General features: G+C 46.7%; 212 protein-coding genes, 1 tRNA gene and 3 pseudogenes (2 of these 216 only partly in view). 107 read left to right on the top strand and 109 right to left on the bottom strand.

Annotation, left to right across the window (positions count from 1 at the left end; genetic code table 11):
* Positions 1–57 carry the 3' end of a 2OG-Fe(II) oxygenase gene (locus UM402_RS01345; protein WP_058576611.1) on the top strand. 561 nt of this gene lie to the left of the window's left edge, so only the last 57 of its 618 coding nucleotides appear in the window; its start codon lies beyond the left edge, outside the window; its stop codon occupies positions 55–57.
* Positions 58–122: 65 nt separating this feature from the next.
* Here the strand turns inward: UM402_RS01345 and rpmG are convergent, their stop codons facing one another.
* The 3 genes from rpmG to radC form a co-directional block, all read right to left on the bottom strand.
* Positions 123–278, bottom strand: a complete 156-nt coding sequence (gene rpmG, locus UM402_RS01340; RefSeq protein ID WP_008489399.1) for a 50S ribosomal protein L33 — start codon at positions 276–278, stop codon at positions 123–125.
* Positions 279–290: 12 nt separating this feature from the next.
* Positions 291–527, bottom strand: coding sequence for a 50S ribosomal protein L28 (rpmB, locus tag UM402_RS01335; protein ID WP_053953199.1), 237 nt, complete (start codon positions 525–527; stop codon positions 291–293).
* Between the two features lie 181 nt (positions 528–708).
* Positions 709–1,383 (bottom strand): RadC family protein, encoded by a 675-nt coding sequence (gene radC / locus UM402_RS01330; RefSeq protein WP_053953200.1) that lies wholly within the window; start codon positions 1,381–1,383, stop codon positions 709–711.
* Between the two features lie 100 nt (positions 1,384–1,483).
* On the opposite strand from radC, the gene coaBC reads away from it, so the two are divergent.
* Genes coaBC through slmA form a run of 3 tightly spaced genes read left to right on the top strand, consistent with a single transcriptional unit; the run spans position 1,484 to position 3,808 of the window.
* Positions 1,484–2,722, top strand: a complete 1,239-nt coding sequence (coaBC, locus tag UM402_RS01325) for a bifunctional phosphopantothenoylcysteine decarboxylase/phosphopantothenate--cysteine ligase CoaBC (protein WP_058576610.1) — start codon at positions 1,484–1,486, stop codon at positions 2,720–2,722.
* A gap of 11 nt (positions 2,723–2,733) precedes the next feature.
* Positions 2,734–3,189 carry a dUTP diphosphatase gene (gene dut / locus UM402_RS01320; RefSeq protein WP_053953202.1) on the top strand — a complete coding sequence of 152 codons (456 nt, stop codon included), beginning with the start codon at positions 2,734–2,736 and terminating at the stop codon, positions 3,187–3,189.
* A 28-nt stretch (positions 3,190–3,217) separates the two neighbouring features.
* Complete coding sequence (slmA, locus tag UM402_RS01315) at positions 3,218–3,808, top strand: nucleoid occlusion factor SlmA (protein ID WP_053953203.1); 591 nt, start codon at positions 3,218–3,220, stop codon at positions 3,806–3,808.
* A 36-nt stretch (positions 3,809–3,844) separates the two neighbouring features.
* Here slmA and gpsA read toward each other — a convergent pair whose 3' ends face one another.
* From gpsA to UM402_RS01300, 3 genes are read right to left on the bottom strand one after another with little or no spacing between them, the layout of a single operon-like run.
* Complete coding sequence (gene gpsA, locus UM402_RS01310; RefSeq protein WP_058576609.1) at positions 3,845–4,846, bottom strand: NAD(P)H-dependent glycerol-3-phosphate dehydrogenase; 1,002 nt, start codon at positions 4,844–4,846, stop codon at positions 3,845–3,847.
* 12 nt (positions 4,847–4,858) lie between these two features.
* Positions 4,859–5,362, bottom strand: coding sequence for a protein-export chaperone SecB (gene secB, locus UM402_RS01305; RefSeq protein WP_053953205.1), 504 nt, complete (start codon positions 5,360–5,362; stop codon positions 4,859–4,861).
* A 42-nt stretch (positions 5,363–5,404) separates the two neighbouring features.
* Entirely contained in the window at positions 5,405–5,833 is a 429-nt protein-coding gene (locus UM402_RS01300; protein ID WP_058576608.1) for a rhodanese-like domain-containing protein, read from the bottom strand.
* Positions 5,834–5,998: 165 nt separating this feature from the next.
* Between UM402_RS01300 and gpmI the strand changes: the two genes are divergently transcribed.
* Genes gpmI through UM402_RS01285 form a run of 3 tightly spaced genes read left to right on the top strand, consistent with a single transcriptional unit; the run spans position 5,999 to position 9,434 of the window.
* Positions 5,999–7,534, top strand: coding sequence for a 2,3-bisphosphoglycerate-independent phosphoglycerate mutase (gene gpmI / locus UM402_RS01295; RefSeq protein WP_058576607.1), 1,536 nt, complete (start codon positions 5,999–6,001; stop codon positions 7,532–7,534).
* The gene (locus tag UM402_RS01290) at positions 7,531–8,679 is read left to right on the top strand and encodes a murein hydrolase activator EnvC family protein (RefSeq protein ID WP_058576606.1); all 1,149 of its coding nucleotides are present in this window, start codon (positions 7,531–7,533) and stop codon (positions 8,677–8,679) included. Before gpmI ends, UM402_RS01290 begins: the two co-directional genes overlap by 4 nt.
* On the top strand, positions 8,679–9,434 hold the full coding sequence (locus UM402_RS01285; protein ID WP_058576605.1) for a divergent polysaccharide deacetylase family protein: 756 nt from the start codon (positions 8,679–8,681) through the stop codon (positions 9,432–9,434). The genes UM402_RS01290 and UM402_RS01285 overlap by 1 nt, the downstream gene beginning before the upstream one ends.
* Here the strand turns inward: UM402_RS01285 and UM402_RS01280 are convergent.
* The 5 genes from UM402_RS01280 to ftsY all read right to left on the bottom strand — a co-directional run bounded on the left by UM402_RS01280 (position 9,391) and on the right by ftsY (position 13,610).
* On the bottom strand, positions 9,391–9,648 hold the full coding sequence (locus UM402_RS01280; RefSeq protein WP_322295426.1) for a YkgJ family cysteine cluster protein: 258 nt from the start codon (positions 9,646–9,648) through the stop codon (positions 9,391–9,393). The two genes, UM402_RS01285 and UM402_RS01280, sit on opposite strands and share 44 nt — an antisense overlap.
* A complete protein-coding gene (gene rpoH, locus UM402_RS01275; protein ID WP_053953210.1) occupies positions 9,649–10,509 on the bottom strand; it encodes an RNA polymerase sigma factor RpoH in 861 nt (286 codons plus the stop codon).
* A gap of 143 nt (positions 10,510–10,652) precedes the next feature.
* Positions 10,653–11,642 carry a permease-like cell division protein FtsX gene (gene ftsX / locus UM402_RS01270; protein ID WP_058576604.1) on the bottom strand — a complete coding sequence of 330 codons (990 nt, stop codon included), beginning with the start codon at positions 11,640–11,642 and terminating at the stop codon, positions 10,653–10,655.
* On the bottom strand, positions 11,639–12,316 hold the full coding sequence (gene ftsE, locus UM402_RS01265; RefSeq protein WP_053953212.1) for a cell division ATP-binding protein FtsE: 678 nt from the start codon (positions 12,314–12,316) through the stop codon (positions 11,639–11,641). Before ftsE ends, ftsX begins: the two co-directional genes overlap by 4 nt.
* Before the next feature lies 1 nt (position 12,317).
* Positions 12,318–13,610, bottom strand: a complete 1,293-nt coding sequence (gene ftsY, locus UM402_RS01260) for a signal recognition particle-docking protein FtsY (protein ID WP_058576603.1) — start codon at positions 13,608–13,610, stop codon at positions 12,318–12,320.
* A 101-nt stretch (positions 13,611–13,711) separates the two neighbouring features.
* Between ftsY and rsmD the strand changes: the two genes are divergently transcribed.
* Positions 13,712–14,308: a 16S rRNA (guanine(966)-N(2))-methyltransferase RsmD gene (gene rsmD, locus UM402_RS01255; protein ID WP_273267733.1), complete on the top strand. Its 597-nt coding sequence runs from the start codon at positions 13,712–13,714 to the stop codon at positions 14,306–14,308.
* A complete protein-coding gene (locus tag UM402_RS01250) occupies positions 14,305–14,589 on the top strand; it encodes a hypothetical protein (protein WP_058576601.1) in 285 nt (94 codons plus the stop codon). Before rsmD ends, UM402_RS01250 begins: the two co-directional genes overlap by 4 nt.
* Here UM402_RS01250 and UM402_RS01245 read toward each other — a convergent pair.
* The 5 genes from UM402_RS01245 to UM402_RS01225 all read right to left on the bottom strand — a co-directional run bounded on the left by UM402_RS01245 (position 14,555) and on the right by UM402_RS01225 (position 18,236).
* Positions 14,555–15,163 carry a YjaG family protein gene (locus tag UM402_RS01245; protein ID WP_058576600.1) on the bottom strand — a complete coding sequence of 203 codons (609 nt, stop codon included), beginning with the start codon at positions 15,161–15,163 and terminating at the stop codon, positions 14,555–14,557. The two genes, UM402_RS01250 and UM402_RS01245, sit on opposite strands and share 35 nt — an antisense overlap.
* A 33-nt stretch (positions 15,164–15,196) precedes the next feature.
* Positions 15,197–15,628, bottom strand: coding sequence for a VOC family protein (locus tag UM402_RS01240; RefSeq protein WP_058576599.1), 432 nt, complete (start codon positions 15,626–15,628; stop codon positions 15,197–15,199).
* Positions 15,629–15,649: 21 nt separating this feature from the next.
* Positions 15,650–15,868, bottom strand: coding sequence for a hypothetical protein (locus UM402_RS01235; RefSeq protein WP_053953218.1), 219 nt, complete (start codon positions 15,866–15,868; stop codon positions 15,650–15,652).
* Positions 15,869–16,068: 200 nt separating this feature from the next.
* Positions 16,069–17,241: a cystathionine gamma-synthase gene (locus tag UM402_RS01230; protein WP_058576598.1), complete on the bottom strand. Its 1,173-nt coding sequence runs from the start codon at positions 17,239–17,241 to the stop codon at positions 16,069–16,071.
* 29 nt (positions 17,242–17,270) lie between these two features.
* Positions 17,271–18,236 carry a cysteine synthase A gene (locus tag UM402_RS01225; protein ID WP_053953220.1) on the bottom strand — a complete coding sequence of 322 codons (966 nt, stop codon included), beginning with the start codon at positions 18,234–18,236 and terminating at the stop codon, positions 17,271–17,273.
* Positions 18,237–18,416: 180 nt separating this feature from the next.
* On the opposite strand from UM402_RS01225, the gene ltaE reads away from it, so the two are divergent.
* The 4 genes from ltaE to UM402_RS01205 all read left to right on the top strand — a co-directional run bounded on the left by ltaE (position 18,417) and on the right by UM402_RS01205 (position 21,460).
* The gene (gene ltaE / locus UM402_RS01220; protein WP_058576679.1) at positions 18,417–19,391 is read left to right on the top strand and encodes a low-specificity L-threonine aldolase; all 975 of its coding nucleotides are present in this window, start codon (positions 18,417–18,419) and stop codon (positions 19,389–19,391) included.
* Positions 19,392–19,466: 75 nt separating this feature from the next.
* The gene (locus tag UM402_RS01215) at positions 19,467–19,895 is read left to right on the top strand and encodes a hypothetical protein (protein ID WP_058576597.1); all 429 of its coding nucleotides are present in this window, start codon (positions 19,467–19,469) and stop codon (positions 19,893–19,895) included.
* The gene (locus UM402_RS01210) at positions 19,885–20,715 is read left to right on the top strand and encodes a DUF692 domain-containing protein (RefSeq protein WP_322295425.1); all 831 of its coding nucleotides are present in this window, start codon (positions 19,885–19,887) and stop codon (positions 20,713–20,715) included. Before UM402_RS01215 ends, UM402_RS01210 begins: the two co-directional genes overlap by 11 nt.
* Positions 20,699–21,460, top strand: coding sequence for a DNA-binding domain-containing protein (locus tag UM402_RS01205; RefSeq protein WP_058576596.1), 762 nt, complete (start codon positions 20,699–20,701; stop codon positions 21,458–21,460). The genes UM402_RS01210 and UM402_RS01205 overlap by 17 nt, the downstream gene beginning before the upstream one ends.
* Here the strand turns inward: UM402_RS01205 and UM402_RS01200 are convergent.
* Positions 21,442–22,077 carry an ATP-binding protein gene (locus UM402_RS01200; protein ID WP_322295490.1) on the bottom strand — a complete coding sequence of 212 codons (636 nt, stop codon included), beginning with the start codon at positions 22,075–22,077 and terminating at the stop codon, positions 21,442–21,444. The two genes, UM402_RS01205 and UM402_RS01200, sit on opposite strands and share 19 nt — an antisense overlap.
* Before the next feature lie 224 nt (positions 22,078–22,301).
* Positions 22,302–23,846 carry a hypothetical protein gene (locus tag UM402_RS01195; protein ID WP_322295424.1) on the bottom strand — a complete coding sequence of 515 codons (1,545 nt, stop codon included), beginning with the start codon at positions 23,844–23,846 and terminating at the stop codon, positions 22,302–22,304.
* Positions 23,847–24,106: 260 nt separating this feature from the next.
* On the opposite strand from UM402_RS01195, the gene UM402_RS01190 reads away from it, so the two are divergent.
* The 7 genes from UM402_RS01190 (at position 24,107) to istB (UM402_RS01165) (ending at position 32,740) form a co-directional block, all read left to right on the top strand.
* A complete protein-coding gene (locus tag UM402_RS01190) occupies positions 24,107–24,775 on the top strand; it encodes a Tn7 transposase TnsA N-terminal domain-containing protein (RefSeq protein WP_322295423.1) in 669 nt (222 codons plus the stop codon).
* Positions 24,762–26,690: a Mu transposase C-terminal domain-containing protein gene (locus UM402_RS01185; protein ID WP_322295422.1), complete on the top strand. Its 1,929-nt coding sequence runs from the start codon at positions 24,762–24,764 to the stop codon at positions 26,688–26,690. The genes UM402_RS01190 and UM402_RS01185 overlap by 14 nt, the downstream gene beginning before the upstream one ends.
* Positions 26,691–26,697: 7 nt before the next feature.
* Complete coding sequence (locus tag UM402_RS01180) at positions 26,698–27,591, top strand: TniB family NTP-binding protein (protein WP_322295421.1); 894 nt, start codon at positions 26,698–26,700, stop codon at positions 27,589–27,591.
* Positions 27,546–28,661, top strand: coding sequence for a TniQ family protein (locus tag UM402_RS12730; RefSeq protein WP_416182882.1), 1,116 nt, complete (start codon positions 27,546–27,548; stop codon positions 28,659–28,661). Before UM402_RS01180 ends, UM402_RS12730 begins: the two co-directional genes overlap by 46 nt.
* A 343-nt stretch (positions 28,662–29,004) precedes the next feature.
* A complete protein-coding gene (locus tag UM402_RS01175; RefSeq protein ID WP_322295420.1) occupies positions 29,005–30,051 on the top strand; it encodes a hypothetical protein in 1,047 nt (348 codons plus the stop codon).
* Positions 30,052–30,501: 450 nt separating this feature from the next.
* The gene (gene istA / locus UM402_RS01170; RefSeq protein ID WP_322295311.1) at positions 30,502–31,995 is read left to right on the top strand and encodes an IS21 family transposase; all 1,494 of its coding nucleotides are present in this window, start codon (positions 30,502–30,504) and stop codon (positions 31,993–31,995) included.
* A 22-nt stretch (positions 31,996–32,017) separates the two neighbouring features.
* Positions 32,018–32,740 (top strand): IS21-like element helper ATPase IstB, encoded by a 723-nt coding sequence (gene istB / locus UM402_RS01165; protein WP_416182886.1) that lies wholly within the window; start codon positions 32,018–32,020, stop codon positions 32,738–32,740.
* Positions 32,741–34,255: 1,515 nt separating this feature from the next.
* On the opposite strand, the gene csrA is transcribed toward istB (UM402_RS01165), so the two are convergent.
* The 3 genes from csrA to UM402_RS01150 all read right to left on the bottom strand — a co-directional run bounded on the left by csrA (position 34,256) and on the right by UM402_RS01150 (position 35,142).
* On the bottom strand, positions 34,256–34,438 hold the full coding sequence (gene csrA / locus UM402_RS01160; RefSeq protein ID WP_322295419.1) for a carbon storage regulator CsrA: 183 nt from the start codon (positions 34,436–34,438) through the stop codon (positions 34,256–34,258).
* Positions 34,439–34,631: 193 nt separating this feature from the next.
* Positions 34,632–34,970, bottom strand: coding sequence for a YegP family protein (locus UM402_RS01155; RefSeq protein WP_322295418.1), 339 nt, complete (start codon positions 34,968–34,970; stop codon positions 34,632–34,634).
* A 1-nt stretch (position 34,971) separates the two neighbouring features.
* The gene (locus UM402_RS01150) at positions 34,972–35,142 is read right to left on the bottom strand and encodes a hypothetical protein (protein ID WP_322295417.1); all 171 of its coding nucleotides are present in this window, start codon (positions 35,140–35,142) and stop codon (positions 34,972–34,974) included.
* A gap of 251 nt (positions 35,143–35,393) precedes the next feature.
* Between UM402_RS01150 and UM402_RS01145 the strand changes: the two genes are divergently transcribed.
* Positions 35,394–36,263: a WYL domain-containing protein gene (locus UM402_RS01145; RefSeq protein WP_322295416.1), complete on the top strand. Its 870-nt coding sequence runs from the start codon at positions 35,394–35,396 to the stop codon at positions 36,261–36,263.
* A 128-nt stretch (positions 36,264–36,391) separates the two neighbouring features.
* Positions 36,392–38,902: a DNA cytosine methyltransferase gene (locus UM402_RS01140; protein WP_322295415.1), complete on the top strand. Its 2,511-nt coding sequence runs from the start codon at positions 36,392–36,394 to the stop codon at positions 38,900–38,902.
* On the opposite strand, the gene UM402_RS01135 is transcribed toward UM402_RS01140, so the two are convergent.
* Positions 38,853–40,058, bottom strand: a complete 1,206-nt coding sequence (locus UM402_RS01135) for a hypothetical protein (protein WP_322295414.1) — start codon at positions 40,056–40,058, stop codon at positions 38,853–38,855. The genes UM402_RS01140 and UM402_RS01135 overlap by 50 nt on opposite strands.
* Before the next feature lie 80 nt (positions 40,059–40,138).
* Here UM402_RS01135 and UM402_RS01130 point away from each other — a divergent pair, with 80 nt between their 5' ends.
* The 4 genes from UM402_RS01130 (at position 40,139) to UM402_RS01115 (ending at position 44,487) form a co-directional block, all read left to right on the top strand.
* The gene (locus UM402_RS01130; RefSeq protein WP_322295413.1) at positions 40,139–40,522 is read left to right on the top strand and encodes a hypothetical protein; all 384 of its coding nucleotides are present in this window, start codon (positions 40,139–40,141) and stop codon (positions 40,520–40,522) included.
* 91 nt (positions 40,523–40,613) lie between these two features.
* Positions 40,614–40,994 (top strand): hypothetical protein, encoded by a 381-nt coding sequence (locus tag UM402_RS01125; protein WP_322295412.1) that lies wholly within the window; start codon positions 40,614–40,616, stop codon positions 40,992–40,994.
* A 181-nt stretch (positions 40,995–41,175) separates the two neighbouring features.
* Positions 41,176–43,389 (top strand): sensor histidine kinase, encoded by a 2,214-nt coding sequence (locus UM402_RS01120; protein ID WP_322295411.1) that lies wholly within the window; start codon positions 41,176–41,178, stop codon positions 43,387–43,389.
* Between the two features lie 9 nt (positions 43,390–43,398).
* The gene (locus tag UM402_RS01115) at positions 43,399–44,487 is read left to right on the top strand and encodes a hypothetical protein (protein ID WP_322295410.1); all 1,089 of its coding nucleotides are present in this window, start codon (positions 43,399–43,401) and stop codon (positions 44,485–44,487) included.
* Here the strand turns inward: UM402_RS01115 and UM402_RS01110 are convergent.
* Positions 44,469–46,016, bottom strand: a complete 1,548-nt coding sequence (locus UM402_RS01110) for a DNA cytosine methyltransferase (protein ID WP_322295409.1) — start codon at positions 46,014–46,016, stop codon at positions 44,469–44,471. The two genes, UM402_RS01115 and UM402_RS01110, sit on opposite strands and share 19 nt — an antisense overlap.
* Positions 46,017–46,216: 200 nt before the next feature.
* Between UM402_RS01110 and istA (UM402_RS01105) the strand changes: the two genes are divergently transcribed.
* The 5 genes from istA (UM402_RS01105) to UM402_RS01085 all read left to right on the top strand — a co-directional run bounded on the left by istA (UM402_RS01105) (position 46,217) and on the right by UM402_RS01085 (position 50,081).
* Complete coding sequence (istA, locus tag UM402_RS01105) at positions 46,217–47,236, top strand: IS21 family transposase (RefSeq protein ID WP_034823186.1); 1,020 nt, start codon at positions 46,217–46,219, stop codon at positions 47,234–47,236.
* Positions 47,233–48,018 carry an IS21-like element helper ATPase IstB gene (gene istB, locus UM402_RS01100; protein WP_114981782.1) on the top strand — a complete coding sequence of 262 codons (786 nt, stop codon included), beginning with the start codon at positions 47,233–47,235 and terminating at the stop codon, positions 48,016–48,018. Before istA (UM402_RS01105) ends, istB (UM402_RS01100) begins: the two co-directional genes overlap by 4 nt.
* A 340-nt stretch (positions 48,019–48,358) precedes the next feature.
* Positions 48,359–48,994: an HNH endonuclease family protein gene (locus UM402_RS01095; protein WP_322295489.1), complete on the top strand. Its 636-nt coding sequence runs from the start codon at positions 48,359–48,361 to the stop codon at positions 48,992–48,994.
* A gap of 275 nt (positions 48,995–49,269) precedes the next feature.
* Positions 49,270–49,479: a hypothetical protein gene (locus UM402_RS01090; protein WP_322295408.1), complete on the top strand. Its 210-nt coding sequence runs from the start codon at positions 49,270–49,272 to the stop codon at positions 49,477–49,479.
* Between the two features lie 338 nt (positions 49,480–49,817).
* Positions 49,818–50,081 (top strand): hypothetical protein, encoded by a 264-nt coding sequence (locus UM402_RS01085; RefSeq protein WP_322295407.1) that lies wholly within the window; start codon positions 49,818–49,820, stop codon positions 50,079–50,081.
* A gap of 426 nt (positions 50,082–50,507) precedes the next feature.
* Here the strand turns inward: UM402_RS01085 and UM402_RS01080 are convergent, their stop codons facing one another.
* The 4 genes from UM402_RS01080 to UM402_RS01065 are packed head-to-tail and all read right to left on the bottom strand — an operon-like array spanning position 50,508 to position 54,633.
* Positions 50,508–51,023 (bottom strand): Mov34/MPN/PAD-1 family protein, encoded by a 516-nt coding sequence (locus UM402_RS01080; protein ID WP_322295406.1) that lies wholly within the window; start codon positions 51,021–51,023, stop codon positions 50,508–50,510.
* Entirely contained in the window at positions 51,008–52,765 is a 1,758-nt protein-coding gene (locus tag UM402_RS01075) for a ThiF family adenylyltransferase (RefSeq protein WP_322295405.1), read from the bottom strand. The genes UM402_RS01080 and UM402_RS01075 overlap by 16 nt, the downstream gene beginning before the upstream one ends.
* Positions 52,758–53,951 (bottom strand): metallohydrolase, encoded by a 1,194-nt coding sequence (locus UM402_RS01070; RefSeq protein ID WP_322295404.1) that lies wholly within the window; start codon positions 53,949–53,951, stop codon positions 52,758–52,760. Before UM402_RS01070 ends, UM402_RS01075 begins: the two co-directional genes overlap by 8 nt.
* A gap of 19 nt (positions 53,952–53,970) precedes the next feature.
* On the bottom strand, positions 53,971–54,633 hold the full coding sequence (locus UM402_RS01065; protein ID WP_322295403.1) for a hypothetical protein: 663 nt from the start codon (positions 54,631–54,633) through the stop codon (positions 53,971–53,973).
* Positions 54,634–55,202: 569 nt separating this feature from the next.
* On the opposite strand from UM402_RS01065, the gene UM402_RS01060 reads away from it, so the two are divergent.
* The 3 genes from UM402_RS01060 to UM402_RS01050 all read left to right on the top strand — a co-directional run bounded on the left by UM402_RS01060 (position 55,203) and on the right by UM402_RS01050 (position 56,917).
* Positions 55,203–55,532 (top strand): hypothetical protein, encoded by a 330-nt coding sequence (locus UM402_RS01060; protein WP_322295402.1) that lies wholly within the window; start codon positions 55,203–55,205, stop codon positions 55,530–55,532.
* A gap of 373 nt (positions 55,533–55,905) precedes the next feature.
* Entirely contained in the window at positions 55,906–56,202 is a 297-nt protein-coding gene (locus UM402_RS01055) for a hypothetical protein (RefSeq protein WP_322295401.1), read from the top strand.
* Positions 56,203–56,653: 451 nt separating this feature from the next.
* Complete coding sequence (locus UM402_RS01050; protein ID WP_322295400.1) at positions 56,654–56,917, top strand: hypothetical protein; 264 nt, start codon at positions 56,654–56,656, stop codon at positions 56,915–56,917.
* A gap of 188 nt (positions 56,918–57,105) precedes the next feature.
* Here the strand turns inward: UM402_RS01050 and UM402_RS01045 are convergent, their stop codons facing one another.
* Together UM402_RS01045 and UM402_RS01040 are read right to left on the bottom strand one after the other, a co-directional pair.
* Positions 57,106–57,234 carry a hypothetical protein gene (locus UM402_RS01045; protein ID WP_322295399.1) on the bottom strand — a complete coding sequence of 43 codons (129 nt, stop codon included), beginning with the start codon at positions 57,232–57,234 and terminating at the stop codon, positions 57,106–57,108.
* A gap of 60 nt (positions 57,235–57,294) precedes the next feature.
* The gene (locus tag UM402_RS01040) at positions 57,295–57,741 is read right to left on the bottom strand and encodes a hypothetical protein (protein ID WP_322295398.1); all 447 of its coding nucleotides are present in this window, start codon (positions 57,739–57,741) and stop codon (positions 57,295–57,297) included.
* Positions 57,742–58,120: 379 nt separating this feature from the next.
* Between UM402_RS01040 and UM402_RS01035 the strand changes: the two genes are divergently transcribed.
* Positions 58,121–59,632, top strand: coding sequence for an SIR2 family protein (locus UM402_RS01035; RefSeq protein ID WP_322295397.1), 1,512 nt, complete (start codon positions 58,121–58,123; stop codon positions 59,630–59,632).
* 332 nt (positions 59,633–59,964) lie between these two features.
* On the opposite strand, the gene UM402_RS01030 is transcribed toward UM402_RS01035, so the two are convergent.
* On the bottom strand, positions 59,965–60,846 hold the full coding sequence (locus UM402_RS01030) for a YifB family Mg chelatase-like AAA ATPase (protein WP_322295396.1): 882 nt from the start codon (positions 60,844–60,846) through the stop codon (positions 59,965–59,967).
* Positions 60,847–61,456: 610 nt separating this feature from the next.
* Here UM402_RS01030 and UM402_RS01025 point away from each other — a divergent pair.
* The 7 genes from UM402_RS01025 to UM402_RS00995 all read left to right on the top strand — a co-directional run bounded on the left by UM402_RS01025 (position 61,457) and on the right by UM402_RS00995 (position 66,181).
* Positions 61,457–63,541, top strand: coding sequence for a protein-disulfide reductase DsbD family protein (locus UM402_RS01025; protein ID WP_058576594.1), 2,085 nt, complete (start codon positions 61,457–61,459; stop codon positions 63,539–63,541).
* The gene (locus UM402_RS01020; RefSeq protein WP_058576593.1) at positions 63,531–64,055 is read left to right on the top strand and encodes a protein disulfide oxidoreductase; all 525 of its coding nucleotides are present in this window, start codon (positions 63,531–63,533) and stop codon (positions 64,053–64,055) included. The genes UM402_RS01025 and UM402_RS01020 overlap by 11 nt, the downstream gene beginning before the upstream one ends.
* 29 nt (positions 64,056–64,084) lie before the next feature.
* Complete coding sequence (locus UM402_RS01015) at positions 64,085–64,816, top strand: DsbA family protein (protein WP_058576592.1); 732 nt, start codon at positions 64,085–64,087, stop codon at positions 64,814–64,816.
* A 134-nt stretch (positions 64,817–64,950) separates the two neighbouring features.
* Positions 64,951–65,196 (top strand): type II toxin-antitoxin system CcdA family antitoxin, encoded by a 246-nt coding sequence (locus UM402_RS01010; RefSeq protein ID WP_058576591.1) that lies wholly within the window; start codon positions 64,951–64,953, stop codon positions 65,194–65,196.
* On the top strand, positions 65,196–65,513 hold the full coding sequence (locus UM402_RS01005; RefSeq protein ID WP_058576590.1) for a CcdB family protein: 318 nt from the start codon (positions 65,196–65,198) through the stop codon (positions 65,511–65,513). Before UM402_RS01010 ends, UM402_RS01005 begins: the two co-directional genes overlap by 1 nt.
* Positions 65,514–65,620: 107 nt before the next feature.
* On the top strand, positions 65,621–65,893 hold the full coding sequence (locus tag UM402_RS01000; RefSeq protein ID WP_054488587.1) for a type II toxin-antitoxin system RelB/DinJ family antitoxin: 273 nt from the start codon (positions 65,621–65,623) through the stop codon (positions 65,891–65,893).
* A 9-nt stretch (positions 65,894–65,902) separates the two neighbouring features.
* The gene (locus UM402_RS00995) at positions 65,903–66,181 is read left to right on the top strand and encodes a type II toxin-antitoxin system mRNA interferase toxin, RelE/StbE family (protein WP_058576589.1); all 279 of its coding nucleotides are present in this window, start codon (positions 65,903–65,905) and stop codon (positions 66,179–66,181) included.
* Positions 66,182–66,186: 5 nt separating this feature from the next.
* Here the strand turns inward: UM402_RS00995 and UM402_RS00990 are convergent, their stop codons facing one another.
* A complete protein-coding gene (locus UM402_RS00990) occupies positions 66,187–66,927 on the bottom strand; it encodes a ferredoxin--NADP reductase (RefSeq protein WP_322295395.1) in 741 nt (246 codons plus the stop codon).
* 9 nt (positions 66,928–66,936) lie between these two features.
* Positions 66,937–67,182 carry an accessory factor UbiK family protein gene (locus tag UM402_RS00985; protein WP_011233471.1) on the bottom strand — a complete coding sequence of 82 codons (246 nt, stop codon included), beginning with the start codon at positions 67,180–67,182 and terminating at the stop codon, positions 66,937–66,939.
* A 110-nt stretch (positions 67,183–67,292) separates the two neighbouring features.
* Between UM402_RS00985 and rep the strand changes: the two genes are divergently transcribed.
* A complete protein-coding gene (gene rep, locus UM402_RS00980) occupies positions 67,293–69,305 on the top strand; it encodes a DNA helicase Rep (RefSeq protein WP_322295394.1) in 2,013 nt (670 codons plus the stop codon).
* Here the strand turns inward: rep and UM402_RS00975 are convergent.
* Both UM402_RS00975 and UM402_RS00970 read right to left on the bottom strand, forming a co-directional pair.
* Positions 69,302–71,902: an EAL domain-containing protein gene (locus tag UM402_RS00975; protein WP_322295393.1), complete on the bottom strand. Its 2,601-nt coding sequence runs from the start codon at positions 71,900–71,902 to the stop codon at positions 69,302–69,304. The genes rep and UM402_RS00975 overlap by 4 nt on opposite strands.
* Before the next feature lie 221 nt (positions 71,903–72,123).
* The gene (locus tag UM402_RS00970; protein WP_322295392.1) at positions 72,124–72,549 is read right to left on the bottom strand and encodes a cytochrome c5 family protein; all 426 of its coding nucleotides are present in this window, start codon (positions 72,547–72,549) and stop codon (positions 72,124–72,126) included.
* 83 nt (positions 72,550–72,632) lie between these two features.
* On the opposite strand from UM402_RS00970, the gene dinB reads away from it, so the two are divergent.
* Complete coding sequence (dinB, locus tag UM402_RS00965; protein WP_289117459.1) at positions 72,633–73,703, top strand: DNA polymerase IV; 1,071 nt, start codon at positions 72,633–72,635, stop codon at positions 73,701–73,703.
* Here the strand turns inward: dinB and UM402_RS00960 are convergent.
* From UM402_RS00960 to UM402_RS00940, 5 genes are read right to left on the bottom strand one after another with little or no spacing between them, the layout of a single operon-like run.
* On the bottom strand, positions 73,700–74,137 hold the full coding sequence (locus tag UM402_RS00960; protein ID WP_273267694.1) for a DUF4399 domain-containing protein: 438 nt from the start codon (positions 74,135–74,137) through the stop codon (positions 73,700–73,702). The genes dinB and UM402_RS00960 overlap by 4 nt on opposite strands.
* 25 nt (positions 74,138–74,162) lie before the next feature.
* Positions 74,163–76,055: a methyl-accepting chemotaxis protein gene (locus UM402_RS00955; protein ID WP_322295391.1), complete on the bottom strand. Its 1,893-nt coding sequence runs from the start codon at positions 76,053–76,055 to the stop codon at positions 74,163–74,165.
* 32 nt (positions 76,056–76,087) lie between these two features.
* Entirely contained in the window at positions 76,088–77,458 is a 1,371-nt protein-coding gene (locus tag UM402_RS00950) for a TrkH family potassium uptake protein (protein WP_322295390.1), read from the bottom strand.
* On the bottom strand, positions 77,455–78,117 hold the full coding sequence (locus UM402_RS00945) for a TrkA family potassium uptake protein (protein ID WP_322295389.1): 663 nt from the start codon (positions 78,115–78,117) through the stop codon (positions 77,455–77,457). The genes UM402_RS00950 and UM402_RS00945 overlap by 4 nt, the downstream gene beginning before the upstream one ends.
* Before the next feature lie 9 nt (positions 78,118–78,126).
* Positions 78,127–80,790 carry a M14 family zinc carboxypeptidase gene (locus UM402_RS00940; RefSeq protein ID WP_322295388.1) on the bottom strand — a complete coding sequence of 888 codons (2,664 nt, stop codon included), beginning with the start codon at positions 80,788–80,790 and terminating at the stop codon, positions 78,127–78,129.
* Positions 80,791–80,897: 107 nt separating this feature from the next.
* Between UM402_RS00940 and UM402_RS00935 the strand changes: the two genes are divergently transcribed.
* From UM402_RS00935 to hemN, 3 genes are all read left to right on the top strand, one after another.
* A complete protein-coding gene (locus tag UM402_RS00935) occupies positions 80,898–82,088 on the top strand; it encodes a murein transglycosylase domain-containing protein (protein WP_322295387.1) in 1,191 nt (396 codons plus the stop codon).
* A gap of 38 nt (positions 82,089–82,126) precedes the next feature.
* Positions 82,127–82,531 carry a YbaN family protein gene (locus UM402_RS00930; RefSeq protein ID WP_322295386.1) on the top strand — a complete coding sequence of 135 codons (405 nt, stop codon included), beginning with the start codon at positions 82,127–82,129 and terminating at the stop codon, positions 82,529–82,531.
* A 102-nt stretch (positions 82,532–82,633) separates the two neighbouring features.
* The gene (gene hemN / locus UM402_RS00925; RefSeq protein ID WP_058576578.1) at positions 82,634–83,995 is read left to right on the top strand and encodes an oxygen-independent coproporphyrinogen III oxidase; all 1,362 of its coding nucleotides are present in this window, start codon (positions 82,634–82,636) and stop codon (positions 83,993–83,995) included.
* Positions 83,996–84,144: 149 nt separating this feature from the next.
* Here hemN and nhaD read toward each other — a convergent pair whose 3' ends face one another.
* Positions 84,145–85,578 (bottom strand): sodium:proton antiporter NhaD, encoded by a 1,434-nt coding sequence (nhaD, locus tag UM402_RS00920; RefSeq protein ID WP_058576676.1) that lies wholly within the window; start codon positions 85,576–85,578, stop codon positions 84,145–84,147.
* Between the two features lie 215 nt (positions 85,579–85,793).
* Complete coding sequence (gene tmpT / locus UM402_RS00915; RefSeq protein ID WP_058576577.1) at positions 85,794–86,432, bottom strand: thiopurine S-methyltransferase; 639 nt, start codon at positions 86,430–86,432, stop codon at positions 85,794–85,796.
* A 287-nt stretch (positions 86,433–86,719) separates the two neighbouring features.
* Between tmpT and UM402_RS00910 the strand changes: the two genes are divergently transcribed.
* Together UM402_RS00910 and UM402_RS00905 are read left to right on the top strand one after the other, a co-directional pair.
* A complete protein-coding gene (locus UM402_RS00910) occupies positions 86,720–88,516 on the top strand; it encodes an ATP-binding protein (protein WP_322295385.1) in 1,797 nt (598 codons plus the stop codon).
* A 105-nt stretch (positions 88,517–88,621) separates the two neighbouring features.
* Positions 88,622–89,227 (top strand): hypothetical protein, encoded by a 606-nt coding sequence (locus UM402_RS00905; protein WP_322295384.1) that lies wholly within the window; start codon positions 88,622–88,624, stop codon positions 89,225–89,227.
* A gap of 170 nt (positions 89,228–89,397) precedes the next feature.
* Here UM402_RS00905 and UM402_RS00900 read toward each other — a convergent pair whose 3' ends face one another.
* Together UM402_RS00900 and UM402_RS00895 are read right to left on the bottom strand one after the other, a co-directional pair.
* Positions 89,398–90,267: a DUF5694 domain-containing protein gene (locus UM402_RS00900; RefSeq protein WP_322295383.1), complete on the bottom strand. Its 870-nt coding sequence runs from the start codon at positions 90,265–90,267 to the stop codon at positions 89,398–89,400.
* A 124-nt stretch (positions 90,268–90,391) separates the two neighbouring features.
* The gene (locus tag UM402_RS00895) at positions 90,392–91,759 is read right to left on the bottom strand and encodes a diguanylate cyclase (protein WP_322295382.1); all 1,368 of its coding nucleotides are present in this window, start codon (positions 91,757–91,759) and stop codon (positions 90,392–90,394) included.
* Positions 91,760–92,263: 504 nt separating this feature from the next.
* Here UM402_RS00895 and narL point away from each other — a divergent pair.
* The 5 genes and pseudogenes from narL (at position 92,264) to UM402_RS00870 (ending at position 96,480) form a co-directional block, all read left to right on the top strand.
* Entirely contained in the window at positions 92,264–92,908 is a 645-nt protein-coding gene (gene narL, locus UM402_RS00890; protein ID WP_322295381.1) for a two-component system response regulator NarL, read from the top strand.
* Between the two features lie 109 nt (positions 92,909–93,017).
* Positions 93,018–94,319: a U32 family peptidase gene (locus UM402_RS00885; RefSeq protein WP_322295380.1), complete on the top strand. Its 1,302-nt coding sequence runs from the start codon at positions 93,018–93,020 to the stop codon at positions 94,317–94,319.
* Positions 94,316–94,492 (top strand): annotated as a pseudogene (locus UM402_RS00880) (4Fe-4S dicluster domain-containing protein); the annotation flags it as partial. The gene UM402_RS00885 and the pseudogene UM402_RS00880, both read left to right, overlap by 4 nt.
* Positions 94,493–94,598: 106 nt before the next feature.
* The gene (locus UM402_RS00875) at positions 94,599–95,288 is read left to right on the top strand and encodes a helix-turn-helix domain-containing protein (protein ID WP_286875562.1); all 690 of its coding nucleotides are present in this window, start codon (positions 94,599–94,601) and stop codon (positions 95,286–95,288) included.
* Positions 95,289–95,307: 19 nt separating this feature from the next.
* Positions 95,308–96,480 (top strand): acyl-CoA dehydrogenase, encoded by a 1,173-nt coding sequence (locus UM402_RS00870; RefSeq protein WP_322295379.1) that lies wholly within the window; start codon positions 95,308–95,310, stop codon positions 96,478–96,480.
* Positions 96,481–96,527: 47 nt separating this feature from the next.
* Here the strand turns inward: UM402_RS00870 and UM402_RS00865 are convergent, their stop codons facing one another.
* A complete protein-coding gene (locus UM402_RS00865; RefSeq protein ID WP_322295378.1) occupies positions 96,528–98,951 on the bottom strand; it encodes a bacteriohemerythrin in 2,424 nt (807 codons plus the stop codon).
* 138 nt (positions 98,952–99,089) lie between these two features.
* Positions 99,090–99,800 (bottom strand): purine-nucleoside phosphorylase, encoded by a 711-nt coding sequence (gene deoD / locus UM402_RS00860; protein WP_322295377.1) that lies wholly within the window; start codon positions 99,798–99,800, stop codon positions 99,090–99,092.
* Between the two features lie 98 nt (positions 99,801–99,898).
* Here deoD and UM402_RS00855 point away from each other — a divergent pair, with 98 nt between their 5' ends.
* The 8 genes and pseudogenes from UM402_RS00855 to UM402_RS00820 all read left to right on the top strand — a co-directional run bounded on the left by UM402_RS00855 (position 99,899) and on the right by UM402_RS00820 (position 108,724).
* A complete protein-coding gene (locus tag UM402_RS00855; RefSeq protein ID WP_322295376.1) occupies positions 99,899–102,427 on the top strand; it encodes an efflux RND transporter permease subunit in 2,529 nt (842 codons plus the stop codon).
* Positions 102,424–103,224, top strand: coding sequence for an outer membrane lipoprotein-sorting protein (locus UM402_RS00850; protein ID WP_053954283.1), 801 nt, complete (start codon positions 102,424–102,426; stop codon positions 103,222–103,224). Before UM402_RS00855 ends, UM402_RS00850 begins: the two co-directional genes overlap by 4 nt.
* A gap of 2 nt (positions 103,225–103,226) precedes the next feature.
* Positions 103,227–104,432, top strand: a complete 1,206-nt coding sequence (locus UM402_RS00845; RefSeq protein WP_273268340.1) for a hypothetical protein — start codon at positions 103,227–103,229, stop codon at positions 104,430–104,432.
* Between the two features lie 25 nt (positions 104,433–104,457).
* A pseudogene (locus UM402_RS00840) lies at positions 104,458–104,664 on the top strand (DUF2892 domain-containing protein); the annotation flags it as partial.
* A gap of 18 nt (positions 104,665–104,682) precedes the next feature.
* Positions 104,683–104,997 (top strand): ArsR/SmtB family transcription factor, encoded by a 315-nt coding sequence (locus tag UM402_RS00835; RefSeq protein WP_058576564.1) that lies wholly within the window; start codon positions 104,683–104,685, stop codon positions 104,995–104,997.
* A 91-nt stretch (positions 104,998–105,088) separates the two neighbouring features.
* Entirely contained in the window at positions 105,089–107,104 is a 2,016-nt protein-coding gene (locus UM402_RS00830; RefSeq protein ID WP_322295375.1) for a TonB-dependent copper receptor, read from the top strand.
* Between the two features lie 8 nt (positions 107,105–107,112).
* Complete coding sequence (locus UM402_RS00825) at positions 107,113–108,210, top strand: sensor histidine kinase (protein ID WP_322295374.1); 1,098 nt, start codon at positions 107,113–107,115, stop codon at positions 108,208–108,210.
* Positions 108,203–108,724, top strand: a complete 522-nt coding sequence (locus UM402_RS00820; RefSeq protein WP_322295373.1) for a response regulator transcription factor — start codon at positions 108,203–108,205, stop codon at positions 108,722–108,724. The genes UM402_RS00825 and UM402_RS00820 overlap by 8 nt, the downstream gene beginning before the upstream one ends.
* A gap of 8 nt (positions 108,725–108,732) precedes the next feature.
* On the opposite strand, the gene UM402_RS00815 is transcribed toward UM402_RS00820, so the two are convergent.
* Together UM402_RS00815 and UM402_RS00810 are read right to left on the bottom strand one after the other, a co-directional pair.
* Complete coding sequence (locus UM402_RS00815) at positions 108,733–109,431, bottom strand: OmpW/AlkL family protein (protein WP_322295372.1); 699 nt, start codon at positions 109,429–109,431, stop codon at positions 108,733–108,735.
* 73 nt (positions 109,432–109,504) lie between these two features.
* Positions 109,505–110,221: a YebC/PmpR family DNA-binding transcriptional regulator gene (locus UM402_RS00810; protein WP_322295371.1), complete on the bottom strand. Its 717-nt coding sequence runs from the start codon at positions 110,219–110,221 to the stop codon at positions 109,505–109,507.
* A gap of 162 nt (positions 110,222–110,383) precedes the next feature.
* Here UM402_RS00810 and UM402_RS00805 point away from each other — a divergent pair, with 162 nt between their 5' ends.
* On the top strand, positions 110,384–111,397 hold the full coding sequence (locus tag UM402_RS00805; RefSeq protein ID WP_058576561.1) for an isopenicillin N synthase family dioxygenase: 1,014 nt from the start codon (positions 110,384–110,386) through the stop codon (positions 111,395–111,397).
* Here the strand turns inward: UM402_RS00805 and UM402_RS00800 are convergent.
* Both UM402_RS00800 and UM402_RS00795 read right to left on the bottom strand, forming a co-directional pair.
* Complete coding sequence (locus tag UM402_RS00800; RefSeq protein WP_058576560.1) at positions 111,379–111,852, bottom strand: type II secretion system protein; 474 nt, start codon at positions 111,850–111,852, stop codon at positions 111,379–111,381. The two genes, UM402_RS00805 and UM402_RS00800, sit on opposite strands and share 19 nt — an antisense overlap.
* Before the next feature lie 78 nt (positions 111,853–111,930).
* Entirely contained in the window at positions 111,931–114,462 is a 2,532-nt protein-coding gene (locus tag UM402_RS00795) for a S8 family serine peptidase (RefSeq protein WP_058576559.1), read from the bottom strand.
* Between the two features lie 313 nt (positions 114,463–114,775).
* On the opposite strand from UM402_RS00795, the gene UM402_RS00790 reads away from it, so the two are divergent.
* The 5 genes from UM402_RS00790 (at position 114,776) to UM402_RS00770 (ending at position 118,308) form a co-directional block, all read left to right on the top strand.
* The gene (locus tag UM402_RS00790; protein WP_058576558.1) at positions 114,776–115,186 is read left to right on the top strand and encodes a curlin subunit CsgB; all 411 of its coding nucleotides are present in this window, start codon (positions 114,776–114,778) and stop codon (positions 115,184–115,186) included.
* A gap of 22 nt (positions 115,187–115,208) precedes the next feature.
* On the top strand, positions 115,209–116,696 hold the full coding sequence (locus UM402_RS00785) for a hypothetical protein (RefSeq protein ID WP_322295370.1): 1,488 nt from the start codon (positions 115,209–115,211) through the stop codon (positions 116,694–116,696).
* 61 nt (positions 116,697–116,757) lie between these two features.
* Complete coding sequence (locus UM402_RS00780) at positions 116,758–117,135, top strand: curli production assembly/transport protein CsgE (protein WP_058576556.1); 378 nt, start codon at positions 116,758–116,760, stop codon at positions 117,133–117,135.
* 12 nt (positions 117,136–117,147) lie between these two features.
* Positions 117,148–117,534, top strand: coding sequence for a curli assembly protein CsgF (locus UM402_RS00775; RefSeq protein WP_058576555.1), 387 nt, complete (start codon positions 117,148–117,150; stop codon positions 117,532–117,534).
* A 12-nt stretch (positions 117,535–117,546) separates the two neighbouring features.
* Positions 117,547–118,308 (top strand): CsgG/HfaB family protein, encoded by a 762-nt coding sequence (locus UM402_RS00770; RefSeq protein WP_322295369.1) that lies wholly within the window; start codon positions 117,547–117,549, stop codon positions 118,306–118,308.
* Between the two features lie 6 nt (positions 118,309–118,314).
* On the opposite strand, the gene UM402_RS00765 is transcribed toward UM402_RS00770, so the two are convergent.
* Positions 118,315–118,962: a helix-turn-helix transcriptional regulator gene (locus tag UM402_RS00765; protein ID WP_286874981.1), complete on the bottom strand. Its 648-nt coding sequence runs from the start codon at positions 118,960–118,962 to the stop codon at positions 118,315–118,317.
* Between the two features lie 377 nt (positions 118,963–119,339).
* On the opposite strand from UM402_RS00765, the gene sufB reads away from it, so the two are divergent.
* The 7 genes and pseudogenes from sufB (at position 119,340) to UM402_RS00730 (ending at position 125,353) form a co-directional block, all read left to right on the top strand.
* Positions 119,340–120,776: a Fe-S cluster assembly protein SufB gene (gene sufB / locus UM402_RS00760; protein WP_058576552.1), complete on the top strand. Its 1,437-nt coding sequence runs from the start codon at positions 119,340–119,342 to the stop codon at positions 120,774–120,776.
* 66 nt (positions 120,777–120,842) lie between these two features.
* Positions 120,843–121,532 (top strand): annotated as a pseudogene (gene sufC / locus UM402_RS00755) (Fe-S cluster assembly ATPase SufC); the annotation flags it as partial.
* On the top strand, positions 121,529–122,779 hold the full coding sequence (gene sufD / locus UM402_RS00750) for a Fe-S cluster assembly protein SufD (protein WP_322295368.1): 1,251 nt from the start codon (positions 121,529–121,531) through the stop codon (positions 122,777–122,779). The pseudogene sufC and the gene sufD, both read left to right, overlap by 4 nt.
* Positions 122,776–123,993, top strand: a complete 1,218-nt coding sequence (locus UM402_RS00745) for an aminotransferase class V-fold PLP-dependent enzyme (RefSeq protein WP_058576549.1) — start codon at positions 122,776–122,778, stop codon at positions 123,991–123,993. Before sufD ends, UM402_RS00745 begins: the two co-directional genes overlap by 4 nt.
* Positions 123,994–124,008: 15 nt before the next feature.
* The gene (locus tag UM402_RS00740) at positions 124,009–124,365 is read left to right on the top strand and encodes a HesB/IscA family protein (RefSeq protein ID WP_058576548.1); all 357 of its coding nucleotides are present in this window, start codon (positions 124,009–124,011) and stop codon (positions 124,363–124,365) included.
* A 20-nt stretch (positions 124,366–124,385) separates the two neighbouring features.
* Entirely contained in the window at positions 124,386–124,919 is a 534-nt protein-coding gene (gene sufT, locus UM402_RS00735) for a putative Fe-S cluster assembly protein SufT (RefSeq protein ID WP_058576547.1), read from the top strand.
* Between the two features lie 20 nt (positions 124,920–124,939).
* Entirely contained in the window at positions 124,940–125,353 is a 414-nt protein-coding gene (locus tag UM402_RS00730) for a SufE family protein (RefSeq protein ID WP_058576546.1), read from the top strand.
* On the opposite strand, the gene UM402_RS00725 is transcribed toward UM402_RS00730, so the two are convergent.
* The 6 genes from UM402_RS00725 to UM402_RS00700 all read right to left on the bottom strand — a co-directional run bounded on the left by UM402_RS00725 (position 125,350) and on the right by UM402_RS00700 (position 132,529).
* Entirely contained in the window at positions 125,350–126,549 is a 1,200-nt protein-coding gene (locus UM402_RS00725; protein WP_058576545.1) for an EAL and HDOD domain-containing protein, read from the bottom strand. The two genes, UM402_RS00730 and UM402_RS00725, sit on opposite strands and share 4 nt — an antisense overlap.
* Positions 126,550–126,633: 84 nt before the next feature.
* Positions 126,634–127,155: a cytochrome b/b6 domain-containing protein gene (locus UM402_RS00720; protein ID WP_063744287.1), complete on the bottom strand. Its 522-nt coding sequence runs from the start codon at positions 127,153–127,155 to the stop codon at positions 126,634–126,636.
* A 4-nt stretch (positions 127,156–127,159) separates the two neighbouring features.
* Positions 127,160–127,441, bottom strand: a complete 282-nt coding sequence (locus tag UM402_RS00715; protein WP_058576544.1) for a PepSY domain-containing protein — start codon at positions 127,439–127,441, stop codon at positions 127,160–127,162.
* 12 nt (positions 127,442–127,453) lie between these two features.
* On the bottom strand, positions 127,454–129,595 hold the full coding sequence (locus tag UM402_RS00710; RefSeq protein WP_058576543.1) for a prolyl oligopeptidase family serine peptidase: 2,142 nt from the start codon (positions 129,593–129,595) through the stop codon (positions 127,454–127,456).
* Between the two features lie 70 nt (positions 129,596–129,665).
* On the bottom strand, positions 129,666–131,204 hold the full coding sequence (locus UM402_RS00705; RefSeq protein ID WP_058576542.1) for an HAL/PAL/TAL family ammonia-lyase: 1,539 nt from the start codon (positions 131,202–131,204) through the stop codon (positions 129,666–129,668).
* Entirely contained in the window at positions 131,201–132,529 is a 1,329-nt protein-coding gene (locus UM402_RS00700; RefSeq protein WP_058576541.1) for a DASH family cryptochrome, read from the bottom strand. The genes UM402_RS00705 and UM402_RS00700 overlap by 4 nt, the downstream gene beginning before the upstream one ends.
* Positions 132,530–132,738: 209 nt before the next feature.
* Between UM402_RS00700 and UM402_RS00695 the strand changes: the two genes are divergently transcribed.
* Both UM402_RS00695 and UM402_RS00690 read left to right on the top strand, forming a co-directional pair.
* Positions 132,739–133,638: a hypothetical protein gene (locus tag UM402_RS00695; RefSeq protein WP_322295367.1), complete on the top strand. Its 900-nt coding sequence runs from the start codon at positions 132,739–132,741 to the stop codon at positions 133,636–133,638.
* Positions 133,639–133,752: 114 nt separating this feature from the next.
* On the top strand, positions 133,753–134,208 hold the full coding sequence (locus UM402_RS00690) for a DUF3429 domain-containing protein (protein ID WP_058576539.1): 456 nt from the start codon (positions 133,753–133,755) through the stop codon (positions 134,206–134,208).
* Here UM402_RS00690 and UM402_RS00685 read toward each other — a convergent pair.
* The 4 genes from UM402_RS00685 to katG all read right to left on the bottom strand — a co-directional run bounded on the left by UM402_RS00685 (position 134,205) and on the right by katG (position 140,439).
* Positions 134,205–136,427 carry a glycosyltransferase gene (locus UM402_RS00685; protein WP_058576538.1) on the bottom strand — a complete coding sequence of 741 codons (2,223 nt, stop codon included), beginning with the start codon at positions 136,425–136,427 and terminating at the stop codon, positions 134,205–134,207. The two genes, UM402_RS00690 and UM402_RS00685, sit on opposite strands and share 4 nt — an antisense overlap.
* Positions 136,424–137,488, bottom strand: coding sequence for a lysylphosphatidylglycerol synthase transmembrane domain-containing protein (locus UM402_RS00680; protein WP_058576537.1), 1,065 nt, complete (start codon positions 137,486–137,488; stop codon positions 136,424–136,426). The genes UM402_RS00685 and UM402_RS00680 overlap by 4 nt, the downstream gene beginning before the upstream one ends.
* 85 nt (positions 137,489–137,573) lie before the next feature.
* Positions 137,574–138,248 (bottom strand): SDR family oxidoreductase, encoded by a 675-nt coding sequence (locus UM402_RS00675; protein WP_058576536.1) that lies wholly within the window; start codon positions 138,246–138,248, stop codon positions 137,574–137,576.
* A gap of 10 nt (positions 138,249–138,258) precedes the next feature.
* Positions 138,259–140,439: a catalase/peroxidase HPI gene (katG, locus tag UM402_RS00670; protein WP_058576535.1), complete on the bottom strand. Its 2,181-nt coding sequence runs from the start codon at positions 140,437–140,439 to the stop codon at positions 138,259–138,261.
* Positions 140,440–140,618: 179 nt separating this feature from the next.
* On the opposite strand from katG, the gene UM402_RS00665 reads away from it, so the two are divergent.
* Positions 140,619–141,254 carry a class I SAM-dependent methyltransferase gene (locus UM402_RS00665; protein WP_058576534.1) on the top strand — a complete coding sequence of 212 codons (636 nt, stop codon included), beginning with the start codon at positions 140,619–140,621 and terminating at the stop codon, positions 141,252–141,254.
* A gap of 3 nt (positions 141,255–141,257) precedes the next feature.
* On the opposite strand, the gene UM402_RS00660 is transcribed toward UM402_RS00665, so the two are convergent.
* The gene (locus UM402_RS00660) at positions 141,258–141,506 is read right to left on the bottom strand and encodes a hypothetical protein (RefSeq protein ID WP_058576533.1); all 249 of its coding nucleotides are present in this window, start codon (positions 141,504–141,506) and stop codon (positions 141,258–141,260) included.
* A 161-nt stretch (positions 141,507–141,667) separates the two neighbouring features.
* Between UM402_RS00660 and UM402_RS00655 the strand changes: the two genes are divergently transcribed.
* Positions 141,668–142,405: an SDR family oxidoreductase gene (locus UM402_RS00655; protein WP_058576532.1), complete on the top strand. Its 738-nt coding sequence runs from the start codon at positions 141,668–141,670 to the stop codon at positions 142,403–142,405.
* A 41-nt stretch (positions 142,406–142,446) separates the two neighbouring features.
* Here UM402_RS00655 and UM402_RS00650 read toward each other — a convergent pair whose 3' ends face one another.
* Positions 142,447–144,129 (bottom strand): sensor domain-containing diguanylate cyclase, encoded by a 1,683-nt coding sequence (locus UM402_RS00650; protein ID WP_058576531.1) that lies wholly within the window; start codon positions 144,127–144,129, stop codon positions 142,447–142,449.
* A 457-nt stretch (positions 144,130–144,586) separates the two neighbouring features.
* Here UM402_RS00650 and UM402_RS00645 point away from each other — a divergent pair, with 457 nt between their 5' ends.
* Positions 144,587–145,429, top strand: coding sequence for a methyl-accepting chemotaxis protein (locus UM402_RS00645; protein ID WP_058576530.1), 843 nt, complete (start codon positions 144,587–144,589; stop codon positions 145,427–145,429).
* Positions 145,430–145,498: 69 nt separating this feature from the next.
* On the opposite strand, the gene UM402_RS00640 is transcribed toward UM402_RS00645, so the two are convergent.
* The 3 genes from UM402_RS00640 to UM402_RS00630 form a co-directional block, all read right to left on the bottom strand.
* Positions 145,499–146,707, bottom strand: coding sequence for an EAL domain-containing protein (locus UM402_RS00640; RefSeq protein WP_058576529.1), 1,209 nt, complete (start codon positions 146,705–146,707; stop codon positions 145,499–145,501).
* 60 nt (positions 146,708–146,767) lie between these two features.
* A complete protein-coding gene (locus tag UM402_RS00635; protein ID WP_058576528.1) occupies positions 146,768–147,604 on the bottom strand; it encodes a methyl-accepting chemotaxis protein in 837 nt (278 codons plus the stop codon).
* Positions 147,605–147,920: 316 nt separating this feature from the next.
* On the bottom strand, positions 147,921–148,349 hold the full coding sequence (locus UM402_RS00630; protein WP_058576526.1) for a PAS domain-containing protein: 429 nt from the start codon (positions 148,347–148,349) through the stop codon (positions 147,921–147,923).
* A 314-nt stretch (positions 148,350–148,663) separates the two neighbouring features.
* On the opposite strand from UM402_RS00630, the gene UM402_RS00625 reads away from it, so the two are divergent.
* The 6 genes from UM402_RS00625 to UM402_RS00600 all read left to right on the top strand — a co-directional run bounded on the left by UM402_RS00625 (position 148,664) and on the right by UM402_RS00600 (position 157,397).
* Positions 148,664–150,004: a GGDEF domain-containing protein gene (locus UM402_RS00625; RefSeq protein WP_058576525.1), complete on the top strand. Its 1,341-nt coding sequence runs from the start codon at positions 148,664–148,666 to the stop codon at positions 150,002–150,004.
* Between the two features lie 56 nt (positions 150,005–150,060).
* A complete protein-coding gene (locus UM402_RS00620) occupies positions 150,061–152,211 on the top strand; it encodes a S9 family peptidase (protein WP_058576524.1) in 2,151 nt (716 codons plus the stop codon).
* Between the two features lie 155 nt (positions 152,212–152,366).
* Entirely contained in the window at positions 152,367–152,783 is a 417-nt protein-coding gene (locus UM402_RS00615) for a YqaA family protein (RefSeq protein WP_058576523.1), read from the top strand.
* 71 nt (positions 152,784–152,854) lie between these two features.
* On the top strand, positions 152,855–153,778 hold the full coding sequence (locus UM402_RS00610; protein WP_058576522.1) for a hypothetical protein: 924 nt from the start codon (positions 152,855–152,857) through the stop codon (positions 153,776–153,778).
* 2 nt (positions 153,779–153,780) lie between these two features.
* Positions 153,781–154,008, top strand: a complete 228-nt coding sequence (locus UM402_RS00605) for a hypothetical protein (protein ID WP_058576521.1) — start codon at positions 153,781–153,783, stop codon at positions 154,006–154,008.
* Between the two features lie 182 nt (positions 154,009–154,190).
* On the top strand, positions 154,191–157,397 hold the full coding sequence (locus UM402_RS00600) for a S41 family peptidase (protein ID WP_058576520.1): 3,207 nt from the start codon (positions 154,191–154,193) through the stop codon (positions 157,395–157,397).
* A 192-nt stretch (positions 157,398–157,589) separates the two neighbouring features.
* Here the strand turns inward: UM402_RS00600 and UM402_RS00595 are convergent, their stop codons facing one another.
* The 4 genes from UM402_RS00595 to UM402_RS00580 form a co-directional block, all read right to left on the bottom strand.
* Positions 157,590–158,645: an alpha/beta hydrolase family protein gene (locus UM402_RS00595; protein WP_058576519.1), complete on the bottom strand. Its 1,056-nt coding sequence runs from the start codon at positions 158,643–158,645 to the stop codon at positions 157,590–157,592.
* Positions 158,645–159,526: a S1 family peptidase gene (locus UM402_RS00590; RefSeq protein WP_058576518.1), complete on the bottom strand. Its 882-nt coding sequence runs from the start codon at positions 159,524–159,526 to the stop codon at positions 158,645–158,647. Before UM402_RS00590 ends, UM402_RS00595 begins: the two co-directional genes overlap by 1 nt.
* Positions 159,523–161,388, bottom strand: a complete 1,866-nt coding sequence (locus UM402_RS00585; RefSeq protein ID WP_058576517.1) for an amidohydrolase family protein — start codon at positions 161,386–161,388, stop codon at positions 159,523–159,525. The genes UM402_RS00590 and UM402_RS00585 overlap by 4 nt, the downstream gene beginning before the upstream one ends.
* A gap of 92 nt (positions 161,389–161,480) precedes the next feature.
* Complete coding sequence (locus UM402_RS00580; RefSeq protein WP_058576516.1) at positions 161,481–162,992, bottom strand: winged helix-turn-helix domain-containing protein; 1,512 nt, start codon at positions 162,990–162,992, stop codon at positions 161,481–161,483.
* Positions 162,993–163,074: 82 nt separating this feature from the next.
* Here UM402_RS00580 and UM402_RS00575 point away from each other — a divergent pair, with 82 nt between their 5' ends.
* Entirely contained in the window at positions 163,075–163,911 is an 837-nt protein-coding gene (locus UM402_RS00575) for a hypothetical protein (protein WP_058576515.1), read from the top strand.
* Here the strand turns inward: UM402_RS00575 and UM402_RS00570 are convergent.
* From UM402_RS00570 to UM402_RS00530, 9 genes are all read right to left on the bottom strand, one after another.
* Complete coding sequence (locus UM402_RS00570) at positions 163,826–165,268, bottom strand: amidohydrolase family protein (protein ID WP_058576514.1); 1,443 nt, start codon at positions 165,266–165,268, stop codon at positions 163,826–163,828. The two genes, UM402_RS00575 and UM402_RS00570, sit on opposite strands and share 86 nt — an antisense overlap.
* A 70-nt stretch (positions 165,269–165,338) precedes the next feature.
* A complete protein-coding gene (locus UM402_RS00565; protein ID WP_058576513.1) occupies positions 165,339–166,373 on the bottom strand; it encodes an AraC family transcriptional regulator in 1,035 nt (344 codons plus the stop codon).
* Positions 166,374–166,392: 19 nt separating this feature from the next.
* Positions 166,393–166,602: a helix-turn-helix transcriptional regulator gene (locus UM402_RS00560; protein WP_058576512.1), complete on the bottom strand. Its 210-nt coding sequence runs from the start codon at positions 166,600–166,602 to the stop codon at positions 166,393–166,395.
* A 2-nt stretch (positions 166,603–166,604) separates the two neighbouring features.
* Positions 166,605–167,024: a hypothetical protein gene (locus tag UM402_RS00555; RefSeq protein ID WP_058576511.1), complete on the bottom strand. Its 420-nt coding sequence runs from the start codon at positions 167,022–167,024 to the stop codon at positions 166,605–166,607.
* 81 nt (positions 167,025–167,105) lie between these two features.
* On the bottom strand, positions 167,106–168,059 hold the full coding sequence (locus UM402_RS00550) for an alpha/beta hydrolase (protein WP_322295366.1): 954 nt from the start codon (positions 168,057–168,059) through the stop codon (positions 167,106–167,108).
* Between the two features lie 42 nt (positions 168,060–168,101).
* Complete coding sequence (locus UM402_RS00545; RefSeq protein ID WP_058576509.1) at positions 168,102–168,791, bottom strand: hypothetical protein; 690 nt, start codon at positions 168,789–168,791, stop codon at positions 168,102–168,104.
* 295 nt (positions 168,792–169,086) lie between these two features.
* Positions 169,087–169,824 carry an endonuclease/exonuclease/phosphatase family protein gene (locus UM402_RS00540; protein ID WP_058576508.1) on the bottom strand — a complete coding sequence of 246 codons (738 nt, stop codon included), beginning with the start codon at positions 169,822–169,824 and terminating at the stop codon, positions 169,087–169,089.
* A 151-nt stretch (positions 169,825–169,975) separates the two neighbouring features.
* A tRNA-Arg gene (locus UM402_RS00535) sits at positions 169,976–170,052 on the bottom strand.
* 65 nt (positions 170,053–170,117) lie between these two features.
* A complete protein-coding gene (locus tag UM402_RS00530) occupies positions 170,118–171,680 on the bottom strand; it encodes a serine hydrolase (protein ID WP_058576507.1) in 1,563 nt (520 codons plus the stop codon).
* A gap of 155 nt (positions 171,681–171,835) precedes the next feature.
* Here UM402_RS00530 and UM402_RS00525 point away from each other — a divergent pair, with 155 nt between their 5' ends.
* The 3 genes from UM402_RS00525 to UM402_RS00515 are packed head-to-tail and all read left to right on the top strand — an operon-like array spanning position 171,836 to position 176,524.
* On the top strand, positions 171,836–173,926 hold the full coding sequence (locus UM402_RS00525; protein ID WP_058576506.1) for a TonB-dependent receptor: 2,091 nt from the start codon (positions 171,836–171,838) through the stop codon (positions 173,924–173,926).
* Between the two features lie 3 nt (positions 173,927–173,929).
* The gene (locus UM402_RS00520) at positions 173,930–174,973 is read left to right on the top strand and encodes a PepSY-associated TM helix domain-containing protein (RefSeq protein ID WP_058576505.1); all 1,044 of its coding nucleotides are present in this window, start codon (positions 173,930–173,932) and stop codon (positions 174,971–174,973) included.
* Positions 174,974–174,988: 15 nt separating this feature from the next.
* Positions 174,989–176,524 (top strand): leucyl aminopeptidase family protein, encoded by a 1,536-nt coding sequence (locus UM402_RS00515; RefSeq protein WP_058576504.1) that lies wholly within the window; start codon positions 174,989–174,991, stop codon positions 176,522–176,524.
* Between the two features lie 158 nt (positions 176,525–176,682).
* On the opposite strand, the gene cydB is transcribed toward UM402_RS00515, so the two are convergent.
* The 3 genes from cydB to alr all read right to left on the bottom strand — a co-directional run bounded on the left by cydB (position 176,683) and on the right by alr (position 180,292).
* Positions 176,683–177,684, bottom strand: a complete 1,002-nt coding sequence (gene cydB / locus UM402_RS00510; RefSeq protein WP_058576503.1) for a cytochrome d ubiquinol oxidase subunit II — start codon at positions 177,682–177,684, stop codon at positions 176,683–176,685.
* A 3-nt stretch (positions 177,685–177,687) separates the two neighbouring features.
* Positions 177,688–179,076, bottom strand: a complete 1,389-nt coding sequence (locus UM402_RS00505; RefSeq protein ID WP_058576502.1) for a cytochrome ubiquinol oxidase subunit I — start codon at positions 179,074–179,076, stop codon at positions 177,688–177,690.
* A 124-nt stretch (positions 179,077–179,200) separates the two neighbouring features.
* Positions 179,201–180,292, bottom strand: a complete 1,092-nt coding sequence (gene alr, locus UM402_RS00500) for an alanine racemase (RefSeq protein WP_058576501.1) — start codon at positions 180,290–180,292, stop codon at positions 179,201–179,203.
* Between the two features lie 129 nt (positions 180,293–180,421).
* Here alr and UM402_RS00495 point away from each other — a divergent pair, with 129 nt between their 5' ends.
* The 3 genes from UM402_RS00495 to UM402_RS00485 are packed head-to-tail and all read left to right on the top strand — an operon-like array spanning position 180,422 to position 183,941.
* Positions 180,422–182,473, top strand: a complete 2,052-nt coding sequence (locus tag UM402_RS00495) for a S9 family peptidase (RefSeq protein WP_058576500.1) — start codon at positions 180,422–180,424, stop codon at positions 182,471–182,473.
* On the top strand, positions 182,470–183,291 hold the full coding sequence (locus UM402_RS00490; RefSeq protein WP_058576499.1) for a prephenate dehydratase: 822 nt from the start codon (positions 182,470–182,472) through the stop codon (positions 183,289–183,291). The genes UM402_RS00495 and UM402_RS00490 overlap by 4 nt, the downstream gene beginning before the upstream one ends.
* Positions 183,291–183,941: an alpha/beta hydrolase gene (locus UM402_RS00485; protein WP_058576498.1), complete on the top strand. Its 651-nt coding sequence runs from the start codon at positions 183,291–183,293 to the stop codon at positions 183,939–183,941. Before UM402_RS00490 ends, UM402_RS00485 begins: the two co-directional genes overlap by 1 nt.
* Before the next feature lie 19 nt (positions 183,942–183,960).
* On the opposite strand, the gene UM402_RS00480 is transcribed toward UM402_RS00485, so the two are convergent.
* Both UM402_RS00480 and purE read right to left on the bottom strand, forming a co-directional pair.
* Entirely contained in the window at positions 183,961–185,049 is a 1,089-nt protein-coding gene (locus UM402_RS00480) for an ATP-grasp domain-containing protein (protein ID WP_058576497.1), read from the bottom strand.
* A complete protein-coding gene (gene purE, locus UM402_RS00475; protein ID WP_058576496.1) occupies positions 185,046–185,537 on the bottom strand; it encodes a 5-(carboxyamino)imidazole ribonucleotide mutase in 492 nt (163 codons plus the stop codon). Before purE ends, UM402_RS00480 begins: the two co-directional genes overlap by 4 nt.
* Before the next feature lie 182 nt (positions 185,538–185,719).
* On the opposite strand from purE, the gene UM402_RS00470 reads away from it, so the two are divergent.
* From UM402_RS00470 to UM402_RS00460, 3 genes are all read left to right on the top strand, one after another.
* Positions 185,720–186,265, top strand: a complete 546-nt coding sequence (locus tag UM402_RS00470; RefSeq protein ID WP_053954127.1) for a hydrolase — start codon at positions 185,720–185,722, stop codon at positions 186,263–186,265.
* A gap of 181 nt (positions 186,266–186,446) precedes the next feature.
* Positions 186,447–186,653 carry a cold-shock protein gene (locus UM402_RS00465; RefSeq protein WP_006954095.1) on the top strand — a complete coding sequence of 69 codons (207 nt, stop codon included), beginning with the start codon at positions 186,447–186,449 and terminating at the stop codon, positions 186,651–186,653.
* 178 nt (positions 186,654–186,831) lie between these two features.
* The gene (locus UM402_RS00460; protein ID WP_058576495.1) at positions 186,832–188,403 is read left to right on the top strand and encodes a methyl-accepting chemotaxis protein; all 1,572 of its coding nucleotides are present in this window, start codon (positions 186,832–186,834) and stop codon (positions 188,401–188,403) included.
* Here UM402_RS00460 and cysE read toward each other — a convergent pair.
* The 12 genes from cysE to UM402_RS00400 form a co-directional block, all read right to left on the bottom strand.
* The gene (gene cysE, locus UM402_RS00455; protein ID WP_053954125.1) at positions 188,400–189,212 is read right to left on the bottom strand and encodes a serine O-acetyltransferase; all 813 of its coding nucleotides are present in this window, start codon (positions 189,210–189,212) and stop codon (positions 188,400–188,402) included. The genes UM402_RS00460 and cysE overlap by 4 nt on opposite strands.
* Positions 189,213–189,221: 9 nt before the next feature.
* On the bottom strand, positions 189,222–189,680 hold the full coding sequence (locus UM402_RS00450) for a DUF2489 domain-containing protein (RefSeq protein WP_058576494.1): 459 nt from the start codon (positions 189,678–189,680) through the stop codon (positions 189,222–189,224).
* A complete protein-coding gene (locus UM402_RS00445; protein ID WP_053954123.1) occupies positions 189,680–190,096 on the bottom strand; it encodes a GTPase-activating protein in 417 nt (138 codons plus the stop codon). The genes UM402_RS00450 and UM402_RS00445 overlap by 1 nt, the downstream gene beginning before the upstream one ends.
* Before the next feature lie 1,070 nt (positions 190,097–191,166).
* On the bottom strand, positions 191,167–192,186 hold the full coding sequence (locus tag UM402_RS00440) for a hypothetical protein (protein ID WP_058576493.1): 1,020 nt from the start codon (positions 192,184–192,186) through the stop codon (positions 191,167–191,169).
* A gap of 87 nt (positions 192,187–192,273) precedes the next feature.
* Positions 192,274–192,642, bottom strand: coding sequence for a glyoxalase superfamily protein (locus UM402_RS00435; protein ID WP_058576492.1), 369 nt, complete (start codon positions 192,640–192,642; stop codon positions 192,274–192,276).
* A 437-nt stretch (positions 192,643–193,079) separates the two neighbouring features.
* Positions 193,080–193,580: a flavodoxin family protein gene (locus UM402_RS00430; RefSeq protein WP_058576491.1), complete on the bottom strand. Its 501-nt coding sequence runs from the start codon at positions 193,578–193,580 to the stop codon at positions 193,080–193,082.
* A gap of 263 nt (positions 193,581–193,843) precedes the next feature.
* Positions 193,844–196,009, bottom strand: a complete 2,166-nt coding sequence (locus UM402_RS00425) for an AAA family ATPase (protein WP_058576490.1) — start codon at positions 196,007–196,009, stop codon at positions 193,844–193,846.
* Entirely contained in the window at positions 196,006–196,443 is a 438-nt protein-coding gene (locus UM402_RS00420) for a VPA1267 family protein (protein ID WP_034823170.1), read from the bottom strand. Before UM402_RS00420 ends, UM402_RS00425 begins: the two co-directional genes overlap by 4 nt.
* Positions 196,443–197,120: a gamma-mobile-trio protein GmtX gene (gene gmtX / locus UM402_RS00415; protein WP_058576489.1), complete on the bottom strand. Its 678-nt coding sequence runs from the start codon at positions 197,118–197,120 to the stop codon at positions 196,443–196,445. The genes UM402_RS00420 and gmtX overlap by 1 nt, the downstream gene beginning before the upstream one ends.
* Positions 197,120–199,786, bottom strand: coding sequence for an integrase family protein (locus tag UM402_RS00410; RefSeq protein ID WP_058576488.1), 2,667 nt, complete (start codon positions 199,784–199,786; stop codon positions 197,120–197,122). Before UM402_RS00410 ends, gmtX begins: the two co-directional genes overlap by 1 nt.
* Positions 199,786–201,243, bottom strand: coding sequence for a gamma-mobile-trio recombinase GmtY (gene gmtY, locus UM402_RS00405; RefSeq protein WP_058576487.1), 1,458 nt, complete (start codon positions 201,241–201,243; stop codon positions 199,786–199,788). Before gmtY ends, UM402_RS00410 begins: the two co-directional genes overlap by 1 nt.
* Before the next feature lie 166 nt (positions 201,244–201,409).
* Complete coding sequence (locus UM402_RS00400) at positions 201,410–202,036, bottom strand: c-type cytochrome (RefSeq protein WP_053954122.1); 627 nt, start codon at positions 202,034–202,036, stop codon at positions 201,410–201,412.
* A 201-nt stretch (positions 202,037–202,237) separates the two neighbouring features.
* Here UM402_RS00400 and yihA point away from each other — a divergent pair, with 201 nt between their 5' ends.
* Positions 202,238–202,849: a ribosome biogenesis GTP-binding protein YihA/YsxC gene (gene yihA / locus UM402_RS00395; protein WP_416182890.1), complete on the top strand. Its 612-nt coding sequence runs from the start codon at positions 202,238–202,240 to the stop codon at positions 202,847–202,849.
* The gene (locus UM402_RS00390) at positions 202,818–203,783 is read left to right on the top strand and encodes a DMT family transporter (protein WP_322295365.1); all 966 of its coding nucleotides are present in this window, start codon (positions 202,818–202,820) and stop codon (positions 203,781–203,783) included. The genes yihA and UM402_RS00390 overlap by 32 nt, the downstream gene beginning before the upstream one ends.
* A 121-nt stretch (positions 203,784–203,904) precedes the next feature.
* On the opposite strand, the gene polA is transcribed toward UM402_RS00390, so the two are convergent.
* The 7 genes from polA to dprA all read right to left on the bottom strand — a co-directional run bounded on the left by polA (position 203,905) and on the right by dprA (position 211,436).
* Complete coding sequence (gene polA, locus UM402_RS00385) at positions 203,905–206,670, bottom strand: DNA polymerase I (RefSeq protein WP_058576484.1); 2,766 nt, start codon at positions 206,668–206,670, stop codon at positions 203,905–203,907.
* A 397-nt stretch (positions 206,671–207,067) separates the two neighbouring features.
* Positions 207,068–207,910 carry a shikimate dehydrogenase gene (aroE, locus tag UM402_RS00380; RefSeq protein ID WP_058576483.1) on the bottom strand — a complete coding sequence of 281 codons (843 nt, stop codon included), beginning with the start codon at positions 207,908–207,910 and terminating at the stop codon, positions 207,068–207,070.
* Positions 207,907–208,824, bottom strand: a complete 918-nt coding sequence (gene hemF / locus UM402_RS00375) for an oxygen-dependent coproporphyrinogen oxidase (protein WP_058576482.1) — start codon at positions 208,822–208,824, stop codon at positions 207,907–207,909. Before hemF ends, aroE begins: the two co-directional genes overlap by 4 nt.
* Positions 208,817–209,377: an L-threonylcarbamoyladenylate synthase gene (locus UM402_RS00370; protein ID WP_058576481.1), complete on the bottom strand. Its 561-nt coding sequence runs from the start codon at positions 209,375–209,377 to the stop codon at positions 208,817–208,819. The genes hemF and UM402_RS00370 overlap by 8 nt, the downstream gene beginning before the upstream one ends.
* 32 nt (positions 209,378–209,409) lie before the next feature.
* Positions 209,410–209,922 carry a type I DNA topoisomerase gene (locus tag UM402_RS00365; protein WP_058576480.1) on the bottom strand — a complete coding sequence of 171 codons (513 nt, stop codon included), beginning with the start codon at positions 209,920–209,922 and terminating at the stop codon, positions 209,410–209,412.
* A complete protein-coding gene (locus tag UM402_RS00360; RefSeq protein ID WP_058576479.1) occupies positions 209,922–210,395 on the bottom strand; it encodes a DUF494 family protein in 474 nt (157 codons plus the stop codon). Before UM402_RS00360 ends, UM402_RS00365 begins: the two co-directional genes overlap by 1 nt.
* A 3-nt stretch (positions 210,396–210,398) precedes the next feature.
* Positions 210,399–211,436, bottom strand: coding sequence for a DNA-processing protein DprA (dprA, locus tag UM402_RS00355; protein ID WP_322295364.1), 1,038 nt, complete (start codon positions 211,434–211,436; stop codon positions 210,399–210,401).
* 63 nt (positions 211,437–211,499) lie between these two features.
* Between dprA and def the strand changes: the two genes are divergently transcribed.
* From def to trkA, 4 genes are read left to right on the top strand one after another with little or no spacing between them, the layout of a single operon-like run.
* Entirely contained in the window at positions 211,500–212,024 is a 525-nt protein-coding gene (gene def / locus UM402_RS00350; protein WP_058576478.1) for a peptide deformylase, read from the top strand.
* Complete coding sequence (gene fmt, locus UM402_RS00345) at positions 212,024–212,971, top strand: methionyl-tRNA formyltransferase (protein ID WP_058576477.1); 948 nt, start codon at positions 212,024–212,026, stop codon at positions 212,969–212,971. Before def ends, fmt begins: the two co-directional genes overlap by 1 nt.
* Complete coding sequence (rsmB, locus tag UM402_RS00340) at positions 212,968–214,296, top strand: 16S rRNA (cytosine(967)-C(5))-methyltransferase RsmB (protein ID WP_058576476.1); 1,329 nt, start codon at positions 212,968–212,970, stop codon at positions 214,294–214,296. The genes fmt and rsmB overlap by 4 nt, the downstream gene beginning before the upstream one ends.
* A complete protein-coding gene (trkA, locus tag UM402_RS00335; RefSeq protein WP_058576475.1) occupies positions 214,293–215,669 on the top strand; it encodes a Trk system potassium transporter TrkA in 1,377 nt (458 codons plus the stop codon). The genes rsmB and trkA overlap by 4 nt, the downstream gene beginning before the upstream one ends.
* Here trkA and UM402_RS00330 read toward each other — a convergent pair.
* From UM402_RS00330 to UM402_RS00320, 3 genes are read right to left on the bottom strand one after another with little or no spacing between them, the layout of a single operon-like run.
* A complete protein-coding gene (locus UM402_RS00330; RefSeq protein WP_058576474.1) occupies positions 215,666–216,292 on the bottom strand; it encodes a YigZ family protein in 627 nt (208 codons plus the stop codon). The genes trkA and UM402_RS00330 overlap by 4 nt on opposite strands.
* A gap of 1 nt (position 216,293) precedes the next feature.
* A complete protein-coding gene (gene pepQ / locus UM402_RS00325) occupies positions 216,294–217,643 on the bottom strand; it encodes a Xaa-Pro dipeptidase (protein WP_058576473.1) in 1,350 nt (449 codons plus the stop codon).
* 9 nt (positions 217,644–217,652) lie between these two features.
* Positions 217,653–219,662 carry a transglycosylase SLT domain-containing protein gene (locus tag UM402_RS00320; protein ID WP_322295363.1) on the bottom strand — a complete coding sequence of 670 codons (2,010 nt, stop codon included), beginning with the start codon at positions 219,660–219,662 and terminating at the stop codon, positions 217,653–217,655.
* Positions 219,663–219,749: 87 nt separating this feature from the next.
* Here UM402_RS00320 and fadB point away from each other — a divergent pair, with 87 nt between their 5' ends.
* The 3 genes from fadB (at position 219,750) to tusA (ending at position 223,596) form a co-directional block, all read left to right on the top strand.
* Positions 219,750–221,906, top strand: a complete 2,157-nt coding sequence (fadB, locus tag UM402_RS00315; RefSeq protein ID WP_058576472.1) for a fatty acid oxidation complex subunit alpha FadB — start codon at positions 219,750–219,752, stop codon at positions 221,904–221,906.
* Positions 221,907–221,926: 20 nt separating this feature from the next.
* Positions 221,927–223,090: an acetyl-CoA C-acyltransferase FadA gene (gene fadA, locus UM402_RS00310; protein WP_053954106.1), complete on the top strand. Its 1,164-nt coding sequence runs from the start codon at positions 221,927–221,929 to the stop codon at positions 223,088–223,090.
* Between the two features lie 266 nt (positions 223,091–223,356).
* Positions 223,357–223,596: a sulfurtransferase TusA gene (tusA, locus tag UM402_RS00305; protein WP_058576471.1), complete on the top strand. Its 240-nt coding sequence runs from the start codon at positions 223,357–223,359 to the stop codon at positions 223,594–223,596.
* An 18-nt stretch (positions 223,597–223,614) separates the two neighbouring features.
* Here the strand turns inward: tusA and UM402_RS00300 are convergent, their stop codons facing one another.
* Positions 223,615–224,106, bottom strand: coding sequence for a GNAT family N-acetyltransferase (locus UM402_RS00300; RefSeq protein ID WP_058576470.1), 492 nt, complete (start codon positions 224,104–224,106; stop codon positions 223,615–223,617).
* A 26-nt stretch (positions 224,107–224,132) separates the two neighbouring features.
* Positions 224,133–224,732 carry a DNA-3-methyladenine glycosylase I gene (locus UM402_RS00295; RefSeq protein ID WP_053954103.1) on the bottom strand — a complete coding sequence of 200 codons (600 nt, stop codon included), beginning with the start codon at positions 224,730–224,732 and terminating at the stop codon, positions 224,133–224,135.
* Positions 224,733–224,825: 93 nt separating this feature from the next.
* Here UM402_RS00295 and glyQ point away from each other — a divergent pair, with 93 nt between their 5' ends.
* Together glyQ and glyS are read left to right on the top strand one after the other, a co-directional pair.
* Positions 224,826–225,737 (top strand): glycine--tRNA ligase subunit alpha, encoded by a 912-nt coding sequence (gene glyQ / locus UM402_RS00290; protein ID WP_058576469.1) that lies wholly within the window; start codon positions 224,826–224,828, stop codon positions 225,735–225,737.
* 13 nt (positions 225,738–225,750) lie between these two features.
* A complete protein-coding gene (gene glyS / locus UM402_RS00285) occupies positions 225,751–227,817 on the top strand; it encodes a glycine--tRNA ligase subunit beta (RefSeq protein ID WP_058576468.1) in 2,067 nt (688 codons plus the stop codon).
* Positions 227,818–227,887: 70 nt separating this feature from the next.
* On the opposite strand, the gene gyrB is transcribed toward glyS, so the two are convergent.
* Positions 227,888–230,305, bottom strand: coding sequence for a DNA topoisomerase (ATP-hydrolyzing) subunit B (gene gyrB, locus UM402_RS00280; protein WP_053954100.1), 2,418 nt, complete (start codon positions 230,303–230,305; stop codon positions 227,888–227,890).
* Between the two features lie 16 nt (positions 230,306–230,321).
* A protein-coding gene (gene recF / locus UM402_RS00275) for a DNA replication/repair protein RecF (RefSeq protein ID WP_322295362.1) crosses the window boundary here: on the bottom strand, positions 230,322–230,686 show its end. The gene runs 652 nt beyond the window's last position; 365 of the gene's 1,017 nt are visible here — the last part of the coding sequence; its start codon lies beyond the right edge, outside the window — the gene reads right to left on this strand; it ends in the stop codon at positions 230,322–230,324.

The raw sequence follows: 230,686 nt of genomic DNA, 5'->3' as shown, positions 1-230,686 counted from the left end.
ACCGGCTGGTTCCGTATTAATGCCAGTGTTTCCGGTATTATTGACCCACCGCGCTAAATAGCTGAGTAACAGGCAATAAAAAACCCAGCCGGAGCTGGGTTTTTTGTAAGCGATAAAACCAATTACTTGATTTTAGCTTCTTTGAAAATCACGTGTTTACGAACCACTGGGTCGTACTTTTTGATTTCCATTTTTTCTGGCATGGTGCGTTTATTTTTGTCTGTCGTGTAGAAGTAACCAGTACCCGCAGACGACACCAAACGAATCTTATCGCGCATAATATCTTTTCCTTACACCTTGATACCACGGCCGCGGAGATCCGCTAATACCGAGTCGATACCGTTTTTATCGATGATACGCATACCTTTAGTAGAAATGCGCAGCTTAACCCAACGCTTCTCGCTTTCTACCCAAAAGCGGTGCGATTGAAGGTTCGGCAAAAAGCGACGTTTAGTCGCATTGCGTGCGTGCGAGCGGTTGTTACCGACTACCGGACGCTTACCTGTAACTTGGCATACTTGTGACATGTCTTTACTCCAAAATTGCTGCAAGCTCGCCTGTCGCCCAACGTGACCTTGCCTATAAATCCGAGGGCGCATTTTATACAGCAAACTGCCCTTCTAATCAAGCTAATACGACGGAAATATGATCCTTAACGATCGTTCGGGCGGATTTTACGTGATTTTTCACCAAACTGCCAGTATAAAACTACAACAATCCACGCTCGGCAAACGAAATGGGTGCGCCAGCCCCAATAACGAAATGATCGAGCAAAGAAACATCAATTAAATTCAGGGCTTTTTTCACCCGTTCGGTCACTCGTTGGTCCGCCTGGCTTGGCTCTGCCACGCCCGACGGATGATTATGCGCTAAGATAACCGCCGCTGCATTGTGCTTCATAACCAGCTTAATCACTTCCCGAGGGTACACTGGCGCCGCGTTAATAGTCCCCTGAAATAGTTCTTCATAACGCAGTAGCCGGTGTTGGCTATCAAGTAGCAGTATCACGAACAGTTCACGGCACTGGTGCCTTAACTTCGACGTCAAAAAATCTTTGACCAGGCTTGGTTCTGTAAAGCCGTCGGTGCGTTCCAGTTGCCATTTTAAATATCGCCGGGACAATTCCATAACGACCTGCAATTGATTCACCCGCGCGGGTCCAATACCATCACATTCAAGCAGCTGTTCCCGACTGGCAACGAGTAAGGGTCCAATGCCATTAAAATGGTGCAGCAACTTGCGCGCAAAAGTCACTACATCCTGCCCTTGTCGGCCACTGCCCAGTAATACCGCTAGTAATTCTGCGTCACTGAGAAACTGCGCTCCCTGTAACTGCAATTTTTCGCGCGGACGCTCAGCAACTGGCCACTCCTTGACTCTCATTATTCTCTCCTTCGTTTGAACAGCGGATAAGTATAACGAGCATCTACCGTGTTTCCGGGTCTCGTGTTATCTTTACATGAGTTAACATTGAGGGGTTCGCATGACACAACTGCAGAACAAAAACATTCTTTTGGGTATTACCGGCGGCATTGCAGCCTATAAAACACCTGACCTGGTGCGCCGATTGCGTGAACAAGGTGCAGTAGTGCGCTGTGTCATGACCGAGAGTGCCAAAGCCTTTGTAACCCCACTTAGCTTACAAGCAGTGTCTGGTTTTACGGTCAGCGATGACTTGCTTGATCCCACAGCAGAAGCCGCTATGGGCCATATTGAACTGGCACGATGGGCCGACCTTATTCTTATAGCCCCGGCCACGGCGAATACTCTGGCCCGCATTACCCACGGTTTTGCCGACGACCTGCTCAGTACGCTGGTGTTAGCCAGTAAAGCACCTGTTTGCGTTGCGCCAGCAATGAACCAACAAATGTGGGCGGCAACTGCAGTGCAGAATAATGTCTCCATTTTACACGAACGCGGTATTGCCTTTATCGGCCCTGAGAGCGGTGAACAAGCCTGTGGCGACATTGGCTATGGTCGCATGACCGACCCCACTGATATTGTTAAAGCGCTACTCAACGAAAAGTTGCCAGACAACGGTTCTACAGCTTCCTGTACCTGGCAGGGTAAAACCTTTGTCATTACCGCAGGCCCAACGCGCGAAGCTATCGACCCCGTGCGTTATATCAGTAACCACAGCTCAGGGAAAATGGGCTACGCGTTAGCTCAGGCCGCTGCGAATGCCGGAGCAAAGGTTGTATTGGTGTCCGGTCCCACCCAGCTTGCCACACCGAAAGGCGTGCAACGTATTGATGTTGAAACCGCTGAGCAAATGCTGACAGCAGTACAACAACAGCTTACAGACTGCGATGTTTTTATAGGCTGCGCCGCGGTCTCCGACTATCGCGTAGAAGACATCGCCGAACATAAAATTAAGAAAGAACAAAACAGTGAACCACCCAAACTGTCACTGGTGCAAAACCCTGATATTTTAAAAACGGTGGCACAGTCTGCCAACGCCCCTTTTACCGTAGGCTTTGCCGCAGAAACCCAGAACTTAAAAGAAAATGCCTTAAGCAAATTACAGCGTAAGCAACTGCAAATGATCATCGCCAATGACGTCAGTGAGTCTCATCAGGGGTTCAATAGTGACCAGAACAGTGCGTTGATATTAAGCAAGGACAGTGAGCAGTCACTTCCAACCATGAGCAAGCATGATATGGCTGTTGCCATTATCGATGCTATTGCAAAGCGCTATTTTGATACATCCAACAGGAGCTAAGTGAACAACTCATGACGCAAGTGGACGTTAAAATTCTCGACGAACGTATCGGTCAGTCTATCCCTCTTCCTAAATATGAAACCAGCGGCTCTGCCGGCATGGATTTGCGTGCTTGTTTAGACGAGCCACTGACCATAGAGCCAGGCGAAACCCAACTCATTGGCACCGGCATTGCTATGTACATTGGTGACCCGGGCTATGCTGCTACTATTCTGCCGCGCTCAGGCCTCGGTCATAAACATGGTTTGGTCCTGGGTAACCTGGTGGGTCTTATCGATTCTGACTATCAGGGTGAGCTGAAAGTATCCTGCTGGAACCGCAGCAATAAGGCATACACCATGGAACCGGGCGACCGCATTGCCCAGTTGGTGATTCTGCCAGTGGTACAAGCCAGCATGAACATTGTCGACGAATTCGAAGAATCAGACCGTGGCGAAGGTGGTTTCGGTCACTCTGGTCGTTCTTAACTGTCCATACATAAGGAAATAACCACTCATGGCAGAACAAAAACGCAACCGTCGCGAAGAAATACTTCAGGCTTTGGCCGCAATGCTGGAAACCAGCCCGGGTCAGCGTATTACCACCGCTAAGTTGGCGGCTAACCTCGGCGTTTCCGAAGCCGCTTTGTATCGTCACTTCCCTTCTAAGGCGCGAATGTTTGAAGGCCTTATTGAGTTTGTGGAAGACACCCTGCTGACGCGTATAAACCTCATTATGAATGAAGAAAAAAATACGCTGTCTCGTTGCTACATGATTTTACAGCTACTGCTGACTTTCGCTGAACGCAACCCGGGCATTACCCGAGTTATGACGGGCGACGCACTCATGGGTGAACATGACCGCCTGCGCAGTCGCATGGAAGACTTGTTTAATCGTATTGAAAGCTCAATTAAGCAGGTTCTGCGTGAAAAAGCGATGCGGGAACAGCAGAAGTTTATTGTCGATGAGGCCGTTCTGGCAAATATGCTGCTAAGTTATGCCGACGGTAAAATCAGTCAGTTTGTTCGCTCTAACTTTAAACGCTTACCTACTGAGCACCTGGCCGCGCAATGGCAGGTCATGGAACAGCAATTAGCAGGTGCTTAAGCGAACCTAGCTAATGCAACCGGGGGCGTAGAACGGTTATTCCGTTTTACGCTCCCTGCTCAATAAGTCGATAGCCGCTTGCTGCGGTTCTTTACCTTCATAAAGGACAGCATAAATTTGCTCAGCAATGGGCATTTCCACACCATTTCGGGACGCCAGTGCGACCACTTCTTTGGTGTTACGATACCCTTCTACAGACTGACCAATATCCTTTAACGCTTGCTCAACCGACTTACCTTCGCCCAAAGCCAAACCAAAACGGCGATTGCGCGACTGATTGTCAGTACAAGTTAAGATGAGATCACCAAGACCTGCCATACCGGTAAAGGTGTCGCTTTTTGCCCCTAGTTTCAGACCAAGTCGAGTTAGCTCAGCCAGACCTCGGGTAATCAGTGCGGTACGTGCATTCGCGCCAAAGCCTATGCCGTCGGCCATACCGGCGCCAATAGCTATCACGTTTTTTACCACCCCGCCTAACTGAACACCAATAAAGTCATTGTTGGTGTAAACACGGAAGGAGCGGTCGCAATGCAGCATGTCAGACAGTTCATCGACAAAGGTTTGGTCGGTCGATGACATAGAGATAGCGGTAGGTAGACCTTTCGCCATTTCAATAGCAAAAGTGGGCCCTGACAGTACCGCCAGCGGATGCTTGTCAGCCAGAATCTCTTCGGCAACTTCATACAGCAGTCGGCCTGTATCGGGCTCCAGCCCTTTAGTTGCCCAGGCAACGCGAGCATTCTCTTTCAGCAAAGGCTTTGCCTGCTTTAACATGCTGGAAAATGAATGACTGGGCACCACAACGACCACGTTGTCGACGTCTTTCAGCGCGAGTTCAAGGTTATCGGTTACTTGCAGAGACTCAGGAAATGGGCATCCGGGTAAATACGCGGCGTTCTCTCTGGCCGACGCCATTAACGCAACTTTCTCAGAGTCCCGCCCCCACAACATTGTCGGGATGCCTTTTCGCGCAAAACAAATAGCAAGGGCGGTCCCGTAAGAGCCCGCCCCTAATATCGTCACCTGTGGTGTTTGCATTATAGCGTTCGCTTAAGCGTCAGCAGTCTGTTGACCCTGAGCTTGCTCTGCTTGCTGCTGCATGTGACGTGCAAAGATAGCGTCAAAGTTAACTGGTGCTAAGTTCAACTGAGGGAAAGTTGCACGGTTTACCAAGCTCGCTACACACTCACGTGCATAAGGGAACAAGATGTTCGGGCAGAACGAGCCCAGCATGTGCGCCAGTTGGCCTTCCTGAACTTCTTCACCAATTGAGAAGATACCTGCTTGATGCACTTCACAAAGGAAAGCGACGTCGTCTTCAACTTTGTTTGTTGCTGTTAACGTCAGTACCACTTCGTAAACGCCGTCTTCGATTTTCTCGTGCTTAACGTTTAAGTCCAGTTTAAGGTCTGGCTTCCACTCTTTGCGGAATACGCTAGGAGAATTTGGCGTTTCAAAAGAAATGTCTTTTGCATAGATACGCTGGATAGCAAATTGTGCTTGCTGCTGTTGGTTTTCGGCTGCTGCGCCGTTTGCTTGCTGTTCTTCAGCCATGATTTTACTTCCTATTCACTATGAGTTTTCAATTCGTTGTTATTATTTCTGCGAAACCGGCAGTTTTTCATTACGCCAGGTGTTCATGCCACCTTGTAATACCGCCACTTGCTTAAAGCCCTCAGCGGTTAACTGAGATGCGGCTGCTTTTGCCGTCATTCCTGTTGCACAGACTAACACAATGGGGGCGTCTTTGAACTTTTCAATAGACGTTAAGCTTTTTTGCTTAATTTTGTCCATGCTTAAGTGCGTTGAGCCGTGAATGTGGCCTTTTTTGAATTCATCCTGGTTACGAATGTCAACAAAAATGCCATCGCCACGGTTAACCCAAACCGTTGCTTCTTGCGGCTGTAGGCTCTTAATAGGTGACATGGCAGAACGCACATAAGTAATAATAAGCGCAACCAATAACACCACCCACAGGCCACTCATCATGGGGTTTCGGCTAATGAAATCTAACAGTTCTTGCATATAAGCTACCACTACCAGAGGGTTTTCAGAAAAATCTCGCGGGCAAAGAGTATACCTGTACAAATTTCAGTTGCCAGTAAAATCTTGAATGGATGCGGATGCGCCAGAAATAAAGTAGAATAATTCGCAATAACGCATCGCATTAGTTAAATAACGAGGCCCTTTATGAGTCGTACGATTAAACCTTTGGTTCTATTGATTCTTGACGGTTGGGGATACCGCGAAGACGCGCCGGACAACGCCATTTCAAATGCCAAAACACCGGTTATGGATCGTCTTTGGGAGCAATACCCACACTGCTTAGTCGATGGCTCAGGCGGCGCTGTTGGACTACCCGACGGGCAAATGGGCAACTCCGAAGTGGGGCACGTCAACTTAGGCGCCGGCCGCATTGTTTATCAAGACTTTACGCGCATTAGCCAGGCTATTTCTGATCGCAGCTTCTTTAAAAACCAAGTGCTTTGCAATGCATTGGCAAAAGCGAAAGATGCATCCGGCGCTGTGCATATTATGGGGCTGCTGTCACCAGGTGGCGTACACAGTCACGAAGATCATTTGATTGCAATGGTTGAAATGGCAGTCGAACAAGGCGCTAGCGACGTTTATGTGCATGCATTTTTAGACGGTCGCGACACGCCACCGAAGTCAGCCAAAACAACAATTGAGCGATTTGAGGCCCTATTCGCCCGTTTAGGGAAAGGCCGTTTTGCAACGCTTAGTGGCCGGTTTTACGCAATGGACAGAGACAAGCGCTGGGAGCGTATTGAAGAATCTTACAAAGCGATTTATCACGGCGTATCCGGCGTCACCAGTCCGAATGCAACCGATGCGTTAGAAGACGCTTACGAGCGCGGTGAAACTGACGAGTTTGTGAAGCCTGTCATTATTGGTGCACCTGCGCCCGTGAAAGACGGCGACGCTATTTTCTTTATGAACTTCCGTGCTGACCGCGCTCGCGAAATGACCCAAGCCTTTATTAACGAAGAGTTTGACGGCTTCGAACGCGGACCTCGTGCAAAGACCTCAGACTTTGTCATGCTGACCGAATATGCAGATACCCTGAAAACCTCCTGTGCATTCCCGCCTGAGCAACTCAATAACGTACTGGGCGAATGGTTGGAAAAACATGGCAAAACCCAACTGCGTATTTCAGAAACTGAAAAATACGCACACGTGACCTTCTTCTTTAGCGGTGGTCGTGAAGAAGAGTTTGAAGGTGAAAAGCGTGTTTTAATTCCATCACCTAAGGTCAAAACCTACGACTTACAGCCAGAAATGAACTCTGAGCAACTCACCGATGAATTGGTAGGCGCCATTGAGTCGCAAGCCTTTGATGTCATCATTTGTAACTACCCGAACGGTGATATGGTAGGGCATACCGGCGACTTCGATGCGGCGGTTAAAGCCTGTGAAGCGGTTGACCACAGCGTTGGTCGTGTTGTTTCAGCACTGGAAGCGGTTGGTGGCGAGTGCTTGATTACCGCAGACCACGGCAATGCGGAACAAATGAGTGACGCTGAAACTGGTCAGGCGCATACCGCGCACACCAATGAGCTGGTTCCTTTCATTTATGTGGGCCGTGACGCACAGGCACGCGACGGTCGCTTGTCAGATGTGGCACCAACCATTCTTCACTTAATGGGTATGGAGCAGCCTGACGAAATGACCGGGCAAACCTTAATGACGCTGAAACAGTCATGATAAAAACCTTTGCTTTAATTCTGGCACTCGCCTGGCTCAGCTTTTCTGGTCAGGCGTTTGCACAGTCTTATAGTGAAGAGGATAAAGCTGCTACTCAGGCCGAAATTGAAGCGTTAAATGCGGAGTTAAGTAAACATCTGCAAGCCATTGAGAGCCGTGACGAAGAACTGTCTGATATTGAAAGCGAGTTGCGGCGGTTAGAGCTGAAAACCGCTGAAATTGCGGGTGCCATTCAAAAGACTTCAACAGAGCTTCGTCGTATTAATTCAGAAATTGAAGAAGCACAACAAGAACTGGAACGCTTACAGGCAGAGCAGCAAAATCAATTCGCCCTGCTTGAAGAGCAAATTGTTTCTGCCTACGTTAATGGCGATAACGACTTCCTGAAAATGCTGCTTAACCAGGGCAGTCCCGCAGAGCTAGAGCGGTTACTCACTTATTATCAGTACATGAATGACGCTCGCGTTGAAGAAATTGAGCAAATCAAACAGACTCAAGCCGATATTGAACAATTAACAGCGGAGCTGACGGATAAAAAAGCTAACGTTGTCTCACTTCGTGAACAGCAGGCAGAGCAACAGCAACAGCTGGAGAGTCAACAAAGAGAACAGGAAGAAACCTTAGCAAAACTGCAAGCCGAGCAGCGTAGTGACAAAGCTAAAATAAAGCAGCTAGAGCAAAGCCGTACTCAGTTAGAAGAAGTTCTGGCCGCTATTGAGGCGGCTCTTAAGCGTCAGGCCGATGTTCGTTTAGTCGGTTTGAAGCCAGTTAAGTCACAGTTAAAGTGGCCCAGTGATGGCAAAGTCCGTCGCGTTTTTGGCCAGCGCCGTGAAGGCCCGGTTGAATGGAAAGGCGTATTGATAGAAGGCAGTAACGGACAGGAAGTGCGCTCTATTGCCGATGGCCGCATTGTTTATGCGGACTGGTTACGCGGTTTTGGTTTAGTCATTGTAGTCGACCATGGTGAAAACTACATGAGCTTATACGGACATAATCAGGCATTGCTTAAAACCGTTGGCGAAAAAGTGAAAAAAGACGAAGAAATAGCGCTTATGGGTCAATCCGGCTCTCGCGATAAAGCGTCTCTGTACTTTGAAATTCGTCACCAGGGCAAGCCTCAGAATCCAAGTCACTGGATACGTTAATGAAACTATTTCATGTAATAATCGCACTGGCACTTCTGACTTGCAGCAGCGCACAGGCTGCAAAAGTTGCTATTGTCATTGACGATATCGGGAATCACCGAAGTCACCTGGATGCAGCGTTGCTGCCGGGTAAGGTGTCCTTTGCCGTACTACCTTATACGCCTTACGCCCGTTCATTTGCGCTGCGGGCGCATCATCAGCAAAAACAAATTTTACTGCACATGCCAATGGAGGCGGTCGACAACATCTGGTCCGGGCCGGGTGAAATCACCTCAACTATGAGCGCACAACAGATAAAACTGCAATTAACCGATGCCCTGGAGTCTATTCCGTACGTTGCAGGTGTGAATAACCACATGGGCAGCAAGCTAACGCAGTTACCCGTACCTATGCACGCAGTAATGGAAACCTTGTCCTCTCGACAGCTGTTCTTCCTGGACAGCCGCACCTCAGAGTTTAGTGTGGCAGAAGACACCGCCAAATCGGTCGGTGTTAAGTCGAGTCGACGCCATGTGTTTCTTGATAACGAAACCGACAAAGCTTATCTCGCCCAACAATTCAAAACCTTGTTACGGTATGCAAGGAAACACGGTTCTGCCGTTGCTATTGGGCACCCTTACCCAGAGACGTTAGAGTTCCTTAAAAAAAATTTACCTCAGTTAGAGGAGCAAGGCATAGAATTAGTCTTTGCGTCCGAGCTTACTGTTGCGCCTAATCGTTCGATGTCGCTTCTTCCAGTGACGTCAGCAAAATAAGCGCTTCATCACGGGTATCTTTGCAAATATCGTAGTCCGCCGTAAAAGCTTCACAGACATCTGGACGCTCTGGTTTACCAAATAGCCGGCATAAATTATTGTCATCGAGTTGAACACAACGAACCCCGGCAGGTTTGCCATCTGGCATACCGGGGATAGGAGAACTAATGGAAGGAGCTATGCAGCAAGCGCCGCAACCAACGCGGCACTGCATTTAGCTCATAGCGACGCGAAGTTTTTTCATGGCGTTCTGTTCTAACTGGCGAACGCGCTCAGCAGAGACTTCATACTTCGCAGCAAGGTCATGTAATGTGGTTTTATCTTCAGACAACCAGCGTGACTGCACAATGTCCTGACTACGTTCGTCAAGCTCACTCATTGCTGTCAGCAGCTTCTGTTGATTATGAGACTCATAGTCTTCGGCCTCAACTTCAGCGGCCAAGTCCGAGCGCTTATCTTCCAGATACATGGCCGGAGAATAAGTGCTGCCTTCTTTTGAGTCATCATCATCTGAGCTTAGCTCGAAAGCCTGGTCGTGGGCGCTCATACGCGCTTCCATTTCCAGCACTTCTTTGGTGCTCACGCCCAACTCTTCAGCAACAGTTTCAACTTCTTTCTGGCTGAACCAACCTAAACGCTTTTTCATTTTGCGCAGGTTGAAGAATAATTTACGCTGCGCTTTGGTGGTCGCAACTTTTACAACACGCCAGTTACGCAGTACATATTCATGAATTTCTGCTTTAATCCAGTGAACGGCAAAAGAGACCAGACGAACACCAACAGACGGGTTGAAGCGCTTCACAGCTTTCATTAAGCCAATGTTACCTTCCTGAATTAAGTCGGCTTGTGGCAGACCATATCCAGAATAGCTGCGGGCGACATGCACAACAAAGCGCAGGTGAGACATGATAAGCTCACGCGCTGCATCTAAGTCACTTTCTTCATACAGTCGAGTTGCTAAGTCTTTCTCTTTTTCAGCGCTTAGCATAGGAATACGGTTGACTGACTGAATATAACCGTCGAGTCCTCCCCCTTGGGGAACCGATAATGCCATGGTGCTTAATTCAGTGCTCATTTAACAACCTCTAGTAAAAATACCGACAAAATACCGCTTAACCGTCAGTGTCTAAGACCGTTTTTCGGCCTAAAAGTTCCGTTCAGATCATTGGCGATCGGACAAATTAGTATAACTAAGACTATGGCTTTCGCAACTCTAATTTATTCTGGTTCGATACTTTGTATATGACGTCTTACAGCTAAGTAAGAACCTGCCAGACCAAGTCCAATTGCAATAACCCAAATGGCGATTAATTCGCCGAATGTCAGACCGTCTAACTGAAACTGACTATCGTATAAGTTTGTGACAGTTAATACGGCACTTTCAATCCACCAGATCAATAAAAGCGTCACGACCCAGGCGAAAATACCACCTATAAACCCGTACCAGGCACCGGTATACAAAAATGGACGTTGAATAAACGCATTAGTGGCACCCACCAATTTCATAATGACAATTTCATCGCGCTTCGAGAGTATGTTCAAACGAATGGTGTTACCAACTATCAGAACCACTGATAAACACAGCACTAAGGCCAACGCACCTAAGGTGTCTTCAATTAAGTCGAGTATTGCCTGCAACCGGTTGAGCCATTCAATATCCAGTTTGGCATGCTCTACTTCACGCTTATTCTGGAATTCCAGCAATAACGCCTCGGCCTGCTGAGCGGCTCGGTAGTTTTCGGCCGGTATCACGACCAACACATCGGGCAACGGGTTATTCGACAGGTAATCGAGCGTTTCGCCAAAGCCGGACTGCTCTTTAAACTGCTCCAGCCCTTCGTCTTTGGGTACCCAACGTACCGATTCAACTTTATCAGACAGGCTCGTCTGAGTTTTGAAGGTTTCGATTTCCGAGGTTTTTAAGTCTTTTTTCAAAAACAGCGTAATTTCGGAAGCCTGCTGCCAACTGTCAGTAATACTACTGGTGTTTTTGACCAACACATACAGCGACGACGGCAGCGTTAAGCTTAGGCCCAACACGGCCATAGTCATCAACGACGCGAAAGGGTTACGCCACAGCTCACCGAGGCTGGCAATTGCTTGCTGAACATGATGTACCGGTACCATAATGGCGCGCCGCCACCAGGGTAAACGTCCGCGATTACTCGCTCCTTTTTCAACGCTACGGTTGCGAAATAACAAACTCATAGCTCGTTATCCTCCAAACCGTCGTTTATCATGCGTCCGTCTTTCAATGTCAGCGTTCTGTAGCGCAGTCGCGCAATGAGGCCTAAGTCGTGCGTTGCTATAAGTACCGCAACCCCCACTTTATTGAATTCCTCAAACAAGCGGATAATTTCCATCGATAGCTTAGGGTCAAGGTTACCGGTGGGCTCATCGGCAAGTAGCAATGGCGGTTTCGTGACAATGGCGCGGGCAATTCCAACGCGTTGCTGTTCACCGCCGGACAGCATTTGTGGGTAATGCTTCACTTTGTCGGCTAAGCCAACTTTTTCCAGTGCTGCCAGTACCCGTTTGCGCGCTTCCTGAACGCTGTAGCCTTCAATAATAAGCGGTAAGGCAACATTATCGAAAACCGTTTTGTCCATTAGCAGACGATGGTCCTGAAAAATCATGCCAATGTCCCGGCGCACATAAGGCACCTGTGACGGCTTAATTTTTCGTAAGTCATGCCCGTTAATAAGTACGCGACCCGCTGTCGGCCGTTCCATCAAACTAATGAGCTTCAGTAACGTACTTTTCCCCGCCCCCGAGTGGCCGGTTAAAAAAGCCATTTCTCCGGGCTTTACGTGGAAGTCAACATGGCTCAGTGCCTGATGACCCCCCGGGTACGTTTTACTGACTTGCTCAAAGCGGATCATGTTAGTTCGCCGTTGTGGTTTCTGATGCTTCTACATTACGGTCAAATAGTGCCGCAATAAAGTCCTTCGCCACAAATGGGCGTAAATCTTCCAAACTTTCGCCGACACCAATATAGCGAATTGGAATGGCAAACTGATCAGCAACGGCGAATATAACACCACCTTTGGCGGTACCGTCGAGCTTCGTCATGACAATACCAGACACCCCAACCGCTTCAGTAAACAACTTGGCCTGGCTAATGGCGTTTTGTCCCGTGCCCGCGTCCAGTGTCAGCATAACTTCATGTGGCGCTTCCGGGTCGAGCTTTTTCATCACTCGAACTAACTTTTTAAGTTCTTCCATTAAGTTTGCTTTGTTCTGCAAACGCCCTGCCGTATCTGCAATAAGCACGTCGGTGCCCCGAGCTTTCGCGGCTTCTAAAGCGTCATACAAAACAGAGGCGCTGTCGGCACCGGTATGCTGAGCAATAACGGGGATGTTATTACGCTCTCCCCACACTTCTAGTTGCTCGACAGCGGCCGCACGGAAAGTATCGCCGGCTGCCAGCATGACTGACTTACCTTCGGCTTTGAATTGTTTTGCTAACTTACCAATGGTGGTGGTTTTACCCACGCCGTTTACGCCCGTCATAAGAATGACGTATGGCGAGTCAGATTTCGGAATTTCTAGTGGTCTGCCGACCGGCTTTAAAATGTCAGCTAGTTGTTCTTGCAGCAATTCGTAAAGTGCTTCAGCGTCTTTCAGTTGCTTGCGATCGGCTTGCTGTGTCAGGTTGTCGATAATTTTTGTCGTGGTCGCGACACCTAAGTCAGCCATCAGCAGCTGAGTTTCCAGCTCTTCAAACAAATCATCATCGATTTTCTTACCGCGGAATACGCCGATAAGGCCAGAACCAATAGAGCCAGATGTCTTACGCAGCCCTTGCGTTAAGCGCGCCCAAAAGCCTTTCTTCTCACCTTTTTCCTGAGTCTTTGTGTTTACTGGCTTTTTGCTTTCTTCCACTGTTTCGGGCTGCTCTTCGGCCGCAGGCATTTGTTGAGCGTGAGATTCTGCGGTTACCTGAGCACTGTCTTCTGCGGCGCTTGGCAGTTCTTCAGGCGCTTTTTCGGGAGCTTTTGCTGGTTCTTTCTCAGGCTCTACTTCTGTTTGCTGCGCTTCATCGGACGCTTCCGGCTCCGCTTGCTGCTCACCGTCAGACGACTCTTGCTCGTCAACAACGGCTTCGTCTTGTACCTTTTCTTCTTCAGACTCTTTTTTATCACGCTTCTTTTTAAACAGCGAAAACATCGACATATAGGTTTCCTTGGAACTGACACGCAGGAATCGTTAAACTTATGGCTTTAGTTTACCATGCTGTTTAGAAACTGACGACGGTCTGAATAAAGGAACTCATTGTGGCCAGAAAGCGTGCAGGAAAGACCCGCCCCTCTCAAGCAACCGGCGACTACCGCATTATCGGCGGACAATGGCGCGGCCGACGCTTACCCATAGCCGACAGCCCCGGACTAAGGCCAACCACGGACCGTGTGCGTGAAACCCTGTTTAACTGGCTGCAGTGGGATATTGTCGACGCTAAGGTATTAGATTTATTTGCCGGCAGTGGCAGTTTAGGGTTTGAAGCAGCGTCACGCGGGGCGGCTCAGGTCACGCTTATCGAGTCTGAGGATAAAGTCAGCAAACAATTACAAGACAATACGTCACTGTTGCACGCTAAGGGTATGGAAGTCGTTACTGCGAATGCTCTCAACTGGCTGAAAAAGCCCAGCGACAGCCGCTATGACGTTGTGTTTATTGATCCACCATTTCGTCAGGGGCTCGCTACGTCAGCTATAACTCTACTCGATGAGCATCCATGGTTGGCACCCGACAATCAGGTGTATTTGGAAACCGAAAAAGACTATGACTTGGCATTGCCCGCAGGTTGGCAGCTTTTAAAAGAGAAGACACATGGGCAAGTGTGTTTTCGTTTACTGACAAAGGACATCGCATGAAAGTTATCATTATTACCGGCAAAGTCGTGTTTGCCGTAATTTGGCTAGGTTTGTTTGCTATTTTAGGCGGTGCTACTGGTGAGCTGAGTAGTCAGTCCATAGGGCTTTTAAGTGTATTGCTGGCGGTTCTGGTGATTATGCACTTGCTGCTTCTGGGCGTATTCGTTGGCACTATGAAGCAGCATTTACCGTGGAAAAAAGGCGACAGTTGGCAAATTCTTGCGTTTGGTATTTTCGCCTGGTTGTCTATTCTTCAGCGTCCAAAGCAAGACCAAGGTTAGACACCCCCTCGTCACTGAGCATCATTTTTAGTTGTTTCACTAGCGCGCTATTTACTGCAGGCTGTTGCTCCAGAAAATTGAGCATGGCCTGCTGAATGGCAATTTCGTATTCCATAAGCTCGTGATTATCGACGTGCTCTTTTAAATGCTCAGTGCCAATATCTTCAGCGTCGTTCAGCTCGATAAATTTCGCCACACTCGCCTGGGATATTTTTGCAACGTCCAGCAAATTGGCTGCGTTATCGTCCATCAATCCCTGAAGTAAGGTACTTATTGCCGTGCAAGCATCCATAGCGGGGTATACGCCCAACATGTCATGTCCGTGCTCGCTCGGTGTTTGTTCGTCGACCTTTTCCTGCCAACGGGCAAAATTCACTTTGGTTTTCTTCGGGTTTACTACCCAGTCCCAACACGCATTGAGCGATCCGTGCAGCGGTTTACTGTCACCAAAGCCTGTGAGGTGGTGGAAAAAGTCATAGTTGGGCACCATGCGCTCGCACAAATAAAGCGCCAGAACAATTTGCTGATCACGAGGCAGCTCGCGAATACGTTGGAACGTATTAAGTTGACTCACGTTGAAACTCCGAAAGTGCGGTCGCTGAAGCGTTTAGGTTGCGAAGATTTGGCTGTCGTCGTTAAAGGTTTTGAACTCCAGCGCATTACCGCAGTAATCGTAGAAGAACATAGTACCCTGCTCGCCGGGTTTACCTTTAAAACGAATATAAGGTTCGATAACAAACTCGATACCCGCAGTTTTAACTCGCTCAGCCAATGCTTCCCAGTCGTTGCGCCATAGTACCACGCCAAAGTGAGGAACGGGAACTGAATGACCGTCAACGCCGCTGTGGTTTTTCATGCCTGCAACGTCGGGTGCTACGTGAGTGACAAATTGGTGACCGAAGAAGTTCCAGTCTATCCAGTCGTTGCTGCTACGACCCTGAGGAAGCCCAAGCACATCGCCGTAAAACGCTCGGGCATTGTCCAACGAACTAACAGGAATGGCTAAATGAAAAGGTCGTACGTTGGTAGTGTCTGACATACTGCTAACTTGCCTTACCGGTTAGTGACTGAGTTTTGCCGCCGCAACTGTATCGGGAGACCGGCGCCACATTCTGACACCAATCGACAATACCAGTAACGCCCAATTTAATGGTGGAATGAAACCAGCGGTAAGCACGGCTAACAAATTCCACAGGGGCTTCTTCTGGTGTTGGCCCACTAATACGTAAAACAACAATGCGGCTACGAGTCCCTGGAGTACCATTAGGCTCAATAGCATAAGTCTTTCCTTCTCGTTGTGTATGTAACGCTTTTTGCGTTTTTTCTTATTTATTGCCGATGTTTTTCCGGCTGAGATAACTCTACTGAATTATGACGAAAGTGTAAAATTTTGTATAAACTGTTGAATTAAAACGCAAAAAACCGGCTCGAGAGCCGGTTTTATTTATTAAAAGTTATGCTTTTAATCGTTCGTGGCGATTAAAATGCGTTGAGCGCCTTGTCTAAATCGGCTTTCAGATCATCCAGATCTTCAATACCAACCGATACGCGAACAAAGTTATCTAAAATGCCTAACTTCTCGCGGTTTTCTTTCGGCACTGACGCATGCGTCATAATAGCCGGGTGTTCAATAAGCGACTCAACGCCACCTAAGCTTTCCGCCAAGGCGAACACTTCTACCGACTCCAGGAATTTGCGCGCCGCTTCTAAATCGCCTTTCAGCAAAATAGAAATCATGCCGCCAAAGCCCTGCATTTGCTTTTTAGCCAGCTCGTGCTGCGGATGGCTTTCAAGCCCCGGATAAATCACTTTTTCCACTTTCGGATGTTGTTCAAGCCATTTGGCCAGTTCCATTGCCGCTTCGTTGTGGTGACGCATACGCAATGCCAGCGTTTTCACGCCGCGCAGTGCTAGGTACGAGTCAAACGGACCGGCAATAGCACCTGCTGAGTTCTGCAAGAACAGCATACGCTCAACCAGGTCGTCATTGTCGCCAACCACTGCGATACCGCCGACCATATCAGAGTGACCGTTAAGGTATTTGGTGGCCGAATGCATAACCATGTCTGCGCCCATTTCCAGCGGACGCTGGTTAAATGGCGTAGCGAAGGTGTTGTCCACCACCACAATAATATCCGGATTCTTTTTCTTAGCCAGCTTCACAATGGCTTCAATATCGACCAACTTCAGCATGGGATTGCTTGGCGTTTCCACCCAAATCATGCGGGTGTTGTCCTGAATGCTGGCTTCCACTGCGCTTAAGTCGGCTAAGTCGACATAAGAGAACTTCAGACCAGCTGAGCGTCCGCGCACTTTATCGAATAAACGGAAGCTGCCGCCGTACAAGTCGTCCATTGCAACCACGTGGTCGCCACTGTCCAGCAGCTCAAGAATAGTCGAGGTTGCTGCCATACCTGAGGCAAAAGCCAGACCTTGCTTGCCGCCTTCTAAAGAAGCAACAGAACGCTCCCAGGCAAAGCGCGTTGGGTTATGTGAACGCGAATATTCAAAACCTTTGTGCTGACCCGGGCTTTCCTGTGCGTAGGTTGAGCTGGTGAAAATTGGCGGCATAACCGCGCCTGTTACCGGCTCAGGAGACTGCCCGCCATGAATGGCGCGCGTCGCGAATTTCATTGTTTTTTCATTTGCCATGATTCAGGTTCCTTAATTTACAGCAAGGGTTACAGCAAGTTTTGAGAACGCATCCAGTCGTCGTTGAACAGCTTGGACAAGTAACGGTTACCCGTATCGCAAGCTAGCGTTACAACGCGTTTAGGTTCGGTTTGTTGTTGGCAATAGCGCAGCGCTGCGGCTATTAAGTAGCCACTTGAAGAGCCCACCATAACGCCTTCTTTTTCCAGTAACTTACGCGCGGTTGTCAGACCTTCTTTGTCCGATATAGCAAATGCCGTGTTCGCCAATTTGATGTCACAAATTTTCGGTACAAAGTCTTCACCGATGCCTTCTGCCAGCCAACTTCCTGCTTCCACTTCTTCGTTGCGGTTCACAAGCGGCTCCAGAATAGAGCCTTCCGGGTCAGCCAGTACCAGATCGACATCACTATTCTGCTCACGCAAATAACGGCCAATGCCTGTCAGCGTACCACCCGAACCGACACCACAAACAAAGGCGTCTAGCTTGCCATCCATTTGCTGCCAAATTTCAGGACCGGTGGTTTTATAGTGAGCATCGACGTTTGCCGGGTTCTCAAACTGGTTCACATAGTAGTAACCGTTTTCTTCCGCCATGCGCGCTGCCATGTCCTGATAATACTCGGGGTGGCCTTTTTGCACGTCGGAACGCGTTTGCACGACTTCAGCGCCCATTGCACGAAGGTTATTGACTTTTTCCTGGCTCATTTTGTCGGGCATCACAATTTTTAACGGATAACCTTTGCTGGCCGCTACCAGCGCCAACCCAAGTCCGGTATTGCCAGCCGTCGCTTCGATGATGGTATCGCCGGCTTTTAATTTACCGTCGCGCTCAGCAGCGTTTATCATCTCCACCGCGATACGATCTTTTATCGAGCCACCCGGGTTTTGTAGCTCTAATTTTAAATACAACTCACACGGGCCGGTGTCTAAATTATTCACACGCACTAGTGGCGTGTTGCCAATCATTTCCAAAACGTTATCGAAAACTTTCATATGCGGTCGCTTTTTTATTGAGTGTCTGTTTGAATTGTGCTCATTATCCCTATACTTGGCTTGCATAACAACCACAGGCTTAGAATGCTTTGCTTGAGGTTATAACGAATAGACTAATGGAGAGACAGAGTGAAGCGCCTCGATTTACGCAGTGATACCGTAACCCAGCCGACATCCGCAATGCGGGAGGCTATGGCTAATGCCCCGGTTGGTGACGATGTCTATGGAGAAGATCCGTCTATCAATGCACTCGAACGACGGGTTGCTGAAATGCTGGGCAAAGAATCGGCATTACTCTGCGCCTCGGGAACACAAAGTAACTTATGTGGTTTGCTGGCACACTGCCGTAACGGCGAAGAATATATTGTTGGTCAGGAGTACCATACTTATCGTTATGAGGGCGGCGGAGCTGCCGTTGTCGGCGGTATCGTGCCACAACCACTGGAAGTACAGGCAACGGGGACGCTGGATCTCGACTTATTAGTGAGTCGCATCAAACCCGACGACCCGCACTTTCCAATCACGCGGTTATTGGCATTTGAGAATACCCATGCCGGTCAGGTCATCGACCAGGACTACTTGAATAAGGCGCGCCGCATCGCTGATCAACATGGCTTGTCGATGCACTTAGACGGCGCTCGCTTGGTTAACGCAGTGGTAGCGTCCGATCGTAGCTTTAGTGAACTTGCTGCGCCATTCGATAGTGTCTCAATCTGTTGTTCTAAAGGTCTTGGTGCACCAGTTGGGTCGCTACTGGTCGGATCGAACGCATTGATAGCAAAGGCAAGACGCTGGCGCAAAATGTTGGGCGGAGGTATGCGTCAGGCGGGCGTTATCGCAGCTGCTATTGACCATGCGCTGAATAATCACATTGAACGTATTAAGGTCGACCATGATAATGCTGCCTGGCTTGCGGCAGCTCTCGCGGAAATTGGCCAGGCTCACGACTTTTCGGTGCGGCCGGTGCAAACCAACATGGTTTATCTTGATTTGCCCTCTGCAGAAGTCGGCGCTTCATTACAACGCTATATGGCCGCAGAAAATATCATTGTGCCGGCCGGCAAGACGCTGCGATTAGTAACACATATGGATGTCGAACGCGCCGAACTAGAAAAATTCGTGACACATTTGCAAAAATTTTACGCAAACAATTAGGTCAAGCACGCTGCTATTTGCTAAGCTAATTGAGTGAATAGCCATTGTAGCTATTGCCAAAGAGGAATTAACAACATGAGTTACGCAAATAAAACCCTAATTGCATCTGTGGGCGCTGCTATGGCGCTGGGTGCATCCTTACCCGCAACCAGTGCGGAAAATCCTTTTGCTTCCACAGAGTTAACCTCCGGCTATGCGTTTACCGCACAGCAAGAGGGTAACAGTGGTGGTAATAAACAGTCAGACAAGGCCAAGGATAAGGCCAAAGAAAAGATGATGGAAGAAGGTAAGTGTGGCGAAGGCAAGTGCGGCGAAGGCAAGTGCGGTGAAGCCATGATGTCTGACAAAGCAAAAGAAAAAATGGCGGAAAAAGCCAAAGAAGGAAAATGCGGTGAAGGCAAGTGCGGTGAAGCCATGATGGCTGACAAAGCAAAGGAAAAAATGTCAGATAAAGCCAAAGAAGCAAAAGAGAAGTCCAAAGAAGGCAAGTGCGGTGCCGCTTAACAGCGATACTGTTGGTTTAGGCTATCGTCGTTCGATGTATCAGGAGCTGATCCAGTGTGATCAGTTCCCCTTCGACTTTCTCGAGATTGCGCCCGAAAACTGGATGAACAGTGGACCGCGCTTACAACACCAATTAAGGGCGCTACGTGAGCGCGTGCCGTTCACTACGCATGGCCTATCGTTATCTATCGGCGGTTTCGCGCCGCTCGATCTTCCTTTTTTGAGGCGCCTGAAAGCCTTTCTGGATGATTACGACATAGAACTGTATTCCGAACACTTAAGCTACTGTTCGGACGAGGGGCATTTGTACGACCTTATGCCAATCCCGTTTACAGCCGATGCAATCGGACACGTGAGCGAGCGTATCCGCACCGTCAGCGACGTATTGGAACGCCCTTTGGTGCTTGAAAATGTCTCTTTTTATGCGATGCCCGACGGAGATATGAACGAGCTTGAGTTTATTAATGCGGTATTGGCTGAAGCCGACTGTGATTTGTTGCTAGACGTAAACAATGTGTATGTTAACAGCATCAACCATCGCTATGACCCGGTTCAGTTTATTACTAGACTGCCCGCTGAACGGATACGCTATATGCATATTGCCGGACACTATCAGCAGCAAGCGGATTTAATTATAGATACCCATGGCGCCGATGTTATCGATCCGGTCTGGCAATTATTAAAGACCAGTTATCAATACGCTGGATGTCATCCGACGTTGCTTGAGCGCGATTTTAATATTCCATCGCTTGATACGCTTAGCAACGAACTTGCAACTATTCGCAAGACGCAGGCAACGCAGCATGCCATCGTTTCGTAATATCCAGCAACAGTTTACTGCCGCGGTCAGAAACCCAAGTGACCATAACACGCTTGGTATTGAACCACGACGGATGAGCGTGTACCAGGAACTGGTTTTTAATAATCTCATCAATTTTACCCGGTCCGCTTTTCCAGTCGCATGCTCAATTATGAGTAGTGATTGGTGGCAGCATGCTGTGCGCCAGTTTCTAATTCACCACCGCAGCCAGTCCCCTTATTTTAATGAGATTGCCGCCGAGTTTTTATCTTTTCTAAGAGAAAGTGACGCAGTTACCACCACCGAGCCCGACTTTCTGCTCGAACTGATGCATTACGAATGGGTAGAGTTGGCACTAGACAACATTCCACAAGATACCTTAGCGGTGCGACAACAGCTTAGCGATGACCTTGTTAATGGCAAACCGGTGCTATCCGACGCCGCCTGGCTGTTAAGTTACGAATACCCGGTGCATGAGATCAGTATTGAACGGCAGCCCACTGTGCAGGAAAAAAAGGATACACTGGTACTGGTTTATCGTAAGCCTGATCTGAGCATCGGCTTTCGTCTGATGACCCCCATATTTGGTCTGCTTTGGCAGCAGTTACAGCAAAAAGACATTAGCTCAGGGCAGGATGCCATCGAGCAATTGGCCATGCAGCTTGGTATAAACGCTGATACCAGTTTCCATCAACACGCACAGCAAGCGCTACAGGAACTGTTCGAATGGGGCGCCATTTTGGGTGCTCACAACGAACGCACTTGATCAATTAGCTGATCCAATGCTCTATAGCCCATCGCTTCGGCTAAATGAGGTTTTTGCACCTTTTTCTGATTATCCAGATCGGCAATACTGCGTGCCAACCGCAGTGTTCGGTGATACGCCCGGTGCGACAGTTTTAGTTTTTCAATCGCAGTGATAAGAAACTCGTGGTCAGCGTCAGTTAGCATACAATGAGACACAACTTCGCTTGCTTTTAGCTCGCTGTTAAGGCATCCCTGGCGCCGGTATTGCAGTTGCCTTGCTGCCACAACCCGTTGCTTCATTTGTTCGCTAGTCTCTCCCGTAACCTGAGTTCCATCTAACCGCAGGCTCGATGTTTCGCGGGGTACCGCCACCTGAATGTCGATACGATCTAACAACGGCCCCGATAGCTTGTTAAGATAATTGAGTATCTGGTCTGGTGTTGAACGGCAACTCGCAAGACTGCCATCGAACTGCCCGCATGGCGATGGGTTTAGTGCACAAATCAGCTGGAAATTTGCCGGGAATTTAACGTTATGACCCGCACGACTAATCGTAATTTCACCGCTTTCCAATGGTTCGCGCAGACAATCCAATACGTGCCGGCTAAACTCGGGTAATTCGTCAAGGAAAAGCAGCGACCGATTCGCTAATGATATTTCTCCGGGGCGAACAGAATTACCGGTACCTGTCAGTTCGCAAATTAAATTCTACGAATATGTAGAAAATCAATCATTTAGGCGTCTTATTCGCAAAATATGTACGCTAAGCTTTCGCACAATAGGCACTACCAACCATAATTATTCGCACAATAAGCGCTTCCAGTTAGGCACTCGTAGCGTATAAGTTTCACTTTTATGGCTCAACTACGTCCACTGTTTAATAAAGGTTCCGCACTCTGAATTACCTCATCGGCAATTTCCCGAAGCTGCTCTTCGGTTGGCATTTTATCGTGAAATGTTAGTGACTTAAGTACTTCCACATTAGTGACGTTAAACTCGGTACTTGTAGTTCGTTCTCCATCAATAAGTGTGACAACCCCAACCTGAGAAGAACCAACTTGTGCTGTCATCGCATATGGTATAGTGAACGTAGAACCGACTGGCCTTTCTTCATACTCTTTCTTGATCGCAAAATTTAGAGCGCCAACATTGTTAAATATGATGTCTTTCAAAACAGACATTGCCACTTTATGGTTAAATAACTCATCCAAAGTTACCTGGATGTTTCCATCTAAGTCGAAATAGTTTTTCAGCCCAGAAACCGCTTCTAAAATTAGCTGTGAGTCTTTTATATACTCATGAAACTTTACCCTCAAGCTAATGGCTCTATTCGCTTTTTTTAATTTAACCTCAAAAATATAGTCTATATTTTCGTTATCTTCTGAAAAAAGTTTTAGTAGTTTGATTGCCTCATCCAATGAGGCTTCCTTATCAAAAGTAAAGTGCAGCTTACTCTTCAAGCCTAAATCAGATACTTCGTAAACTTCTATAGCAAATAACTTTGCCCTAAAGTACAAATTATTTCCCTGTGACGAAAGCTTCGGTACTTTAAGAAGCTGACCATCAAAAGAAATGCATGGAGAAAACTCACTAGCTTTAAAGCTAAACTCACACTCATCTGTTACATTTGGCGAGATTTCAATTTCCGCTGTATCGGCTCTACTTATTTCTATAGCGCCATTTGGAAAGTTAAATCGGTTATCCTTTATAACAGAGTCTGTGATTTGTACACTGGAAGCACGCCCCAAAGCTGCATCCAGAAAGTGCTTTTCTATTTCCTCCGAATTCGCTTGAAAGTTGAAGTAAAAACCGTTCTCCCCATACCCAACCTGCTTAGTTAAATCATTTTTTTCTCTTTGATATTCTATAATCCCGTTAGGCACGAAACTCGCAATTCGCTCCCTCAGAGAATAACCTGACAGTTCATTGAGTTTGTGGGAAGCGTTGTAGCTTACCCATAACTTTATTTCGTACAATTGTTTGGGATTTTCCGCTAAGTGCTCCTTGCGTACACGCTTAAGTACTCGCTTTATCAAAGCTTCATCAATATGCACCAAATACACATTTTCAAGTTCCGGCTGTTTTTTATTAGAGTATTGATAAAAGATGATAAAAGCTGGATAAGAATAGTCTACAAGGTGCTTTAGCGCTGATAACTTAATATTCCAACCTCTCCGATTATCACTAAATGTCGTTTTTACCTGTACTTTACATTCAATTGGGGCTGGCTGAAGATCTTTCGGGAGTGTTGTTTTTTCATAAGGAAACCGTACGATGTGATCCCACCCCGTAGAATCCTCATCTAAAGATCGGTTAGCGCTCAGCCTGGCTGTAGTACACCAAATTGAAAAAATCCCTTCACCTAAGTTACCAACATTTAATTCCCTGCTTTCGTACTCGCCCATTTCTCCTCCCTTAAGCTTCCTCATAGATAAAGTATCTCTCGTGGTGAAAACTTCGCCCTTAAACTAATCATTAAACTAACCATTAAACACTTAACCAGTTAGTAGACGCAAAAACAATATACTCGCCGATAATGACAATAACCAAATATCAGAGTTAGTACTGCTGACTGACCGCTCTAGCGGCATTTAATGTCCAGTATTGGCAACCACCAAAAGTCCTGCTATGTTAAATCCATATTCGCACAATAGCTGCTACTATCATGGACTTCAAAACGCCGGTTCGAAAAATCAAGCCTACACGCAGAAGCGTATCTGGTTACTTTTCCTTTCGGGGCAAAGAGCCAACGCCCTACGAATCAACCCTTGAGCGCGACTTCGTTATGCGGATGGATTATGACCGCTCTGTTGAGCGAGTGGTCTCACAGCCTGCTCGCTTATTCTATATCGATGCAAATGGCATAGAGCGTCGATATACACCGGACTACCTGGTCTACTTCACTAACCCTATGCGCAAGCCATTACTGGTAGAAGTTAAAGAGAAGCAAGAACTGGAAAGCGACTTCCAAAAACTGCGCTATAAATTTTCTGCAGCGTTCGCGTTTGCGAAGCTAAACGGGTGGACGTTTAAAATCTATGATGAACGACGCATCCGGGACTCGATACTCGAGAACCTTCAGATGCTTAGGAACTTTGCCAGCCGAAAAGTAAGTAGTGACATAGCAAGTGAAGTTAAAAGCACACTAGAGAGCATACCTCTTCCAATTTCCGTAAGGCGTTTTACTCAGAGGTTTAATTCAGAGCAAAAAACGCCTGGCATTCGAGAAAACGATATTTGGCGATTGGCGCTTGACCATAAACTAGAGCTAAACTTATCTGAGCCGTTATCTGAGGAAACCGAAATCGTCGGAGTTAACCATGGCAACGTCTAACGGACATCAATTAAAAAGACGCCGGTTTAAATTGACACCCGGTACCTCGGTTATCATGGGTGGCGAAGAGTACCTAGTAAAAGAGATACTCAACGAAAAAGAATGTATCGTCAAAAATGTGGCCTCCAACACAGCCGACATCGTTGCAATTAGTAAACTCATAGAGCATGCCACTACCGTTACGTCTGATTTGATGCCCGCCGAGCCTGATTTAGATGATATTTCAGAGGCTGACTACCAAACAGCGAAAAAGCGACTCGAAGCCATTAAGCCTCTACTTGAACTTGACCACCCCAAAAAAAGCGATGTCCGTTTACGTGCGGCTGAGGTTGATTGCCACTACACGACACTCTACAACTGGCTCAGGGCTTATCAATCAACCCAGGCTCTCACAAGTCTTATTCCGAAGCGGAGAGGATGGAGTTATAACAGAAAACGACTCGATAGCGATGTTAATGCGATAATTGACCACTATATTGAGAACCTTTATCTGACGATAAAACAGCCAAGTCCTAAAAAGGTGTACTCAGAAATCAAAAGAGCCTGTTTGAAAGCTGACCTTACACCACCGCATCAAGCCACTATTTACCGACGAATTGAGAGAATTCCAGAGGAAAAGCGTTTGCGCGGTAGAGGACGAGTAGAAGCGGCAAACAACCGCTTTTCGGTAAAGGCTGGGAGGTTCCCCGGTGCAGACACCATCCTGAATGTGATTCAAATCGATCACACCCCTTTAGATATTATTATTGTTGATGAAAAAACTCGGCAAAGTATCAAAAGAGTCTGGTTTACAGTCGCAATTGACGTGTTTTCCCGAGTCATCACCGGGATATACCTATCCTTGGATGCGCCTAGCCTAACATCCGTCGCTATGTGCATATCTCATTCGATACTGCCCAAGGATAAGTGGTTAAAGCACATCGGTGTCGAGGGAGAGTGGAATGTCTGGGGTTTTCCGAAAAAGATCCACACAGATAACGGTGCTGACTTTCGCTCCATTAACCTATCGGAAGCATGTGCAAGCAACGGGATTGATATTGAGTTCAGACCTGTCAAGAAGCCTAATTATGGAGGTCATGTAGAACGTTACCTGGGAGCTTTCTCTAAAAAAATAGCGGAGTTGGATGGTAAAACTTTCAATAGCGCTGGTAAGAGGGAGAGTTATGACCCGGAAAAGAACGCTACCATGACTATTGATGAAATAGAAAGGTGGCTCGTTCACGCAATAATTGAGTATCACCACACACCGCACAGCTCACTAGGCGTCGCTCCTATAACGAAGTGGCGGATGGGTATAGAAGGAGCGCCCGGCATTATGGCGACCGGACTACCGGAGATACCTGATGATCCGTTAACACTAGAGCTCGACTTTCTCCCTCGAACAATGAGGAGTATCTCTGGAGAAGGAGTGGTTTGGGATAGAATACATTACTATTCGGATGGAATCCGGCACCTTATTGGCGAGAGAGACGAGCATGGTAAAAACCGAAAATATATTGTTCGGCGCGATCCTAGGGATATAACTAAAGTATGGGTCTACGACCCATTTCAGAAGCTCTACCACGAAGTTCCTTATGCCGATCCGACACACCCCTATACGAATAAATGGGAACTCGAGAAAGCAAGAAAATATTTAAAGTCTCTTGATGACACGCTCATAAATGAGCAGGCAATTTTTCAGGCTATCGAGAGCATGAGAGAAATAGAAGAAAAATCCAGGGCCACAACTAAAAAGGCGAGGCGCGCCGGCGCGGCCAACACCCGCCGAAGAACACAGTCTTCTCCGGCCCAGATATATACAGGCACTAACAATAAGGGGAGTAGCACTTCTAGCCCTCAACGCACCTCTAGTGAGCCAAACGATCCAGCCGATGATATCTGGGGAACGGACATTGAAAGTTTTGAAATAGAGTGAGAGCCAAATGGACGAATTCAAACACGTTGACAAAAAATATCGGCAGATAGTCCTTTTACCAAACAAAGAGCGTGTTTCTTTTATCAATCAAAAGAGGTGGATAAGCTACCCAATAGCGATCAAAGCGATTCAAGAGCTTAAAAACCTTATGGATCAGCCAAAACAGCAACGAATGCGTTCGGCGCTTCTCATCGGCGAGTCCAATAACGGTAAATCATCAGTTATTGAGAAGTTTTGCGAAGTTTATGGGCAGCCTATTGTTGATGAAGAGGATGAAATACTTAAGAAGCCTGTTTTAGTCACCGAAGTATCAGCCCCGAAAGTCAAAGATATCTACATATCAATATTAGAAGAATTCTGGGCACCTTTTAAGACGACACAAACGGAAAGCGAACTCAGAAAACAAGCCTTTGACTTGATGAGAGTTTGCGAGGTGAAAATGCTCATTTTAGATGAGTTTCACACGTTGTTGGCAGGCACTGCTAAACAACGACAAAATGCCTTAGCTGAATTAAAAATGATTTCTAACAAGATAAAAATCCCTATTGTCGGTGCCGGCACTAAAGATGCTCTCTCGGTTATTCAAAACGATCCCCAGCTACAAAGCCGCTTTTGGGTGATGAAGCTACCGAAATGGGAGCGAAATAAAGACTTTGTTCAACTCTTATCTAGTTTTGAAAAGGCATTACCCCTTAAACAGAAATCCAATCTAACAAGTAAAGAGCTGGGCGAACGTATTCTCGAGATTTCTGATGGAAACCTAGGTAATTTACATGAGCTGCTGAAAGTTTGCGCAATTGAGGCTATACATAGTGGTAAGGAGAAAATTGACATAGACATTGTGGAAGCGTTTTCATGGTTCACTCCAACGAAAGGACAGAGAGAAATCAAACTCACTTAAGGCCCTGGCCGATACGAACCAAGCCTTTTGAGGATGAGTTATTGTCCTCCTGGTTAATAAGAGCTAGTTTTGATAACTTCACAAAGCCATTGATACTGACATCATACCTCTGGGATAAATGGAGAGCCTGGACCTTAGATTTAGATCGAGAACTTACAAAGCCCCGCCTTCATAGACTAAGCATATACTCCGGAGTCTCTGAGGAACGTATAGAGCAAATGATGCTGCGTTCAACGTTAGAGAAAATTTCTCGCGCCAAACTTATTTCACAAACACCTTGGCCTTGGGTCGTAGCAAGGGGAACCCGGAATTTAAATACCTACCGTTATCAACCTTTCTGCCCTGAATGCTTAAGAAATGATTCAGAGCCATATTTCAGACGTATGTGGAGACTTTCTTTCATTACGATGTGTCCAAAACACCAATGCCTCCTTCAAGACTGCTGTCCTTATTGTAGACAGTCAGTAGAGCCTCACCGGCTTAAAAAGAAAGAGCTGAGAGTGTGTAAGTACTGCCAAAGAGACATTTCTAGTCATCCTGCTAAAAAAGCCAACGAGGAGCTCGTCAATACAACACATGAGCTCGTTCGGTTAATCAATGAACCCAATACGGATACTCAAGACAGGTTTCATCAATTGGATTTCTGGATAGCTATGCTTCGAAAGTTATCCTTGGGGCGCACAGAAGCACATAGGGAAGTCTTCTCAGATCTTGTAAATAGGAAAGATCGGGCATTAATAGCATCTTGCTCAGGAGTAAACTTCGACTTTCTGACAGTTGAAACTCGAGCTACTTTCCTTAAGTATTGCAAAGCAATGGATAGCAACTCATTCAGCAAAGAAATCGCCCAACTGGTTCCAAGAGGTTTAAGCCAGTCATTCATGCGCTCCCTTCTAACAGTTACTCCACCACCAGTCCTAAAAATTCTAGGAGTAGAGCAGTCATCAAAGCCCAAAGAGAAAAAGAACAACAAACCTGCGGTGGTTTTCAGTAAGAAGCCTTGCTCCCGGCCCGTTGTTGAGAAGAAATGGGAACTCCTTATCAGGAAGCATAACCTTGGAAACCTCTAAAACAAAAATATGCGATCAGTGTGGTCGTTTTGTTGACCAGTTCACTCGGCGTTATAAAGAGCAAACCTACTGCGCCAATTGCTATCTGCGATGTTTCCCACTTACAACCTGCAGCAATTGCAAGCAGCAAAAAAGAATCCACCAGGATGACAAAAAGCGCTTATGTTGTGACTGTTACCCCAGAGTAACGCCTTGTGTTCGATGCAAACGTACCGGTCGGAAAATAAGTAAGATACTCGCGAGCGGACCATTCTGCAGCAGTTGCTACCGCTATATAAAAGAGCTCAAGACGTGTTCAGTTTGTGGAAAACAGGATGTCGTTTCCAGGGGGCTCTCCGTAGGCGTGAATTCACCCATTTGTGATGGGTGCCGTCATAAGCTACGCCCTAAATGCCCGCAGTGCGGTATTCGCAGAAAGCTTTATACACTCGATAACGGAGCGCTCATGTGCTATCGATGTCGAGATAACATAAAATATTACTGTACCGGATGTGACGTAGAATTAACCGGAAAAGAGAAAACTATCTGCCAGCTTTGCAGCGCAAAGCGCCTTAATAAGATTAGAAAGAAACAAAATGCTTTAGGATTCGACACGCTAAATGGCAAAAATCTGTTTATCGAATTTGTAAATTGGCTAGAAAAAACTCGAAACTCTTTCGATGCCGCCCATAAACAAAACCGCTACATCCCATTTTTTGAAAAGATTGAATCGTTCCCTAAAGACTGGTACCTGACGCTCGATTTACTTAAGCAAATCGATGGTGGCTATTTAAGGCGCTCTTCAATGCCTAGACAATTTCTAGAGAGTAAAGGAGTTATATTTGACGAGAAGTTACTCGTCACAGCCATGGATTTACGAACGATTGATATGAATACTTTGATCTTTGAAAAAGCAAAGTCATCTGCCTTCCAAAAAGCGATTCTCGAATATACCAACCTGAGAAAACATCAGCTTGAAAAAGGGGATATTAAAACACGAACGCTACGTTTTGAAACCTCAGCGATGAAGAGTCTCCTAGACCACAACCAGTGGGCGAAAAGTCCTCAGAACGCATTAGAAAACCTCTTAAAAGAATCGCCAGGGCAGCGTGCATCGATATTTAAGTTTGTCAGCTTCGCTCGAGAAAACACTAGCCTCGGTATTTTCATGCCTGGCTCAAACGCCGAAAATGGCGTTGTTGCCTCTCTTAAACGTTATTCAAAGAAACCAAGCGAAAAAGCATTTCGTCTTTATACTTTCTTCGCACTGGATTACTTTCATGACTTTTATCTTCCCAGAAATGCACACATTCACATAAAGGAAGTTGGAGACGGCCTGGAAGTGACGTTTAAAAGCCAGACGTACTGGGTACCATCTCCAACTCGTATTTTAAAAGAAAAAAGCGACTAACTTTCAATAGCTGCTTCTAATTTCCCACGAATCTGACTTGCAATAGCTACTTCATCGCCTCTATGCGTTATCAAAGAAACATTACTGCCAGCAATACCCGATGCTCTTTTCCAAACCCCCTTAACATCAACGATACCAACAAGTATTTGATGTAACGCATTTAGAAAATCACTTCGAGATGAAAAGCGAAAAATCGCAGTTCGAAACTTGTCACTATTAAACCTTTCAATACACACGAAAAAGAAGTTTATACCTTCGAATGTGACATGAAATACGCCGAATCGTCTTTTGGATAAGTCTGTATATATCTGCCGGTTTAATTTCCGGTGCTCTTTTCTGAAGAGCCAGTCATTATCTATTGAGCGACAATTACGGTGGCCGGTCTAGCGGCAATTATCTTGGCCGGTTGATCTGATAAGGTTCGGCACAGCAGAACGGAGGGAGTTCACTGTGCCGGGAACACGAATCACGGATCAACAGGTCATGATCTATATGAAACACAGAACACGAAATAGCCAAGTTGTCGCTGCTGCTAAGGCAGGCATTTCAGAGCGATCAGCCCGGCGCCTTGATAAAGCCAATCAACAAACGAACGACGGTAAGCGCCAGTGGCGCACCCGCAAAGATCCGCTTGAAGCGGTATGGGATAGCGTTGTTGTTCCCATACTCAAGCAGGATAATGACATTACGCCGGTGGGCGTTTTTGATCACCTTTGCGAATATCACACTGATAAATTCAGTCCCGGCTCGCGTCGTACACTTGAGCGCCGCATCCGTAAATGGCGGTCGTTACACGGGCCTGCTAAAGACGTTGTGTTTATACAAACGCATGAATATGGTGCGCTCGGTATTACCGACTTTACTCATGTGAAATCGCCGGTCACCATTGCCGGTGAGCCATTAAAGCACATGCTGTTTCATTACCGGATGCCGGCCAGCGGCTGGGCGTTCGTGCAGGTCATCTACGGTGGTGAAAGCTTTGCGGCTTTCTCTGATGGATTACAAAATGCGCTACATGCTGCCGGTGGTGTGCCTCGGGAAGTCCGTACCGACAGCCTGAGTGCCGCTTATAAGAATCACTCATCGGCTGATGACTTAACCGAGCGCTTCAACGACCTTGTGAAGCATTACGGTTTTAAAGCAACACGCAATAATCCGGGTGTTGCGCATGAGAACGGTGCTATCGAAAGTCCGCACGGACACACCAAGTCCCAAGTCGAGCAAGCACTAAAAATCCGCGGCAGTTATGACTTCGACAGCCGTGATGCGTATGAAGCCTTTGTCGCCAGTGTGGTAGCACGGCGTAATCGCCGCGTCAGCGACAAATACCAACTCGAGCAGCGGCAATTACAGCCGCTGCCCACGGCAATGAGCGTCAATTACACCGAGCATTATGTCACGGTGTCGCGGACAAGCACGATTTGCCTCAAGCGCGTCACCTACACGGTGCCATCACGGCTTATTGACAGCCGATTGCTGGTACGGCTTTATGATGACCGGTTAGCGCTATTTTACGGCACCGACTTCGTGATGGAGCTTGAGCGAGTCTATGCCGACAAAGGTGGTCGCGCCCGCAGCGTCAATTACCGGCATGTTATTGATGCACTGGCTAAGAAACCGCGTGCGTTCCGCCACTCACAGTTGCGCGATGACCTATTACCGGACGACAATTACAAGACCATCTGGGAGTATGTCGACGACACGCTAACGGCCGATAAAGCCAGCTATTACATGGTAAAACTGCTTCATTTAGCCAAACAAAGCGGCTGTGAGCGTCAATTAGGCCGATTTATTGCTGCGTCAATTACCCAGCGACAATTACCGGCCATCCGGGAATGCGAAGAGCGCTTTTTAGTTATCGAGCCGAAAGCACCATCACTTACCATCAAGCAACACAGTCTAAGCTCGTATGCCAGTATGATACCGGGAGGTCTGCATGGATAACACAACGGCCTCATTATCACTCATGCTCAAGCGGCTTAAGCTGGCCACCATGGTTAAGGAGTGGGATGCGCTGGGCAATAAAGCCGTTAAAGAGCAGTGGAGCCCCCAGCAATACTTATCGGAGCTCTGCCATATCGAGCTGGCAAACCGTGAAGACAAACGCTTACAGCGGCTGCTAAAAGACGCAAAGTTACCGGCTGGAAAAAACCTTGGCAACTTCGACTTTAATCTGGTCGACGGTATCTCGAAACACCAGATCATCGATCTGGTTAACCAACCCGGGTGGTTGAAACTGGGCTCTAACGTCTTACTGTTCGGAGCCAGCGGACTGGGTAAAACCCATATCGCCAGTGGCATCGGTTACGGGCTTATCGAGCAGGGCTATAAGGTTAAGTTCATCGCGGCGTCAGCCATCGTGCAACAGCTACAACAAGCGAAACAGCACCTTCGGTTGCAGGATGAGTTACTGAAACTGGATAAGTACAACCTGCTTATCGTGGACGACGTAGGTTACGTTCGCAAAACCGAGCAGGAAACCAGTGTGCTGTTCGAGCTAATCGCACATCGATACGAAAGACACAGCATGATCATCACATCAAATAAGTCGTTCGAGCAATGGGATGAACTGTTCGATGACTCAACGATGACCATCGCCGCCATCGATCGGCTGGTGCATCATGCGACAATCCTTCATTGTGAAGGTGAAAGTTACCGTCGCAAAATGGCAATGAGCAACGGTAGTTAAAAATCGGTATCAACCGGCCAGGATAATTGCCGGAAAACCGGCCAAGGTAATTGACGCTACATACATTATCAAGCTCAGGCTCTATTAGGGCTAGCTGACCAGATATAAATGCACCACTATGACCCCCACTTAGAGATGCGGGTTTAGACACGTGTTGTGACTTTTCGATAGTCAGTTTATTAAGCGCCGACCAAAGCAAGTTCAGTGTATTTGGCGGTTCCTTTTTGGGCTCATCATTCTCATTGATGAGATTAAGCTTGCCGATATTAGGATCACTGCCTCCTTGATTGCTCGGTGAAACCTTACCTTGTGGAGTCGGCATTATTTTGACTTGCGTATTCTTTGTCTTATTTTCTTTAGGTACCGCTTTTTGAAGACCCGTCTCGCCCCAGTGCCCAATGTCACCCAATCGAAGATCTTCACCCATAGAGCTCGATGACGGCCTAGACTTCGAGGTACCAATGAGCTTTTTACTCGCCGTCTTAGCGCGTTTCTTGCGTTCATTCTCGGAGCTGTTTCCGTTTTCGTCAGCAATGTTGCTGTTTTCACGAATGATAAAGAAGTCGGGGCATTGCGGCAGTTTGTACCTATGAATTTTTAGGACCAGGAACCGCTTTCCTTTTTCTAACCAAATACCGGCTACAAGCCATTTGTGAGATCCGGCAAACCACGGACGAACACTCAGGTAAGTTGCTCTGTCGCGATTGGAGTCTAGTTGCGCGGATATGTAGTTAACAGTTCTTTGTGTATATCGTTGTGATTTTAAAGCCCATATAAAGTAACGGTCATCGTCATAGACTTCTTTTGAAAGGCCTAGCCTGTATTCATCGTTTTGAGGGGTATTGCTGAAGTCAGCGGTATCAAATTTTTTGAATTCAAGTTTCTCCAGCGCTGCGTTTGCATAATTGTTAAGGACGGTCTGCTGAAGAAATTGGGAGGCGCCATAAGTATTATCAAAGATAGTTAACGAGTTGGCTAAAAGCTCAACGCCACACTCGGTTCTTACAGTAAAAAACTTTGTGTTTTTGAAGCTACTTGGGATTTGGTATTTCCCCGGAGGTAATATATAACGCTTTTTTGGGTCTTCTCCGGAATTATCGCTTTCGTCTACCCGCTCCCAGGCACTGACGAAATTACCGTCATCTTTTGGATCGATAGAGAATTCAAATATGGTTTCTATTAAGTCAGCACGCTCGCTATGGTACTCACCGTTTTTCCAAATACTGCCTTTTTCTAAGATCCTCGTGTAGCTTTTCGCTACCTGAACAAGCGCAAACTCACCGCTTTCATTGTCTTCCAACAAAACATCTACCAATGGCTCATCAGAAGCAGATTCATTCCAGGTTAATGCCCCATATTCCTTTACAAGCCATTCTCGGTCGTCATTCGGGAGCCCTTCAATTTGTATACTGTCAGCCACAATCGTACCTTCCACTACGTGTAAAACTAAATGAAAGGCTAGGTTGTCTCGGTCGTAAGTATTTAGGCGGTCAGCCAGTAACTACTTAACTGTAGTCACTTTTTCTCTACGTCAGACTCAGACTTAATGCGTAAGAAAATCTCTTCACGGTGAACGTCAACATCTTTCGGCGCGTCAACACCCAAGCGTATCTGATTCCCTTTAATACCGAGAACGGTAACGCTGATATCGTCGCCTATTTTTAACGTTTCACCATTTCGGCGAGTGAGAATTAACATATCGACTATCCCTGTTAAAAAGTTAAAGCTTAACGAAAGCCTTAAAAAATAGAAAGGCAGTTGCAGAGCTTTAAGTGAGAGCCTACAAAACAAGAAGCTATTATCTCACAACAGAGGTTCGTCACCACATTAAGAAAATAAGACAACCAAGCCAGTTTGATAAAAGGACTGGAGTAAACCAGCCCTCCGGTTATTACTCTCCAGTTAAATCGTGGGTCGGAGCGTCCGGCCCATTTGCTTTAACCGAAGCAATTCCCGTTTCTCTGGCGTCTCTAGTGGTATACATCTGACTCACGCCGATAATTTCCCAGTTACCGCCTTTAAGCACGAAGTAATACTGGTCATTAGTAGAGGTTTTTCTCTCGTACTGCTCATCCAGTGGGCTGTTAACTTTTACTGAGCTTATTCCGTTTTTAGCCCCTTGCTTCGAAACATACCCCTCACTGCGAAGGATTTGTTCACCATTTACGGCTATAAGACGAAAGTAAAACTGCTTATCGATGCCTTTAAATAATTCATACCGTGCTGCCATGTTACTTCTCCTTTCTCACGCCTTTGAAAGGAGTTTTGTCAGACTTCACATCCATGAAGCGACCCGTAACTGCATCACGCTTAACCCAATGACCACTTTGGGTTTCTGTTTGAGAACGTTGGCGCACTGCGCCGCGACGTTGGTTATCACCAACAGGGGGATTGGTAGCCATAGTAGGCCTCCTCAGTTAGTTCATAGTGTAAAAAGGTTTGACACTAACCGGGAGTTAATAGAAACTTATGTCGTCGAACAGTAGTTCCATTAACTTCGGTTAATGAACTCAGAAAAGAAGCTGCTCTAAAAAAGAGTAGCTTTTTTTCTATACCTACGATAATACTGGTCAATCTGAGCACGTCAAGCGTTTTGATCAGTTTTTTAGATCTTTCTTGATCGTGCTGATCGACTAATTAGATTGAGGCAGTCATGACTAGCGAACTTTCAGGTTATCAGAAAGAATTATTAGCTCACATTGAGTTTATAGGTCGATTCTATGGAGTCGTGTCTCGAGCTGATCTGGTCAAAAGGTTCGATATAAGCGAAGCAAGTGCTACCCGCACATTCCAGCTTTACAATTCGATAGCACCTGATAATTTGATTTACAGACCGAATATCAGACGCTATGAGTGGCAAGATAATGCATCGCCTGTTATCGAAGTATCTATCAATAAATGTCTGAGCACACTAACAGATGGCTTCGGCGACAGCTTTGCACACGCAACAGATAAACCATTTGCGGTTAAAAACAGTTTATTTCATGTAAACTTGGATATTTTGGCTGGCATTACTAGAGCCATAAAACGGAAGTACCCGATATCCATTAACTATCTATCCAAGTCATCCCCACTAGGCGCTAAAAGACAAATTGTACCTCATTCGATTGCAGATAGCGGACTACGCTGGCACGTAAGGGCATTCGACCGCAAACGCAATGAGTTTCGTGACTTCGTAATTAACCGAGTGAGCTCATTGGATCCTTGCAAATCTGATGAAATTCTAACTCATGAAGAGCGAGCAGCTGATGACGAGTGGAATACAATAGTCGAGCTTGAGCTACAACCACACCCTAGATTGAGCGAGATAGCCCCAATGATTGAGTTCGAGTACCAAATGGTATCTGGCATTTTGAAGAAAAAAGTAAGACAAGCTTTAGCTGGGTATTTACTGGATAGCTGGAATATTGATGCCTCTCCAGATGCATCTCTTTCAGGGGAGCATGTAATGCTGCACTTAAGAAACGCCGAAGAGTTGAAGTTTAAAAATAAAGTCTTAGCTCCTGGTGCAGGACATTGCTAGGTTGAGTGCATATAACATCTACAGTTACTCTCGATTTTTGTGTGTAAATTTATCAGCATACCCTTCTCAGCGACGCCTTTTATTAGTACACTTATACTAACTTATTAAAACTGGAATTTATTATAATTATGTTGAGCTATATCAGTTTGTTTAGCAGCGCAGGCGTAGGTTGCCATGGATTAAAAAGCTTAGGCTTTGACTGCGCAGCCACGGTCGAACTGATCGAACGCCGCATTAATGTCCAGAAAGCAAACAAAAAGTGTTCAGATGAATCAGGATATATCTGTGGAGACCTGACGGATAAAAATGTGCAGTCAGAATTGCTTAAGCAAGCTGACTCCTATTGCAGCCGCAAGAAAGTTGCAAACATAGATTTGGTTATTGCTACTCCACCATGCCAAGGTATCAGCGTGGCAAACCATAAAAAAAATAATAAAGAGATAGTCAGAAACTCTTTAGTGTTGGAGTCTTTAAAAATCATAGACGAACTCCAGCCCAAATATTTTATACTGGAGAATGTTCGTGGGTTTTTGAAAGCAGCCTGTCTTGATACCGATGGTACTTCTAAAAGTATATTTAATGCTTTGCAAAGACACCTTTTCGACACTTATAGGTTTTCATCTCGAGTTGTTAACTTCAAAGATTTCGGTTCAAAATCGAGCCGTACAAGAACATTAGTTATTGGCGTCCGGCGTGATATAAAAGATTGCTCACCCGATCAGTTATTCCCTGATAGGAAGCCAGTTATGCCTTTAGCTGAAGTCATCGGGCATCTTCCTCGGTTAAAGAAAATGGGTGAATTCAGTAATGATGACTATTTACATTCGTTTAGGCCATATAAAAAGCACATGGAGCCTTGGATCGCTGCAACTAAATATGGCATGAGCGCTTTCGATAACGAACCTGAGCATCTGAAACCACACCAGGTTAAAGATGGCAAGATCGTTGTAAACAAAAGTAAAAACTCTGATAAATACAAAAGACAAAAATGGGAAGATGTTGGCCCTTGCATTCATACGAGAAATGACTGTCTGCCTAGCCAAAATACCATCCACCCAGAAGATAACCGCGTCTTTAGTATTAGAGAGCTAATGCTGATGATGACAATTCCTGATGATTTTCGGTGGATCCCCTCAGGCGAAGAGCCTGTAGATGAGAGCTCATTTTTGCAATTCCATAAGAAACATGACGTCAATATACGTCAATGTATTGGAGAAGCAGTACCTACCAGCATTTTCTCAGCAATTGCTGATAAGATAAAAGCAACTGAATCTCAGAAGAAACTATCAAAAAGCAAGATTAATGAATTAATAGATAGCTACCAGTTACAGGAGCAGGAAAACCTTCATAAGTTCATCTCCAAGAACCCTGAACAGTTACACTTTCAGTCATTGATGATGATTTGTGAGGTTTCTAATGCTAACCGCCAAGCTAACGCTGCTTATTACACAAGACAAGATTCATGTTTTGATATCGTCAACGAACTTCCTGATTTCTCAAAGAGGAGGCTTCGCATTCTTGAACCGTCTGTTGGCATAGGTAACTTTCTATATGCAATAGCAGCAAAATACTTTGATAAAGAAGTAATTGTTGATTGCGTTGACATTGATGAAGCGTCGCTCGAGACATGTGCGTTACTTGCGGAAAAGTATCTACCTAAGAATGTCCACCTTAACTTTATTCACTCAAATTATCTTACCTGTGAGAATCTGAATGCAGGTGGTTATGACTTAGTTATTGGCAATCCTCCCTATAAGGAAGCATCAAAGGAAGAGTTGGAAAATTACCGCACACAATTTGTAAACCAGAAGACAAAAAACCTGTTCAACTTCTTCGTAGAGAAGAGCCTACAGTTGTCCAGTTGTGTCGCACTCGTAATACCGAAAACGTTCTTAGACTCACCTCAGTACGCTGAAACACGTACGATTGTTCGTAAAAAAGCCATTAACGCTATAGTAGATTTTGGGGAAACCGCTTTTGATGTAAAAATCGAAACCATCGGATTAGTTATTTCATCAAATTCGAATGCAAACTCATTGGTGCACGTATACTCCCATAGACTGTCTCAACACAGTTACAAAGAGCAGAGTTATATAACCAATACCGGATTCGATGCTTGGTTAATCTATAGAAACAGCGAATTTGACCGTGTGGCCAAAACCATGTCTTTCGGAAAGTTTACAGTTTTCAGAGACAGACAAATTTCTAAAGCTATCTTGAAAGATGCTGGCGAATATCGGGTTATCAAGTCAAAGAATATTGGTGACAACCAGATTATCTATACCGATGACGATAAGTACATTGAGCATGATGAAAAGCTCTCGGTATTTAAGTTTTTAAACCAACAGGTGCTTCTGGTACCGAATCTTACCTACAATCCAAGAGCAGCTTGGTTGCCTAAAGGTTGTATACCAGATGGCTCGGCGGCAGTGCTGGTCCCTAGCGTTCCAGTTACTGATGAACAGATTGAATACTTTTCTTCTACTGAGTTTCGAGAATTCTATCAGATCGCCCGAAATTACAGTACGCGCTCTATGAATATAGATAACTCATCAGTTAAGTATTTTGGCGTAAAAGAAAGTCAAAGCATCAATCTGTCACGTAGTGCTCAGCAAGCTCCTTTTGCATTAGCTCTATAGGCATACTAGGCTCAAGCAGGTCCTCGTCGAGGCCTGTATTGACCATTTCTATAAAGCGATGGATTGAATAAAACGAATCATTTTTTATTTCCGACAATTTAATACTGCTCAATTTGGCGATCAGGCAAAGTAGTTGATAAGACCTCGAGACCGTTCGCGTATCTCCATTGGGGTGAGCATACGCATTATGCTGTGTCGGGTTGATCAAAACCAGATTTTCAAATGTATCTGAAAGCTCCGGGAACAATGAGACGGGAAATATGTGATGCGCATGCATGTGCGGAGTACCATCATGAATATAAACCTCATTAGACGCAACATCGTCCTGAGAATGGTATTGCCTTACTTTTCTTTTAGCGCGATCAACTTGATACCGTTCGGCATCCGTATCTAAAACTGTGTGAGTATTAGCAAACTCAGTCCTAGACATCCCTTTTGGTTTTTGAATGTCTCGAAAGTTAACTCTGTTGTAGCATAGAGAACTATACGAAATAGGCAGTTTAGAAACTCTGCCTTTCTCCGTGCCCTTTGATTTCCTACAAAATGCCAGTGGATTTATTACTTGGGTGAAAATTCGTGCAGGCTCGAATTTCTTTTTGACCCCAGTGTAATTAAAATAAGTTTGAGTAAACTCATTTTTTAGCTTAGCAAAGCTAGCTGCATCCTGATTATTGAAGAACTCATCGAATACTCCTTTAAGCTCTGAGTCCAGTATTACTTTTTCGAGAAATATACACAAAAAACTCAATGCTCGTTGGTCACTCATAGCAATGTATTCAAGAATTTCACGATTACTAACTTGGTATTTATAAGCATTTCCACGCTTACCAACTTTACTCAGTATACCAGCTGTCCAGAACATCCTTATAGGTTGAGAAAACACCTTATCGTACTCTTTTTCTGTTGTTTTCTTGCCAATATCAGGCTTTTGAAACAAGTTGACCATTGTGTCATTTGAAAACTTGCTCGTTCTAATATCACTACAGGTGAACTCATCCGTTTCATCATCAATGTAGAACAATATAGACTCAGCCACAGCACTGATGACGTCAGGCTTGCACTTTTGATCGGTAAACCGGTGGTTCTCATTTACCCTTAAGTCCAGGTTAAGGCTATCGATGTGCTGCTTTACTTTATTCTCTATATCCCTATACACTTGCTGCTCCAAACATGAACAATTTTTGTAGTGGAAACATACAGTTTGACCACCGTATACTGAAATAAAGGACTATCGTTATGGCTAGTTATCCTCTAACTTTTGGAAAGAAAGATCAATTAGAATTCGCCGATGAAGCTGAGTTATATTACATAATCGGATACCTGACAAAAGCTAATTATTTCGAGCTTAAGCACGAAGATAATGACGAACAAAAAGCCTGGGGCAAAGAAAAAAGAATTCACGTTTTGAATACCCCGGCCAATTACCCAGCCCCCTTAAAAAATGCACACACGAAAGGTAATAGTTCATCTGTTCTTTACAGAATCAACTGTAACCATTTTGTCGAAGAACTACTTAAGCTAGGTTTTGCTCTCAATCAAAAGGTTCAAAATGTACCAGCGATCAGGTCCAACATTCCAAAGCCGTTCTTGAGTAACTTTGATAATGGATGCAATGCTTGAGCAGAGCTCCTATGTTCATTTTATTGGATTCTATACCGTTAAATGACTGGTTGTCATGTGACCTATTACAGCAAGAAGAGAGCAGCAGGCTATGGCGAATTATAATTTGACTTATGGCAAGAAAAGTCAGCTTGAGTTTCAAAATGAAGATGACTTATTCTTCACAATTGGCTTTCTGACGAAAGCCGATACTTTCATGCTCAAGTGGGAACACAATGAGCAGCAAGGAGCTTGGGGAAGTGAGGGTCGGATTCATGTTCTACAAATGCCAAATAACTATCCTGCTCCCCTTAAGAGCGCACACACTAAAGGCGTAGGGAAAGTGCAGTTTAGGATTAATTGTAACTCTTTTCTGAAGTTGTTGCAGGACTTAGGGTTTGTCAGAAATACGAAATCACAAAATCTTCAAACAATTAGAAGCAACATACCTCCGAAGTATAAAGCTAGCTTTGATAAAGGCTGTACTGCCTAATATCAGCCCTTACCATATCTGTACGCCATAGGTATGCTTTGTTCAATGTGTCAGCTGCAATACAATAGTGAGGCGACAAAAAGAGATTAACTTCCCTAAAGTATTCTTGGGGCTGTTATCGTAGAGGATTCACTCGAAGGCCTTAAAAAGCTGCTTAAAAAATACAAACTTTGAGGTCATAATGGCGAAGTTAAAACCAAGAGCAAGATTAATACGCACTATCGGTGATAAATTAATAAGCGGTCCAGAGGCTGCTATCATTGAGCTAGTTAAAAACTCTTATGATGCAGACTCACCCTCGGTAGAAATATCAATAGACCCACCTTCAGAAAGCCACTCTGGAAAAATCATAGTGAAGGACTTTGGTCATGGGATGACATACGACAACATTCTTAATGACTGGCTGGAGCCTGCTACTGACACTAAGACTAAGAACACTTTATCCAAATCAGGAAAGAGGACTGTTCTCGGGGCTAAAGGAGTCGGCAGATTCGCCTCCGCTAGTTTGGGTAAGAAAATAAAGTTAACGTCTACCGCAAGGTTACATAGCGGCTACGAAAAAAGCTCACTAAAGCTAGATTGGAGTATATTCGAGTCCAATACTTACTTGGACGACATTGATATTGATATTAACCGGACAGAGGTTTCGAGTGCAGATAACACTGGCGTCAGTATAGAGATTACAGAGTTGTCTACCATTTGGGATGAAAAAAAAGTTCGCAAACTAGTTCGGGAATTACGACGCCTTGCTACCCCACAGCACGATGAAACTGCACAATTTGATATCTATCTTGATCTTAAACACTTCAGTAAAGGAAACCCTGCACCATACAATTTCAATGGCCCACAGCTGCTTTTTGAGACAAATCGAATCGCAGAAGTAATAGAGGACTCGAACGCAGACAACACAAAAAAAACTAGTAATACATTAATAACACCATACAGAATCAGTAAAGAGTCTGACTATCATCTGCAAGGTTCGTTTGATGCTGATGGAAAATTTACAGGTACTTTCACTATTGTTCGCGGAGATAATCTGCCTATTCCTTTGAACTTAGACGCCCCTCCACTCGAAATTGGAGAATTACCTTGTGGTCCAATCGGTGTTGACCTTCGACTATATGATCTAGAGAAAGAATCAATCGAAAAATTACTAGAACGCATGGGGCTCAATTTCTCTGATTTTGGTCTACGTAATGCAAGAGCAATGATTTCAGAAAACACAGGGATAGGAATATACAGAACTGGATTCAGAATTCGGCCTTATGGTGAACCCGATAATGACTGGTTAAAGCTCGAGAATCGGCGAGTTCAGAATCCTTCTAAAAGAATTGGGCACGGTCAAATATCAGGGACAATTAATGTTGGTTCAGAAAGTGAGTCCAACCTTATTGAACGGAGTAGCCGTGAGGGGCTTGAAACAAACAGTGCCTTTGAGCGACTTGTTACTTTGATAACAAATGTTTTACTGAAAATAGAGCAGAAAAGATTTGATTTTAGGGCCAAGGCTGGAATTAGTAGAAAACCCGTCAAACGAATAGAAAAGGCGCGTGAACTATCGTCACTTGACTCGATAACTAGAGCTGTGCGAAATCTTCCAGAAGAGGCGCAAAAACCGTTATTGCTTAAAATTGAAAAAGAATCTCAAATTCTAACAAAAACTCTTGATGAAATAGAGGCATATCAACGTTTACTAGAATCTCGAGCCGCGCTAGGTATGGTCGTAGCCCAAGTTGTTCATGATGGACGCACCTATTTAGAACCTATTAACTCATCCGCTAAATCAATAATCAAGAACGCGCCCTATGTACTCGAAGACAGTCCTAAAGGGGAGCTAGTCAGGAAATTTTACCCCACATACGGGCAAGCTGTATTAGACGGTTCAAAAGGCCTATCATCTCTCTTCAAATCCTTAGATCCTATCTCGGGAAGACGGAGAGGACGTCCTGTTGAATTTTCTGCAATCGAAAGTATAAATAACACATTAAACTTACTCGCCGAAGCGTTGATTATGTCATCGGTAAATGTTGAATTAGAGGTTGATGAACACCTGAAGCTCTACGGGTACCCTGGCGATCTCCAGTCAGCTATGGTTAATATCATACACAATGCAATACATTGGCTGAAAAGCACCGAAAACAACAAAAAAATCGTAGAAATCTCCTCTAAAGTAGAAGGGGATATGGCGAAAATATCAATATCAAACAATGGCCCTCTTATAGACGAACAGGATCAAAATGCCATATTTGATGCTGGATTTTCTCTCAAGTCTGATGGGCATGGTCTTGGTTTATCAATTGCTAAAGAAGCATGTAAAAACAGCAATGGAGACCTGAGCTTAGACGAAGATTCCATCGATACTTGCTTTGTAATTACGTACCCAATTTCTCAATAGATTAAAACTATGAAACTAAATTTACTTATCGTCGAGGATTCACAACCAGTCCTAAACCAATGGGATGAAAAGCTTCAATTCTACAAAGTTGGGGATAATCCCATATATTCCATAGAACACGAATCGGTAACTAATTTGAGCGAAGCTAAACGACTTCTAGAAAATACCAAGTTTGATGCGGCTGTTATCGATATACGTTTAGATGAGGATGGTGAACAAACAGCTCATGGTAATGATATTCTTAAGAACTTATCTGAAAACTCACTTACTGTCTGTGCTGTATATACCGGTGAACCAGGCACTGAGATTGTCGCCGAACATCAGAAAGATTTTGTTCAAGTTTTTGAAAAAGGCGACGGGGATGGCATCGAAAAAGTCCTAGATTGGCTAGATGCAAAAGCAGGAATGATATCAGCCATCAGGACAATGCAAGATTCTTTTAACAAGTCTATGGCTGAAGCATTCACTAGATCTATTTGGCCTCGTTGGAGTTACTGGTTAGATGAAGTAAGCAAACAAGAATTTGCAGAAAGAGCCCTAACACGTCATATGGCTACCCACCTTCATGCTTCTTTCCTCAATGAAGTAAGTGCAGTGCATCCAGAAGAGCATTATTTTATTCCCCCCCTTCAAGAACGCTTGGACACAGGAGATATAGTTCAGATAGAAAATGAGTACTTTATTCTTATCACGCCGCGATGTGATCTGGCGAGAGAACAAAACCCTACTTTCCAGCTGGTGAAACTCGTCTCAACCCAAGAAAAATGGAACGAATTGCATGACCTACAAGTAAACGGCGCTAATAGAAAGGCTAGAGAAACAGCCGATAAGGATTTACGCAAATTGATAAACCATGGGGACCGTTCACCTAAGCTTCACTTTCTTCCCCAGATAAAGCTGAATGACAATGAAATTTTAGGTCCTTTTCATGCACAATTTAATTTTATGAAGTGCATGGAAGCAACCACTGAGAGTAGAGCAGAGCTCAGCGAGCGTCGAGTAGCAACATTGTCCAATGAGTTTGTTCCATCTTTAGTGGAACGACTAGGAGCATATTTCAGCCGAATTGGTACACCAGACTATTCGCATCCCGAATAATTATAGTTCAACAATTCCATTACAACCTTGCCTATCTGCTGTGCCAAATAAGGCGGCACAGCATTTCCAACTTGTACATACTGCTGAGTTCTGGTTCCCTCAAACTTGTAGTTATCGGGAAATGTCTGCAATCGCGCAGCTTCTCTAACAGTTAAACTGCGACACTGTTTAGGGTCATAGTGAATAAAGTAGTGACCATCTTTTGAAATGTGGCTAGTTACTGTTGTTGAGTATTTGTTTGCAGCTTGAGTCCGGAATCGGTCTGCATGTGAGCCACTATTCCAGTTTTCATGCGCGGGCGCTAAATCAGCCGGGAAGTCATGTGCTTTAGGTGAAACCCCACCACTCAACTTGGTAAAAGCTGCGCTATATGCGTAACGAAGTAAATCACTCTCCATATGCCCGCGAGTTTCATGATTTAATACACAAGGAGGCTCCACAGCTCGGTACCATTCGATTAAATGCTCAGGCATTTGGCTCGGAAACTTAATGGGCTGAGAAGCTGAACGTGCTAGCCTCTTTAGAGGCTTAACATCTAAACTTTGAGATTGCTTGAACTGCTTTTTAAGAAGACGCTTAACAATAGTAGCATTATTTGAAACTACACTTTCCCAATCTTTCACTATATCTTTACGCTTTGAGAAACCACTTCGTAACTTTGGTAGATCGCCTAACACTTGTTCTACCGTCGATTTATGCTCTAATCGATTGAGGGTCCTTGGAGTACCTTCGATATCGGCTCGTACCCCCAACAAAATAACTCGATGGCGGGCTTGAGGCACACCGTAGTTTTCTGACTTTATAAGGAAATCAGTAAAATCGTCATACTTTGGGTCATCCGGGTTGTTTGCATCTACAACCAACGAAAAGATCTTGTATCTTGGAGTCTCGATTCTTGTAACACGCTCTGGCGCCCTCAAGTCTTCTAGAATTTTAGGAAACATTACTTCCCCATCTAGTTTAGCGGAGAGAATACCGCGAACATTTTCCATTACGAATACATCCGGTTGCGCAATAGACAGAACTTTCAGATATTCTTTATACAGAAAGTTTCGATGGTCTTTTTCTGCCTTGTAACCTTTTATTCCCGCATTGCGAGAGCGGCCTGCAAGCGAGTACGCCTGACACGGCGGGCCACCGATGATCACCCTTGGCTTGTCTCCATGAGCTCTAACCAGCTCTGAGATTCTCGAATGAATCTCCTTGTTGTCATCACCAAGAGCGTGTGGCGTATACAAGGTTTCCCGCAAACTCTCTTCAGCCTCGAGCGGGAAATGAGCAAACAGCTCTTCCCTCGTATAGGTTCCCAGCAAATAGCCATTATAGTAATCTAGGCCTAATTCAGAATTTTTAATCTTTCTATAAAAAGCCCTAGTAGTGAGGGTTTTGTGTGCAGATGGTTCTTTTTCAACAGATACACCGATTCTAAATGGGTAACTTCCATCAACATCAGCGACTGAAGATATGCCTTCGCCCAGCCCGCCAGGCCCCGCAAAAAGGTCGATTACAAGAACTTCACCTGTTTCCATTGGTTCACTATTATTATCGTTTTATATGTGAATTGATCATACCAGGCAAATAAACATAAACAATTATTTTATTCTTACACTCTCCCTGAACTAACTGTCACCGGCAATGTAAAACTGACCCACTAACGGCAATTTAAAATTGACCCACCTGAGGCACAATGACCGCCTGATCTGAAAAAAAGAACGGCGGTTGAGATGCAATGTTAAATCAGGAGTCACTAGTGGATATTCATGTGTTACACCAACAAGGTCACAGTATCCGGGCTATCAGCCGCAAATTAGGCATAGCACGCAACACAGTTCGCAGTTATTTGCGCGACATAGCGCGCACACCGAGTTATGGACCAAGGCTTGAGCGACCATCAAAACTGGATCCCTTTAAGCCTTATCTGCGGGAGCGTATTGAAGCCGCAAAGCCCTACTGGATACCGGGAGCCGTCTTGTTCCGTGAAATTGAAACGCAGGGTTATGACGGTAAGGAAGGGATTGTAAAAATCTATATCCGTCAGTTTAAGCCTCAGACTGAAGAGGAAATTGTCCGATTTGAAACGGCACCGGGGAAGCAAATGCAGGTGGACTTTACGACCATCAAGCGGGGTCGCTTTAAGCTCAAAGCTTTCGTTGCAACCATGGGCTTTAGCCGCGGCTCTTACGTTCGGTTCAGCACTCACGAGAAGCAGGAGGACTGGATAACCGGTATTCGGGAAGCCTTGCACTACTTCGGCGGTGTGCCGAAAGAAGTTTTGTTTGATAATGCCAAATGCCTGATGATTGAGCGCGATGCGTATGGTGAAGGTCGTCATCGCTGGAATAAGCACCTGCTTGAGCTGGCGTCCGATTATGGATTTAGGCTAAGAGCCTGCCGCCCATATCGAGCTAAAACCAAAGGTAAGGTCGAGCGGTTTAACGGCTACCTGAAAAACAGTTTTATTACGCCACTGGCAGCGACGTTGAAGCAAGCCGGGCTGGCATTGGATGTAGAAACGGCTAACGCTCAGGTCGGTCCCTGGCTCGAGGATGTCGCGCATCAGAGAAAACACGGAACCACGAAGCAAAAACCTGCGGTATTGCTGGTTAAAGAGCAACTGGCGTTAGCACCGTTACCGGCAAGGCCGTTGTCCGATAAAACCCGGCCAATACCATCACGTACCGCAATGCCGATAGAGAGCTTCCAGCACCCGCTAAGTGTCTACGACCAATTACTGGGCGCTCGCCCATGAACCTGCAAATGGAGCGGATACAGAGTGCCTGTGACACACTGAAATTAGGCACCCTGGCAACCGAATGGTCAGCAATCGCTGACACCGCCGCCGGTAGAGAAGACTCATTGGCTGACTTCCTTGAGCAGTTGCTGAGCGTTGAGCTGGAAGCCCGGCAGCAACGCACACGGGAAACCCTGCTCAAGTTCGCCGGATTACCGGCCATAAAATCGTTCTCGGATTACGACTTTAAGTTCGCCACCGGGGCACCCAAAAAACAGCTTCAGGAGCTGACCAGCCTGGCCTTTATCGAGCGGGCAGAGAACATCGTTTTACTCGGGCCAAGCGGTGTGGGGAAAAGCCATCTGGCATTAAGTTACGCCTATCAGGCCATTCAGAAAAGCATTAAAGTGCGCTTTATTACCGCTGCCGACCTGATGCTGCAGCTGGCGACGGCAAAGAAGCAGGACCGGCTCGAAAGCTATATTAAACGCAGTGTTATGGCACCCAAACTACTGGTCATCGATGAAATCGGTTATTTACCCTTCGGACGTGAAGAAGCGAATCTGTTCTTTAACGTCATAGCCAAGCGTTATGAGCACGGCAGCGTTATTGTTACCAGTAACTTACCGTTCTCACAATGGTCAACGGCCTTCGCTGACGACCAGACGCTGACAGCGGCACTGCTCGACCGGTTACTGCATCATGCACACATCGTGCAGATTGCCGGAAACAGCTATCGGTTACGAGGGAAAAAAGCGGCTGGAATAGTACCGGTAACGAATCAGCAGATTAATGAGTAAACCGCTAAGGGTGGGTCAATTTTACTTTACCGCTAAGTGGGTCAAAATTAGATTACCGTTGACACTAACAGTATCTTATCAATCAAATTGCAGTTTTCAGCTACTTGATTTTCCAGCGCCACGGACGGTAAATAATTACAAGATTTGAAAGAGTAGAGTTCGTTAAGTCTCGCTGATATAGTTGCTGTAATGCGATTCACAGGGATATGAAAAATTGCAACGCATCACACACGTGATAACAAGAGCCTACAAGCCTCTCATTACCGTCGTTATCGTATCGGCTGCCTTACTTCTTTCTGTTACACCAGTAACGGTTAACGCTCAAACCCCGCCAGTTAAAATGAGTAACAGCAAGATATGTCACGATACTTCCAGTCCTTATTATAAGCGTACCAAGAACTTCAAAGCATACGATTCAATTACCGCATGCCTTGATGCCGGAGGCCGACTTCCTAAAAGGCAGAAAGTACTAGGTGCAAGAAACTCTACTGAGTTAAGCTCATCCAGCGAGTACTCTAGGAGTGCTTTTGCCGGTTGGATAGATGAAGACGGGGATTGCCTCAATACACGCCACGAACTTTTGTTGGAGCTTTCAACGGGGCCAACAACTAAGTCTAGTGACGGTTGTCGCGTGATAAGAGGCCGGTGGAACGACCCATATTCGGGCTCTGTCTTTCTTGACTCTTCTAAAATGGACATTGACCATCTGGTACCTCTAGCTTGGGCCTGGCGAAATGGCGCTTCCTCATGGTCAGAATCAGAAAGAGACAGGTTCGCCAACGACCCTATCAACCTTTTCGCGGTAAGCGCTAGTTTAAACCGCAGTAAGGGAGCCCAGGGACCCGATAGCTGGTTGCCCCCTAATGAAAAATTCCACTGTCAGTACGTGACAAGATTTTATCGTGTGCTATTGAAGTACGAATTTCCTGAAGCTGTTCGTAGTCATGCAAAATCGCACGTTAACTCAAAGTGCTGAGTTTTCTCTAAGTTTAGGGCACAATTCGTTGTCCCTGCATCAACCCATTTTAAATGCGGACCGGTTATGTGAGCAGGTAGCCTGAAGTTCTCTTTCATGAATGACTTTTGAGTGCATATAAGCTTTTATTGGACACTATTCTGAGTAGTTTGTGAAAGCCTAAGTGAAGTAACATGGATTGAATTGATTCTTAATAGGTTTCTAGTTAATTTAGTGTTACTCAGGCATTAGCATATTGACCTGATATCAACTTATCAAAACAGGGAGCTCTCCAATTGGAAAATGTATTAGGTAAGTTCTTAGCTGGATTCATACGAGTACTGTTAGAGATTTTTTTCGAAGAAGATAATGATGAGAGGCCTAGACGTTCACTGGATGAAGACGATGGTATAACTGACGCGGTTTATTATGATGGATTTGGCAACGAATACACCCGCGATTCGACAGGTGAATTGAGAGGTTGGGATAATGCTCCACCAGATTAGTTGGTGAAGCTTGGCTTTTTCATCACTCTTTGCCTTGGTAAGGGTAGCGAGTTAAATTGCATTAAGGGTTCCCGGCCGTCTTTAATTAATAGTACGCTACTCTATGTTGTTGAGTGTTATTAAGATACGCACTCCTGAGGCTACCCGTTACTATAAAAAATGACTGTTAATTAGAAGTGCTTATTTACTAACGCCCGAAGAGTTTGCAAAACAGGTGCTTAAAAACTGAAATTTCACTGATAAGATGGAGTTAGCTCAGGGAAACTTACTATCCACGACAGCCAGTATTCAGTTGATAGTCTACACTCGGTTTAAACACTTTTATTGAGGGACCTGCGATGAAAACAACAGCAAATCAATCGGTAGAGGTTATTGCTGATATTCTTTGTGATGCCTGCGGTGCTAGCGTTGTCCCTGACTTCCAAAAAGAGCATCGTGACAACCTTAACGACTTTAGCGAGTATGGAATACTGCATGCGTCGTATGGTTATGGTTCAAACCAGGACGGTGACTCATTCCATTTTGACTTATGCGAAAGGTGCTTCAAAGAGTTAGTAAGTAAGGTAAAGAGCATGCCGGCATGTAACGCTCAAGGTGCTTAAGGCACTTTTTATAAATCTACCCAGTGCGAGGAACGGTCTATGGCTCCCAGTACACTTCCAACAGGTCAAAGAGCCGATGTTCCAGAAGGTAATAAACTTCTTAGTTTACGTCAGATACAGAAAACCGACATTGTGTCGGCTCTACTCTATGCTGATAGGGCATTATTTCAATGAGGCACGAGTTTTTGTGCGGACTCTACCTTCTTGCTTAGCTCTAGCAATAGCGGCGTGAAGCATGCGCAAACCGGTAGCTTTCCTTTCAGAGACTTTAAGAGTTTGGTTTGAATGCATAAAAATCTCCAGAATTACCATCGTAGGGGTTACCTACTAACCATCAAATCAATCTTACGCCAACACTCTTGTAGCTTGCAAGCACCTTATAAATAGCGTTTAATTTTTTTAGAAGGGGGAGGTCAGGGCTATAGGCTATCTAGTGAAAGCTGGGAAGTCCACTCTTTGCATTGTAGTCACTTTAGAGTTACACCAAGAAACACTGAGGCTATCCTGTATTGGAGCAGTACCAGCAATAACTAATAGAAAGCCTGGGCCTGGTTCAATTGATGACTGATATATCTCGGTAATAGCTTTTATATCCGATGGAGAAGGAGTGGCAACTCCTTCCGGATGGGTATGCCAGTCTCCTAAAAAATATAGTCCATCTTTGTATTTTTCATCGATTTCTCGCTGCTCTTGAGCATGATCTGCTTTGTAACTATGACGAGAGCGTTTATCCGTTTTTCTTGGTCCTGTAATGGCACCAATCGTTATGTGTCCTTCTACATTAAACTTCCCAAAAAGCTGCCCCCCTGCCTCCTTGCTATAGCATCTATTCTGCCTGTAACGAGTGAGGTGCATTAGTACGTCTGATGGAAACTCGATAATTATTTTCCGATCTGGAGTTTGATAAAAAAGTGAAGTATCTTCAGTTACTGAGCTTTGCATGAATAACATTTTCCACAGAAATCAACTGTCTTCTTGTATTCAAATGGACCGTCATAACCATTAGGGCGATATTGCAAGTGTTCAGGTGTCCATTTTCCCCCAAGATCGTGAATATCCTCTGTTGCGCATGCATAAACGCGATGTTCTGGAGCTGCTGTTTTCCCTACTAAAATATCAACACAAAGACGAGTTACCAGTAACTCTACTTTCCCTACTGTTAATGGTCCATATGGCTGAAACTCAGTACCGCAACCCGGTTCCGTTTTCACCTGAGTATCGCCTTCGAAATCTGTGTCTGCTTTTCGCAAGAAACCTTCTGCTTCAAAGTAACAAGAAAGCCCGGGAGATTCATAAGTCAATGCCAACGCATTACCTGTAGTACCATGAGTTCCTAGCCATCCATATACTGTGGGGGTGTTAATTTGGCGACTACGAAACCAGTCATCCCACATGAAATCATTTGAAGGCTCGGCAACGCATCTAACGATTAAGTCGCAATCTGATAGATCTTTTTCTATCTTACTTATTTGATGTTCCCAGCTTTCAGGAATAGGAACGAATTTGCTATGAGGATAGTTTTTACTTAAGTGAGCAGCTAAACCGTGCGCCTTATTAAAAAGAACACTCTCCATTCCCAATGTGTGGCGCCCAATATTATTAGGTTCAAGCATTTCCGGATCTATTATTTCAATAGAACCTACTCCTGCTTGTGCTAAACGCGAAGCTACCTGAGAACCTAACGAGCCCGCCCCGACTACCAAAATCTTGCTTCCAGCAAGTCTTGAGTGATAAGGGTCATTTGCTCTTCCATGACTCCAATCACTATCCGCTCTTTTAACCCGAAAACTATCAAAGCGACTAATGTGGGCCAATAGCCATTTAATGTATTTAAAGAACAGGAGACGGCCCTCACTGAAACCATCAGGTGGTATGGCTGATAGCCTTCCACCAATAAGACCAATTCCATTCTCATTCCGAATTGCAAGTACTACATAAATTTCTTTGTGCGGAGATAATTGACTAGCGATTTTTTCTATATTGGAGCATTGAGTCCATAACGTCCTAATGAACCTCTTACTACCTAAAGGAAAAGGAAGCGCAGGGGCTTCATCAACAAAGCCGAATATAGCCTGAAAAGTGTCATTATTCCCTTTTATTCCGCAGTTGTTTAACCATGTCTCCACAGTTTCATCGCTTTCACCGAAAAGCCAATAATTAGCAGTTTTCTTGCATGTGACCAGCCTAGTCTCAGTATTCTTTAGGTCTAAAATACTTAAACCTATTGACTTAGTTTTCGATGAGCGTCCCCAATACGATAAGAACTCTCTTTTTGATTCTAGCTCTATAAATTCAGATGATTGGCAGCTATTTATGAGCTCGAGAGCATTGTATATACAATTATTAATGCTATCGTCTAAGTTTTCAATTGGTAACCAATTATTACTAGGAAGACAAAGGTAGCCGTGTTCCTCAACGTGAGGCCACTCTAAATATCGAGACTCCCCACATAGAGCAATATGAATTTGAGAATATGGAAATTCATAGTCAATTAATACATAGAGCTTACTCTCATGATCCGGAAGACTTACTAGCCAACCGTTAACAATCCCCTTATGCTGAAAGTTCTCGATTACTTTCTTTGTTAGAGGTTCTACTTCTAGCATATGAAACCGAAGCCAAGCGCTTAACTGACTTCGGTATTGTCCATATAACTTACCTAAAAAGCTAATTTTATCAGGCATATGGTTGTTCAGATTTCCCTTTTCTCACCTTCGGAGGTGCCTTCTCCAGAGCCTTTGGAGAAGCAGATTTTTTAGGCCCAGAACCAAAAATTTCTATCTTTAAAGGCTCTTCGCTCGAATCCCTCATGGTGATAAACATTTGTCCTTCGACGTCCGAAGCTATCTGCTCATATTCTCTTTTGGCTAAATCTTTACCTTCCTTTTTGGGTTTTGGCTCATCAGTACTGGCAACTATAAGAGCTCTATCAAGTGTTTGAGAAAGAGCTTTATAGGCTTCTTCATCGATTTCGCAATCTTCACCTTTCCCCTCCTGACCACTCTTTTTATCGTCGTTATATTTATCGTAAGACAAAGTCCCCAAAGAGCAGTGGTGAGGCGTTTGCAGAATATTATATTGAATACTCTCTAACGCATCCTTATTTCGAGACCAAATCCTCTTCCAGATATTGATTTCAGCGTCACCACCAGTTAAGAAAAAACCGGAAGCTTCTGCTCCACTTTCTGGTGCCAATGAAAATCGCATAACGATGCTTGAGTTATTTTTTCCCGACAACTCTTCTGCCTCTTCCTCTGTCACTAATTTTGGGGAAAGCAAAAGCGCTGAGAAAGTATCATCTGCACTGCCGCATAAATCAGAAGTCCCTTCTCCTGTTTTAACTAAAATATCCTCTAAACCATCTGACTTATGATGCACATCCTCTCCAAGGATCTTTATCATGTTGCCGCTTTCTTTAGCTCTTTCTTCATCGTTTTTGAATAGCTTGACTCGACGCTTAGCCTCGTCTCGCCAGGCCTGCGCATCTTCATTCAACTTACCGTCAATTTTGTCCTTTCGTCGAAACGTCAGCGGAGATGACCACATTTCCCGGATCAATATTTTCTCTGGCTCATTACCCTCTGACTTATCCATGCTAGAAGGGGCGCCAAGATGGAAATGATTTCTCAAACCAGATATGTGATCTCGATCAGGATGAGATAACATGAATACGTCTACAAAAAGTCCCCCCTCACTATCACGGTCTAGTCGCTTTTTGAGCATCCTTGCTACATCGGGATAATCTTTTTCACTTTCCTTGTCTGCATTTTGCCTAATATTTATATCTATCAGTATAGTTTTACCGCTGGCCAAACGAATAAGTGTCATATCGCCAGAACCAACAGGGAAAAACTCTATGCTTGCAGTCATATCAATGCTCCTTTTCTTATTATTTATTAAAGTTAGCTATCGCTCCAGTCACCATTCTTTCCCCAGCATTTTTGGCGGAGCCTAGCAAAAGAAGTAGATAAAGACTGGACACAACATATGCTAAGGGTGAAATAAGAGGGAGGGTCCAAGCTGTCCGGCATATGATGTCGGATAAAAATAAAAAAATGGTCACCACAAAAACGCCGGCAGTTGCATCTCTATACAGAAGGTAGCGTCTATGAGTATTTGAAACAGCCGATAGATCCCTCACTCGTTTATAAATATACTGATACCAGTACGAATTTCTCTCTTTCGGGCTCATATCGCTTGCCAACAAGGGTTTGACTATTTCCGGTAAGTGATCAACATGAAGTCGTGGATCTTTATGTATTAATTTATCTGTATAGCCTGCTGGCAGAGGATCATGCCACCTCAAGTGTACTAAGCGCTCTTTAAAGCTATTGTTGAGTATATTTACTATTGAATGCAAAAAGAACTTTAAGCACACAATAGGCCCAAGGCCGACGGCGGCAAGCTGTCCTAAAGCAACAAACGGCTGGCTTTGCGCTAAACTAACTATATAGTCCCAGTGATAAGTTAAAATAGACAAATAAGCAGGAATTAAACTAATCAGCAAAAGAGTTGATAGGCTCTTCTCATTTTGTTTCTTTAGGTCGCTCATTCCATATTAATCCTCGACTGAGCCATTAGCCGTTAACCTCACAGTAGTTATCTATGAAATCATCGTACAAGTACTACCTATGATTAGCAATAATTGGATAAAGTCAATTTAACAGAATGTATTTAAAGTATTTTTAGATGCGCAGGTCTCCTGAAAAGCATAATGAAAACCTAAAAATATGTTGTTCGCATGCATATCCGCTACTTCTAGTATTGAAAAGTAGAATTCATCTGCAGCTTTTTCGATAAGGTCATCATTTACCTAAACATTAGGCAGGCTCAACGATAGCGTTTGAGCTCTTGATCTCGCATATCCATAGGCCGCTGAAGCTTTTTTATTGAAGCGTCAGGGTGTCAATGATACTGGGGGCATTCCAAATAAGTTTTTTTACTCTACGAATTCCTTTTTCAAAAATCCTGTTATTATAGATTTTGCCTTGATTGTTTCGATGACGCGCCAAGAAGCGGAGGAATTGATACAGCAAGGAAGTCGTGAAGCTTATGAATTCAACGATGACGGTACTAAGTTAACGATAAACACTCAAACTGAAATTAGGAAAGGAGTCCAGTATGGATACTCAGTCTTTTGAAAAATTAACGTCTGCCCAAAAGCGCACTCACAAATATGTTGTTAGACCATTATTTGTTATTGCAGGTTTAATCGGATGCTTTTTGGCCGGAATCTCAATATATGAGATGCTCTCTGAAGAGGGGCTCTCTTTTCAGGAAGCTGCGGGTTATCTTGCCTTTGCTTTGTCTATAAATTTAGCACTACTGGAATTTTACTCGTTACCGATTAAGGGATGGTTCTCTTTGGGCTTTAAAGTAAGACATATCATCGCATTAGTCGCATTGGTGCTATCGTTTGTTGGGGTTTTCCCTTCAGGGTTCATGTTTTGAGGCCGCACGTTAATCTGGGCGGCGGAAGCCGCCTTTTCCTTCCAAAATAGTTGCCCTATCCGTATTCAGTGAGGCATTGGTGATGTTATTTACTTAACCAATCAGAAGTCTCAAATGGAAACAATAACAAACTTTGAGCTACGTTGCTTGTTACAGCGCTTTGCTAATCTCCTTTCATCGAGGAACTCAAAGCTCCTTGTAACGCTGTGGTCAAGAAAGTCAAAGATAACACCAAGTCGATTTGCACCTACAATAACAAATATATTTCAGGTTTTACCTGTCCGCGGAGTAAGTCTTTGCCGAGTGAATTTCAGGGCGAATTGTTTGCAATCGATGGCTTGTGTAATATCTGCTGATAAAAAGGAGTGTTCATATGGGAAGAATCCGCCAGCGTTATTTAGATCAAGTGAAAAGTCTAGTTAGCCAAAAAGGGGAGGTATTTCCGGTAAATATTGAAATAACCGACACAGGTGGGAAAACTATAGCCAAAGGAGAATTTCATAGTGATGGAGAAATCACTGTGTATAGTAATCCGAGTTTAAATATTAAAAGTTGTCGCTATGAGAATCCAAGTGCAATGCGACAGGATATAGTGGCATCTAACTGCGCAACCTATAAGTATATAAAGTATAAAGGTAAAACGCTCAGTGAGCACGGGGTCTCTGGTTAGTTCTATATGCGTTATCTGAAAAATGTTACGCAGAGGTCTGTTTCATTGATAGATTTACGACTTGAAAATCATAAAAGGGTTATAAAAGCGATTTGACATTTTGACTGTAAGTTAAAAATGTATGCTTTCACTTAAGAGTGTACATTTTCAACTAGCTTTAAAACTTACACGCGGTAAGCGCGAGTTTAAACCGCAGTAAGCGAGCCCAGGGACCTGATAGCTGGTTGCCCCCAATGAAAAATTCCACTGTCAGTACATGACAAGGTTTTACCGGGTGCTATTGAAGTACGAATTTCCTGAAGCTGTCCGTCGTCATGCTCAGATGATTATGAACTCAAAATGCTAGTTTGGTACCGCAGGTGGTCTTAGCCTGGAAGTACTTACTCTATTAAAACCATCATTCAATTGATGGACTATATTGGATTTGAACACTGTTATTGAGGGACCTGCTATGAAAAAAACAGCAAATCAGTCAGCAGAGGTGATTACTGATATTCTTTGTGATGTCTGTGGTGCAAGCGTTGTTCCCAATTTTCAAAAAGAACACTGCGATAACCTTAACGACTTTAGCGAGTATGGAATACTGCGTGCGTCGTATGGTTATGGCTCAAATCAGGACGGTGATTCATTCCATTTTGATTTATGTGAAAGGTGCTTCAAAGAATTAGTGAATAAGGTAAAGAGTATGCAGGCATCTAACGGTCGAAGCGCTTAAGACACTTTTAAAAAATCCAACCGGCGCAAGGGGCGCCCCAAGAACGGTCTATGGCTACCGGCGCACTTCCAACAGGTTGTAGAGCCGATGTTCCAGAATGGTTTTCGCTAGTGAGGTAATAAACTTATGAGTTTGCGCCAGAAACAAAAAACCGACATTGTATCGACTTAACAAAAGCTGTTAGAGCATCATTTCAATGACGCACGGGTTTTTGTGCGAACTCTGCCTTCCTGCTTAGCTTTAGCAATAGCGGCGTGAAGCATGCGCAAGCCGGTCGCTTTTCTTTCAGAGACTTTGCGAGTTTGGTTTGAATGCATAAACACCTCCAGAGCTACCTGCTAACCATCAAATCAATCTTACTTCAACACTCTTATAGCTTACAAGGAAGACCTTATAAAATTTCTAACTTTTTCGATATGTTTCGGGTTTCCGCTAGCTATCAGTTTACTTGGTTGGTCATCTTCAAGATGGTTATGTGGCGAATTCATCCACTCAAGATGGTGGACACTCTGCAAGAACAACTTACGCAAGTCGGCATAGATACCAAGTATAAGCGATGCGACAAAAACAAATTCATCGGAAAATTCATATTCGGAACTCAGCTCATATTTAGACAACTCTTCTTTGAAAAGAGAGTGTACAGGACTGTGCTTCAGCTCCCAGAACTCAAGGATATTTGTTACTACTTTTGCGGCTTTAGCTGTCTTTTCCTGGGTTAATTGAAGACGCTCGCGGTTCAATTCAAAAGCGCTGTACAGCTCGCTTGCTTGATCTATGTCAGTATCCATAAAAAGCCCTCTAAAGCCGAGGAAAATACTTTTCAATTAATTGCTTTCCACCTAAAAGTAGCATGGGAAGAAAAATATCTGCTTTTTATACTCTACCTTTAATTTATACCCTTGGTAAGGTCTATTATTACTGGCTCCCATTTTCTGCCAAAAAATGTGTATCCGCGTTCCTTATATCACCGTCAGTCCGCTGTGAGCGAAGAACGAACTGAATTGCAATCCGCCGTAGCGCCTGCTCTTCGCTCATTGCTGACCTCCGACTTTGTGCCAACTGCGGACATTACCAGCACCATTGTGGTAAAAATTAGTTTACAAAAATCAGTCCTTACCAGTTAGTGGTAACTCTACAATTAGAAACTGGTGTAACTGTTTGAAAATGTTAAAGTGGTTACGAAATTATTTGACTGGGTTACAAATGAACATACAAGAATTCATTGGGCACTATCGCAACCATCCTGTGCTATTCGTTGGGGCTGGTATTAGTCTCCGTTACCTTGATAATGCATTTACGTGGGACGGCTTACTGAAACATATCGCGTATGAACTCAAAGGTAACAATGAGTTTTATCTTGATATCAAGGCTGAAAGTCGGGAAAACGGGCTGTACGATTACAGGAGGGTTGCGACCAAGCTGGAAAAGGAATTCAACAAAATCCTAAGTGATGACCGATACGGCAAGTTTAAAGATATTAACGATATTTTCTATCGTGAGATGGAAGCTGAAAACTATCTTAGTCGTTTCAAAATCTACATATCTCAATTGGTTAAGCAACTTGACTTTAAAGAGGATATGCGCGAGGAGTTAAGTGAACTTAAAAAAATTCGTAAGAACATAGGCTCAGTAATTACCACTAACTACGATAAATTAATTGAGGACGTATTTGGTTTTGAAGCACTTGTTGGTAATGACATCTTATTGAGCAATCCTTATGGTTCTGTTTATAAAATCCACGGTTGTTATGTTGACCCGTCAAAAATTATCGTTACGCAAGATGACTATCAGCAGTTTGACGAAAAATATGAGCTTATCCGAGCACAGCTGCTTTCTATCTTTATTCATAACCCCATAATTTTCCTTGGCTATGGCATAGGAGATGAAAACATCAAGAGCCTGTTAAAGACCATTTTTACTTATGTAGAGCCAAACTCTGAGGATGCAGAGCGAATTCGCGACAACTTTTTGTTGGTAGAGTATGAGCAAGGATCTATGTCGCATGAAATTTCGGCCCATGACATTGATTTAGAGGGCTTTTCAACCATTAGAATTAATAAGTTAAGAACAGATGATTTTAAAGAAATCTATAAATCACTATCTAACCTTAGCCTGCCGGTATCTGCAATGGATATCAGAAAGGTACAAAGCATAGTTAAGGACATTTACTCAGGTGCGAGTGATGATGGAACAAGCATCAAGGTAAACATTACTGAAGATATTGACGCCTTGGATAACAGGGACAAAATTTTGGTAATTGGATCAGCTAAATCAATTTCTTATGAACATAAAAACTCATCAAGTTTCAACTCTGAGTACTTTGATATTGTCGAGGAATCTAACCACAACCTGATTAAACTCATCGATAAAATCAACATATCAGCACAACAGTGGTTTCCAATCTATGCTTTTGACACGATCTCCCCAGATCTCGAGGAAGCAGCCCGACTAAAAGAGCAGCAAGTTCGTAAAATCACAGGCTACCTTGAGACCCAGCCTAAGACGGTTGAGACTGAGCATACTAAGTTACAGGAAATTTTTGATGATGGCACTGTAACAAGGCCAAACGAGTTGAATGCTATTATGTGGTCGACGTGGAATGACAAAATTTCACTTGACGAAGTTGAAGCTTTTTTAAAGAAGATGCCGGATAAAAAGGGTACTGGCTATCGCAGGCTACTCTGTGTTTATGATTACAAAAGATACAGTGTATAGCTTAACCCAAACCTTCTGAGGGTGTTTCTAAAATGAATATTAATTAGAAAAAGTTCAGAGGTCTGCTCTTGGCACACTCCGTAAGTCAAAATCTGACCTCCAAGAACCATTTAGTAAGAACTTTATTACTCACCAGAAAAACGCAGGCCCGCAACCAAGTTTTTTCAAACAAATACGAAATTTTAGTAAATATCTCTGATGCCCCACCCAACGTTAAGAGCGGGATAGAAGATAAGCTAACAGCTTCTTTTTAAAACAACCTATAGCGCCATAACGCTAGGCTCTCAGTTAGTCGTCGTTTGCAAATCACCAGTAGCGCCTATTGTGCGAATTTAGAATTTATTATGCGAATTGACAGTACCCCCACCCACTAAAGCAGCCGCAGTGCACGTATGGTGTGGGCTTCTCACTTCGCGTTGAGTTAATGCCTCTGTCCCGTGGTAGTCAAAAGACACCGATTTAACCGCGGCTATTTCCATCGCCTCTTTCTCAGTCAATGACGGCAATAGCCCACTCAAACGCTGCGCCAGCATGGTTTTCCCGGTGCCTGGCGGACCCACAAATAACAAATGGTGCTTACCCGCAGCGGACAATAACAAAGCCCGTTTTGCCTGCTCCTGCCCGACTACATCGGCTAAATCGCCTTCATCACTTTCCGCCTGGCACGCCCAGTCGACTGGCTTGGACTCTCGAAGCGGCTGATGTTCATGTAAATGTTCGTACACACTGACCAAGTCAGCAGCTAACCAACTTTTTTGCTCACGAACTAATCCCGCTTCCTGCTGATTAGCAATTGGCACAAACGCCTGTCGCTTTTTCTCACGACAGGCTAACAAAGCAGGAATGAGTCCGTTCACAGCTCGCAGTTCACCGGTTAAAGCTAGCTCTCCATAAAACTCCGCCTGCTCTAAAATGGTATCGGGTATTTGACCTGACGCAGCCAATATACCCACGGCAATGGCTAAGTCATAGCGAGCCCCGGTTTTCGGTATATCGGCAGGAGCCAAATTCACCGTAATACGTGTGGCAGGAGGGTATTCAAACCCTGCGTTCATTAATGCGGTTTTGACCCGATCGCGCGCCTCCTTAACCGTGGTTGCAGGCATGCCAACCATAGTAAACCCAGGCATCCCCCGGGCAAGATCCACTTCAACCCGAATTTCCGGCGCATGAATACCTATCAGTGCCCTCGTATAGACTCGCGCTAACGCCATGTGTCTCTCCCTGACTAAACAACGGCGTTACTATAAGTACAAGCTGCGTTGCTGTCTGTAAGCCAAGACCGCCAAGCGTTGACCGACATCGCGCCTTTCCTCTCTTGATTTTACCCCCACTTCTGTCATCATCTTGCCCTAATTAAGAACAAACCGAATAACCAAAGGTCAGTAAAAAACATGTTCCACCAACTGAATCAACAGTGTCGAAAAGGTCGGTATATAGCACCATTGCTATTACTGGTGTTTGCGCTGTGTTGGGGACAAAACCTTGGTTGGCTGGAAGGCTGCCCTAAACATCAGGGCGCGCCAGCGGCTGAACAGCTAGCCGGAAGCCATGCGGACTCAGGCACAAAACACGAAAGCGCCAAGGCTGACTGCGACAAAACGGCGCATTTATTACAGCAATTTCAGTCCGACATAACCTACGCGGCACTGTCTTTCTTTGTTCTTCTAACTTTGGCGCTGAGGACCCCTGTAAACAAACAGCTAGCCCCGCCACTTTTTCTCTTTCCCTGTAAAAGGCGACCCCACGCCGTATTTTGTTGTTTTCTGGAGTAGCGCTTCCAACGGGTTTTCATCGTTGGAATACTAACTTCAGGAGTAATGTATGAATAAAATTTTACCGTTTTGGCTGCTATCGCTTATTGTTGCGTTGCTGCTTCACAGCACGCAAAGCTTCGCGGAAACGCCGTCTACCGGTTGGTTAAGTCATGAAGACCATCCGCCGGTGTCGGTGAAGCTGGAACTGACCGGCCACTATGAGGCTGAGCGAAATCTACTACCCGCCCTGCTACATGTTGAGCTGGACGAAGGCTGGAAAACCTACTGGCGCTCACCGGGTGAAGGTGGCATTCCGCCAACCTTTGACTGGTCCGAGTCATCCAATATTAACGATATTGAATGGCGCTGGCCGGTGCCCTCGCGCTACAGCATTCAGGGTATTGATACCGTTGGGTATCAGGGATCGTTGACCTTTCCGTTAATGATACAGCTAAGCCCGGATGCCAGGCAGGCACGCATTAGCGGTACACTAACTATGTCGTCCTGTACCACCGTTTGTGTGTTAACGGACTACCCAATTGACTTGCAAGTTAATCTGGACACCCTGACCGTCGACAGTGATCGCGCCTTTGCCTTTAATCAGGCGATGGGCAAGGTACCTCGGGAGTACGACAACAATAACGTGAAGCAGGCTATTTGGTCCGACGCCAACCAGCGCGTTCAATTGACCATAGAGCGTGACAGCGGCTGGCAAGAGCCTCAACTGTTTATACACAGCAACAACGAAGCTCTGGCCGACGCAGAGTTTTCATCACCAGCTATTCAGGTGGAAGACAATACGCTTACGGCGAATATTGACGTTAGCCACTGGCTGGAGCTGCCAGACCTTAGCGGCGCTGAACTTATAGCAACAGTCAGTGATGAAAAGTTTGCCGCTGAATATAACGTTCAGCTAACCGCAGGCACTATTGCAAATAACGCACCTCCGCTGTGGGCCATTTTATTGATGGCGTTAGCGGGCGGGCTTATTTTGAACATTATGCCCTGCGTGTTGCCGGTATTAGGCCTGAAAGTTCAAAGCCTGATGCTTTCAGGGGCGCAAGAGCCTAAGGTCGTGCGTAAGCAGTTTTTTGCATCGTCACTAGGTATTATCAGCTCGTTTCTCGTCATTGCCCTGGGGCTGATGGCTCTGCGCTGGTCGGGCGGTTCTGTTGGCTGGGGTATTCAATTTCAGAACCCTTACTTCATTGCCGCATTAGTCGCTATTACCTGGGTATTTGCCCTGAACTTAATGGGCGCCTTTGAGTTTAAATTGCCGTCTTCTTTGAGTACCAGTGCCGCAACCGCCGGCGATGACAGCTACAAAGGGCACTTCCTGCAAGGCATGCTGGCCACGGTTTTGGCTACACCTTGTACAGCGCCTTTTTTAGGCACCGCAGTGGCCTTTGCATTAGCTGCTGAGTCATCGGTTATTCTGCTGGTTTTTGCCGCTCTTGGCATTGGCATGGCGCTGCCCTGGTTACTCATAGCCGTGTTCCCGAAAACCGCAAAATTACTGCCCAAGCCCGGTCGCTGGATGCAATGGGTGAAACCCGTTTTCGCCATTATGATGCTGGCAACCACGGTCTGGCTGACAACCTTGCTGAAAAACTTTATCAGCAACGAGTTATTCCTGGCGCTAACCGTCGGTTTGTCGGTTCTGACATTGGTGATTATTGGTAAAGTGCATGGCCGCAAGGTGCTGTTTTTATCCATAGGTGGTTTTTTGGTATTAGCCGCCGTTGTCGGTACAACATTGATCCTTACCGCGGACCGTTGGGTCAACAAACTACCGCAGGACCACCAATGGCAGCCACTAACCCAGCAGCGTATTGATGAAGCCGTTGCCAGTGGCCAAACCGTGTTTGTGGATGTGACCGCAGACTGGTGTGTGACCTGCCAGGCCAATAAAGTGGGCGTATTACTGCAAGACCCGGTATTTACAGCCTTAGGTCAGGAACATGTCACCCGCCTGCGCGGCGACTGGACCAAAGCCAACGAGAGCATTACCCAATACCTGAAAACCAACAATACCTTTGGGGTGCCCTTTAACAAAGTCTACGGACCCGGCGCTCCGGACGGAATAACGCTGCCCGTAGTGCTCAGTAAAGACAAAGTCATGGACGCGCTGGAGGATGCTCGTGAGCAATAACAAAGCGAAACCGTCGTGGGCAAAGCGGCTACGAACCGCAGCGTTTTATATTGTGCTGTTCTCGGCAGTGGCGTTCGTGGTTGACGCCTTTCGTAATAGTGACGTGCCGGAGTCTGTGCCGGCCGAGCTGTCGTCATTAACAGACATAAACGGCGAGCAATATAACTTACGCGAAATGAGCAAGGACAGCCCGGTTGTTCTGTATTTCTGGGCAACCTGGTGTCCTGTTTGCCCGGCGGTCTCTCCGACGGTTGATTACGTTGGTAGCCACTACCCGACCATTAGCGTGGCATTGCGCTCTGGCGACAACGACAAACTGACGCGCTACGCGCAGGCGAAAGGGTATGAGTTTCCTATTGTTAACGACAACCTCAACCGCGTCTCAAATGGCTGGCAGGTATCTGCCACGCCAACCATCATCATTATTGAAAACGGTGACATAGTTTCGGCGACAACCGGGGTCACAACACCTCCCGGTTTGTTTATTCGTCTTTGGTTTCACCAGTTTTTTTGAAGTAACTCATTTTTAAGTAGGAAAGTTGTATGAATTTTATCTATAAAACGTTTTTCATCGTTGCTTTTATCTTTAGCAGCAACGTATTTGCGCAAGATTTAAACCCACAACAAGAAGAAGATTTGGAGAAAGTCGAACAGCTATTGCGTGAAAACCCGCAGCTTATTCCGAACATTCACAGAGGCTTGCAGCGCTTTTTAGAACAGCAAAGTGAGCAGAAAAACGCCTTTGCTAACCACCAGGAATGGCTGTATCAGTCGGCGGCACATCCAATTTTAGGTGACCAAGATGCGCCGCATAAAATAATTGTGTTTACCGATTACAACTGTCCGTTTTGCAAAAAGTTAGAGCCCGGCCTGCATAAGCTGGTTGAGGAATACCCGTCTATTCAGGTTGTGAACATTTTTGTGCCTTTACGCCAACAGCAGGTTGATGGGCTCAAAACCAATTCCGCACTTTATGGGCTGAATCTGTGGCGCAATGACCCTAAGGCGTTCTTTGAAGCCCACAACTTAATGATGAAGAAGTCAGGCATGCACACCGCCGATTCACTGCAAAGTGTTGCGCAAGTCACGAGTACCGAGGCCTTTTTGTCACCGTCCGGCGAGAGCGAGGCGGTTATTCGCAAAAATATGTCGGCATTTCGTGATTTAGGCTTTCGCGGCACACCGACTATTATCATTGGTCAGCAGGTAACGCCCGGTTACATCCCTTATGACAAGCTGGAAGAAATAGCGACAACACAGTTCGATCTGAATTAATCAGTGTCGTTTTATCACTAGCCTTGTGTGAAACCTCAAGGAGAAAGGGTTAACCATCTGAAATTAACTCTGCTATAATTCATGCGCATGGTTAATGCGCATGAATTATAGCAGAGTTAATAACAGGTGATAAAATGGCTGCTTACACAACCTCATCTGCTTCAAAGAAGCCGACAAATGTCAGTATTAACGCTGAACTTCTAGCAAAAGCAAAGTCGCTTGATATCAATTTATCGGCGACACTTGAATCTGCATTGAAGGAACAAATTCGTTTGAAAGAACAAGCGCATTGGCTGAAGGAAAACTCTGACGCAATGGAAGCGTATAACCAATTTGTAGAGCGCAACGGAACATTCAGCGAGAGCGTGCGAAAATTCTGATGGCTCAATTCACCGTCTACGCTAATAACAATACAGCGACACGCACAACCTACCCCTATCTTATTGATGTGCAGAGCGATCTGCTGTCAGCCTTACCGACAACCTTAGTTATACCTTTGATACCCACTGCGCTGGCTGAATCCTTTCAACTCACCAAGCTGAACCCGGATGTTACCGTTGAGGGAAAGACATTCGCATTGATGACACAAGATATGGCGAGTATTTCTAAAGCTCAGCTCACTAACACAGTCGGTGACCTATCCCACGACAGAGATAGAATCACCGCAGCTATTGATCTGCTCTTTTTTGGAATATAACGATAGTAATAAGTTTCCAGGTTTGACGAATAAATTGAGAGCTGTAATTTGATAAAACTTTCAATGCGTACTAACATTTGTGAGTACACATTTAAAAGAGAACCATCATGGAAACAAGAATTCAGTTTCGTATCGATGAACAAACAAAACACTTAGCGCAACAGCAAGCGGAGAGTGAAGGTCGGACTTTGAGTGACGCGTGTCGGCAGCTTGCCGAACAGCTGGCATCGGAGCGTCGAAAGCAACTATCGCAGGACAGCTGGCTTACAGAACAAGTGAACCAAGCATTCCAGAAGTTGGAGTCTGGCCAGTCTGAGTTCATGGATAACGAACAAGCAAAAAACCGCATGGAAAAATTTAAGGCTCAAATTCGTAAATAAGGCGCGCAAATGATTTATTGGGAAGAGGATGCCCTAAAAGACAGAGAAAGGATTTTCGAGTTTCTTTACAATTTTAACCCCATAGTGGCCGAACAAACCGATTCACTGATACAAAGCAAAGTCGAAACATTGCTTGAGCAGCCCTATATTGGCGTTAAACGCGAGAATATAAAGGGAAGGCTTTTAATCCTCCCCGATATTTCTATGCTTGTCCCTTACTCTATTGACGGAACCAACATACGAGTTTTGCGCGTGCTGCATGAGAAGCAGCAATTTCCATTTACGTAGGCGTCTTACCAATAATTTTCCGAAGTCACGTTACCAGGCTTACGGCGGGTGTTTTTGGCAAGTCCTAACTCAGTCAGTGCGGCGCGTGACTCTTTTATCATGTCGGGGTTACCACAAAGCATCACTTGTGCGCGGCTATCCAGCGGTGTACCGAGTGCGTCGCTTAACTGCCCGGAGCTAATCAGTTCAGGAATGCGTGCAGATAGAGCTCCGGGAATGTTTTCACGGGTAATAATAGGCTGGTAGCCTAACTGGCCCGGGTATTCTTGTTGCCACTGCTCTATTTGCCCCTGATAAACCAGGTCTTCTGCCACACGAACACCATGTACCAGGTTAATGCGCTTGAATCGTTCCCATGGCTTTTCGGTTCTTAACATGGAAATGAACGGGCCAATGCCGGTTCCGGTAGAGAGCATCCACAAGCTGTCGCCGTCCGGTACTTCGTCCAATGTGAAAAAGCCACCGGCGGGCTGGGTAATGTCCACACTGTCGCCCGGCTGCAACTGAGCGAGCTTAGTACTAACCTCGCCGTCTTCCACTTCGGCAATCACAAAGTCCAATATGGCTTCACCCGGCGCACTGGCCAGCGAGTAGGCACGCAATAGCTGCTCGCCACCCACATTCAGGCCTAAACGAACAAACTGCCCGGCCTTAAAGTCAAACGGCTCGGCCAAAATTCTCAAACTGAAAACGCCAGCACTCCAACGGTAATTCTCGACAACTTTTCCACTAATCCATTGGATCATACGTCTGACTTAGTCCTTGTTTTGGTTTTTGGTCGCTTCCAGTTCTTTTTCTAACAGCTCAACGCGCTCACGCAGGCGCAGTAACATTTGCTGCTGTACGTCCAGCTCTTCGCGGGTCACTAAGTCGAGTTTTGACAGCTGTGACTGCAGTGTTTGTTTAACACGTTGCTCCATATTACCGGCCAGTTCTTTAACACCGGCAGGCATACTGTCGTTAATTTGGCGAGCAATATTCTCTATTGTTTTGTTGTCCATAAGTCTCTCTTTGTGTAAATCGTTGCTTATTCATTTAGCTTAGCAGGAGATTCAGGTAAAATCCGAGCTTCTTATCGGCTTTTTCACGAATCAGGAACTCCGCGGCGCCCATGCTGAACGATCGCCAGAACCAGGCTGTACATTATACTCGGGGACCTTTATTGGTACTGGCCGGTGCCGGTAGCGGTAAAACTCGTGTTATTACCGAGAAAATTGCCTACCTTATTCGTCAGCAAATTTACACGGCACGCCAAATTGGCGCGGTGACTTTCACCAATAAAGCTGCCAAAGAAATGAAAGAGCGTATTGCGCAAACCTTGCCGAAAGCGCAGCTGCGCGGTTTAACCGTGTGTACCTTTCATACTCTGGGGCTGAATATTATCCGCCGCGAACTCAGCACACTAGGGTTTAAACCCGGTTTTTCGTTATTTGACGACCAGGACACCTACGCCCTGCTTAATGCTCTTACTGAAGATGTATTTGAGGGCGATAAAGCGCTGATTCAAGCCTGTCAGCATCAGATAGGACACTGGAAGAACGCCATGCTCTCGCCCGAGCAGGCTTTGCAGAAAGCTGGGAACGATCAGGAAAATGCCTTTGCTCAGGTTTATCAGCAATACCAGAATAACCTGAGCGCCTGTAATGCCGTCGACTTTGACGACCTGATTCGTCTGCCAACCTTATTGCTGGCAACCAACGAAAACGTCCGCGCGCGCTGGCAGAAAAAGTTTCAGTACCTATTGGTGGACGAGTATCAGGATACTAACACCAGTCAGTACCAGCTGGTTAAATTACTGGTGGGCGAGCGTGCCCGTTTTACCGTGGTGGGTGACGACGACCAGTCCATTTACTCCTGGCGCGGTGCGCAGCCAAAGAACCTGGCACTATTAAAACAGGACTTTCCGCAGCTGGAAGTGGTGAAACTGGAACAGAATTATCGGTCCCACGGACGAATTCTGAAGGCGGCGAACATCCTCATTGAAAATAACCCACACGTCTTTGAGAAAAAGCTGTTTTCCGAGATGGAATACGGTGAACCGCTGAGTGTTATCTTTGGCCGAAATGAAGAGCACGAAGCAGAGCGTGTGGTGGCCGAGATTGTGAAGCACCGTTTTTTACGTAAAACGCCGTATCACCATTTTGCCATTTTATACCGGGGTAACCATCAGTCGCGCTTGTTTGAGAAGGCGCTAATGAACAACCGTATTCCGTACAAAATTACCGGTGGTCAGTCATTCTTTGCCCGTGCGGAAGTCAAAGATATTATGGCTTACCTGCGGTTGTTGGTGAATCCAACCGACGACACCGCCTTTCTACGTATTATTAACACGCCGCGCCGTGGCATTGGTCCGCAAACCGTGGAGCGCATTGGTCGTTTATCGCAAGAGTTAGGCTGCAGCTTATTTGAAGCCTGTCAGTCACCGCATTTAAAAACGCAGCTCAGCACCGGTATTTTTCAGCATGTAGACGTGTTCCGCAATATGATAGATACCCTCGCCCGTCAGGCTGATCATCAAGAAAGTGCGGGAGATGCCGTACGACAACTGCTGAGCGATATCGGCTATGAGGACTGGTTGTTTGAACAAAGTCCCAGTGCCAAAGCCGCTGAGATGCGCGTTAAAAACGTCTATGAGCTGCATCGCTGGGTGTCCGATATGCTAAAAGGCGATGCCGAACATGAGCCTATGGAACTGCATCAGGTCGTCAGCCGTTTATCTCTGCGCGATATGATGTCCCGTAACGAAGACGACGAGCAGTTTGAGCAGGTACAGTTAATGACCCTGCATGCATCCAAAGGACTGGAGTTTCCTTACGTGTTTTTGGTGGGTATGGAAGAAGGCTTACTGCCGCATCAAAGCAGTATTGATGAAAACAATATTGAAGAAGAGCGTCGGCTGGCTTATGTGGGCATAACCCGGGCACAGCATAAGTTAGTCTTCACTATGGCGAAAGAGCGCCGCCAGTTTGGGGAAAAGCTTGAGCCGCAGCCCAGTCGTTTCCTGCTAGAGCTCCCTCAGGATGACTTAGAGTGGGAACACCGCAAGCAGAAATCAGATGAAGAGCGGGAAGAACAAAGAAGTCAGGGGCTGGAAATGCTAAAGAATGCGCTGAAGAAGTCTTAAGCGCAGACGAAGTTACTGCCGTCGTCTTTTTTCAGTTCCACTTCATAGTTAGCATTAATATAACTGCCCTGGCCTATGACAACCCCCTGTTCTTCGACATCCTGCTTTTGACCTTCGGTTTCTAAGCCGTCAGCATAAACCTGAATATCAAGCTCGTGGCAAAGCGTCACAATATGTTTAAGCATGGCCTGCGCACGCGAATTGCTACCCAGGCGTGCTATGTAGTGATGGTCCAGTTTTAAAATACTGAACGGGAAGTTATATAAGAACTGTAATGGCCCTGAGCCGCTGCCAAAGTTATCTATTGCCAACGTAAAGCCAAACTCGGATAAACGCCTCAGGCTGGCCAGCACACGGCGACCGTCCTGCACTAATGAGGTTTCATCAAACTCCAACGCCACCTGCTCTGGTTTAACACCGTTATCCAGAACAATGTTAACCAGCTCGTTCAAATGACTTGTTTTAAGCAAATGACGCACGGACAAATTCACATGCAGCAAAACGTCTTGCGGAAGACCTTTGTTCGCAACCCACTGACACGCGGTTTTGAGTGCATAACGGTCGAGCTTCACAATAAGCCCGGTGCGCTCTGCAAGCGGTAGCAGTTCACTGCTGTCGAATGAATAACGCGGGTCTTGCCACTCAATACGCGCTTCAATACCTCTGACCTCGCCTGTATCGAGTTGCATAATAGGCTGATAATTTACCGCAAAGTCTTGCTCAACTTTCGCATGTCGCAACGCCGTTTCTTTTCTGACGCTATCCACCAGAGACTCGTGCATACTGTCATCGAATAGCACATAGCGACCACGTCCCATGCCTTTCGCCTGATACATCGCCGCATCGGCGTCACGCAGCAGACGCTCCGCAGAATCTGTTTTCTCAAGGCACTCGGCAATACCAATACTGGCACCGGAATAGTGCTCTTGTCCGTTAAGCTGAAACGGCTCGTTCATCTGCTGAATAATGCGCTTCGCGACGTCTTTTGCGTCTTCAATAGTGGTAATGGTATCCAGCAGAATAACGAACTCATCTCCGCCTAAACGAGCGACCATGTCGTTATCTCTCACACAGCTACCAATACGCTTACTGACTTCCAACAGGAATTCGTCGCCCGCTGAGTGGCCCAGGGTATCGTTGATGTTTTTAAAACGGTCTAAGTCGACAAACAACACTGCAAAATGATGCTCCGGGTGTCGTCGTTTATGCGTAACGGCTTGCTTTAAGCGTTCATTAAATAAAATCCGATTCGGCAACCCAGTCAAGTTGTCATGGTGCGCAGCGTGGAACAGGTTTGACTCGGTTTTCTTGCGTCGTTCAATTTCCGAGACTAGCTCTTCGGTGCGCTCTGCGACTTTCTTTTCAAGGAATTGGTTTACGCGTTGTATTTCTTCGGCTGAGCGCTTGCGGTCAATCGCCACCGCAACATGTTGCGATACGAAGTTCAGCAGCTCCAGGTCATCACTTTGGTACAAGAACTCACCATCGTAGGTTTGGACCGCTATAACACCAAACACTTGGCCGTTCATCATCAGCGGGCTGCCCAGCCACTGCTTGGCGAGTTTCATGCCGCCAAAACCTAGCTCTATCTCATTGGTTTTAAGCAACTGCTGACGTTTGCCTGAATCAATAAAAGCAGGTTCCCGCTTTTTAATGACGTACTCGGTTAAGCCTTTACCCACCCGCCTTTTCTCTGCTTTATTACCGGTTTCATCGACGTGGTAAGGGAAGTGAATAAATTTCTTATCGTCAGACAGTAGCGCAACATAGAAGTTGTCAGCATGAATAAGCTTACCAATTTGTCGGTGCAGCTGCCGGTAAAACGCACCCATGTCGTCTGACGTATTGGTTAACTCCGAAATGGCAAAAAGTACCGAGGTCTGCTGCTCCGCGCGTTCGCGAATGGTAATTTCGCTCATCAGACTTTCGTTGACATGGCGTAGCTCAGCCGTTTGATGCTCAATTTCACTTTGCATTAAGTCGCGTTGCTTCAAACGTTCGAGCGCATTAACAACGTGCTGAGACACGAACATTAACAAGTCCTCGTCCGCACTGTCATAACGCACGTCTTCGTTGTAGCTTTGCACAACCATAATGCCGATGGTGGCTTCACCATGTTTAAGCGGTACACCCAGCCAGTCTTTATGCTCCGCACCGAGCCCTTCAATTTCACCTTGTTCAATTAAACGCTGATAGACCTCTGGCGGGCAGCGCAGTGACTGACCTTTCCTTAGCACATAACCAGTTAGACCTTTGCTTAGCTGGTCAATAGGTACTTGTTCAAACAGGGTGTCCTGGTCCACTTCATCGACAAAGTAAACAAAGTCGACAGTTTCGTCTTTCGCGTCATACAAACTGATGTAGAAATTACGCGCATACATCAGCTCGCCAATAATTTCATGCAGGGAACGGTAGAAATTATCCATCTCGCGCGCAGAAGCCGCCAGTTCCGAAATACGAAACAGCGCCTTTTGAACCACTTCAGCGGATCGGTATTTTTGGGTCAGACCTTTAAGCCTATCGACGACCTTTTGTAAGCGCTCATTTTCAGTCTGTAATTGCTGAATTTGCGCGTTACTTACCTTTCCTTTTGTCATTTCTGCTTACCTTTAAGCACGACTCTCCCTGCCAAGTACACTTAATCAACAGATGTTAACTTTTTTAACAGGTAAGTAGTATAGACAGTGGTCAGGCGTTTGGAAAGATTTTGCGAAAAAATTTGAATATTCAGGGAAGAAATACTACGAGGATCACGTCAATTGACGTTAAAAAGGCCGCTTAATGCGGCCTTTTATAACATTTAGAAGAGATCTAATGCTTAAATATCTTCAACCATGTAGTCAATTGCGGCCTGAATTTCTTCTTCAGAGCAGTCACTGCAAGTGCCTTTGGGCGGCATTGCATTGAAACCTTCAACTGCGTGTTTCAATACTGTGTCCATACCTTGCGCCAGACGCTCTTCCCAGTCTGCTGCATTGTTAATTTTCGGTGCACCCATAACACCACTGGTATGACAGGCAGTACAGAACTTATCATACACCTGCTGACCTGAGCGCGGGCCACTGCTTTCTTCCGCAGCACTGCTCTCACCAGCCACATAATGTTTACCAATAGGCTTAATGCGCTCAGCGATAGCTTCACGAGACATGTCGTCTTGCACTGACGCTGCGCTTACAGACAGCGTAAACAACAAAGACAAAGTACCTAAAACACTTTTAACAAAGAATGAATTCATAACTCTCACTGGTTTCTCCTAAAATGGCTGGTGTTCTTGCACGCCCAGTTAGTGGATGCGATTATAACCACAAATGCGCAAAGGATAAACACTTGGCTGAAATTGCCCGAAAAATTGCTCTTCTTGACTTGGATGCTTTCTTCGCATCTGCGGAAGAATTGCGTAACCCAAAGCTTAAGAATCGGCCTTTTGCGGTCGGTGGTGGCGGCGAGCGCGGTGTGGTTGCCACAGCTAATTACCTGGCACGTCAATACGGCGTTCGCAGTGCCATGCCCGGCAGTCAGGCACGAAAACTTTGCCCGCAACTGACCTTCGTCAAACCCGACGGCAGTTATTACCGCGAACTATCCAACCAAGTACTGGACGTTCTTTATGAAGTCACTCACCGAGTAGAGCCCGCATCTATTGATGAATTCTACCTCGACCTGACCCATAACGAACTTTATCGGGGAAGTGCGACACTAACTATGAACGCCGTGAGAGAGCGTATTCGTTCGCTAGGAATAACCGGCTCGGCAGGCATCTCCAATCAAAAAATGGTCGCAAAAATCGCTAGTGAAGAACGCAAACCGGATGGTCAGTTTGTCGTACCTCCTGACGACGTATTCGGCTACATAGCCAAACTCAACCTCAAGCAAATACCCGGCGTTGGCCCTAAGAGTCAGCAAGTACTTACTAACTATGGCTTAATGACAGGTAAGGACATTCAAAACATAGAACTGCAACAACTTCAGGAAATACTGGGCGAAAAAGCGGGTTATGTTTTGTTTGAGCGCTGCCATGGTCGCGACAAGCGGGAAGTAGTTACTGAACGTATCCGCAAAAGCGTTGGTGTGGAGCAGACATTAACGTCTGACATGAAGCTAGAGTCCACCGCACAAACTTACGTTCAGGAAAACTTACTGCCAAAACTTCGTGAACGCATGAAAGTAAAACACTGGCGCGAACAACCCATACGAAGCCAGACGCTAAAACTGAAGTTCTCAGACTTTACTCAAACGACGGTATCAAGAAGCACTCAGTTTGTGTCACCCAGTTTGTTTTATGAGTTGCTGAGCGAAGCCTGGCAACGGGGTAAAGGGAAAGGGGTAAGGCTGTTAGGGATCAGTGCTGCATTACCTGATCCCAGTGAACAGCTGCAACTTGAGCTCGAGCTCGATTAGTCGTCTTTAACGGTAATGGTGATTTTCTTAGACACTACCGCAGGGTCGTGTGGTACGTGGTTTTTGTCACCCAGGATAAGCTGCAAAGTATGCTCGCCCGGTTCCAGAGTCACCATAGTTTCTGTTTGGCCGCCACCAAAGTGGATAACGTCACCACCCATAGGTTTGTCCATAGCCGGCAGTTCGTCTTTATCGATTAATAAATGGTGATGCCCGGTATGCTTAACATCAACACCCGCTGGAGCAACGCCCATACCGTTCAAGCCAAATTTCACTTTAAAGGTTTTGCCAACCACTTCACCGTCTTGGGGTGAAATAATATAAGCTTGTGCATTCGCTGACGCTTCCGTTCTTTCCATTTGAGCGGCTTCAGCGGTTGCCAGTACCGGCGTACCTATAAGCGCAACTGCGCCAATCATCCAAGCCTTATTCATATAAAACTCCGTTATTTGAGATGTATCAATTCAGTTTAAACTGTGTCACCAATTCTTCCAAGCGTTCAAATGCACGGCTTAACTCGCCACACGCTTGCTGGGTATTATCCAGATTAGCAACACTTTGGTCGTTCATACTACTGATATCCATAATGTCTTTATCGAGCGTTTGGATCACTGAGGTTTGCTGCTCTGTTGCAGACGCAACCGAATGGTTGACCTCGTCAATTTGCGAAATAATGGCATCAATTTCGCTCATGTGCTCAGCAGACTCCTCCGCACTCTGCACACAAGCGTCACTAATTTCACGACTTTCTTTAATGACGCTAACTGCTGACTTGGTGCCCTGACGTACTTTTTCAATCATGTTTTCTACTTCGGCGGCCGAGTCTGAGGTACGTTGTGCCAGGTTTCGAACTTCGTCCGCGACAACGGCGAAGCCTCTGCCCGCTTCACCCGCTCGTGCAGCTTCAATAGCGGCGTTAAGCGCTAGCAAGTTCGTTTGCTCGGTAATGCCTTTTATCACTTCAATAATCTGACCAATGTTCTGCGTGTCTTCGTCGAGTTTCCCAATCGCCTGCCCTGATGCGTCCATTCGTTCAGATAAGTGCTGAATTTGCTGACGATTGTGTTGCAACGCCTGTTGAGCCGCAGTGGTTTTTTCACTACCGGTGCTAGCCTGCGCAGACGCCTTCGCCGCACTGTCGGCAATTTCAGTTGCACTCGCGCCAAGCTCGTTGATGGCCGTAGCCACAGAGTTCGCTTTGTTCGCTTGCTCATGACCAATGTGCATCGAATCGTCGCTGGCTTTCGTCATACTACTGATATTTTGTTCGACTTGTTTTGCTGCGCTCGTCACTTCTTGTAGTGCATTCTGAATTCGCTCGATAAACTCATTCATACGCTGCGACACAACACCGAACTCATCGTCTGACTCTACCGGCAGCCGCTGCGTTAAATCGCCCTCACCTCGGGCAATATCCGTTACCGCCTCATTCAGACGGCGTAGCGGTTTGAGTAATAACCTCAGCAACCAGCTCATCGACACAACAACAGCGACAATGCCAAGCACTAAATAAACAACGGCAGTCCAGCCAAACGTCGACACATCGGCATAGGCTTTTGTGCGATCAATGACGACCCCCAAATACCAGTCAACGCCTTGAATGCCTTTAATTTTATGAAAAGAGACCAAGCTATCCTGGCCATCCACTTGGTATTCTTTAAAGCTCGACGAGAACGACACAGAGCTGTCTATGTAGTCATTTAAAGAGGTCTCAATTCGTTTTTCATTCGGATGAACCAAAATATTTCGGCTATCACTGACCAAAAAGGCCTGTCCCATGCCCATGAAATCGATGTCGTTAATAATGGCGGAAATATCATCCAGCATCATGTCGCCACCAGCCACTCCCACCAAGCGACCATTCCGTTCCATAGGTACAACGGCGGTAATCGTCAGCTCATCTGTGGTTACGTCAATATAAGGCGTAGTGTAGGTTGGCTGCCCTTCATCGACCGCCAGCTGATACCAGGGGCGTGTGCGGGCATCGTAGTCGTCAGGCAAGTCAATGTTGGTGTCATCGAGCAAGAAGGTCCCGTCAATTAACCCGTAATACACGTTTTTAAAATTGCCTGCCGCTTTTGACTGTTGCACACGCTCCAGTGCACGCTCGGTTGAATCAGCGGTTTTATAAGCATCGGCAGTGGCCTGCACGATGCTCATGCGGTCGTTAAACCATTGTGAGATATTGTTCGACACCGAGTCCGACAATGCCTGCATTTGCTGCTGAAGCTCCGTCCGAGTTTGCGTCGACATTTGCAAAAAATTAGTCAAGGTAAAAATACCTAAGACCAACACCAGTATCGCCGATGCAGCGACAATGACTTTTTGAGTGAACTTCAGTTTCTTCAGCATGATTTTTAATCGCTTTTTATTATAAGTTTTGCTTAGCCAACCTGAATATCGGTTTCAGGGAAACGTATGTGTCGTTTACGCGGCGTCGCTAAAAAATAGGCCAATGTCAGTGGCCCAACACGGCCGGCAAACATTAAAAATACTAATACTACCTGACTTGCGGCAGTAACATCGGCAGTAATGCCACGAGAAAGTCCCACTGTTGCCGACGCAGATAAAACTTCAAAGGTTATATCTATAAACGGCAGCGGATTCAAAATCATTAGGATAAATATGCCAAGGAACATTAAAGTGAGCGTAACTAAGGTCACCGCCAGCGCTTTCATCACAATTTCCTGTGGCACAGTTCGGTTCAACAAAGTCACGTGTTCGCGGCGTCTTAAAAAAGCGTAGGTTGCCACTAACAGCACAATAAAGGTGCCTAACTTAATACCGCCCGCAGTACTCATTGAGCCGCCGCCAATCAGCATGAGCAATAGCGTGAATACGGCACTGGCTTCTGTCATAGCGCCGGTATCAACCGTATTAAAACCTGCCGAACGGGGGGTTGTTGCCTGGAACCAGGCCGCCATTGCCTGATCCCCAATACTCAAATTAGCAAAGGTGGCCGGGTTGTTCATTTCTAACAACCAAATAATGGCCACAGAGAGCACATTAATAATTAGCGTGGCGATTAAAATCGCGCGGGTATACACCGAAAAGTCATGCCAACGCCGCTTCTCCGCAATGTTAGTAATAACCGAGAAGCCCAAGCCACCAATGACAAATAAAATGCTGACAATAAGGTTCACTGGAATACTGCTAGCGTAATCGACTAAACCATTAGGCGAGAGCACAAAGCCGGCGCTGTTAAAGGCAGAAATGGCGTAAAATACCGCTTCCGATAAGGCGTCTACAAAGCCTTTATCACCCCACCAGGTGAGTGTTAAGCCCACTACGGCAACGGCCTCAACCGTCAGTGCCAAAGACACCACTGCTTTAGCCGTACGACCAATATTGGCAAGACTGGTTTGATGCATGGCTTCTTTAGCCATTAACTGATGCTGAAGTCCGACATGGCCACCAAGCGACATAGCGGCCAACACCGCAAAGGTCATAAAACCTAAGCCGCCCGCCTGTATCAACACAGCCAACACGGTCAGCCCAAATACGCTATATGTCGCGCCGGTATCCACTACCACCAACCCGGTTACTGTTACTGCCGACGTTGCAGTAAACAGGCTTTCCAACCAAGTGATAGGCTGCTCCGTGGCTCCCGGAATTTTCAGCAACAAAGTACCCAGTAGAATCAGGCAGGCAAAGCCTCCTGACAAAATGACCGGCGGGCTGGCTTTAAAAGCCCGACGCTTGCGCCGGGCGGGCTTTCTGTATAACCAAGCTAACGAGGGAACCCACTGTTTCATGAAGGCTCTTTCAGTTTAGGTGCAATGGACTTCAGAGCTTTTAAACTACCTGCCATTACCAAAGTTTCATTACCTTCCAACTCCATATCCATTGACGGATTAGTTGTTACCTCATCACGCTTTTTCAGCAGCAACATGTGAAAAAATTCAGAGTCTTCAGAGGAAACATCGCGCAATTTTTTACCTTTTAAATACTCGCCAATACTGATTTCCACACAAAACCAGTTATGCCCAAGCGACATGTATTCATTCACCATGGGGTAGTTCAGTGACTGCGCTACACGAATGCCCATTTCCTCTTCCGGATGAATAATGCGGCTTACCCCCAGTTTGGAGAGAATCTGATGGTGTGACTTAGACGTGGCTTTGGCCCAGATTTCTTTTACACCAATGCTTTTCAGGTGCAAAACACACAGCAAGCTGGCTTGAAGATCCTCACCAATAGCCACTAAGACGACTTCGCAATTGGCTAAATCGAGCTCTTGTAGTGCTTTTTCATCGGTCACATCGGCTATGGCCGAATGCGTCAGCACTTCCGCCATGGCTTCAACAGCTTTTTCATCTGAGTCGACACCAATGACGTGGTGTCCAAGGCCTAAAAGCTCCATTGAAGTCCGGGCGCCGAAACGCCCTAAACCAATAACGCCAAACTCAGCCATAGTTCGCTCCTATTGCGCTTTCGCTGGTGCCAAAAATAGCGCATTCATTAATAAGGTATTCAAGCCATCCATGTAAGCGCGGTAGGTTGGCTCCTGGGTAAAGCTAATCACCATACCTTTTCCGCTGGGTTGCCATATTAGCAACGGCTTATAAGGTAGCTGCTTAGCAATATCATCCCATAAGAAACCGCTTGCCAGCATCGTATCTGCATCGGCAAACCAAGCAATGTTGCGACCATGGTTAATGTCGATAGGGGTCAGCACGTCGTTGCCGTTATAAATGCTCACGACTTGCGGTTTTACACCCGCACTTAACCAATGGTCAGTATCGACTTGCGCATTTAACAACGCACCAGGCACCCAGTCTGGATCAGCGCCGTGCGGTTTTATTTCCGTTAAGAATTGTTCACGGCTTTCAATTACTTTGCCGTCAATTTTTAGCTCCTCGGCCGGTTTTTCTACACCTTCTTCCGGTACTTTGCGCTCGAGCTTGGTATTCAGCAGACCGGCATCAACCGCCCAGGCTGACGCACCGCCCAAGGTCAGCAGTACACCGCCGTCTGACACCCATTGCTTCAGTTTTTCTACAGTCCCTTCGGTGAACACACCGTCATAACCACCTTCCGGCAAAATCAACACGTCCAAGCCGTTCAGATCATCCTGAATCAACTGCATGGTGCGAATTGCGGTTACTGGGTAGCCCATTTGACGTTCAATCACAAAGCGGGTGTGGCCAGCGTTATACGCACTCACCGGTTCGTCCCAGGCAATGGCAATGTTCGGCGCTTCTAACTGACTGACATTATGAGAGCCAAAGTTTGGACCTTCAGTCATCCAGCTCGTATCAATACCTTCGACTGTGGCTCCGGACTCTTCCGCCAGCTTTTGCAGGGTTTGTGGCAGAGCTTGACCGTTGTCTGCAACCGTAAGAATCAGTGAACCGCTTGGGAACTGACCCGCTTTTTCATGGGTAAATGCTAATTCACTTTGACGTACACTCAGGCCTTCGCGAAGCGCAGAGGTTAAGAAGCGCCCCGCGTTCATGTCACCCCAACTGACTAAAAAGGCGACTTCCGCGTCTGGGTTAACCACTTTACCCGGTGCAATGCGACCTTCTTCAACCATAGCTGTTCTTACGTCAGGCAAGTCGTCACAGCTGTGGCTGTCCACGTTAAACATTAGTGGTAACGACCAGCCAGTTACGTCATAAATTTGGTCTGGCAGGTTGTTCTTGCGGCGTTGATCCTGCTCTTTTAAGAAGTCGTCCGCCATGTCGACTTGTTCGTCCATCAGTGTGCGAATAAGACGATGCGACGGTTGTGCCATATCAACGATATAAGCGCCCGGTTGGTAGTCAACGTCGCACACTTCAAAGGCCTGCTCAGCCTGCTTCACTTCGACCCCCTGTTCAACCAGCAAAGACGCTAGTTTACGTGCGCCAGCCGGGTCATCTGTTGCCGGTAAAATTAACGAGCGAACATCGCCGTCTTCACCCGCTTCCACGGCGGATTTACGATAATTCCAGAATTTCTGTAGTAACGCTTCACGACGTTCTGACACTGTTTGAATCGTCGAAATAGACGCAATAAAGTGCTGTTGAACACCGTCGGCATAGGTCAGTACGTCACCGTCTTTACGGTTAAACAAATGCCCGCGAGCCGACGCCATTTCGTACGTCATTGCCACCGAACCATAATAGAGCGGCCAGCTGGCACCGTAGCCCGGGTAAAACGCATCGAAAATTTCGCGCGTGAAGTAGTCGAATCCTTTTTTGTCGAACCACTGGCCGTTATTTTTGCCTATCCAGTTCAGACTTTCGCGCTGAGACTCTGTAATTAACGGGTTATAAGGACGGGCTTCCGGCGTAAAGTAGTAGGTCGAATCACCGCCCATTTCATGCAGGTCTACAAACACCAACGGATAGTATTTCAGCAAGGCATCAATTTGACCGCTAATTTCTGGCTGCGTCAGCGCAATCCAGTCCCGGTTCATATCGAATAAATAATGGTTTGTGCGCCCGTTTGGCCAGGGCTCGTTATGTTCCGCACTGCGGCGATCGCCCGAGTGCTCCATGCCAACACTCATGTAGTAGCGGTCAACAAAACGTGCTCGTCCGTCCGGATTTTGCAGTGGGTCAATAAAGACCATGGTGTTGTCTAACCAGCGCTGCGTTTGCTCGCGTTGGTCATGCAACAAATGATACGCCGTCATCATAGAGGCTTCCGGCGACGAAATTTCATTGCCATGAACACCATACGACAGCCAAATACTACCCGGCAGTTCGTTAATTAGCTTTTCTGCTTCACTTCGGCTGGTCTTGCGCGGATCCGCGAGTGACTGCATACCCTGCATAAAGCCGTCAAAGTCGGCAATATTTTCTTCGCTGGAAATAACCGCATAATACAATGTGCGACCTTCCCAGCTTTCGCCGTACTCCAAAAGCTTCACCTGCTTCGGATACGCCGCTTTCAGCGCCTCAAAATAGCGACTCATATCCGCCGGGCTGGTTATTTTGGTGCCGAGTGGATACCCAAGCACCTGCTCTACCGTCACTTCAGAATCGGGATAGTTAGCTTCAGGTAGTAGTGAGCTTTCTCCAGCCAGTTGCTGAGCTTGTGAGGGAAAAGCAAACCAAGAAGCGGCTATAAGAGCCGCAATTTTGAGACTGCGCATGGTCATTCCTGTTGTTCAATACACTTTTTAATAGTGTTTAGGGTTTCTTTTTATGTTCCCCTAATGTAAAAGCTTGAACAAGGGAAGTGAAGCTCAATTTAGGCGCTATGAATAAAAAGACTCAATTAACCACGCTGCTGGTGGCTATAGCCACAATGTTAGTGTTAGCCGGATGCCAAATAACACCTAATAACGTAAAACGCGTGATTAATACCGGCGTGCTTAGCGGTAACGATCCAACCGCCGTAGTGGAATCTATGGCACGTGAACGTTTGCAAAGCTACCGCAACAACCCACAACTGCTTATTACCGACATTGAGGACTTACGCGAGGCTTTGAGCAACCTGCGTGCCGTTGCTGAGGCCATATGGGGTGACGAGGAAGACACGGTTCCCAGCGCGAAAAAGTACGTTAAATACAGCGATAACTTTCATGCTAAAGCTGTGGTCGACTTTGAGCAGGGGTTACTCACTGTTGCGACTCTACATGACAGCGCCACCAAAACTCAGACCCGACAAAAGCTGCAAGCGGCAATCGTGCGTACATTACTAACACCGTCAGATTTAACAGCAGTCGATATATTTACGGCCAAAGAGTCACAGGCCTCGGGCAAACCATTTTTAAGCGGGCAAGTCGTCGACCATGATGGTGTCGTGGTTGAATACCAATGGCGAGCGAATCGTTTTGCGGAATATTTAGTAAAGAATAAGCTTCGGGTTCGTCAGGCCAAGGAGACAGATGTTTACGAGGTAACAATCCCACTTGTCGACGAGCATAAGTCACTACGCAAGCACCAATATTCAGACTACGTTATAGCCGCTGCTAACCGGTATAACATTGAGCCTGAACTGATTTACGCCATTATTGAAACGGAAAGCAGTTTTAACCCTTATGCGGTAAGTCATGCAAATGCCTATGGTTTAATGCAAGTTGTCCCCTCTACCGCCGGTCGTGACGTGTTCGAGCGTATTCGAAAAATACCAGGACAGCCCACTTCTCAACAACTGTTTGATCCTGCACAAAATATCGACATTGGCAGCGCGTACCTGCATATATTAAAAACTCAGTATTTAAAGGGTGTTTCAGACCCGAGTAGCCGAGAGTATGCTATTGTTTCAGCCTACAACGGCGGCGCCGGTAATGTATTAAAAACATTTTCCAGCAACCGCAACCAAGCTTTACAAATAATAAACCGAAGCCAGCCCGGGCTTGTGTACCGGGACTTAACATCGAAACACCCGTTGGCAGAAAGTCGTCGTTATTTAGAAAAAGTAATGTACTTTAAGCAGGGCTACTGATTACCCCTAAACATGCATATTTAATCGGAAAAGAAGTAATGACCCGAGAGCTATTCATTAAGATACTTTGGCGATCACTTGCTGCATTTTTTGTTTTGCTGGGGTTAATTGGGATTGCGTTACCGGTTATGCCGACTGTTCCGTTTCTCATTGCTGCGCTGTGGGCCGCGAGTAAGGGTTGGCCAAGGCTCGAGTCATGGTTAATCAATCACCCTAAGTACGGTCCAGATATTCAGGTATGGCGGGAGTATCGAGTCATTAAACGACGCTCTAAAGTCTATGCCCTAATCATGATGGCTTGTGGTTATGTAGTCCTTTGGCTATTTGTTCCTCAAGTCGCAAATTGGCTAAAAGTAATCGTGGGACTCGTTTTAATTACCGTCGGAAGTTGGTTAGTTAGTCGACCAGAGTCACCACCGAAAACAAAAACTGATTCTCCTTAAATTTATAAAAGGAAGAACTTTGATCTAAGTCACCTGCTTCGGAACTGTACAAATGGCCTCGGTGTTAAAATACACGGAGGTTAGTCTGAATTTGAGGTTCATATGTCAGTTATTAAGTGGGACAAAAAATTAATTGCTAAATACAATATTAATGGCCCCAGATACACATCGTATCCGACGGCATTAATGTTGTCTGAACAATTTTCTCAAGATCGCATCGCCAATGCACTGAAGACGGCCGGCGATGAGCTGTGCTTATACCTGCACTTACCTTTTTGCCATAAACTCTGCTATTACTGCGGCTGCAACAAGGTTATTACCCGCCACCAGCATAAAGCGGACAAATATCTAGACTACCTCGCACAAGAAATGGCGATGTATCAGCCATTAGTTAAAGACAAGAGAATTCGTCAAATTCACTTAGGCGGGGGAACGCCTACCTTTTTGACCGAGGAACAACTGACACGACTGATGGACTTGGTTCATCAGCACTTTACCTTTGCCGAAAACCCAGAGGTGAGCATTGAGATAGACCCGCGCAGCTGCAGCGATGAGAAACTACATCACCTGCGCGATCTTGGCTTTAACCGTGTTAGTTATGGCGTACAAGATTTTGATAGAAAAGTACAAATTGCGATTAACCGCGTGCAGGATGTTGACCTTATTGCACATCAGTTAAAACTCAGCAAAGAGCTGGGCTTTGACTCAATTAACCTCGACTTAATTTATGGCCTGCCGTACCAGCGCCCGGAAACCTTTAAGAAGTCGATAGAGCAAGTCATTGAAATGGATCCCGATCGCATTTCCGTATTCAGCTACGCGCATTTACCACAGCGCTTCGCCGGTCAGAAGAAAATACCCGAAGAGTCCATTCCACAGCCGTCAGTTAAGTTGAGCTTGCTCGAACAAGCCATTACTCAGCTCAACGACGCCGGCTATCAGTTTATTGGCATGGACCACTTTGCTAAAAAAGACGACGGCTTGGCCATTGCCCAACGCGAAGGTCGCTTACAACGTAACTTCCAGGGTTACACCACAGACGGTCAGGACGCATTACTAGGCTTAGGCGTGTCCTCTATTAGCCAGGTTAACGGTGTGCTATGGCAGCATGAAAAAGAGCTACCGGCTTACTACAAAATGATAGATAGCGGACAAAAGCCCATTGTTAAAGGCATGGCATTAACCGACGAAGACAAAGTGCGTGCAGCACTTATTTCACAAGTCATCTGCCACTTTGAGCTCGATATAGAAGCCTTTAAATCACAGTGGAATATCGATGATTTCTGGGCACATTTCGCCGAAGCCATACCGCTACTGAAACCATTTATTGAAGACGGTTTAGTCGACGTCTCCGACAAAAAACTTCGCGTCACAGAATTAGGCCGCCTTTGGGTACGCAGCATTTGTGCTTGTTTCGACGAATATCTGGACCACGGCCAGAATAGGTACTCCAAAGTGGTTTAGCGGACAGCAGGGAAACGCTCTCTCCGGGCCGGGTATCTGTTACCAGAGAGACGCCGTTAACCCATCCGTGGGGGGCTTGCGTGGCGCCATCCTTGGCGCCACACACTCTCTGATAACAGATACCCAACCCGTCGACGCTTTTTCCCCTCCTAAATATTGAAGGTTGCTTCGTTCAGCCACAAGTGCAGCAATATACTGGCTATGTAGCCTAGTGCAATAACGGGTGTCCATTTTAGGTGTGAGGCAAAGGTGTAGTAGCCGCGCGCCTGACCCATTAAGGCAACACCGGCGGCGGAACCAATGGAGAGTAAGCTACCACCGGTACCTGCAGTTAGAGTAATGAGCAACCACTGGCCGTGTGACATGTCGGGCTCCATAGAAAGCACCGCGAACATAACCGGAATGTTATCGATAACTGCTGACACTACACCTAAAATACTGTTTGCCAGGGTGGCGCTCATTCCGCCATACAATGACTCCGACAACAAGCTCAAATAACCCATGAAACCTAAACCGCCAACACACAGTACAATACCGTAGAAGAACAGCAAGGTATCCCACTCGGCTCGAGAGACACGACTGAATACATCAAAAGGTACTACCCCACCTAGTTGCTCCAGGCGCTTTTGGTCGCCTTCTCGCTCGGCCATAGCACGTTTACGCGCTAGTGAGCCTGGTAAGGTCATACGCAGGAAGTAGCCGAAGAACTGTAAGTAGCCCAGACCCATCATCATGCCCAATACCGGTGGCAAATGCAGCCAAATATGACAGATAACGGCGGTTGCTACGGTCAGTAAAAATAATGAGGTAATACGCAGTGCGCCGCGCTTCAATTCAACTTCTGTATGCAGTGTGCTGGGTTTCTTGTTTTCAATAAAGAAACTCATCACAAGCGCTGGTATTAAATAGTTCGCTACTGATGGCAGGAACAGCCTCAAGAACTCGGTAAAAGTAACCTGTCCTGCTTGCCAAACCATAAGCGTGGTAATGTCACCAAAGGGACTGAACGCGCCACCTGCGTTGGCGGCAATGACAATACTGACACAGCATAAAGCGACGAATTTTTTGTCATCTTGCGCCACTTTCATAACCACGGCACACATCAGTAATGCGGTTGTCAGGTTGTCGGCAACAGGCGAAATAAAGAAGGCTAAAATGCCCGTTATCCAAAACAATTTGCGGTAGCTGAAGCCTTTTTTCAAAAGCCAGGCACGCAAGGCGTCGAATAGGCGCCGCTCTTCCATCGCATTGATATAGGTCATCGCCACTAGCAAGAAGAGCATCAGCTCAGCAAATTCCAGCAGGTTATGGCGAAACGCCGACTCGGCTAAAGCAGCATGCTCGCCTGTATAAACAACGCCAATGAGAATCCAGATAAGACCGGCGGCGACCAGCACCGGCTTGGACTTTCTCATGTGAAGTTTTTCTTCGCCCATTACCAGAATGTATGCAAGAGCGAAAATAATCAGGGCGGCGTAGCCAACGGTGGAAGAGGTTAAATCGATACGGTCAGCAGAGGGCTCTGCTGCCAGTACTGATACCGAAAATAACAGGGAAATGACGGTAAGCAGTAATTTTGTCATGGCGCTTATTGAGCGCAAGCTATGCCGGACTACATAACTTGCACCAACTCTCCTTGTCGGTTAATGGTTAAAAAGTGTTTGATCATGCCAGTCTGAACTTGAAATGCGAACGGAGAATACCACAAAACCACTTTTTTACAGCATTAAAAAAGTGGAAGTTAAATTTTCTCTTTGTAGGTAGATATGTCAAGTTACCTACCTTATGTCACTGGCTATTACGTGAGTTGGTAAACTTGCTCTGTCACCGGGTTATCTTCGGGCTTCTCGCCATTGACGATACCTTCGTCGGCCTCTAACTGCTCAATGCTAAAACGCTGACCAAAACCGGATTCCACTTCGCCTTCACTGACAGAAAACGGTGGTCCTTCCCGATAACCGGCAGGATACTGCAACGTTATCAATAGCCCCTGAGCGCGTTCAGGCAACTGCTCGCTTAACTGCTTCACATAGCGGGTACGCATTTCCGGCGGTAACGCCACCATGGCAGCGCGGTCATACCAAGCGTCAACGTCAGTCATGTCGGCTCCGGTTAGCTCAAAAAAGTCTCCCACCCAAATGACCAGTTCATCCAGTGCGTACTCCTTAAACTTACCTTTTTGCGTCACTGTCGGCGTTAACTCGTTGTCACTGAAGAACTGCTGTACCGCAATATCGCTCAGCTCTATACCGAACACCCGGTAACCGTTGTCTAATAACCACAGCATATCGTTTGATTTACCGCACAGCGGCACAAATACCGTCGCACCCGGCTTGGCGACTTTCTTAAAATAGCGCCGCAGCATCTCGTGAGCTTCCGGGCGGTGAAAGCCAATTTGCTGATTTTCCCATCGTTCATGCCAAAAGCTGGCTTCCATGGTGACTCCTTAAATCAAAAACGATTACTACCAATAAAAAAGCACCCACGAAGGGTGCCTTTAAATACATTAAAAATCCAGTAGTACTGAGCCCTACTGTAACAGCGGCGACCCGGTACTGACAAAATCAAAACCTTTAATGTCCGCTTCTTATTCTAAGGCTCAACGCTCAAAATCAGCTACTGCTAACCCTCAGCTAAGATAAGCGAACCAAATTTACCAATTATTGTTTCAAGACCCACTGTTGCTATATCATTGAACTGTTAGTAACAGAACGCTGGTTATTTATGCTGAGCAATGCGTCAATTATCAATGTCTTTCGAATATTTCTTGCGATTATTGTGGTTGCCGCCAGCGCATCCTCTTTATCTGCTTTCTGTCTGCTAGAAAGTTCAGCGAAAGATACCAAGCTTATTAATACTACTACCGCCATACGCACTAACACCCATAAGTTCACCACCGAGTTTATAAGTAACCAAAAAGAACAAGCTCAGGCGACCGCAGAAAAGATTCAACGGCTTTGGGGGAGTCCCGCTCTGAGCTCTCTTACATTAGAGGCCGATGCAGAGATTAAGAATTACGCAGCTCGTATAAATCGGGAATGGCAAAGCATTGTTGAGGAAGTTCAAAACAGAGGTTTTACTCAACTATCTAGTAGCGACCTACAACGAATTGACTCATACGTCGACGACCTAAACGAGCTTATAAAGGTTCTGCAGGCTCAGACAGAACAAAGAATACTCACTGTGCGCATTGCTTTAGTGCTGGCGTCGCTTGTTATTGCCCTGGTGGTCTTTTTTCTATTAACCGTACTGAAGCGCAAAATTGATGAGCCGCTCACGCACTTAATGTCTGTTTCTAAGCAGTTAGGTCGCGGTGACTTTACCGCCAAATCAAAGCTTAATAATAACGATGAAATTGGTCAGCTGGCACAAACGCTGAATGAAATGTCAGAAACCGCCAGCTACTTTTACGGCGGTCTGGAACGTCGTGTCGAACAGCAAACCGAAGAACTGTCGCGTAAAAACAAAGTATTGTCGTTCTTGTATGACACCGCCCGCTCTATCATCGAATACGGTTACGATTACAGCAATTATCAGGAAGTTGTTGAAAGGCTTTACGAAGTGGGCGAAGTTGAAGACATTGAGCTGTGTCTGCTGACCGAGGAAGGTAACCGCCCGTTCTTGCAATTGCAGCCACGCCCAAATTCTCATGAGCCCTGTGAAGCTGGCGACTGCGCTACCTGCATAAAAGCCGGCCCGGGCGCGTCGGTTATTGAGGACAAAATGGTCTATCGCTTTGTGTTAAAACGGGAAGATCAAAACTACGGCGTATTAATAGTACGCTGTGACCCAACAGAACCACTGGCGACTTGGCAGCAACAGCTTATGAGCTCAACCGCCGACCAACTGGCCTTGTCGCAAAGTCTCAAGTCAGAAGAAGAGCAAGTGCGCCGTCTGGCACTGATGCACGAACGTACCGTTATTGCGCGTGAGCTCCATGACTCGCTAGCGCAGGCATTGTCGTACTTAAAAATTCAGGTAACACGGCTGCACAAAGCCATCGATAAAGACGACCGTGACACCATAGACGACGTAAGCAACGAACTGCGTGAAGGCCTGAACGCAGCCTACCGCCAGTTGCGTGAACTGCTGACTACCTTCCGCCTGAAAGTCGACGGCTCTGGCCTATACAACGCGCTGCAAACCACAGTCAAACAGTTCTCAGAACAAAGCGACATAGCCATTAATTTGGACTATCGCCTGAACAATATTCCACTAGCGCCGCACGAAGAAGTTCATCTACTACAGATTATTCGCGAAGCCAGTCAAAATGCGATAAACCACAGCGAAGGCACCGAAGTCAGCATTACGCTGTCACAGCCCAGCGGACAAGATGTTGAACTGCACATTCGTGACAACGGCATTGGCCTGCCTGAAAACGCCGAAAAAATTAACCACTACGGCCTGGCAATTATGCAAGAGCGCAGCCGTAACCTCGGCGGCGACATTCGCCTGCAGCGAATGGAAAGCGGTGGCACCGAGGTGTTCTTTACCTTTACCCCGGACTATTTGTTGCAGTAAAAGGTTGCTTTGAAATCACCAACCAAGTGACGGAACCACTGTACTTTACAAAAGTCCAAATGAGTTCCAGCTTTCTCTCGCAAGGTAATTAAAAAGGAATTTATCGTGCTAAAAAGGAACCGTTACATTGTTGTCGCTTTATTATGCATTCTCATCCCTCTACTAGAAACTTTAGGAGAAGGCACTCTTTGGGGGTTACATTACGAATCGCCCAGAGCAATGGATACACTCGGGGATATCGTTCGCTTAGTTAAATTATTGAGCGTCGTTGCTGGCCTTTATTTGCTGGTTAAAAATCGTTCCATAATTGCTGAGGCTTTCCATTCAAAAGTATTAAAAATCACATTCTTCAGTGTTTTTTATTTACTTTCATGGGTTCAAATTCCTATGCTCCTATTGGGGAATTTATTCTTTGGAATAATAGCTCCGAAGGATTACATCCACTATGAACAGAGCGCGGGTCAAGATTCATTTTACGTATACACCGCTGACCCCGGTGCTATGGGAACGGCTTATCACCATGTGTATTTAAAATGCCCACTCCCCTTTAACCGATACGAGTTAATCAAGGTAGGAAAAACACGTTGGCTTAAAGTTTTTGATATAAAGCGAGGCGACAACAGCGTAGCTTTGATATCGAAAGGTACCACTGATGGGTCTCATAAGGTTTATCGCTTATCTATGGAGAGTGTAAGTTGCGGGGAGAGTTAGCATTTTAGCTCCAAGCATTAGATCGCTAAACATTTAGGCCCCATGGCTTTCGTAACCCCAAAATGCGCCCTAGGCCAGGCTGCAGGGTGAAGAAGGCGAACCTTTAGAAAGTTCGGGTACCGAACAGTGATGCTGGTACCCAGTTTGCCAGCATAAAAGACTAATCCTTATTATTTGGAGATGCTCAAATACTTTTCTAAAGGCTCTCTCTTATACTCAGGCGACGCATCAAAAAATAAGTTCAGAAGATTCATATGTCCTGAACCGAAGATGACTAAGATCCTATCTCCAGGCTGGGTTGGAACTCGTTGAATATTTCTAAAGATCCTTAGATTTCTATTAAACCAACGACCGGTCTCAAAGTCAGCGCCAAAGTACTCATTTTCTTCATTTTCTTCATTTTCAAACTTAAAGTGACCAATCAAATAGTTACCAAGCGATTTTTTGATGTGTTTTTCATTGTTTATACGTAATAACTCCGCCGTAATACTTTGTGACTTATACACTGGATTTCCGGTATCGTAACGCATTGCGTTATCTGGATTATTTTTATAATACTTACCGAACTCAGCTACTTTAACTTCATCGTTAAGCACTTTGTCGACTTGGGGATACCTTTTTCCCCAAGTATCTACAGCGAACAATGTTTTATGCCCTAGCTTTTCCGCGAGCCGAAACCCAAGTTGATAAACCTCACTGCGTGGGAGTTGGTCAGTCTGTGTTGGTTTATTAGATAAGTAGTTTTTGTAACTATCAGACAGCTCATTTTGCTTTTCAGCCTTATGCTCGACAACGATATGTGTTGGGTTAAAAGTTTTTAACTGCTGCGCGATAACTTCAAGTTGTCTTTGATACTTGTTCGATAAAACATCAATTTTGCTGTCATCTTTAACCTTCACAACATCGAGGTTAGGGAAGTTAAAATGAAAGGTTCCTAAGGTAACAACTCGAATAGGCTCTGCCTGTTGCGGTGATGTTTTCCCGAAGCTCACCGAGGAGATTAAAAGCAGTGAGAAAGCCAAAATAACTTTAAAAATCATTTCATTAACTAATTAAGTAAGTGATGGAGGCAATTTTACCTGCTGCCAGCATACGAGCAATGGAAAAGTGTAACTAGCTATGACCTTGGCTGTTGTGACCTCTTCGGTTTAACAACTACTCGCATCACTCACCCCCTTCATGCCACTGGACTTGGTTTCGTCCTCCTTCTTTACTGCGATATAACGCTATATCCGCCCTTTTGTAGGCACTATTAAATTCGTCTTCTTCCGTCAACTGGGTAACACCAATCGATGCGGTAATTGAGACATTTGGCTCATTTACAATATCCACAATCATATCCTCTACTGATGTTCGAACCTTTTCTAATACATCAGCTGCCGTTTTAAGCGGGATATCTTCCAATATAATCGCAAACTCTTCTCCCCCGACTCTTGAACAGCAATCACTCACCCTCACCAACTCAGCAATTGTTCGAGCGGTTTGCTGCAAAACTTTATCGCCTGCGTCGTGGCCATAAGTGTCATTAACGCTTTTGAAGTGATCGATGTCGATAATTGCAAAGCAAGAGACATTATTTGCTGACGTTTTATGAGCTTGCAGTTCAGCAAAGCGCTCCGTAATAAAAAGTCGATTGGTCAACCCGGTTAAAAAGTCGGTGTAGGCGAGCTTTTCAAGCCTTTTGGTTTTTGAAGAGTTAATAATGATGGTTTCAATAGCAGAGCAAATTAGGCCGACTAACTCAATATCTAATTCTGTGAAAGGCGTTGTGCGAGTTTCAGGACTGGTAAAATTGAGCGTTCCCCAAACCTTACCGTTAATTCTTACGGGAAGGCCTAAATACGTCTCAAGTTTGAATTTATCAAAGCAAGGGTGCCCTGAGTACTCTTCACTGTCGGAAGCGTGAGCGGTAGCAATCACCTCGTTAGCCGCGAGGGTGACCGAGCAATAAGTCTCACCTAATTCAAACTTTGTGTCCTGTGGAATAGGGTCGCCTTCCGAGTACGCGTATTTTACGATGTAGTCGTCTCCGTCGACAAAACTCACAATACCCGTTTGAGCGTTGAGATAGTGACAGCCTAACCGCAATAACTTATTAATACGGTCAGTGGAGAGCGTTTTAGATTGTCTATTAACGACATCATGTACCGCTCGCAGTACTTCTGCAGCGCTTGCATAATCGGTAATATCATTGATAACCGCAAAGAAGCCATTGACTGTTTTTTCTGCTCCCTCGAAGTTAGGAACATATTTAACGTCAAGCTGCAACGTTCTGCCATCGTTCAAAACGACTTTATCGACAAAGCTTAACTCTTCTCCCTGAAGGACTTTGTCATGCAACTGCGATATTTTCTCGTAACTACTATGCCCGACAATTTCGGCGATTGTTTTGCCCTTAAGCTCTTTTAATTTGACACCAAAGAAACGCTCGTAAGCTTGATTCACATATTTATACCGACGTTGGTTATCCACGTACGCCAACATGAACGGCAGTGCTTTCGATAGCTTTTTGAAGGAGCGATCTATTTTCATGACGAGCGACCTTATAAAAAAGTAGTGCTAAACCACTTAAATAAAACACGACCCGTGTCAAACCTCAACTTATTTACTGACTCTACGGATTATAAAACTGTGCATGTTTACGCAGGTACATTCAGCCATTGAGCATGACACCTGCTAAGTAGAAGACAACAAAGTCGACAAACACCATGGCAAAACCGATGAAACTGCCAAAGGTCATGTTGTACAAAATACTGCAATACCACAGATGAGCTGTGACGGATCCAGTGACAAATTGAACTTTGCATATACAGGTCGCTATTGGCTAATGTAGGGTTTTGAATCATAGTGAAACTTTGACCTGTGCCCGACAAATGCGCAACTTGCATCATTAGTTAGTTGGCGGGTTATTGTGAGGTAGGCAACAAGATTTTTTAGGTAGTTTTTGGTTCAAAATCGGCAAGTCGGAGTGTTAGCAATGAATTTACACACGACCTATGTCAAACTACCCACAGTTTGTTATTTAGGGAGAAAACAATGGCAACCGAAGCGGCGAGTATCATGTTGGTGGACGACCACCCACTGTTACGTAAGGGCCTTAAGCAACTGATTGCGATGGAAGACGACATGAGAGTTGTCGCTGAGGCAAGCAGCGGCGCCGATGCATTAAAGCTCGCCGAAGAATATGATCCTGATCTGATTGTTCTCGATTTAAACATGCAAGGTATGGATGGTATTCAAACACTCAAAACACTGCGCGACAAAGGCGTTAGCTCTCGTATTATTATATTGACGGTTAGCGATGCAGACGATGACGTAGTAGCAGCCATTACTAATGGAGCCGACGGCTATTTGTTAAAAGACATGGAACCAGAGCTCTTACTTGAACAAATACACCGTGCAGTGACAGGGAAAATGGTACTAAGTGAGGCCATTACTGAAATTTTAGCCACCGCTTTACGCCAGCCAAAATCAATAAATTCACAACTAAGCTCGTTGACTAATCGCGAATACGAAATTTTAAGCCTGATCGCTCAAGGCATGAGCAACAAAATGATAGCTCGAGAGTTGGATATTTCAGAGGGTACAGTAAAGGTACACGTTAAGCACTTACTGAAAAAGCTCGGGTTGCGTTCTCGTGTCGAAGCTGCAGTCTGGATGGTAAACCAACAAGACCAATAAGAAAACGTAATAGCTATGGTTCCCCCAACCATAGGTTTTGATTTGCATCAAATTGAGCGCCCGTGAAATTTGCTAATCTTTGCCGCCACTTTGGTCATACAGGTGTTTTATGTCTGCGTCAGCCGCTCATTTCCGTCCCGAACTGCTTTGCCCCGCCGGTAGCCCGGAAGCGATGCGCATGGCTTTTGCTTATGGTGCGGATGCCGTTTATGCCGGCGAGCCACGTTACAGTCTACGTGTACGAAACAACTCTTTCACGCTGGACAATTTAGGCGACTGCATTGAGGAAGCCCACCAGCGCGGTAAACGTTTCTATGTGGTCGTAAACATCGCTCCGCACAATACAAAGTTAACGCGCTTTGTCGAACACATGCGCACTATTGTCGACATGCAGCCCGATGCGTTAATTGTATCGGACCCCGGTGTGGTGATGTTGCTGCAGGAGCACTTCCCCGAGCAGCCGCTGCACTTGTCCGTTCAGGCCAACACCATTAACTGGGCGGCGCTTAAGTTCTGGCAGAAACAAGGCATTGAGCGGGTCATTCTGTCACGCGAACTGGGTTTGAAAGAAATTGCCGAAATGCGCCAACAGGTGCCCGATATTGAAGTCGAGGTGTTCGTACACGGCGCCCTTTGCATGGCGTATTCCGGCCGCTGTCTGCTGTCGGGTTACATGAACAAACGCGACCCGAACCAAGGCGCCTGCACCAATGCCTGCCGCTGGGGTTATGAAGTGCACGAAGCCAAAGAAAATGCCGTTGGTCAGTACGACCCAGTGCTACTTGGCGATCCTAAAAAACCACAAGACTTAATGCTGCTCGATGAAGACCAGCACGGCTCTTACATCATGAATTCAAAAGACTTGCGCGCCGTTGAGTACGTTAACGATCTGGTGAAAATGGGCGTTCATTCGCTGAAAATTGAAGGCCGTACTAAGTCCGACTATTACATTGCCCGGACCGCCCAGGTTTATCGTCAGGCCATTGATGATGCGGTTGCCGGTAAGCCTTTTAACCCGGCGTTGCTCAATGACTTAGAAGGTATGGCAAACCGCGGGTTCACGGCGGGCTTTTTGCAACGTCATACACCGCAAGACTTACAAAATTACGAACGCTCACACAGCGAAGGTCAACACTTACTGGTTGGCCAGCTTTGTGATGCGCACGGCGACGGGCGCTATCAGGTGGCGGTAAAAAATGGTTTTGCCATTGGCGATGAGCTTCTGCTAATGACACCGAAAGGGAATCATCGCTTTCAACTGGCGGATATGACTTCAACACGAGACGAAGCCATGATTCGCGCGCCCGGCTCTGGCTACACAGTGGTGCTAAACACACCGGTCGCCATTGATGAAAAAGACATCCCCTACTGTTTCCTGGTCAAAGAAAGCATTGCGAGGAAAGCGGCATGATTAAGATAAACGACGGTTGCATTAACTGCGATATGTGCGAACCCGAATGCCCCACAGAAGCGATAGCTATGGGCGACGACATTTACGAAATTAATCAGGATAAGTGTGTTGAGTGCGAGGGGTATTACGACACACCTAACTGTTATGCGGTTTGCCCGGTAGAGGCAGTCGATATTTTATAAGCAAAGGGGTACGTCCCCCCTCTCTTTAGAGGTACATAAATCAATTGGAGGGTTTTGTATAGTGAGCCAGGTCAATAATACAGTCGATGAGATGACTATGCGTACTCCAATTCAATGTAATCAATGCAGCATGCAATCTATTTGTGTACCTGCGGGACTTATTCCAAGCGATGTCGAGATTCTCGACAAAAGCAGCCGTGAACCGCACTTATACAATAAGCGCAGCGTGGTGTTTAGCGAAGGCGAAGCACTGAACTCGGTTTTTGCGATAAAAAGCGGCTCAGTGAAGTGCTACACCATAGACAGCAATGGCAAGCAGCAAATTACCAGTTTCCACATGGTGGGTGACATTGTCGGGCTTGAGTCTCTTGCCAATGGCAACGCCAGCACTTATTGCGAAACACTGGAAACCTCCATGCTGTGCGAAATTAAGCTGGGCAAGCTATTTGCGCAAGAGCTTCCTAAAGTAGAAGGTAACCTGATGCGTCTAATGAGCCGGCGCCTGGGTAATAACAGCAAGCATTACTTAAACATTGTGAACACCAGCGCCGAGCAAAAAGTGGTGTCGTTTTTACTTTCAATAAGCACGCACATGCAGCAACATGGTCTGTCTCGCAGTGAATTCCGACTGCCCATGACACGTACCGACATTGCCAACTATCTGGGTTTGGCAGTTGAAACGGTCAGCCGTATATTTACTGCATTGAAAGAGCAAGAGCTCATTCAAACCAAACAGTCCATTTTAACAATTAATGATTTAAGCGCATTGGAGCGTCGCGTCGCTTAAGCGCTAAGCAGGAGGTTACATGTCATCCGCTGGGTTTAACTGGTCCGATCCACTCAACTGGCAAAACGCACTCACTGATGAAGAAAAAATGATTCAGGAAAGCGCGCATCAGTACGCACAAGAAAAGTTGATGCCACGAGTGCTGGAAGCCAACCGTAACGAAAATTTTGATCGCGCCATAATGAGCGAGCTGGGTGAGATGGGCCTGCTGGGCTCAACGTTACCGGAAGAATACGGCGGCAGCGGTGTTAACCACGTTAGCTACGGCCTTATTGCCCGCGAAATTGAGCGCGTTGACAGCGGCTACCGCAGTGCCATGAGTGTGCAGTCTTCCTTAGTCATGCACCCTATTTATACCTTTGGTACTGAAGCACAGCGTAAAAAGTATTTGCCAAAACTCGCCAGCGGCGAATGGGTCGGCTGCTTTGGCTTAACCGAGCCTGACTCTGGCTCGGATCCTGCTAGTATGCGCACGGTCGCGAAGCGCACCGACAACGGTTATGTGCTGTCCGGCTCGAAAATGTGGATAACTAACTCGCCTATCGCAGACGTATTTGTGGTGTGGGCAAAGCTGGACGGAGACATTCGCGGTTTTGTGCTGGAAAAAGGCATGAAAGGTCTGAGCGCTCCTAAAATTGACGGGAAATTCTCACTTCGTGCGTCTATTACCGGCGAAATTGTTATGGATGGTGTTGAAGTCTCTGAAGACCATATTTTCCCGGAAGTGAAAGGCTTGAAAGGTCCGTTTAGCTGTCTCAACAAAGCGCGTTACGGCATTGCCTGGGGTTCGCTGGGTGCCGCGGAGTTCTGCTGGCACGCTGCACGTCAATACACGTTAGAACGCAGTCAATTTGGCCGCCCACTGGCAGCAAACCAGTTAATACAGAAAAAACTGGCGGACATGCAAACGGAAATTAGCTTAGGTCTATTGGGCTGTCTGCAAGCCGGCCGTGAGCTCGATAACGGCACCTTAAACCCAACTGCCATTTCACTGATTAAGCGCAACAGCTGTGGTAAAGCACTGGATATTGCTCGCCAGTCTCGCGACATGCACGGCGGTAACGGTATTGCCGACGAGTATCATGTTATTCGTCATGTCATGAACTTAGAGGCTGTAAATACCTACGAAGGTACCCACGACATTCACGCATTAATTCTCGGTCGGGCTCAAACCGACATTCCAGCATTTTAAAAACGCATCCCCAGTAATTAGCCTGGGGCTGTAAGTTCCTATAAAAGTTAGTGAATGCCTTTGCCGTTTAAGTGGCTTTTGTACGCCATATCGCTTTTCATAATATGGTTCATTAGCCACGCTTTCACAAAGTCCAACAGCTCATCAATCACGTCTTCATGGTTATCGACGCGGTGTTTAAAGCGCATTACATCCTGCACCAACTCTTTGTGCTTCACTTTGTGGTTTTCTAAGTCCGGGTAGCCGTTTCGCTCCATGAGCAGCTCTTCATAATTAAAGTGCGTGGCGGTGTAGTTTATTAGCGAGTCCACCAAGCGTTGCAGGGCGTGCTGGTCGCCGTCACGCAACTTCAGTCGATACAGCTCGTTAGCAATATAAATTAAGCGCTGATGCTGACGGTTAATCTCTTCAATACCTACATCGAGCTTTGACGACCATTCGATGAGCACATCCTGCTCTTGTAGGCGTTTTTCAATAACTGCATTTTCAATGTAGTACCGGTCACCCAGCGACTTAATTTCGCCGCCCAGGGTGGTTAATTGCGCGGAGCTTTCCAACGCCTCCTGAGAGCGCTCATCAATAACTTTCGCGCTTTCTGACAGCGAGTTAACGTTTTCCTGAATGTTCATGGTGACGGCGGACTGCTCTTCGGCCGCAGAAGCAATTTGCGTATTCAGGTCGTTAATCACCCCCACGTTTTCGACAATGTCGGTCAATGACATCGACGCTTTATTGGCGTGCTCAACGTTTTCTCCAGCCAGCGCTTTGTTCCGCTCCATGGTATGAACGGCGTTCTCCGTATTGGTTTCCAAACGCCCAATAACGCTCTGAATTTCACCCGTCGATGCCTGCACGCGCTGCGCCAGTTGGCGAACTTCATCGGCAACCACTGCAAAGCCTCTGCCCGACTCGCCGGCACGCGCCGCCTCAATAGCCGCGTTCAGTGCTAACAAGTTGGTCTGGTCGGCAATATCGTTAATAGTCAGAAGAATTTTCGAAATGGCCTGGCTGTCTTCCGATAAGGTTTTTATGACCTGCTGAGACTCAGACACTTCCTGCTCAAGTCGCTGAATAGCCTCAACCATAGTATTGACCACCTGCTGACCGTTTTGCGCAGAGGTCATGGTATTGTCGGCCTCGGTGGCCGCTCGTTGTGTCGACTCGGACACTTCGCTAATGGCGGCAGTCATTTGCTCTACCGCTGCCGCCGCGCTTTGCATTTGCGCCGCCTGTTCTTTCGCTCGCTCCGCTAGGGCTTTTATCGCCTGGTAGTTGCCGTCACCCAGGTGATCCATACCGTCGCTGGACTTACGAATGGCATCAACCGAGTAGCTGGTTTCTATGGCAACGGAATTCAGATAGTCGGTAATTTTAGACAGTTCATCTTTACCCTCGGCAACGCCCAGGCTGTTCAAGTCACCGTTGGCCAATTGTTTGGCCATGTTGATGTTAGCCGCTATGGCCCGATAAATGCCTAAATACAAACTCGTGAACAACAGCAGTTGCAGCAACAACACCAGCGCCAGCAGAATAATATTTTTCCAGATAACGCTGTCCAATTCCGCCAGGCGTGCGTCAAGGCGTTGCTGATACACTGGGATAATAGCGTCGTAAAAGCCCAGCAAGGTGCCTATGGCTGCCGACCCTTCACGGAAAAAGTCGTCAGCCGGCATGGTGCGCTGCGCTAAGTGCTCGGCGGCAGAGTCACTGAACATTGATAACTGCTGCTCAGCCGCCTTAGCATGGCTCATTAGGGTTTCGTTGTTGCTGTTGTCGGTGAGCGTCTCAACGGCCTGCACGAATTGCTCAACTTCACTTTCAAGTACGTAACTTAGGGTCATAACTTGCTGCTGAGAGGACGAGTTTGCGCTGTTAAGCCATTGGGCACCTAAACCACGTAGCTGACCACTTAGCTCCACCAGCTGCGGCAATGACTCTGTGCTTAAGCGCGCCAACTGCAGGCTGACCAAGTCATCTTCCAGTAACAGTTTTGCATCGGTACTAAGTTGTTTTAACGCTTGGTGCAGCTGTGCAATAAGCTGCGAATGTGAGTCAAACTGGCCGGTAGATCCTTTCAACTGCTGCCAACTGCGTTTAAATGCACTGACACGGTTTTCAGAAAGGTTGTCATTACGGCTGGCTAAGTCCGCTAACGCCATTAGGTGTTGGTCAACTCGCTGAGCCGAACGCTGAATGTCCGTTGAAAATGAGCGGCGTTGCTCCGGCGTTCCAGTCATGCCCCGATGCTTCGCAATATGCTCAAATAAGCCTTTAAACTCGGGCCAGTATGTTGCTACCTGCTGTTTCTGCTCCAGCGCGCCGCTCTTATTAAGGGAATCGCTAACAGTCAGTGCGCTTAACACGATAACCGGTAAAAATAACAGAAAACCAATAAGGCTGAACTTCCGGCGAAAGCTCAGCACATTAAACAACTTTTGAATCGGTCGCGTTAGCCTATCCAACCACTTCATAACCACTCCACTTCATGTGAATACATTGAGCGACAAACTCGCTATTGTGCCTAATCATCGGCATTAGTCACATGAAATATAGGGTTATAACTTAATAGGTAACAGTTAGTTGATCTCTGTCAAAAAAATTCTGTCGACTTAGTAAATGACCGTACTTTCTAAGACCATTTCGGTCATGTCGTTAAAAGCGGTTTGACGTTCCAGCGCTGACAGACCTCGCCCGGTTTGCAGCTCGTCTGACACGGTCATAACTGCCAACGCCTGACGTTTGTGAACCGCAGCAGCGGCATATAAGGCTGCCGCTTCCATATCTAAAGCCAAGGCCCCCATTGCTTCGGCTTTTTGGTTCAGCTTTTTATCCGGGTGATAAAAACTGTCGGTAGAGAACACATTACCCACGGCAATGCGCTGATGGTTTGTTTCGCACTGGTTAACAAAGCGACTCAGCAAGCTGTAATCAGCAATAGGCGCAAAATCGTAGTCACCAAAAGTATGGCGATTCATAGCAGAGTCAGTACAAGCGCCCTGAGCCACGACAATATCGCCAAGCGTTAACTGTGTTGCTACAGAGCCACAGCTACCCACCCGAATCAGCTGCTGAACGCCATAATGCTGAAACAACTCCTGTGCATACAACATGCAGGACGGCATACCCATTCCCGACCCCATCACCGACACAGGCACGCCGCGATAACTGCCGGTAAACGCCAGCATGTTGCGTGTATCACTAATGAGTACCGCATCACTCAAGTGTGTGTCGGCAATGTGCTTAGCGCGTAACGGATCGCCAGGGAAAAGACAAAGTTCGGCAAAAGCGCCTGGTTGTGCAGCAATATGAGGTGTTGTCATAGCAATTACTCTGATAGTTTTTTAACCAAAATAGATGACAAAATGAAAAAGATCGACTATATTTCGTATTTATCTAAATTAGCAAATACGGAAATAATATGATCGATGTCATTATAAAATTGGCGACAGGGTACCGCAGAAGCGTGTTTTGGTTATTGACGCTGATCACGCTTGGCGTTGCTGCTTTTATCCCCTCAATTACCATTGATACCGATCCTGAGAACATGCTACCGGACAACAATCCGCAGCGGGTTTTCCATAATGAGGTTAAAGAAACCTTCGCTATGCATGACATGATTGTCGTTGGCGTAGTGAATGAGAACAGTGTTTATAATCAACAGACATTAACCGACCTGCATACCGTGTCGAGTTACGCCGAGTCTTTGGACGGGGTGGTTAGTGACGACCTGATGTCGCTGGCTAACGTTGACAATATTACTCAGGAAGGCCCCGGCACCATTCGCTTTGAATGGATGATGAAGCAACCTCCGGAAAATAACGCCGAAGCTCGCTACATTCAGCAGCAAGTTGAAGACCTGCCACTGCTTTATAACACCATTGTCTCTGGCGATAACAAAGCCGCCGCTATTTATGTGCCTATTGAAAGTAAAGACGAGAGCTATGCGCTGGCGGAGCAACTGCGTGACAAAATCAGTACCTTAGAGAGCGGCGACGACTGGCATATTACCGGCTTGCCGGTAGCTGAAGACCAGTTCGGCTTTGAAATGTTTGTGCAAATGGGCATTTCTGCACCGCTAGCGGCCGCGGTTATTTTCGCATTGCTTTGGTTCTTTTTTCGTAATGTCCGCTTCATAAGCGCTGCCATGATAGTCGCGATGTCGACCGTACTCATCACCATGGGTGCGCTCATTGCGTTTGGCTTTACCGTACACATTATGTCGTCAATGATAGCCATTTTCCTAATGCCGATTGCGGTAGTCGACTCGGTGCATATTATGTCTGAGTTCTCAGACCGATACCGTGAAAAAGGAAACGCGAAAGATACGATAAAAGATGTGTTGGGGCACTTATTTACCCCCATGCTGTTTACCTCAGTTACATCGGCCATTGGCTTTTACTCGTTAATGCTAACGCCGATTCCACCGGTACAAGTGTTCGGCGCTTTCGTTGGTTCCGGTATTCTTTTGGCATTCTTAATCACCGTTATTTTCGTGCCTGCCTATGTGTGCGCACTAAAACCATCAACGCTGGAAGGCTTTACGCAGGCGACTCATGAAGAACATAAAGACGGCTGGCTACAAAAAGTCGGCGCTGTTGCCGCTCGTCATGCGAAGCTATGGATAGCCTTTTTCCTGGCCGTATTAGCCTTTGCCTGGTTCGGTATTCAGCAAATCAACATTAACGATAACCCGGTACGTTGGTTTAAACCTGACCACGAGGTGCGTATTGCTGACGAAGTATTAAACGATCACTTTGCTGGTACATACAACGCTTACGTTGTTTTTGAAAACTCCTTGGATGCGACCGAAAAAGCTCGCTCAGCAGTTCGTAACGCTCTGAATAACGACGCATTGTCAGCAGAGTCGCGCGATGCTTTAAGCGCTCTGCTTGAGCAAGAGCAAGAGCAAGAGCAAGTGAACTTTAACCAGTGGATTATCGCAATTGATGATCTGCTCTTCAGCGTCGGTTCTGACCAATTAGAGCCGTTAGAGCGCTTAATGACTGAGCTCGAGCAACTGAATAGCGCCAGCAAGGCGTTCCAAAGCCCAGAGTTACTGGCTTACATGAGCGAGATGCAAGCGTATCTGCAAACAACAGGCTTAGTGGGCAAGTCAAACAGTCTGTCCGACGTGGTTAAGACGGTGAACCGCGAGTTACGCTCGGGCGAAGAGAAAGACTACGAGCTGCCGGACAATGCCAACGGTGTTGCGCAAACCCTGTTGCAATACCAGTCATCGCACCGTCCGCAGGACCTCTGGCACTTTGTTACACCGGACTACAAACGCAGCTTAATGTGGCTGCAGCTGACCAGTGGTGACAACCAGCACGTAACTAAAGTCGTCAACGCTGTCGATAGCTACATTCAGGACAACCCACTGCCCGCCAACATTGAAATAGACTGGGCCGGTAAAGCTTACCTGAACGTGGTATGGCAGGAAGCCATGGTCGAGGGCATGCTGGACAGCTTAATCAGCGCCTTTGTGGTGGTGTTTATTATGATGGTACTGCTGTTCCGCTCGGTGGTCTTCGGTGTGTTGGCTATGCTACCACTAAGTCTAACCATTGCCTTTATTTATGGCCTTATTGGCTGGGTCGGTAAAGACTACGACATGCCTATTGCGGTGTTGTCGTCGCTGACACTTGGGCTGTCGGTGGACTTTGCCATTCACTTCATTGAACGCACCCGCGCTACCTTCAAGCAAACCGGTAACTGGCAAGACACGCTGGCGGTTATGTTTGACGAGCCCGCGCGTGCCATTTCCCACAATGCCATTGTCATTGCCATTGGTTTTACGCCACTGCTGTTCGCACCGTTAGTGCCCTACATTACAGTGGGTGTATTCCTGGCCAGCATTATGGCGATATCCGCCATAGTGACACTTATTATGCTCCCGGCGGTAATGACTGCCTTTAGCCGCCTGATATTCCGTGGAGGTCAATCATGAAAGCTTTATTTTTAACCGCGTTATCCACCGCCGTTTTATTTGTTAGTAGCCAGGCTATTAGCGCTGAAAAAAGCGCTCGTGACATTGTCGAACAAGCCGAGTTAAACGCCTATTACTCGGGCGATGACGGTCGCAGTGCCGCGCGCATGATCATTACCGATAATCAGGGCCGCCAACAAATGCGCCAATTCACCATTTTGCGTAAAGACCAGCAGGACGGCGGCGTACAAGACATGATGATATTTTTCTCACGCCCTGCCGACGTGCGCGACACGGTGTTCCGTGTGGTCAAACAAGTCAACGACGACGATGACCGTTGGTTGTATTTACCTGATCTCGATTTGGTGAAACGCATATCTGCCGGCGATAAGCGCACCTCTTTTGTGGGGTCACACTTTTTTTATGAAGACGTTTCCGGCCGCAATACAGCGCTGGATAACTACGAGCTTATTTCTGAAAATGAAGACAGTTACGTACTAAAAGGTACGCCGAAACACCCTGACAACGTCGAGTTCAGCTACTACGAAGTCGTTATTGATAAAGAGCACATGCTGCCGATAGAAAGCACTTTCTATAACGACAGCGGCGAGGCCTACCGAAAAATGGAAGTCCTGAAAGTGGAAACGGTACAGGGCTACCCAACCGTAACTCATTCACGCATGTCTGACTTAACTAATGGCGGACAAACTGAAATGCAGTTTCGCTTTATGAAGTACAACATCGGTTTGCCTGACAGCATTTTCAGCGAGCGTAGCCTGCGTAACCCGCCGGCAGAATGGCTGCAACTGAGAGATTAGTTATGATCTATCGTGCTTTTTCCCTCTTTACCGTTCTTTTCACTTTGGCTCAGGCCGCGTCAGCGCAAGACTCCTGGGGCGATGAGCAATGGGACAGTGACTGGGGAACGGAACAAGACCAGAGTATTAATGTCTATGGTTTCGTTGAGGCGGCAATAGGCGGACGGTTTGAATCCTCCCCCTATCACAAGCGTTTGTCTATTGCCGAACCTCGACTTCAGCTCGGTTTTGACGAGCGCTGGCAGGACATTACCTGGACAGCAAAAGCCGACGGCTGGTACGACGGTTTCGATGAAACCTGGCATGGCCAAATTCGCGAGCTGAATGCCCAGTTCACGGTTTTCGATAATACCGATATAAAAGTTGGCCGTCAGGTACTCACCTGGGGCACCGGCGACTACCTATTTCTGAACGACCTGTTCCCGAAAGACTGGCAGTCCTTCTTTGTCGGGCGTGACCAGGAGTACTTAAAAGCACCTTCTGATGCATTGCGAATTACCAGCTATTTCGACTGGTTTAATATCGACTTTGTCTGGTCACCGGAGTTTGATCACGATAACTACATTCGCGGTGAGCGCCTCTCCTATTTTAACCCACTCACCGGGCAATTAACCGGTGATGACCCATCTATTCAGTTTATAGAGCCTACGCGCGACGAGTACGCAGTGCGCCTGTTCCGTAATTACGATGGTGTGGAATACGCTGTTTATGGTTACGACGGCTTCACCAAAAGCCCCGAAGCCGTTACTGAAAACTTTCAGCCTACCTTTGGCCGTTTAACTGTGGTTGGGGCGTCAGTGCGAATGACCTTTGGCCCAGGCCTGGTTAACACCGAGGTGGCCAATTACAACCGTCACAACGCAGCAGACCACTGGCGTGCACTGGTTGGCTATGAGCAAGAGCTGTGGACACGATTTACCGGCGGCTTTCAAGCCTACATTGAGAAAGGCGACACCCAAACACGCACCGTACTCACCACCCGCTTAACCTGGCGCGACGAGCGTGATGACCTGAATCTATCACTATTTGCTTTTGTATCGCCGAATCAAAACGACGGCTACTTACGCCCGACCTTTGACTACCGCATTGACGACAACTGGTCGTTCAGCGGTGGCTTTAACCTGTTCTTCCGCGAGACTCCGAATACCTTTTTCGGTCAGTTTACGGAGAATAACAATGCGTATCTGCGTATGAGATACGCCTTTTAATGCGAGAAACTGAAGGAGTTTTACGATGAGCGTAGAAAGAGCTTTAACCGCATTTGCCGGCTTTATGGTATTGTTGTCTGTAGCCTTAACTTACTGGGTTCACCCAAACTGGATGTGGCTAACAGTGTTTGTTGGTGCTAACTTATTCCAGCAATCGTTTACCGGCTTTTGCCCGGCCAGTATGGTGATGAAAAAGGCCTTTGGACTTAAAACCGAACGCGAGTTAGAAAAAGCAGGAAATAAAGACACCATGAGTGCAACTGAATCACAAGAGATGCTTCAGGAAGAAGCGCAGAACGCGGCAAGCTTTCTGCGCTCGCTGGGCAACCCCCATCGTTTACAAATCTTATGCCGCCTGGCATTAGGAGAACAAAGTGTGGGTGAATTACACCAACATTTTGATTTAAGTGCGTCTGCTTTTTCACAGCACTTAGCGGTACTTCGGGAACAAGAGCTGGTCACTATTCGAAAAGAATCTCAAACCGTTTTCTATTCAATTAAAGATCCGGATACCGAAGCCTTCATGAAGTTACTGAAGAGCAAGTTCTGCCCGTCTCTTAAGTGATATCTCTTTGGGGATGCTACCTTTTGTCGCATCCCGCTTTGCCTTAAATTTCATGATAATAGCGACATTATCTTGCTAGAGATTGTGTCGTATGAAGTCATTTACTCCGTTAGTTTTAGCATTAGCAATACCCTCGCCCGTTTTGGCTCAGCAAACCACTGTCGATGAGCGCATTATCATTATTGGCGAGTCAATGCAGGCTCCCAGTGAGTGGGTGGTTGACGCGAAGAAACCGCGCCAGCCACTGCCCGCACATGACGCGGGAGACTTTTTGAAGAGCCTGGCGGGGTTCAGTTCAACCCGTAAAGGAGGCGCGTCGTCAGACCCTTTGTTCAGAGGTATGGGCGCTGGGCGCCTGGCTATCGTGACCGATGACCAAATGTTGTTAGGAGGCTGTAGCAGCCGCATGGATCCGCCAACAGCCTACATTACACCTCAGAGCTACGACAGCGTGACTGTGATTAAAGGCCCACAGACCGTTCTTTACTCAGGCTCTGCCGCTTCTATTCATTTTGAAAGAGACATCACCCGGTTTGATGACCACGAGTTCTCGGGGTTTCTCAACGGTACCACCGCCAGCTTCGGGCGCGTTAACGGTTCGGCTGATATGACGTGGGGCTCTGCGGCGGGGTTTGTGCGCTTAAACGCAACCGCCGCCACTGCCGATGACTACCAGGATGGCTCTGACCGTGAAATTAACAGCCAGTATGAACGTTGGAGTGGTGACGTTGACCTTGCCTGGACTCCTTCAGATAACCAGCGCCTTATGCTTAAGTTTGGCGCCAGCGACGGCGAGGCAGCTTACGCAGACCGCAGCATGGACGGTGTGTTATTTAAGCGGGAGAGCATGTCTCTTGATTACAACTGGCAACCCGAAGGCAGCCATTTGAAAGAATTGTCAGTAAATACTTACTTTAACTCTATAGACCACGTTATGGATAACTACTCATTACGTGACTTCACTCCGTCCATGATGATGCCTAACCCCACCGCCCGTAATCCAGACCGTCATTCACGTGGCGCAAAAGTAACGTCTGAATGGTCACTAACGGCCAGTAGTGGGCTAAAAGTCGGCGTTGAACATCACGAATCGGAGCATCGCGACCGCATTAGCCGCAATCAGCTGAACATGCCTTATCAAAACCTGCCTCGCATCGACGATGCCGAATTCAGCCAGGACGCCTTTTATGCAGAGTACGGCTACGCCATTGACGCTGCTTGGAAGGTAGTGACAGGTTTCAGGCTTGATCATTGGTCGATAACTGACAAGCGAGCCATGTTAATGGTCATGGGCTCCCCGGCACAGCCCAACCCAACCGCCAATGAAATTCGCAGCGACAACTTACACAGCGCCTTTGTGCGTGTTGAAAGAAAGTTCGACAACGGCTACTGGTATGCCGGCTGGGGGCAAGCCGAGCGTTTCCCAGACTACTGGGAAGTTATAGGAAACAACCGCCGCTCACCAAGCTCTCTGTCGGCGTTTAATACGAACGCTGAAACCAATCAACAGTGGGATATCGGACTGAACTGGAAGGCCGAAAAACTCACCCTGGAAAGCTCGCTATTTTTCAGCGAAGTGGATGACTTTATCCTGCTGGAGAAGGGCATGATGATGCAACCTGAAATGGTGCGCAATATCGACGCCCGCAGCTGGGGTGGCGAGTTGACCTCCCGTTACCAAATAACCGATCCCTGGTCGGTCTCCGCCGCCATTGCCATTGTTCGTGGTACCAATACAACGGACGACAGCTACCTGCCCCAACAACCGGCTGATGAGCTGCGGTTGGCCAGTGATTACCGGCTTAGGGAGTTCACCTACTCTGTGTTGTGGCGTTTGGTTAAAGAGCAAGACCGTGTTGCACCGAACCAAGGGAATGTTATTGGTTACGACTTAGAGAAAAGCGCGGGTTTTGGTGTTCTTTCTGCAAATATTGACTGGGAAGTTGATCCACAGTGGCAGATAAGTCTGGGCGTCGATAATATACTCGATAAAACCTATGCTGAACATTTGAGCCGTTCAGCATCCAGCATTTCAGGGTATGAGCAAATTGATAAAGTAAACGAACCGGGTCGCACTTTCTGGTTACAGACCAATTATAACTTTTGAGGCAGACAATGATTACCTTACTGACCTATAAACTCGTTTCAAAACAACATTGGGCCGTCTTTGTTGCGCTCGTTATCGATATTGCTCTGGGGAATTTGTGGGTTGCCTACAATGGTGGCATTAGCAACCCGTTCACCTCGTTGTTACTGATTTTTATTGTCATTGCATTTTTATTGCTACCGACGGCACTGGCTGTTGCCACGCTTTGTATTAGCATTCTCGGTCAGGTGTCGCAGCTGGAGCTTCCTTCCTTACTGCAAGCAAAAGCCATTGAGCTGCCTCATGCCATGCACCCCGAAATGCTGCAGCATGCTCAGGGAATGCTCATTGGCTTTGTCATTGCAGCTATGATTATTGCGCTATCGATGTACTACCTGAAACGGCAGTGGCTGCAGTCTGAAAAAGCCTTTCAAGCCATGCGGGAAAGGCAACTTAGAGACGAACAGCTTCTTACTATTGGCGCCGCTGCAGCGCAGCTTACTCATGACGTCGCGACGCCGGTTCAGTCTCTTCGTTTATTAAATGAAGAGCTCCAGGAAACCAATGTGGATATTGAGCTTAAGCGAGACTTTAGCGAATACCTGCGGCAGGTTGAACTCAGCTTAACCCAGTGGCGTGAAGCCGCCGATGATGTTCGCAGCAAGCGCCAGCGCCTTTATACTGCAGGTGAAATGTCGGTGCAGCTGCAACAGTTATTGCGCGTTGTAAAACCCGATGCTCAGTTACACTGGGAGTTACCGGAGTCGTTACGTTACTGCTCCGTTAAAGCAGACCGAACGCTCTTCCCCGCAATAGCCAATTTAATTATGAACGCCATAGAAGCCAGCATGCGTAATGGGCAGGCAGAAACAGAGATTACCTTTGGTGACTCTACGTTAGAAGGCCAGCAGCAATTAGTGATTCAAATCCTCGACAAAGGCGCTGGTATTCACACCTCGAATCAGGAAAAGCTTGGCATGTCGTTGAGTAAAAGTGATACTGGCATGGGTGTCGCGGCCGTCATTAGTCACGCCACCATCGAGCGTCTTAACGGCAAAGTTAGCTGGCAATCAAATGGCAACGGCACCATGACTCAGGTACGACTACCCATAGTGGACAATGATTGAAATAAAGCTCCTTATTATTGACGACGACGAAGGTTTTTGTCGCATTTTAAAACGCCGGCTGGAACAGCACAATATTGACGTCGCTGTTGCTCATTCGGCGTCTCAGGCGCTTGCGGCTGGCAGCGAGTTCGATGTCGTATTGCTGGACATGATGCTTGGAGATGATAACGGGCTATCACTGATTGAGCCCATTACCCGGCACATTCAGCCCAAACACCTCATTGTGCTTACCGGGTACGCAAGCATAGCGACCACCGTCGAAGCTATGAAGCGAGGCGCAACTGATTACCTAACGAAGCCCGTTGGGACATCCGAGTTATTAAGCCGAATACGGGGTGAAGAAGTCGATACAGAAGCGTCAGAAACACAACGGCTAAGTCCATCCCAAATAGAATGGGAGCATATTCAGCGAGCGCTACACGACAATGACGGGAATATTTCTAAAACAGCGAGAGACTTAGGCATGCATCGGCGAACGCTGCAACGTAAGTTAGCAAAGCGTTCGCCGCATTAAGTGTTACTTTAGAAGTTGTAGCGCACACCAGCCATAGCAACATAAGGGTCGATATCAACGTCAACGCTTTGAATGGTGTTGCCATTCACACGCACGTCACCGGTGGTATCAATATCCATTTTGCTGACCATAAAATGCAGACCCCAGTCTTTATTAATGGCCACGTTCACGCCCGCCTGTAATGCGTAACCCCAGCTGTTTTTAAGCGCTAAGTCAACCGAGTCGCTGTCGGTAACAACACCCAGGCTACCCAACGTTGAACGCAGCTGCGGGTCGACCTGCTCATCGAAAAACGCGGTGTAATTCACACCAATACCAACAAACGGTTTAAACGTATCGCTGTTCAAATCAAAGTGATACTGCGCTAGTAGTGTTGGGGGTAAATGCTTAGTTTTACCCACTTTCAAACCAGCTAATGCGCCTGTGGCGGTAATATCGTGACTGAACGGTGTTGCTGCAACCAGTTCAACTGTCCAGTTGTTGTCAATCGCATAGTCTAGAGTCAGACCAAGTTGCGTATTAGTATTAACTCCAACGCCCGTGCTGTTAGACGGCAACCCTGCTACGCCTTCAACGACATTCAGGCTTGAGCTGCTGTCATCAGGCATGACCGAGATGGCACCAACATTGAGGGAAAAATCACTTGCTAAAGCAGGGGTGCTTAGCAAGCTCAACAATACACCATAAGACAACGCTTTAAGCTTCATGGGTAACTCCTTGTTATTGAATACCCATAAAGCTTAAAAGGTTTAATCTTTGCGCGTATTGATCTCTATCAACTTACTGTTCGGCGTTGTGGTAAATGCGCTGAACGTCATCTAAGTCGTTTAACATATCCATTAAACGCTCAAACATAGGTTGGTCGTCTTCCGAAATTGTCGTAGTGACATGCGGCAGGAATTGAATTTCGTCAGCGTCAAAGTCAATGTTTTCAAAAGCTGATGTCAGTGCCTGACGAGCCGCTGCGTATTCGGTATGCGGAGCAAATACAGTGACCTGACCGTCTTCAAACTCAACGTCAGTGACATCAACATCGGCTTCCATTAACGCTTCTAAAACCTCGTCTTCACTGTCGTGTTTGAATGCGAAAATAGCGCAATGCTCAAACGAGTGCATGACACTGCCCTGCTCACCAATTTTTGATTTGCTTTTGGTGAAGGCGTTACGAACGTCGCCGAATGTACGGTTCGGGTTATCGGTTAAACACTCGACAATCACCATGCAGTTGCTTGGTCCGTAACCTTCATAACGAGCGGGAGAAAAGTCTTCACCAGCACCGCCTTGCGCTTTATCTATGGCTTTTTCGATAACGTGTGCTGGTACTTGGCCTTTCTTAGCACGGTCAATGAGAGAACGAAGAGACAAGTTTGCGTCAGGGTCTGCCCCGCCTTGTTTTGCACACACATAAATTTCACGGCCATAGCGGCTGTATACTTTACTTTTCGCATTAGCAGTTTTGGCTATCGACTCTTTACGGTTTTGGTAGGCGCGACCCATCGTCTTACTCTCTTTAAAAAATACAGAAGTCGGTAATTCTACACAGCCGATGCAATATAGCCAATATATCTACCATAGAACGTTTTGATTCTTCGTTGCCGCTCCACCTGGGCGTAGAATCCAGATCAAACTTTAAAGCGATTTGCTTTGTCTAGGGGTGTTATGTCTTCTTCAGTTCCGGCTCTGTCACTTGCTGACTATAAAAGCACTGATAACGAAGTGCGAATGTCGTTTATACGGGAATTGAGCGCTGCGGCGAGAGATGTTGGCTTTTTCTACTTGGAAAATCACGGCTTAACTCAAACAGAGCAAGAGGACATTATTTCACTGTCAAAATCATTTTTTGCCTTGAGTGAAAAAGAAAAACAACAAGTGAAAATGGCAAACTCACCGCACTTTCGTGGTTATAACCAAACACACGCAGAAGTGACAGCGGGAGCATCAGACTTTCGTGAGCAATTCGACATTATGGACGAGTTGCCTGCAGTAAACAGCCACTTAATCTCTGATGAATGGCAAAAGCTCATTGGCCCTAACCAATGGCCAAAAGCACTCCCTCGTATGCGTTCGACACTACTCACCTGGCAGGACCGTTTAACCGAGGTAGGGCTGACATTATTGTCGGCACTTTGTGAAGCATTGGAGCAACCTGCGGACGCATTGCAGCCAACGGTTGAAAACGGACCCTACCGGCATACCAAACTGATTAAATACCCAGGTAGCAAGACTACTGACAACCAAGGCGTTGGCGCTCATAAGGATCCTGGCTACCTAACTTTTGTCCTGCAAGATGAACACAGCGGTTTAGAAGTTGAGATTAACAATGCGTGGCACTCTGTAAGCCCTCGTAACGGTGCTCTCGTCGTTAATATCGGGGAGTTACTTGAATTAGCGTCAGACGGCTATTTAAAGGCAACCAACCACAGAGTTGTTAGCCCGCCGGCTGGAGTAACGCGTTATTCTTCGGCGTTTTTCATGGCTGCACAGCTTGATGCCGATATTCCGGTATTGGAACTGCCAGAGCACTTAAAGCGTTTGGCGCACGGACCTAGCAGCGATCCTAAGAACCCACTGCTGCGACAGGTGGGCGAGAATGTTCTTAAAGGGCGTAAGCGATCGCACCCGGATGTCACAGAAAAGTTTTACAGCGATATACCTCAGCAGTTGTCGGCATAAATTTGTACGCTGGGCTCGCTGGTTGAGGTTGCTTCTGAGTATGTTAAGTAGCAACTATCGATATGGTCGTTGCTTGCCGCAATACGAATAACACTGCCAATGCCTACTTCAGACACTGTCCAGTCGGTTAAGTTAATCACATTATTAAGCACATTCCCTTTTGCTGCCGGATAACCATAAAAAAGCAGCGTGCCTCCGTCCGGGCAACTGATATTAACGTCATCAAACTTACCACCCAAGCAGGCCGCACTTTGCTGCTCTATTCCCTGAATAGCAGCTTTACTGTAGGTAATGTCTAACGCTGATTTAAATGACGCTTCCAAGCCATGAAGTCGGCTTTTCTCAGCATCGCTGGAGAAGTTAATAAATTGAGGAGCGGCTGTAGCCGATAGCACGCCAAGTACAACAATGACGATAATAAGCTCGACTAATGTAAATCCTTTACTACGTCGCATAACTAAATACCAAAAAATAAAATAGGGACCCTAATGGCCCCTATTATAATGCCAGTTAGATTGTTAACTCAATGTTAATTAGAAGCTAACAGTCACCGAGTCACAAGCTTCTGTACCCGCTTCGCACAGCTGGTAAACAACGTCACTACCGTCTGAGTCAAAGCGGTCACGAGCGCGACCTGTATTTGACAGTGTTTCAACAAACTCACCGTTACGATACAAGTCGACATCACCTGCTGCACCTGACCAGCGAAGGTCCACTAAAGCAGTACCGCTGCGTAATAAGCGCGAACGATAAACATCTAACTCGATATCCGTCAGGCTCACTGTTACCGACTGCGTCACAGTATCTGACAGCTCAGTTGCATCAGTCACTGTTAGAGTCACATCGTAAGTACCTTCTTCAGAGTACGCGTAAACCGGGTTGGCTTCGGTTGAAGTACTGCCATCACCAAACTCCCAGAAATAGCTTTCAATGTCGCCATCGTTATCACTTGAGGTATTGGTAAAGCTGACAGTTAGGTCTTCAACGCTAGCCTCAAAGCCTGCTACCGGAGCATCTGGCAAACCATCGTCTTCTTCAACTGCGGTCAGAGTTAATGACCAATGGTTTAGAGTACCGGTATCTGCGCCAGCGTTATCCGACACATTCAGAGTCCAATCACCCGTCATGCCTTCGCCGTTAAACGAGTCAACATCCCAAGTTGCTACTAAGTCGTCTTCGCTGCTTCCCGCGCGATCGTGCAGGGTTTGAGTCGTACCTTCAGGTGAAGTCAAAGTAACGATTAAGTCACCGCGCCAACTGTGAGTAATATCAACGCTCACCTCAGCACCAAATACAACACCTGTTTCAGGAACATTAATAACGCGACTAATACCGTTACTGTCGTCATCTGGAATATCTGCGTTTGCGGCGTCTTCATAATAGAAATCCGAAAGGCCTTGCGGAAGTACGTAAACCGTAGCACTTACATCGCGAGTCATTTCGCCTGTTTCTACATCAGTACCGCTAACGGTAATAACGTACTCACCCCACGCAGTTTCTTCCGTTGTCGTCACTTGTACGTCAACAGTTTCGCCGTTTTGCGCTTGGTTCGAAGACAGAGAAACGTCTAGCTGAGGTTCAGCAGAAACACTTAAGTCAACCGCACCAGACCAGTCAGCAATGCTGCCAACATCTAGCGTTAGGGTTGTGCTGTCACCAGCAACAATCTCCTGGTTTGATGGGTTCAGCTCTAAGCGGTAAGCCGGATCTGGGTCAGCTGCAATTAGCGCATTTAATGCGTTTAAGCGGTTACCTGAAACGGTTTTACCAGCTAATGCAGGAATGCTCTCACCAGAGTCCATCAAAATTTGCTTCACTTCAGCCACGCTCAAATGCGGAGCAATAGACCAAACAAGACCAGCAACACCGGCTACGTGTGGGCTTGCCATAGACGTGCCTGATGCAGTCGCGTAACCACCATCCAAGTATGTTGACAGAATTTCAGTACCTGGCGCACCTAAGTCCACGGAAATAGCCCCATAGGTTGACGAAGCAGCCATTGAGTCGGTTCGTGTGGTGTTTGCCACGTTAACAATACCGTCCAGGTCATAACCGCCTGGATAGCTTGCCGTAACATCAGAGTCAATTCCGTCGTTACCTGCCGCAGACACAAACATGATGCCTTGGTCGATGCTGTCAGCAATAGCGGTTTTAAGTGACTCAGAGTATGCACCGCCACCCCATGAGTTATTCGTCGCAACTAAGTTAACACCGTGGTTCACTTTCAGATTGGTCATGTAATCGATACATTCAATAGCCGCGGAGGTGCTACCTGATCCAGAAGCATCTAAGAATTGACAACCAACAATTTCAACGTCCCAGTTAACACCGGCTACGCCTTCACCATTGTTTGAACTTGCGCCAATAGTACCTGCAACGTGCGTACCATGACCATTTTCATCCATTGGGTCACCATTGCCATTAACCGCAGAGTAACCATAACAGTCATCGACTACACCGTTACCGTCATCATCCTGACCATTGTCACAAACTTCGCCCGGGTTAACCCACATATTACCGGCTAAGTCTGGGTGCGTGTAATCAACACCCGAATCGATAACACCAATAACAACGTTAGAGTCGCCGGTCGTAATATCCCAAGCTGGACGCGCATCAATATCTACACCTGGCGTACCGCCGCTTTGACCCGTATTTTCGAAAGCCCACATATCGCCAAAGCCCGGATCATCAGGAGTCGCTAAGATATTGAAGTTAGAGCTTTTCGTGTCATTAATAGAGATGATGTAGTTCGGTTCAGCAACATCGACCAACGGGTGGTTCGATAAGCGTTTAATAAGCGCATCACGCTGTTTTGCATTGCGAACATTGACCTGTGCAATGCGGCCATCGGCGATATTACGCATCGCGATGTCACGGCCACGGTTATCCAAGGCTCTTAGCGTACCACCAGCGCGGCTTATTAAATCTTGACGCTGCTCTTTCGTCGCTGAATGCTTAAATACTACCAGCAATGAATCGTCATCCGCCTGTTTACCATTAGCCGCCGCAGCACCCGTTGCTAGCGCCATGGATACGCCGACGACTAATTTTTTTAAATTCGTCATTCTTCCTTCCTCATTATTGTTGTAGGAATTTCATTCAAATGTGCGTACTGCTCATCTCGTCACTAAAAAAATAAGTAGCATATTTTCCACAGCAATTTACGCCAAAAGTTAGATATTTACGTTTCTTAACGCTAAATACGACAAAGGGACTAGGACATCTAGGTGGGTTAACTCACAACAGAAACATAACACCATGTATTAGCTGATAATTTTCGTTCAAAAACGATTTTAAAAATACACCGTTCATACGATTGTTGAGTAAAAATCAGCCGTTATTCTTGTTAGCGGAATTATTAACAAAAGGTGTTCCGCTTTGACTTTTTTAAAACAACTTTTAACAGCAACAGTCGTTATGTTGGTCTCTCTTCCGGGAGTAGCCGGCGACATTCCTGTTGCTTTAGCAGGGTTACTGGAGCGGCAGTCCCTTGCGAACCATGCGGAAATTGCTCAGCTAGGCTCTTATAACCTCACTTCACTCGCCCAGGCAGGCGAGCAAAACTACGCATATCTCACTCAGTTTGGGTTGGAAAATACCCTCACCGTCGAGCAGCAAGGGTTCAATAATTCTGTCACTGCAGAGCAGTCTGGACGCAGTAATTCAGCGACCATCCTTCAAGTTGGTGCGAACAATGTTATTCAGCTTCAACAACTTGGTGATGGCAATTCAATAACCATTCAGCAGACGGGTGCTGCCGCTGAAATGTCCATCACGCAGTTCAAATAAGAACAATCAATGGAGAACAATCATGTCTAATACAATTCTTAAAAAAAGTGCAGTTGCTTTAGCTTTAACCTTAGCGTTTTCAGGTTATGCGGCCGCTGAAGCTAACATCGCAGTTGTGAACCAAGATTCATCTGAAGCTGTTGAATCAGGCAACAACATGTATATCGAGCAAGGTGGTTTCTTAAACTGGGCTTACGCTGACCAATACGGTGAAGGAAACGACACTTTCTTGCTACAGCTAGACAGCCTTCAAGAAGCGTACGCTTATGTCACTGGTGACTTTAACTTAGTCGAAGGTGAGCAGTATGGCTTCTGGAACACCTTAGACTCGAATATTGAAGGTGACGAAAACGTACTATCAAGCTTCCAGGAAGGTGACTACAACGTTGCTGAAGTATTCCTTGAAGGTAATGCTAATACTGCTATTGTCGAACAGTCTGGCAGCGCGAACACAGGCTCAATCGATTTAGCAGGCGATTACAACAGCGCGTCTATTGCTCAATCAGGCGACCTGAACTGGGCAAGCTTTCAGATTGAAGGTAGTGACAACTATTTTGAAGCGAACCAGTCAGGTTCTTCTAACGAAGCCGGTTACTTCACTGCAACTGGCAACATGAACACATTCATTGCGGATCAAGAAGGTGACGGAAACGTTGGCGGTGTTGTTGGTGCTAACGGCGATATGAATGAAGTGTATGTTCAGCAATTTGGTTCAGCAAACCTCTTCATCGCACAAAGCCTTTCAGGTAATGAGAATCTAGTCGACGTTTACCAAGATGGTTCGAGTAACGAATTCCTTATTCAACCAATTCAAGGTGATGTTAACGAGATCGCTGTTAACCAAGAAGGCAATACTAACGTTGTAGAAGCGGCTACAGGCATGGTCGGTAACTACAATACCGTTGACGCAAACCAAGAAGGTGATAACAACTACGCCGTATTTGCGACTGAGGGTGATGATCACATCATCGAAATGGATCAACGCGGCGATGACAACATTGCTGTCGCTGAATCTTATGGCTCTTTCAACGATATCTACATCTCCAGCCGCGGTGACGAGAACTTTAACGGTGTTGCCCTGATTGGTTCAGGTAACGAAGCCGATAGCCGCCAAATTGGTGATGTAAATACCGCAGAAATTGTTATCGCTGGTGACGATAATGATGTGTACTCTCGCCAGCACGGCGACAGCAACACGCTACTTGCTTACTCTTACGATGCGGGAACCACTTCAGGTAACGACCTGCAATCTACGCAAACAGGTGACATCAACTTAATTGATACCATTATCGGTGGTAGTGACAATGTTATTGCCTTTACTCAAGAAGGTAACAGCAACGTTATCGCTGGCGATGAAGGCTCATTTATTGTTGGTGGTAATGGTGGTAATGTTGACATTCAACAAATTGGTAACAACAACGTTGTAACTGGTGGTCAGTTTAGCGATAGCAACACAATGAGTGTTTATCAGCAAGGCGATTACAACGTAGCAACCGTCGTTCAGTACTAATATTTCAGTATTAGCTCGATAGTAAAGCGGCTACTTTCAGGTAGCCGCTTTTTAGGCTCTTATGATTAAGAAACTATTATTTATAATAATTTTAATAACACCATTTAGCCACGCCGATGAAATTGAGCTTGGCGGTATGGTTTTAGACCGAACGATTTCTCGTTTTGGTAAAGATTTTTTCTTCTATTACACGAGTTACTGGCGGGACATTCCGTCAACTAACGGTATTACCGTCGTCGTCAACGAACGCGTTTACCCTCAAGCAGGAACTTATTTGTGGGTGGAAATGGAACAAAAGAAAGTGTTCGAGACCTATTTTGGACGACGCCAGAACGACGTTAAAAAATTAGCCGAACAGGCCATCCTTATTAGTATTAACGAAGTCGCTCGCATTAAAGCGGACTCCGTTTTCGACTCGCCAAACAATAATGAATTTTAAAAGGCGTTAATTATGAAAAAACTCTCAATTACCATGCTGGCTTTAATTGTCTCATCGGCATCCGTTAGTGCTACTGAGATTGTATACCAGCCAATAAACCCAAGCTTTGGCGGAAACCCAATGAATGGCAGCTTCCTTCTGCAAAAAGCTCAAAGCCAAAATGCTCATACAGCTCCAGACGAGGGGCGTTCTTTCGTTGATAGGTTTCGCGATGCTTTGGAGCGCAACATCATTAACTCTCTAACCCGACGCATAGCCGATGGGGAAATTGTCGAAGGTCTTTATGACACCGGTGAGTACACCGTAGAAGTTATCGGTCAACCAGACGGTAGCGTTCTGGTTTACATAACGCATAACGAGACCGGTGAGCAAACTGTCATTACCATGCCAGCGATTTAAAAGAGAGTGACCATGAATATTCGTATTATTACTTTACTATGTTTAACGTTGGCAGTGTCAGGCTGTGCGATGATGCCAAAGCCAACCGATTTAAACATTACCCCAGCTGAAATCGACGCACCAAGTTCAATGATGGTCACGCTTCAGAAGCAGCCGGTGCCCAAAAGCCGGATCCCGGTTTCGGTTTACGCTTTTCGTGATCAAACCGGGCAATATAAACCACAGGCTAATGTCTCAAGCTTCTCAACAGCGGTGACTCAAGGCGCAACCTCCATGCTAACGCAGATGCTGCTTGAGTCAGGTTGGTTTTTACCCATGGAGCGAGAAAATCTTCAGAACCTGCTGACTGAACGTAAAATTCACAACTCCAGTAAAGACTCGGACTTGCCCCCACTTCGAGAAGCAAGGTTGCTACTCGAAGGTGGAATTATCAGCTATGACACCAACGTCAGTACCGGCGGTGTTGGTGCTGAATACTTTGGTATTGGCGCATCGGAACTTTACCGGGAAGACCAGGTATCTGTTTACTTACGTGCTGTCGACGTTTACACGGGCCAAGTGCTGCTATCGGTGTCAGCTAACAAGAAGGTATTTTCACAAGAGCTAAGAGCAGGATTATTTCGTTATGTTTCATTAAATCGTTTAGCGGAGTTTGAAGGCGGTTACTCCACCAATGAACCTGTGCAACTTTCAGTGAAACAAGCGATGGAAAAAGCGTTAGTGGAACTGATAGAAAAAGGTCAGGAGCGCGGCTTTTGGCGGGCAGATAGCTAGAGTTCGTTAATTGGTTGACGCGTAACTCGCCCACTTTAGAAGTTCGACGCGGTTACGCGCGCCTGTCTTTCGGAAAATTGAAGACAGGTGCGTTTTCACCGTATGCGCACTGATATTAAGCTGTTCACCTATTTCTTTATTTCTGGCGCCGGTGCCTACAAGCTCAATAATTTTTAGTTCTTGCGGCGTTAACGAGGTTAGCTGCGAGAAAGACGCCGCAGAATCATCTTCAGCATGACGACGCAACATCATTTCTTCTATCTTGTCAGACAGCAATGAGCGTGGGTAATAAAGCTCTCCCTGGCTAATGACTTTAAGAGCCGTCAACACGCGGTCTAAATGCTCATTCTCATAAATTATGCCGCGGGCACCTAAATTCAGTGCTTGCGAAGGCTTAACCGAGTCCGGCTTAACATTGACCAAAAACAAGGCATAACTTTTCGCAAGCGCAGCCACCTCATTCGCTGTACTTGTTCGTGATAGTTGCTCGGAACTTAACGAGTACGCAACCATAATATCTTTATCTGGCGCTTGGCTAAGAAGCTCACTTAAGCTTGGGTGAATTACCTCAATCTCAAGAGACTCTGCAAGCAAAGCAAGGTTCTGCGTCCGTTTTTGGTGTTCAATTAGAGCAAGTTGAGAAAAGCGCGTCATAACACCCCTTAAAACCGACTACAAAGACTTTCAAGTTTTTATTTACATTTTTTTAAACGAAAGTCATGACCCTTTATAATAGCAAAAAAGCATCACTTGGAAGGTAGCGCAGGCAAACAATATGTAACAATTTGTTACAACCCTTAAAAATTAAAGGGTTAGCAATGCAAATTATACGACTCATTTTGTTATTTAAAGTCTACATTAATTTTAAAAAAAGCCAAATCCTACCAGCCCCAAAACTCCAACCTAAGGCGACAAAGTATACAAACAAACGTATAATGCGCGCAGCCCAAAACAAGGGCTCGGATAAAGTTGAGTGTTTTAGTCAGGTATTTTATAATACTCAGTATTCGCATATAAGTAAGGTGGTAAACATGAGCGAACAAATTGATCAGGCTCTAGAACGTAAATACGATGCTGGGTTTGTCTCTGAAATAGAATCGGAAACCTTTGCTCCCGGTTTAAACGAGGATGTCATTCGTCGTTTATCGGAAATAAAGGGTGAACCGGAGTGGATGACCGAATGGCGTCTGCAGGCCTACCGCAAATGGCTAAAAATGGACGAGCCTGAATGGGCGCATGTCGACTATCCAAAAGTCGACTATCAGTCTATTTCTTATTACTCAGCACCTAAGAGCATGAAAGATAAACCGAAGTCGTTAGATGAGGTTGATCCTGAACTGCTGCGCACTTATGAAAAGCTGGGCATTCCTTTGCACGAGCAAGAAATGCTGGCAGGTGTTGCGGTTGATGCCGTATTCGACTCGGTTTCCGTGGTGACCACCTTCCGCGAGAAACTAGAAGAAGCAGGCGTTATTTTCTGCCCAATATCCGAAGCTCTTCACAAATACCCAGAGCTTGTGAAGAAATACCTTGGGACCGTGGTTCCAAAAGGCGACAACTTCTTCGCGGCGTTAAACAGCGCGGTGTTTACCGACGGCTCGTTTGTTTATATTCCAAAAGGCGTTCGCTGCCCTATGGAACTATCAACCTACTTCCGTATAAACGAGCAGAATACGGGTCAGTTCGAGCGCACACTCATTGTTGCCGAAGAAGGCAGCTACGTTAGCTATCTTGAAGGTTGTACGGCACCGCAGCGTGACGAAAACCAGTTACACGCCGCCGTCGTAGAACTTGTCGCACTAGACGATGCTGAAATTAAATACTCAACAGTGCAAAACTGGTACCCGGGCGACGAAGACGGCAAAGGTGGTATTTATAACTTTGTAACCAAGCGCGGATTGTGCGAGAAAAACGCAAAAATCTCCTGGACTCAGGTTGAAACAGGCTCCGCGGTTACCTGGAAATACCCAAGTTGCATTCTCAAAGGTGACAACAGTGTCGGTGAGTTTTACTCAGTTGCTCTAACTCGCGGCAAGCAACAAGCCGATACCGGCACTAAGATGATCCACTTAGGTAAAAACACCAAGTCGACCATCATCTCCAAAGGTATTTCCGCCGGACGCAGCAATAACGCGTATCGTGGTTTGGTTCGAATGGGCCCTGGCGCTGAAGGCGCGCGTAACTTTACCGAATGTGACTCGCTGCTTATTGGCGACCAATGTGGTGCGCACACATTCCCGTATATCGAAAGCAGCAATCCAACAGCGATTGTTGAACACGAAGCCACCACCTCTAAGGTGAGTGACGACCAACTCTTTTTATGTCAGCAACGAGGCCTCGACCCTGAAAAAGCAGTCTCAATGATTGTGAATGGCTTCTGTAAGGAAGTATTCCGCGAACTACCAATGGAGTTCGCCGTGGAAGCCGGTAAGTTGCTTGAAATCAGTCTTGAAGGTTCAGTGGGGTAAGACATGCTATCAATTAAAGATTTACACGCTCGCGTGGAAGAAACAACGATTCTTAAAGGCCTTGATTTAGATATTAAGCCGGGTGAAGTGCATGCCATTATGGGCCCCAACGGCGCCGGTAAAAGTACTTTAGGTTATGTGCTTTCTGGCCGTGAAGGTTATGAAGTAGAAAGCGGCAGTGTCAGCCTTGAAGGCAAAGACTTACTGGACATGGAAGTGGAAGAGCGCGCTCAAGCGGGTTTATTTCTGGCATTCCAGTACCCGGTCGAAATTCCGGGCGTCAGTAACATGGAATTCATGAAAGAGTCGGTCAATGCGATGCGCGAAGCTCGCGGTGAAGACGCACTAAGCTCTGCAGAATTCCTGAAAAAGGCAAAAGAAGCCTGCAAGCAGGTTGAGCTTCCTCTCGACTTCTTAAAACGTGGCGTTAACGAAGGTTTCTCAGGCGGTGAAAAGAAACGTAATGAAATCATGCAAATGATTATGCTTGAGCCTAAGCTGGCTATTCTCGATGAGTCAGATTCTGGCTTGGACGTTGATGCGCTTCAGGTTGTTGCGAAAGGCGTTAACAGTCAACGCGACGGCAAACGCAGCTTTATCGTTGTGACTCACTATCAGCGCTTGCTGGACTATATTGAGCCGGACTATGTTCACATTCTGTCAAACGGCAAAATCGTGAAAAGTGGCGGCCCTGAGTTGGCTAAAGAAGTTGAGAAGTCAGGCTACGCTTGGCTTAAGGAAGGAGAAGTCGCATGAGTCAATGGCTAGCACAAGTTATTGAGCGTGCCGGCAATGTTGACGACTGGTTAGCGTCTGCGCGCTCGAAAGCGTTAGCAGAGCTGAAAGAAAAAGAGTGGCCAGGACGTCGCACAGAAGCTTGGCGCTACACGTCTTTGCACAAAGTCGCAGACTTAAACCTTGCAACGACAAGCAACGAGACAACCGCTGAAGCGCCTCAAGTAGAAGGCTTAAACAGCATTGACTTGGTTTTCGTTGACGGTCGCTTGGTTAGTGACATTGTCAACCTGACATTGCCTGAAGGCGTCACAATTGCTTCTCTGGACGCGAAAAGCGATGCAGCAGAAAGTGTGTTTGGGCAAGTTAAGCCTCAGCATCATTTATTTGGTTTGGTGAACGATGTACTCGCTCAGCACGGTGTGGTCATTGATATTGCGCCAAACGCAAATGTTGAACAGCCAATCCGCATTGTGAACTTTGCCAGCGATGGCGTTGAGTCGCATCAGCGCTCATTGGTTCGTGTCGGTGAAGGCGCCAAAGCCGTTATTATTGAGCACGGTGCGGGTAATGGTCATAGCCTGAATACCGCCTTCGCCGAGTATGACATTGCGGACAAAGCCACTTTAGAACACTACCGGTTAGCGCTGCACGAAGGCGAAGCTATTCACGTTGGTGGTAGCCATTTCCGCTTACACAACGAGTCGAAGCTTAACAGCACCTTAGTTGGGTACGGCTCTCAGCTGACACGTCTGGATGTCGATATTGAACACGCGGGCGAGCACGCCTTTGCGAAGTTCAACAACATTTATTTGTTGGCACCGAAAGAACATTTCGACTTACACAGCACCATAGAACATGCGCAACCTAACGGTACCACCGAGGAAAATGCGCGCGGTATTATTGGCGACAAGGCAAAAGCGGTATTTAACGGCCGTATTCACATACATCGCCATGCTCAGAAAACCTTAGCTGAGCTGAACAACCGCAATCTGCTACTGACTCGTGGCGCACAAATTAATACCAAGCCTGAGCTGGAAATTTACGCCGACGATGTTCAGTGTGCTCACGGTGCAACCGTTGCTGAAATTGACGAAGAAGCACTTTACTACATGCTGACGCGCGGTATCGATAAGCAACAGGCCTTGGTTATGCTGAACTTCGGCTTTGTACAGGAACTGCTTTTCCAAATGCCAAATCGCGCATTAGCAGACTGGCTTCAGCCAATACTTAAGCAACGCTTCGAGCGTATGATGGAGCAGCAATGAGCCTAAATGTTGCAGACATTCGCAAGCAGTTTCCAATTCTGTCACGCGAGGTTAATGGTCACCCGTTAGTGTATTTAGACAATGCCGCTACGACTCAAAAGCCGCAAGCGGTGATTGATGCTCTGGTGGACTATTACACGCAGTGCAACTCTAACGTGCATCGCGGTGCTCATTACCTGTCAGACGAAGCAACACGCCGTTACGAGGCTGCACGCCAAACGGTCGCAAAGTACATAAATGCGAACCGAAACGAAGAAGTGATTTGGACCAGTGGCACAACTGAAGGCATTAACTTAGTCGCTAACGGCGTTGCGCAACGACTAAAAGCCGGTGACGAAGTCATGGTCACTGAAATGGAGCACCATGCTGATTTGGTCACCTGGCAACAAGCTTGTAAACGCTCTGGCACGACCCTAAAAGTGGTGCCCGTTCATGACAATGGCGAGCTTAACGTTGACGCCTTTCATGAGTTATTGAGTGACAACACCGCGTTTGTTGCCATGCCGCATGTCTCCAACGCGCTAGGTACTGTAAACCCAATTAAAGAACTAACCGCCGCAGCCAAAAGCAAAGGCGCCTTAGTTTTAATTGATGGCGCTCAAGGCGTTGCTCATGGCGCTATAGATGTTCAGGACATTGGCTGCGACTTTTATGTGTTTTCTGGCCACAAGGTATTTGGCCCAACCGGCATTGGCGTGCTTTGGGGTCGGTTCGATGTTTTGAATGAATGGCCAGTGTGGCTAGTTGGCGGCGAAATGATTGCTACCGTTAGCTATCAGGATGCAACCTGGGGCGAGCTTCCTAACCGTTTAGAAGCAGGCACGCCGAATATAGCGGGCGTTATTGGTTTAGCCGCAGCACTCGACTGGATTCAGCAGTACGACGCTAAAGAAATACGTGCACATGAACAAGCGTTACTGGCACGAGCGACCGAATTAGCCAAGCAAACCGAAGGCTTGAGAATTATTGGTGACGCCCCTAATAAAATTGGCGTACTCAGCTTTGTTTTGGAAGGCGCACATCCGGCTGACATCGGCTTCCTGTTAGATAAACAGGGTATCGCAATTCGTACCGGCGACCACTGTGCGCAACCATTGATGAAGCGCCTGAATGTGCCAGGAACCGCACGTGCGTCATTTACCATCTACAATACATTAGACGAGGTTGATCAGCTCTTTGCGGGCATCAACAAAGCTCGTATGATGCTAGCCTAACGGCAGGAGGACACAATGTCTGTAGAAACTTTTAGCCCTTCGTCATCACTTATTTCCATGACGGACAGTGCCATTAAGTATTTTGAGTCGCGACTGAAAAACGAGTCGGGTAACTTGATACGCTTATCAACAAAGCAAAGCGGTTGCACCGGTTATGCTTATGTTCTGGACTCTGTTGATGCGGTTCAGGACGGTGATGAAGTCGTAGAAATTAACGACAACATTAAGGTTGCTATAGCCCCGAATGCGCTGGAATTAGTACGTAATACAGAAATCGATTACGTTAAAGAAGGCATTAACGGTATTGTGAAGTTTAACAACCCTAATGTTGTTAACGAATGTGGTTGCGGCGAAAGCTTCAGCGTTAGCTAAACGGGAAAGATAACGACATCATGCAACAGAAAATGGTGAATACCTTACGCGAAGTCAAAGCGCGTAAGGTGCCATCCGGCGAGCCAAAAGTCATTCCCAAAGGGGAGTTTGTTAATATTACCCAAGACCTGGGCGGCAACTATACTGTCACCTGGCAAGGTAATATGCTGCGCATTGACGGCACTGATGGCGATGCCATTGGTCGGAAGCCGGAGAAGTTAGACTTTCCCGAGCCAGAGGACGGTAACATTTCAGAGCAGCAAGTCTGGGATGCGCTCGAAACTATTTACGACCCGGAAATTCCCATTAACTTAGTGTCTCTGGGGCTTATTTATAAAGTCGATATAGACCAAGACAGTTCGCGGGTTAATATTGATATGACTCTCACCGCGCCGGGTTGCGGCATGGGACCAGTACTGGTCGGTGACGTTGAGTATCGTGTCTCACTGGTGCCGAATGTTGACAAGGTCAATGTAAACCTAGTGTTCGATCCTCCTTGGTCGCGCGATATGATGAGCGAAGAAGCGCAGCTTGAAGCTGGTGTGTTTTTCTAAACAGGAATACCGAATTAGCCATGAACTTACCAACAACTGACGAAATTCTTGATGATTTAGAATTCCTGGACGACTGGGAACAGCGCTACCAATACATTATTGATCTTGGCAAGGCACTACCAGGCTTGCCGGAAGAGCAGCATAAAGAAGAGTATCTGGTACGCGGCTGTCAGAGTAATGTTTGGCTTATTAGTGAAGAGAAAGGCGGGAAGTTGCTGTTTCACGTCGACAGTGATGCGGTCATCGTGCAAGGACTGCTGACATTGGTTATGGCGGCTTACCATGATAAAACGGCTGAACAGATTTTGGCGTTTGATATTGACCAGTACTTTAACCAGCTTGACCTGGAAAACCACATTACACCAACCCGTGGGAATGGATTAAGAGCTATTGTTGGAAAAATCCAGCAGTTGGCCAAAAACGCCAGCGCTTAAATGGTATTAAATAACTCTTGTACGTTATTGGATACAGAGCGGTAGGTTGATAACAGACGCGGCTGGATAGTTTCCAGTCGCTGCTTCATTTGAATCAGGCGTTCCAGTTTCAACGCAATACTCAAACACTGACCCATAGGCCCTTTCAAGTTATTCACTGCAGCTTGTGTTTCAGGTGACAGCGGCAACTTTTCAAAAAACGCCTTTTTATCCACCCCCAACATAATATCAATACCTGATAGCAACCCCACGAAATAGCATTGATCAGGATCTAAGTCTTTATTTCTCTGCCCTTTAGCCAGTTCATAGCACATTTGTGCCCTCACCAGCACCATGCGTGATGCTTCCTGACTACTGGCAGCAACGGAGCCTATAAGCGCTATCCAGCGGCGCAGTTTCTCAATACCCAGTCGCATAATCACATCTTTGACCCGGGTAATTGGGCTCGCCGTTGGATACAAAGGGCTATTTACAATTTTAAGAAGGCTGACAGACAACTTTGGATCTTCTGATATCACTCGCGACAACTCAGTCAAATCCGGCTCTTTTTCAAAGCATAAAGACAGCACTTTTGCGAGCTGCAGGGAAGACGGCTCTAGGCGAGTACCATAGATGACTTCCGGCTTAGCGAAGTAGTAGCCCTGAAACAAGTCAAAACCCAGTTCTTCGTAAGCGTTTTTGGTCGCCTCGTCTTCCACTCGCTCTGCTAACCACTTGCCTTTGAAGGTAGTGGTTTCCTGTTTAAAGGCTCGAACCTGGTCAATAGTGACAGTAGACACATCCACCTTTATGTAAGACGCGTACTTTAGTAACGGCTCCCAGGCAGGGTCAAACTCGAAGTCATCGAGTGCAAAGCGAAAGCCCTTCTCATGCCAGCGTGCTACTGCATTCACAACAGCTCGCGTTGGCTTTATGGTCTCTAAAAGCTCAATAACGACCTTATCTGGCTCTATAGGCAGGAAGCTCTGTGATAATAGAAAGTCACTTGATACGTTTATAAAGGCCGTTGCGTCGTACTGAGTGGTTTGCTCAGTAATACCCGCACATAAGTTAAACACGACTTCACTGGTCGCTGCGGTGTCACCCACAGTTTCAGCCGATAAATTAATGGCGCTTCGGTACAGTAGCTCTACTGCGTAAAACCGATTCTTTTTGTCGTAAATGGGCTGGGCAGCCAATAAAGGGGAGGATTCCAAATCTGTCTACTTTTTAAACACTGATTATTAGCTGAATTCTACGGTAGTTTTTAATAAAAGAAAAGATGAACGGTTGTTATAAATTTAAGATTTACGACGCCCTGTAATCATGGGCTTTATAAGCTCAATGCGACCCCACCAACCTGTCAAAAGCACTGCGGCAACATGAATAAGAGCGCCTATAAATAAACTATGGGCAATGTATTCATGAATATTTTCGACAAGCGTACTGCCAAAGAAGGTGTCTGTTTCTTCGAGCAGAAAACCGGTAATGCCCTGCGCTAAAAGCAATAACCAAAACAGCAATATCAGCATACCGCCAACAGCGTTATGCCCGGATTTTTTAGGAATCTTGCGATTTTTAAGTTCACGCAGATGTTCAGATATTCGTTTAGGGGTCGGAAAAAAATCACTCAACCTTGCTCGCTGAGGCCCAACGAAGCTCCATACAACACGAGCAAATACTAAAGCCCAAACACTATAGCCAATCCACTGGTGGACCACTTCACCTGGCTCTAATACAAAATAATTTAGCGTAAAGCCAATAACAATAAGCCAGTGGTAAATGCGGATAAACTTATCCCAAATAACCACTGGCTTACCCATTAACTTACTCTTTCTCTTGTTTTACGACACTGCCATCGACTGGGTTGAAGTAAATTTCTACTTTCTCACCAGCCTGGTTTTTGCCGTAAATTTCATAGCAGTTACCGGGAGTGACTTTAAACTCATTAATGTCATAGCCCTGCTCTTTTAAACCAGCCTGGAACTGCTCTTGATCCATCCATTCTGATTGCGGAGCCGTCGTACAACGAGTTTCCGTTTCTTCCGCACTGCAAGCGGCTAACAGTGCCGCTGCACCTGCCATAGCGGTTAATTTTAATGCGTTCATATCAGTCTCCTATCATTCGTTAGGAAGTGACTCGAAGCCCATGTGATAGAGCGTAAAGCCGAAAATATCCGAATACTGCTCAATCGTTTTTGAAACTGGTGTCCCTGCACCGTGACCCGCATTGGTTTCAATGCGAATTAACTGTGGGTTATCGCCCCCCGCTTTATCCTGAAGCTCTGCTGCGAACTTAAAGGAATGGGCAGGCACCACCCGGTCATCATGATCACCCGTAGTAACCAGCGTTGCCGGATACTCAACACCTTGTTCTACGTTATGCACTGGCGAGTAGTTCAGCAAGTATTCAAACATTTCTTTACTGTCTTCTGCTGTACCGTAGTCATACGCCCAGCCAGCACCCGCAGTGAATGTGTGATAGCGCAGCATGTCCAAAACTCCAACCGCTGGTAGAGCAACCGCAAACAGCTCAGGGCGCTGTGTCATTACCGCACCAACTAGCAAGCCACCGTTTGAGCCACCACGAACTGCCAGGCGCTCAGACGAAGTATAGTCTGCTTCTATCAGATATTCCGCTGCCGCAATAAAGTCATCGAACACATTTTGCTTTTGCATCTTAGTGCCAGCTTTATGCCACTCTTTACCGTACTCACCACCACCACGTAAGTTGGCAACCGCATAAACACCGCCCATTTCCAGCCAAGCTGCATTAGCAATGCTGAAACTTGGTGTCAGACTAATATTGAAGCCACCGTAGCCGTATAGAATAGTTGGGTTCGTACCGTCTAGCTCAACACCTTTTTTATGAGTGATGATCATAGGCACTTCAGTGCCGTCTTTAGACGTATAGAACACCTGCTTACTCACATACTGGTTAGGGTCAAAGTCTGCGCCCGATTCTTCGTACACGGTCGACTCTCCCGTTTCAGGGTTCATCTCGTATATGGTGCTTGGCGTGCTGTAGTTCGTGAAGCTGTAATACACTTTTTCAGCGTCTTTCTTTTCACTAAAGCCACTCGCACTACCTACTCCCGGCAATGCGATGTCACGCACTTTCTTACCGTCGTAGTCGTATTGCTCGACTTTGGATACCGCATCAACCATATACTCTGCAAAGATATAACCCGCACCGGTTGATGGATTCAGCACATGCTCGCTGTGTGCAATAAAGTCCTGCCAGTTTTCAGGTGTTGGATTGCTCGCATCCACGGTAACAACACGACCGTTAGGCGCATCCATATTGGTCTCTAGATACAAGGTACCGTCCTGACTTGTCAGTACTGAAGTATCGTAGTCCATGTTACCGTCAACCAAGACCAGTTCAGAGTCCGGCTGCGTCAAATCTTTAATGTACAGCTTGTTACCAGATGTCGAATTAGCAGCCGAGACCACTAAGAAACGATCGTCCTCGGTCACATAACCACCAACATAGCGGTGCTTCTCAGCTTCCGTACCACCGAAAATTAGGTCGTCTTCAGACTGAGACGTACCAATCTCATGGTAATACAGCTTATGCTGGTCTGTTTTTGCTGACAGCTCACTGCCTTCCGGTTTGTCATAGCTTGAGTAGTAGAAACCTTCGTTGCCCTTCCACGAAATACCGCTGAACTTCACGTCCACTAACGGCTCTTCATGCTGGTCGCCAGTTTCTGCGTCAATCACAATAATTTTACGCCAGTCACTACCACCTTCAGAAATAGAATAAGCCGCAATAGAGCCGTCTTCACTGAACGTTAGCTGAGCCAGCGACGTTGTGCCATCTTCACTGAACTTGTTCGGATCTAAAAAGACTTCCGCTTCGGCATCTTCACTTTTCTTACGATAAACAACGTACTGGTTTTGCAAACCATCGTTCTTGTAGAAATAGATGTAGTCACCCTCAAAACGAGGCGCGCTGACTTTTTCATAATTCCACAATTCCGTTAAGCGCTCTTCAATTTTTTGGCGGAATGGAATTTTTTCCAAATGGCTAAAAGTCACTTCATTTTGCGCTTTTACCCAGGCTTCCGTTTCTTCGCTACGGTCGTCTTCTAACCAGCGATACGGGTCCGCTACTTCAGTGCCAAAGTAGGTGTCGACGACATCGCCTTTACGCGTTTCCGGATACTGCATCTGATTATTCACTTCTTCATCATTGCTTGGTGACTGTGAGCAGGCTGTCAGCAAACTTACGGCAACCGCTCCTAGTAAGTATTTCATTGTTGTTATCCTTATTACTAATAATTACCGTCCATAAACTAACAGAGTCTTAAGTGAAAAAGTAGTAAGTTCAACGGCTAGAATAAAGGTCCCAACGTTTTTCTCTTACTTCAGCAAGCCAAAACCTCAACTCTTTTTCTAACGCTCTGTCTTCTTCCAAAAACTCAAAATCTCGCCCCACATCTTCTACCATTTTAGAGATAGCCAAAGGCAGTTGCTCTTGATTCATCTCTGAGCGTAACCGTGCCCCCTGAGAAGCAGCGAGTAAACTTGATACAACAACTTGCTCAGTCAACTCTAAAATTCTCACACAGTCCCTGGCTGCTATCGTCCCCATACTGACTTTATCTTGATTATGACACTCCGTTGAGCGAGAGAAAGCACTCGCAGGCATGGTTAATTTCAGAGCTTCTGCCGCCCAAGCTGAGCAGCCTATCTGAATAGCTTTAAAGCCGTGATTTATTGGTTGTCTCTCCGCTTTTGCTCCAGACAGGTTTGCCGGCAAGCCATTATTTACTTTCTGATCCATCAGCAAAGCCATTTGCCTATCGTGTAAATCAGCTAAATTGGCTACTTGAGTTTTTAAAGTATCCATAGCCATTGCAATATGCCCACCGTAGAAATGACCCCCATGCAATACTCTGCGGCTCTCAGGATCAATAATCGGGTTATCGTTCGAACTATTTAGTTCATTCTCTATCGTCTCTTTTAACCAAGGTAAGGCATCTCTCAAAGAACCTATAACATGAGGGGCGCAGCGAATCGAGTAACGATCTTGAAGTCTATTCGAGTTCCTTTTTTCTTCGACAGCCCCCAAATCACTTCTTATCCATTCTGCGACTTTTTGTTGACCAGAATGTGGTTTTACATCGAATAGCCTTTCATCAAAATGTTCAGGGTTCCCACCTAAAGCATAACAAGAAAGAGACGTTATCTTGCTGGATAGCCGAGTCAAATACTCCGCACGACTCCAGTTTAAGCAAGCTATCGCAGTCATAGCTGCCGTTCCATTCATTAAAGCTAAAGCTTCTTTGGGTCTTAATGTATAAGGTTTAACATCAAGCTTATCAAAAGCTTCAGCTCCAGACATAAGCTCCCCTTGAAATAAAACATCCGCTTCGCCAATGAGTGCTCTGGCAATATAGGACAATGGAGTTAAATCGCCGCTCGCTCCAACGCTTCCCTCCTCGGGAATGAGAGGAAGCACATCTTCATTGAGCATAAGGACCAGCCTCTCCAATAAAGCAAAGCTAACTCCGGAATACCCTTTTGATAATGAACACAGGCGGGTGGCCAAAATGGCTCGCGTTGTTTGCTGATCAAAGTGTTTACCAAGCCCGCAGCCGTGGAAACGCGATAAATGAATAGGGAGTTCATCGACCAAAGGCAAGTCAACCGGAACGGTGCAACTGTCACCGTAGCCAGTTGTTACTCCGTAAATTACCCCATCATCGAGGAGTACTTCATCTAGGAAATCAGCCCCAGCTTGGATTTTCTTACGAAATCCTGGAGAGTTGCACAACTCAACGCATTTGTTCTTATTAGCTAAATTAACGATATCTTCAACGGTTAACGTTTTATTACCAAAAGTGATCAACTCTTTAGTCATAATTTCTCATTTGTTATTGGCCAATCTGCTGCATCAACACTGTCTATTGGCTGTGCCTTAATATTGCCACCCCAGCGTTTTATAAATTCACCCTCAGGGTCATACTGAGCGGCCTGTTTTTCTAAATTAAATCGACGATGGCCTCTAGGGTCAGCACCAACGCCCGCTAAATACTGCCAGTTGCCCCAGTTGGAAGATACGTCGTAATCGATAAGCTGATGCTCGAAATAAGCGGCTCCGTATCGCCAATCAAGACCTAGCTCATGCACAAAGCAGCTTGCCACTACCTGTCGCCCCCGATTGGACATATAGCCAGTTGCATTTAACTGCTTCATACAAGCGTTAACGATTGGAAAAGGTGTATTGCCAGAACACCATTTTTGAAAGCGCTCTGGGTAAAAGCTTGTCTTGGGTGATGTAGTAGAAAGCCCTCTAAAGGCAAACAACTTAGCCCCATGTTTTTTCGCATACCAAAAGAAGAACTCACGCCATAATAGCTCGAAGCTTATCCAATACGTTGATTCATTCGCTTCATGCTGTTGCTCGTAGCTTCTAAGCGCAGACATAACTTGGCGAGCTGACATACAACCAAGTGCTAACCACGGCGAAAACTTAGTCGAACTTTGAAAGTCGTCTAAAGCATTCCGAGTTTGCTTATAATCACTTGCATAGCCTTCACTAAAGTAATTCTGTAAATGGCTTACCCCTGCTAACTCCCCACCTCTATACAGTTGATAGGTGGTTGAGCTCTCAAAGGGAGGAACTATTGCTACGTCAAAGTTTTTAGGTGCTGGTGCAAGATTCTTAATATCAGCCACATGGTAGCTGTCTTTTAAAGGCTCTACCTGCTTCCTGAACTGCGAAAAAGTAGCCGGCAATTCATCCAATAAAAACGGTAAATCATGCTCATTAAATAGTGTGTTATTAGAAATTTCGTAAAAAGGTAGAAATGGAAAACGATTCTTAACCAGAGCCAAGTGTCGTTGTTCATACACACCCTGATGTTCACTAATGAATACCGCATCAGCACCTAGCTCAGAAATTGCCCGGGTAACCTCCTTTTCAAAAGATCCTCTCAAAACCAGCAACTTCTGACCCCTTTTCTCTAACTCAGCGCTAAGGCATTGAAGTGATTCCTGCAAAAATTTCAAGCGGTGTTGGCCTAATGACGGGATGCCGTAACGCCCATAACGAGTTGCAGAGGGATCCAAACAAAAACAGCAAACAAGTGACTCACTACTCTTGCTGGCCTCCAGTAACGCAAGATTGTCTGTCACTCGCAAGTCGTTTTGGAAAACAAATAAGCTTGTTTGGTATTTGTGCATGCGGTCATTCTCTAAATCTTTAATACTACTTACTAAAAAATACCGGAAATAGACTGCCTCAACTCAAAAATACATCAATTGGAGATTGTCACTTTTCAATATTTGAGATAGTAATAAACTCCCATGTGGTATTATTTCGGTGCATCAAACCAAGATGCATAACTCTCCGAGAACTTTTTAAATTACTCTCCTCCTCAGAAGGGGATAACTTGTTTTTGTTAAAAGGAAGTATGATGTCAAAGGCGAAGCTTTTTCTTTTATCTGTTATTTTTCTTTCTGGCTGTTCATCTGTACCTGACAATTTTGAATTTTCCGAAGGTGCTGAATTGATGGTGGCTACAAATCTTAGCGACCACACCGAACTATACGAAAACGCACTGTTGGTAGAAAAGCAAAACCTGAATGAGGTTAACAGTACAGGCGGAAGTACTTCTGACCTTATTGTTGGCTCAGGTTTAGCTGGCTCTGCAATTTTCTTCGCCGATACCGGTGTATGGGCTGGAACGGGTAGCTTTGTCGATGGAATGGCTCTTACCTCATTCGTTTTAGATTCGTTAACCAACAAGGGAATGCGCCACCACAAGTGGACTTATAATTACTTTTTCCATATTGATGACAAATGCACAAGCCGAGACTGCGTTAACGAGAGTTTAGGTGCGTTTTGGCTAAAACTGGCGGATATTTACGATAAGTCAGGTAAGGGCGAAAAATATAACTTTCACAAGTTTGAGTTTTCAGGCGCTGGATTCTTTTTCGATTACTTTGAAGGAAAGGCGGTGCAGGAATATACGCTTGATGACGGCAGTATCAGAACCAACAGCCAAAACTTAATGTTAGTTAGGCAGTTAGACGATATTTCCGAATATCAAGGAAAAGAGATCTGGGGTAATGACACACCAAAAGACTATCAGGACAAAATTACTCTACTCGGTATGGACTATGTAGAAGAGACCAATGCTTTAATAGAAGCAAGCAAAGGGTTCCCTACTCTCTATATTTTCCGCGGAATCGATAGAGTCGCAGCTAAAGAAAAGAAACCCTGTTTTGGAGGCTTCTTTATTAATAATGGCAGAACGATAAACGTTCCGGAAACTGGCTGTATGTTTTAAGTCAGCTAGCCTCAGTGAACTAAGAAGTGACCTTCCAGCGTAAGTATTGGAAGGTCACTTTGATAAAGTTTAAATTAGAATCTAAATTAAAAGTTCCAATAATTGAGGCTTGCCATGAACACAGCCAAAAACAAACTGATATACACACTCGGGTTTCTCGGGCTCATTCCTTTTATCGTTAGCTCGCTGGCGGAGCTTATGCAGGTGACATCACTGTTCGGCTTTCAACCACTTGATCTACTCATTACCTACGGTGCGATTATTCTGACGTTTCTCGGTGGTGTGCTGTGGGGCCGAGCGCTGCACAGAGCAGAGAGCGAACCCTCTAATGCGCTACTGGTTCTAAGCAACGCTTTTGCCATACTTGCCTGGCTAACCCTATTGCTGGACTCATCCGCTTGGTCACTAGGTCTTCAGATGGCCGGATTCGCGACCTTGCTTTTCTTCGAGCAGAAACTGGCGAGAAGCTCAGCCATGACCTCTTACATGGGTTATTACCGCATTCGCTTAATACTGACGTCAGCGGTAATAGTCTGTGAGTTATTAGTTTTCGGGAATCATATTCTTTAATTCTTTGCTTCATGATAACGAGCCAGGGTTTCGGCATAAATATGGCGAACATCCTGGCTGAAGCGCTCTACTGAATAGGCTTTGGCAAAACTTTCAGCATTGTCAGAAAGCTCCTTACGCAAGCTCTCATCATTAAGGATACGCTCAACTCTTTCCAACCAAACCGCTTGCTTAGCAGGCGTTTTATAACCGTTAAATCCGTCTTCCACAACGTCATCGATGCCACTAGAGCGAACCGCAACAACCGGTAAGCCCGCAGCCATAGCTTCTAAAATAACCATGCCCTGCGTTTCCGACTGAGACGCGAACAAAAAGGCGTCTCCTAGCTGATACCAGTTGGCCATATTTTCAGGCGCTACCGAGCCCACCAGCTGAATGGTTTCCGTTAAACCGAGCTCGTCTATTTTCGCTTGTAATCGCTGCTTCTGGTGTCCATCACCCACAATTAATAGCCGGAACGCCTTGTCGGTGTTCTTCTTGAGCTCTGCCAGCGCGTCTATCATAAAATCGATATTTTTCTCGTTAGAGAGTCGCGACACGCTCACAAAAACCGTTTCATCTTTTATTTTCAGCCGCTTTTTAAGCTTCTCAACTTGCGCTGGTTCCACGTGCTGAAAGCGGTCGTATTCAATGCCTGTCGGCTGCACATAAGTTGGCGCTGTCACCCCTATCATGCGCAGGTACTCTTCGGTTGAGTCGGTTGGCACAATGACAGCATCACACTTGTTCGCAAATCGACGCACTAGAAAGTGCGCAATAATATTACGAAACAGAGACCCCGGTAAAAACACAAAGTGCGCGTAATGCTCGAGCCGCGTGTGATACGTATAAACAGCCGGCACTTTCAAGCGGCGAGCCATGTAAACACCCAGTGAACCTATCCAAAACGGATGATGCACATGGATAATATCCGGCTTAAAGGCTTTGACTTTTTTGCGCACCGCAGACGAAAAGATATTGGCGAAGCGAAACTCACTTTTTTCACCAAACGAGAAAATGGACGGCATGCGTATGACATTCTTTTCTTTTTTTCGTGTTTTCTTGTAGCGCGGCGCCACAATGAGCACTGTGTCTTTAAGCTTCTCCAGCCCGCAGCGCAAACGTTCTATGGAAATAGGTACACCACCAATAAACGGCAGGTAGTTGTTGGTGAACATGGCTACTTTCAGGTGGCGGTTTAACCATGGGTCGGCATCAATGTCATAGTCCGGATAGTAATCCTTTCCTATAAAAACAGCGTTATAGAGCTTGGTACTGATAACCAGAAACACCGCCACTAATAAAATGAAGTTTAAATAGCCCACGTAAAACAACGAGTGGATGAAAAACCAAAAGCTCTCTAGTTGTTTTAGTATCGGATGCTGGCCAATCTCCAGTTCTTGAACTGAGTGGTCGACCGAACCATCCGCGTTCACGGTCACTTTGACGTAGTGATAAAAACTCTCGTCCTGATTCAATACCAACCCGCCAGCACCACCGGTCGTGATATAGGGGATGCCGTTATGTTCTCGCTCGGAATAAATGGATATGTTTGACGAAAACACCCTGTCGACACCATGGTTGCTGAGTGTCTGCTGTAGTGCGTGACGAAATTCGATGGGCTGTAAATAGTCATCCTCTTCCGCAAGAATAAACTCTTCTGCGGGCTCCATAGGAGGATGCCCAATAAACACAAACCGATGCTTGGAGTTATCGGCTTTTAAAATGTCGTTAAGCCAACGCAGCTGCCACTGCCAAGGCGTTTTACCCGTGCTATCCAAGAATATTAAGCGGCTGTTACCGGCTGTAAAACTGAAAAAATGCGGGCCGTAATGGTCATAAAAACGGAAGCTGCCAAATTCCTCGTATTCATTTTCACCAAACGTAAGCAAGTAAGGCATTTCCAGGTGGGACAAAGTGCCCCGTATCGCTCGGTACTTGTCTTCACCGCCACTGCTCACTGCATTACCGGCAGATATCAGAAAGTCGATGTTTTCATTATTAAGCATAGGAATAATGCGGCGCTCGAATATTCCTACCGAGTTATTAATGTTGCCGACAACCGCAAAGCTATAACTGTCCTGACCTTCCAGACGAGCACTAATGGCAGCCAGTTGATCGGTGTGTTCCGCTTTAAACTCTGAGGTAACTAGGTTTAAGTAAACCTTATAGCCAATAAGGCCAACAATAATGGCGATATTTAAATAAAACAGGATTTTTAAAAGCTTGGTTTTTGTCATGATACATCCTGTTTATGAGCAGATTTAACGAGATACCTTTGCAATACCATTAAACCGACGATCATTCCCAGATAAATCGTCAAAAAGCGCCAGCTGAACGTAACTAATAATAAATGATTACTTGCCAAGATTTCATTAAAGAAACTGCCGAACACACCTTCTGATATGCCTGATGCCCCAGGGGTCGGAGCGAAATACATAATGAAGGTAGTCACCACCAGTAAGCCAAGGCTCACTAAGTAATTTATATCGTAGCCCAGCCCCCACATTAAGAGCGCAGGAAAACTGAATAAACTGATGAGGAACACGGCGGTGAAAAATACCGACAACGCAATAGCTGACTTTGAACCACGGCAATACTCTGCAAAGCTTCGACTAAAACGCAGCATTTCCCGACGAGCCTTGTATTGCCAGCGCTGATGCCGTGACTCGCTCATTAAATGCAACTTATGCAAGCCATGAAATAACTTACTTAACGGCCCAATGAGCCAATGTGCTCTAAGCAAAACAATAGCGAAAAAAGCCAAATACAACACAATGAACACAGCCAGTGCGCCACCAATGTCACTGATAAAGGCTTCGTTTTGCAAGGGCGTTAAAGTCAGTAAAAACACAGGCGTCAGCGAAAAAATAAAGAAAATGGCCAGCACCGTTCGTATGGTGGTTGCGGCGGTCGCCCTGCCAATAGGAACCCCGTGCCTGTGCAAAAACCAAACCTGTGCGAAACCGCCACCGGTAGCCATAGGAGTAATATTCGAGAAAAAGATATTAATGAACACTAACTTAGTCATTGCGCTTTTGGGTATTCGGTAACCCAGCGCTCTTAAGGTGTAATAAAGTCGTAATCCGTCGGCGGCGAAATACACAATTAACAACAAAATCGTCAGGCTGATAACTTCAGGGGCAAACAGCCGGAAGTCGAAGGTAAGCTCACGGTTAGAAAAGTTATTATAAATGGCGTAGAAACCAGCGGCTGTAAGTGCAATGAACAGCAACGCGAACAAAAGCAGTCGTTTCCCTGATGTTTGGGGCTTTTGCGTATCCTTACTTTCGGTTGTCATTAATGATTCTCCGCCCCTTCGTATCTGCCTGAGATTATGAGGGGGCGGAGAAAGTATGTCAAAACAAGGCGTTAAGACTTGCCCGTTAATATGCCGGCATTAAGAACACTTCACGCACACAGTTACGCGGGTTTGCGTTTATTGCGTAAAGCACAGCGTCTGCAACATCATCCGGATCCAGCTTGTCCGGCTTAGGCTCATCAAAGAATGGCGTATTCACCATACCTGGGGCTATGGTCGTGCAGCGGCCATTCCATTCTTTCATTTCTTCGGCTAAGTTCTGTGCAAAACCGTGTACAAACCATTTGGTGGCGCCATAAACCGAGCCTTTCAGCGTAATACGTCCGGCAGCAGAGCCCGTCATCAAAAAGTGGCCCGTCGTTTTGCGTAAATGCGGCAAGGTCAGTTTCGCGGTATAAAGAAGCCCGTTAATGTTCACATCAATCATCTGCTTCCACTCGTCCGGGTCACCCTCTTCCGTTCCCGGCGTTGAAACACCGGTTCCTGCATTGGCGAACACCGCATCTAGTTGACCAAACTTATCGACGCCTTGTTTAACAGCCTGCTCAAGCTCATCATAGTTACCCGCATCAGCGGCAATACCAACAGCGTTGTCAGAGCCAAACTCTTCAACCAGCGCATCCAACTTGTCTTTTCGGCGAGCGGTTAATATCAGCTTCAGGCCTTCCTGTGCCGCTTTACGCGCCGTAGCTTCACCGATGCCGCTTGAGGCACCGGTAATTAATAGAACTTTCGACATGCTTCCTCCTTTAAGCTAAATCAAAGCGGTCGGCATTCATGACTTTAGTCCAGGCTTTCACAAAGTCTTTCACAAACTTCTCCTGGTTGTCGTCCTGAGCGTAAAGCTCTGAATAAGAACGCAGAATAGAGTTTGAACCAAAGACTAAGTCAATACGGTTGGCGGTCCACTTAAGCTCGTCTGTTTTGCGGTCGCGAACTTCGTAGTGGTCACCAGCTTTTTTCCAGACATTGTTCATGTCGGTCAGGTTGACGAAGAAGTCATTCGTTAATACGCCAACACGGTCGGTAAATACACCGTGCTTAGACTCGCCGTAGTTCGCACCTAAAGCGCGCATGCCACCGACAAGAACCGTCATTTCCGGCGCTGTTAAGCCCATGAGTTGCGTTCTGTCGAGCATCAACTCTTCTGCCGGAACTTCATAGTCTTTCTTCAGGTAGTTACGATAGCCGTCGTGCAATGGCTCCAGTGGCTCAAAGCTTTCTGCGTCAGTCTGCTCGTCTGTGGCATCGCCGCGACCAGGAGCAAACGGCACAGTAATGTTGTAGCCCGCCTCTTTCGCGGCTTTTTCAACTGCTGCGGTACCCCCCAGAACAATTAAATCTGCAATGCTGACTTTTTTGTCCAGAGATGACTGCACCTCTTCCAGTTTCTCCAGCACTTTTTGCAGTTTTTCCGGCTCGTTACCGTGCCAGTTTTTCTGCGGTGCTAAGCGAATACGGGCACCGTTTGCACCACCACGGAAATCTGAGCCCCGGAAAGTGCGAGCACTGTCCCATGCGGTGGAGATAAGCTCATAAGAGGTTAAGCCACTATTTAACAGCGTGTCTTTTAAGTCGGCAATTTCCGCTTCACTCAGGGTGTAGTCCACTTTTGGAATTGGATCCTGCCAAATCAGGTCTTCTTCCGGCACATCAGGGCCTAAATAACGGTCTTTTGGACCTAAGTCGCGGTGCGTCAGCTTAAACCAGGCGCGAGCGAACACATCCGCAAAGTACTCCGGATCTTTGTAGAACTTCTCCGCAATTTTGCGGTATTCCGGATCAACTTTCATGGCCATGTCAGCGTCAGTCATAATAGGATTGTGACGAATAGACGGGTCTTCCACATCGACAGGCTTGTCTTCCTCTTTAATGTCGATAGGCTCCCACTGCCACGCGCCAGCCGGGCTTTTCTTCAGCTCCCACTCGTAGTTAAACAGCAAATAAAAGTAGCCGTTGTCCCACTTAGTTGGCTCTGTGGTCCAGGCACCTTCAATGCCACTGGTCACAGTGTCGCGACCCATGCCTTTACCGCCGCTGTTGCGCCAGCCAAAGCCCTGTTCTTCAACATCTGCCGCTTCCGGCTCAGGGCCTAAATTCTCCTCTTTGCCATTGCCGTGGCATTTACCGACAGTATGACCGCCCGCCGTTAACGCGCAGGTTTCTTCGTCGTTCATTGCCATGCGCTTGAAGGTTTCTCGCACGTCTTTTGCAGTGCGCGCTGGGTCCGGCTGTCCGTCAACGCCTTCCGGGTTCACATAAATTAAGCCCATTTGCACTGCGGCCAGAGGGTTTTCCAGCGACTCACGTTCGTCATCAGAGCTATAACGGTTTTTCGTTTCCGCTAACCATTCTTTCTCGCTACCCCAGTATGTGTCTTCCTCAGGGTGCCAAATGTCCTCGCGACCACCGGCAAAACCAAAGGTTTTAAGACCCATAGACTCATAAGCCATATTGCCGGCCAAAATGAACAAATCTGCCCACGACAGTTTATTGCCGTACTTTTTCTTGATTGGCCATAACAGACGGCGCGCTTTGTCCAGGCTAACGTTGTCTGGCCAGCTATTAATAGGTGCGAAGCGCTGGTTACCCGTGCCGCCGCCACCGCGGCCATCGGCCAAGCGATAAGAGCCCGCCGAGTGCCAAGCCATACGAATCATTAAACCGCCATAATGCCCCCAGTCGGCCGGCCACCAGTCCTGGCTGTCGGTCATAAGATCTTTTAAGTCTTGCTTTAATTCTTCTAAATTAATTTTTTTGAATTCTTCTGCGTAATTGAAGTCTTCGCCCATCGGGTTCGACTTAGTATCGTGCTGGCGCAGAATTTCCAGCTTCAGTGAATTAGGCCACCAATGGGTGTTCGTTTTCTTTTCAGACGTCATGCTGCCATGCATGATTGGGCATTTACCGCCACCGTTTGAGCTACTCATTACGTCTTCCTTTTTTCAAGTGAACTGTTAATTATCGTTGTATTAGTTATAGCAACGGTTCGCCAACTACTCCAAGGCAACATACCGTTTGCTTTAATAGGTTTTATAGATACAGCTCAAAGAAAGGAAAAGATCGAGCCTGCTTTTGACAAAACTTCAAACTCACATACCATAAACGCATGAACTGCACCTTATGTCACTCACCTTCAGTCTTCTTTTGTGAAGACAAAAAACGCTCTTACTTTCGCTGTACTGAGTGTGATTTAGTCTTTGCCTCCCCCGACAGTTACCTGAACGATAGCGACGAAAAAACGATTTATGACTTTCATGAGAACGACCCTAATGACGATGGCTACCGTCAATTTCTAAACCAGCTTGCGACGCCACTTCTGGATAAACTTTCGGTTGGTATGGAAGGTTTGGATTTTGGCTGTGGACCCGGCCCCGTTCTTAACCTGATGATGGAAGAATATGGCATGAGTATGTCGGTATACGACATTTACTATGCCCCAGACAAGAACAAGGTGACTCGTCAATACGACTTTGTCACCAGTACGGAAGTTGTCGAACATTTCTATAACCCCAGTGATGCCTGGCCCCAACTGGTTAGCTTAGTCAAACGTGGTGGGTGGCTAGGTATTATGACATCCATGTTTACCAGAGAATCGCCCGAATTCTTTAAGCAGTGGCAATATAAAAACGATCCGACACATGTTAGTTTCTATTCGCCCAAAACTATGCATTGGATAGCAAAACAATTTGCGCTAGACATTGAAATAGTCAGCAACCGGATTATTTTACTCCAACGGCGCTAGTTATTAACGCCACAAACCGAATAAGATTTTATCCGAACTGTTCGCTACCATTAAAAACGCCAAAACAAACCAAGTGCCCAATACCCACCAAAAGGCTTTCCAGGACATCCAGGTAAGCTCCAGGAACAACAAGTCGAACACGCCAACTACCAGCATCGACAGTAAAACTGAGGGTAAAAGGACGAGAAATATAACTCCCAGCGCCAAAGGAATAGCACTGAGCGTTTTTAACCAGTTAGTGAGCCGTTGCATAAACGCTTATTATTGAGTGAAAGAGTCGGCAAAAGTACCTCGGCCGTGCTTAGATATCAACTTAAAACAATGATGTCGGCTACCTAAAGCCACAGGAAAGGTAATCCAAAAACTGCAAAAACCGTATTACCTCAATACATATTTAAGCAACGGAGAACGTTATGTCTGAAGTAGCTGGAAAAGTAGTAGTAATTACCGGAGCGAGCAGTGGCTTAGGTGAAGCAACCGCAAAAATGCTGGCCGAAAAGGGAGCTAAGCTGGTTCTGGGCGCACGCCGTGAAGAGCGATTAAAACAGCTGGTTGATGACATTAAAAACAGTGGCGGTGAAGCCATTTATAAGACCGTTGATGTCACTAAACGAAGCGAAGTCGAGGCCTTGGCAAATGCTGCCCGCGACGAGTTTGGACGCATTGATGTGCTGGTCAACAACGCAGGTCTAATGCCACTGGCTCCACTGGATGAGCTCAAAGTGGACGAATGGGATCAGATGATTGATGTGAACATTAAAGGCGTTATGTACGGTGTTGGTGCTGTGTTACCAACTATGCGTAAGCAAGAAAGCGGGCATATCATCAACTTATCATCAGTCGCTGGCCACGTCGTATTCCCTGGCGCCACAGTTTATTGTGCAACCAAATTCGCTGTTAAAGCGATTAGCGAAGGCATTCGCCAAGAATCTAATGGCCAAATTCGCTCAACCAATATATCCCCAGGGGCAGTAGCCACCGAGTTGACGGATCATATCTCGCATAAAGATTCGAAAGAAATGGCAGATGATTTATACAATGACGCCATTGATTCAGACTCGATAGCCAGAGCTATTACCTTTGCTATTGAACAACCCGGCGAGGTTGATGTAAATGAAATGGTTATTCGTCCGACTAAGCAAGAACTATAAGTAAACGATAGGGGGCGGTTAAACACCGCCCCGAAAAACACTTAACTTTCAGCGGATTCAATCAAGCTTTCGTCAGCCAAAACAACCACATTTCGGCCACTAGTCTTGCCTTTGTACAATGCTCTGTCCGCTATCTGCAGCAAATGCTCCTGATCGACGACTTGCCCAGAAACACTTGCCAGACCAAATGTTGCAGTCACTCGAATGGTCTGGTTTTCGTAATTAATGCTCAATCCTTCAATAAGGGTTCTTATTTTCTCAGCCACTTGCAGCGCTTCATTTTCACCTGTATCCGGAAGCAACACAGTAAATTCTTCCCCCCCGACCCTAGCGAAAACATCCTCCTTACGAAGCTCTGACTTTACCGCCGTAGTAACTTCTAAAAGCACTTTGTCACCCGCAGCATGACCGAATGTGTCATTTACTCGCTTAAAATGATCGAGATCGAAGCTAATTAATGATAGCGGCGTTTTGTAACGGTAATAACGACTAAACTCTCTATCCAAAGCTTTATTAAATGCTCGCCGGTTTCCTATTTGCGTTAAAGGATCCATAACAGCTTGCTGTTCTAATTTTAATTCCAGCTCTTTCTGTTCAGTAATATCACGAACCGTTCCAACCAACGTAATACCGTCGCTTTGAAGCTCTGCAAGCTCATGCACCCAAATTAGGCTACCGTCTCGAGTTCTCATCCTGTGCTGAACGTCGTGAATTCCGGTCTTCTGGGCTTTCTTCTCACTTCGGGTAACTGCGGCTATGTCCTCGTTAGGTACCAAACTTCTAAAAAACTCTACAGAGGGTTCCAACTCACCTGGCTCATAACCTAAAATCTCATAAACCATATCCGACCAATATAGTTCACCCGAGTCCATGTTCGCTTCCCAATGGCCCGTTTTTGCTATTCTTTGGGCTAGTTTTAAGTTGGCCTGGCTTTTTTCGAGCTCTAGCTCAAGCTTTTTCCGACCTGTAATGTCGATGATCATCCCATACCATAATGTAGAGTCATCAAGGCCAGATTGCGGACGAGCGTGTCCGAAAACCCATCGAATCATGCCAGAGTGAATAACTCGATACTCACAAATCCAGTCAACACCTCTTTTAGCAGACTCCGTAATTGTCTTTGCTACGCGAGGCAAGTCATCTGGGTGGATGACTTTAAACACCGGTGACGCATCATGTTTAACTGCATCAGGTGAAACGCCATATATATGCTTCATACCCTGGCTGGCAAATGGAAAGCGTGAGCTGCCGTCGGGATGCTGTTCATATTGATAGACCACACCAGGTAAGAGATCCGCAAAAGCTTCAAAACGCTGGCTAAGCTCTTTTAGTCCACTAATATCTATATGAGTGCCAACCACCCACTCAGGTTTACCATCTTTTGTGCGGGAAACAAGCTTCCCATAGTCTCGTACCCAAATCCAGTGCCCATCTTTGTGCCGCATTCGCGCTTCGCATTCGTAAAAACTGCGTTTGCCATCAAAGTGTTCGTTAAGCAGTTTATCCGAATTATTCCCATCCTCCGCATGGACGTGGTCTATCCAAGTCTCAATGGTAATAGGTTTTAACTCGTCTAACGTATAACCGATAATTTCAGCCCAGCGCTCGTTAAAATAGCACTCGCCTGTTTGCACATTCCATTCCCATGTTCCTGCTTGAGTGGCTTCAAGCATCATCATGAGGCGATCAGTTAAAGGAAGGTTTTGGTATTTTCCGTAGGGCATGAGGCTACCTTGCTTAGAACATAACTTAATAAGTATCTCAATTTTTTCGATAAAACTCACGCATACTGAACCGGCTCAACCGGCTGCTAGGCCGTCTCGACTATAAAACCAATGATAATCTCAAGCAGAACCACTCATGAAAAGCGGTTACTCAAGGCATACAACTTATAGTGGGGGGCCTCATTAAAAACTTTCATATTTTTATGAGCTTTCTTCAAATAAAAAGCGTAAAACAGAAAAATAAAATCATAGACATAACTAGCCTATGCACTCAAAAGCGATATCACAGGACTTAAAGTCCTCACGGGCTTCATCGATTGTAAGGTATATAAAGCTTGGCTTACCAAGTACATAGACTATTTTTTGAATTAACTTTTGTCCGCTCAGGCCGATGTCCTTGGTAGACAACTTATTTTAACGTCTTAGCCGTAAACAAGAGCTGTTTTAAGTCTAAGAAATGCTCTTACAGGGGCAGCAAACCGATCCTGAAACTGTCCAGCGCTTGTCCGAAGCTATCGCCTCCAAAGAAGTTACCTATGAGGAAATACTGAATTACGATAAACAAGGAAATGCTTACTGGATAAGCTTATCGATAAGCCCAGTATTCGAAGATGGTCAAATAAGTCGGTATATTTCTATTCAAACCGACATTACCGAAAACAAGTTGGCTCGGGACGAGTACTATGCAAAAACCGATGCGATGGCATCTGCGCTGGTCACTATTGAGTATTCAGCTGATGGGCAACCGTTAGACATTAATGAATTGTTTAATCAGTCCTGCACCAGTGGCAACGCGAAAGAAGCCGCGGAAAATTTATGGCGCTCTCTAAATGACGATGTCGTCGAACTCAGCATAGAAAAAGGGCTCGCTCAACAGAAGGTTCAATTTAAAGAACCTAATGGAGACTCCCGCTCAATTGATGGGCGTTTATGTCGCATCAATGATCGCGATGGAAACATTTCTAAACTGGTATTTTTCGGTGTTGATATTACGGAACGTCACCGAGCACAGGAAAAAACAAAGGAAACATCGACAAAACTGGTTAACTCAACGCAGCGTATTACAAAGTTTGTCACCACCATTAACGGTTTGTCTGATCAGACCAACTTGCTGGCTCTGAATGCCGCAATTGAAGCCGCTAGAGCAGGTGATGCCGGACGAGGGTTCAGCGTTGTTGCCGATGAAGTCAGAGCCCTAGCCAATAGCTCGTCACAAGCCGCATCGGAAATAAACAATGTCATTCAAGAAAGCGATACGTTAATTGATGAACTCGTGGCCGCATTATCGCGACTAGACTAATCAGCAGCAAAGTATCCGCGTGTATTTGAGCCCCCAGGGTACATTACCTTATGGGGGCTAACTGCCGATTTATTGGGATAGCGCACTTGGCCGCGAAAAATAGAAGCCCTGGAAGTACTCTATTCCAAGCTGTTTAAGTTGGTTATACTCACCTTCAGTTTCCACGCCCTCTGCGATAATACGTAAATCAGACATCTGCGCAAATGCGACGAGGGCGGCAACTAATGACTGCTTTTTATTATCCTGATGAATATTTGAAACGAGGCTCATGTCCAACTTTATAATGGACGCATTTATTTCCAGTATGTGCCGTAAGCTTGAAAAGCCGGCACCAACATCGTCTATGGCTATCTTAAAACCACGTTGAACAAGAGGCATTAACGCGTCAGCAAATAACGTGTAGTCGTCTATTTCAGAGTGCTCGGTGACCTCTATAATGATATTTTTCGGCGAGGCGTCGGCCAATAGCTCAACCAGCGCACCACTAGTGATTAAAGCGGGTGTTGTGTTAATCGATACACAACACTCTCCCACTCGTTCCTTTAATACCGGCAGTTCATTCAGTATTTGCTTAATAATCAATAACTCAACCGTGTCAGATAATCCGACCAACTCGGCTTTATCCAACCATTCATTAGGAGGGAGGTAAGGCGTTGTATTAAACCGTGCGAGTGCCTCAAAGTGGCGTAAACTGGATTCCTGGGACGATTTAATTTCTTGATAAGCAATCGACACTTTTTGGTCAGCCAGTACCTCTTCAACCTGCTCTCTCGCTTCGTTTTGAAGAACAGCATCACCCAGCCGCTTTTTAAAAATGTGTCCTATAAAGTCGGCCATCATATTCAAAAAAGCGCTGTGACTTTCTTTTAAGCCATCATTAGGGGAATGGTTATAACAACACAAGGTTCCGTACAGTTCACAGCCATCGGTAAATATAGGCACCCCAATATAGGCGCCTATATTGAGACTCTTGGTGACCGGTAAAGTGCGAGTGATACGGTTTGTAGAGGTATCAGGGATAATACCGGGCATTTCACCGCTCACTATTTTCTGACAATACGTCTCGTCTTTCGGGCTGCTATCGTTTGGTTTAATAGCCGGATCAGCGTTTGTTTCCTCGGTTGCGGTAAACTCAATCAATCGATCATGCTCAGTAAAGCGAGCAATAAACGCGACGTCCATGTTCATGTGATGCCGTATTGAGTCGAGTATTTGCTGTATAAAACCGTCTTCATTCATCGTATTCACCAACTGAATACGGCGGTCAGTCTTACTCAAAGTATGCTTTCCCTTTCGTTTTATCAAAATCCATACGCGCACGTTTAGCGGATGAAACCGTCAGCTCTTTTGCTGAGAGTCCCAAAACTGAGACGTCAACTGTTCAAGACGCCGTGTTATGCCGACGGTGCTATTCGCAACGCCACTATTCATTTTAACCGCTTCAAGGTTTTGCTCTGAGCTGGTTTTAATGGCCGAAATACTCTCGCCAATACTCTGCGCTACCTCACTTTGTTCTGTCACCGCTTCGGCAATTTGATTGCTCATCGTTGAGATAGTATTGATAATATCCACAATCTCTTCAAGATAACTTGCGGTTTGTTGGCTTTTTTCTACGCTGGACTGCGCCATGAGCTCGCCTTGTCCCATAACATCCACTGCTTGCTTAACCCCAGCTTGTAACTTTTCAATGACTCCCCTTATTTCTATCGTTGAGTCTTGCGTTCGATTAGCCAGCGACCGAACCTCATCGGCAACAACCGCAAACCCTCGCCCAGACTCCCCAGCTCGGGCCGCTTCAATTGCGGCATTCAGAGCGAGCAAGTTGGTCTGATCAGCAATGCCAAGAATAACATCGAGAATTTGTTCTATATCAGAGCTACTTTTTGATACGTCATTAATCACCGCACTGGCGAGCGCTATTTGCTCTTTTAATTCATGAATAGCGGCAGCGTTTATATCGACAATCTCTTGCCCATGTCGCGCTTTATCTAAACCGTTTGTCGATGCCGATGATGTTTCTTTTGCACTGTGCGCCACTCCGGATATACTAACCGACATTTCGTCAATGGCAGTAGCCACCTGCTCCGTCTGTTCAAACTGATGCGTGGTAACGGTTTCAGACTGGTATATAGCGCTACTGAGACTCGCAGCATTGTCATTCAGTGTGTCTGACATATCATTAATCCGTCCAATCAACGCCGCATTTTCCGATTGTAGAGCTTTAATGCTCAGTAAAATAGTTCCGGCTTCATCCTAGCGTCCCGTGTACACGTAGCGAGCAATGTCGTCTGATGCCATCGGCTTTAAGCTGTCTATTGCAGCCAACACAGGGCGAACAGAAATCCAAATATAGGCAGCAATAAGGAGCAACGCGCTCAGGGTTGTTAAGAAAACTAAACGTTCGTCAAAAAACACAAGAAAACAAAGAGCAGGCAATAATAACATGGCCAAAAACGACAAAAGCATTTTTGTTTTTAGCGATACACCAGGCTTAGTGCCAACAGGTTTTTTTACCCTTGTTGATTTGGGAATATACCGCCTGTGCTCGTTCAACAAACTCAGGTTTAGCCTTGCGACGGACCGACTGATACTCCTCAATTTTTCCATTCTTTTTAATGGGCGTTGCGTACGCATCAACCCAATAGTGGTCACCGTTTTTACACCGGTTTTTTACGATACCCATCCATGACCGTTCAGCTCTCAAATCGGACCAAAACATTTTAAAAACGGATGGAGGCATTTCTGGGTGCCGGACGATGTTGTGGCTTTGACCTATCAGCTCATCTTGGGAAAACCCACTAATGTCAACAAAGTCCTGATTTATATAGGATATCTGCCCTCTTAAATTCGTCGTTGATAAAATATTCGCTCTATTAGAAAACTCTTGCTCTACTCCCGTCACTGGAAGATTTTGTTTCATAAAGGCATCCCAAAGCTGCGAAGTATTCAGCGCACTTCAAATTGTCAAAAAAACGTATAAAAATTAGCCATCTTTTTAATAAATTGTTAATTGATTGCGACAAACTGCATAATAACCACGTTAAAAGTAAGGCTATATGATTTAGATCAAAGTTCCTTTCAAATGTGCAAGGCAACGGTTAAAACGTCATCGCTAAATCGACGGCTAAAGAAGAGTAATAACCAGGCTGGAATCATGGTAAATTTGAGTTTCAATACGCTTGAGCTTTTTACAATGCAGTACCAGCTTAAAATTTGTTAAGGATAAAGTAATAGATGTTTCTTGATCAGCTAAAACAGGATTACGCCGTCACGCTGAGTAGCGTGACTCAGTCAACTCGTCAACAGATAGCGAGAAACGTCTGTCAGATTAAAGCGGAACTGGCTGAATCTTTTTATGAGGTGATGCTTTCTCATAAAGAGGCCTCTCAGTATTTAGACAACCAAGTCGTACAGACACGCCTTAAAGGCTCACTCCAAACTTGGCTCACAAAGCTTTTCGATCCAAATGTGGGAGAGGAAGACCTGGATAATACCATTCAGACCCAGCTTCACATCGGCGAAGTACACGGTCGAATTAATATCCCCGTACATTTGGTTTCAAGAGGCGGCAGAGTATTGAAGCAGGAATATTTAAATCGACACTCTCCATCAATTGAAGATTTTAACTTCTTTTCACAGCTTATCGATACAGCCTTAGAGATCATGTCAATTGCGTATCATAAAAACAGTGAGCGAAATAGCCGAGAAGAAGAGGCATACCGACTGTTCTCAATTACCCAAAATATCGGTCGCGAGAAAGAGTTTCAGCGTGCAGCATTGCTGGATTGGGAAAATGAATTGCTTTATTCGTATGCTGAAGCCGATGGTAAAAATAAAGTCATGCGCATTACACAGTCCGAATTTGGACTCTGGTTCCGTCACAAAGGCCTGCATGCCTTTGAGGGAGCGCCGGAATGTAACCAGGTGCTGGAGCAAATGGAGAATATCGATAACAACCTTCTTCCAACGTTAGAAGGTGATGCACGCCCAACCATCAAGCATATACGCGAATTACGGGCGGCGTTGAAAAACGTGCTTTATTGCGTTGATAGCCTGTTCCAAAGAAGTGAAGAACTAGAGGCAGGAAAAGACGTTCTTACCCGGTTACTTAACCGTAAGTTTCTGCCGGCCGTTATGTCAAAGCAACTTGAGATGGCGCGACGACGCGGAGAAAAATACGCCGCACTCATTATAGACGTTGATCACTTCAAGAAAATTAATGATACCTATGGTCATGACAACGGCGATCGTGTTTTACAGCAACTGGCTGTTTTACTGACGAATACCACACGAAGCGGGGATTATACGTTTCGGCTCGGAGGTGAAGAGTTCATGGTCTTACTCGTCGATGTTGATGAGAAAAGAGCGCAAATGTTAGCGGAAAAAATACGAGCGGCCGTTTTCAAAGAAAGTTTTCAATTATTAGACGGACAAACAATAGACGTCACCGTCAGTATCGGTATCTCCGTTTACTCTGGTCATCCGGACTACCAGTATGATTTGACTCGCGCAGACGAAGCGCTTTTCAAAGCGAAGCAAAGCGGTCGAAATAGAGCGGTTTTAGCGACCGGGTAATGAACCGACTGCTACCTAACTTAATTAAAAAACAACAATCACAAAGAGAAATTCCAATGCATAGACGACAAGCACTTTATATTGCCTTTTTGGGTGCGGCTTTCCTCCAGGCATGCTCACCGGCGAGCCAAAGCTCTCGCTCTGACAGTGTGCAAGCCCCTGTCGCAGAAAAAATACCGTACGAAATGACCATTCATGGTCATACTCGCATCGATAACTATTATTGGATGCGAGACGACGAACGCAAAGATCCTAAAGTTCTCCGTTATCTCGAAGCTGAAAACGAATATGCAGCACAGAAACTGGCTCACACAGAACAGCTACAGCAAACGCTATTTGAAGAAATGAAAAGCCGGATAGCGAAGGATGATAATTCAGTACCCACACGCGACGGCGAATATTTTTACTCGACTGAAATGCGTGGCGACAACGAATACCCAATTTACGTTAGAAGCACCGACTTCGAAGGTACTGACAAGCAAGTTCTGCTCGACGTCAACAAACTTGCTGAAGGTGAAGACTATTACTCGCTAGGTACACTCGCTATAAGCCCAGACGACAAAGTGATGGCCTACAGCGAAGATACGGTCAGTCGCCGTATGTATCAGATCAAACTGAAAGATATGGAAACAGGTGAACTGCTCCCTGACCAGATTAAAGACACGTCAGGCAGTATTGTCTGGGGCAACGATGGTCAGCACTTCTATTACATTAAAAAGGATCCTCAAACCTTATTAGGCTACCAAGTTTACCGCCATACACTCGGTACCAAGCAACAAGAAGACGAACTCGTTTATGAAGAGAAGGATACGACCTTCTATACTGGCATAGCCAAGAGCAAAGACGATTCGAAAGTTTATATTATTCACGATGCCACAGAGTCATCTGGGGTTTCGCTCATTGACGCAAACGATCCAAACGCCAAGCCTGTTGAGTTTGTGCCAAGAGAAGATGGACTGGAATACAGCATTGCCAAACACGGCAGCGACTATTATGTATTAACCAATCTGGACGCCGTGAACTTCCGCCTGATGCGTGTAAGCGCAGACCAACTCGGCGACAAGCAGAACTGGGAAGAAGTCATTCCTCACAAAGCCGATACTCGCCTGGAAGATATTGAATTGTTCGACGAGCATTTGGTTTACAAACAACGCCAGCGCGGTCAAACTCAGGTGTTTGTTCGCAACCTAGATACCAATAACGACCAACAACTAACCTTCCGCGACCAAGCTTACACGCTTTACTTATACGGTAATAATGAGCTCGACAACGACTCGTTACGCCTTTACTACACCAGTATGACGACCCCAGGTAGTCATTATGATGTCAGTCTTAATAGTTTAGATAAGACACTATTAAAACAGCAACCTGTACTTGGCGACTTTGACGCCGAAAATTATGCCTCTGAACGCTTATTTGTGACTGCCCGTGATGGCGCAGAAGTACCGGTAACGTTGGTTTACCGCAAAGATAAGTTCAACAAAGATGGTACCAACCCGCTGTATCAGTATGGTTATGGGTCTTATGGCTCTACCTCTGACCCCAGCTTTAGCAGTAACCGTCTGAGTTTATTAGATCGCGGCTTCGTTTTTGCTATTGCACATATTCGTGGTTCACAAATGCTTGGCCGCCCTTGGTACGAAGACGGCAAAAAACTAAACAAGAAAAACACCTTTAATGACTTTGTCGATGTGACTAAAGCTTTAGTTGAGCAAGGTTATGGGGCAAAAGACAAAGTATTTGCCATGGGCGGAAGTGCCGGCGGCTTACTCATGGGTGCTGTAATTAACCAGGCTCCCGAGTTATATCGGGGTGTTGCTGCACATGTTCCTTTTGTCGATGTTGTCACCACCATGCTGGACGAAAGTATCCCGCTAACCACTAATGAGTTTGATGAGTGGGGAAATCCTAAAGAGAAAATGTACTATGACTACATGCTGTCTTATTCGCCTTATGACCAAATCAAGAAGCAAGATTACCCTAACCTTTTGGTGACCACAGGCCTGCATGACTCTCAGGTGCAATATTTCGAGCCAGCGAAATGGGTTGCTAAGCTGCGCGACTACAAAACCGATGACAACTTATTGCTGTTCAAAACAGAAATGGAAGCTGGTCACGGTGGTGTTTCGGGCCGTTTTGCACGGTTAAAAAACACGGCGCTGGAGTACGCTTTTTTCTTAGATTTATTAGAAAAAGAAAAGCGTTAGCAGGGTCTTTAATTAGACAGGGTATGGCCGCTTATGAACTGCGGCCTGCCCATTGCTGAAGCTGCGACGCAGACATAACACCCGCCTGGCGAGCAACCTCCTGTCCGTTATACTTTTTTTGACGGATGTAAGCTACTGAAAATAACTATGGCCCAATGTACTTAAGTATATTTCTAACGGCGTTTCTCGCCGCCACAATACTACCCGCGCAGTCTGAGTTTGTGGTCGTCGGTGCTCAGCAGATGGGTTATGACGTCTGGGCAATATGGTGGCTGGCGTCAATTGGTAATACGCTGGGGTCTGTGGTTAATTACGTTTTAGGCCGCTTTTTGGTGCAGTATCAGGATCGCCGCTGGTTTCCGTTCAAACCAAAATCTCTCGCCCGTGGTCATCGCTGGTTTGAACGCTTCGGTAAGTGGTCGCTGTTGATGGCCTGGGCGCCATTTATTGGCGATCCTCTTACCTTTATTGCCGGTATGCTTCGACTCACCTTCTGGCAGTTCTTGATTCTGGTCTTCGTCAGTAAATCGGGTCGTTACGCTATTTTGCTGGGCATTACGCAGCTGTTTTAGTACGCGTTAAGCTTAACTTTTTCATAACACTCGACTAAACTCTTATAAAAATTAAGAGTTGGAAGCTTTCAATGCGTTACATCACGACCCTGTGCTCGAGTTTTATCTATCTTATCAGTTTTACAACGCTCGCTATGCAAAGCAAAACCGGTCTGCCTCAACCAGCCGAGCAAGCTACGTTATTATCAAACTCCATAACCAACCAAACCGTTTATATTGATAACATTGAGGACTCCGGGGTCTTTACGGGATACGTCGAAGCAACCTCGGGCGTCCAGTACCCTATTGATGTCTATTTAAACGGCACAATAACCCTGTGCCTAAAGCAACCACCCTATACTGAGTTTCGCGTTTGCCTGTCCCATACTCTGCTAGAGCAAATTGAGGGGGATGAAAAATACATGGATCCTGTAAACTTAACGGAGAGGCAGGTTTTACACGTATTTACCTCTGGCAAAGCAAGAGTCGTCTCTTCTACGCTGCACTACTATGAATATGAAGACTTGTTAGAGTTTAAAGTCGCGGGTGAACTCTCCAAGTCTCAGCAAACACTAGCCAAACGAGTGGTGAAAAGCAGCGTAGAAAAAGCAGAAAAGGCGTTTGGTTCATACGGTCAACTTGATCACCCTCAAGTACCTGCTGATCTTATCCATATTACGTTGGTGGAGGAAATCGGCCCTTATCAGTTCACGGCGTTATTAAAGTCGAAAGATTTTCCGGCAAAGCTGACAACCGTACATGCGAGACGTGTTGATAATAATGATACGTTTAAGGTGACCTTTATTGATAAAGAGGGGCTTTCTAATCTCTATGGGTACTCTTACCAATACCGACCTAAATTTTACGGTAAGCCCTTTTCCGGAAAGCCGATATACGAAATATGTCGCTTCGACAAGGACGACAACATACAAGATTGTGGTGAGTATTGGCTGAATTTATCTAAGTATTTTCAAGACGAAGCAGAACGCGACATCTTTAATTACATGCAGGGCTAAGAATGGAAGACGAGCATATCGATGATTACATAAGCGGCATCGTGCAAAGCTGCCAGTTTTATTTGCTTGAAGGAAACATTCATGCTGCTCTAGCCCATATTATTTCTAACTTGAGTGCCCTTGAAGAAACCAGCGATCACCCTCTTAAACATCAGATTGTTCAGCAAGCGCAAGCGGGACAACTCGAAACGATTGAACAGGTTGAACTCTTCTTGCGGCATTATCTCTAATATCTCGAACGCTGCACTATTTTGCTGGGCATTACACAACTGTTTTAACGCACCACAAACATCAGTAGCACTCTATCGCTTTTCGTTGTCGCTCTAACGACTCTGCATGAATATGTAAACCAAATAGATTAAGTTGCCTGTATTACCTTAGGAACAATACTAACTAAAACAGGCAACTTACTATGAAACGTTTGGTCACAAGCCTCCTTGTTTCTGCGGCATTTGGCGCATCTGCGTCTAATGGTACCTCAGAACGACCTTTGATTATGCAACCCGAGATTAGTCCTGATGGGACGCAAATCGCCTTTAGTTACCAGGGCGATATTTGGACAATGTCGACATCGGGCACCAATCCAGACCGTTTAACCATTCATGAAGGCTATGAAAGCTCACCGAAATGGTCAAAAGACGGCAGCTCTATCGCATTTAGCAGTGACCGCTTTGGTAATGATGATGTATTTGTCATGCCAAGCGAGGGCGGTCGTCCCGATCGCTTAACCTATCACAGTGCCCCCGATCGGGTTTTAGGGTTTAGCAACGATAACCAAGTACTCTTTAATACTCGCCGTTTATACGCTGAAGTTGAACGCGAGTGGGAAGTCTATGGTATAGCTCCGACAAGTGACGCAACCGAATCACGTTATATGGACGCTCTGGGCTTTGATGCCGTGGTATCTCCAGACGGCACAAAGATTGCCTTTGTGCGCAGTACGGCCAGAGTGTCACGTGAGGATTATCGCGGCCCTGCCAATCGCAACATCTGGATTTATGACACCGAAACCAGTGAATACGAACAGCTAACCGACTTTGATGGCAATGACTTTATGCCTAAGTGGTCGAGCAATAACGAGCTGTACTTTATCTCTGCTCGTGCAGGTAAATACAACGTGTTTAAGCAAAAACTCGACGCTAGCAAGGCAACGCAAGTCACTAATGAGAGCGAGTTTGGTGTTGAGCACTTTAGTATTGATAAGCAAGCAAACCATCTTGTTTATCAGGCAGCCGATAAGGTTAAAATGATTACGGAAGGTCAAAGCACGTCGCTCGACCTCTCGATTCCTACGGACTTTCGCTTTGACCCTGTCACAACAAAATCAACGACTAACTCACTGGATGAATACAGCGTGTCGCCTGACGGCAAACTGATTTCTTATGCCGTCCGTGGTGATTTATTTGTGAAGCGCAACGACAAAGACGACAATCGCTCGGTCAGGCTAACAACTGGAGCGGCGCGAGACAGAGATGTCACCTGGCTTGACGATAATACGCTGTTGTTTGTGTCTGACCGTGACGGCCAAAACGATATTTTTGCTGTGAAATCAGCGGACGCTGAAGAGCCGAACTTGTTTAAATCGCTGAAGCATTCCGTAACACCTGTTACACGCACCGACGCGCAAGAACGCCAGCCTCTGGTTTCTCCTGATGGCAAAAAAGTGGCCTATCGTGAGGGCCGCGGTAAGCTGATTGTCGTTGACGTTGCCGAAGACAAATCCTTCACAAACCAGACGGTATTGTCAGACGGGTGGGCGACCCCCAATGATGTAAGCTGGTCACCAGACAGCAACTGGCTCGCTTATGCTATCTCTGACTTATCGTTTAACAGTGAGATCTTTATTCATCCTGCAGACAACTCGCAAGAGCCCGTCAATGTCAGCATGCACCCCCGGGGAGATTACAGTCCTGTTTGGTCGCCCGATGGCAGTAAGCTGGGCTTTACGTCAATGCGAAACAATGGCGACTACGATATCTGGTTTGCCTGGTTAAAAGAAAGTGATTGGCAACGCTCGCAAGAAGAGTGGAAGCGCGATGAATTTGCAGAAGAACCCGCTGAGACCAAAAAAGACGAAGATGACTCAGAAACTGCGGATAAAGTCGTCGAACCGATGCAAATTGACTTAGATGGCATCTATGAACGACTGGTTCAGGTCACTCGTTTTGCCGGTAATGAGACGGGTTTAGCCTTTGATAACAAAGGCGAGCATGTCTATTACGCCATTGGCGGAGCAGGCCGTCAGAATTTTGAAATGGATCGGGACCTGTTCAAAATTAAGTGGAATGGAGAGGATAAAAAGCTTGTCATTAAGGGCGATAAACGACCTCGTGACTTGTCGTTGAGCGATGACGGAAAGCATCTGTTCGCGCTGACGAACTCCGACACACTGGTCAAAGTTAATACGAAAAAAGACGAGTCCGAAACGTTAACGACCGTGTCGCAGCAAAACATTGAGCATATGGCCGAGCGCGCACAAATCTTCGATGAGGCATGGCAAGCACTCGATGCCGGGTTTTATGATCCGGAGTTTCATGGCAATGACTGGCAGGAGCTAAAGGAAAAGTATCGTCCTTTGGCATTGAAGGCATCAACCAAAGAAGACTTCCAGTACATTTTCAATTTAATGCTTGGCCAGGTCAACGCCAGTCATATGGGCTTGTACCGCGGTGAAAACCAAAAGCAGACGCAAAAGACACGGACGGGCTTAGTCGGCGTCGAGCTCTTACCGACCAACGAAGGACTCTCGGTTGCGTCCGTGCTGAATAATAGTCCAGCGGCACGCGATGACAGCCGCCTGCAAGTGAATGACGTGATTACTCACGTGAATCAGCAGCCGGTCAGCGACATCAACTTTTATGCGGCATTAAATGGCTACGCCAACCAACGCGTTTTGCTGAACGTGCAACGCAACGGTCAAGATACTGAAGTCATACTCTGGCCAACCACCAGCCTTAGTGACGAAAAGTACGACAACTGGGTCGACACACGCCGTGCAATGACTGAGAAATACTCTGATGGCCGTTTGGGCTACTTGCATATTCGCGGTATGAACTGGACCAGCTTTGAACGTTTCGAACGGGAGCTCATGGCTGCTGGTTACGGTAAAGAAGGGATTGTCATTGACGTTCGTTACAACGGCGGTGGCTGGACAACAGACTACCTGATGGCGGTATTAAACGTTGAACAGCATGCTTACACGATTCCTCGTGGTGCCACAGACAACCTTGACGAAAATAAGAAAAAGTTCAGAGACAAATATCCCTACTCTGAGCGCTTACCGTTATCGGCGTGGACCAAGCCTTCCATTGCTATGAGTAACGAAAACAGCTACTCAAATGCCGAAATCTTCTCGCATGCCTATAAATCGTTAGGTATTGGCAAGTTGGTTGGTCGCCCCACGTTTGGCGCTGTTATTAGTACCGGGGCTGAACGCCTTGTTGATGGCTCGATTATCAGAATGCCATTTAGAGGGTGGTGGGTTAAAGAGTCTGACGCTAACATGGACTTTACCCCGGCACAGCCTGATATCGAAGTGTTCAATCCACCCGCATATAAAGCTAAAAATGTGGATCCACAGTTAAAACGCGCGGTGGATGAGTTGTTGAAAACGCTTTAAACACGTTAACCGTGTTGCCAATAAAAAAGAGCCCTCAAGATGGGCTCTTTTTTTGTTTTGGTAACCATTATTGCTTCTGTGGCAAGCGTGAAATCCCCCAAAAAAACAGGCCCAACCCACATCCCATCAACAACAAAAATATCCCAAGCCCAATAGGCGAACCCCACGATAAGATCACACTTAATTCGTACATTACTTTGCTCCTTCAGCAGCGATGGCTGCAAGTTTGTTAAGAGTTATTACGTCGGTTCGATGTTGCCTGAACCAACTATCAACCGTTGCAACAACCGTCTCGCGCTCACCCCGAATCATATGGTCTTCGCCGCTAAAAACCTTGAGAGCATGCGACCCAACATGGGCATGTAAGCGTTCGGAAAGTGTTCGTGCAGACTGTACTGAAACGCGTTCGTCATCTTCACCATGTAATTGTAAAATACCAACATGTGCTGGAAGTTTTTCCGGCCAAAGGTTCACTGAGCGGGTGTAAAGCTGCTCTGCTTGTTGCGTGGCGTAATTAGGGATGAGTGCACGATAGACACGCTCCATTTCTGGACGAAATTTTTTCATCTCGACCAAGTCCACAAGACCGCCGATCACTGCCACTGCTCGGTAGCTGTTCACCGTTGCCTCTGGTGCATCACGTAAGGCCATAAAGGTATTCATTGCGCCCCGCGACACACCTAACATGAAGCGCTGCGAACTATCGGTATCAGGCATTGCTGCCACCAGCTCGCTAAGAGCGATTACATCTTGCACGTCGCGGCCACCAAATTCATCTTGGCCTTCTGAGCGGCTACTACCGCCACGGTATTGCGTTGCAGCAACCACGTATCCTTGTTTGGATAAAGGAATAATAAAGTCCAGTAGCTGCGCTAAGGTTATCGAACCAAAGCCCTGATTGCCGCCGCGGTTGTAGAGTACCATCGGTAGCGGTTCTGTCACCTGCTTGGGTTTGACGATAAAGGCTTGCACCATAGTGCCGTCAGTACTGGGGTAGATGCCAACGGTGCAATCCACACTCGCAACGGCATCGTTAAAGCGTTCTTCGTCATAGCGCCATGAGATGACCCACGTTTTGAGCCAACCATTGCGCTCACGCATTAGGTCGATCCACGCATCGTAGGTGGGGAATGCCTTGAAGCAGCTTCCCCCGGTATAAAACTTCGCATCTTGCTTGGCTGTTAATGTCGCGCTAGATGCGATAGTGCTCAGCAGCAACAGTAGCGTTAAAACAAGTCGTTTACACATTAGGCGTCCTCAATAGGGGTATAGTTGATCTGGCTGCACACGCTATCGATATCCTCGATCCCAGGCTGGACAAACCGTTCAGCTGAACTCATTTGTAAACGTTGCGCGTGCGTTGCAGCGAACATGGCTTCGAGCCAAGGTAAGTGAGCAGAAATACGGGTATAGACTTCGCTTACCCCATACTCGCCGACATCTTTGAACCAAGAGTCCGCGCGCGAGCTGATACCAAGCAGCCAGTAGCCATTGCCATGTTTCATAAATGCAGGCCCACCGCTATCGCCGTTGCCTGAAACACCTTCTAAAGGCAATGCTTTGTTGCCACGGTCAAAAACGAATGAAATCTCATTACCTGCGGCTTTTTCCACACGATTCTGTGCTTTGCGTAAGGTGCCAGCGTTAGCTTTGTAATTTACCGTTGCTCCGGTCAGGCCGTTGCCTGTTGCGCCTGAGCCAATAAACCAAAGGTCTTTACCTGCCTCGTTACTGCCCGCATAGAGTCGGGCAGGAGTGGGAGACGTTAAAGGAGTGACAAGTTGAATGAGCGCGATATCATTGTCGCCACCGCGCTGGTAGTCAGGATGGCTGTATCGTGCTTTCACCTCGACAACCTGGTCACCGATGCGAATCGCGGTCCCTGGCGTAATACAAAAAACCGTGTGCGCTGCGGTAACAACCCATTGCGGTTTTACCAGTGTACCGTGAGCGCCTATCTTGTAGAGCGTCGCGAGTGGCGGGAAATCGTCCTGTGTAGCCAAATAGTGCGCATCTTTTACGTCATGCCGGATTACAATTGGTTTCGCCAACGCATTGATTGTGAGGAGACACAGGCCGATACCGGCCACGCTATACAGCCAAACTGATAAATTGAATTTTTTGTTCATTGGCTGTCATCCACGCCATAAACAAGGCTACCGCCCTGAAAAACTTGTGTCGGCGTTAACAAGGCTTGGGGATCTTGTAATGGATCACGCGGAAGCAAGTTAAACGTCGCCGCTTTGCCTTGTGCGATAACACCTTGCTGCTGTGCTATGCCGAAGGCCATGGCGTTGCCAATGGTTAAAACCTGAAAAATCTCTGCGGCACTAACGCCTGCGCGCTGCCATGCGCGAATTTCTTCAGCGACAGCAACCGCATGCAAGGTTCCGGGATTTCCTGCATCAGTACCAAATCCGACTTGCAAACCGGCATCAAGAGCGGCCCGCAAATTGCTGAATTGCACCTGCAATATGCGTTGTGAGAAGAGTACTTCGAGCTGTTGCACGATGACTTGCTCTTGTGCTGACAATGCAGCACGTTCTTCTGGGTTGCTATCGACCATAGGCACATAGCGGGTAAATATCTGAAACATCTGGTCCGTCGCAGGAAGGTTGTCCTGTAATTCGGCGAAGGAATTCAGCACATACGTGTCCGCAAATTGCCGTTCGAATTCAGTAAACGTGAGTTGTTGTTTAAAAATCGAAAGGTAATGCTCGTAGGCGGTAAGCGTCGGCATGTAGGTAACATCATGTGCTTGCGCTAATTGGATAAACTCGTGGTCGATAGCTGCAGTCATGACGCCATGTACCAAAATATCTGCGCCCGCTCGTATTGCGGCCTTAGCATAATCCAAATCTTGCGCGTGCACGGCAATAATCTGACCGTGGGCTTTCGCCTCTGCGATGGCCTCGGCAAAGCGTTCCTTTAGCTGCTGGGGACTAAGCCCTGCTTCGTTAGTAAAGACAAACTTGCTAATTTGTGCGCCAAAACCGCGTTGCATTTTGACCGCGGCCGTTGCCTCTGCTGGCGTTGCGGCAGACAAAAATGTTGGGCCATCGGCAGCGGTAAGTGCAGCCACGGGAGCCGCACTGATCAATTCACCGGCACTTAAGATGGTCGGACAACCTGACATGCAATCAAGCTGATTACGGGAGTGAAGACGTTGTGTTGGGCCGCCTAAATCTGCGATTGTCGTGATTCCAAGGCGAAGGTAATCGTGCAAGATATCCGGCAAGTGGTCGGTAAGCCATGCCTGGTCCTTATCATAGCTGTGTAGCTCCGTTGCACCGATAATATCAGGTCGCGTAAACGCACTCCCACTCTGCGATAAGTGTACGTGTCCATCGATGAGGCCTGGAATAAGCCACGTACCCCGCGCATCAATCAACTGTGCGCCGGCGGGAATTTCCTCATTAATTTCCGTAACCGCGGCGATGCCGTCATCTTTGATGATGACCGTTGCCGTATGCCAATCGCTGCTGCCCAGTCGCTGTAAGCGAGCGCCGTAAACTGCTTTTAGCGGGGCCTCGGTTTGGGCTTGTTGACAAAACGCCGCATCGACAGCGTAAAGTTTGACCTGTTGAGCTTGTCGCACTTCAACACAGTCAACATCCTTACCAAGTTGTTGTTTACTAATGACAGCAAATTCGCCCCTACCCTGATGGTAAAGGCGATAGCGAATGGCTTCGTTCGAGCCGTCAACCAAGGCACTGGCAACGCCCCCCACTAGAACACCGGCGAGCACGCCAGAAATCATATCTTCGGAGTCACCATCGAGTTCATCGAATAAACCGTAACTCGCTCCCGCTACCATCCCTTCAGGTACGCGTGAGTTTAAAGTTACCGGCTCTTGGGTTAGCACCACTGCATGATAGCGCTGAATCGTTTGGTCGAGATTTGAGCGGTCGCTATCCGAGCTGGAACATGCCGTAAGCGCGATGACAAGACCACAATATATCAGTGGTTGAGCGAGTGATTTTATTTTCATGTTTCCATCCTCTGTTCGTTGTCGAAACAGCATGACAAAACATGAAATACAAAACTTAGAATTCCTCTATAAGAACTCTATAATTTATAACGCTATGATTTTATGAGCTTATTTTTATAATCTGCAATGAGCTTCTCGACTATAACGAGGTTTCGCTCAAGCGCAATTTTTTCAGCAAGTTGTAATTCTTTCTCAGCTTTTCCCATGTTTCCTTGAGCGAAGTGAAAGTCAAAATAGTCGAGATGCCCCTGCACAATGCCAAGCGGGCAATTTAAGAGTTGTTGATAACGAAGCGACTCGGCCAACAGCGGCTCCGCATCAGAAAAACGTTGTTGTTGGATCAGTACCTGCCCTTGCATTGCCTTGGCGTACGCATGATAAAGCCAGTCTTGTTGTTCCTCGGACCGGCTTTGCGCCGCACCGAGAAAGTGACTCGCCGCTGGGAGGTTCGTGGCCATAAGCGCGACGCCTTTCAAATAAAGGAGACGTCCACGCAATGGTTGGGAGGGCAGAGCGTCAAGCGCCGTGAGACCCGTTTCAATATGTGGTAACGCGGATTCCACTTGGCCCAAATGTAAATAACTCCGTGCGAGCAAAAAGCGTTGCATGGGTTCTTCTGGATGCTCAATAACAGCGCTCTCGAGGTACGGAATAGCCGCTTGCGTTTCGCCCTGCGCCAGCAGAGTCATGGCGCGATGCGTCAAAGTCCTGGTTAACAGCGAGGGAGACCCACGGTTGGGGTGCGCCAACTCACCGAGCAGCTGTAACATGAGTGCTTCAGTGTAATCGCTTAAAACCTGCTCAATCGTCCCGCCATGCAACACGCCATGGCGTTGCGTTCCGTCTTTTTGCCATATAGTAAAAAGTAACGAGTACTCACCGGGGACTCCGCTGAGTTTACTACTAACAATTTGCGTTGCCCCAGAAACTGAAAAATAGTCGAAGGGCTGGTCTGCGGGACCTCTATCCATAATATCCAGTACATCGCTCGCTTGAAAAACGGTGCGGTTGCTTTCGCTCGGTAGCCGCTGAATAACCGTCTGCAAGGCACCAAAGCCAAGGCCGCGGTCGTCGTTTGTGAGTGCCGTAGTATCCGTGGGCAATACCATCAGGGCTTGGTGTCCGGTGGCGTTGAAGTGCGCTCCGGCCTGCAGCCAAAAAGGCTTCTCGCCGTAACCGGTGAGAGAAAACCAACCGATAGTCATTGCGCCCATTAATACAGCCACAACAACGGACAAAAGCTGCCAGCGCGGTTTGGAAGGCTTCATAGCTGTTTGCGTTTGCGGCTGCGATTGAGAGGTAGGTTGTGACATCGTAGCCAGTAACCACGCATAGCCACGACGCGGATAGGTTTGAATCACTGCGGTGGGCGCAAATTTCCGCCGGATTTCGTTAATCGATTGAAACACGGCCTGATCTTCAACAAAGCTGTTTTCCCACACCGCATTCATGATCGTTTCTTTGGAACAGACTTGTTGTGGGTGTGCGGCTAAGAACTTCGCTACCGCATAGGTTTTCGGACGCAACTCAATGCGCTCATTACCGAATACCAGGGTGCCGGTGGCGTCGTCAAAATAGACGGGCGTTGCATTATCTTGGGCCATCTAACGGGTTTCCTACCTTTTCCTATGAACTCTTTGAAACACTCAGGGTCTGTAAGTTCATTATGTCGATTGAGTATTCAAAATGTTAAAACACACTTCTATCTTATTGCTTGGCAGCGCCATGCTCTTCGGCTCAGCAGCAGCCATGGCTAGTGAACTGGATACCAGTGCTTATCAGCAAAAGCTGGAACAGCACTTAGCCCAATTGCCGGTCACACCAACGGATACACTACAGGTTAATCTTAATGCCAGTTTTGAGGCACTTAACCTGCGCAACGACAAACGTGAGTTTGGACAACTCACGACAGCGGTGCGGACCAGCTCTGACGGCCTACAAGTCAGTTACCCAGCGGAAGTGATTCGCCTGTTAAATCAAGGCCGCAGTGACGACACCCCCTCTGAAACTGCGTTCGCCATGGAGTATTTTGACGTTGCCGAACTGGTTGACTTGTTCCATCCGCGTGATGCCATTATCGAGCGAATTCGCATCGGTAATCTTGTTCGCGTGGTAGCTATGCCCGAACAACAACAGTTGCGGTTCGAGTACGCGCTGCCTCTGGATGCGCTGATCGATGACGAAGAATTGCGTGGTTACGTCAACGAGTTTGAGGCCGACTATCACTTAACTGTTACCGAAGAGCTTTACCCAGTTAAAGCTGAGCTTAACTTTTATGGTGATGGCAGCGCCTACTTCTTTTTTGATGTAAAGGCTGCCGGCAAAAGTATTGAACACTACGCACAGCATAACGGCTATTTATTTGTAACTGAAAGCAAATCGAGCCAGGATTTTGAATCAACGTTCAGTCAACGTCGCTTCAGCACATCTTTTGTGGCTAACCCAATATCAAATAACTCAGGTGCCGAGCCACACTCAACAGCCAGCTTGAATGCTGATATGCCTCTGCTTGCAGTTGATTGAGATCTGTACGGTCATAGGCGCGACCTTGTTGAATCACCATCATCGGGTCGCGCAGGGTTTCTACCTTGCTCAGGGGGTTGTCGTTTAGCACTATCAAATCGGCCTGAAAACCTACCGTAACGCGGCCAAGTTGTTGGTCCATGTCGACGCTGTGCGCAGCATTGACTGTGGCCGCGGTCAGCGCTGCATGCGGCGGAATACCCGCGGCGACCATCAGTTCTATCTCATCGATTGTGGCTGGACCGGGCAATCCAGTTAAGGCGCCGGCATCCGAACCAAGCACAAGGGTAACGCCGCGCTCGTGCATAAGCTGTGTGAGATAATGCAAGTAAGCATCAACCTCGAGGTTATAAGCCGCTAGCTCTGGCGATGCATTGAGCCAACGCTTGAATGATGTCTGCTCATAAATAAAGCGGGCGAACGGCGTGATGGCCGCTTGGTCGGTTTGCTGCAAATATTGATATTTTTCGTTGCTGAGGCGGGTCAGTTCCCGATTCACGGCCAAGGTTGGCACGAGCGCAACATCGTTGTCGACAAAAAACTGCGCTGCTGTTTCTGCTTTTGCGTTGTCAAAAGTTTGCGCTAAAAAGCCATCGTAGATTTCTTCGCTGTGCTCAAAGGTACGCAGTGCGCCATGCTCATCTAAGCTCTTATGCATTAAGTCATAAGAAGGGTGTCCTGCAACCATCACCCCAAGCGTGTTTGCTTCAGCTAAGATCGCGCTGTACGTTTGCGCATGTAAGCCTTCGTAGACTTTAATGAAGTCGTAGCCTTCGGCAATATAATCGCGCACCGCTTGACGCGCCCGCTCAGGGTCGTTCACGCGGAAGTGCGCGAGCGGATCGCCTTGTTCGACGCTATTAAAAATAGGACTCGATACCACCATACGGCTACCAAACCACTCACCGGATTCGAGCTCTTTGCGCCACTTTAGATGGTAAGGAAAGCCGCCCATATTGCGCACAGTGGTCACCCCAGCCGCCAACGCCGACTTGGCATAGCTACGATCTAAGACATGCACATGAGCGTCAATAAGCCCGGGCATGACGTAGGCTTGTTTGCCATCGATGATTGATAGATCATCGGCGGTGACTTGCGTCATGGGACTTAATTCGGTGATGACACCATCGCGCACCACGATCGCGTGATCTAAAAGCACTTGCTGGTCATTCATTGTCAGTACGTTGACGTTGGTAAGAACGAAACTTTGCGATCTATCGAGATTCAGCTCAGTTCCACCGCTCTCAAGATCTTGATAGAGCCACAGCAAAGCTGCGAGTGTGAAAAGCGAGAGTAAGAGTATCGCAGTGCCGCGCAGACAACGCCGCGGAAAGGTTTTCAATTTGGTAGTTTTCATATGGGTAGATTCCAAGCACTGTTGTTTGTGCCTGTAGTCTAGTTTGCGGGCGACCGAGCGGCGACCAGTATCAAGATTCTAGACTTTTTAAATAGCGGCTTGGCGGCATTCCTGTCTGTTTTTTGAATACCGCGTTGAAAGAGGACTTGGAACTAAAGCCAGCGTCTAGGGCGATATCCAGCAGTGATTTTTGTGGTTGTGATTGCGCCACCTCAACCACTTTCGCAATCCGTAATTGGTTAATGTAGTCGGCAAAGCTTGTTTGTCCGCCTTGATTGATCGCCCACGAGATATCTTTGGCATTGAGGCCTGTGAGTAAGGCAATATCTTGCAACGCCAGACGCGGCTTGAGAAAGAGCTCCTCGCGCTTGACCAAGCCATCTATTTCGGTGAAGAGACTAACTGCCTGTCCATTCGAAGTTTGCGTGTTGGCTTTTTCAGCTTCCTCGAACTCCTGCAAATCATCGAAAACTTCAGGCTGGCGAACAATCCCAACCAGAAAGCTGGCGAGCAATAACAGTAGAATGACTTGATCGATGAAATACCACTGATTACGCAGTTCGTAGGGAAGAAAAGGCTGTAGGTTGGCGCGCACGATTTCAATGACGATCAAACCCATCAAAGTGAACAACAGCCACATCAACCAACGCAGTTGCAAGCGCTCGGTGTCAGCCCTGCGCTCCTTGATTGCACGCTCGTAGCGCAGTAACAGCACAAGTGACAGTTTTAGGTAAATGAGTTGGCTCAATGCGCCGAGTGCGAGAACCCAACCGATGTAGCTTGCGAAAAAGAGGGCAATTAATGCCGGCACAAAATGCACGGCATCACGCCATACCAGCGGTTGCTCCGGCCGCACCAAGACCCTGACAAATAGATAGAGACTTGGTCCACCGGCAAGGCTCATGGCAGGCGTAACGAACACTGGCACAAACCGCAGTTCTTCTAAAAAATTAAAGAGCACAGCGAGTGCTTGCACCAAAAACGCCAAAACCAAACCGGTGTATCGAGGTTGCCCCCGCAGCATGGCGATTGCCAGAAGGCTCACAGACAATATGAGTAGCTGGACAATATTGACCGGCAGTAGTTCGAGAGGTGCAAGCATCATGACTGTGATTTAAGCCGAATTAGGTTTCATCAAACCAAAATACCTCAATAAGGCTTTTGTTGAAAACGTTGGCAATACGAAAAGCAGTCTCAAGGGACGGCGAATAGCGGCGTTGCTCAATCGCCGCTATTGTTTGACGTGTTACACCGACACGCTCGCCTAGCTCGCCTTGGGTCATATCACCGTTTTCTGCGCGTAATTCGCGTACGCAGTTGCCGATAGGCAACATGATCAGTAACCTCGACGGAAGCTAGTAATTTGCACCGCGTATTCGACGACTTGCGCCACTACCAGGCTGAGCAAGCAGCTATAAAAGAGCAGGTTACCGTCGTTCAAGACAAGGAAATGGAGCAGTGAGGCGACAACGCCAACTGCCAGTACACCACCTGCCGCAGCTTGTCCCCGACGAATGAACACCTTTTCTCTTTCGTCAGCCTTTTGCTCGGACTGTTTGCGATTGGCGATCGCCAGCACGACTTGGCCAATCACACTAAAAATAATTAAGGTAACTGTGAGTTTAATAAATACCGGTAGCACCGCAGGAACCTGCTGAAGCTCCATATACGTTTGCACCACCGAATACGTCATATAAAACCCAACAACCAAGGTTGCAATCAACATTAGCCAGGCTGATTTTTCTTTAAAAGCCATATTTACCTACCTAAGTTAAAAATATTTTACATGATTAATTTATGTTCACTGAGCCTTGATGTCAAATATTTTTAACTTCGCTCATCGTTCAAGCCAGTCTAAAATAATCGCGCTGTCCTTATCGCCAATAACTGCCATGCTTGGGTGATTCCTATTGGGCAGATTTTTGACAGTAAGTTGCTCGCCTCGCAGTTGGGCAAACGAAGCGTATGGCGACACTTCGTCAGCCGATGAGGTCAAAATCAATAGCGGTATCGATAACGATGAAAGTATCGGCATAATATCGGTATCAGAGGCAGTGAGATTGGCCTCGGACAACGCAGAGGAGGCGCCTTCGAGAATTGCCTCGTCGCCAATAAGTCCTGCGAGAAATGGATAATTTGAGTTTGAGTAACGGTAAACGGCTTCGCTGAAGTTGAGCATAGGGGACTGTAGGATCAGGCCACGAACGTCATCCCGCATGCTAGCAATTCGCGTCGCCGTAACCGCTCCCATAGAGTTGCCCAGTAAATAGAGATCTCGTTGGGAAACATGTTCTTTGGTGATGATTTCATTAATCACATAGCTATCGATGACACCAAAAGTCTTCGCCCCAGCGGAGTCACCATGCCCAAGCAAATCGGGAACGATAACGTTGAAGCCTAAAAAGCGAAAGTAGAGTGCCGTATTTACCATGAATTCCTTTGAAGCGCGAAAACCATGTATCAACACAATCGTGCTTGGCGCGTAAACGGGCAGACTATCTCGTGTGATAGATAGCTCCACAGCGGTTGTAGAGCGCGCTGATGAAATTTCAGTTTGGTATTGCAAACGCCGACTTGTCAGTGGCTCACCGATAAAGTAATGGGTACAACGGTCTTCGTTCGCGGAGCAATATTCACGCTTAGTAAAGCCGAGTTCGGCAATTTGTTCAGAGGAGCCAATCGAGCGATAGTCGAAGCTATCCGCTGATTGCAGATAATTCGAAACGATTGACGCACACCCCGTCAAAATCAAACTGCCCAGTAATAGAATCATATATCGTACAAAATTCAAAAGAGTTCTCCGTTAAGTCATGAGCAAACAATGCTCTGACACTTAATTAGAGCCTAAAGCTAGACGCCTGCGCTCTGCAGATTTACTTATCCTGACCCACCGAAACAGATAAAGGATAATAATCTTAGTAGACGCGCTAACTATGGCGAGCAGCAGCAAGGGCCAGCCATCCTCAAGCCCCATGACAATTGCAAATGCGATTGTCGAAAAATCCATCAGAAGAATGAGTTGACTCATTTTTATATCGAGTGCGCCAGTACTGCCTAGCTTAATTACCAACATAATTTGATGGATATAACCTTGCGCAAGAAAAATAGTAATAATAACTATCATTGCCGCCATTAGCTGGCGTCCATCATCGGTGTAAGCATCGGTTATTAAACCAAAGATAACTCCTGACACGAGCAATATAACGGCGAAAGCGAAAAGACTGAAGGAAGTAACTGCTTTTCGATCAATCCATATTTCATACAAAACCACAGCTACTAGCAGAGCGGCTATCAATCTCGGCCAAACAATGAAGTGGTTGAAAGGCTCTATCGACATGCCGTACACAAAAAAAGAGTAGTAAGCCAAAAAGCTAACAAAGAACTTATTTAGCGAAAGGATTTCAGTTGCTCCGTGCCGGCTTTTTCTCTTGCGTAGCCAAACCGTCCTAACTTGTGAGAAGACACCAATTAGGCTCACTACAATTAAAATCGAATTCAACGTGCCAAAGAAGTTGAAAAGCATAAAGACTCAATCAGATAAATTTGTCGACAATATACGTCTTAAATCGATTCTATAGAAATAGATTTGACTTATAACCAAAATATTGTCGACAATTTATATATTTATGTACAGTTCATAATCAATCTACAGTGGACTTAATATCGAAAAAACGACACGTCGCACTTCTAGGGTTAAAGTCATCGCGTTCCGTATAACCATAGTTGCGGTAGAACCCATTTTTACCCGCAGGGGCTTGTAGTTATTCGAGTACCTTTTCTTGGGGGCCGTCACGAGCGTTTTAAACTCCGGTTTGTGGTTACAATTTAAATCGCGCATAAAGCGGGTTGTGATCAGACACTGTACTGGTATCGATCGCTATTGTTTCCTGCAACGCAAGACCGCGATAAAAGATAAAATCAAGAGGGTGCTGTCGGTAGGCTTTAACATGATGGGGGTCAACCATAATGGCTTGGCGAAGACCCACACTACGACAGAACTGCAGCAAGCTTAGGCGGCGCCGGCGACTCCAAACGTTAAAATCACCAGCCACAATAAGTGGTCCTTTATGTCCTAATATCTCTTGTTTGATGAGCTCTATTTCCTGGGAAAATCTGCGCGCACGAACAAAGTTAATCGCGTGGACATTGACGACTAGAAGTGAACCGCCCTCTGCCAGCGAGTGATGAGAGAGCATGTAACTTTTATGGGTTGCAAACATGCCTTCGCGCTTGCTACTCAGTCGAGCCTGAGCTTCTTTAAACGCATAACCGCTAGCGGTGAGAACACCATACACGGAGCGACGTGTTTGCATATTCGGCGCCACCGCATAAGACCAATCAGAAAGCAGCCAATTATTTTGGGCACTCAGCTTCACCTCCTGAAGCAACAAAAACAAACTGGGGTAGTCCTTTAAAACGCTTGCTAAAGTACGCTGAAACTCTGGTTTTTCGGTCAGTTTTTGTGTATTCCAGCACAACACACCGAACTCTTCCCCTTGATGAATAGGGTGCCCGTCTATGAACTGTTGAGGAAACAAAGCTTTGGGTTTTAACACTCTTTCGCCTTTTTAATATGGTAGTACCTTATTAAGGTACAGTGGCAAGCTGAGTTTAGTTTATGAAACGTTAGTCCGAAAATATTCGACCACAATTTGGACACATGACGTTTTTAGTAAGCGGGTACTATCAAGGAAAGTGTTGCTAAAATGGCGCACCCTATAGGAGTCGAACCTATGACCTTTGCCTCCGGAGGGCAACGCTCTATCCAGCTGAGCTAAGGGTGCGCATACTTTGGGAAAAGCGAGGGCATTATAGGGACTGGCCCCCGCTATGTCCAGAGTTCACATGGTTACTGCTTCTCAAGTTTCAGGTTGTGAAAGTCAAAACTGAAATCAGTGAAGTCTGCCACTGCTTCCATGGTTGCCGTCTTTATTTCGTTGTTTCTGTTCACATCAAAATCAATAAAGGCATCGGCTTCCAACAAGGGCTCATCCCAGCGCACAATAAAGGTATTGCCGTTGTAATGCTCCAGTGAGCCTTTCAGCATATCGGTGTGCGTAAAGTCTATACGCAGCATATCATCCTGCTCTGAAATAGCCACGTCGCCGTACCATGCGTCGGTATAGGTTCCCGCATATTTCGATAACGCCAGCGATGGCTGTGGTTCATCAACGGCTTCTACTTTAAAGTCCGCTTTTTTCTGAATGAACTCATGATACTTCTTACTTTCATTAGCAACCCAGTCCTGATCCGGCACGCCCAGAACTTCTTCCAACGACTCTTGCACTATTGCGGTTAACGCACCAAACGCCTGCTGGTTACTCAGAACGGTAATAGCAAACTCTTTTTCCGGAATAACCGTTGTGAAGGACAGCATGCCCAGAATACCGCCACTGTGCGACACGTGCTTAACGCCGTAGTAGTCCTTCACAAACCAGCCCAAACCATAACCACGGAAGTAGGTACCCTGCTCTGCAGCGTTAGCCGATACCGGCAATGGCGTAGTCAGTTGCCACATATCATGCAGCGACTCTTCCTTAAACAAACGTTCACCGCTAGGCATCTCTCCCTCATTTAAAAGGGTCAGTAACCAGCGGCTCATATCATCAACACTCGCTGCGGTTGCGCCGGCGGCAGAGAAGTCTTCCAAAAAGTCGAGCGGAAAACGATGTAACTTACCGTCCATTTCAATAGTGCCGACGGCTACATTGTCATAGCTTTCATCAATACGGGAAAAGCCAATGGTACTTTCATCCATTTGCATCGGTTCAAACAGTGTTTGTTCAACGTACTGATGATACGGCATACCCGATACTTCGCTGATCACCTCGCCGGCTGTCACAAACATTAAGTTGTTGTAGTCAAAGCGTTCGCGAAAACCGTGTTGAATAGGCACATTCGCCAACCCGGCAATCACTTCATCTGTGGTTTTATCGGTGTTCGGCCAAATCATCAGGTCACCAGCACCTAGCCCAAGACCAGAGCGGTGACTCAGTAAATCTCGAATGGTCAGTTCGCGAGTAATGTACGGGTCTGCCAGTTTAAAACTGGGTAAGTGTTCAATGACTTTGTCATTCCAGCCTAACTTGCCCTGCTCAACCAGAGTCGCCATAGCCGCAGCGGTAAATGCCTTGGTATGAGAAGCTATGCCAAACAAGGTGGTTGGCGTAACCGGTTGCTGCGACTCCATATCGCGCACACCGAAGCCTTCGGCCAGAATGACTTCACCGTCTTTTACCGCAACTACCGCCAAGCCCGGAATGTTAAAAGCATCCAACGACTGCTCTGCGGTCTGGCGAATTTTTTGCTCGAGTGAAGTACCTTCTTCTGGCTCGACCTTTGCACTGTCAGAGCAAGCCACTAAAGCGCCAGCAATGGCACTAACACACAAAATTTTGGATAGTGTTTTCATAATAATATGACCCTTTTCTTGTTTTTTTCAGACTACCACAACCGAATTAACTTTTACCGATATCAACTATAGCGGAAACTGAGTTAAGTTTTTATTGACACCATAATGCGAATCGTTATCATTGGCGCCAAATTATTTAAATGATAAGGATTCTCATGTTTAAGAAGTCTCTTGCCCTTGCAATCCTCGCCGCAATTTCTGGCTCTGCGCTTGCACAGCAAGCAAAAATGGATGAAACCATCGAAATTAAAGCAACCCGCACCAGCACTCCGCAAAGTGCTATTCCGGCTACCGTTTCGGTTATTGAAGGTGAGGAATTGCGCCAGCAGTTAAGCGTAGCTGAATCTTTATCAGACATCCTTGGCAACCTGATTCCGGCTTATTCACCGTCTCGTCAAAAACTGACAAGCTCAGGCGAAACCCTACGCGGTCGTGACCCTTTATACCTTATCGACGGTGTGCCTCAGTCAAACCCTCTGCGTAATGGCTCTCGTGCCGCCTACACCATCGACCCTTTCATGATTGAGCGCGTTGAGGTTATTCACGGCGCCAGCGCGATTCAAGGTATGGGCGCCAGCGGCGGTATCATTAACATCGTTACTAAAAAAGCCGAAGACGGAACGAGCCACGAAGTCAACGCCGGCTTTAGCGCACCAGATTCAGAAGTCTCAGAAGGGTTGAGCTATCAGGCTGGCTACCTTCTACGCCATGGCAGCGGCCAATGGGACGTTGTTTTTGGCGCCCAATACCGTGACACCGGCATGTATGTGGACGGAAAAGGTCAATTGATTGGTGTTGATACCACTCAAGGCGACACCATGGATTCCAAAAGTTACGACTTGTTCACGAAAATCGGCTACGACATAGATAGCAAACAGCGTCTTGAGTTTATGCTCAACCGCTTTGATATGTCGGGCAACGGTGACTACTACTCTATTGACGGAAACCGCGCTGAAGGCATCCCCGCGTTATCCGTTAAAGGTGAATATCCGGGCGAGGCCCCTGAAAACGAAGTCACCACTTCAAGTCTAACTTACAGCAACAGCGACTTTTTAATGGCCGACTTAAACTGGCAGCTGTTCTTCCAGGACTTCTCAGCTTTGTATGGCGGAGGCACTTACGGCACGTTTCAGGATCCAGCTTACGGCGACGAAATTTTTGACCAGTCGCGCAACGACTCGCGTAAGTATGGCTCGCGCTTAACACTTAACTGGAACAACATTCAGCAGTCGCCAGTCTCGGTGAGTGCCGGGCTGGACTTTTTATCTGACGAAACCTTCCAGGAGCTGGCTCAAACAGGCCGTAAATGGGTACCTGAAACTGAGTTTGAAAACTGGGCGCCGTATGCACAATTGCGCTATCAGGCAAACGGTCTGACCTTAAGCGGCGGTTTACGTTACGAGTACGGCAAATTAAAAGCTGATGACTTCACCACGTTGGCATCTTACGGCTCTGTCGTCGTTGAAGGTGGTGAGCCAAGCTTTAATGAGTTACTGGGTAACCTGGGCGCCGTTTACGCTCTAAACGACGAATGGCGTGTCTTCGCAAGTTACTCTGAAGGCTTCGTTATGCCGGACGTTGGTCGTGTATTGCGCGGTATTTCAACGCCTGACTTAAGCGTTAGCAGCTTTTTGGATCTTCAGCCGGTTATCGCTGACAACGAAGAGGTTGGCATTGAGTATCGTGGCAACGCATGGAACGCTTCACTGAGTTACTTCCGCTCAAGTTCTGACTTAGGTGCTCGCCTGCAGGCCGATGCGGATGGTTTCTATAGTGTGCAGCGTGAAAAGACGGAAATTGATGGTATTGAGCTCAGCGCGGAGTATGCCCTATCGAACGACACCGCTTTCGGACTAAACTACGCTGACACCAATGGCGAATATGACAGCAATGATGATGGCTCAGTCGACACCAAGCTAGGCGGCCGCAATATGGCACCTAAACGCGCTAACCTGTTCTGGTCTCAACAATGGACGGGTATGGTAAGCAGCCGAGTGCAATGGAATAAGCTGTTCGACCGAGACATTTACACCGGCGAAGACGCTATCAACAACTTCGACGGTTACAATACCGTTGATGCAACCCTGTTGCTAGAAACTCGCGATATGGGTCAGTTTTCACTGGGTATTGAGAACGTATTCGATAAATACTACTTCACCTACTACGCGCAAACGGTCGGCGGAGATAACCGTAACTTCACGGGACGCGGCCGCACAATTAGTGTTACCTGGAATTACCAATGGTAAGCCATGTCGCTTAAGCGCAAGCTGCCGACATTAACGCAATGGCACCGATGGCTGGGCTTAACGCTCAGCCTTTGGCTTTTATTGATGGCAATAAGTGGTTCGCTGCTGCTCTACAAAAATGACCTGCTGCAGCTTTTTTATCCACAGCTCAATTTAGCGCAGCCCGTTGAAACGACAGACGCTGCAGCCGCTTTAGACCAGTTCGACAACGGCTACGCCCTCATGCCCACCGCTGACCGTCCCTGGCTTGAAGTGGTTAATGCGGACAAAACACACTTTTACTATGACGCCAGCGGCAATCTGCTACTTGAGCGAGAATATCTAGGGGATCTCACCAGCTGGCTTGTTGAGCTGCACCATCATTTAGTACTCAACGAACTGGGTAAGGACATCCTGGGAATTCTCGGATTATTAAGCTTAGCTCTTATCGGCACAGGCTTAATCCGCTGGTGGCCGCGTCGAGGCAGTTTCCGGCGCGCTTTGTCTGTACGGCTCTTTAATCCATTCACTAAGCGCGGTAGCCAAACCTTATGGCAATTGCACCGTTTCATCGGTGCGGTACTTTTCGCTCCTGTCACTATCGTGTTAATCACAGGTACTGCCATCATGTACGCCGCTCCGGTAAAATCAGCACTAATTTTCCTACTCCCGTTTACTCAGTCAATTGAAACGCCGGTACCGCCTTCTATGGCTGCCGATAACTGGCAACAACGTTTAGAGCTGGCAAAGCAAGCTCTCCCAACGGCGGAGGCTCGTTTGCTTTATCTGGAAGAGCCGCGAATTAGAGCTAAACACGCAAACGAATGGCACCCGAATGGCCGCAACTATATTGAGTTCTCTGAAACCGGAAAGGTGAGTCAGGTTATTGATGAGCGAGAAACTCCTCTCGGTAATCAAGTTTCGAATATGATTTACCCGACGCATGTCGCCGCTATTGGTGGAGCTTTTTATTTGTTCATCGTGCTTTTATCGGGTTTGGGCTTAATCGTTTTGCCAGTCAGTGGGTTATGGTTTTATAGTAAACGCAGACAACTCAAGAAAACCTAATTCAAGGAAAACACTATGTCGTTAAAACAGGTCATGAGTGCTCTGGCTGTTTCTTCGGTTTTGTCGCTGCCTGCGTTGGCAAGTGACTACCTGGACACGTCCACGAGCTTTTCTGATGAAAACAAACACACCAAAACTCGCGTTATTTTTGTGCCGGAAGGTACGGCAGTTGAGCTACCAGAATGGTCAGGCTCTGACGTTAACGCCGTTAGCCGCGCAGCAGAGATTGAAGAATTTGAAGGCGAGGCATCACAGTTAACCACGGTTATTGCGCCTGAGGGCACCAAAGCCAATCACCTGCTTCTGGCAGGCGTCGGTAACCCGGCTGAACTTTCCCGCTTTGAAGCGGAGAAGTTAGGCGCGTCTATTGCGGCTGCTTTAAAGCCTGAGCTAGAAAGCGTTGTTTTCGACATGCGCCTAATTAGCAACCCGGGCATTGCCGCCGAACTGAGTTCGCACATTGCTCATGGTATCGACTTGCGCAACTATCGCTTTGACCGTTATCAGTCCGAGCCAAAAGAGCGTCCGCAAACGGCTTACCATTGGTTAGTGAAAAGCCCGGACATGGCAGAGAAAAAGTATCTGGCCTCGCGCGCCATTGCTGAAGGCGTTTTTGTTGCCCGCGACATTACCGCTCTGCCCGGCAGCGACGGCTACCCTGAAGCCATCGTTAAGTTAGCTCAGGAGGCCATGAAAAACTTAAACATTGAGCTGACTATCGTCACGCCTGAGCAAGTCGACGAAATGGGTATGGGTTTATTGAAAAGCGTTAGCCAAGGCAGCCAACATGGTTCATACCTGCTGGCCGCCCACTATAAGGGCAGTAACGCTGACCCAATCGCATTGGTCGGCAAAGGCAACACCTTTGACACCGGTGGCTATAACTTAAAAACCAGTTCTTCTTCTATTTTGCGCATGCAAACCGACAAAGCTGGTGCTGGAGCCGTTATTGGCGCGGTTATGGCGCTAGCGGCACAAGAAGCTCCGGTCAATGTGGTTGCTGTAGCACCGCTGTCGCACAACCTTATTTCTGGTTCAGCAACGTTGCCGGGCGACGTCGTTAGAGCTGGTGACGGGACTTTGGTAGAAATTGCCAACACCGACGCCGAAGGACGTCTGATTCTTGGCGACGGTAACTGGTATGCCAACGACAAATTTAAACCTCGCGCCATTGCCAATATTGCGACATTAACCGGTTCAAAAGTTGGCGCCCTGGGTACTGGTTACGCCGCTTTGTTTGCATCTGAGGACGACTTACGCTCAGCCATTATTAAGGCTGGCAATGTCACTGGTGAAAAAGTCTGGGAGCTGCCTTTAGAAGGTTATGACGGCATTATCGACAGTCCGCTGGCCGACATTCGTAACATTGGCTCTCCGGGCACACAGGCCGGTGCAGCGTTTCTTAAGCACTTTGCCGGTGACACGCCGTGGATCCATATCGATATGGCCGCTGACGCGATGGTCAGTTCAGATACCGGTATTCATCCGGCAGGACCAACCGGCTTTGGAGTGCGCTTGTTAACTGAGTGGGTTCATCAGTTAGAAAACTAAGCAACATTAGATCTCAAATAAAAAGGCTCCCGCCAATGGGTGCCTTTTCTATATCTACAACAACGCCCAGCGGATAAGGCCACCGACTAAAGTGACAGCCAGCACACCCAGGCACCACAAACCGATAAACCACAGCCACTTTTTAAGTACCGGTTTCATCAGTCGTGATACCCGCTGTTCGGGTCTACCTTACCTCTGAACACCCAATAGGTATAACCGGTGTAAGCAAAGATAATCGGCAAGAGCACCACGGCACCAACCAGCAGAAACTTCAGGCTGTTTTCAGGCGCGGCGGCCTGCCACAAAGTAATGCTGCGCGGTACCAGGTAAGGGAAAATACTGACCGCAAACCCGGCAAAAGACAGAAGAAACAGCCCCAGGCCCCACAAATACGGCCGCCCTTCCTGCCGTTTTTGTAACGATCGCAGTAAGCCCAGAGTAATAACCACCAACAATACTGGTAACACCCACAAGCCAACCGATGCGGGGTAAGTAAACCAACGCTCTGCAATGTAGCTGTCAACGTAAGGCAAATAAAGACTCACAAAAGCAATACAGGCCACTAAAAGAATAGCGCTGTACCAGCCCGCCCGATAGCTTTGACGCTGCAGGTCACCTTTGGTTTTCATGACTAACCAAGTCGCTCCCAGCATCATGTAGCCAATAACCACAGCAACACCGCAGAAAAAGCTAAACGGGGTTAACCAGTCAAACCAGCCGCCGGAATAGGCCCGGTCTGTTACCTCAATACCCTGTAGCATTGCGCCCAGCATAATGCCCTGACTCAACGCCGCTATTAATGAACCAATAATAAAGGATAAATCCCAAACCCCTTTTGCTCGCTTAGTTTTAAAGCGGTACTCAAAAGCCACACCGCGAAAAATGAGCCCCAACAGCATAGCAATAACCGGCATATAAAGTGCAGGCATGAGCACAGAGTAGGCAAGCGGAAACACCGCCAGCAAGCCACCACCGCCCAGTACCAGCCAGGTTTCATTTCCGTCCCAGACTGGCGCCACAGTGTTCATCATTACATCGCGATCTTCTTCCTTTTTGAACCAGGGGAAAAGCAGTGCAATTCCCAGGTCAAAGCCGTCCAGCGCAACATAAGCAAATACGGCGACCGAAATTAATATTGCCCAAATCAGTGCGTAATCCATAGCTTAGGCCTCCTCATCGTAAATGCGCTCAGCCGCCATTGTCGGCTTATGTTTGGCATACTCGGGAATCGTTACTTTTGCAGGATCCGCTGCCATTTTGCGCAGAATATAGAACGTACCGGCACCAAAAACGAGGAAGTAAACCACAATAAAGGCTATCAGACTGCCCGCGACACCCGCTTTATCAATAGGAGACGCCGCATCGGCTGTGCGCAATAAGCCATAGATAACCCAGGGCTGACGTCCCACTTCAGTCACTATCCAGCCGGCAATTACAGCGACAAACCCCATAGGGCCCATAAACAAACTAAAGCGCAATAGCAGGCTATTGTCATATAGCTTACCGCGTAACCGTTGCAGACCTGACCATAGTCCCGCCAGCACCATCAAAAGTCCTATTCCGACCATGATTCTGAATGACCAAAACACGGTCGCTACTGGGGGCCAATCTTCACGCGGAAATTGGTCAAGGCCAGTGACTTCTGCATTAATATCATGCTTAAGAATAATGCTGGCAAGGCCGGGGACTTTTAAGGCATAGTCGACTGCCGCCGTTTCCTCGTTGGGCAACCCGAATAAATACAGTGGTGCCTGGGCTTCAGTATCAAAGTGTCCTTCCATTGCCGCGACTTTTGCAGGCTGATGTTCCTGAGTATTTAACCCGTGAAGGTCACCGACAAAGACTTGCAGAGGCGCAACAATTAACGCCATCCACATGGCCATGGAGAACATTTTGCGTGCCGCAGCGTTGGTTTTGTCTTTTAACAAGTGCCATGCACCGACGGCACCAACAACAAAGGCCACGGTTAAATAAGCGGCCAGTAGCATATGCGCCAGCCGATACGGAAAAGAAGGGTTGAATACCACTTCAAACCAGTCAGTCACCACAAATTGGCCAACGTCATTCATGGCGTAGCCGGCTGGGGTCTGCATCCAACTGTTTACCGATAAAATCCAGAAGGCAGAAATAGCCGTGCCAATTGCAACCATCAAGGTAGCGAAGAAGTGCAGCTTTTCACCCACTTTGTTCATACCAAACAGCATGACACCAAGGAACCCGGCTTCAAGGAAGAACGCAGTCAGTACTTCGTATCCCATTAACGGTCCGATAACCGGCCCTGCTTTGTCTGAGAATACCGACCAGTTAGTCCCAAACTGGTAACTCATCACAATGCCGGACACCACGCCCATACCAAAAGCAACGGCAAATATTTTGACCCAGTAACGGAATAATTTCTGATAAACCGGATTTCTGGTTCTTAGATATAGCCCTTCAAGCACGGCTAAGTAGCTAGCCACACCAATGGTGAACGCAGGAAAAATAATGTGAAACGCGATGGTAAAAGCAAACTGAAAGCGCGCCAGGAACAATGCGTCAAAACTTTCAAACATGGTAAACACCTGTTATTTCGGTTTACCTTCAGTATACGCCCTTATTGATAAAGATCAGGTGCACTTGCAGGACAAATACTAATAATCGCCATACTTTTTGTATGGCTAATAGCCTGAGGCTGCTCTATACCTTAACCCTGGGCACTCTCACGCTAACACCCGTGAGCAAGTGCCAGGAAATAGTCCTGGCATGAGCCGCAACCTCACGCACATCGACATTTGGACCCCAAAGCTCAACATCGTCGCCTATCTGAACATCGGCAACATCTGTCACATCTATCGTCAGCATATCCATAGACACGCGCCCTGCTAAGCCTACCGCTTGCCCACGCACCATCGCTGGTGCTCCATTGTCGGCTTGGCGCGGATAGCCATCAGCGTAGCCCATTGCCACGGTTGCTATAAGGCTTGGTCGCTGAGCTGTCCACGCACTACCGTAGCCAACCGATTCTCCTTTCTCGAGCTTATGCAACGCAATAACGGGAGCAACCAGACGCATGGCTGGTTTCAAACTATCTTGCACTTCTGTGACCGTTGACGGATTAACGCCGTACAACAACAATCCCGCCCGAACCCAATCATTGTCTTGCAACACCCACTGGGTTTCCGGGTTCAATACCCCCGCTGAATTGTGGAAACTGCGAGCTTGGTAGCCTTTAGTACTCTCAGACAACTGGCAGAACAGTCGCTTTTGCTCTGCGTTCAGATCGTGGTCAGTGTCTGCATTCGCTAAATGCGACATGAGGGTAACACCCGCCACATTCTGGCTTGCATTTAATCGCACCAAGGCTTGCTGAGCCTGCTCTTCAGACCAACCCAGGCGATGCATGCCTGTGTCGACTTTTAACCATACCCACAGCGGCTTATTTAACGCAGTTTGTTCAATAGCCTGTAATTGCTGCTCACAGTGAACAACGGGGCTTAAATTATATTCTGCACACACAGCCAGCTCTGACACCGAAAAACAGCCTTCCAAAATGACCAAAGGTCCCTGATACCCAGCTTCGCGAACCGCTAACGCCTCTTCCATAAAACCAGCCGCCATACCATCAACATGTGGCTTTAACGCATTGGCAGCATGAGCAACACCATGTCCGTAACCGTCTGCTTTTACCACTCCCAGAAGCTTGCCACCCGCCATTGTTTTACGCACCCACTGAGCGTTATGTGCTATTGCTGCGGTCGATATTTCGGCGCGAGTTTGGCGGTAGTGCATGCGTTTTCCTTATACCTGCTTTGGGAACAGAGTGTCAGTTTACCGTATTTTCTGCGAACTTGAACGGAACTCTTTGCATCGCTTCGTCAGCTTGAGTAACGTAAAGCCATAACCAAAAGGAGAACAACAATGTGGTTAAAGCAATCCGTTATCGCAGGTAGCTTAGCGCTACTTTTCACTTCCGCGCCAACTTTGGCTCAGGAAACCGCCAAAACGACCTTTCAGGCGGAAGATATTTTCCAGCTTGAATACGCCAATCAAGTCAGTATTTCACCAGACGGTAAGTATATTGCGTACATCCGCAACAGCTTCGATGACATGAAAGACAATACTCTTCGTTCATTATGGCTGATTGATACCGAAACCGGTCAGCATTTACCAATTTTTGACGATGAATTCAGCTACGGTAGCCTGGCCTGGTCAAACGATGGTACCCGCCTTGCTTTTGCCTCTAACCGCTCAGAAAAGAACCAAATTCATGTGCACTGGATTAAAGAGCAGCGCACCGCCAAAGTCACTCACGTAAACAATAGCCCGGGTAGCATTAGTTGGTCTAACGATGATTCTCAGTTGGCTTTCACCATGTCAGTGAATGCTGAACCGACGCCATTCGCTAAAAGCGTAAAAAAACCGAAGAAGCCGAAAGGCGCGAAGTGGTCCAAGTCGCCTATTATTGTTGAAGAAGCTTATTATCAGCGCGACGGTAAAGGTGTTCTGGAGCCGGCGCACACACAACTCTTCGTAGTGCCGGCTGAGGGCGGCACTGCTCGCCAGCTGACCGACGGCCCTTATCGACATGGCGGCCCCTTAGCCTGGGCAGAAGACGACAGCCAAATCGTATTTTCCGGAAACCGCTCTGAAGACTGGGCGTATCAGGTGAATGAAAGTGACCTTTACAGCGTCAGCCTGAGCTCAAAAGAAGTAACACAGGTCACTGACAAGCCTGGTCGTGAGTCGTCACCGCAGTTCTCTCCTGACGGCGAGCGCCTGGCATACTTACACAGCTCGAACGAGCCGGTGCCTTACCATAAGTCACAATTGTGGGTCATGGACTGGAGCGAACGCTCAGAGACAGAACTTCAAGCTGACTTTGACCGTTCTTTTAGCTCGCCACAGTGGACTGGCAATGAATCACTAGCAGTTTCATACGCCGATCAGGGGAAAACTGTTGTTGCTGATGTCACTTTAAGCAATGAACTGACAAACCGAGTGGATGACGTTTCCGGCGTTTATGTCAGCCGCCCTTATACCATGGGCTCTTTTACGGCCTCAAAAACCGGTGCTATTGCCTACACAAAAGGGTCTGAATATCGCCCCGCCGATGTCGGTTATCAGCCACAAGATGGCGAAGCGGTTCAGTTTACTCAGCTAAATGAAGACCTGCTTGGCCACCGTGAACTGGGTGAAGTTCACGAAATTCGCTATGAGTCGCGCTACGACGGCGAAGAGATTCATGGCTGGTACATTACTCCGCCAAACTACGATGAAAACAAAGAGTACCCGTTACTGTTAGAAATACATGGTGGTCCTCACCTGTCTTACGGTCCGCATTTTGCCGCAGAACACCAACGCTATGCCGCCGAGGGCTATGTGGTGCTTTATGTAAACCACCGCGGCAGTACTTCTTACGGTAAAGACTTCGCCATGCTGCTGGACGGCAACTACTCGTCACCTTATGACTTTGCTGATCACATGACTGGCATTGATTTACTCATTGATAAAGGCATTGCCGACTCAGACAACCTGTTTATTGCCGGCGGCTCTGCAGGTGGCATCGCCACAGCCTACGCAGTCGGGCTGACCAACCGCTTCAACGCCGCCGCCGCCACTAACCCGGTTATTAACTGGGTCAGCAAAGTACTGACGGCTGACAGCTCAATTGGTCAAATTACCAACCAATTCCCGGGTATGCCATGGGAAGAGCTAGAGCACTACTGGCAGCGCTCGCCACTGTCTATGGTCGGTGACGTTGAAACACCGGTCATGCTGTTCACCGGCGAGAAAGATCGTCGCACACCGATATCGGAAACCGAGCAGTTCTACCAGGCATTGAAGCTGCAAAAAGTAGATACAGCTATGGTTCGTGTTCCGGGCGCTTTTCATGGCGTTACAGCTCGTCCTTCCAACATGATTGCCAAAATTGAGCATGCACTGGCCTGGTTCGAGCAATATAAGAAATGAAGCTAGCCACTTTAGGCCCTGCCGGCACCTTTTCGGAGGTTGCCGCTGGGCTTTACCAGCCGGAACAAAATCACGACATTCAGTTACTGGATAACCTGGTTAGCTGCCTGGAGTCGGTTGGACGAGAATGCGACGCTGCCGTTGTTCCTATTGAAAATTTGACCGAAGGCTTCGTTTCTCCAGTCGTCGACTATTTGGTGCAACGACCCTTACGCATTCAGGCGGAAATCCGTATTCCTGTTGGCTTCCAGTGTCTCAGTAATAGTGCGAAGCCTGCCCAGATATGGGCGCAGTTTGTCGCAGCCGGGCAATGTAATTCGTACTTACACAAGCTCGGGCTGCCCATTATTCATACAGCCAGTAACGCCGCGTCGCTTCAAGCTCTGCTGGCGGCTGAAGAGGCGTCTGCAGCCATAGTTCCCCAACACATTAGTTGCCCGCAGACGTTGCAGATATTGAGTAACAATATCGCTGACAACCCACGCAACGAAACACGCTTCGTGGTATTATCCGCAGCGTCTGAAGAGCCGGAATACAGAAAAGATGAGCGCTGGAAAAGCAGCTTGCTGCTCATTGATGACAACGACCATCCCGGCTTGCTGGTCGACAGCTTGCAGGTGTTTGCGAAGCAGCAAATTAACTTAACCTCCATAGTGTCACGGCCGGCGGGTAGTCAGTTTGGTGACTATCATTTCTTCATCGACTTTGATGGCCACCGCAGCGAACCGGGTGTCGCTTCGGCTCTTAAAGAATTGGCCGCTATGAATAACATTCACTGGCTGGGTTCTTACCCTGCCGCAGAAATAGGAAAGCAGTAATGTCTCTGGAAGTCATAAAACACGAACCGGCAGGCACAGCCGATGCCGTTATCATTTGGTTACATGGCCTGGGAGCCTCGGGCAATGACTTTGTCCCTATGACCGAGCACCTGAAATTTGCCAACGCGCAGGTTCGCTTTTTGTTTCCTCATGCCCCACAAATGCCGGTCACCATAAACCAGGGCATGGTCATGCCTGCCTGGTACGACATTACCGATATGAGCATCGACCGCCAAATAGACAGCAAACAGCTACGCGAGTCGGCGGCTAAAGTACACGCCATGATAGACGAGCAAATTGCTCAGGGCATCGACAGTAAACGCATTATTATTGCCGGATTCTCTCAAGGCGGTGCCGTGGGTTATGAAGCCGCTTTAACCTACCCAAAACCGCTGGCGGGTTTAATGGCGCATTCTACGTACTTTGCTACAGCCGATGACATTCAGGTAAATGAAGCCAATGCACAACTGCCCATTTTGGTTCAACACGGTACTCAGGACCCTGTGGTTCCGGAAGTTCTTGGCCAGAAAGCCTGTGCAATTTTGAAAGAGAAAGGGTTTTCAGTGACGTATCAAACCTACCCAATGCCACACTCGCTGTGCTTGGAGCAGGTTCAGGATATGCAGAAATGGCTGGATGAGCGGTTTTAACCGCTCATCGCAACGAGCGTTAACTCACTAACAGTTGCAGTTTATCCGCCCAGGTTGAGGCCAGGTTCTCACCGCGCTCAAACGAGTCGATCATTATATTCACGTGGCCCACTTTTCGACCGGGTCGCGCATCCTTACCATACCAATGGCAGTCGGCTGCAGCGGCTTCCCATAAAGCTTCCGGAATACCCGCAACACCAATGACGTTCACCATCAGAGTAGGTGCAATGAGCAGTTCAGGCAGAGGTAAGCCTGTAATGGCGCGAATGTGCAGGTTGAACTGGTCACAGTTAGCACCACTCATCGTCCAGTGCCCTGAATTATGAACTCGCGGAGCCACTTCGTTCACCAGCAAATGCTGGTTGTCACCCTCTCCAACCACGAAAAACTCTATAGCCAAAACGCCGACGTAGTCGAGTGCATCGGTCAGCTTTTTATGATGCTCTTTGGCTAACGCCTCAAGCGCTTTAGAAAAGTGTTCTGCGCCCGCCAAACTATAAGACAGGATACCTTTCGTATGAACATTCAAAGTCAGCGGGAAACAGCGCTGCTCGCCTTTATGCGAACGAGCGCCAACAACCGACACTTCGTCGGTAAAGTTAATCATGTCTTCAACAATACCCGGGCGTTGCCCTGCCTCTTCAGCGACAGCAGCAGTGTCCTCACCCGGTTTCCAGCGCCACTGGCCCTTGCCGTCGTAGCCGCCTTTCGCCGACTTAATAACAACCGCATGGTCACAGCTTTCTAAAATAGCCGTCAGCTCAGCCACATTCTCATAAGCCTTCCAGGCCGAAGTCGGAATATCCAGCTCATCACAAAGCGCTTTTTGCGTACGACGATCAACTAAACCGTTGAAACGCTCTGCTTTTAATAAGAACTTATCGGCGGTTTTAGCAACCAGCTCTTCGCCTAAATGCTCGTGCTCCCAGGTGGTTACATCCGCCCAGTCATTCGCCTCAGCTAACGTCATTGCCAAAGGTTGTTGGCTACCTAGAGCCATCACCTTATCCAGCCGGTCACTGTATAAGACACATTCATGCCCCTGCTGAATAACGGCTTTACCCAGCATTTGGCCTAACTGCCCGTTGCCAAGGATCAAAATTTTCATTTTGGCAGCTCCAAATCTGAGTTAGCCATCACTTTCTCTTTCTGCGCTTTGCGGAATTCATGGACGCGTTTACGCACTTCGCTGTCAAAGCTGCCAATAACCTGAGCGGCCAACAAGCCCGCATTGGCCGCACCGGCATCACCAATCGCCAGAGTACCAACAGCCACACCTTTAGGCATTTGCACAATAGACAATAAACTGTCTAAACCTTTTAACTGCTTGCTTGGAACCGGCACACCAAACACCGGAATGGCCGTATAAGCTGCCAGCATACCTGGCAAGTGAGCAGCGCCACCAGCGCCGGCTATAACCACAGGCACCCCGTTTTGCTCGGCTTGTTCCATCGTCGACTTAAGTAAGTCCGGCGTACGATGCGCAGAAACGACTTTCGCCTGCCACTTTACGTTCAGCGATTCCAGCATTTCTGCTGCTTTTTGCATTACCGGCCAATCGGACTGGGAACCCATTAGAATCAATACCGGAGCCATGGTGTCACCTTTTATTTACTGTTTGGATGTGCATCTGCATTTGGAAAGGCGGGAATTGTAGCTATTGGCGGGCACGACTGCAAATTTACTGCGGATTTTTTAAGCAGGTTACGACTTTTTGCTAATCGCCTTGTTAATCCGCTAAGGTAGAATGCAATAAAACATTGCTAATGAGGTATTCCATGTTGCTTTCAGCCCAAGATTCGCTGCTTCTTATTGTCGACGCTCAGGAACGGCTGTTACCGGCCATTCACCAGCGAGACATTGTCACCTCTCGTATGCGCTGGCTGGGTGAAATTGCTATGCAGCTGGACGTACCCATTTTAATTACCGAGCAATACCCTAAAGGCCTGGGCTACACCGTCAGTTCTCTACAGGAAATTATTGAAGCCGGTCGTGTGGTTGAGAAAACGCACTTCAGTGCATTGAAAGAGCAAACGTTTCGCGATGTTCTTAGTGAATACAATAAAAAACACATTGTCGTCATGGGTATGGAAACTCACGTTTGTGTCATGCAAACCGCTATTGATATGCAAAATGCCGGCTACCAGGTGTTTTTGCCGTCTGACACTGTTGGCTCACGACGCCCCACAGACAAAGAGTGTGCGATAGAGCGCATGAGAAACTCGGGCGTTGAAATTATTACCTCCGAAATGGCGGCATTTGAATGGCTGGAGAAGTCTGGCACCGATACTTTCCGCCACATTAGTCGTAACTGGTTAAAATAAAACAAGGTCTTGTTGACTCGGGCTGTATTAAGCGTATACTCGAAGCCGCTGAGAAAATTTCGGCTATTGATTTGAGATTATTTACGAAGTCCTTTTTGCTGTACCTCGTTTTGTAAGTCCAAGTAATACCAAGTTTTTTGAGCATTTTTGTTTTTAACATGCACTACGAGGAAATATCAGCATGTCTACTACTACTGGTAAAGTAAAATTCTTTAACGAAGCGAAAGGCTTCGGTTTCATCGAGCAAGAAAATGGCGCAGACGTATTCGTACATTTCAGCGCTATCCAAGCAGACGGTTTCAAAACTTTGGCTGAAGGCCAACAAGTTTCTTTCACCGTTGCTCAAGGTCCTAAAGGTCCTCAAGCTGAAAACGTAGTTCCTATGTAAGGAACTCTTAGTGCACATTGTGCATTAAGCGTTTTTAAGAATTTCGAAGCGCCGCTTTTTAAGCGGCGCTTTTTTATGCAACTAACCACTTTATTTCGCCTTTTCCTCAACTTTCCGCTCAAAAATACGATAACCTTACTAATATTGATGTTAATCAACATTTTGTTACAAGGTTGTTATGAAAAATAACGGTCCGGTCACCGGCAAGGAACACCGCTTTCCCGATCACTATCGGTTAATTTCATCAACGGATCTCAAAGGTGTTATTACGCACTGCAATGAGGACTTCGTTAAAGTCAGCGGTTATACGCGAGACGAACTTATCGGTTCGCCACACAACATTCTGCGCCACCCGGATATGCCTGCCGGCGTATTTGAGCAAATGTGGAAAACCATTAAACGCGGTAAACCCTGGATGGGGCTTGTTAAAAACCGTTGTAAGAATGGCGACCACTATTGGGTCAGTGCGTATGTAACGCCCATTATGGAAGACGGAAAGCCTAAAGGGTTTGAGTCCGTTCGTGTCGCCGCATCAGACAATCGTAAAAAACGCGCGCAAGCCATTTATGATCGCTTAAACGCAGGCAAGAACGCATTACCTTTAGCACAGCGTTTATGGCTTGGCTGCAAAGACTTGATGCCCGTAGTAATACCAGGCGCCGTAGCCAGTGCCGTCATTGCCTTAATGGGCCAGCCCATTTCTGCGCTCATTGCGCTTGCGGCAACCGCCGTAACGACCTTCGCTTACGGCGCCTATATTGGCCGTATGCTGCAAGGGTTACTCAACTTGCGCCCAGAAGCATTCGACTCTGAGCTCGTCGGCATGACCTACTTCGATATGCAGGGTCGTGAAGCGAAACTGGCAATGCAGCTGCTAAGTGAAGGCGCACGAAATAGAACCGCTCTAAGCCGCATGAAGGACGCAGTTTCAGGGCTTCTCACTATTGCAGAAGACACGCATCAGCAAGCAGCTGACAGTAAGACGCAAATTGACAAACAAACAGCATCGACCGAGCAAACGGCAACGGCAATGAACGAAATGTCCTCAGCTATTCAGGAGGTCGCCGATACCGTTGAACGTAATGCGCAACAAGCCGAGTCTGCTAATGCGAACGTTGAGAACAGTGTCCGTTTAGCCCGTCAGGCAAGTGACGTCATTGTCAGCTTGCACGATGCAGTTAAAGAGATTGCTCAAACAGTCCATGAGCTAGATCAGTCAACAGGAGCTATTGGCGAAGCAGCCGATTTAATTTCATCTATTGCTGACCAAACCAACCTGCTGGCGCTCAATGCCGCTATTGAAGCCGCTCGCGCTGGTGAGCACGGTCGGGGTTTCTCGGTAGTCGCCGACGAAGTACGTAACCTGGCTCAGCGCACAACGCAGTCAACAGACAGCATTCATCAGGTTATTCAACAGCTGCGCGACAAAGCCAGCAACGCAGTGTCTGTATCCAATAAAGGCGAAGAAGCCGCAGCGGACGGAGTTAACAAGGTTCGGGAAGCCGATGCCGCGTTAGGTGAAATATCAACGGCTATTCAGGAAATTTCCGATATGTCGACACAAATGGCGTCAGCCGTTGAAGAGCAAAGCGGTGTTGCTGAACACATTAGTGAACAAATCACGTCTATTGCTGACACCGCTCGCTCTACTCAGGCAACGTCAGAGCAGACTCAAAGTTCAAGCACAGAGCTGCAATCAACCATTAAGCAGCTCTACTCGCTTATTGAACGCTTTGACTTGAAGTCCTAAGAGTTATCCTGCTCTTTATGATGAGTGCGTCGCTCAGCGGCGCGCTCTGTTTCTTCCAAAAAGTCCACGTCATCGACATCAACTTCCGGAATTTCACTACACACATCCCCACCAAGCTTATTGACCGCCTGGCACAAGTCTGAAACTTTTGTATCGAGAACCTGAACATGGTCGAGCATGCGGCCAATTGCGGTCGCTACAGGGTCTGGGTTATCCGCTGAAATGGCATACGCATCGAAACCGTACTCTCTTGCCATTTTCTCACGACGTTCGCTGGTCTCTTTATCGACACCCGACTTCGCCACGCGAGCAGGAATACCAACAACCGTTGTTAACTCAGGAACATCCCGTACCACAACGGCATTCGAGCCAATTCTCGCTTGCTGTCCAACGGTTAAAGGGCCTAACACCTTTGCACCGGCACCAATAACAACGCCGTCTTTCAAAGTCGGGTGTCGCTTGCCTTTATGCCAGCTGGTGCCCCCTAAAGTCACGCCATGGTACAAGGTCACATCGTCACCAATCTCTGCGGTTTCGCCAATAACGACACCCATGCCGTGATCGATGAAAAAACGGCGTCCAATTTTGGCTCCGGGATGAATTTCTATTCCGGTCAACCAGCGCGCGACGTTTGAAAGAAAACGAGCCAACCAGTAAAGCTTCCAGGTCCAGAGTTTATGGCTTATGCGGTGAAACCAAATGGCATGCAGTCCAGGATAATGGAACAGCACCTCCATTGTGTTTCGCGCAGCTGGATCACGCTCGAATACACTGGCGATGTCTTCTTTCATTCCTTTAAAAAACGCCATGCGGCCTCCTCAGGCGGCGGGAAAGTTTTTCAATAGCTTGTCGACGTCTGCAAGAATAATGTCGCGCATCGTTTTCTCATAACCTTCACGCTCATCATCAAGTTCGCGAATTTTCTTCTTAGGAAACTTCTTACGGTTTTCATGCGTCGGCATGTGCTTTATTTTTTCATACATGTCGTGCATCGCAGGGTAATCCTGCGAGTAGTCATATTTTACAGCTTCAGGTCTGTGATCAAGCAGCACAACAATGCGCAGACAGCCCTCAGAAAGCGGGCATTGCTCTTGCTGCATCGCTTTAGCAATCGTAGTAATACTCTCATCAATCCTATCAACACGCTTTTGTACAGCCGCTTTGCGCAGGTCGTTCTGACCACGCAAGCGCAGCATGAGCGTTGCCGCATACCACCCAAGCCCGATAATAATAACGAGCCCAACTATGGCTATCACCCAAAGTAATTCACTGGACATTAGTACTCCTCATCATCCCAGTCGTCATCAAGCTCGTATCCCAGCTTGCTGATAAGTGTTTCGTAACGCTCTGATTTTTCGTCCAAATAGCGTTGATCGTCAGCGTTGAGAGTCTCTCCTTCCTCAAATCGCTCGACCAGACGTTGCAGTCGCTCGTCATTTTGCAGCTGTTGCAGCTCCTGCTCAGGCGTCATTACGAGTTCTATTTTACGGCGGCTACCAACGCGAGGATCTTTCTCATCGTCACTTTTACTGTGAGTCAGTGTATTTTTTTGACTCTCTAAGTGCCGCTGACCCGGACGCTGACCTTTACCTATCTTTTTGCCTTTTGTAGTTGGCTCACTTGGGCGTTTGTCTTTTGGCTGCTTCGAAGGCGCCAAAGGCCCTGTCTTACGTGTTTTCTTTCGGCGAGTCATTGTCGCTCCTGGTTAGGAAAACTGTCTGTATGAAGATATAGGGGTATTGTAACGCAATAATGCGTATAACGTCATTGTTGGAATAGTAATGAGGGTATAGAAAGAAAAAAGGCGATGTTTCCATCGCCTGCTTTCTCATATGATTGGCAGCGCACTGCTACTATGAGAATGGTTGTCACTGCTTCCGAGTTGTTATTGCGGTCTTCCGTAACCTGGTTTTATTGTTGTTATTATTAAATGGAGCAACCGCAAGCCTCTCGGCTATTTACTCCCTGGATTATCGATAAATGAGATGACCATTTATAAAAACGAAATCTAACTTTTCGATAATCTCCTCGACCTCTTGTTATTTTTTTGTATCGAGTCAGCTGTATTTTTACAGTCTTTTTATTATTTTCTCAAGGACTCTGTGCCAATTATTTTTGTTTTTGTCAGGCTACACCGTCCTCGAGCGTTGTTAACAATACTTGAACCAAATATTAATTCAACAACTTTCTTGATCTAAAAACCAACTTTTTTATTACTTTTTGTTAACAATGGAAAAAACAGCTTACTTCTTATGAGTTTAGTTATAAAAAAAGCGGCTTTATAGGAGTATATAGAAAAAACAGTGTCTATTCGCATGTGAGTGAGTGACAGGGCTTTACATATAAGGTCAGCGGCTCTTATTTCAAACGTACATACTGTGTATAATGGTATGTACGTTTTTTATTTGCGCCGAGTCCTTCGGCGGTAACCATTCATCCATGAATTTTTGTTCAGTGTTTAATTGCACCTTGTGAGTGCGACTTGTTCCAACAAGTCGGGAGAGATAGGAGTTTACGTCATTGGTTTAGCAGGACGGGGATAGTTGTTTGCGGCAAGTACAGAGTTGTCGCCGCATCCATGCGGCTTTGACAGTTCAGTTGTTCACTCATTGATTCACCTTCTTGATTAATTGCACTTAATTTACCACCACATTGCAACCGCTCCTTACCACGTGTTGCAAATTAATCGCACCACAACTTTCACGGAAAGTACCACTTCGTCGGATCTCGGCTTTGTGCCATTAGCAGACGTTAACGCCGCATTCAGCGGCTTGTCCGCTGCAATGCATTGTTATACCTTGATGCCTCAGCTAATACAGCCGAGATAAATTGTTCAGCACTATCAACACCGATGAATACGCTCTTAATTTTCCCCACAGGCTCAATCAATTCAATTTCAACATTTGGAAAGCCTGAGTAGTTGTAACGCTTTACAAACCTAGAGCGCTTAACAAACTCAAGGTTCTTACGAATTTTTGCAATGTTGCCTAAAGGTATAACCAATGGCTGATAAAGGCCGTATCGAATGAACAATTTATTTCCTACCAAAGAAATAGGCCGTCTCGCAATCGCACGGTACTCAGCAATGAAAAATACTAAGCTAAACACAGTCAGTAAAGTTACGATATTTGCAGCGAATGGTGACCAGATAAAATGCAAAAATAAATGCATAATTGGCATTTCAAACGCTATCAAAAATATAAAGCCAAGTAGGTTACTTTGTGCCCCATCTTTCTGATGGTAAGTAAAGTGCTGCTCTCCACTAAAATTTTCTGACTTCACTCGCTTAGAGAAAAGTGCATAAGTCCACATACGGGTTTCGAAACTCAGTAGCTTTGCAACAGGACCTTCACCTAAATATTTTTTAATTGGCTTTTCAATAGACAGATCGGGATCTTCACTCTTACCGATGGCTGCTTTAATCGCAAGATACACTGTTAAAATCGCAACAAGTTCAAACAATAGAATACCAGCCAAGACAAAATAGCGCCCACTTTCAAGATAATGCCAAATCAGCTTACTTTGTTCGGGAATAATGTAACTACCGACGAGCACAGCCAAACACACTAAAATAATAGATTTTAATAAGGCTTCTTTTTTATCTTTGACACACAAGAAGCAGATTATCGGTAGCATTATCAATGCATCTAAAAGAAACAGCCATTCAAAATTTGCACTGCCATAATCATTAAGCTTGCTGTTAGATTGGTAATAGAAACCCCACCATATCGAAATGCAAACAAGAAACAAGAAAGGAATTTTTGACTTTATGGAACTACTCACAGATCTCTCCGTACGGTATAACGCCCGTGTATGCGGACGGAGTGGAAACGCGAAGCGTTGGAACGGAGTTCCGACATGACACGTTTGTTAAGTGCTAACTGCGCTGGTAAAAACAAGCTTATTACCAAATGGATCTGAAATAGACATATCCTTGCTTCCCCAAGGCATTTCTTGTATGACAGGCCTAGAATACTTGTAGCATTTACCAAGCAATAGCTCGCGATACGCCTCTAGATTACTTACTTGGATTCGTAGCGCCGTACCGGGGCTAGAATCTCCATGATGCTCAGATATATGAAGCACGCAACTACCTTTTGAAATTTGCATATAAAGTGGCAAATCCTCAGAAAATCTATGCTCCCAATCTAAATCGAATTCCAGAAATTTCAAATAGAATTCTTTAGCCTTAATTTCATCGAAGCTTCTTAATATTGGCGTAGTGTTCCCAAATTTCATTATTACTCCGATTTATCTATGGCCACTTAACATTTGTATATTGTGCGTGCGCATATAGAAACTCGTCCAATTGATAGTTTTCGGTTCTTAACTTACTGATCAAGCAGGCATTCCTGACTTGAAAAGTCCCGAGTTAGCAAAGGCTATTTGAGAATGCTCAGTTACACTCTACCTAGCGCACAATATCCAACCTTCATTTTTTGTTATGTCACTGACAGTAAACGACTTAAATACACAACACAACAACAAAACGCGCAATATTGCCGACGTGAATGTGCCGTGCACCGCTAGCGACACCCACACTGACGAATAACGGAACGGCTAGTCACTAGTTGGAGTAGGCTGAAAGTCAGAAGGTCCGCTGTTCGCTCAAAGCTGACAGTCCGGTTAGTGCCTGTTGCCGCTTATACTGTTAATGAATCCTTTACGAATCCGTTTTAATTTAGCTTTTTTAAAGCTTCAGTCACACATCTATTTACGTTCAACAAGTCTGATTCCGATTGTATGGAAATATAGTCACAACCTTTGTAAACCAAATGCATGTAGTTAGCAGTCAGTTCAAATGGCTGCGCAAAACACTGAGGCAATTCAATGTCGAAGCCCGTTGACAAGACTGAACATGACTTGCCTTTTAGCTGCCGACCAAGCTCTTTGTTCACAGTTAAAAGATCTGACAAACGATCGAAGAAAGTCTTTAGTAGTGCTGACATTGAATACCAATAAACGGGTGAGGAAAACACTAGATGATCAAATTTAACTAGTTCACGAATAAGTGGTAAAAAGTCGTCGCCTTTATTTTCGTGCGTATAATCGTAAGCTGATATTTCGTAATCCGCTAAGTTAAAGAAGACAGCATTGGTTTGCGCTACAAATTTATCAGTGAGCTGTCGGGTATTTCCGTCCGAACGCGAACTTCCTAGTATGACTGCTATCTTCATTAAAGCCCCTATTGCGTTACACTCTTAATAACTACCAAAATCAGATTAGGAAAACCTGATACTAGACGACGCATTTGTCTGCTGCAAATCTATTGAAACGGCTTGAATTTTAGTATGCGATGGAAAAGAACTTCCGCTTCTCGCTCATAGCTGACGATCAATTAATTGTATGACTGCTGAAGCTGGTGGTTACATGAAAGTGCAACGGGTTGTAAGCCGCGATTGTTCGTGGTGATAAATTTGGGTGATGTTTTGCAGCTTTGCTAATTTTGGTGTAGTAGTTCACTCAAGTAGCTATTGCGTTTATGCGAGTTGCTCATCGTCTCTATAATTTTCTTGAAATCATCCTCTGTGCCAACAAGATGAATTTCAGCCTCGGCCCTTGTGATTGCTGTATATAACCAAGCCCTGTCAACAATGCGTCCCGCTTGAAGTGCAACGATTACTCTTGGAAATTGAGAACCTTGGGCTTTGTGAAGAGTTATTGCATAACCCAACTCCATGCAATCGAGCACGGATTGTGTGACCTCAACTTTATCGCCCGTATCCAGCGTTACTTCACCATAACTTTCACCTGATGAGTCAATACTGGTAAGCGTACCAAGAGAGCCGTTTTGAATGCCTTTATCATAGTGGTTTTGCGTAAATAGAATCGCATCATTCAATCTGAGGTTTTGAAAGAATCTCTCACCGTGCATTTCAAACTCAAGCCTTCTACCGCTTGGATTAACAGCCTCTTGGGTCAGTTTATTAATTTCAGCAACGAGTGCCTTGGTCGGTGCCATGACGCGACTATTTTCAGGTGATTGCTGATACAACTCACAACAGGCTTGAGCAATGTCGCTCTTTGCCGTTTCGTGGAAGTGAATAGCCCCCGTACTTAGTTTTTCAGGCACGATACCTTGATTAATGAGCTTGGAGTATTCAGGAATACCCGTTGAGCCTTTCTGACGCTTAACGATATCTAGCATAGTATTAGCAATGGCTTTAGATAGAACGATATCAGCCAAAACCTTGCCGCACCCTATAGGTGGTAACTGGTCAGGGTCGCCAGTAAAGATAATACGAACCGATGGGTGAATATGGTTGACCAGGCGATACATGGTTGGCAAGTCAATCATACTGGCTTCATCTATTACCAGTAAATGCTTTGGCTGGTCTGAACTTGGCTCAATAGGCTCTCTACGTAATAACTTAGCGATAGTTGAGGTGATAAAGCCAATTGACTCATGCAAGCGCATAGCAGCTCGGCCACTCAGCGCGACCGCATGTATTTCAAATCCCATTTGATGGTAGGCTCGAAGTGCGGTTCTAAGTACCGTCGTTTTACCTGTGCCAGCTCCGCCCGTAATACAGCTCACGGCGTTATCCAAACACGTTGTCACTGCTTCAATCTGTTTCTTGGTTAGCTCGTATGGTAATTCACCAACCGAAGAGCAATATGCAGAATTTGCAACTTCGTCATAAAGGTTGTTTTGATTAGCTAGTGCTTTAAGTCGTTTGGCAACGACATTTTCCATCAACAACTGGGCGGTTGGATGATAAGAGCCTGTGTCGGGGTTTAGGATGTATTGCGCTTTGTTGTGACCTGCTTTAAACGCTTCCGTCACCAGTTCCTTATCTTTGAGCAATTTGGTTAGGTATAGGCGTAAGCACGCTTGAGTTGTATAGGTGTGGCCTTTCTCAATCTCTTTGCGAATCGCGGTTTCAAGTGCGGCACTTAGTCTGCGGTGATAACAAGCTGTGATCTTAAACTGGTCAAAATTAACCAGTTTATCGACATCCGTAAACGACATCCCAAACCCAATAAGGACATACGGATTTTGTTTAATAGCCTCAATGGACTCTTCTCCATGATGCTTCAATAAGCGCTGCTGAATACTTGCTGGTATCTTGTGTTCGGTCATCCAGTTGCAGTAGGCCAGATTTTTATATTTGGCGTAACCTTCAAATAACGCATTGATAGAATCTTCACTCAGGACACTTCTAAGGCGCTCTCTTGATTCACGAGTGTCTTTTCCAACCGTTGGGTGAAAATCCTTTCCTAACAGTTCCCAGAGTGCTCTAGCTTTACTTTCACCGATACCTTTGAAATCACTTTCTCTGGCAATAAAGCGAATAAGCTGTTCACCCGTTTCTGGCAGGCTGCATTCGATGTGTTCTGGTGATTCATAGGTATGCTGCTGCATCACGTAATCACCCGTTTCCATTTCTTCTATTAAACGATGGCCTTTAACCGACCAGTGTTGGCCGAGGGCTGGTTGAACGGGGATGGCATCTGGATCAGCTTTGATGGTGACGTAATACTTGCCACTGTTAGTTTTGTATGAGTTTTTTTTCAGTGGCACGCCACTGAATATCACCATTTTGGTAGAGCTGTAAGGAATACTCGTGACACGCATTTGGTCTTGATGGAGTGCAACATTCATCGTGGCATGAACCCCATTTCTGACAAGGTTTCATTCAGTTCGCCAAACCGCTCCAGTTTACCTTCCAGCTCTTTAACTCTGGCTTTTAGCTCAATGTTTTCAGCCTCTAAGGTCGATACTCGTTTTGAGTCGAGCAGCTTGCGATTAGCCGTGTTGTCGTATTGCTTTGGTTTGTCAGCATTGCTCTTTGCAGATTCGGTCAGTGGCGGGAGTATACCTTTATCACGCAGTTTGTCTTCTAATGCCTTGAGCGCTTTTCTAAGCGCTGGATTTTGGTTAAGGGCAGACTTGCCGCAACCGACCCCTTTTGCTACTTCGATGCGGTTGAGCTTGCCTTTAAAGGCGATCTGCTTAAAGTCATCATCAGTTTGAGTGGCTTGCCATACTTCAAATGCTTCGAGGTTCTGCTGCGCTCTTTGCGGACCGTTCGCCATTAATCATCTACCTCACCTAACAACTTGCGTAGACCTGTCGCAAAGCCTCTAGGGAATATTTCTATGTTGTATTCCATGTCTTTTACTTGGCCAGCTTGTGTGGTTTGCCAGTTATGTTTTTCCATACATTCGTCAGAGATAGCGTAGGCTAAGGCTTTCTTCTCGGATTCGGTCAAGATGCCAGATAGTGAAGGCAAGACTTCAACACTCGGCTCTGCGCTTGCATCAAACTGACGTACAGGACGCTTATCAATGGTAATATTCGCGTGCTGTTTTAGCAGATTAACCTCTTTGCGATAACGGTTGCGCTCGGCAATAATCTGACCAAATAAAGCCCGTACCGCAGTGTCTGGAATACGCTCAAGCAGTTTATTATCCTGTGGAACAGACTTAGAGCGTGAGGTTGACGATAACGGCTTTTTGGTGGTTGTTTTGCACTTTGCTGCCCATGCTTCAATCAAGGTGCGGTAGTGCTTGTTTTTGGTTGCTCGTAACGCTTCGTAACCTGGGCCACCCTCTGCTGCTGATACTCGCCCCATTTGTGTAATGGAGAAATCACGCTGCCCCGATTCTACATAGGCTTTCAGGATGTCGTTAAGCTTATCTAGGTTTTTTTGGGTTCTTGGCACTTTGTCGTCTTTTAAGTCAGCCAAGATGATATCAATATTAATGTCCATTAACCCTCCAAGAGCGCAGGTTGGGTGAGATTTTCGAGGTGCAATGCTTTACCAGTGAGCGCACTCATACCTGCACTAAATAGTTTGTTTTCTTCAAGGTATTCACCCGCTTCGATGTAATTAGCCACTTTACGGTAGCCTTCCATTTTATCGTCAGGGTCGGCTATCTTTGCCATTTGGCGTAGAATGGCATTACCAGCGATTAGCTGCTGTTTCTCATCCATTTCCATAAAGATAGGCTCAAAGCCTTTCTTTATCAGAGCACGACTAAGTTGGCGGGAGCGCTTTTCAATAGCGGGCGTTTTACGAAGTTCATCCTGCAAGTCAGGGAAGAATTCGGCATCGTCACATAGCAAGGAGAGGTGTAAAAGCTCTGAGTCGGTTTCGATAAACTTCAAGGCGTAGCTGATATCTTGCTCCGCACCCACGGCAATCAGCTTATCTTTGGTGTCATCCTCATTTCTGGCTTCCTCGACACGAATGATTTTGCTGATTAGCTCGAAGCACGCTATCCAGTCTTTTGCGTACTCATCCGCTTCGACTTGCTGCTTCTCATGGCGGCGTTGCAGCGTCTGTAGCTCACTGTGTTTGGTGAAGGGTTTACCTTGCTCTTCACAGAAGAACTGCTCGTCTTTGAGTGCTTCTAGCTCACCTTCGATTTCAACCGATAGGTTAGCCGCCTGGTGCGCCTTGTAACTGAGTTGATTAAACTGCGCGTTAAGCGCCGGCAGGTATCGCGCCTCGGTAATAAACCAACGGCAACGAATGCAGTTTTCAGGGCCATGCGGTACGCTGCCATAGGTGCGATGAGCGGCAGCACTTGCATTTCTAATTAACTCACCACCGTTCCAGCACCCGCCCAGCGTACTGACTTCATCGGATTTTACGGTGTTGCCTCCGACCAAACATAGGCCAGATGAACGCTCCTCCCAGCCGATGGGGTTACGGTTAACTAATGCCGCCTGAATGCTATCTTCTTTGTGGTAGACCATATTGCATTGAATTTGCGCTAGTGAGGCATCTTTGAGGAAGTTGCGCACTGACTGCTTAGCTTTACCCTCAAGCTCCCCTTCGGCTTCACTCATTTTTTCCGCCATCACGGACGGGGTGATTTTGTTGTAGTAGATGGTCATTAGGATACGCGAGTGCCCTGCCAGTAGTTTGGATATGACAGGTAGTGGCAATTGCGTGTCCATCGTATATGCCGTGATGAGTGAGACTCGCAAACTGTGCAGGGGGAAATTTGTGGCAACCTTAGCATTTTCTGGAGTGTCTTCTGGGTAATCCACAACCAGTTTAAGTCGCTCTCCATTATCAAGCGTATTACCTTGCTCAGCAAGCTGGTTTTCCAGTGTTAGCAAGAGTTGATACCAAAGAGGTGCCAGAGCCACTCCCCCATAAGATGGTTTGTATTTGTCATCTCCTTTCGCTGACGCATCCCGAAAGAGAAAGGCGATTTCACCCATGCTCTCTAACTGCTTGTCTGATTTTCTCGCCCCAATGTGCTTGTGAAGCAATGCAGCACAGTCGGTAGGGTTAGCTATTGGGTTGTATTTCTCTTGCCAGTTACGCAGTTTTTCCAGCCAATATAATACTTCCTCATTCTGCCAAGGGATGATGTAGCCGCGTTCTAGTTCATCTTTATTCTGGTCGGCGGTTTTGTTGGTGTTGACATACAAACCTGTGGAATATTGCCCTGTCATGGTGTCATGGATACGGCGAAAGATGCCTTTACCAAAAGGACGCTTTTCGCTACCGAGCGCAAAGTCATGCTTGTCATTGAGCTTCCAATGACCGCTTTCATAGCGCCACGTATCCGCTTCACCGCTGTCTAACATGGACACCTGATAGGTGCGCAGTGGCAGATGCAGCTTCATAAATATAACCATCGCTTTGACAGGTGACCAGATTTGGTGGAGGGTGATTCTTTTATTATCTCTAGTCACCTCTTTGGTACGCCACACGCAATCGGGGTCGGTTTTATCAATCAAGTCAGGCTCAACTTCAAACCAATCGCCACTTCCACCTGCTTTGCCTTGCCCTGTCTGCTCTTGCGCCCATGCCCAATGCTTGAAATGGCGGTAGTGATAGCTAGGCAGTAACGACTCGCCTTGTGGTAGGTTTTGCTCAATCACTGTCAGTTCCGCTTTGTCTGGCAATGGACACAGAATTTGGCGCAGGTCTTGGATGTAACGATACGGAAGTGGGTTACGTACGGTTTCAGTGTGTGAGTCTTGCCTATTAATTTTGTTCAGCGGATTGCGAACCAGTGGTATTAAGTTGCCGCTATCATCTTCTTCAGATAGATGATGTTCAATGACGTAATTAATGAAGTCACAGGGGTAGTTGATAGACATTGATACTTGCCAGGGGGAGTTAATAGTTTTTCTCAATCTAGCTTCTAGCTCTTCAGTGGAGCAGATATGGCCATTGTAGCCCTTGAAAAACAGACCAACATCAGCTGCATAGGGAGCGTACTCCAACAGGTAGGACTCAAAAAAACGGCTCAACGCTTTACGCTTGTCGTTAACCCCCGTATGTTGTGTCGCCATCCACTCAGCGGCTAATTCCTGCCATTGCTCCCACTCAGGGCCAAGGGTGGTGAGCATCCATTTAAACGTTAAGTCTGATGCACGTCCGTCACGTTTCTTGCCTTTTTTTGCCATTATTTACCTCGTAATTTCGGATGCTTGCCTGTGAAATAGCCTTGCGGGTCAATATCGTCAAAACCGTGCTCGACCAACTCTTTCCAATCTAGCGATTTTACTTTGGACTCAGGATTTGCCAGTTGTAGCGTGGCCTTGTTGAGTTCATCGGAAATTTCCTGCTGCCCTTTACCTGTGTAGGGAACTTGAGACTCCAGTGATTTATGGTGCATACATCGTCGTATCACCAACGGGTTAAGTCCTGAACGCTCTAAGCGTCTGCCATAGCTATGACGATGACCGTGCGGGTCGAACCCTTCCGATTTGTTTGGCTCTAAGCCAATGCGCCTTAATCCCGCTGCATAGCTTTGGTGAAACGCATTCAAAGTGTATGGGTTTCCAAGGGCGCTGTGATGGAATGAAATGAACGCATAGGGGTGATGGCAGTCAATACTGGCTCGATATTTTTGGTAACTCTTCCACAGTGACATAAAAACCTTGCCATAATCCGTTGGAAACCACTGAACTTGTATGTAGTTATCTCGATGGTCTACAACTCTTGTTTTCCAGCCAACGTATGCCGTGCCTTTCATTCGTTTGCGTGGTATACGAGCGTATTTTTCTTGTAAATAGGCTTCTCTGGTTTTTGTCCCTGAGCGACTACGCCAACCTTCGGGTGCTTTACCATCGACTTCGTTGTAAATTCGAACTATCGCTTTTTCAGGGTCATACGGATCTTCAAGTACATCAGTCACCCACAGCATAATAGCTTCGCTTTCACGCAAACCGCCACCGTGCATTAAGAGCAACATAAGCTTATCTCTCAACGCAACTCGCGGATCTTTTGCTCCGCCAATACCATCTTTATAGAATGATTCCCAATGCTTATCTGGGAATGCTAAAGCATCGTCTTCGGCTTTCGTCAATGGAGTGCGTCCTTTCATTGTGCGAGCTTTACGGATGGTTCTATTAACGGTTTTATCTTCAATATGCCCAAGGAAGTCATTTTGGTTTTTTCGATACCATGCCGCATAATTCAAGCGTTGCTCATGAGGTGTGGCATCTCGCAAAGGGTTCATTGACTCTTCGCCAAGCTTGTTAGCCAGCCAATCAGTAAATGCCGTTAATCGATGAATATGTTTATTTACGTTATCAGTTGAGCTTGGCACCCAGTACAAGCCAGAGGGATCTAAACCATCTTCACCGATGGTGCCTGTGTAAAGACGCTTAGCAAAGGTTTGGAATAGCATTTTAGGATCTTCAAATAATCCTTTGTTGGCTTCCATGTAATCCAAGAGCAAAGAAGTGGCTTGTATAAAACCATTCATTAAAGCATTACTAGCACCCTCAGCTTCCATCTTTAGCAAGTAATCGGTAACTGAACCAACTTCACCTTGTTCGGTGATCAAGATGGGGAGCTGACTTTTAATGCCAGTATTATCTTCTACGATAGTTGCTTTGACTTTAACCGATGACAAGGTTCATTCCTTTATACACATTAAACATACAATACACTATAATGCTAAAGTGTTTGTTGTCAAATAAAAAGGCAGATTTCTCTGCCTTAATACACAATATACATAGTTCAAGGTACTATATATAACCGGAGCCGCTTTTAGAATGTTTATCTACTTTTTAAGAGGCTTAATACAATCCACTTAAGAATTTTGACATCAGCTCAATTTCTTCATCTGTCATCTTTTCAGCAACGCCTTGCATCATACCGTTAGGGTCATTTGCGCGTTCGCCGCTGCGGAACATTTCCAACTGAGACTTAGTGTAAGCTGCGTGCTGACCTGAAATGTCCGGGAATGCCGCTAAGCCCATTCCGTTACCACGAGGTCCGTGACAACCCGCACATGACGGGATGTTACTTTCAGGATTACCACGACGGAAGAAGTCTTCGCCTCTGGCTATTAAGTCTTCAGGCGTTTCACCTTTTGGCTCGTCTTGTGACGCGTAAAACGCGGCTAAATCGGCCATGTCCTGCTCAGACAGACTAGCAACCTGGCCCATCATTACGGCGTTATTTCGACCTTCTTCGCCGCCTGTTTCAGACGCCAGTTTAAAGTCTTTTAATTGCTTTAACAGATACTTTTCATGCTGACCGGCCAGGTGCGGGTACATATCGGTCGGAGATTCACCATTGGGCCCATGACAAGCCGCACATACCTGCGATTTCTCTTTACCAGCTTCGGCATCGCCACTTTGCGCTAATGCGATACCCGTGGTACCGAAGAAAAGTCCCAATAAGATTGCGAATTTTTTCATGTTTGCTTCTCTTCTGTTCTGGATGGCGCCATGCGCCCCAACAAATCACCTTAAACAGGTTGCTATTTTACACAAAACTTGTGTGGATTAAATGATTAATAGCTAATCTATCTGGAATTCATCGTTGGCTGACGTGCTCAGATCATTCATAATGGCATCTGTCTTTGCCTTTTTAACCAATAAGTGACCCTATCTGTGTCGATGAAACCTTTGAACTACGCAAGCGCCAGCTTTGTTACCAGTGCGCCGGATATTACCAAATTACCGCCTGATACGGGAATAGAGATTGCCTTTGCCGGACGCTCAAACGCCGGCAAGTCAAGCGCTCTCAATACGCTTACACGGCAGAAGTCGCTGGCCAGAACCAGTAAGACGCCAGGCCGGACGCAGTTAATTAACGTGTTTGAGCTCGATAGCGGAGAGCGACTTATCGACCTACCTGGTTACGGGTTCGCCAAAGTCCCTATGGCTGTTAAAGAGAAATGGCAAAAAGCCTTGGCTGAATATCTGCAAAAACGCGACAGCTTAAAAGGCATTGTAGTACTCATGGATATTCGCCACCCGTTCCGTGAAACCGACCAAGAGCTTATCTACTGGGCTGCTGACTGCGGCATTCCTGTACTGGCGTTGCTGACAAAAGCAGACAAGTTAAAACAAGGTCCTCGCAAATCAACCGTTCTACAAGCTCGACAAGCCGCTATTGCCTTCAACGGAGATGTTCAGGTCGAAGCCTTTTCGTCATTAAAGCGCATTGGCGTCGAGCAGCTCGAAAACAAACTTAATGAGTGGTTTGGCAGCCAAGATGACGGATAACCAACACCCATTAAGCGCCTGGTTGCTGTTAGGGCTGCTGTCTCTTATTTGGGGTAGCTCATTTTTGCTGATTAAAAAGGGGCTTATCGCTTTTGGTCCAATGGAAGTCGGTGCGCTAAGAATCAGCTCGGCCGGCATTGTTTTAGCACCTTTTATTGCGAAGCGTCTGAATAAAATAACGCGTAAACACTGGTTGAAATTAGCCAGCGTTGGGTTAGTCGGTAGCTTCATACCGGCTTTCATGTTCGCAATTGCACAAACGCAACTGGCCAGCGGTGTCACCGGCGTGCTGAATGCACTTACACCTATCACCACACTGGTTATCGGTGCCCTGTTTTTTCACCAGTCTGCTCGTATTGCTCAAGTTATCGGCATTATTATTGGTTTAGGTGGCACGCTGTTGCTCATTACCGCATCCGCTAACGGCGGCTGGAACTTTAATCTCTACGCACTGTTAGTCATGGCTGCAACCGTTTGCTATGGCCTTAACCTGAATCTGATAAAGCATAAAATAACCGACCTCGCACCACTGACAATAACCGGCATTTCATTATTAATGGCTGCAGTACCCGCAACGATTTATCTATTTGCTGGCACTGACTTTATGACGCAAGTTCAACAACCGGGCGCAATGCTGTCTTTAGTGTCGATATTGGTTTTAGGAATTATTGGTACGGCCGGTGCCTTGGTTATCTTTAACCATGTGGTTCGTTTAACGAACACAGTATTTACCAGCTCAGTAACGTACCTTATTCCGGTTGTTGCGGTTTTGCTGGGTGTACTAGACGGTGAACCTTTCTGGCTTCAGCATGGTGTCGGCATGGCAGCCATTTTGGTTGGGGTTTGGTTTGCTAACCGAAAGGGCCGCTCCGGGCTTGCGGGGATGCCTGCGCAGGACAAAAGCAATAACAGCTCGACTAAGAAAAGCGCATAAAAAACCCGGCTCAAGAGAGCCGGGTAAAAAGTAATCCAGGGAGAACAATTTGTTGAGGGTGGATTATTTCCCTCAATTAATCTGACTAGGGTGCTCAAAAAAAGTTCATCTTTTTTTGAATCTAGTGTGCTTCATCCCAGTTTTTTCCTTTGCCTGCCTCTGCAATTAGAGGCACATCAAGGCGTGCAGCGTTTTCCATAACTGCCGTTAATTCTTTAATATAGTCGTCCAACTTCGCTTCTTTTATCTCAAAGACCAGTTCATCGTGAACCTGCATTAGCATGCGCACATCGTCCTTGCAGTTATTTGTATCTATCCAGTCCGCCACCTGCAGCATCGCCTTTTTAATAATATCAGCCGCAGTGCCCTGCATTGGTGCATTAATAGCTGCGCGCTCAGCGCCTTTTCTACGCGCTCCGTTACTTGCTTTTATGTCCGGCAAAGGCAAACGACGACCAAATAAGGTCTTAACGTACCCTTGCTCTTTCGCTTGTTTACGCGTGTCTTCCATATACTTCAACACGCCCGGGAAGCGCTCAAAATATTTGTCCATATAATGCTGTGCATCGTTACGAGCAATACCAAGCTGACGCGCCAAACCAAATGCCGACATACCATAAATAAGCCCAAAGTTTACTGCTTTAGCTTGTCGACGCTGCTCATCAGTTACTTCTTCAGTTTTGCATCCAAAGACTTCTGCTGCCGTTGCCCGGTGAATGTCCAGTCCTTCGGCAAACGCATTCAACAGAGACTTGTCCTGCGACAAGTGAGCCATAATACGCAGTTCTATTTGACTGTAATCGATAGCCACTATTTTATAGCCACCTTCCGGAACAAACGCCTGGCGAACGCGGCGTCCTTCTGCGGTTCGAATTGGGATATTCTGCAAGTTCGGATCCGTCGATGACAGTCGTCCGGTTGCGGCAACCGCTTGCTGATACGAGGTATGCACACGTCCCGTATCCGGGTTTATCATTTTCGGCAGTTTGTCAGTGTACGTCGACTTTAATTTAGACAGGCTACGATGCTGCAAAATCACATCCGGCAACGGATAGTCATGCGCCAGTTCATGCAATACTTCTTCCGCGGTTGACGGTGCTCCTTTAGGCGTCTTCTTAATAACAGGCAATTGCAACTTCTCGAAGAAAATACGCTGTAACTGCTTGGTCGAGCCTAAATTAAACTCTTCACCGGCAATATCGAACGCCTTTTTCTCAAGCTCAGCCAGTTTTTCGGTAATTTCCTGGCTTTGCTTACCCAGCAAATTAGCGTCAATGCGAACGCCGTATTGCTCCATATCGCACAGCACCGAAATAAGAGGTACTTCGATATCGGTTAAAACACTTTGCAGCTCACTACCGGTTTCTTCGACTTTTTTCCAAAGCACTTCATGCAGGCGTAAGGTTATGTCTGCGTCTTCAGCTGCATAAGGCGCAGCTTTCTCCAGTTCAATTTGGTTGAAGGTCAGCTGTTTTGCGCCTTTACCAGCAATGTCTTCAAAACTTATCGTTTTATGGTTTAGATAATGCAGGCTCAAAGTGTCCATGTCGTGGCGTGACCCTACGCTATTAAACACATAAGACGCCAGCATAGTGTCATTTAAAATACCGCCCAAGCGAATGCCATAGCGGCGTAAAATATGCGCATCATACTTTAAGTTCTGGCCTACTTTTTTCGGGCTATCGCCTTCTAAAATGGGTTTCAGCTTTTCCAGCAGCCAGTCACGACTGACTTGTTCAGGGGCATCCATGTAGTCATGCCCCACCGGAATATACACCGCTTTACCTGGCTCAGTAGCCAGTGACACCCCTACCAACTCAGCCTGCATATAGTTCAAACTGGTGGTTTCTGTGTCAAAAGCAACAAACTCAGCCGAGGAAAGGCTGTTTAAATAGTCTTCTACCTCTTTTTCCGTTTGCAGAGTTCTATAATTCTCCGAAGAGATATCGCTACTGACCTTATCGGAGCTTTCTTCACCCAGCGCTTGGTCTGTTGCAGCGCCTTGCTCCATGAGCTCGCCTAACCAACGGCGAAACTCACACTGACCGTAAAGCTCAGCCAACTTTTCAGAGTCTGCCGGCTGAATATCGAGATCATCCGGGTGCATGGGTAGCTCTACATCGAGCTTTATGGTGGCCAACTCTCGCGACATGAGTAATTGATCTTTGTACTCACGAAGCTTGTCCGGCATCGACTTAGCACCGCGGAATGACAAAGATGTTACCGCCTCAATGTCCTCGTAAATTTTATCAATACTGGGTATGCCCTGAAGCATCGCTTGCGCTGTTTTTTCGCCCACTTTTGGAAGACCCGGAATATTATCTGAGCTGTCGCCCATAAGCGCTAAGTAATCAATAATTTGCTCAGGCTTAACCCCAAATTTTTTCTCAACACCGTCGGTATCAAGCAAGGTATCAGTCATCGTGTTAATTAGCATGACATGCTCGTTTACCAACTGCGCCATGTCTTTGTCGCCAGTGCTAATTAAGGTGAAACGTCCTTGGTCACCCGCTTGCTGGGCTAATGTGCCAATAACATCGTCGGCTTCGACACCATCAATACAAAGCAGCGGTAGGCCCATAGCTTTTACGATATTGTGCAGCGGCTCTATCTGGCTTCTGAGGTCATCCGGCATTGGCGGTCTGTGAGCTTTATATTCTTCGTAAATATCGCTTCTAAAGGTTTTGCCTTTGGCATCAAAAACCACCGCCATGTGCGACGGCTGATACTTTTTCAAAAGGCTTCGAAGCATGTTTACAACGCCATATATTGCGCCGGTAGGCTCGCCATTCGAGTTGGTTAAGTGTGGTGGCGCATGAAAAGCACGAAATAAGTACGATGAGCCATCAACAAGAATAAAGGGGTTCTCAGGAACTGTTGCCGACATAGGTTTTGTGTCCGATTAAGCATTTCCTATAGGATGCCACATCTGAGGGTTTCGCACCACTGAACACCCTGTGCATAAGCTGTTGATATGTTTGTTGACAACGAGTTTCGCCACAGTCAGAAAACAAAGTTTCCCCGTGTCTTTTAAAATAGCTAACTTATTGATATAGAGGGGTTTAAAACGGCAGGTACCCTGACATACCTTATTATTTTTATCATTCAAGCTTCACTGTGGAAACTTGTCGATTTAGGTTTCAGCAAGACTGAAAAACTTTCCCAAACCGGTCAAACAGACTACCACAAAATTCGGGATGATCTACTACCAAAATCCATTTTTTTATATTCTTTTGTTCGGTAATTTTTGAGCCTTATAAACCTTTTCGTAAATTGCTTATAAATCAATAGGTTTTAGCTCTTAGCTTAGACATAACAAAGGTCGTATCCGGTCGTTCACCACCCATCCATAATTGGTAAGAGGACGCCGCCTGCTCAATTAACATACCCAAGCCGTCTGCGCGGTTTTTAACACCAGCATTTTCTAGTTGCTTAAGAAAATGAGTGGAGCTTTCGCTGTACATTAAGTCATAGCCCCAGGCATTGTCTGCAAAGCTCCCCGGCAATGGAATGTCGATATTGTGAAGACTGCTGCTGGTGGCATTTACGACGGCATCAATCGGTTCGTTAATACTGTCGGCATTTGATACAACCTGAATATTTTCGGCACCGTGAGCACTCAAATCGACAAGCAGTCGCTTAAGCACCTGGGCTTTCTCCAACGTTCGGTTAACCAAATACACCTTCGCCGGATTCAAACTCAGTAATGCCGGTAACACGCCGCGAGCCGAGCCGCCCGCACCCAACAAGACAAGTGAGCGCCCACTTACACTAAAACCTTTGCTATTTAGGTCCTTAACTAAACCTTCACCGTCGGTGTTGTCTCCAACAACAAAGCCTGAACCGACTTTCATTAAAGTGTTTACTGCGCCAGCAACCTGGGCTCTTTCCGTTAAGATGTTTGCCAGTTGTGCAGCTTGCTCTTTAAACGGCAAGGTAACATTCGCACCAGAACCGCCATTTCGAAAAAACTGCGCTACCGCTTTTGGAAAATAAGCCGGCGTTGCAAGCATTCGGTCGTACAAAATACGTTCATCGCGAAGCTCTGCAAACAAACTATGAATAGTTGGTGACACACTGTGGGCCACCGGGTTGCCGAAAACACCTAAACGCACTGGGTTCGTCATTTCTCTGCCAGCCAATCTCGGGGTTGCAAATAATAAGACGTTAGCAGCTCTTCGGGAGAACCAGGCTCCGGTGTCCAGTTGTACTCCCAACGCACAAGCGGAGGCATCGACATTAAAATTGATTCGGTACGGCCGCCTGTTTGCAGGCCAAACAAGGTGCCCCTGTCCCAAACCAGGTTAAATTCGACATAACGCCCGCGGCGATACAGCTGGAAGTCTCGGTGGTGCTCGGTGTAAGGCGTATCTTTACGGCGTTCAACTATCGGTAAATAAGCCCGGGTAAACGCATCACCCACCGCCTTTATTACCGAAAAGCATTCTTCGAACGGTCGGTCGTTCAAGTCGTCAAAAAAGACACCACCCACACCACGCGCCTCATTGCGGTGTTTGAGGAAGAAGTAGTCGTCACACCACTGCTTGTATTCTGGATAAAAAGCCTCATCAACGCTGTCTAGCGCCTGCTTAGCCGTTTTATGCCAGCCAACAACGTCTTCTTCAAACGCATAAAATGGAGTTAGGTCAAAGCCGCCACCGAACCACCAGACCGGCTCCTCGCCTTCTTTTTGTGCAATGAAAAAGCGCACGTTCATGTGAACAGTGGGTACGAATGGGTTTTTAGGGTGCAACACCAACGACACGCCACAGGCATTAAAGTCACGACCTTCAAGCTCCGGCCGATGCGCAGTTGCAGAGGCCGGCATTTTTTCACCATAGACATGCGAGAAGCCCACACCACCTTGCTCAAAAACAGCGCCGTTTTTCAAAATACGTGAGCGTCCGCCGCCCCCGCCTGGGCGGTCCCAGCTGTCTTCCTGAAACTTTTCTGCACCGTCTGCCTCTTCTAGCTGTTGGCAAATACTGTCCTGCAGTGCCATTAAGTAGTCTTTTACTTGCGTTAAATAGCTACTATGCATCGTCTCGAAGCACCTTATTGCTAAATGGGTCGATAATACGAGTCGGGTTCTTAGCGCCGCCGGTTGGGGCATCCATTACCCAGCTGACTTTATCACCAAACTGCTGTTTAACCTCTTCGGCGGTACGTGCCGGCTCTTCGCCAGTTAAGTTGGCACTGGTGGACACCAATGCATGACCAAGCTCACGGCATAACTCTCTTACCGCTTCATGAGCTGACACACGCACAGCAATAGTGTCTCGCCCGCCAGTCAGCAGCCGCGACGTTGTTTTCCTTGCTGGCAGAATAAGCGTCACAGGCCCCGGCCAGTGAGAAAGCACGGAGAACCGTTTATCTTGCGGTATAGCGGTATCATCGACGTACGGCAGCAATTGGCTGTAGTCAGCGGCAATTAAAATAACGCCTTTTTCTGCAGGGCGCTGTTTTAAGCTGAGTAATCGTTGAATAGCAACTTCGTTGGACGGGTCACAGCCAAGCCCAAAAACGGCTTCTGTTGGGTACGCTATAACCCCGGTTTTTACCGCCTCTTTCGCGGCTTCCCAGTCGTGAGACATAGCACTCTCTCTCGTTAAATCGTTGCGGGGTATTATAGCGTGTCAGATTTATAGTCGCATTGCTTTTGTATACAGACTTTTCGCACACCGGAGGCCGTTTTTCGCTTCACTAGCAGTGCAAAACCACACTTGGGGCAAGACTCATCCACGGGAGGCTGATTCACCGTAAATTGGCAGGTGGGGTACTGGTCGCAAGCGTAGAATACGGTGCCTCGGCGGGAGGTTTTTTGTCGTAGCTGACCTTTTTTACACTCAGGGCATTGAATGGTCTCGTCATTACCCGCATCAGGCTCAGTAACGAATTCGCACTCAGGGAAGTTACTGCACCCGACAAATAAGCCATAACGACCGCTTTTCAATTGCAATTCTTCGCCACACTCAGGACAGGGAACGCCTAAGTTTTCCGGCTCTATTTCAGACTGTTCTCTTAAGCCACGCTTGTAGTCGCAGTCTGGGTAGCCAGTACAGCCTAAAAAGCTGTTATGGCCAACATGTTTTATAACTAACGGCCGCTGACAACGCGGGCAGCGTTCATCAGCGGACATTAATGTAAGGGTCCGTCTGCTTCTTCGAACAGAAGCCCTTCCATTTGATCATAAGCGGCTTCTTGTCCGGGTACATTAAACAACACCATCAAAACAACCCATTTTAGGTCGTCTAATGTAAAGCGGGTTGTTTCAAGCTCCATGACACGATCAATAACCACTTCACGCGTAGCAAAGTCCAACACGCCTAAGTTTTCCAGATACATGATAAAACCACGACACTGGCTGTCCAGACGAGTCATTTCATCGGCCGTATAAATACGAGTTGCCTGAGTGGCTGATGCATCGATGTAGGATTTAGTTTCTAACTCTTGTAAGTCGGCCAAGCGCTCTAACCACGCTAACGCCTTTTGAATTTCCTGTTCACGGAAACCAGCGCGCGTTAATTCATTGGTCAGCTCGTCGTGATCGACCACCACTTCCATTTCAGAATGGATATAGTTTTCAAATAAATACATGAGGATATCAAACATGATTTAGCGCCTCCCCACTTTGATATAACCGCCTGGTACGGCTGCCACAAGTCCTTCTAATTCGTATAACACTATCTTCTCCATGACTTCAGCAACCTCGAGTCCGGACAATTGTACCATGTCATCAATTGTTCGTGGCTCTGAATTCAGACTAGCGAACAAACGGCAGTTTGCCAAGCTTTGATTCTCTTCGTGCGGTTCGTTGTCATCGACCGAGCCGGTAGCGCTTACCCCAAACCAATCGAGAATATCCTGTGGTGTATTAATAAGCTTAGCGCCTTGCTGTAATAACCAATGACACCCCTGATGTTCCGGCATCAGCACAGAGCCCGGCACCGCCCCCACTTCCCGACCTTCATTAAGACCATGAATAGCCGTCGACAGAGAGCCGCTTTTACGAGCCGCCTCGACCACCACAACAGCCTGACTAATACCACTAATAATACGGTTGCGGCGCGGGAAGTGATCAATTCTGGCGGTCTGTCCCGGCGGAAATTCAGAAATCAGCAGCCCCTGATGAGCGATAAAGTCTTGTAAGGACTTGTTCCTACGTGGGTAATACTGATCTATTCCTGTCCCAAGCACCGCAATGGTTTTGCCTTTATCAGCCGCAGTTTTGTGCGCCTGTGCGTCAATGCCCATTGCCAAACCGCTCACCACAACAATACCAGCAGCCACTAAGTCTTTTGCTATCCAGTCCGTAATTTGCAAACCACTGTGCGATGCTTTTCGGCTGCCGACAACAGCCACACCTACGCCTTGCAGTAATTCTTTGCGCCCCCGGTAATACAGCAACCACGGCGGATTCTGAATAGACTTTAGCGACTCAGGATAGTCATCACAAAAATACGAAATAACCCCCTGCCGCTCCGGTTGTGTCCATGCTTTCGCCGCTTTCACCCATTTAGGGTCGACCGGTTTAAACGATTGCCCCCATCGTTCAGATAGCTCGGCAATAGAGGAACATTCCCTTGCCGCTTTCTGTACCTTGTTTGGCGCCTTTGACGCCCCCATTAATAAACATAACTGCTCAGCATCCATGCCCTGTCCTTCACCGGTCAATTTAAGGTAAACTATAGGGTAGATGAAGTTTTGGAGGTTTCTATGGCAAAAATGACAGTTCTTAAATATCCCGACGAACGTTTACGTAAAGTCGCACAACCAATTGCGAAAGTAGACGATTCTATCCGTGCGGTTATCGATGATATGTTCGAAACCATGTACGACGAACAAGGCGTAGGACTTGCGGCGACGCAAGTAGACGTGCACCAGCGCTTGTTTGTCGCTGACTGCAGCGAAGATCAAAATGAACCACTGGTTTTTATTAATCCGGAAATAACCAAGGCCGAAGGGCATTTTAAAAATGACGAGGGCTGCCTGTCGTTCCCGGGGGTTTACGCCAAAGTTGAGCGGGCCGAAACCATTACCGTAAAAGCGTTGGACAAAAATGGTGAAGAGTTCTCACTGAATGCAGAAGGCTTACTGGCTATTTGTATCCAGCACGAAATTGACCATTTAAATGGCAAGCTGTTTGTAGATTACCTATCGCCATTGAAACGTGAGCGCATTCGCAAGAAGCTTGAAAAAGAGCAGCGTTTAGCAGAGAAGTTTGCGTCGGAAGCCCAATAATGCGCATCGTTTTTGCCGGAACTCCTGACTTTGCGGCACAGCACTTGTCGCACCTTTTGGACACCGACTTTGATATTGTCGGTGTCTATACCCAACCTGATCGCCCTGCCGGGCGCGGGAAAAAATTACAACCTAGCGCCGTTAAGCAGCTGGCTGAAGCCAATCAGTTACCCGTCTTTCAGCCCGAGTCGCTGAAAACGGAGGAAGCACAGGAGCAGCTCCAGGCATTAAAACCGGATATCATGATTGTTGTCGCTTATGGTTTACTGTTGCCACAGGCGGCGCTCGATATTCCCGCCAAAGGCTGCCTGAATGTGCATGGCTCCCTGCTACCGAGATGGCGAGGCGCAGCCCCTATTCAACGAGCGGTATGGGCAGGTGATACAGAGTCAGGCGTTGCGGTTATGCAAATGGAAGCAGGGTTAGATACAGGTCCTGTACTACTGGAAAAGCGCTGCGTAATTGACCCTAACGAAACCTCCGCATCGCTGTATAAGAAGCTGGAAGCGCTTGGGCCACAAGCTTTAGTTGAAACACTAAGAGACCTAGATGCATATCAGGCGAACGCAACCGTTCAGGATGATACACAGGCCACTTATGCGAAAAAACTCAGCAAAGCAGAAGCGAAAATAGACTGGAATGAGTCTGCTGCTTTTATAGAACGATGTACTCGCGCATTTACTCCTTGGCCTGTCAGTTGGTGCGAGTCTGACCAGCTGGGTGAACAGAAAACCATTAAAATACTTGAAGCTGAAATTTCCCAAGGAGCAACCCGGGAGGCTCCCGGAACCATCGTACAAAGCTCCAATGACGGCATTGATGTCGCCACCGGAGACGGTGTTCTAAGAATTACTAAAGCGCAGATGCCGGGCAAGAAACCACAACCCGCGGCTACGCTGATAAACGGTTACGCCAAAGTATTTGCTGAAGGCCTACAGTTATCATGAGTGAGCCGAATAAAACCGAAAGTAAAGGCTCAGGAGCCGCGAGCCGAGCCGCCGCTGCCACTGCGCTTTTTCAGGTGTTGGAAAAAGGTGAGTCTCTATCGACCGCTTTACCCAATGCCACAGCAAAGCTTTCTGCGTCGGATAAACGCTTAGCAAGTGCAATAAGCTATGGTGTATTGCGTGTCCTGCCGACATTAAACAAATTAGTAGGCGCTAAGCTTCAGCAACCCCTTAAAGGTAAGCTTAAAATTCTGCATTATCTGTTGCTGGTCGGTGCTTATCAGCTCTATTGCCAGCGGATAAAAGACCATGCGGCCGTCAGCGCAACGGTTGAAGCGGCTGCCGTTTTAAAAAAGCGGAATAACAAAGCCTTGGTTAACGGGGTGTTACGCCAGCTGTTGCGAGAAGCGCCCGAGGCAAACGACAACTTTGAACGCCAATTACCTGAAGACAACAACCAAAACCACCCGCGCTGGCTGGTTCAGCAACTAGAAAACGACCACGGTAACAAGACAGAGGTTATTCTTCGGGAAAATAACCAGCATCCGCCAATGTGGCTGCGGGTCAATGAGCGGCAGTTTTCTCGTGATGATTATCTTCGTCAGCTGCAAGCCGAGGGCATAGAATCGGTTGCAGACCCTCAGGCCCGTAACGCCATTAGACTGTTAACCCCCTGCTCTGTTGATAAACTTCCCGGTTTCCACGAAGGTGCCGTTTCCGTACAAGATCGTTCCGCCCAACTTGCGGCAGATTACTTAAACGTGGACGCCAGTCATCGTGTTCTCGACTGTTGTGCAGCGCCGGGCGGTAAATTGTTACACCTGTTGGAAAGACACGCTTTCGATTTTCCCGTTCAAGCGGTTGAACTCGATGCAAACCGAATAGAACGCATTAAAGAGAACTTAACGCGTCAGCAGCTCTTCGCAGAGGTTCATTGCGCAGACGCAGCAGATACCTCTGCCTGGTGGGACGGTAAGCCCTTTGACCGTATATTATTAGATGCTCCCTGCTCGGCGACCGGCGTTATTCGTCGTCACCCCGATATCAAATGGCTGCGCCGCCAGAGCGACATAAGCGAGCTTGCAGAGCTTCAGGGCAAAATATTGAGGGCGTTATGGGAAACATTAGCGCCTGGCGGCGAACTTCTGTACGCGACGTGCTCTATATTACGAGATGAAAACCAAACGCAGGTTGAGGCTTTCCTAAAACAGCACAGCGATGCTACTCTCATACCCATAGAGGCGAATCGGGACATGTTGCAAATTCTACCCGGTGAAGCTGACGGCGACGGATTCTTTTACGCGAGACTCAAAAAAGCACAATGAAAATTATCATACTTGGGGTTGGTCAGGTTGGAGGCACGCTTGCTGAGAACTTAGTTGGCGAGCGCAACGATATTACCATTGTCGACACAAATGCCGATTTGCTAGACGACTTGCAGGACAAATATGATCTGCGTGTGGTAGCAGGAAATGGCGCTCACCCGGACGTTTTAAGGCGTGCGGGGGCAGACGACGCCGACCTACTTATTGCTGTAACCAGCAGCGATGAGACCAATATGATTGCCTGCCAGGTCGCGTACTCTATTTTCAATACACCAAAGAAAATTGCCCGGATTCGCTCAGAAGAATACATTCGCTACAAAGATCAGCTGTTTCACAACCAGGATGCGCCGGTCGATAACATCATTTCACCCGAGCAGCTCGTTACCAATTACATTAAGCGACTTATTGACTACCCCGGCGCTTTACAGGTTATGGAGTTTGCCGGTGGCCGTGCGTCTCTCGTTGCCGTAAAAGCCTATTATGGCGGTAAGCTGGTGGGGCATGCTATTTCCACCTTGCGCGAGCACATCCCCAATATCGACACCCGTGTCGCAGCCATTTACCGTCAAGGTAAGCCTATTCGCCCCACCGGAACAACGGTTATTGAAGCCGACGATGAAATATTCTTCATCGCGGATACCCGACACATTAGTACAGTCATGCAAGAGCTGCAAAAGCTTGAAGACAAGTATCGCCGAATTATGATTGTTGGCGGCGGTAATATTGGTGCAGGCTTAGCGAAGCAGCTTGAAAGTGATCATCGGGTTAAGCTGATTGAACGCTCGGAAGCGCGAGCTGAGGAGTTGTCGCAGCGCCTGGAGCACACCCTAATTTTCCGTGGTGATGCGTCTGACCAAAAGCTATTAGAAGAAGAACACGTTGAAGACATTGATGTTTTCATTGCCGTCACCAACGACGATGAAGCGAATATCATGTCGGCTATGCTGGCTAAACGTATGGGCGCTCGCAAAACCATGGTGCTTATTCAACGCAGCGCTTATGTCGATTTAGTGCAAGGCGGAGAAATTGATATTGCCATTTCGCCGCAACGGGCAACCGTGTCGGCATTACTGACTCATGTCCGTCGAGGCGATATTGTTAATGTTTACTCTCTGCGAAAAGGTGCTGCGGAAGCTATTGAAGCCATCGCGCACGGCGACGAAGACACCTCAAAAGTAGTTGGTAAGGCCATTAAAGACATCAAATTACCACCGGGTACGACCATTGGCGCAATTGTACGTGGTAACGAGGTGCTTATGGCACACAGTGAAACCATCATTCATTCGGACGACCACGTTATTCTGTTCTTACTGGATAAGAAGTACATTGATCAGGTTGAGCGAGTTTTCCAACCCAGTGCGATGTTCTTTTAATCGATGGGTTCATAAGGCCGCAGTTGCACACGCCCTTGTGTGGCGGCCTTTAGTTTTTCCTGTAGTTCATCAACCTTAGACGGCTCTATTCGTACTTCTTGTTTAATAATATCGCTGTATTCAGCTTCCCAAACCTCAGCGTCATAACGCTCAAAAAGCGGCTCAACAGCACCTTGGTCAGTATAGTCAAAATTGACTGAAAAAGGCTTTTTGAATATTAAGGTTTCGGCAGCCAAGTCAGGCAAAGCTTCAAGTACCGCATCTTTATAGGCTCGCTGAAGACCGCCTGTGCCTAATTTCGTTCCCCCAAAGTATCGAACAACCACAGCAGTTACCTGTCCTATACCGACGTCACACAGTGCCATCAACATAGGCCTGCCAGCCGTTCCAGAGGGCTCACCATCATCACTATAAGCATAACCGTTACTATCATTAGGGTGACCAAATACCGAAGCAGTGCAATAGTGGCTCGCTTTTGGGTAGCGCTTCTTAACTGACTCTTTGAAGTCGCTAGCTTCTTCAGGATTTTTCGCCGGGCTTATACACGCGATAAACCGACTGCCTTTCACTTCAATTTCTGCTTCAGCATCACTTATGGCAATTAAATAGCTCTCGTCTGACAACTTAACCCACCTTTAATTTAAAGTCTTTCAGCTCTGTTCGGCGCGTTAAGTTATCATTTTTTTCACGGTACACCACAATGTTATCTTCAATTCGAACGCCACCGAACGGGCGAAACTCTTCGACACGCTTCCAATTAATCAGGTGCTTCTTATTCGACGACGCCAGCTTATTCAGCAAAGGCTCAATAAAGTAAATGCCGGGCTCTATGGTGTAAACCTGCCTTGCCTCAACCGTTCGTGTTGTCCGCAGCGTGAGTTGACCTTTAGGTGACGGAATAGGAGTGCCCCGCTCATCAGCTTGCGCTGCGCCAACATCATGGACTTGTAAACCAAGTGGATGCCCTAAGCCATGCGGGAAAAAGACCGTTGTAATACCCTCTTCAATAATTTGCTCAGGACTACAACGAACAAAGCCAAACGCAAACAACAAATTGGCTATTTGTTCGTGAGCAAGCTTGTGCAAGTCAGGGAAACTGACACCAGGCTTCAACTTATCAATCAGCGCCAACGTAATCTGATCGACAGCCACAATGAGCTCTTCGTATTCGTTATGTTCGTACGACCAAGTCCGGGAAATATCTGCTGCGTATCCGCAAACCTCCGCGCCAGCATCAACGAGCATTGAGCGCAACGGTGTTTTATTTGCAGTAGCAAGCTGCCAGTGATGCAGCACACTGGCATTTTCATTCTGGCCAATAATGTGGCTGTACGGCACCTCGTTCTGGCCTTGCTTAGTTTCTGACATATAGCTCAGTAAGCACTCGAATTCAGAAGCACCCTCAGCAAAAGCCTCAGCTGCCGCTATGTGCCCTCGTGCGGCGAGTTCATTCGCCTCTTCTAAACAGGCAAGTTCGTAATCGGTTTTAAATAACCGGTGATAATGGAAAAAGTGTAATACCGGGTCTGGATTGATATTGTCAAAACCTAAAGCTTTAGCCACCTCGATATGCTCACCAATATAAGCGGCGTGCTTTTTGTCATAAGGTAACAGCGTTTCTATAGCTTCAGGTGTTTTTAAATGTTCCACGTGGAACGCCGCGGTCCAATCTTCAGACTCAACCGATTTAACGGTATGCCAAAAGTCATCAGCTGCCAGCAAAACCAAGGTCGGCTTTGTTTTTAGTTGAACGATAATCCAGGCGTTCGGTAATTGCGTTTCTGGACACCATGCTTTGAAGTGAGGGTTCGCTCTAAACGGGTAATTCATGTCATCCAGAAACCAGCGCTTTTGCTGACCTGAATGAATCGCGAGTAACTCTAAATTCTCTCTTTCTAACAAGCGTTCTGCACGCTTTTGCAATTCATCAATGTGGCTTTGAAACAACCGCCATAAACCGGCCGATGTGGTCATAAAGTCGTCCTATTCTGAACCAACAATTTTCATGTCTATCACGTCTTCAAATAAATTATCTTCTTTACCACCTAACATCCGATAAATCTGCTGATAACTTAATACCGCTTTAACGTAATCTCTTGTTTCATAATAGGGTATTGTTTCAATCCATGCATCTGCTTCCATAGGCTCTTCCGGCAGCCACTCTTTCACCCGGTAGTAGCCCGCGTTATAGCTCGCCGTTGCCAGTAACCAATTGTTTTCGAAACGATGCTTTAAGCGGCCTAAATAATAAGTGCCCAAACGCACATTAACGGACGGATTGTTCAGGCGTCGCCAATTGCCCTTTCCATCAAGCTTTTTAGCGGTACTTGGCAGTATTTGCATAAGCCCCCGCGCGCCCGCACTTGAATAGGCATCGTGTCGAAACGCACTTTCTCGCCGGGTTATTGCCAAAGCCCACTCTTCATCGATTCCTGCAGCTTGAGATGCTCGACTTAGAATATCCTGATAGGCCAATGGAAACCGAATACCCACTGCGTCAAAATGACCAATTTGCGCGAGTGTCCAAATGGCTTGATCGTGCCACCCCCACTCACTTGCCAAATACGCAGCAACTTTTTGCTCTTCACCGTCGAGTTGGGTCAGTAGATGGTTCCATTCTCTGCGAGCATCCACCCAACGTTCGAGCTGAATAAACTCGTAAGCCCGCTGGACACTGGGGTGACTGCGCACCTGCTCTAACTGAAGTACGCTTACTTCCAGCTTTTCCTGCTCGAGGCTAATAGGCTTTTGCAATCGCGCGGCCGCTAAAAAGCCATAATAATGACGCTCGTCTGATAAGTCCTCATAAAGCTCCTGCGCGACAAGCTCATTCCCAAGCTTTTCCTCACTACGCGCCAGCCAATAACGCCACTGGTTCCCTTGTTTTATGGCAATAGGCAACGCGTTGATAACCGTTCTTAGCCCTTCAAAATCATTATCCTTTAAATGCACCGCTAACCGCCACTGCAACACCCTTTCATTCAATGCTTCAGGTGGTACTCGCGAATGCCAAATTCTTGCTTCAGGGTGGTCATCTAAACTCAGCGCCACCGCAAATTCTTCGGCTATCTCAGCGAGTTGCTCATCATAAAAAGGGAGGCTGTCTTTCAGTTTTTTATAAGTCCTTAGAGCGATACTTTCATCTCGCCAAACCAGCTTTTTCAAACCAAAAGTCGCAATTTCGGCCTCTTTATTGGGGTAACGACCTTTAAACCAACTGCCATTCTCTAACGCAGCCGGCGAGTAACGCACCTTATGATAAAACTCGCCAAGATACTGCTGCAGTTCCGGAAGCAGGCCCGTCAGGTAGGGAACAAGCGTCGCATTACCACTGGTAGCCGCTAATCGCAGACGTTTCCAAACCAGCTCGTCTGTGCGTCCGCCTAACTCAGTCCATTCTTGTAATATCGGATCGCAGGCTTGAGGCAGAGAGAAGCCATGTTGCCAAATAGCATCGACCTGCCGCTTGAAGGGGCCGTCTTCTAAGCCCTGTTTACGGCGCGCATGAATAAACTGGCAGCGATGAGTGAGGGTTCCGGGGTGTCTAAAGTCGCGAATGAAGCGTTTGTGCTCGTCTTCGCCAGCCAGATAACTTAACCAGGGTTGGCGCAGCTGCCAATCCAGTGGCGTGCCTTCATAATCTTCAAGGAACTTTAACACTCTGTCTTCGTTGGCTAAGTAGCCCACCTGCTCCAGACGAGCAAGCTCCAGATAAGGTTTTAAAGGGTAGCCTTCAAGCTCTTTGAGTAACTGCCGGTACTCATTTAAACGCCCTCTTTTGGCTGCGTACTCTGCCTTTTTAAAGAGTTCTCGTTGCTGTTCCCGCTGCTCTGACCCCATCACTTCGGTAACCGCCGGCTCTGCATGCGAAAGCCCGCCTATAGCAACTGCGCAAGCGAAAATAAAAGGACGACTGTAACGTAGGATAAACGACTGCTTGTTCATTAATTCAAACGCATGTTTAAATAACCGTTGAAAAATTAGCGTATTCACGCCAAACTCTCTCTACCTTAACCCAAAGCTATAACAGAATCAGTTTCTTTACAGCAACAAATTAATGGAAGTCGTGGGAGACCCAAGATGATCTATCAAGGTGAAAGCATTCGGGTCGATTTTATCGAACCAGGTTTCGCAGAATTACAATTTGATGCGAAAGGCTCGGTTAATAAATTCGACCAGGCAACATTAGAAGAATTCAGCGAAGCGCTGACTAAATTACAAAACACGGACGACTTACGTGGCGTCATCGTGACCAGCAGCAAGTCGACCTTCATTGTCGGCGCTGACATTACCGAGTTCCTGACGCTTTTCTCTGATCAGGAAAAAACCCGCAGCTGGGTCGCAAAAGCATCGCGCGTATTTGACCAATTGGAAGACCTGCCAGTACCCACCGTTGGTGCGGTTAAAGGTTTCGCGTTAGGCGGTGGTTGTGAAGCACTATTAGCCTGTGACTACCGTGTAGCGGATACCACAGCGACTATTGGTCTGCCGGAAGTGAAACTGGGTCTTATTCCTGGCTTTGGTGGCACGATGCGTTTACCACGCGTTATTGGTCCAGACAACGCATTAGAGTGGATCACCACAGGTAAAAACAACAAAGCAGAAGACGCGCTTAAAGTTGGCGCTATTGATGCGATTGTTGAGCCAGAGAACCTGACAAAAGCGGCGCTGAATTTAGCGAAAGCTGCTGCTGCCGGCGAGCAAGACTGGAAAGCCAAGCGTCAGCCTAAGTTAGACCCACTGAAAGCTAACGACACCGAGTTAATGATGACGTTGGTGACCGCTAAAGGCTTGATTGCAGCCAAAGCCGGTAAACACTACCCAGCACCGCACAAGGCGTTAGAAGCGATTGAAAACGGTGCTCGCGAGCATCGCGAAGGCGCATTGAAAGCAGAAAACAACGCGTTTTTCGATCTGACTCAAACTGACGCGTGTCAGGCACAGGTTGGTATCTTCCTGGCCGATCAGGCCGTTAAAGGTAAGTCGAAGAAATACGCCAAAGCCGCAACCAAAGAAATCAAAACAGCAGGTGTTTTAGGCGCAGGTATTATGGGCGGCGGCATCGCTTACCAGTCTGCCTCGAAAGGCGTGCCGGCCGTGATGAAAGACATCAAGCAAGATGCCCTAGATCTGGGCATGAAAGAAGCTGGCAAGATCCTGAAAAAAGGCGTTGAGCGCGGTAAAGTGAGCAACGAGAAGATGATTAAAGTCTTGTCGTCTATCACCCCGACCTTGCTGAACGACGCCGTTAAAAACGTCGACATTGTGGTTGAAGCCGTTGTTGAGAACCCGAAAGTTAAAGGCTCAGTGCTGGCTGAAATTGAAGGCGTTATCGGTGACGACGCTATTTTAACGTCAAACACCTCAACCATTTCGATTACTGAATTAGCGAAGAACCTGAAGCGCCCTGAAAAATTCTGCGGCATGCATTTCTTTAACCCGGTACATAAGATGCCGCTGGTTGAGATTATTCGTGGTGAGAAAACCTCAGACGAAACGGTTAACGCTGTTGTAGCGTACGCACTGAAACTCGGCAAAACCCCTATCGTCGTTAATGACTGCCCTGGGTTCTTAGTGAACCGTGTACTCTTCCCTTACCTGGCAGGCTTTGCCGGTATGGTTGATGAAGGCATTGATTTCGTCGGCATCGACAAGGTTATGGAGAAGCAGTTCGGCTGGCCTATGGGTCCTGCGTACTTGAGCGACGTTGTCGGCATCGACACGGCGGATCATTGTACCGTTGTTATGGAAGCAGGCTTCCCTACCCGCATGAAGCGCGACACCTCAAGCGCTATTGCGAAGTTGGCAGCTGCTGAGCGTTACGGTCAGAAAAACGGTAAAGGCTTCTATGTTTACGGCACCGACAAAAAAGGTAAGCCAACCAAAGAAGCTGATCGGGCGACTTATGAGTTACTAGGCTGTGAACAAGGCAAAAAGCTGGACGCAGACGAAGTGATTGCTCGCTGCATGATCCCAATGGTGAACGAAGTGGTTCGCTGCCTGGAAGAAGACATCGTGGGCTCTGCGGCAGAAGCTGACATGGCACTGCTTTACGGTTTAGGTTTCCCTCCATTCCGTGGCGGCCCGTTCCGTTACCTGGAGACGGTAGGTATCGACAACTTTATTCAACTGGCAGACAAATACGCGCACCTGGGTGAAATTTACCAAGTAACTGACGGTATGCGCGAAATGGCTAAAGCCGGTAAATCTTACTTTGACACAACCAGCGCGAAGTAAGGCTTGAGGAGGTTATTAAAATGAAAGACATCGTCATTGTAGATTGTATTCGTACGCCAATGGGGCGTTCAAAAAATGGTGTTTTCCGCCATACTCGTGCCGAAGACCTCTCAGCTGCGCTGATGAAGGGCTTACTTGAGCGTAACCCGGAAGTTGACCCGGAAGAACTGGAAGACATTTACTGGGGTTGTGTACAGCAAACCTTAGAACAAGGCTTCAACATTGCGCGTAACTCAGCGTTAATTGCCGGCATTCCACACAAAGTAGCCGGTGTTACCGTTAACCGTCTGTGCGGCTCATCAATGCAGGCGTTGCACGACGCTACCCGCGCTATTATGAACGGCGACGGCGAGATCTTTATGGCCGGTGGTGTTGAGCACATGGGTCACGTACCAATGACTCACGGCATCGACTTTCACCCGGGCATGAATAAGTCTGTAGCAAAAGCTTCAGGCAGCATGGGTATGACAGCTGAATTGTTGTCTCGCAAGTTCGGTATTACCCGTGAACAACAAGACGAATTCGGCGCGCGCTCTCATAAGAAAGCGCACGAAGCGACTGTTGAAGGCCGCTTTGCGAAAGAGATTTACCCAATTAACGGCCACAATGCCGACGGCGAATTAGTGCGTGTGACAGAAGACGAAGTGATTCGTCCGGAAACCACCGCAGAAGGCCTGTCACAGCTTCGCCCGGTGTTTGACCCGGCCAACGGTACGGTAACCGCAGGTACATCGTCAGCCTTGTCTGACGGCGCAGCTGCCATGTTGGTTATGTCTGCTGATAAAGCCAAAGAACTGGGTCTGACGCCACGCGTTAAGATTCGCTCAATGGCCGTTGCAGGCTGCGATCCTTCCATTATGGGTTACGGCCCCGTTCCGGCAACTGAGAAAGCACTTAAACGTGCTGGTGTGTCTATTGACGACATCGACGTTGTTGAACTGAACGAAGCCTTTGCCGCACAGTCACTGCCTGTACTTAAAGGTTTAAAACTGTTCGACAAGATGGAAGAGAAAGTGAACCTGAACGGCGGTGCTATCGCTTTAGGTCACCCATTAGGCTGTTCCGGTGCTCGTATTTCAACGACGCTAATTAACCTGATGGAAGAGAAAAACGCGAAGCTTGGCTTAGCCACCATGTGCATTGGCCTTGGCCAGGGTATTGCTACTGTCTTCGAACGCGTTTAAAAGAAACAGCAAAACTAGAGCGGTTTAACACTTTAACTGCTCTGAGGAAGGGGGGAGCGAAGGCTCGCCCCTTTTTATTGTCAGGAAATACTCAGAAACACGCCGTGAACCCATCCCTGGGGGCTTGACTGCAGCCATCCATGGCTGCAGACAGTTTCTGAGTATTTCCCGCCAACAAACAGCGGTGCAATCCATCACTCCCCCCTCACCTCTTAGTCGCGAAAGTGTTAAACTCTCTGTTAATTCCACTTAATTTGCTAACGCTAATGACTCAAATTACCTGCGACAAAGAACTCGATACCCTTGGCCTTAAATGCCCGGAGCCCGTAATGTTAGTTCGTGCGGCTATTCGTAAAATGGAAGTTGGTGAGGTGTTACTGATTATTGCGGATGATCCCGCAACAACCCGGGATATTCCGGGCTTTTGCGAGTTTATGGAGCATGAACTAGTGGGCTCTGAAACCGAAGAGATGCCTTACCGCTACTGGGTTAGGAAATCCCACTAAAAGCCTGACGTTTAGGTATCAGGCTTTATCTTTATTTAAGTACATTTCCCAGAACTCAGCCTGTCCAACATCGCCCAGTTCATAAGCTTCAAACCCGAAGTTTTTGTAGGCCTGCTTGGCACGGTCATTGTTCTCAAGCACTTCCAGTGTCAGCTTCACGCAGCCACGGAATTCTGCCAGTGTTTTCACTTCTTCCAGCAGTTTACGCGCAACGCCCTGTCCCCGGTACTCTGGAATGACGGCTATGTCATGAATGTTCATTAGTGGCTTAGCTGCGAAAGTAGAAAAACCTTCCACACAGTTTGCAACGCCAACCGGGGTATCGCCATCGTAGGCCAGCAATGAAAATACATGGTCTCTTTTTGCCATTTCATCTATCAGGTTTTCTTTCACTTCGTCTGAGATACCTTCGCCGCCGCCCATTGGGTCTTTGGCATAAGCGTCGAGCATAGCGATAACCGCGCTGCGATGTTTGGGATTATTGTAATCCGCCAGTGTTATTTCAATCATTCTTCCTTCGCTCTTTTGACAACGTTCTATAACGTAAATTGTTTCATCTGTTTTACGACGGGCTCGTAACAATGACAACTGATAACATGGTCGTTAACCATACCAACTGCTTGCATAAAAGCATAGCAAATGGTGGGGCCAACGAACTTGAATCCCGCCTTTTTCAACGCTTTTGCCATTGTTCTCGAGGCTTCGGTTTCCGTGGGGATTTCCGCTTGTGTTTTGTACTTGTTAATAACGGGCTTTCCGCCAACAAAAGACCATAACCACTGTTCAAACTTAATACCCTGCTCTTCCAGCTTTAAATAAGCTTCAGCGTTGGTAAAAATGGCGTCTATTTTCTTCTTACTGCGAATAATATCACTATTGGTGTACAGCGCTTCTTTATCTTCGTCACTCATTGCCACAATAGCTTGTGGGTTAAAGTTTAAAAAAGCATTCTCGTAGCCAGCTTGTTTGCGCAAAATGGTTATCCAGCTGAGACCTGCTTGCTGCCCGTCCAGGCAAAGCTTAGCAAAGAGCTCTTGCGGGTCACTGACTGGTCTGCCCCAGACATTGTCGTGATAAGCTCGGTAATCGTCAGCAGATTCACACCATGAACACCGTTCTGGCGCATTATTTGTCATGTCATCCCCTATAACCAAGGCGCTTCAGAGGGTATAATCTACGCATATTTTTCGACCATCGGTCAACCACAAATAACAAAGCAGAGAAAGCGTATGTCGAAATACGATGTAAAAACCTTTCAGGGGCTTATTTTAGCCTTACAAGATTACTGGGCTCAGCAAGGCTGTGCGGTGGTGCAACCGCTCGATATGGAAGTGGGTGCAGGTACATTCCATCCCATGACATTCTTACGCTCTTTAGGGCCAGAGCCTGCCAGCTTTGCGTATGTGCAGCCCTGCCGCCGTCCAACAGACGGCCGCTACGGCGAAAACCCAAATCGTCTTCAGCACTATTACCAGTTTCAGGTCATTATGAAGCCGTCGCCCAAGGACATTCAGGAGCTTTATTTGGGCTCTCTGGAACTGTTGGGCTTTGATACGCTAACTCACGACATACGCTTTGTAGAAGATAACTGGGAATCGCCTACTCTGGGCGCCTGGGGCTTAGGCTGGGAAGTATGGCTCAATGGTATGGAAGTCACCCAATTCACCTACTTCCAGCAAGTGGGTGGTTTAGAGTGTCGCCCGGTTGCCGGCGAAATTACTTACGGCCTTGAACGCCTGGCAATGTACATTCAAGGCGTGGACAGCATTTACGACTTAGTTTGGACAGACGGCCCACGCGGTAAAATTCTATACCGCGACGTGTTCCATCAAAATGAGGTTGAGCAGTCGACTTATAACTTCGAGTATGCCGATGTCGATGTTCTTTTTCAGCGCTTTGAAGACTGTGAAAAAGAATGTGAATTACTCATAGAGAAAGCATTGCCACTTCCAGCTTACGAGCAAGTCATGCGAGCCTCTCATGCATTCAATTTGTTGGACGCCAGACACGCAATCTCCGTGACCGAAAGGCAACGTTATATATTGCGAGTACGTACCATGGCTAAGGCAGTTGCTGAAACTTATTATCAGGCACGAGAAGCATTAGGCTTCCCTCTGGCCGACACGAAAGCCGAAGACTAAGGAGAGCATAGCTGTGAATAAAGACAATTTACTGATTGAGTTAGGCACGGAAGAGCTTCCTCCAAAGGCTTTAAGAGCATTACGTGATAGTTTTAAGTCGGGCATACAAGCCGGTTTAGAATCGGCCGAGCTGTCTTTCGAGAGCATAGACGCTTATGCGACACCACGTCGTTTAGCGGTGCTTGTGAATCAGGTAGAGACAGAACAACAGGACAAAGTTGTAGAAAAACGAGGTCCTGCGGTTAACGTTGCCTTTGATGATGCAGGTAATCCGACCAAGGCAGCAGAAGGCTGGGCTCGCTCTAATGGCATTACGGTTGACCAGGCTGATCGCTTAAAGACCGATAAAGGCGAATGGCTACTTCATAAAGCAACGGTTAAAGGCCAGTCTTTAAAGCAGTTAGCGCAAGGGGTTATTGAGTCAGCGATTAAGACACTGCCTATTCCTAAGCCCATGCGCTGGGGAAACAGTACCGCTCAATTTATTCGTCCGGTACACACACTGACAGTCATGCTTGGTGATGAACTCATTGATGCCGAAGTATTGGAAACAAAAAGCGCTCGTTTTATTCAGGGGCATCGCTTCCATTCCAAAGAAGGTTTCGAGCTTGATCATGTCGACAACTACTTAAGCAATCTGCGTGCAGCGAAAGTGATCGCTAACTTCGAAGAGCGCATTGATATTATCCAGTCCGAAGTCACGCGCTTAGCAAGCGAACTTGGTGGTCGCGTTATTCAGGACGATGATTTAGTCGAAGAAGTGGCTGCATTAGTCGAATGGCCAGTTGCTTTAACAGCAAGTTTTGATAAAGGCTTTTTGGACGTACCTAAAGAGCCGCTTATTGTCACCATGAAAGATGACCAACGTTACTTCCCGGTCGAGGACGGTAACGGCCAGTTACTGCCGCAATTCATATTCATTACGAATATTGAAAGTCGCGACCCGCAGCAAATCATTCATGGCAACGAGAAAGTCATTCGCCCTCGCCTGGCTGACGCTCAGTTTTTCTTTGAGTCCGACAAGAAGCAGTCTCTTGAGTCGAGAGTCGCCAAACTCGATTCGGTTCTTTTCCAGAAGCAACTTGGCAGTATTGGCGACAAAGCTCGTCGTATCGCTAAATTGGCAGGAAAAATTGCGTCGCTTCTTAAAGCGGACGCTCAAGCAGCTAAACGCGCCGGTTTGCTGTGTAAGGCTGACTTGGTTTCCGATATGGTTTCAGAGTTCCCCGAAACTCAAGGCGTTATGGGTAAACACTACGCGCTTAATGATGGCGAAACTGCCAGAGTTGCAGAGGCTATAGAGCAACACTACTGGCCTCGTTTCTCGGGCGACCATTTACCCGAAAGCAAAGAAGCGTGCGCTGTTGCGCTTGCAGATAAGCTAGATACCCTAGTCGGTATTTTCGGTATTGGCCAAGTGCCAAAAGGTGACCGCGACCCATTCGCTCTGCGACGTGCTGCACTTGGACTTTTACGCACATTGGTTGAGCGTGATTTACCGCTCGACTTAAATGAGCTTTTAGCAGCCTCGGCCGAAGGTTTTGGAGACAAGCTGTCTAACCAAACGGTAAAAGCCGATGTCTTCGACTTCCTGCTGGGTCGTTTCCGTCCATGGTATCAAGAGCAAGGTATTTCCGTTGATGTCATTCAGGCGGTGCTTGCTCGCTCTCCGTCAAAACCGGTCGATTTCGACAAACGCGTTAAAGCCGTTGAAACGTTTAAATCGCTGGATTCAGCAGAGAGCTTAGCTGCCGCGAATAAACGCGTAGGTAATATACTGGCAAAATCTAAGGAATCGATAGACGGTAAGGTTCAACCAAACCTTTTAAACGAAGCCCCTGAAAAAGCTTTGTATCAGTTGCTAGACGAAACAGAGCAAACGGTTAAACCGCTCATTCAGGACGGTAACTACACCGATGCCCTGACGCAACTGTCTAATCTGAGAGAGCCTGTGGATGAGTTCTTCGAGCACGTTATGGTGAATGCTGAACAAGATGATATCCGGCTTAACCGCTTGAACTTGCTGTACCGTTTACGCCAATTGTTCCTGGAAATAGCGGATATTTCATTACTGCAATAACCGTTTAATAGACAAAGAAAAAGGCGGCTCCGGAAACGGAAGCCGCCTTTTTTGTATCATTACTAACTGACTAAACGTCCAAGTTTGCCACTTTAAGAGCATTAGACTCAATAAATGCTCGACGTGGTTCTACTTCATCACCCATGAGGGTTGTGAATAGTTGGTCTGCGCCAATCGCGTCTTCAATAGTTACTTGAAGCATGCGACGCGTTTCAGGATCCATAGTGGTTTCCCAAAGCTGATCCGGGTTCATCTCGCCCAAACCTTTGTAGCGCTGTACGTACATGCCTCGTTTGGATTCACTAATCAGCCATTCTACGGCATCGACGAAATGCGACACTGGCTGTTTCTTCTCACCACGCAAGACATAACCGCCCTCTTCAACTAAAGAGTCAATTTCTTCACCCAAGGTGACAATTTGCTCGTAGTCTTTGGACATTAAGAACTCGTAATTTAGCGGGTAATCGGTATCGACACCATGCTGGCGAATGGTCGTTGTCGGTAACCACATCTTACGCTCTTCGTCTTCATGCAAAGAGATAGTATAAGTGGCTGAATCAACTTCGCGAGCGGTTAGGTCATCATTAAGTGTCTTAACCCAGCCTTCCATGTAGCTTTGGTCTTTCAAGCGCTCATCCGTTAAACGAGGCGCATAGAATAAACGCTGCAGGAACTTCTCAGGCATACGACGACTTAGCCGCTTAATGTTTTCTTGTGCCATTTGGTAGCCGTTTACTAAGGTTTCCAAACGCTCGCCCGAAATACCCGGAGCAGTCTCGTTCACATGCAAAGATGCATTATCTAACGCAAGGCTGGTCAAATAACGAATAAGTGCTGGGTCATCTTTTATGTAGACTTCCTGTTTGCCCTTTTTCACTTTATAAAGCGGTGGCTGAGCAATATAAATATAACCACGCTCAATAATTTCCGGCATTTGGCGGTAGAAAAACGTCAGTAGCAATGTGCGAATGTGAGAGCCGTCAACATCCGCATCGGTCATGATAATAATTCGGTGGTAGCGGGTTTTATCCGGGTCATATTCATCTCGACCAATGCCGCAACCCATAGCCGTTATCAACGTTCCTACTTCCGCCGACGACAGCATCTTATCAAAGCGTGCTTTTTCAACGTTCAGAATTTTACCCTTAAGCGGCAGTATTGCTTGGTTCTTACGGTTACGACCTTGCTTCGCAGAACCACCTGCCGAGTCACCCTCCACAATATAGAGTTCAGAAAGTGCCGGGTCTTTTTCCTGACAATCAGCTAGCTTGCCTGGCAAGCCAGCGATATCTAACGCACCTTTACGACGTGTCATTTCGCGGGCTTTTCGCGCAGCCTCTCGCGCTCGAGCGGCATCAATAATCTTATTAATAATAAGCTTCGATTCGGTTGGGTTTTCTAACAAGTAGTCCGCCAACTGCTCGTTCATTGCTTGCTCAACCGCTGATTTCACCTCAGAAGACACGAGTTTGTCTTTAGTTTGTGATGAAAACTTAGGGTCTGGTACTTTCACAGAAATAATAGCGGTCAAACCTTCGCGAGCATCATCACCCGTCGCTGAGGTTTTTGTCTTCTTAGTGAAGCCTTCTTTTTCCATGTAAGCATTCAATGTACGCGTCAAAGCTGCACGGAAACCCGCTAAGTGAGTACCACCGTCGCGCTGTGGAATGTTGTTCGTAAAGCAATAAATATTCTCTTGGAAAGAGTCATTCCACTGCATACTTACTTCAACGGATATACCGTCTTCTCGTTCCGCCGCAAAGTGGAATGCTTTCTCATGAATAGGCGTTTTATTCTGGTTTAAGTAATTAACAAAAGCGGCAATACCGCCTTCGTATTTAAATAAATCTTCACGGTCATCGCGCTCGTCACGTAAACGAATACCAACGCCAGAGTTTAGGAATGACAATTCGCGTAAACGTTTGGCCAAAATGTCGTAATGAAAAACAGTGTCACTGAAGGTTTCAGCACTTGGCCAAAAACGCAGTTCAGTACCTGTTGAGTCGGTATCGCCAATAGGTTTAACGTCGCTTTCAGGTTCACCCATATGATAGGTTTGTTCATAAACCTTACCCTGACGACGAATGGTTAACTGCAGCTTTTCAGACAGTGCGTTAACGACTGAGACACCAACACCGTGTAAACCGCCCGATACTTTATACGAGTTATCGTCAAATTTACCACCAGCATGAAGTACGGTCATAATAACTTGAGCGGCCGACACACCCTCTTCTTCATGAATGTCGACAGGAATTCCACGGCCATCATCTTTTACTGACACGGAACCGTCAGAATGAATAGTGACGAGAATTTCTGAACAATGCCCAGCCAAAGCCTCATCGATAGAGTTATCGACAACCTCAAAAACCATGTGATGCAGACCTGTGCCATCGTCCGTATCGCCAATATACATCCCTGGACGTTTACGAACTGCATCCAATCCTTTAAGGACCTTTATACTCGATGAACCGTAGTTATTTTCTTCCATAGTTATTATCTCGATATCATTCGTTTATTGCCCCATGTTCCACGTGGAACATTTTGGGCGATTTTTGAAATTTATCCGACAACTGCTTTCCAGTAATCGCTGTGACAAACACCTGCGCATTTAATTTTTCTAACTGCTGGCAAAACAATCGTTGATTATCCGCATCCAGTTCAGATGTCAGATCGTCCACTAAGTAAACGCAAGATTCGCCCTTAACAGACTGAAAATGCTTCCCCTGCGCTAACTTTAATGCTGAAACCAACGTCTTTAACTGCCCTCTGGACAATCTGTGTTTTACATCCACGCCATCGGCTAAAATTTTAATATCCGCCTTGTGTGGACCCACTGACGTAAAGCCATATTTCTTATCTTTCTCTGTAT

The organism is Idiomarina sp. OXR-189 (genome assembly GCF_034373425.1).
In the GTDB taxonomy this organism is placed as follows: domain Bacteria; phylum Pseudomonadota; class Gammaproteobacteria; order Enterobacterales; family Alteromonadaceae; genus Idiomarina; species Idiomarina zobellii.
Note: the sequence above shows the minus strand (reverse complement) of the source record. Positions and strands in the feature narration are given on the sequence as shown.

Bases quoted from the DNA above. Each gene is read 5' to 3' on its own strand.
- rpmG (WP_008489399.1), bottom strand. From the start codon at position 278: ATGCGCGATAAGATTCGTTTGGTGTCGTCTGCGGGTACTGGTTACTTC.
- rpmB (WP_053953199.1), bottom strand. From the start codon at position 527: ATGTCACAAGTATGCCAAGTTACAGGTAAGCGTCCGGTAGTCGGTAAC.
- radC (WP_053953200.1), bottom strand. From the start codon at position 1,383: ATGAGAGTCAAGGAGTGGCCAGTTGCTGAGCGTCCGCGCGAAAAATTG.
- coaBC (WP_058576610.1), top strand. From the start codon at position 1,484: ATGACACAACTGCAGAACAAAAACATTCTTTTGGGTATTACCGGCGGC.
- dut (WP_053953202.1), top strand. From the start codon at position 2,734: ATGACGCAAGTGGACGTTAAAATTCTCGACGAACGTATCGGTCAGTCT.
- slmA (WP_053953203.1), top strand. From the start codon at position 3,218: ATGGCAGAACAAAAACGCAACCGTCGCGAAGAAATACTTCAGGCTTTG.
- gpsA (WP_058576609.1), bottom strand. From the start codon at position 4,846: ATGCAAACACCACAGGTGACGATATTAGGGGCGGGCTCTTACGGGACC.
- secB (WP_053953205.1), bottom strand. From the start codon at position 5,362: ATGGCTGAAGAACAGCAAGCAAACGGCGCAGCAGCCGAAAACCAACAG.
- UM402_RS01300 (WP_058576608.1), bottom strand. From the start codon at position 5,833: ATGCAAGAACTGTTAGATTTCATTAGCCGAAACCCCATGATGAGTGGC.
- gpmI (WP_058576607.1), top strand. From the start codon at position 5,999: ATGAGTCGTACGATTAAACCTTTGGTTCTATTGATTCTTGACGGTTGG.
- UM402_RS01290 (WP_058576606.1), top strand. From the start codon at position 7,531: ATGATAAAAACCTTTGCTTTAATTCTGGCACTCGCCTGGCTCAGCTTT.
- UM402_RS01285 (WP_058576605.1), top strand. From the start codon at position 8,679: ATGAAACTATTTCATGTAATAATCGCACTGGCACTTCTGACTTGCAGC.
- UM402_RS01280 (WP_322295426.1), bottom strand. From the start codon at position 9,648: ATGCAGTGCCGCGTTGGTTGCGGCGCTTGCTGCATAGCTCCTTCCATT.
- rpoH (WP_053953210.1), bottom strand. From the start codon at position 10,509: ATGAGCACTGAATTAAGCACCATGGCATTATCGGTTCCCCAAGGGGGA.
- ftsX (WP_058576604.1), bottom strand. From the start codon at position 11,642: ATGAGTTTGTTATTTCGCAACCGTAGCGTTGAAAAAGGAGCGAGTAAT.
- ftsE (WP_053953212.1), bottom strand. From the start codon at position 12,316: ATGATCCGCTTTGAGCAAGTCAGTAAAACGTACCCGGGGGGTCATCAG.
- ftsY (WP_058576603.1), bottom strand. From the start codon at position 13,610: ATGTCGATGTTTTCGCTGTTTAAAAAGAAGCGTGATAAAAAAGAGTCT.
- UM402_RS01250 (WP_058576601.1), top strand. From the start codon at position 14,305: ATGAAAGTTATCATTATTACCGGCAAAGTCGTGTTTGCCGTAATTTGG.
- UM402_RS01240 (WP_058576599.1), bottom strand. From the start codon at position 15,628: ATGTCAGACACTACCAACGTACGACCTTTTCATTTAGCCATTCCTGTT.
- UM402_RS01235 (WP_053953218.1), bottom strand. From the start codon at position 15,868: ATGCTATTGAGCCTAATGGTACTCCAGGGACTCGTAGCCGCATTGTTG.
- UM402_RS01230 (WP_058576598.1), bottom strand. From the start codon at position 17,241: ATGGCAAATGAAAAAACAATGAAATTCGCGACGCGCGCCATTCATGGC.
- UM402_RS01225 (WP_053953220.1), bottom strand. From the start codon at position 18,236: ATGAAAGTTTTCGATAACGTTTTGGAAATGATTGGCAACACGCCACTA.
- ltaE (WP_058576679.1), top strand. From the start codon at position 18,417: ATGCGGGAGGCTATGGCTAATGCCCCGGTTGGTGACGATGTCTATGGA.
- UM402_RS01215 (WP_058576597.1), top strand. From the start codon at position 19,467: ATGAGTTACGCAAATAAAACCCTAATTGCATCTGTGGGCGCTGCTATG.
- UM402_RS01205 (WP_058576596.1), top strand. From the start codon at position 20,699: ATGCCATCGTTTCGTAATATCCAGCAACAGTTTACTGCCGCGGTCAGA.
- UM402_RS01195 (WP_322295424.1), bottom strand. From the start codon at position 23,846: ATGGGCGAGTACGAAAGCAGGGAATTAAATGTTGGTAACTTAGGTGAA.
- UM402_RS01190 (WP_322295423.1), top strand. From the start codon at position 24,107: ATGGACTTCAAAACGCCGGTTCGAAAAATCAAGCCTACACGCAGAAGC.
- UM402_RS01185 (WP_322295422.1), top strand. From the start codon at position 24,762: ATGGCAACGTCTAACGGACATCAATTAAAAAGACGCCGGTTTAAATTG.
- UM402_RS01180 (WP_322295421.1), top strand. From the start codon at position 26,698: ATGGACGAATTCAAACACGTTGACAAAAAATATCGGCAGATAGTCCTT.
- UM402_RS12730 (WP_416182882.1), top strand. From the start codon at position 27,546: ATGGTTCACTCCAACGAAAGGACAGAGAGAAATCAAACTCACTTAAGG.
- istB (WP_416182886.1), top strand. From the start codon at position 32,018: ATGCTCAAGCGGCTTAAGCTGGCCACCATGGTTAAGGAGTGGGATGCG.
- csrA (WP_322295419.1), bottom strand. From the start codon at position 34,438: ATGTTAATTCTCACTCGCCGAAATGGTGAAACGTTAAAAATAGGCGAC.
- UM402_RS01155 (WP_322295418.1), bottom strand. From the start codon at position 34,970: ATGGCAGCACGGTATGAATTATTTAAAGGCATCGATAAGCAGTTTTAC.
- UM402_RS01150 (WP_322295417.1), bottom strand. From the start codon at position 35,142: ATGGCTACCAATCCCCCTGTTGGTGATAACCAACGTCGCGGCGCAGTG.
- UM402_RS01145 (WP_322295416.1), top strand. From the start codon at position 35,394: ATGACTAGCGAACTTTCAGGTTATCAGAAAGAATTATTAGCTCACATT.
- UM402_RS01140 (WP_322295415.1), top strand. From the start codon at position 36,392: ATGTTGAGCTATATCAGTTTGTTTAGCAGCGCAGGCGTAGGTTGCCAT.
- UM402_RS01130 (WP_322295413.1), top strand. From the start codon at position 40,139: ATGGCTAGTTATCCTCTAACTTTTGGAAAGAAAGATCAATTAGAATTC.
- UM402_RS01125 (WP_322295412.1), top strand. From the start codon at position 40,614: ATGGCGAATTATAATTTGACTTATGGCAAGAAAAGTCAGCTTGAGTTT.
- UM402_RS01120 (WP_322295411.1), top strand. From the start codon at position 41,176: ATGGCGAAGTTAAAACCAAGAGCAAGATTAATACGCACTATCGGTGAT.
- UM402_RS01115 (WP_322295410.1), top strand. From the start codon at position 43,399: ATGAAACTAAATTTACTTATCGTCGAGGATTCACAACCAGTCCTAAAC.
- UM402_RS01110 (WP_322295409.1), bottom strand. From the start codon at position 46,016: ATGGAAACAGGTGAAGTTCTTGTAATCGACCTTTTTGCGGGGCCTGGC.
- istA (WP_034823186.1), top strand. From the start codon at position 46,217: ATGTTAAATCAGGAGTCACTAGTGGATATTCATGTGTTACACCAACAA.
- istB (WP_114981782.1), top strand. From the start codon at position 47,233: ATGAACCTGCAAATGGAGCGGATACAGAGTGCCTGTGACACACTGAAA.
- UM402_RS01095 (WP_322295489.1), top strand. From the start codon at position 48,359: ATGAGTAACAGCAAGATATGTCACGATACTTCCAGTCCTTATTATAAG.
- UM402_RS01085 (WP_322295407.1), top strand. From the start codon at position 49,818: ATGAAAACAACAGCAAATCAATCGGTAGAGGTTATTGCTGATATTCTT.
- UM402_RS01080 (WP_322295406.1), bottom strand. From the start codon at position 51,023: ATGCAAAGCTCAGTAACTGAAGATACTTCACTTTTTTATCAAACTCCA.
- UM402_RS01075 (WP_322295405.1), bottom strand. From the start codon at position 52,765: ATGCCTGATAAAATTAGCTTTTTAGGTAAGTTATATGGACAATACCGA.
- UM402_RS01070 (WP_322295404.1), bottom strand. From the start codon at position 53,951: ATGACTGCAAGCATAGAGTTTTTCCCTGTTGGTTCTGGCGATATGACA.
- UM402_RS01065 (WP_322295403.1), bottom strand. From the start codon at position 54,633: ATGAGCGACCTAAAGAAACAAAATGAGAAGAGCCTATCAACTCTTTTG.
- UM402_RS01060 (WP_322295402.1), top strand. From the start codon at position 55,203: ATGGATACTCAGTCTTTTGAAAAATTAACGTCTGCCCAAAAGCGCACT.
- UM402_RS01055 (WP_322295401.1), top strand. From the start codon at position 55,906: ATGGGAAGAATCCGCCAGCGTTATTTAGATCAAGTGAAAAGTCTAGTT.
- UM402_RS01050 (WP_322295400.1), top strand. From the start codon at position 56,654: ATGAAAAAAACAGCAAATCAGTCAGCAGAGGTGATTACTGATATTCTT.
- UM402_RS01045 (WP_322295399.1), bottom strand. From the start codon at position 57,234: ATGCATTCAAACCAAACTCGCAAAGTCTCTGAAAGAAAAGCGACCGGC.
- UM402_RS01035 (WP_322295397.1), top strand. From the start codon at position 58,121: ATGAACATACAAGAATTCATTGGGCACTATCGCAACCATCCTGTGCTA.
- UM402_RS01030 (WP_322295396.1), bottom strand. From the start codon at position 60,846: ATGGCGTTAGCGCGAGTCTATACGAGGGCACTGATAGGTATTCATGCG.
- UM402_RS01025 (WP_058576594.1), top strand. From the start codon at position 61,457: ATGAATAAAATTTTACCGTTTTGGCTGCTATCGCTTATTGTTGCGTTG.
- UM402_RS01015 (WP_058576592.1), top strand. From the start codon at position 64,085: ATGAATTTTATCTATAAAACGTTTTTCATCGTTGCTTTTATCTTTAGC.
- UM402_RS01010 (WP_058576591.1), top strand. From the start codon at position 64,951: ATGGCTGCTTACACAACCTCATCTGCTTCAAAGAAGCCGACAAATGTC.
- UM402_RS01005 (WP_058576590.1), top strand. From the start codon at position 65,196: ATGGCTCAATTCACCGTCTACGCTAATAACAATACAGCGACACGCACA.
- UM402_RS01000 (WP_054488587.1), top strand. From the start codon at position 65,621: ATGGAAACAAGAATTCAGTTTCGTATCGATGAACAAACAAAACACTTA.
- UM402_RS00995 (WP_058576589.1), top strand. From the start codon at position 65,903: ATGATTTATTGGGAAGAGGATGCCCTAAAAGACAGAGAAAGGATTTTC.
- UM402_RS00990 (WP_322295395.1), bottom strand. From the start codon at position 66,927: ATGATCCAATGGATTAGTGGAAAAGTTGTCGAGAATTACCGTTGGAGT.
- UM402_RS00985 (WP_011233471.1), bottom strand. From the start codon at position 67,182: ATGGACAACAAAACAATAGAGAATATTGCTCGCCAAATTAACGACAGT.
- rep (WP_322295394.1), top strand. From the start codon at position 67,293: ATGCTGAACGATCGCCAGAACCAGGCTGTACATTATACTCGGGGACCT.
- UM402_RS00975 (WP_322295393.1), bottom strand. From the start codon at position 71,902: ATGACAAAAGGAAAGGTAAGTAACGCGCAAATTCAGCAATTACAGACT.
- UM402_RS00960 (WP_273267694.1), bottom strand. From the start codon at position 74,137: ATGAATAAGGCTTGGATGATTGGCGCAGTTGCGCTTATAGGTACGCCG.
- UM402_RS00955 (WP_322295391.1), bottom strand. From the start codon at position 76,055: ATGCTGAAGAAACTGAAGTTCACTCAAAAAGTCATTGTCGCTGCATCG.
- UM402_RS00950 (WP_322295390.1), bottom strand. From the start codon at position 77,458: ATGAAACAGTGGGTTCCCTCGTTAGCTTGGTTATACAGAAAGCCCGCC.
- UM402_RS00945 (WP_322295389.1), bottom strand. From the start codon at position 78,117: ATGGCTGAGTTTGGCGTTATTGGTTTAGGGCGTTTCGGCGCCCGGACT.
- UM402_RS00940 (WP_322295388.1), bottom strand. From the start codon at position 80,790: ATGCGCAGTCTCAAAATTGCGGCTCTTATAGCCGCTTCTTGGTTTGCT.
- UM402_RS00935 (WP_322295387.1), top strand. From the start codon at position 80,898: ATGAATAAAAAGACTCAATTAACCACGCTGCTGGTGGCTATAGCCACA.
- UM402_RS00930 (WP_322295386.1), top strand. From the start codon at position 82,127: ATGACCCGAGAGCTATTCATTAAGATACTTTGGCGATCACTTGCTGCA.
- hemN (WP_058576578.1), top strand. From the start codon at position 82,634: ATGTCAGTTATTAAGTGGGACAAAAAATTAATTGCTAAATACAATATT.
- nhaD (WP_058576676.1), bottom strand. From the start codon at position 85,578: ATGACAAAATTACTGCTTACCGTCATTTCCCTGTTATTTTCGGTATCA.
- tmpT (WP_058576577.1), bottom strand. From the start codon at position 86,432: ATGGAAGCCAGCTTTTGGCATGAACGATGGGAAAATCAGCAAATTGGC.
- UM402_RS00910 (WP_322295385.1), top strand. From the start codon at position 86,720: ATGCTGAGCAATGCGTCAATTATCAATGTCTTTCGAATATTTCTTGCG.
- UM402_RS00900 (WP_322295383.1), bottom strand. From the start codon at position 90,267: ATGATTTTTAAAGTTATTTTGGCTTTCTCACTGCTTTTAATCTCCTCG.
- UM402_RS00895 (WP_322295382.1), bottom strand. From the start codon at position 91,759: ATGAAAATAGATCGCTCCTTCAAAAAGCTATCGAAAGCACTGCCGTTC.
- narL (WP_322295381.1), top strand. From the start codon at position 92,264: ATGGCAACCGAAGCGGCGAGTATCATGTTGGTGGACGACCACCCACTG.
- UM402_RS00885 (WP_322295380.1), top strand. From the start codon at position 93,018: ATGTCTGCGTCAGCCGCTCATTTCCGTCCCGAACTGCTTTGCCCCGCC.
- UM402_RS00875 (WP_286875562.1), top strand. From the start codon at position 94,599: ATGCGTACTCCAATTCAATGTAATCAATGCAGCATGCAATCTATTTGT.
- UM402_RS00870 (WP_322295379.1), top strand. From the start codon at position 95,308: ATGTCATCCGCTGGGTTTAACTGGTCCGATCCACTCAACTGGCAAAAC.
- UM402_RS00865 (WP_322295378.1), bottom strand. From the start codon at position 98,951: ATGAAGTGGTTGGATAGGCTAACGCGACCGATTCAAAAGTTGTTTAAT.
- deoD (WP_322295377.1), bottom strand. From the start codon at position 99,800: ATGACAACACCTCATATTGCTGCACAACCAGGCGCTTTTGCCGAACTT.
- UM402_RS00855 (WP_322295376.1), top strand. From the start codon at position 99,899: ATGATCGATGTCATTATAAAATTGGCGACAGGGTACCGCAGAAGCGTG.
- UM402_RS00850 (WP_053954283.1), top strand. From the start codon at position 102,424: ATGAAAGCTTTATTTTTAACCGCGTTATCCACCGCCGTTTTATTTGTT.
- UM402_RS00845 (WP_273268340.1), top strand. From the start codon at position 103,227: ATGATCTATCGTGCTTTTTCCCTCTTTACCGTTCTTTTCACTTTGGCT.
- UM402_RS00835 (WP_058576564.1), top strand. From the start codon at position 104,683: ATGAGTGCAACTGAATCACAAGAGATGCTTCAGGAAGAAGCGCAGAAC.
- UM402_RS00830 (WP_322295375.1), top strand. From the start codon at position 105,089: ATGAAGTCATTTACTCCGTTAGTTTTAGCATTAGCAATACCCTCGCCC.
- UM402_RS00825 (WP_322295374.1), top strand. From the start codon at position 107,113: ATGATTACCTTACTGACCTATAAACTCGTTTCAAAACAACATTGGGCC.
- UM402_RS00820 (WP_322295373.1), top strand. From the start codon at position 108,203: ATGATTGAAATAAAGCTCCTTATTATTGACGACGACGAAGGTTTTTGT.
- UM402_RS00815 (WP_322295372.1), bottom strand. From the start codon at position 109,431: ATGAAGCTTAAAGCGTTGTCTTATGGTGTATTGTTGAGCTTGCTAAGC.
- UM402_RS00810 (WP_322295371.1), bottom strand. From the start codon at position 110,221: ATGGGTCGCGCCTACCAAAACCGTAAAGAGTCGATAGCCAAAACTGCT.
- UM402_RS00805 (WP_058576561.1), top strand. From the start codon at position 110,384: ATGTCTTCTTCAGTTCCGGCTCTGTCACTTGCTGACTATAAAAGCACT.
- UM402_RS00800 (WP_058576560.1), bottom strand. From the start codon at position 111,852: ATGCGACGTAGTAAAGGATTTACATTAGTCGAGCTTATTATCGTCATT.
- UM402_RS00795 (WP_058576559.1), bottom strand. From the start codon at position 114,462: ATGACGAATTTAAAAAAATTAGTCGTCGGCGTATCCATGGCGCTAGCA.
- UM402_RS00785 (WP_322295370.1), top strand. From the start codon at position 115,209: ATGTCTAATACAATTCTTAAAAAAAGTGCAGTTGCTTTAGCTTTAACC.
- UM402_RS00780 (WP_058576556.1), top strand. From the start codon at position 116,758: ATGATTAAGAAACTATTATTTATAATAATTTTAATAACACCATTTAGC.
- UM402_RS00775 (WP_058576555.1), top strand. From the start codon at position 117,148: ATGAAAAAACTCTCAATTACCATGCTGGCTTTAATTGTCTCATCGGCA.
- UM402_RS00770 (WP_322295369.1), top strand. From the start codon at position 117,547: ATGAATATTCGTATTATTACTTTACTATGTTTAACGTTGGCAGTGTCA.
- UM402_RS00765 (WP_286874981.1), bottom strand. From the start codon at position 118,962: ATGACGCGCTTTTCTCAACTTGCTCTAATTGAACACCAAAAACGGACG.
- sufB (WP_058576552.1), top strand. From the start codon at position 119,340: ATGAGCGAACAAATTGATCAGGCTCTAGAACGTAAATACGATGCTGGG.
- sufD (WP_322295368.1), top strand. From the start codon at position 121,529: ATGAGTCAATGGCTAGCACAAGTTATTGAGCGTGCCGGCAATGTTGAC.
- UM402_RS00745 (WP_058576549.1), top strand. From the start codon at position 122,776: ATGAGCCTAAATGTTGCAGACATTCGCAAGCAGTTTCCAATTCTGTCA.
- UM402_RS00740 (WP_058576548.1), top strand. From the start codon at position 124,009: ATGTCTGTAGAAACTTTTAGCCCTTCGTCATCACTTATTTCCATGACG.
- sufT (WP_058576547.1), top strand. From the start codon at position 124,386: ATGCAACAGAAAATGGTGAATACCTTACGCGAAGTCAAAGCGCGTAAG.
- UM402_RS00730 (WP_058576546.1), top strand. From the start codon at position 124,940: ATGAACTTACCAACAACTGACGAAATTCTTGATGATTTAGAATTCCTG.
- UM402_RS00720 (WP_063744287.1), bottom strand. From the start codon at position 127,155: ATGGGTAAGCCAGTGGTTATTTGGGATAAGTTTATCCGCATTTACCAC.
- UM402_RS00715 (WP_058576544.1), bottom strand. From the start codon at position 127,441: ATGAACGCATTAAAATTAACCGCTATGGCAGGTGCAGCGGCACTGTTA.
- UM402_RS00710 (WP_058576543.1), bottom strand. From the start codon at position 129,595: ATGAAATACTTACTAGGAGCGGTTGCCGTAAGTTTGCTGACAGCCTGC.
- UM402_RS00705 (WP_058576542.1), bottom strand. From the start codon at position 131,204: ATGACTAAAGAGTTGATCACTTTTGGTAATAAAACGTTAACCGTTGAA.
- UM402_RS00700 (WP_058576541.1), bottom strand. From the start codon at position 132,529: ATGCACAAATACCAAACAAGCTTATTTGTTTTCCAAAACGACTTGCGA.
- UM402_RS00690 (WP_058576539.1), top strand. From the start codon at position 133,753: ATGAACACAGCCAAAAACAAACTGATATACACACTCGGGTTTCTCGGG.
- UM402_RS00685 (WP_058576538.1), bottom strand. From the start codon at position 136,427: ATGACAAAAACCAAGCTTTTAAAAATCCTGTTTTATTTAAATATCGCC.
- UM402_RS00680 (WP_058576537.1), bottom strand. From the start codon at position 137,488: ATGACAACCGAAAGTAAGGATACGCAAAAGCCCCAAACATCAGGGAAA.
- UM402_RS00675 (WP_058576536.1), bottom strand. From the start codon at position 138,248: ATGTCGAAAGTTCTATTAATTACCGGTGCCTCAAGCGGCATCGGTGAA.
- katG (WP_058576535.1), bottom strand. From the start codon at position 140,439: ATGAGTAGCTCAAACGGTGGCGGTAAATGCCCAATCATGCATGGCAGC.
- UM402_RS00665 (WP_058576534.1), top strand. From the start codon at position 140,619: ATGAACTGCACCTTATGTCACTCACCTTCAGTCTTCTTTTGTGAAGAC.
- UM402_RS00660 (WP_058576533.1), bottom strand. From the start codon at position 141,506: ATGCAACGGCTCACTAACTGGTTAAAAACGCTCAGTGCTATTCCTTTG.
- UM402_RS00655 (WP_058576532.1), top strand. From the start codon at position 141,668: ATGTCTGAAGTAGCTGGAAAAGTAGTAGTAATTACCGGAGCGAGCAGT.
- UM402_RS00650 (WP_058576531.1), bottom strand. From the start codon at position 144,129: ATGCCCTACGGAAAATACCAAAACCTTCCTTTAACTGATCGCCTCATG.
- UM402_RS00645 (WP_058576530.1), top strand. From the start codon at position 144,587: ATGCTCTTACAGGGGCAGCAAACCGATCCTGAAACTGTCCAGCGCTTG.
- UM402_RS00635 (WP_058576528.1), bottom strand. From the start codon at position 147,604: ATGTCAGACACACTGAATGACAATGCTGCGAGTCTCAGTAGCGCTATA.
- UM402_RS00630 (WP_058576526.1), bottom strand. From the start codon at position 148,349: ATGAAACAAAATCTTCCAGTGACGGGAGTAGAGCAAGAGTTTTCTAAT.
- UM402_RS00625 (WP_058576525.1), top strand. From the start codon at position 148,664: ATGTTTCTTGATCAGCTAAAACAGGATTACGCCGTCACGCTGAGTAGC.
- UM402_RS00620 (WP_058576524.1), top strand. From the start codon at position 150,061: ATGCATAGACGACAAGCACTTTATATTGCCTTTTTGGGTGCGGCTTTC.
- UM402_RS00615 (WP_058576523.1), top strand. From the start codon at position 152,367: ATGTACTTAAGTATATTTCTAACGGCGTTTCTCGCCGCCACAATACTA.
- UM402_RS00610 (WP_058576522.1), top strand. From the start codon at position 152,855: ATGCGTTACATCACGACCCTGTGCTCGAGTTTTATCTATCTTATCAGT.
- UM402_RS00605 (WP_058576521.1), top strand. From the start codon at position 153,781: ATGGAAGACGAGCATATCGATGATTACATAAGCGGCATCGTGCAAAGC.
- UM402_RS00600 (WP_058576520.1), top strand. From the start codon at position 154,191: ATGAAACGTTTGGTCACAAGCCTCCTTGTTTCTGCGGCATTTGGCGCA.
- UM402_RS00595 (WP_058576519.1), bottom strand. From the start codon at position 158,645: ATGTGTAAACGACTTGTTTTAACGCTACTGTTGCTGCTGAGCACTATC.
- UM402_RS00590 (WP_058576518.1), bottom strand. From the start codon at position 159,526: ATGAACAAAAAATTCAATTTATCAGTTTGGCTGTATAGCGTGGCCGGT.
- UM402_RS00585 (WP_058576517.1), bottom strand. From the start codon at position 161,388: ATGAAAATAAAATCACTCGCTCAACCACTGATATATTGTGGTCTTGTC.
- UM402_RS00580 (WP_058576516.1), bottom strand. From the start codon at position 162,992: ATGGCCCAAGATAATGCAACGCCCGTCTATTTTGACGACGCCACCGGC.
- UM402_RS00575 (WP_058576515.1), top strand. From the start codon at position 163,075: ATGTTAAAACACACTTCTATCTTATTGCTTGGCAGCGCCATGCTCTTC.
- UM402_RS00570 (WP_058576514.1), bottom strand. From the start codon at position 165,268: ATGAAAACTACCAAATTGAAAACCTTTCCGCGGCGTTGTCTGCGCGGC.
- UM402_RS00565 (WP_058576513.1), bottom strand. From the start codon at position 166,373: ATGATGCTTGCACCTCTCGAACTACTGCCGGTCAATATTGTCCAGCTA.
- UM402_RS00560 (WP_058576512.1), bottom strand. From the start codon at position 166,602: ATGTTGCCTATCGGCAACTGCGTACGCGAATTACGCGCAGAAAACGGT.
- UM402_RS00555 (WP_058576511.1), bottom strand. From the start codon at position 167,024: ATGGCTTTTAAAGAAAAATCAGCCTGGCTAATGTTGATTGCAACCTTG.
- UM402_RS00545 (WP_058576509.1), bottom strand. From the start codon at position 168,791: ATGCTTTTCAACTTCTTTGGCACGTTGAATTCGATTTTAATTGTAGTG.
- UM402_RS00530 (WP_058576507.1), bottom strand. From the start codon at position 171,680: ATGAAAACACTATCCAAAATTTTGTGTGTTAGTGCCATTGCTGGCGCT.
- UM402_RS00525 (WP_058576506.1), top strand. From the start codon at position 171,836: ATGTTTAAGAAGTCTCTTGCCCTTGCAATCCTCGCCGCAATTTCTGGC.
- UM402_RS00520 (WP_058576505.1), top strand. From the start codon at position 173,930: ATGTCGCTTAAGCGCAAGCTGCCGACATTAACGCAATGGCACCGATGG.
- UM402_RS00515 (WP_058576504.1), top strand. From the start codon at position 174,989: ATGTCGTTAAAACAGGTCATGAGTGCTCTGGCTGTTTCTTCGGTTTTG.
- cydB (WP_058576503.1), bottom strand. From the start codon at position 177,684: ATGGATTACGCACTGATTTGGGCAATATTAATTTCGGTCGCCGTATTT.
- UM402_RS00505 (WP_058576502.1), bottom strand. From the start codon at position 179,076: ATGTTTGAAAGTTTTGACGCATTGTTCCTGGCGCGCTTTCAGTTTGCT.
- alr (WP_058576501.1), bottom strand. From the start codon at position 180,292: ATGCACTACCGCCAAACTCGCGCCGAAATATCGACCGCAGCAATAGCA.
- UM402_RS00495 (WP_058576500.1), top strand. From the start codon at position 180,422: ATGTGGTTAAAGCAATCCGTTATCGCAGGTAGCTTAGCGCTACTTTTC.
- UM402_RS00490 (WP_058576499.1), top strand. From the start codon at position 182,470: ATGAAGCTAGCCACTTTAGGCCCTGCCGGCACCTTTTCGGAGGTTGCC.
- UM402_RS00485 (WP_058576498.1), top strand. From the start codon at position 183,291: ATGTCTCTGGAAGTCATAAAACACGAACCGGCAGGCACAGCCGATGCC.
- UM402_RS00480 (WP_058576497.1), bottom strand. From the start codon at position 185,049: ATGAAAATTTTGATCCTTGGCAACGGGCAGTTAGGCCAAATGCTGGGT.
- purE (WP_058576496.1), bottom strand. From the start codon at position 185,537: ATGGCTCCGGTATTGATTCTAATGGGTTCCCAGTCCGATTGGCCGGTA.
- UM402_RS00470 (WP_053954127.1), top strand. From the start codon at position 185,720: ATGTTGCTTTCAGCCCAAGATTCGCTGCTTCTTATTGTCGACGCTCAG.
- UM402_RS00465 (WP_006954095.1), top strand. From the start codon at position 186,447: ATGTCTACTACTACTGGTAAAGTAAAATTCTTTAACGAAGCGAAAGGC.
- UM402_RS00460 (WP_058576495.1), top strand. From the start codon at position 186,832: ATGAAAAATAACGGTCCGGTCACCGGCAAGGAACACCGCTTTCCCGAT.
- cysE (WP_053954125.1), bottom strand. From the start codon at position 189,212: ATGGCGTTTTTTAAAGGAATGAAAGAAGACATCGCCAGTGTATTCGAG.
- UM402_RS00450 (WP_058576494.1), bottom strand. From the start codon at position 189,680: ATGTCCAGTGAATTACTTTGGGTGATAGCCATAGTTGGGCTCGTTATT.
- UM402_RS00445 (WP_053954123.1), bottom strand. From the start codon at position 190,096: ATGACTCGCCGAAAGAAAACACGTAAGACAGGGCCTTTGGCGCCTTCG.
- UM402_RS00435 (WP_058576492.1), bottom strand. From the start codon at position 192,642: ATGAAATTTGGGAACACTACGCCAATATTAAGAAGCTTCGATGAAATT.
- UM402_RS00430 (WP_058576491.1), bottom strand. From the start codon at position 193,580: ATGAAGATAGCAGTCATACTAGGAAGTTCGCGTTCGGACGGAAATACC.
- UM402_RS00425 (WP_058576490.1), bottom strand. From the start codon at position 196,009: ATGAATGTTGCACTCCATCAAGACCAAATGCGTGTCACGAGTATTCCT.
- UM402_RS00420 (WP_034823170.1), bottom strand. From the start codon at position 196,443: ATGGCGAACGGTCCGCAAAGAGCGCAGCAGAACCTCGAAGCATTTGAA.
- gmtX (WP_058576489.1), bottom strand. From the start codon at position 197,120: ATGGACATTAATATTGATATCATCTTGGCTGACTTAAAAGACGACAAA.
- UM402_RS00410 (WP_058576488.1), bottom strand. From the start codon at position 199,786: ATGGCAAAAAAAGGCAAGAAACGTGACGGACGTGCATCAGACTTAACG.
- UM402_RS00400 (WP_053954122.1), bottom strand. From the start codon at position 202,036: ATGAAAAAATTCGCAATCTTATTGGGACTTTTCTTCGGTACCACGGGT.
- yihA (WP_416182890.1), top strand. From the start codon at position 202,238: ATGAAACCTTTGAACTACGCAAGCGCCAGCTTTGTTACCAGTGCGCCG.
- UM402_RS00390 (WP_322295365.1), top strand. From the start codon at position 202,818: ATGAGTGGTTTGGCAGCCAAGATGACGGATAACCAACACCCATTAAGC.
- polA (WP_058576484.1), bottom strand. From the start codon at position 206,670: ATGTCGGCAACAGTTCCTGAGAACCCCTTTATTCTTGTTGATGGCTCA.
- aroE (WP_058576483.1), bottom strand. From the start codon at position 207,910: ATGACGAACCCAGTGCGTTTAGGTGTTTTCGGCAACCCGGTGGCCCAC.
- hemF (WP_058576482.1), bottom strand. From the start codon at position 208,824: ATGCATAGTAGCTATTTAACGCAAGTAAAAGACTACTTAATGGCACTG.
- UM402_RS00370 (WP_058576481.1), bottom strand. From the start codon at position 209,377: ATGTCTCACGACTGGGAAGCCGCGAAAGAGGCGGTAAAAACCGGGGTT.
- UM402_RS00365 (WP_058576480.1), bottom strand. From the start codon at position 209,922: ATGTCCGCTGATGAACGCTGCCCGCGTTGTCAGCGGCCGTTAGTTATA.
- UM402_RS00360 (WP_058576479.1), bottom strand. From the start codon at position 210,395: ATGTTTGATATCCTCATGTATTTATTTGAAAACTATATCCATTCTGAA.
- dprA (WP_322295364.1), bottom strand. From the start codon at position 211,436: ATGGATGCTGAGCAGTTATGTTTATTAATGGGGGCGTCAAAGGCGCCA.
- def (WP_058576478.1), top strand. From the start codon at position 211,500: ATGGCAAAAATGACAGTTCTTAAATATCCCGACGAACGTTTACGTAAA.
- fmt (WP_058576477.1), top strand. From the start codon at position 212,024: ATGCGCATCGTTTTTGCCGGAACTCCTGACTTTGCGGCACAGCACTTG.
- rsmB (WP_058576476.1), top strand. From the start codon at position 212,968: ATGAGTGAGCCGAATAAAACCGAAAGTAAAGGCTCAGGAGCCGCGAGC.
- trkA (WP_058576475.1), top strand. From the start codon at position 214,293: ATGAAAATTATCATACTTGGGGTTGGTCAGGTTGGAGGCACGCTTGCT.
- pepQ (WP_058576473.1), bottom strand. From the start codon at position 217,643: ATGACCACATCGGCCGGTTTATGGCGGTTGTTTCAAAGCCACATTGAT.
- fadB (WP_058576472.1), top strand. From the start codon at position 219,750: ATGATCTATCAAGGTGAAAGCATTCGGGTCGATTTTATCGAACCAGGT.
- fadA (WP_053954106.1), top strand. From the start codon at position 221,927: ATGAAAGACATCGTCATTGTAGATTGTATTCGTACGCCAATGGGGCGT.
- tusA (WP_058576471.1), top strand. From the start codon at position 223,357: ATGACTCAAATTACCTGCGACAAAGAACTCGATACCCTTGGCCTTAAA.
- UM402_RS00300 (WP_058576470.1), bottom strand. From the start codon at position 224,106: ATGATTGAAATAACACTGGCGGATTACAATAATCCCAAACATCGCAGC.
- UM402_RS00295 (WP_053954103.1), bottom strand. From the start codon at position 224,732: ATGACAAATAATGCGCCAGAACGGTGTTCATGGTGTGAATCTGCTGAC.
- glyQ (WP_058576469.1), top strand. From the start codon at position 224,826: ATGTCGAAATACGATGTAAAAACCTTTCAGGGGCTTATTTTAGCCTTA.
- gyrB (WP_053954100.1), bottom strand. From the start codon at position 230,305: ATGGAAGAAAATAACTACGGTTCATCGAGTATAAAGGTCCTTAAAGGA.